The 230686-nt window shown below is 49.2% G+C and carries 206 protein-coding genes and 3 tRNA genes (2 of these 209 cut by a window edge); 95 read left to right on the top strand and 114 right to left on the bottom strand.

Going from position 1 to position 230686, the window contains the following annotated elements:
* The 11 genes from FPE01S_RS25965 to FPE01S_RS19920 all read right to left on the bottom strand — a co-directional run.
* A protein-coding gene (locus tag FPE01S_RS25965) for a hypothetical protein (RefSeq protein WP_157474110.1) crosses the window boundary here: on the bottom strand, positions 1–429 show its beginning. The gene continues 795 nt to the left of window position 1, outside the view; only the first 429 of its 1224 coding nucleotides appear in the window; its start codon is at positions 427–429; its stop codon lies beyond the left edge, outside the window.
* The gene (locus FPE01S_RS19875) at positions 407–2773 is read right to left on the bottom strand and encodes a DUF2339 domain-containing protein (protein ID WP_046370848.1); all 2367 of its coding nucleotides are present in this window, start codon (positions 2771–2773) and stop codon (positions 407–409) included. The genes FPE01S_RS25965 and FPE01S_RS19875 overlap by 23 nt, the downstream gene beginning before the upstream one ends.
* Positions 2774–2783: 10 nt before the next feature.
* A complete protein-coding gene (locus FPE01S_RS19880) occupies positions 2784–3845 on the bottom strand; it encodes an oxidoreductase (protein WP_046371260.1) in 1062 nt (353 codons plus the stop codon).
* Positions 3846–3866: 21 nt separating this feature from the next.
* Positions 3867–5045 carry a nucleoside permease gene (locus tag FPE01S_RS19885; RefSeq protein ID WP_046370849.1) on the bottom strand — a complete coding sequence of 393 codons (1179 nt, stop codon included), beginning with the start codon at positions 5043–5045 and terminating at the stop codon, positions 3867–3869.
* 29 nt (positions 5046–5074) lie between these two features.
* Positions 5075–5506, bottom strand: coding sequence for a nuclear transport factor 2 family protein (locus FPE01S_RS19890; protein ID WP_046371261.1), 432 nt, complete (start codon positions 5504–5506; stop codon positions 5075–5077).
* Between the two features lie 10 nt (positions 5507–5516).
* Positions 5517–6827: an MFS transporter gene (locus FPE01S_RS19895; RefSeq protein WP_046370850.1), complete on the bottom strand. Its 1311-nt coding sequence runs from the start codon at positions 6825–6827 to the stop codon at positions 5517–5519.
* Positions 6802–7473, bottom strand: a complete 672-nt coding sequence (locus FPE01S_RS19900) for a beta/alpha barrel domain-containing protein (RefSeq protein ID WP_046370851.1) — start codon at positions 7471–7473, stop codon at positions 6802–6804. Before FPE01S_RS19900 ends, FPE01S_RS19895 begins: the two co-directional genes overlap by 26 nt.
* A complete protein-coding gene (locus FPE01S_RS19905) occupies positions 7466–8482 on the bottom strand; it encodes a sugar kinase (RefSeq protein ID WP_046370852.1) in 1017 nt (338 codons plus the stop codon). The genes FPE01S_RS19900 and FPE01S_RS19905 overlap by 8 nt, the downstream gene beginning before the upstream one ends.
* 68 nt (positions 8483–8550) lie before the next feature.
* Positions 8551–9954 (bottom strand): glucuronate isomerase, encoded by a 1404-nt coding sequence (gene uxaC, locus FPE01S_RS19910; RefSeq protein ID WP_046370853.1) that lies wholly within the window; start codon positions 9952–9954, stop codon positions 8551–8553.
* Positions 9951–11231 carry a Na+/H+ antiporter gene (locus tag FPE01S_RS19915; RefSeq protein ID WP_046370854.1) on the bottom strand — a complete coding sequence of 427 codons (1281 nt, stop codon included), beginning with the start codon at positions 11229–11231 and terminating at the stop codon, positions 9951–9953. Before FPE01S_RS19915 ends, uxaC begins: the two co-directional genes overlap by 4 nt.
* Before the next feature lie 11 nt (positions 11232–11242).
* Positions 11243–13414 carry an outer membrane protein assembly factor BamB family protein gene (locus FPE01S_RS19920; RefSeq protein WP_046370855.1) on the bottom strand — a complete coding sequence of 724 codons (2172 nt, stop codon included), beginning with the start codon at positions 13412–13414 and terminating at the stop codon, positions 11243–11245.
* Positions 13415–13448: 34 nt separating this feature from the next.
* On the opposite strand from FPE01S_RS19920, the gene FPE01S_RS19925 reads away from it, so the two are divergent.
* The 3 genes from FPE01S_RS19925 to FPE01S_RS19935 all read left to right on the top strand — a co-directional run bounded on the left by FPE01S_RS19925 (position 13449) and on the right by FPE01S_RS19935 (position 16666).
* Complete coding sequence (locus FPE01S_RS19925) at positions 13449–14336, top strand: bestrophin family protein (protein ID WP_046370856.1); 888 nt, start codon at positions 13449–13451, stop codon at positions 14334–14336.
* A 9-nt stretch (positions 14337–14345) separates the two neighbouring features.
* Positions 14346–14867: a DinB family protein gene (locus FPE01S_RS25160; RefSeq protein ID WP_052956052.1), complete on the top strand. Its 522-nt coding sequence runs from the start codon at positions 14346–14348 to the stop codon at positions 14865–14867.
* Between the two features lie 107 nt (positions 14868–14974).
* Positions 14975–16666 carry a T9SS type A sorting domain-containing protein gene (locus FPE01S_RS19935; RefSeq protein WP_083990356.1) on the top strand — a complete coding sequence of 564 codons (1692 nt, stop codon included), beginning with the start codon at positions 14975–14977 and terminating at the stop codon, positions 16664–16666.
* Positions 16667–16717: 51 nt separating this feature from the next.
* Here FPE01S_RS19935 and FPE01S_RS19940 read toward each other — a convergent pair whose 3' ends face one another.
* Together FPE01S_RS19940 and FPE01S_RS19945 are read right to left on the bottom strand one after the other, a co-directional pair.
* The gene (locus FPE01S_RS19940; RefSeq protein ID WP_046370858.1) at positions 16718–16912 is read right to left on the bottom strand and encodes a hypothetical protein; all 195 of its coding nucleotides are present in this window, start codon (positions 16910–16912) and stop codon (positions 16718–16720) included.
* Between the two features lie 4 nt (positions 16913–16916).
* Entirely contained in the window at positions 16917–18086 is a 1170-nt protein-coding gene (locus tag FPE01S_RS19945) for an acetyltransferase domain-containing protein (protein WP_046370859.1), read from the bottom strand.
* Between the two features lie 179 nt (positions 18087–18265).
* Between FPE01S_RS19945 and FPE01S_RS19950 the strand changes: the two genes are divergently transcribed.
* From FPE01S_RS19950 to FPE01S_RS19965, 4 genes are all read left to right on the top strand, one after another.
* Positions 18266–19372, top strand: coding sequence for a DUF4856 domain-containing protein (locus tag FPE01S_RS19950; protein WP_046370860.1), 1107 nt, complete (start codon positions 18266–18268; stop codon positions 19370–19372).
* Positions 19373–19453: 81 nt separating this feature from the next.
* On the top strand, positions 19454–20557 hold the full coding sequence (locus FPE01S_RS19955) for an imelysin family protein (RefSeq protein ID WP_046370861.1): 1104 nt from the start codon (positions 19454–19456) through the stop codon (positions 20555–20557).
* Positions 20544–21890, top strand: coding sequence for an HTTM domain-containing protein (locus FPE01S_RS19960; RefSeq protein WP_046370862.1), 1347 nt, complete (start codon positions 20544–20546; stop codon positions 21888–21890). The genes FPE01S_RS19955 and FPE01S_RS19960 overlap by 14 nt, the downstream gene beginning before the upstream one ends.
* A 2-nt stretch (positions 21891–21892) precedes the next feature.
* Positions 21893–24298 (top strand): TonB-dependent receptor, encoded by a 2406-nt coding sequence (locus FPE01S_RS19965; protein ID WP_157474111.1) that lies wholly within the window; start codon positions 21893–21895, stop codon positions 24296–24298.
* Between the two features lie 3 nt (positions 24299–24301).
* Here the strand turns inward: FPE01S_RS19965 and FPE01S_RS19970 are convergent, their stop codons facing one another.
* Genes FPE01S_RS19970 through FPE01S_RS19985 form a run of 4 tightly spaced genes read right to left on the bottom strand, consistent with a single transcriptional unit; the run spans position 24302 to position 29022 of the window.
* The gene (locus tag FPE01S_RS19970; RefSeq protein WP_046370863.1) at positions 24302–24736 is read right to left on the bottom strand and encodes a nuclear transport factor 2 family protein; all 435 of its coding nucleotides are present in this window, start codon (positions 24734–24736) and stop codon (positions 24302–24304) included.
* 16 nt (positions 24737–24752) lie between these two features.
* Positions 24753–25610, bottom strand: coding sequence for an NAD(P)-dependent oxidoreductase (locus FPE01S_RS19975; protein ID WP_072054032.1), 858 nt, complete (start codon positions 25608–25610; stop codon positions 24753–24755).
* A 41-nt stretch (positions 25611–25651) separates the two neighbouring features.
* Entirely contained in the window at positions 25652–26080 is a 429-nt protein-coding gene (locus tag FPE01S_RS19980; protein ID WP_046370864.1) for a secondary thiamine-phosphate synthase enzyme YjbQ, read from the bottom strand.
* Positions 26077–29022: an FAD-binding and (Fe-S)-binding domain-containing protein gene (locus FPE01S_RS19985; RefSeq protein ID WP_046370865.1), complete on the bottom strand. Its 2946-nt coding sequence runs from the start codon at positions 29020–29022 to the stop codon at positions 26077–26079. Before FPE01S_RS19985 ends, FPE01S_RS19980 begins: the two co-directional genes overlap by 4 nt.
* 61 nt (positions 29023–29083) lie before the next feature.
* Here FPE01S_RS19985 and FPE01S_RS19990 point away from each other — a divergent pair, with 61 nt between their 5' ends.
* Entirely contained in the window at positions 29084–29713 is a 630-nt protein-coding gene (locus FPE01S_RS19990; protein ID WP_046370866.1) for an FISUMP domain-containing protein, read from the top strand.
* Here FPE01S_RS19990 and FPE01S_RS19995 read toward each other — a convergent pair.
* The 7 genes from FPE01S_RS19995 to FPE01S_RS20020 all read right to left on the bottom strand — a co-directional run bounded on the left by FPE01S_RS19995 (position 29707) and on the right by FPE01S_RS20020 (position 35109).
* Complete coding sequence (locus FPE01S_RS19995) at positions 29707–30006, bottom strand: hypothetical protein (RefSeq protein ID WP_046370867.1); 300 nt, start codon at positions 30004–30006, stop codon at positions 29707–29709. The genes FPE01S_RS19990 and FPE01S_RS19995 overlap by 7 nt on opposite strands.
* 409 nt (positions 30007–30415) lie before the next feature.
* A tRNA-Pro gene (locus FPE01S_RS20000) sits at positions 30416–30489 on the bottom strand.
* 86 nt (positions 30490–30575) lie between these two features.
* Positions 30576–30842, bottom strand: a complete 267-nt coding sequence (locus FPE01S_RS20005) for a hypothetical protein (RefSeq protein WP_046370868.1) — start codon at positions 30840–30842, stop codon at positions 30576–30578.
* A gap of 3 nt (positions 30843–30845) precedes the next feature.
* Complete coding sequence (locus tag FPE01S_RS20010) at positions 30846–31361, bottom strand: hypothetical protein (protein WP_046370869.1); 516 nt, start codon at positions 31359–31361, stop codon at positions 30846–30848.
* 60 nt (positions 31362–31421) lie between these two features.
* Complete coding sequence (locus FPE01S_RS25970) at positions 31422–31592, bottom strand: hypothetical protein (RefSeq protein WP_157474112.1); 171 nt, start codon at positions 31590–31592, stop codon at positions 31422–31424.
* 5 nt (positions 31593–31597) lie between these two features.
* Positions 31598–32035: a MarR family winged helix-turn-helix transcriptional regulator gene (locus FPE01S_RS20015; RefSeq protein WP_046370870.1), complete on the bottom strand. Its 438-nt coding sequence runs from the start codon at positions 32033–32035 to the stop codon at positions 31598–31600.
* A 131-nt stretch (positions 32036–32166) separates the two neighbouring features.
* Positions 32167–35109 carry an FAD-binding and (Fe-S)-binding domain-containing protein gene (locus tag FPE01S_RS20020; protein WP_046370871.1) on the bottom strand — a complete coding sequence of 981 codons (2943 nt, stop codon included), beginning with the start codon at positions 35107–35109 and terminating at the stop codon, positions 32167–32169.
* 45 nt (positions 35110–35154) lie between these two features.
* On the opposite strand from FPE01S_RS20020, the gene FPE01S_RS20025 reads away from it, so the two are divergent.
* Entirely contained in the window at positions 35155–36693 is a 1539-nt protein-coding gene (locus FPE01S_RS20025) for an FG-GAP repeat domain-containing protein (RefSeq protein ID WP_046370872.1), read from the top strand.
* Between the two features lie 14 nt (positions 36694–36707).
* Here FPE01S_RS20025 and FPE01S_RS20030 read toward each other — a convergent pair whose 3' ends face one another.
* Positions 36708–37562, bottom strand: coding sequence for an endonuclease/exonuclease/phosphatase family protein (locus FPE01S_RS20030; RefSeq protein WP_046370873.1), 855 nt, complete (start codon positions 37560–37562; stop codon positions 36708–36710).
* A gap of 254 nt (positions 37563–37816) precedes the next feature.
* Here FPE01S_RS20030 and FPE01S_RS25165 point away from each other — a divergent pair, with 254 nt between their 5' ends.
* The 5 genes from FPE01S_RS25165 (at position 37817) to FPE01S_RS20055 (ending at position 41199) form a co-directional block, all read left to right on the top strand.
* On the top strand, positions 37817–38602 hold the full coding sequence (locus FPE01S_RS25165) for a fibrobacter succinogenes major paralogous domain-containing protein (protein ID WP_052956054.1): 786 nt from the start codon (positions 37817–37819) through the stop codon (positions 38600–38602).
* A 201-nt stretch (positions 38603–38803) separates the two neighbouring features.
* Complete coding sequence (locus tag FPE01S_RS20040; protein WP_046370874.1) at positions 38804–39157, top strand: hypothetical protein; 354 nt, start codon at positions 38804–38806, stop codon at positions 39155–39157.
* A 2-nt stretch (positions 39158–39159) separates the two neighbouring features.
* The gene (locus tag FPE01S_RS20045) at positions 39160–39816 is read left to right on the top strand and encodes a hypothetical protein (RefSeq protein ID WP_046370875.1); all 657 of its coding nucleotides are present in this window, start codon (positions 39160–39162) and stop codon (positions 39814–39816) included.
* Positions 39777–40523: a sensor histidine kinase gene (locus tag FPE01S_RS20050; RefSeq protein WP_046370876.1), complete on the top strand. Its 747-nt coding sequence runs from the start codon at positions 39777–39779 to the stop codon at positions 40521–40523. Before FPE01S_RS20045 ends, FPE01S_RS20050 begins: the two co-directional genes overlap by 40 nt.
* Positions 40524–40542: 19 nt before the next feature.
* Complete coding sequence (locus tag FPE01S_RS20055; RefSeq protein ID WP_046370877.1) at positions 40543–41199, top strand: response regulator transcription factor; 657 nt, start codon at positions 40543–40545, stop codon at positions 41197–41199.
* On the opposite strand, the gene FPE01S_RS20060 is transcribed toward FPE01S_RS20055, so the two are convergent.
* The 4 genes from FPE01S_RS20060 to FPE01S_RS20075 all read right to left on the bottom strand — a co-directional run bounded on the left by FPE01S_RS20060 (position 41171) and on the right by FPE01S_RS20075 (position 46458).
* Positions 41171–42307, bottom strand: a complete 1137-nt coding sequence (locus FPE01S_RS20060; RefSeq protein WP_072054025.1) for a glycosyltransferase family 4 protein — start codon at positions 42305–42307, stop codon at positions 41171–41173. The two genes, FPE01S_RS20055 and FPE01S_RS20060, sit on opposite strands and share 29 nt — an antisense overlap.
* Positions 42308–42409: 102 nt before the next feature.
* Positions 42410–43336 carry a UbiA prenyltransferase family protein gene (locus FPE01S_RS20065; protein WP_046370879.1) on the bottom strand — a complete coding sequence of 309 codons (927 nt, stop codon included), beginning with the start codon at positions 43334–43336 and terminating at the stop codon, positions 42410–42412.
* Between the two features lie 27 nt (positions 43337–43363).
* Positions 43364–45736 carry an ABC transporter permease gene (locus FPE01S_RS20070; protein WP_046370880.1) on the bottom strand — a complete coding sequence of 791 codons (2373 nt, stop codon included), beginning with the start codon at positions 45734–45736 and terminating at the stop codon, positions 43364–43366.
* 236 nt (positions 45737–45972) lie between these two features.
* Positions 45973–46458: a GNAT family N-acetyltransferase gene (locus FPE01S_RS20075; RefSeq protein ID WP_046370881.1), complete on the bottom strand. Its 486-nt coding sequence runs from the start codon at positions 46456–46458 to the stop codon at positions 45973–45975.
* Positions 46459–46541: 83 nt separating this feature from the next.
* On the opposite strand from FPE01S_RS20075, the gene FPE01S_RS20080 reads away from it, so the two are divergent.
* The 3 genes from FPE01S_RS20080 to FPE01S_RS20090 all read left to right on the top strand — a co-directional run bounded on the left by FPE01S_RS20080 (position 46542) and on the right by FPE01S_RS20090 (position 50821).
* Positions 46542–49040: a TonB-dependent receptor plug domain-containing protein gene (locus tag FPE01S_RS20080; protein WP_046370882.1), complete on the top strand. Its 2499-nt coding sequence runs from the start codon at positions 46542–46544 to the stop codon at positions 49038–49040.
* A gap of 4 nt (positions 49041–49044) precedes the next feature.
* Positions 49045–50253 (top strand): carboxypeptidase-like regulatory domain-containing protein, encoded by a 1209-nt coding sequence (locus FPE01S_RS20085; protein WP_046370883.1) that lies wholly within the window; start codon positions 49045–49047, stop codon positions 50251–50253.
* Between the two features lie 64 nt (positions 50254–50317).
* The gene (locus tag FPE01S_RS20090) at positions 50318–50821 is read left to right on the top strand and encodes a hypothetical protein (RefSeq protein ID WP_046370884.1); all 504 of its coding nucleotides are present in this window, start codon (positions 50318–50320) and stop codon (positions 50819–50821) included.
* 1 nt (position 50822) lies between these two features.
* Here the strand turns inward: FPE01S_RS20090 and FPE01S_RS20095 are convergent, their stop codons facing one another.
* On the bottom strand, positions 50823–51590 hold the full coding sequence (locus tag FPE01S_RS20095; protein WP_046370885.1) for a LytR/AlgR family response regulator transcription factor: 768 nt from the start codon (positions 51588–51590) through the stop codon (positions 50823–50825).
* The gene (locus tag FPE01S_RS20100) at positions 51571–52614 is read right to left on the bottom strand and encodes a sensor histidine kinase (protein WP_046370886.1); all 1044 of its coding nucleotides are present in this window, start codon (positions 52612–52614) and stop codon (positions 51571–51573) included. The genes FPE01S_RS20095 and FPE01S_RS20100 overlap by 20 nt, the downstream gene beginning before the upstream one ends.
* Before the next feature lie 294 nt (positions 52615–52908).
* On the opposite strand from FPE01S_RS20100, the gene FPE01S_RS20105 reads away from it, so the two are divergent.
* Together FPE01S_RS20105 and FPE01S_RS20110 are read left to right on the top strand one after the other, a co-directional pair.
* Positions 52909–53757 (top strand): alpha/beta fold hydrolase, encoded by an 849-nt coding sequence (locus FPE01S_RS20105; RefSeq protein WP_046370887.1) that lies wholly within the window; start codon positions 52909–52911, stop codon positions 53755–53757.
* Between the two features lie 9 nt (positions 53758–53766).
* Positions 53767–54462, top strand: coding sequence for a uracil-DNA glycosylase family protein (locus FPE01S_RS20110; protein WP_046370888.1), 696 nt, complete (start codon positions 53767–53769; stop codon positions 54460–54462).
* Here the strand turns inward: FPE01S_RS20110 and FPE01S_RS20115 are convergent.
* On the bottom strand, positions 54454–54906 hold the full coding sequence (locus FPE01S_RS20115; protein ID WP_046370889.1) for a YciI family protein: 453 nt from the start codon (positions 54904–54906) through the stop codon (positions 54454–54456). The two genes, FPE01S_RS20110 and FPE01S_RS20115, sit on opposite strands and share 9 nt — an antisense overlap.
* Before the next feature lie 152 nt (positions 54907–55058).
* Here FPE01S_RS20115 and FPE01S_RS20120 point away from each other — a divergent pair, with 152 nt between their 5' ends.
* Entirely contained in the window at positions 55059–55451 is a 393-nt protein-coding gene (locus FPE01S_RS20120; protein ID WP_245624032.1) for a nuclear transport factor 2 family protein, read from the top strand.
* A 56-nt stretch (positions 55452–55507) separates the two neighbouring features.
* On the opposite strand, the gene FPE01S_RS20125 is transcribed toward FPE01S_RS20120, so the two are convergent.
* Positions 55508–55690, bottom strand: a complete 183-nt coding sequence (locus tag FPE01S_RS20125) for a hypothetical protein (RefSeq protein WP_046370890.1) — start codon at positions 55688–55690, stop codon at positions 55508–55510.
* A 71-nt stretch (positions 55691–55761) separates the two neighbouring features.
* Here FPE01S_RS20125 and FPE01S_RS20130 point away from each other — a divergent pair, with 71 nt between their 5' ends.
* The 3 genes from FPE01S_RS20130 to FPE01S_RS20140 all read left to right on the top strand — a co-directional run bounded on the left by FPE01S_RS20130 (position 55762) and on the right by FPE01S_RS20140 (position 58324).
* Positions 55762–56595, top strand: coding sequence for a hypothetical protein (locus tag FPE01S_RS20130; RefSeq protein WP_157474113.1), 834 nt, complete (start codon positions 55762–55764; stop codon positions 56593–56595).
* A 98-nt stretch (positions 56596–56693) separates the two neighbouring features.
* Entirely contained in the window at positions 56694–57455 is a 762-nt protein-coding gene (locus tag FPE01S_RS20135; RefSeq protein WP_046370892.1) for a hypothetical protein, read from the top strand.
* Between the two features lie 212 nt (positions 57456–57667).
* Complete coding sequence (locus tag FPE01S_RS20140; protein WP_046370893.1) at positions 57668–58324, top strand: response regulator; 657 nt, start codon at positions 57668–57670, stop codon at positions 58322–58324.
* Positions 58325–58504: 180 nt separating this feature from the next.
* Here the strand turns inward: FPE01S_RS20140 and FPE01S_RS20145 are convergent.
* The 4 genes from FPE01S_RS20145 to FPE01S_RS20160 all read right to left on the bottom strand — a co-directional run bounded on the left by FPE01S_RS20145 (position 58505) and on the right by FPE01S_RS20160 (position 61766).
* Positions 58505–58595, bottom strand: a tRNA-Ser gene (locus FPE01S_RS20145).
* Between the two features lie 107 nt (positions 58596–58702).
* A complete protein-coding gene (dnaA, locus tag FPE01S_RS20150) occupies positions 58703–60136 on the bottom strand; it encodes a chromosomal replication initiator protein DnaA (RefSeq protein WP_046370894.1) in 1434 nt (477 codons plus the stop codon).
* 93 nt (positions 60137–60229) lie between these two features.
* On the bottom strand, positions 60230–61171 hold the full coding sequence (locus FPE01S_RS20155) for a bifunctional metallophosphatase/5'-nucleotidase (RefSeq protein ID WP_046370895.1): 942 nt from the start codon (positions 61169–61171) through the stop codon (positions 60230–60232).
* Positions 61161–61766: a 5'-nucleotidase C-terminal domain-containing protein gene (locus FPE01S_RS20160; protein WP_169749196.1), complete on the bottom strand. Its 606-nt coding sequence runs from the start codon at positions 61764–61766 to the stop codon at positions 61161–61163. Before FPE01S_RS20160 ends, FPE01S_RS20155 begins: the two co-directional genes overlap by 11 nt.
* Positions 61767–62010: 244 nt before the next feature.
* Here FPE01S_RS20160 and FPE01S_RS20165 point away from each other — a divergent pair, with 244 nt between their 5' ends.
* From FPE01S_RS20165 to FPE01S_RS20180, 4 genes are all read left to right on the top strand, one after another.
* The gene (locus tag FPE01S_RS20165; protein ID WP_046370897.1) at positions 62011–63573 is read left to right on the top strand and encodes an NAD(P)/FAD-dependent oxidoreductase; all 1563 of its coding nucleotides are present in this window, start codon (positions 62011–62013) and stop codon (positions 63571–63573) included.
* Positions 63574–63652: 79 nt separating this feature from the next.
* Positions 63653–64588, top strand: coding sequence for an ABC transporter ATP-binding protein (locus FPE01S_RS20170; RefSeq protein ID WP_046370898.1), 936 nt, complete (start codon positions 63653–63655; stop codon positions 64586–64588).
* A gap of 4 nt (positions 64589–64592) precedes the next feature.
* Positions 64593–65903 (top strand): ABC transporter permease, encoded by a 1311-nt coding sequence (locus FPE01S_RS20175; RefSeq protein ID WP_046370899.1) that lies wholly within the window; start codon positions 64593–64595, stop codon positions 65901–65903.
* 85 nt (positions 65904–65988) lie between these two features.
* The gene (locus tag FPE01S_RS20180; RefSeq protein ID WP_046370900.1) at positions 65989–66906 is read left to right on the top strand and encodes a hypothetical protein; all 918 of its coding nucleotides are present in this window, start codon (positions 65989–65991) and stop codon (positions 66904–66906) included.
* 80 nt (positions 66907–66986) lie between these two features.
* On the opposite strand, the gene FPE01S_RS20185 is transcribed toward FPE01S_RS20180, so the two are convergent.
* From FPE01S_RS20185 to FPE01S_RS20195, 3 genes are read right to left on the bottom strand one after another with little or no spacing between them, the layout of a single operon-like run.
* Positions 66987–67400, bottom strand: a complete 414-nt coding sequence (locus FPE01S_RS20185) for a carboxypeptidase-like regulatory domain-containing protein (protein ID WP_083990360.1) — start codon at positions 67398–67400, stop codon at positions 66987–66989.
* 18 nt (positions 67401–67418) lie between these two features.
* A complete protein-coding gene (locus FPE01S_RS20190; RefSeq protein WP_046370902.1) occupies positions 67419–68360 on the bottom strand; it encodes an NAD(P)H-dependent flavin oxidoreductase in 942 nt (313 codons plus the stop codon).
* A 26-nt stretch (positions 68361–68386) separates the two neighbouring features.
* Positions 68387–69385: a sugar phosphate nucleotidyltransferase gene (locus tag FPE01S_RS20195; RefSeq protein ID WP_046370903.1), complete on the bottom strand. Its 999-nt coding sequence runs from the start codon at positions 69383–69385 to the stop codon at positions 68387–68389.
* 83 nt (positions 69386–69468) lie between these two features.
* Between FPE01S_RS20195 and glyA the strand changes: the two genes are divergently transcribed.
* Together glyA and FPE01S_RS25170 are read left to right on the top strand one after the other, a co-directional pair.
* Positions 69469–70749 (top strand): serine hydroxymethyltransferase, encoded by a 1281-nt coding sequence (glyA, locus tag FPE01S_RS20200; protein WP_046370904.1) that lies wholly within the window; start codon positions 69469–69471, stop codon positions 70747–70749.
* A 77-nt stretch (positions 70750–70826) separates the two neighbouring features.
* A complete protein-coding gene (locus FPE01S_RS25170; RefSeq protein ID WP_052956055.1) occupies positions 70827–71252 on the top strand; it encodes a DUF4293 domain-containing protein in 426 nt (141 codons plus the stop codon).
* A 343-nt stretch (positions 71253–71595) separates the two neighbouring features.
* Here FPE01S_RS25170 and FPE01S_RS20210 read toward each other — a convergent pair whose 3' ends face one another.
* The 3 genes from FPE01S_RS20210 to uvrA are packed head-to-tail and all read right to left on the bottom strand — an operon-like array spanning position 71596 to position 75800.
* Positions 71596–72312 carry a phytanoyl-CoA dioxygenase family protein gene (locus FPE01S_RS20210; protein WP_046370905.1) on the bottom strand — a complete coding sequence of 239 codons (717 nt, stop codon included), beginning with the start codon at positions 72310–72312 and terminating at the stop codon, positions 71596–71598.
* A gap of 8 nt (positions 72313–72320) precedes the next feature.
* Positions 72321–72944, bottom strand: coding sequence for a hypothetical protein (locus FPE01S_RS20215; protein ID WP_046370906.1), 624 nt, complete (start codon positions 72942–72944; stop codon positions 72321–72323).
* A 54-nt stretch (positions 72945–72998) separates the two neighbouring features.
* Positions 72999–75800: an excinuclease ABC subunit UvrA gene (gene uvrA, locus FPE01S_RS20220; protein ID WP_046370907.1), complete on the bottom strand. Its 2802-nt coding sequence runs from the start codon at positions 75798–75800 to the stop codon at positions 72999–73001.
* A 212-nt stretch (positions 75801–76012) separates the two neighbouring features.
* Between uvrA and FPE01S_RS20225 the strand changes: the two genes are divergently transcribed.
* Positions 76013–76594 carry an RNA polymerase sigma factor gene (locus tag FPE01S_RS20225; protein WP_046370908.1) on the top strand — a complete coding sequence of 194 codons (582 nt, stop codon included), beginning with the start codon at positions 76013–76015 and terminating at the stop codon, positions 76592–76594.
* Between the two features lie 317 nt (positions 76595–76911).
* Here the strand turns inward: FPE01S_RS20225 and FPE01S_RS20235 are convergent, their stop codons facing one another.
* The 5 genes from FPE01S_RS20235 to FPE01S_RS20255 all read right to left on the bottom strand — a co-directional run bounded on the left by FPE01S_RS20235 (position 76912) and on the right by FPE01S_RS20255 (position 82674).
* Complete coding sequence (locus FPE01S_RS20235) at positions 76912–78882, bottom strand: protein-disulfide reductase DsbD family protein (RefSeq protein ID WP_052956056.1); 1971 nt, start codon at positions 78880–78882, stop codon at positions 76912–76914.
* A 3-nt stretch (positions 78883–78885) separates the two neighbouring features.
* Positions 78886–79338, bottom strand: a complete 453-nt coding sequence (locus FPE01S_RS20240) for a protein-disulfide reductase DsbD domain-containing protein (RefSeq protein WP_046370910.1) — start codon at positions 79336–79338, stop codon at positions 78886–78888.
* A gap of 60 nt (positions 79339–79398) precedes the next feature.
* On the bottom strand, positions 79399–80058 hold the full coding sequence (gene purQ, locus FPE01S_RS20245) for a phosphoribosylformylglycinamidine synthase subunit PurQ (RefSeq protein WP_046370911.1): 660 nt from the start codon (positions 80056–80058) through the stop codon (positions 79399–79401).
* Positions 80059–80144: 86 nt separating this feature from the next.
* Positions 80145–81125, bottom strand: coding sequence for a hypothetical protein (locus FPE01S_RS20250; protein ID WP_157474114.1), 981 nt, complete (start codon positions 81123–81125; stop codon positions 80145–80147).
* Positions 81126–81135: 10 nt separating this feature from the next.
* Positions 81136–82674: a hypothetical protein gene (locus tag FPE01S_RS20255; RefSeq protein ID WP_046370913.1), complete on the bottom strand. Its 1539-nt coding sequence runs from the start codon at positions 82672–82674 to the stop codon at positions 81136–81138.
* A 119-nt stretch (positions 82675–82793) separates the two neighbouring features.
* On the opposite strand from FPE01S_RS20255, the gene FPE01S_RS20260 reads away from it, so the two are divergent.
* Genes FPE01S_RS20260 through FPE01S_RS20270 form a run of 3 tightly spaced genes read left to right on the top strand, consistent with a single transcriptional unit; the run spans position 82794 to position 85863 of the window.
* A complete protein-coding gene (locus FPE01S_RS20260; RefSeq protein WP_046370914.1) occupies positions 82794–84770 on the top strand; it encodes a KUP/HAK/KT family potassium transporter in 1977 nt (658 codons plus the stop codon).
* Complete coding sequence (locus tag FPE01S_RS20265) at positions 84767–85057, top strand: rhodanese-like domain-containing protein (protein WP_046370915.1); 291 nt, start codon at positions 84767–84769, stop codon at positions 85055–85057. The genes FPE01S_RS20260 and FPE01S_RS20265 overlap by 4 nt, the downstream gene beginning before the upstream one ends.
* 20 nt (positions 85058–85077) lie before the next feature.
* On the top strand, positions 85078–85863 hold the full coding sequence (locus FPE01S_RS20270; protein WP_046370916.1) for an alpha/beta hydrolase: 786 nt from the start codon (positions 85078–85080) through the stop codon (positions 85861–85863).
* A gap of 5 nt (positions 85864–85868) precedes the next feature.
* Here FPE01S_RS20270 and FPE01S_RS20275 read toward each other — a convergent pair whose 3' ends face one another.
* Positions 85869–86582 (bottom strand): LytR/AlgR family response regulator transcription factor, encoded by a 714-nt coding sequence (locus FPE01S_RS20275; RefSeq protein WP_046370917.1) that lies wholly within the window; start codon positions 86580–86582, stop codon positions 85869–85871.
* Positions 86583–86584: 2 nt separating this feature from the next.
* A complete protein-coding gene (locus tag FPE01S_RS25175) occupies positions 86585–87625 on the bottom strand; it encodes a sensor histidine kinase (RefSeq protein WP_052956057.1) in 1041 nt (346 codons plus the stop codon).
* Positions 87626–87816: 191 nt separating this feature from the next.
* Here FPE01S_RS25175 and FPE01S_RS20285 point away from each other — a divergent pair, with 191 nt between their 5' ends.
* From FPE01S_RS20285 to FPE01S_RS20305, 5 genes are all read left to right on the top strand, one after another.
* Complete coding sequence (locus FPE01S_RS20285; RefSeq protein ID WP_157474115.1) at positions 87817–90240, top strand: outer membrane beta-barrel protein; 2424 nt, start codon at positions 87817–87819, stop codon at positions 90238–90240.
* A gap of 87 nt (positions 90241–90327) precedes the next feature.
* Positions 90328–91488, top strand: a complete 1161-nt coding sequence (locus tag FPE01S_RS20290; protein ID WP_217998251.1) for an FAD-dependent monooxygenase — start codon at positions 90328–90330, stop codon at positions 91486–91488.
* Positions 91485–92066 (top strand): Crp/Fnr family transcriptional regulator, encoded by a 582-nt coding sequence (locus FPE01S_RS20295; protein ID WP_046370920.1) that lies wholly within the window; start codon positions 91485–91487, stop codon positions 92064–92066. The genes FPE01S_RS20290 and FPE01S_RS20295 overlap by 4 nt, the downstream gene beginning before the upstream one ends.
* A gap of 58 nt (positions 92067–92124) precedes the next feature.
* Complete coding sequence (locus FPE01S_RS20300) at positions 92125–92565, top strand: carboxymuconolactone decarboxylase family protein (protein ID WP_046371270.1); 441 nt, start codon at positions 92125–92127, stop codon at positions 92563–92565.
* A 39-nt stretch (positions 92566–92604) separates the two neighbouring features.
* A complete protein-coding gene (locus FPE01S_RS20305; RefSeq protein ID WP_046370921.1) occupies positions 92605–93459 on the top strand; it encodes an ankyrin repeat domain-containing protein in 855 nt (284 codons plus the stop codon).
* Between the two features lie 8 nt (positions 93460–93467).
* Here the strand turns inward: FPE01S_RS20305 and FPE01S_RS20310 are convergent, their stop codons facing one another.
* The gene (locus tag FPE01S_RS20310) at positions 93468–94706 is read right to left on the bottom strand and encodes a hypothetical protein (RefSeq protein WP_046370922.1); all 1239 of its coding nucleotides are present in this window, start codon (positions 94704–94706) and stop codon (positions 93468–93470) included.
* Positions 94707–94764: 58 nt separating this feature from the next.
* On the opposite strand from FPE01S_RS20310, the gene FPE01S_RS20315 reads away from it, so the two are divergent.
* Positions 94765–95574 carry an alpha/beta hydrolase gene (locus tag FPE01S_RS20315; protein ID WP_046370923.1) on the top strand — a complete coding sequence of 270 codons (810 nt, stop codon included), beginning with the start codon at positions 94765–94767 and terminating at the stop codon, positions 95572–95574.
* A gap of 7 nt (positions 95575–95581) precedes the next feature.
* Here FPE01S_RS20315 and FPE01S_RS20320 read toward each other — a convergent pair whose 3' ends face one another.
* On the bottom strand, positions 95582–96523 hold the full coding sequence (locus FPE01S_RS20320) for a hydrogen peroxide-inducible genes activator (protein WP_046370924.1): 942 nt from the start codon (positions 96521–96523) through the stop codon (positions 95582–95584).
* A 61-nt stretch (positions 96524–96584) separates the two neighbouring features.
* Positions 96585–97493 (bottom strand): S66 peptidase family protein, encoded by a 909-nt coding sequence (locus FPE01S_RS20325; protein ID WP_245624033.1) that lies wholly within the window; start codon positions 97491–97493, stop codon positions 96585–96587.
* Positions 97494–97596: 103 nt separating this feature from the next.
* On the opposite strand from FPE01S_RS20325, the gene FPE01S_RS20330 reads away from it, so the two are divergent.
* The 4 genes from FPE01S_RS20330 to FPE01S_RS20345 are packed head-to-tail and all read left to right on the top strand — an operon-like array spanning position 97597 to position 101799.
* Positions 97597–100452 (top strand): TonB-dependent receptor, encoded by a 2856-nt coding sequence (locus FPE01S_RS20330; RefSeq protein WP_046371271.1) that lies wholly within the window; start codon positions 97597–97599, stop codon positions 100450–100452.
* A 48-nt stretch (positions 100453–100500) separates the two neighbouring features.
* Positions 100501–101034: an RNA polymerase sigma factor gene (locus tag FPE01S_RS20335; RefSeq protein ID WP_046370926.1), complete on the top strand. Its 534-nt coding sequence runs from the start codon at positions 100501–100503 to the stop codon at positions 101032–101034.
* The gene (locus FPE01S_RS20340) at positions 101018–101359 is read left to right on the top strand and encodes a hypothetical protein (RefSeq protein ID WP_046370927.1); all 342 of its coding nucleotides are present in this window, start codon (positions 101018–101020) and stop codon (positions 101357–101359) included. The genes FPE01S_RS20335 and FPE01S_RS20340 overlap by 17 nt, the downstream gene beginning before the upstream one ends.
* A gap of 2 nt (positions 101360–101361) precedes the next feature.
* A complete protein-coding gene (locus FPE01S_RS20345) occupies positions 101362–101799 on the top strand; it encodes a hypothetical protein (protein WP_046370928.1) in 438 nt (145 codons plus the stop codon).
* Between the two features lie 2 nt (positions 101800–101801).
* On the opposite strand, the gene map is transcribed toward FPE01S_RS20345, so the two are convergent.
* From map to FPE01S_RS20370, 5 genes are read right to left on the bottom strand one after another with little or no spacing between them, the layout of a single operon-like run.
* The gene (gene map / locus FPE01S_RS20350) at positions 101802–102560 is read right to left on the bottom strand and encodes a type I methionyl aminopeptidase (RefSeq protein ID WP_046370929.1); all 759 of its coding nucleotides are present in this window, start codon (positions 102558–102560) and stop codon (positions 101802–101804) included.
* Between the two features lie 9 nt (positions 102561–102569).
* A complete protein-coding gene (locus FPE01S_RS20355) occupies positions 102570–103466 on the bottom strand; it encodes a DUF2167 domain-containing protein (RefSeq protein WP_046370930.1) in 897 nt (298 codons plus the stop codon).
* A gap of 57 nt (positions 103467–103523) precedes the next feature.
* The gene (locus tag FPE01S_RS20360; RefSeq protein ID WP_046370931.1) at positions 103524–103718 is read right to left on the bottom strand and encodes a hypothetical protein; all 195 of its coding nucleotides are present in this window, start codon (positions 103716–103718) and stop codon (positions 103524–103526) included.
* Between the two features lie 9 nt (positions 103719–103727).
* Positions 103728–104765 (bottom strand): S66 peptidase family protein, encoded by a 1038-nt coding sequence (locus FPE01S_RS20365; protein WP_046370932.1) that lies wholly within the window; start codon positions 104763–104765, stop codon positions 103728–103730.
* Positions 104766–104775: 10 nt separating this feature from the next.
* A complete protein-coding gene (locus FPE01S_RS20370) occupies positions 104776–105363 on the bottom strand; it encodes a hypothetical protein (protein WP_046370933.1) in 588 nt (195 codons plus the stop codon).
* Positions 105364–105413: 50 nt separating this feature from the next.
* Here FPE01S_RS20370 and metG point away from each other — a divergent pair, with 50 nt between their 5' ends.
* The gene (metG, locus tag FPE01S_RS20375) at positions 105414–107567 is read left to right on the top strand and encodes a methionine--tRNA ligase (protein WP_046370934.1); all 2154 of its coding nucleotides are present in this window, start codon (positions 105414–105416) and stop codon (positions 107565–107567) included.
* 70 nt (positions 107568–107637) lie between these two features.
* Entirely contained in the window at positions 107638–111429 is a 3792-nt protein-coding gene (locus FPE01S_RS20380; protein ID WP_046370935.1) for a hypothetical protein, read from the top strand.
* Here the strand turns inward: FPE01S_RS20380 and FPE01S_RS20385 are convergent.
* Positions 111392–112723 (bottom strand): glycerate kinase type-2 family protein, encoded by a 1332-nt coding sequence (locus FPE01S_RS20385; protein WP_046370936.1) that lies wholly within the window; start codon positions 112721–112723, stop codon positions 111392–111394. The two genes, FPE01S_RS20380 and FPE01S_RS20385, sit on opposite strands and share 38 nt — an antisense overlap.
* 89 nt (positions 112724–112812) lie before the next feature.
* Here FPE01S_RS20385 and FPE01S_RS20390 point away from each other — a divergent pair, with 89 nt between their 5' ends.
* Genes FPE01S_RS20390 through FPE01S_RS20400 form a run of 3 tightly spaced genes read left to right on the top strand, consistent with a single transcriptional unit; the run spans position 112813 to position 116921 of the window.
* Positions 112813–115191, top strand: coding sequence for a 3-hydroxyacyl-CoA dehydrogenase/enoyl-CoA hydratase family protein (locus FPE01S_RS20390; protein WP_046370937.1), 2379 nt, complete (start codon positions 112813–112815; stop codon positions 115189–115191).
* Between the two features lies 1 nt (position 115192).
* Complete coding sequence (locus tag FPE01S_RS20395; protein WP_046370938.1) at positions 115193–116098, top strand: ABC transporter ATP-binding protein; 906 nt, start codon at positions 115193–115195, stop codon at positions 116096–116098.
* Between the two features lies 1 nt (position 116099).
* Complete coding sequence (locus FPE01S_RS20400) at positions 116100–116921, top strand: DUF2705 family protein (protein WP_046370939.1); 822 nt, start codon at positions 116100–116102, stop codon at positions 116919–116921.
* On the opposite strand, the gene FPE01S_RS20405 is transcribed toward FPE01S_RS20400, so the two are convergent.
* The 14 genes from FPE01S_RS20405 to mraZ all read right to left on the bottom strand — a co-directional run bounded on the left by FPE01S_RS20405 (position 116887) and on the right by mraZ (position 134348).
* Positions 116887–117846 carry a TIGR01777 family oxidoreductase gene (locus FPE01S_RS20405; RefSeq protein ID WP_046370940.1) on the bottom strand — a complete coding sequence of 320 codons (960 nt, stop codon included), beginning with the start codon at positions 117844–117846 and terminating at the stop codon, positions 116887–116889. The genes FPE01S_RS20400 and FPE01S_RS20405 overlap by 35 nt on opposite strands.
* 329 nt (positions 117847–118175) lie before the next feature.
* Positions 118176–120125: a cell division protein FtsZ gene (ftsZ, locus tag FPE01S_RS20410; RefSeq protein WP_046370941.1), complete on the bottom strand. Its 1950-nt coding sequence runs from the start codon at positions 120123–120125 to the stop codon at positions 118176–118178.
* Between the two features lie 45 nt (positions 120126–120170).
* On the bottom strand, positions 120171–121547 hold the full coding sequence (ftsA, locus tag FPE01S_RS20415; protein WP_046370942.1) for a cell division protein FtsA: 1377 nt from the start codon (positions 121545–121547) through the stop codon (positions 120171–120173).
* Between the two features lie 13 nt (positions 121548–121560).
* The gene (locus FPE01S_RS20420; RefSeq protein ID WP_046370943.1) at positions 121561–122433 is read right to left on the bottom strand and encodes a cell division protein FtsQ/DivIB; all 873 of its coding nucleotides are present in this window, start codon (positions 122431–122433) and stop codon (positions 121561–121563) included.
* Complete coding sequence (murC, locus tag FPE01S_RS20425) at positions 122427–123821, bottom strand: UDP-N-acetylmuramate--L-alanine ligase (protein ID WP_169749198.1); 1395 nt, start codon at positions 123819–123821, stop codon at positions 122427–122429. The genes FPE01S_RS20420 and murC overlap by 7 nt, the downstream gene beginning before the upstream one ends.
* Positions 123802–124905, bottom strand: a complete 1104-nt coding sequence (murG, locus tag FPE01S_RS20430) for an undecaprenyldiphospho-muramoylpentapeptide beta-N-acetylglucosaminyltransferase (RefSeq protein ID WP_046370944.1) — start codon at positions 124903–124905, stop codon at positions 123802–123804. Before murG ends, murC begins: the two co-directional genes overlap by 20 nt.
* Positions 124902–126137 (bottom strand): FtsW/RodA/SpoVE family cell cycle protein, encoded by a 1236-nt coding sequence (locus FPE01S_RS20435; RefSeq protein ID WP_046370945.1) that lies wholly within the window; start codon positions 126135–126137, stop codon positions 124902–124904. The genes murG and FPE01S_RS20435 overlap by 4 nt, the downstream gene beginning before the upstream one ends.
* Positions 126138–126155: 18 nt before the next feature.
* Positions 126156–127496, bottom strand: coding sequence for a UDP-N-acetylmuramoyl-L-alanine--D-glutamate ligase (gene murD, locus FPE01S_RS20440; RefSeq protein ID WP_046370946.1), 1341 nt, complete (start codon positions 127494–127496; stop codon positions 126156–126158).
* A 101-nt stretch (positions 127497–127597) separates the two neighbouring features.
* On the bottom strand, positions 127598–128872 hold the full coding sequence (gene mraY, locus FPE01S_RS20445; protein WP_046370947.1) for a phospho-N-acetylmuramoyl-pentapeptide-transferase: 1275 nt from the start codon (positions 128870–128872) through the stop codon (positions 127598–127600).
* A gap of 108 nt (positions 128873–128980) precedes the next feature.
* Positions 128981–130447, bottom strand: coding sequence for a UDP-N-acetylmuramoyl-L-alanyl-D-glutamate--2,6-diaminopimelate ligase (locus FPE01S_RS20450; RefSeq protein WP_046370948.1), 1467 nt, complete (start codon positions 130445–130447; stop codon positions 128981–128983).
* On the bottom strand, positions 130447–132555 hold the full coding sequence (locus tag FPE01S_RS20455) for a PASTA domain-containing penicillin-binding protein (protein ID WP_046370949.1): 2109 nt from the start codon (positions 132553–132555) through the stop codon (positions 130447–130449). The genes FPE01S_RS20450 and FPE01S_RS20455 overlap by 1 nt, the downstream gene beginning before the upstream one ends.
* Before the next feature lie 33 nt (positions 132556–132588).
* On the bottom strand, positions 132589–132924 hold the full coding sequence (locus tag FPE01S_RS20460; RefSeq protein ID WP_046370950.1) for an FtsL-like putative cell division protein: 336 nt from the start codon (positions 132922–132924) through the stop codon (positions 132589–132591).
* 33 nt (positions 132925–132957) lie between these two features.
* The gene (gene rsmH, locus FPE01S_RS20465; RefSeq protein WP_046370951.1) at positions 132958–133887 is read right to left on the bottom strand and encodes a 16S rRNA (cytosine(1402)-N(4))-methyltransferase RsmH; all 930 of its coding nucleotides are present in this window, start codon (positions 133885–133887) and stop codon (positions 132958–132960) included.
* Complete coding sequence (gene mraZ / locus FPE01S_RS20470; protein ID WP_046370952.1) at positions 133887–134348, bottom strand: division/cell wall cluster transcriptional repressor MraZ; 462 nt, start codon at positions 134346–134348, stop codon at positions 133887–133889. Before mraZ ends, rsmH begins: the two co-directional genes overlap by 1 nt.
* 222 nt (positions 134349–134570) lie before the next feature.
* On the opposite strand from mraZ, the gene FPE01S_RS20475 reads away from it, so the two are divergent.
* Positions 134571–135830: an S-adenosylmethionine:tRNA ribosyltransferase-isomerase gene (locus FPE01S_RS20475; RefSeq protein WP_046370953.1), complete on the top strand. Its 1260-nt coding sequence runs from the start codon at positions 134571–134573 to the stop codon at positions 135828–135830.
* On the opposite strand, the gene FPE01S_RS20480 is transcribed toward FPE01S_RS20475, so the two are convergent.
* Complete coding sequence (locus FPE01S_RS20480) at positions 135827–137170, bottom strand: sensor histidine kinase (RefSeq protein ID WP_046370954.1); 1344 nt, start codon at positions 137168–137170, stop codon at positions 135827–135829. The two genes, FPE01S_RS20475 and FPE01S_RS20480, sit on opposite strands and share 4 nt — an antisense overlap.
* Before the next feature lie 169 nt (positions 137171–137339).
* Between FPE01S_RS20480 and FPE01S_RS20490 the strand changes: the two genes are divergently transcribed.
* The gene (locus FPE01S_RS20490; protein ID WP_046370956.1) at positions 137340–137897 is read left to right on the top strand and encodes a YqgE/AlgH family protein; all 558 of its coding nucleotides are present in this window, start codon (positions 137340–137342) and stop codon (positions 137895–137897) included.
* Positions 137898–138148: 251 nt separating this feature from the next.
* Here the strand turns inward: FPE01S_RS20490 and atpC are convergent, their stop codons facing one another.
* Both atpC and atpD read right to left on the bottom strand, forming a co-directional pair.
* The gene (gene atpC, locus FPE01S_RS20495; RefSeq protein ID WP_046370957.1) at positions 138149–138412 is read right to left on the bottom strand and encodes an ATP synthase F1 subunit epsilon; all 264 of its coding nucleotides are present in this window, start codon (positions 138410–138412) and stop codon (positions 138149–138151) included.
* 10 nt (positions 138413–138422) lie between these two features.
* Entirely contained in the window at positions 138423–139919 is a 1497-nt protein-coding gene (atpD, locus tag FPE01S_RS20500) for a F0F1 ATP synthase subunit beta (RefSeq protein WP_046370958.1), read from the bottom strand.
* A gap of 85 nt (positions 139920–140004) precedes the next feature.
* Between atpD and FPE01S_RS20505 the strand changes: the two genes are divergently transcribed.
* Complete coding sequence (locus FPE01S_RS20505; protein ID WP_046370959.1) at positions 140005–141606, top strand: L,D-transpeptidase family protein; 1602 nt, start codon at positions 140005–140007, stop codon at positions 141604–141606.
* On the opposite strand, the gene FPE01S_RS20510 is transcribed toward FPE01S_RS20505, so the two are convergent.
* Genes FPE01S_RS20510 through FPE01S_RS20520 form a run of 3 tightly spaced genes read right to left on the bottom strand, consistent with a single transcriptional unit; the run spans position 141607 to position 142546 of the window.
* Complete coding sequence (locus FPE01S_RS20510; protein WP_046370960.1) at positions 141607–141966, bottom strand: hypothetical protein; 360 nt, start codon at positions 141964–141966, stop codon at positions 141607–141609.
* Positions 141941–142324 (bottom strand): phage holin family protein, encoded by a 384-nt coding sequence (locus tag FPE01S_RS20515; RefSeq protein WP_046370961.1) that lies wholly within the window; start codon positions 142322–142324, stop codon positions 141941–141943. The genes FPE01S_RS20510 and FPE01S_RS20515 overlap by 26 nt, the downstream gene beginning before the upstream one ends.
* 9 nt (positions 142325–142333) lie before the next feature.
* Positions 142334–142546 (bottom strand): YtxH domain-containing protein, encoded by a 213-nt coding sequence (locus FPE01S_RS20520; RefSeq protein ID WP_052956060.1) that lies wholly within the window; start codon positions 142544–142546, stop codon positions 142334–142336.
* Positions 142547–142657: 111 nt separating this feature from the next.
* Between FPE01S_RS20520 and FPE01S_RS20525 the strand changes: the two genes are divergently transcribed.
* The 6 genes from FPE01S_RS20525 to FPE01S_RS25180 all read left to right on the top strand — a co-directional run bounded on the left by FPE01S_RS20525 (position 142658) and on the right by FPE01S_RS25180 (position 149786).
* On the top strand, positions 142658–143815 hold the full coding sequence (locus FPE01S_RS20525; protein WP_046370962.1) for a hypothetical protein: 1158 nt from the start codon (positions 142658–142660) through the stop codon (positions 143813–143815).
* 25 nt (positions 143816–143840) lie between these two features.
* On the top strand, positions 143841–145661 hold the full coding sequence (locus tag FPE01S_RS20530) for a DNA polymerase III subunit gamma/tau (protein WP_046370963.1): 1821 nt from the start codon (positions 143841–143843) through the stop codon (positions 145659–145661).
* A 52-nt stretch (positions 145662–145713) separates the two neighbouring features.
* Complete coding sequence (gene ubiE, locus FPE01S_RS20535; protein WP_046370964.1) at positions 145714–146475, top strand: bifunctional demethylmenaquinone methyltransferase/2-methoxy-6-polyprenyl-1,4-benzoquinol methylase UbiE; 762 nt, start codon at positions 145714–145716, stop codon at positions 146473–146475.
* Positions 146476–146583: 108 nt separating this feature from the next.
* Positions 146584–147318 carry a type IX secretion/gliding motility protein PorT/SprT gene (porT, locus tag FPE01S_RS20540; protein WP_052956061.1) on the top strand — a complete coding sequence of 245 codons (735 nt, stop codon included), beginning with the start codon at positions 146584–146586 and terminating at the stop codon, positions 147316–147318.
* Positions 147319–147380: 62 nt separating this feature from the next.
* On the top strand, positions 147381–148154 hold the full coding sequence (locus tag FPE01S_RS20545; RefSeq protein ID WP_046370965.1) for a rhomboid family intramembrane serine protease: 774 nt from the start codon (positions 147381–147383) through the stop codon (positions 148152–148154).
* A gap of 150 nt (positions 148155–148304) precedes the next feature.
* Positions 148305–149786 carry a glycosyltransferase gene (locus FPE01S_RS25180; protein ID WP_052956062.1) on the top strand — a complete coding sequence of 494 codons (1482 nt, stop codon included), beginning with the start codon at positions 148305–148307 and terminating at the stop codon, positions 149784–149786.
* A gap of 16 nt (positions 149787–149802) precedes the next feature.
* Here FPE01S_RS25180 and FPE01S_RS20555 read toward each other — a convergent pair whose 3' ends face one another.
* Entirely contained in the window at positions 149803–151458 is a 1656-nt protein-coding gene (locus FPE01S_RS20555) for a pyruvate dehydrogenase complex dihydrolipoamide acetyltransferase (RefSeq protein WP_245624035.1), read from the bottom strand.
* Positions 151459–151544: 86 nt separating this feature from the next.
* Here FPE01S_RS20555 and yihA point away from each other — a divergent pair, with 86 nt between their 5' ends.
* Both yihA and FPE01S_RS20565 read left to right on the top strand, forming a co-directional pair.
* Positions 151545–152171, top strand: a complete 627-nt coding sequence (gene yihA / locus FPE01S_RS20560; RefSeq protein WP_046370967.1) for a ribosome biogenesis GTP-binding protein YihA/YsxC — start codon at positions 151545–151547, stop codon at positions 152169–152171.
* A gap of 23 nt (positions 152172–152194) precedes the next feature.
* Complete coding sequence (locus FPE01S_RS20565) at positions 152195–152644, top strand: hypothetical protein (protein ID WP_046370968.1); 450 nt, start codon at positions 152195–152197, stop codon at positions 152642–152644.
* Here FPE01S_RS20565 and FPE01S_RS20570 read toward each other — a convergent pair.
* The 9 genes from FPE01S_RS20570 to FPE01S_RS20610 form a co-directional block, all read right to left on the bottom strand.
* The gene (locus FPE01S_RS20570) at positions 152641–153114 is read right to left on the bottom strand and encodes a ribonuclease H-like YkuK family protein (protein ID WP_046370969.1); all 474 of its coding nucleotides are present in this window, start codon (positions 153112–153114) and stop codon (positions 152641–152643) included. The genes FPE01S_RS20565 and FPE01S_RS20570 overlap by 4 nt on opposite strands.
* Before the next feature lie 99 nt (positions 153115–153213).
* Positions 153214–153582 (bottom strand): CoA-binding protein, encoded by a 369-nt coding sequence (locus tag FPE01S_RS20575; RefSeq protein ID WP_046370970.1) that lies wholly within the window; start codon positions 153580–153582, stop codon positions 153214–153216.
* A gap of 5 nt (positions 153583–153587) precedes the next feature.
* Positions 153588–154412: a GbsR/MarR family transcriptional regulator gene (locus tag FPE01S_RS26275; protein WP_245624036.1), complete on the bottom strand. Its 825-nt coding sequence runs from the start codon at positions 154410–154412 to the stop codon at positions 153588–153590.
* Between the two features lie 113 nt (positions 154413–154525).
* On the bottom strand, positions 154526–155425 hold the full coding sequence (locus tag FPE01S_RS20585; RefSeq protein ID WP_046370971.1) for a DUF5723 family protein: 900 nt from the start codon (positions 155423–155425) through the stop codon (positions 154526–154528).
* Entirely contained in the window at positions 155415–156554 is a 1140-nt protein-coding gene (locus FPE01S_RS20590; protein WP_046370972.1) for an NAD(P)/FAD-dependent oxidoreductase, read from the bottom strand. Before FPE01S_RS20590 ends, FPE01S_RS20585 begins: the two co-directional genes overlap by 11 nt.
* Entirely contained in the window at positions 156551–157243 is a 693-nt protein-coding gene (locus tag FPE01S_RS20595; protein WP_046370973.1) for a methyltransferase domain-containing protein, read from the bottom strand. Before FPE01S_RS20595 ends, FPE01S_RS20590 begins: the two co-directional genes overlap by 4 nt.
* A complete protein-coding gene (locus FPE01S_RS20600) occupies positions 157240–158325 on the bottom strand; it encodes a type III polyketide synthase (protein WP_046370974.1) in 1086 nt (361 codons plus the stop codon). The genes FPE01S_RS20595 and FPE01S_RS20600 overlap by 4 nt, the downstream gene beginning before the upstream one ends.
* Positions 158318–159127, bottom strand: a complete 810-nt coding sequence (locus tag FPE01S_RS20605) for a UbiA family prenyltransferase (protein WP_169749199.1) — start codon at positions 159125–159127, stop codon at positions 158318–158320. Before FPE01S_RS20605 ends, FPE01S_RS20600 begins: the two co-directional genes overlap by 8 nt.
* Positions 159128–159188: 61 nt before the next feature.
* On the bottom strand, positions 159189–160856 hold the full coding sequence (locus FPE01S_RS20610) for a hypothetical protein (protein ID WP_046370975.1): 1668 nt from the start codon (positions 160854–160856) through the stop codon (positions 159189–159191).
* A gap of 33 nt (positions 160857–160889) precedes the next feature.
* Between FPE01S_RS20610 and FPE01S_RS20615 the strand changes: the two genes are divergently transcribed.
* The 4 genes from FPE01S_RS20615 to FPE01S_RS20630 are packed head-to-tail and all read left to right on the top strand — an operon-like array spanning position 160890 to position 166793.
* Positions 160890–162230: a dihydroorotase gene (locus FPE01S_RS20615; RefSeq protein WP_046370976.1), complete on the top strand. Its 1341-nt coding sequence runs from the start codon at positions 160890–160892 to the stop codon at positions 162228–162230.
* 59 nt (positions 162231–162289) lie between these two features.
* Positions 162290–163606 (top strand): MutS-related protein, encoded by a 1317-nt coding sequence (locus FPE01S_RS20620; RefSeq protein WP_046370977.1) that lies wholly within the window; start codon positions 162290–162292, stop codon positions 163604–163606.
* Between the two features lie 2 nt (positions 163607–163608).
* The gene (locus tag FPE01S_RS20625; RefSeq protein ID WP_046370978.1) at positions 163609–165213 is read left to right on the top strand and encodes a M1 family metallopeptidase; all 1605 of its coding nucleotides are present in this window, start codon (positions 163609–163611) and stop codon (positions 165211–165213) included.
* A gap of 38 nt (positions 165214–165251) precedes the next feature.
* Complete coding sequence (locus FPE01S_RS20630; RefSeq protein WP_046370979.1) at positions 165252–166793, top strand: YifB family Mg chelatase-like AAA ATPase; 1542 nt, start codon at positions 165252–165254, stop codon at positions 166791–166793.
* A gap of 5 nt (positions 166794–166798) precedes the next feature.
* Here the strand turns inward: FPE01S_RS20630 and FPE01S_RS20635 are convergent, their stop codons facing one another.
* Positions 166799–167491 carry a sugar transferase gene (locus tag FPE01S_RS20635; protein ID WP_083990370.1) on the bottom strand — a complete coding sequence of 231 codons (693 nt, stop codon included), beginning with the start codon at positions 167489–167491 and terminating at the stop codon, positions 166799–166801.
* A 112-nt stretch (positions 167492–167603) separates the two neighbouring features.
* Here FPE01S_RS20635 and FPE01S_RS20640 point away from each other — a divergent pair, with 112 nt between their 5' ends.
* Positions 167604–169409, top strand: coding sequence for an ABC transporter ATP-binding protein (locus FPE01S_RS20640; protein ID WP_046370981.1), 1806 nt, complete (start codon positions 167604–167606; stop codon positions 169407–169409).
* Positions 169410–169412: 3 nt separating this feature from the next.
* Here FPE01S_RS20640 and FPE01S_RS20645 read toward each other — a convergent pair whose 3' ends face one another.
* From FPE01S_RS20645 to FPE01S_RS20655, 3 genes are all read right to left on the bottom strand, one after another.
* A complete protein-coding gene (locus FPE01S_RS20645) occupies positions 169413–171242 on the bottom strand; it encodes a tetratricopeptide repeat-containing sensor histidine kinase (RefSeq protein WP_046370982.1) in 1830 nt (609 codons plus the stop codon).
* Positions 171243–171887: a response regulator transcription factor gene (locus tag FPE01S_RS20650; RefSeq protein ID WP_046370983.1), complete on the bottom strand. Its 645-nt coding sequence runs from the start codon at positions 171885–171887 to the stop codon at positions 171243–171245.
* Between the two features lie 159 nt (positions 171888–172046).
* Positions 172047–173222, bottom strand: coding sequence for an acetyl-CoA C-acyltransferase (locus FPE01S_RS20655; RefSeq protein WP_046370984.1), 1176 nt, complete (start codon positions 173220–173222; stop codon positions 172047–172049).
* A gap of 101 nt (positions 173223–173323) precedes the next feature.
* Between FPE01S_RS20655 and FPE01S_RS20660 the strand changes: the two genes are divergently transcribed.
* Complete coding sequence (locus tag FPE01S_RS20660; RefSeq protein ID WP_046370985.1) at positions 173324–174400, top strand: quinone-dependent dihydroorotate dehydrogenase; 1077 nt, start codon at positions 173324–173326, stop codon at positions 174398–174400.
* A 12-nt stretch (positions 174401–174412) separates the two neighbouring features.
* Positions 174413–175216 carry a TerC family protein gene (locus tag FPE01S_RS20665; protein WP_046370986.1) on the top strand — a complete coding sequence of 268 codons (804 nt, stop codon included), beginning with the start codon at positions 174413–174415 and terminating at the stop codon, positions 175214–175216.
* A gap of 13 nt (positions 175217–175229) precedes the next feature.
* On the opposite strand, the gene FPE01S_RS20670 is transcribed toward FPE01S_RS20665, so the two are convergent.
* Both FPE01S_RS20670 and dnaB read right to left on the bottom strand, forming a co-directional pair.
* A complete protein-coding gene (locus FPE01S_RS20670; protein WP_046370987.1) occupies positions 175230–175931 on the bottom strand; it encodes an RsmE family RNA methyltransferase in 702 nt (233 codons plus the stop codon).
* A gap of 2 nt (positions 175932–175933) precedes the next feature.
* The gene (gene dnaB / locus FPE01S_RS20675) at positions 175934–177421 is read right to left on the bottom strand and encodes a replicative DNA helicase (protein WP_245624038.1); all 1488 of its coding nucleotides are present in this window, start codon (positions 177419–177421) and stop codon (positions 175934–175936) included.
* Positions 177422–178056: 635 nt separating this feature from the next.
* Here dnaB and pheT point away from each other — a divergent pair.
* The 8 genes from pheT (at position 178057) to FPE01S_RS20715 (ending at position 186254) form a co-directional block, all read left to right on the top strand.
* Positions 178057–180477 (top strand): phenylalanine--tRNA ligase subunit beta, encoded by a 2421-nt coding sequence (gene pheT / locus FPE01S_RS20680; RefSeq protein ID WP_046370989.1) that lies wholly within the window; start codon positions 178057–178059, stop codon positions 180475–180477.
* Between the two features lie 5 nt (positions 180478–180482).
* Positions 180483–180770 (top strand): hypothetical protein, encoded by a 288-nt coding sequence (locus FPE01S_RS20685; RefSeq protein WP_046370990.1) that lies wholly within the window; start codon positions 180483–180485, stop codon positions 180768–180770.
* Positions 180771–180772: 2 nt separating this feature from the next.
* Positions 180773–181063, top strand: coding sequence for a cell division protein ZapA (locus FPE01S_RS20690; protein WP_046370991.1), 291 nt, complete (start codon positions 180773–180775; stop codon positions 181061–181063).
* A 53-nt stretch (positions 181064–181116) separates the two neighbouring features.
* The gene (rny, locus tag FPE01S_RS20695) at positions 181117–182682 is read left to right on the top strand and encodes a ribonuclease Y (RefSeq protein ID WP_046370992.1); all 1566 of its coding nucleotides are present in this window, start codon (positions 181117–181119) and stop codon (positions 182680–182682) included.
* A gap of 190 nt (positions 182683–182872) precedes the next feature.
* Positions 182873–183235: a 50S ribosomal protein L19 gene (rplS, locus tag FPE01S_RS20700; protein WP_046370993.1), complete on the top strand. Its 363-nt coding sequence runs from the start codon at positions 182873–182875 to the stop codon at positions 183233–183235.
* A gap of 202 nt (positions 183236–183437) precedes the next feature.
* The gene (locus FPE01S_RS20705; protein WP_046370994.1) at positions 183438–183659 is read left to right on the top strand and encodes a Sec-independent protein translocase subunit TatA/TatB; all 222 of its coding nucleotides are present in this window, start codon (positions 183438–183440) and stop codon (positions 183657–183659) included.
* Between the two features lie 58 nt (positions 183660–183717).
* On the top strand, positions 183718–185115 hold the full coding sequence (gene gatA, locus FPE01S_RS20710) for an Asp-tRNA(Asn)/Glu-tRNA(Gln) amidotransferase subunit GatA (protein ID WP_245624039.1): 1398 nt from the start codon (positions 183718–183720) through the stop codon (positions 185113–185115).
* Between the two features lie 68 nt (positions 185116–185183).
* The gene (locus FPE01S_RS20715) at positions 185184–186254 is read left to right on the top strand and encodes a lytic transglycosylase domain-containing protein (RefSeq protein ID WP_083990372.1); all 1071 of its coding nucleotides are present in this window, start codon (positions 185184–185186) and stop codon (positions 186252–186254) included.
* On the opposite strand, the gene FPE01S_RS20720 is transcribed toward FPE01S_RS20715, so the two are convergent.
* The 4 genes from FPE01S_RS20720 to FPE01S_RS20735 all read right to left on the bottom strand — a co-directional run bounded on the left by FPE01S_RS20720 (position 186243) and on the right by FPE01S_RS20735 (position 191646).
* Entirely contained in the window at positions 186243–187442 is a 1200-nt protein-coding gene (locus FPE01S_RS20720; protein ID WP_169749200.1) for an anthranilate synthase component I family protein, read from the bottom strand. The genes FPE01S_RS20715 and FPE01S_RS20720 overlap by 12 nt on opposite strands.
* A gap of 116 nt (positions 187443–187558) precedes the next feature.
* Positions 187559–187987 (bottom strand): hypothetical protein, encoded by a 429-nt coding sequence (locus tag FPE01S_RS20725; RefSeq protein WP_046370995.1) that lies wholly within the window; start codon positions 187985–187987, stop codon positions 187559–187561.
* 89 nt (positions 187988–188076) lie between these two features.
* Positions 188077–189339 carry an adenylosuccinate synthase gene (locus tag FPE01S_RS20730; protein WP_046370996.1) on the bottom strand — a complete coding sequence of 421 codons (1263 nt, stop codon included), beginning with the start codon at positions 189337–189339 and terminating at the stop codon, positions 188077–188079.
* Positions 189340–189411: 72 nt separating this feature from the next.
* On the bottom strand, positions 189412–191646 hold the full coding sequence (locus FPE01S_RS20735; RefSeq protein ID WP_046370997.1) for a RelA/SpoT family protein: 2235 nt from the start codon (positions 191644–191646) through the stop codon (positions 189412–189414).
* Positions 191647–191729: 83 nt separating this feature from the next.
* Here FPE01S_RS20735 and FPE01S_RS20740 point away from each other — a divergent pair.
* From FPE01S_RS20740 to FPE01S_RS20785, 10 genes are all read left to right on the top strand, one after another.
* Positions 191730–191811 (top strand) — tRNA-Leu (locus FPE01S_RS20740).
* Between the two features lie 91 nt (positions 191812–191902).
* Positions 191903–192457 carry an RNA polymerase sigma factor gene (locus FPE01S_RS20745; RefSeq protein WP_046370998.1) on the top strand — a complete coding sequence of 185 codons (555 nt, stop codon included), beginning with the start codon at positions 191903–191905 and terminating at the stop codon, positions 192455–192457.
* A complete protein-coding gene (locus FPE01S_RS20750) occupies positions 192432–193142 on the top strand; it encodes a hypothetical protein (RefSeq protein WP_046370999.1) in 711 nt (236 codons plus the stop codon). The genes FPE01S_RS20745 and FPE01S_RS20750 overlap by 26 nt, the downstream gene beginning before the upstream one ends.
* A 5-nt stretch (positions 193143–193147) precedes the next feature.
* The gene (locus tag FPE01S_RS20755) at positions 193148–194257 is read left to right on the top strand and encodes a hypothetical protein (RefSeq protein WP_046371000.1); all 1110 of its coding nucleotides are present in this window, start codon (positions 193148–193150) and stop codon (positions 194255–194257) included.
* A gap of 30 nt (positions 194258–194287) precedes the next feature.
* The gene (locus FPE01S_RS20760; protein WP_046371001.1) at positions 194288–195115 is read left to right on the top strand and encodes a universal stress protein; all 828 of its coding nucleotides are present in this window, start codon (positions 194288–194290) and stop codon (positions 195113–195115) included.
* Positions 195116–195640: 525 nt separating this feature from the next.
* Entirely contained in the window at positions 195641–197026 is a 1386-nt protein-coding gene (gene tig, locus FPE01S_RS20765) for a trigger factor (protein ID WP_046371002.1), read from the top strand.
* 143 nt (positions 197027–197169) lie between these two features.
* Complete coding sequence (locus FPE01S_RS20770; protein ID WP_046371003.1) at positions 197170–197856, top strand: ClpP family protease; 687 nt, start codon at positions 197170–197172, stop codon at positions 197854–197856.
* Positions 197857–197900: 44 nt separating this feature from the next.
* Positions 197901–198527 (top strand): ClpP family protease, encoded by a 627-nt coding sequence (locus FPE01S_RS20775; protein WP_217998252.1) that lies wholly within the window; start codon positions 197901–197903, stop codon positions 198525–198527.
* 108 nt (positions 198528–198635) lie between these two features.
* A complete protein-coding gene (gene clpX / locus FPE01S_RS20780; protein WP_046371282.1) occupies positions 198636–199868 on the top strand; it encodes an ATP-dependent Clp protease ATP-binding subunit ClpX in 1233 nt (410 codons plus the stop codon).
* A gap of 1 nt (position 199869) precedes the next feature.
* Positions 199870–200049, top strand: a complete 180-nt coding sequence (locus FPE01S_RS20785; protein ID WP_046371004.1) for a hypothetical protein — start codon at positions 199870–199872, stop codon at positions 200047–200049.
* An 80-nt stretch (positions 200050–200129) separates the two neighbouring features.
* Here the strand turns inward: FPE01S_RS20785 and FPE01S_RS20790 are convergent, their stop codons facing one another.
* The 5 genes from FPE01S_RS20790 to porX all read right to left on the bottom strand — a co-directional run bounded on the left by FPE01S_RS20790 (position 200130) and on the right by porX (position 204988).
* Positions 200130–201275 carry an acyl-CoA dehydrogenase family protein gene (locus tag FPE01S_RS20790; RefSeq protein ID WP_046371005.1) on the bottom strand — a complete coding sequence of 382 codons (1146 nt, stop codon included), beginning with the start codon at positions 201273–201275 and terminating at the stop codon, positions 200130–200132.
* A 52-nt stretch (positions 201276–201327) separates the two neighbouring features.
* Positions 201328–202269 carry a ComEA family DNA-binding protein gene (locus FPE01S_RS20795; protein WP_157474117.1) on the bottom strand — a complete coding sequence of 314 codons (942 nt, stop codon included), beginning with the start codon at positions 202267–202269 and terminating at the stop codon, positions 201328–201330.
* Between the two features lie 80 nt (positions 202270–202349).
* Complete coding sequence (locus FPE01S_RS20800; protein ID WP_046371007.1) at positions 202350–203117, bottom strand: MBL fold metallo-hydrolase; 768 nt, start codon at positions 203115–203117, stop codon at positions 202350–202352.
* A 22-nt stretch (positions 203118–203139) separates the two neighbouring features.
* Positions 203140–203412 (bottom strand): hypothetical protein, encoded by a 273-nt coding sequence (locus FPE01S_RS20805; protein ID WP_046371008.1) that lies wholly within the window; start codon positions 203410–203412, stop codon positions 203140–203142.
* A 19-nt stretch (positions 203413–203431) separates the two neighbouring features.
* Positions 203432–204988, bottom strand: a complete 1557-nt coding sequence (gene porX / locus FPE01S_RS20810) for a T9SS response regulator signal transducer PorX (RefSeq protein ID WP_046371009.1) — start codon at positions 204986–204988, stop codon at positions 203432–203434.
* Positions 204989–205063: 75 nt separating this feature from the next.
* Here porX and FPE01S_RS20815 point away from each other — a divergent pair, with 75 nt between their 5' ends.
* Genes FPE01S_RS20815 through FPE01S_RS20835 form a run of 5 tightly spaced genes read left to right on the top strand, consistent with a single transcriptional unit; the run spans position 205064 to position 210246 of the window.
* Positions 205064–206317, top strand: coding sequence for an HD domain-containing protein (locus FPE01S_RS20815; protein WP_046371010.1), 1254 nt, complete (start codon positions 205064–205066; stop codon positions 206315–206317).
* Positions 206318–206328: 11 nt separating this feature from the next.
* Positions 206329–207381 (top strand): UDP-3-O-(3-hydroxymyristoyl)glucosamine N-acyltransferase, encoded by a 1053-nt coding sequence (lpxD, locus tag FPE01S_RS20820; RefSeq protein WP_046371011.1) that lies wholly within the window; start codon positions 206329–206331, stop codon positions 207379–207381.
* A gap of 7 nt (positions 207382–207388) precedes the next feature.
* Positions 207389–208795: a bifunctional UDP-3-O-[3-hydroxymyristoyl] N-acetylglucosamine deacetylase/3-hydroxyacyl-ACP dehydratase gene (locus FPE01S_RS20825; RefSeq protein WP_046371012.1), complete on the top strand. Its 1407-nt coding sequence runs from the start codon at positions 207389–207391 to the stop codon at positions 208793–208795.
* A gap of 43 nt (positions 208796–208838) precedes the next feature.
* Positions 208839–209645: an acyl-ACP--UDP-N-acetylglucosamine O-acyltransferase gene (lpxA, locus tag FPE01S_RS20830; protein ID WP_046371013.1), complete on the top strand. Its 807-nt coding sequence runs from the start codon at positions 208839–208841 to the stop codon at positions 209643–209645.
* On the top strand, positions 209626–210246 hold the full coding sequence (locus tag FPE01S_RS20835) for an ABC transporter ATP-binding protein (RefSeq protein WP_046371014.1): 621 nt from the start codon (positions 209626–209628) through the stop codon (positions 210244–210246). Before lpxA ends, FPE01S_RS20835 begins: the two co-directional genes overlap by 20 nt.
* Here the strand turns inward: FPE01S_RS20835 and FPE01S_RS20840 are convergent, their stop codons facing one another.
* Entirely contained in the window at positions 210247–211461 is a 1215-nt protein-coding gene (locus tag FPE01S_RS20840) for an alanine dehydrogenase (RefSeq protein WP_046371015.1), read from the bottom strand. It abuts the gene before it with no gap.
* A 22-nt stretch (positions 211462–211483) separates the two neighbouring features.
* Entirely contained in the window at positions 211484–212008 is a 525-nt protein-coding gene (gene tsaE, locus FPE01S_RS20845; protein WP_245624040.1) for a tRNA (adenosine(37)-N6)-threonylcarbamoyltransferase complex ATPase subunit type 1 TsaE, read from the bottom strand.
* Here tsaE and FPE01S_RS20850 point away from each other — a divergent pair.
* Positions 211995–214112, top strand: a complete 2118-nt coding sequence (locus FPE01S_RS20850) for a heavy metal translocating P-type ATPase (RefSeq protein ID WP_046371017.1) — start codon at positions 211995–211997, stop codon at positions 214110–214112. The genes tsaE and FPE01S_RS20850 overlap by 14 nt on opposite strands.
* The gene (locus FPE01S_RS20855; protein WP_046371018.1) at positions 214112–216016 is read left to right on the top strand and encodes a RecQ family ATP-dependent DNA helicase; all 1905 of its coding nucleotides are present in this window, start codon (positions 214112–214114) and stop codon (positions 216014–216016) included. Before FPE01S_RS20850 ends, FPE01S_RS20855 begins: the two co-directional genes overlap by 1 nt.
* On the opposite strand, the gene FPE01S_RS20860 is transcribed toward FPE01S_RS20855, so the two are convergent.
* Positions 216017–217591, bottom strand: a complete 1575-nt coding sequence (locus FPE01S_RS20860; RefSeq protein ID WP_046371019.1) for a helicase HerA-like domain-containing protein — start codon at positions 217589–217591, stop codon at positions 216017–216019.
* 32 nt (positions 217592–217623) lie between these two features.
* On the bottom strand, positions 217624–217995 hold the full coding sequence (locus FPE01S_RS20865; RefSeq protein ID WP_046371020.1) for a co-chaperone GroES: 372 nt from the start codon (positions 217993–217995) through the stop codon (positions 217624–217626).
* Positions 217996–218117: 122 nt separating this feature from the next.
* Here FPE01S_RS20865 and FPE01S_RS20870 point away from each other — a divergent pair, with 122 nt between their 5' ends.
* Positions 218118–218825, top strand: a complete 708-nt coding sequence (locus tag FPE01S_RS20870) for a response regulator transcription factor (RefSeq protein WP_046371021.1) — start codon at positions 218118–218120, stop codon at positions 218823–218825.
* A 23-nt stretch (positions 218826–218848) separates the two neighbouring features.
* Here the strand turns inward: FPE01S_RS20870 and ruvB are convergent, their stop codons facing one another.
* Positions 218849–219883, bottom strand: a complete 1035-nt coding sequence (gene ruvB, locus FPE01S_RS20875) for a Holliday junction branch migration DNA helicase RuvB (RefSeq protein WP_046371022.1) — start codon at positions 219881–219883, stop codon at positions 218849–218851.
* A gap of 72 nt (positions 219884–219955) precedes the next feature.
* On the opposite strand from ruvB, the gene FPE01S_RS20880 reads away from it, so the two are divergent.
* Entirely contained in the window at positions 219956–220384 is a 429-nt protein-coding gene (locus FPE01S_RS20880; protein WP_169749201.1) for a MarR family winged helix-turn-helix transcriptional regulator, read from the top strand.
* Between the two features lie 70 nt (positions 220385–220454).
* On the opposite strand, the gene FPE01S_RS20885 is transcribed toward FPE01S_RS20880, so the two are convergent.
* From FPE01S_RS20885 to FPE01S_RS20900, 4 genes are all read right to left on the bottom strand, one after another.
* Positions 220455–221669, bottom strand: coding sequence for an OmpA family protein (locus FPE01S_RS20885; protein WP_046371284.1), 1215 nt, complete (start codon positions 221667–221669; stop codon positions 220455–220457).
* A gap of 146 nt (positions 221670–221815) precedes the next feature.
* Positions 221816–222523, bottom strand: coding sequence for a peptidoglycan DD-metalloendopeptidase family protein (locus FPE01S_RS20890; RefSeq protein ID WP_046371023.1), 708 nt, complete (start codon positions 222521–222523; stop codon positions 221816–221818).
* A gap of 12 nt (positions 222524–222535) precedes the next feature.
* On the bottom strand, positions 222536–224116 hold the full coding sequence (gene treF / locus FPE01S_RS20895; protein ID WP_046371024.1) for an alpha,alpha-trehalase TreF: 1581 nt from the start codon (positions 224114–224116) through the stop codon (positions 222536–222538).
* A gap of 16 nt (positions 224117–224132) precedes the next feature.
* Positions 224133–226178: a kojibiose hydrolase gene (locus FPE01S_RS20900; RefSeq protein ID WP_046371025.1), complete on the bottom strand. Its 2046-nt coding sequence runs from the start codon at positions 226176–226178 to the stop codon at positions 224133–224135.
* An 86-nt stretch (positions 226179–226264) separates the two neighbouring features.
* On the opposite strand from FPE01S_RS20900, the gene FPE01S_RS20905 reads away from it, so the two are divergent.
* Together FPE01S_RS20905 and FPE01S_RS20910 are read left to right on the top strand one after the other, a co-directional pair.
* Positions 226265–227206: a GyrI-like domain-containing protein gene (locus tag FPE01S_RS20905; protein ID WP_157474118.1), complete on the top strand. Its 942-nt coding sequence runs from the start codon at positions 226265–226267 to the stop codon at positions 227204–227206.
* A gap of 36 nt (positions 227207–227242) precedes the next feature.
* Positions 227243–228196, top strand: a complete 954-nt coding sequence (locus tag FPE01S_RS20910) for a hypothetical protein (RefSeq protein WP_046371027.1) — start codon at positions 227243–227245, stop codon at positions 228194–228196.
* Here the strand turns inward: FPE01S_RS20910 and FPE01S_RS20915 are convergent.
* Positions 228171–230686 carry the 3' portion of a VCBS repeat-containing protein gene (locus tag FPE01S_RS20915; protein ID WP_046371028.1) on the bottom strand. 802 nt of this gene lie beyond the right edge of the window, so the window shows 2516 of its 3318 coding nt (coding positions 803–3318); its start codon lies off the right edge, out of view; it ends in the stop codon at positions 228171–228173. The two genes, FPE01S_RS20910 and FPE01S_RS20915, sit on opposite strands and share 26 nt — an antisense overlap.

Raw genomic sequence — 230686 nt, forward strand, 5'->3', positions numbered from 1 at the left:
TTGCCGATTATCATCGCTTCCGAACATCGATAAGCCACGCCCCACAATGGCATTCCGGAATCGCAGTTCCAGCATATTGACCACTACCTGACCGGAATTTTCAGCTGTGTTAAAATACCGACCGGCAGTATCACGGCCACTCTCCAACAGCGGAAATAACCGGAATTCTGGCTTCAGTACTGATGCAACAGCTGGATCATTAATGAACGGTATTGTGCTGTCGCTGGCTGCTAAGGCAAGACGGATATCAGTCAGACCATCCAGCGCACGGGCAGCTATCTCAGGTGTAATAACGATCCGGTAAAACCCATCCTGTTGCACTACCGGCAGTTCAGCCTGATAGCGAAAACTCCCCTGCCCATACCCAACTGCAACGCCAATAAGGGCCAAAACAACCAGGGAAAATCTATACCGATGGTTTTTCTTCATCTTCTATGATAATTTTCTTTAGCCGCTGATACATGAATGATACGACCAGCAACAAGACACCCAGGCAGAAGAATGCAGCTATTTTTCCCGCCACCGAAATATTCCGGATGTCGAATACGAATAGTTTGATCAGTGTAAGTGTAAACAGGCTGAGTGAAATGATACGCAATGTTTTCCACTTTTTTCTCATCCCCTGCCACATCAGCACAAAGGAACAGCCCCCCCACAGAATCGGGAGGCCTGATTTAAGGTATATCCGCTGTAAGTCGGATAGAGAATGCGTGGGACTGAAAAATATCTGATTGACCAGTAAATGACCGGCAATACTCAGCAGCAACACCGAGCAGAAAACCAATAACCAGGGTGCTGCATCGCCTAATGGTAACAGCAGCGGATCGTTGTTGTACACCATCCTGGAGAACCACGCTATCATTAAAGCTACTACGGCGCCGGCAAGCCAGTACCACAGGAAAGGCACCAGGCTCTTCCCCGCCTGGAGTATCTCAGCCTGAACGTGGAAGACATTGGAGGTAAGCAGGAAAAAGTAAAATAGCGTGAACGCAATGATACTCGCCAACAGGTATTTCTGCACTTGAAATATTCTTATATAATTCCTTAGCAGAAATAGCAAACCACTAAAACAAACAGTATACGCCATCTCATACATCATCAGGCTTTGCTGACCTGCTGCAGCATCAATCCGCCTGTCTATCTCGAGTATACCGGAAATATAAAAAATGAGGAGGCCGGCAATTTCTACGATATAACCGATCAAACGCTGCTCCCTGTCTCGTACCAGGTAAAACAAGGCAAAAGTTGTAATACCGGCATACAATCCCGTCAGGAGACCTGCACCTGCTTCCCAATCGATCATAAGACTAATCATCATGGCACCCCACACCAGTGCGGTAGTATAACGGAACAGGGGCATCCTGCTCCGGACATGTACCCAGTACAACAATACTGCTTCCGTCGCCCAGAACAGGGTAATATGGTTTCCTTTTAACTGAATTGGAGCCGTAAGGGAAATAAAACTTACCGTTAATCCTATAAGCAGGAAAATAATATTGGCTTCCACTTTCCGGTTCCGGAAAAAGATAAAGGAAAGCAAACAGTAAATAACCGCCATTGCAATGGTAAATAGCCCCTGTAAATGTTCTGCCTGCATGCGATGCAACAAAATGAGTCCTGCTGTAAAAAACAGGGCCGCATTCGACAATATCATGCTGAAGTCAGCTGCGACAAAAGATTGATTTCTGCGAATGTTATAGGCCACATTGGCAGCAAAAAAGATTATATGAAACAGGATGGCAAACCAAAAGCCGGCCATGTAGTCTTTTGTACTGAGGGTTGCAGGCGCTGTTGCCAGCCAGCCGCCGAAAAGCAGTACTGTAAATACAAAGGCCAGCAGGTTCAGCAACCGCCAGTTTTTCCGGTAGGCAATCAGCAACAATCCCGCATTCAGCAATGAGAGATACGTAAAAAGCGCCCTGAAATTGCCGCTGTTATTGCTGACCAGGAAAGGGGCTGCAAATCCACCGACGAGTCCGATCACTGCAAGCTCCTGCCGGTCGTATAGCAGTGATAGAATCACAGCAAAAACTGTGATTACCAACATAATGATAAACGCGATAGACTGAGGGAAAAGATGAAATTGCTGGTACGCCAGTGCGATGGTAAAATATAATACTGCAATACCGCCACCAACTATTACAGAACTGAAGGCGTGATACGAACGCCGCAGGTAGTGACCAATTCCAATCAGGACACCAGCACAAAGCACCCCAATCGCTACCCTTCCGACCGGTCCGATCCAGTTGTTGTCGATCGCAAATTTTACAAAGTACGCAATCGCCATCACCAGGATTGCAATCCCGATCTTACTCACCAGGTTCTCGCCAATAAATTTTTCTAGATCCGGATGCCTGTCGAAGAAGCCAGGCTTTGGTGCCTGAACTTCATGCTGAACGGGTGAAAATGCCACTTCCGCAGAGACTTCTTCTTCCTTCTCCGTCTCACCAACCACTTCAAAACCGGATTTCCAATAGTCCCGCTGAACAGGTGTCGGCTCAGGCTCCACTGGTACGGGAATCGCTACCGGTTCCTCAAATGGTTCAGGCGCGGTTGTTGGTTCAGGCTGCACGGGCGCTATGGGTGGCGAATCAGGAGCAACAGAAACAGGTTTTGATTCCACCGGAACCTGTTCTTTTTTCCAGGATGTAATTTCCTGGCGCAATTGCCAAAGCTGATTATCCAGCCTCTTGAATTCTGCGCGAACAATATTCTTCAGGGAAAACAGCACTACCAGCATGACCAGGCAGAGCGGAATAAGTAAAAATTCCATGGTTAAGGGTTCACTCCAAATATAGTGTTCTTTTTTCCCGCACACTGCGGAAACAGTATTCTATAATCCGGATGGTATCCCTTGCCTGTTGCGGCAACACCTGCAATGCAGCTTCACCTCTAATCGCCTCTGCTACATTTTTGAAAAAGTCCTGGTAACGGCCAGTTTCTGTTTCCACGGAAGCCTGAAGGTTCATCCCCTGCCAGGTAGTATTGATCTTTCCCCAGGCAGACTCCGGGTCCTTGCCCCAGTCAGCCATTGTTTGCGGCGTATATCCTGCCTTGAGTGCATTTTCCTGGGGATCCATGCCATATTTGACGAATGTCCCTTTATCTCCATGGATAACAAAATGGGGGCCTGGTTGCCGGATCAGCATTCCGGAGCTTAATGCCACCCGCACCCCATCATATTGCAATATTATCTCGAAACGATCATCCACCTTGCCTCCCGGCCTTTGGATGAGCGCTTCCGCATGAAGCGTGCGCGGCCAGCCGAACAGGTGCAGTGCCTGATCAATAAGGTGTGCGCCGAGGTCGTAAAGTATTCCTGAACCCGGCAGATCTTCTTCGCGCCAGGCATGTGGCCGAAGCTCCGGGCGGAACCGGTCATAGTTGATCTTCAATTCAGCCACCCTGCCGAGCATACCGCTGGCCAGCAGCTTTTTTACTGTTGCAAAGTCGCCGTCAAATCGCCTGTTATGGTGCACTGTCAGCAACCTTCCGGTGGCTTCACTAACATTTATCAGCTCCTCTGCATCAGCACTGGTAATCGTAAATGGTTTTTCCAGAATAACATGTTTGCCGGCTTCCATAGCCGCTTTGGCAAGCGGGACGTGGCTGGTATTCGGCGTAGCAACGATTACCAATTCAATGTCCGGGTCATTGATTATCGCTTGCGCATCGGGTACAATAACAGTTTTTGGATACAACGAAGTGGCGAGTGCTGCGGCTTCGGGATTGGACGTACTGATCCTAATCAGTTCCAGGCCGTTGTGACTGTTCACAAAAGGTGCATGGAACACCCGTCCTGCCATGCCAAATCCGATTAGTCCGGTTTTTACTGATTGCTTCACTTGTTTCAATTTGGACACAAATTAGGCCTGTTTCTTCTCGCTGAAAAAGAAAACAAAATACAGGAGCACCAGAAAGGCAATTCCAGCCGGCACCATCCACACGGATTTCCATAAATGCGCTCCCCCTACCTGGTAACGGTCAACAGTAAAGCCGGCAAACCAGGTACCGACAAACATCCCCAGGCCATAGGTTGCAAACGTAAACAAGCCCTGAGCACCATTTTTGATGCCCTCTCCCGCCTTCTTCTCCGTATACATATAACCAGTCACAAAAAAGAAGTCATAACATACACCATGCAGTATGATGCCTGAATACAGAAGCCAGGATTCAGGTTGCCCGTAGCCGTAAGCAAAGCAAATATAACGGAGCACCCAGGCGCCCATGCCGATCAGCAGCATTTTCTTTACGCCGATCCGGTTAAAAAGAAAAGGAATTGCAAGAATAAAAAGTCCTTCCGATACCTGACCCAGAATCATCTTTCCGGCTGCATTTGTCATCCCGATTTCGTCCAGGAAAGAATTGGCAAAACTATAGTAAAAGGCCAGCGGTATGCAAACCAGCACCGCAGCGATAAAAAATATCAGGTAGGCCTTACTCCTGAACAGCACACCGGCATCTTTCATCATGTTACCACCCTGCGCAGCACTTCCCTTTGGAGGTGTATTGGGCAAAAAGAAACTGAACAGGCCCAATGCCACCGACACTCCGGCTGCCAGGTAAAAACTATTCGCCGTTTTAGCAAAATTGAGATAGCCGACAAGTAACCCGGCAAGTATCCATCCGACGGTTCCGAATACCCTGATCCAGGGAAATTGTTTGCCTGCGTCATCCATCTGATAGAACGCAATATTGTTCGACAAAGCTATGGTCGGCATATACAAAAGCGAATATGCCAGTACTATCCAGTAAAATGTCTGGTTGGCGGTAACTTTGGTTGCTGCGATCAGTAATACTGCTCCAAGCAGGTGGAGCCACCCCATGATTTTCTGTGCGGGGAAGAACCGGTCAGCCACCAGCCCTACAAAGAGTGGCGATACCATCGTCGCCACGGCGAGTGCGCTGTATGCTGCCCCTACATGTATCCCGGTTGCCTGTAACCGGCTGATCATATATGTACCCATGGTCACATACCAGGCACTCCAGATGAAATACTCCATGAACATCATGGCCGATAACATGACACCGGTTCTTGTTTTCATAGCTGTTAAAATACAAACTAAGTTTTACTTCACGGCAATTTCGACGCCTGTCTTGCAAGCAGTTTCCATCCGCTCTTTTGTTTCTCCCAAACCTGTAACACCGCAAGCTTCAGATTGATCTCATTGCCCTTGTCAACGATCACAGCAGTCAATACATGGCGCACAACTCCCGTATTGCCACTGTAAAGAATTGTTTGATCTGCCACTTGTAAGGTTTTAAAATCGGCGCCTCCGGATACGAGGGCCCGTATAAACTGGTCACGGTCTTCAATCCGGCCAACTGAATGACCATAGGTCAATCGCTTATCTGTTAATCGTGCCAGGGCACTGCTATCTGCATCCAGTATTGCTTTATTCAGGGCATCAACAGCATCGGGTAGAGAAGAAGACGTCTGCTGTTGCGCCATCAGGATGGCACTGCAGGCAATTGCGATCAACAGCAAATACAGTTTCCTGTGCATGGTTGTCAGTTTAAAGGTCAATACGTTTCATCCTTGGCGCCAGCAAATGCATGAGGAGCCAGGTGAAAAGATAAGCAAATCCGCAAATGAAGAACATGATAGCATATCCTTTCGGCAGATTACCCAGAATTTTATAGTGATCGAACAATGCGCCGGCCAGTACCGCAATCAGCATTCCTCCAAGTGCGCCGGCCATACCGCCGATGCCGGTAACAGAAGCCACGGCTTTTTTTGGGAACATGTCTGATACAGTGGTATAGATATTTGCCGACCATGCCTGGTGCGCAGCTGCTCCGAATCCAATAATCAGTACCGCCCACCACATGTTAAAACTGCCAAGCCATTGAGCCGCCATCACCGGCAGGGCACATAATGCATATCCGAACATGGCAAGCTTGCGCGATCTGAAAACCGGCATTCCAGAACGGATAAGGGAATAAGGCAACCATCCGCCAACCACGCTGCCAATAGCGGAAAGAATATAAACAGTAGCAACGGGCAACGCCAGATCTGTTTTTTCCAATCCGTACTGGGCTTTCAGAAAAGCAGGTAACCAGAACAGGTAAAACCACCAGACGGGGTCAGTAAAGAATTTGCCACATACATAGGCCCAGGTTTGCCGGTATCGTAAAAGACTGACCCATTTCACCGGTTCTTCGGTTTCCCCTGCACCCTTCACAACTTCATCGGTATCACTCTGTATATAGGCCAACTCGGCAGCGCTGATTCGGGGGTGCGTTTCAGGTTTTGAGAAAGCCCGAAACCACAATACCAGCCAGAGCAGCCCCACCGCCCCGGTCAGAATAAACGCCCATTGCCAGCCCAGCCGCACTTCGATAAAAGGCACTGTTAAGGGTGCCAGTATTGCACCCAGTGCTGTTCCCGAATTAAAGAAGCCGGTGGCAAATGATCTTTCGGCTTTGGGGAACCATTCCGCAACGGTTTTGATGGCGGCAGGAAAATTTCCCGCCTCACTTATTCCCAAAGCTGTCCGCGCCAGAATAAACCCGCCTGTACTCACCACAAAAGCATGACCGATCGCTGCAACACTCCAAAGAGTCAGGGAGAGCGCGTAGCCGCTTTTCGTTCCGATTTTGTCAATTACCCTGCCGGCAAGCAGCAACCCGATTGCATAAGACAACTGAAAGGCAGTCACAATGCGGGAATAATCGGTTTCGGACCAGTTATAAGCCTTTTCAAGCGTAGGCTTCAACAGGCTGATCACAGCCCGGTCGAGATAGTTGATGGTGGTGGCAAGGAACACCAGCGTGCAGATGAACCATCGGATGCTGCCGCTATTTTCGTGATTTTTTAATGTCATAGATATATTCAAGCACTCGTTTGATTTCCTCTGTAATGGCGGAGTAATTCAGGTCAGCCAGCAGATCTTTTCGCAACAGTGCACCACCCAATCCCACTGCAATAACCCCGCTGCTGAACCAGTTTTCAAGATTTGTCCGTTCCGTATCCACTCCGCCTGTCGGCATAAACTGCATCTGCGGAAAAACTTCGCGGACTGCCCGCACGAATCCGGGACCGAGAATATTTCCCGGAAACAACTTGACTATGCGCGCTCCGGCGGCCTCTGCTTTCATGATCTCAGTAGCAGTCATGCAACCGGGTATCCATAGCCGATGTGCTTTGTGGACCATCTCCCCTATGACTTCATCCATTCCGGGACTCACCACAAAATCTGCCCCTCCTTTCAGGAAAAGCTTTGCCGATTTGGCATCCTTGATCGTCCCGATACCAAGTAACAGTCCGGGCAGGTTCTCATCGGCATAACTGCGCATTACCCGGAAATTTTCCAGCGCCATAGTGCCACGGTTGGTATATTCCACGAGCCTGGCACCGCCATCATATATTGCTTTCAGCAACTGGCAGCAAATGCCGGGATCCGGATGATAATACAATGGCATCAACCCTGTATCGGACAACGCTTCAAGAATAACCGACGCCTTATGCATATTGCTGTTGAATTTTTTTGATCTGTTCAATGGTTTGCCTGGTGCTGTCGCCTTTTTCCTGGAGTTTGCCAAATGCCGCGGCTGCAGCAAAGCTGACAATTGCCTCCGGTGACGCTCCTGCTTTAATGCCACGGATCAAGCCGGCCATGAAACAATCACCGCTACCCACCCGGTCAACAATTGTTGTCGCCCTGAAAACCGGTGATATTGCCCTGCTTACTTTTTGATCCAGGCAAGCGAAATAACACAGACCACGCTCCTGGTCAAAACGGAAAGTGTTGGCAACAGTATGAACTTTGGGAAACGCAGCGAAAATCCCTGCTGCTGCACCTGTGGCAATTTCAGCCCACTGCGCCGCATCTGTATGCGCTTGTCCTGAATTATCGTTGGGAATACCCAGAAGCTTGTCCGCACTCCAGATATTTCCCATTACAACGTGACAATAGGATACGAGTTCGGGCAGCACAGTCCGGGGATCGGGTCTGTTCGCCCAGAGCATCTCCCTGTAGTTCAGATCAACAGATATCGTGATATTCTTCTTTTCTGCCGCACGCAAAGCTTCCAGGCACAGCGCGTTCACATTGTCACTTAAAGGGGGAGAGATAGCACTGAAATGAAACCAGTCAACACCTTCCAGGGCCCTGCCCCAGTCAATTGAGCCAGGCTGAAGCTGTGAAAATGAAGAATGCGCGCGATCATAGATAACACCCGCATGCCTGAGATCAGTTCCCTGGGGCAGATAATACACCCCCACCCTGTTTCCGGAGAAGATCATTGAGGTTGTATCAATTCCGGATTGAGCTACATATGCAGCCACTGATTTACCCATTCCGTTGGCAGGCACAGCAGAAATATAACGGACGGGGATATCCCAGTGCTTCAATGCCATGGCAACATTCAGTTCTGCACCACCGAGGTATACCGGCATGTCATTAGTTTGCAGCCAGGTCAATTCAAAGGCCGGAGACATCCGTAACAAAACCTCACCAAAGCAACAGACTTTTTCCATTCATGGAAAATACAACAAAATAAAACGTGCCACCTTCGTCTGGTTTATCCGATTCCCCCACGCCATTGTCAAAAAAATCCGAAATAGGAACGCGCATTATAATAGCACACATCCTGTACGATCTTACCGATCCAGGGAAAATCATCAGGCAATTCACCGGCTTCCATCTCTTTTCCCAACAGGTCACAGAGAATGCGCCTGAAATATTCATGGCGCGGAAAGGAAAGGAAACTGCGTGAATCAGTAAGCATGCCTACAAATCTGCTCAGCAATCCCATATTGGAAAGCGTGTTGAGTTGCCGGATCATTCCATCCTTCTGATCCAGAAACCACCAGGCCGAACCCCATTGCATTTTTCCCGGAACCGACCCGTCATTGAAATTTCCAATCATCGTCGCCATCACTTCATTGTCCGCCGGATTAAGGTTATAGAGTATCGTTTTGGCAAGCTGATTCCCGGCATCCAGGTTATCCAGAAAATCAGATAAAGCCTTTGCCTGCGGGAAGTCACCGATTGAATCCCATCCGGTATCCGGACCTAAAGTCCGCAACATCCGCCGGTTATTATTCCGCAACGCTCCTACATGGAACTGTTGCACCCAGTTTTTTTCATGATCCCAGGTTGCAAATTCATGAAGGAGAAATGACTTGTATTGTAAAACTTCCACTGGATGAATTTCTTCTCCCGCAAGGAAACGGCTGAATATGCGTTCAGCTGTATGATGATCAACGGGCAGCGCATAAAGGTTTTCAAGCCCATGATCTGAAATCCGGCACCCGTGTCTTGCGAAGTGGTCATGCCTTGTCCTGAGGCATGCAAGCAGGCGTTGCAGATCATTCAGCTCCGTATTACTAACGGCAGACAATCGTTCTAAGTATTGCCGGAGCCTTGCGCCGTCCTCCATCTGCATAACAGCATCAGGCCGGAAGGCAGGATATACCGCCGTTGTCCCCTTTTGTTCCGAATGTACGCGGTGATGTTCCAGGGAATCTGCCGGATCGTCAGTAGTGCAAACTACTTCCACTTTACAGCGTTCCAACAATTGCTGAACCCTGAATTCCGGCCCTGACAGCATCTCGTTGCAGGTGTCATAAATAATATCGGCCGTTTCAGCACTTAGCAACGTGGAAATTCCGAAATAACGCTGCAGTTCAAGATGCGTCCAGTGATATAGTGGATTCCTGACCGTATAGGGAACTGTCGCTGCCCAGTGCCGGAACTTCTCCCGGTCTGTTGCATCTCCGGTAATGAAATGTTCAGGCACGCCATTCGCTCTCATAGCACGCCACTTATAGTGATCTCCCTGAAGCCAAAGGCTGGTAAGGTTTTCAAACTGGTGATTTCGCGCTATATAGTCGGGTGGTAAATGGTTATGGTAGTCGATGATAGGAAGGTCCGCCGCATATTCGTGGTAAAGCCGGCGTGAGGCTTCAGTTTGCAACAAAAAATCTCTGTCGAGAAAGGCCTTCATGGTGTCAAGTTAGTTGTTGTCTGTTTATCATTCTGTTTCCCCGCCAGTTTCCTTACCAGCCAGGGCAATGTCAGCCCCTGGCCCAGCAAAGTAATCAGCACTACGGCGACTGATATGAAAATAATGGCATTTCGCTGGGGAAACGCTGTACCATCAGTCAGCGTTAATGGCAAACCGATAGCGATCGCCAGTGATACAATACCCCGCATACCTGACCAGCTGACGATCAGGCTTGTCCGTATATCCAGCAATGCCTCTTCCTTCACCCGCTTGTGCTGCCTGACAAATGCGCGTTCGAGGTTCACCTGCTGAAGAAATACTCTCGCCATACGCATCAGGAGGGCTGCCAGGGTAATGATGACGGCATATCCGATATAGGGAACTATAAGCCTTTCATCCAGAGTTTGCACGATATAGGGAAATTGAAGCCCGATCAAAAGGAATATCAGGCCGTTCAGCAGGTAGATCATCACACTCCAGAAATTGCGGGATTGTTGCTTGAGGTGTTCCGGAAATACTTTTCTGCTGAGATGCCCCATGCTTAACCCCAAAACAACAACTGCAAGCACGCCGGATACCTGGAACGCTTCAGCAAACAGGTAGGTAATAAAGGGGATCAGTAAAATAAAACTGATGATTACGAGATTGTTTCGGGGAAACTGCCTTAATACCAGGCCAAACAGGCGTCCCATTACAAGGCCCACAAGCACACCGCCGATCATGAGCCGCACAAAAGCCAGTCCCGCCTGCCACCATACGAAGCCTGTTCCGGCAACTGCGGCAACAGAGAACCTGTAGGCAACCAGCGCAGACGCGTCATTGACAAGACTCTCACCTTCGAGGATATCTTTTGTCTTCTGAGTCAGGCCAAGACCGCTGGTAACCCCCATCGCGGCAACAGCATCTGTTGCGGAAAGGATTGCGCCCAGCACAAAGGCCAGCGGCCAGGTAAATCCCGGGATCAGGTAACGCGCTACGATCGCAATACCCAGTGTCGATAAAAACACCAGCGAAACACCAAGGGTAGTGATTGTATTGAAATGTACCCGGAATGCGTCCTTTTCCATATTGAAAGCTGCATCATATAACAACGGAGGAAGAAACAGCAGGAAGATAACTTCGGGTTCCAGTTCAACTTTTGGTATGACCGGAATAAATCCAATTCCTATTCCTGCAAGGATAAGCAAGATGGGAGCCGGCAATTTAAGACTTTCGCTTACTGCCGACAGAATAACCATTATGGCCAGTATAAAGAGTACCACCCCGTAGTGTTCCATGATCAGTGCTTTTACGGCAAGGCAAAAGTAATATAGGCATCTCCGCCGGGCTTGCCCAATTTACCCCCACCGCAGGCAATGGTAATGTATTGTTTGCCATTCACCTGGTAAACTGCAGGCGTTGCAAAGCCCGGTGCAGGCAGGTCGGCCTCCCACAACATCATGCCGTTTCCCTTATGAAATGCCCGGATTTTCCTGTCGCTCGAAGCCGCTATGATCACGAGTCCTCCCGCAGTTACTACCGGACCACCGTAATTCTCCGTACCGGAATGAATGCCCTTCGATTTTAACTCCGGATAGTCCCCTAGTGGTACTCTCCAACGGATCTCGCCGGTATTCAGATCAACCGCATTTAATGTGCCCCAGGGAGGATTGATCGCAGGATATCCTTCAGGAGTTTTGAATTTATGGTATCCGGTAGCGTTATATGGCAATTGATAAAATGCATCTTCAGCTTTCGGAGAAGGAACAAAAGGCAATTTGCCGGATTTTGCGTCCTGCCGGACAAATGAAATAATGGCACGTTTTTCCTCCATTGAAAGATGATTAAATGAAGGCATCATCCTTCTGCCGGTATTAAGCAGCCTGAGCATCGCCGCATCCGGATACTTTTTACCGGCATCCACCAATGAAGGATAATTGCCTGAGCCTTTCCTGTCGGGCCCATGACAATTCATACAGTTAGCCTTATACAAGGCATTTCCGGCCCCCATATAATCTTGCTTTCGCGACTGACCAGGATTATTGTCCACCATCGTCAGTATCCAGGGCACTTCATTTGCATTCACATAAAGGATTGCTGTTTCCGGATCATATGCCGGCCCACCCCATTCTGCACCACCGTCAAAGCCAGGAAAGATCAGTGTTCCGGATCTTGACGGGGCCATAAACATGTTCCCTTTCTGCAAGGTATCATACTGCGCAGCTATTTTACGGAATGAACTGTCTGGAACCAGTCGATTCAGGTCTGCAGCTGTTATCACCTGGCGCGTAAACGGTTTGGGAAAAGACGGTATCGGTTGAGTAGGCGATAATTGCTCTCCATCAAGTACCGGGCTGACGGGAACGGCTATTTCCGGAATAGGATAAACCGGCACACCGGTGGCACGATCGAAAAGGTAAATAAACCCTGTTTTGGACACCTGCGCCAATGCCTCCACTTGTTTGCCATCTTTGGTAATGTTCACGAGTACCGGTGCGCTTGGCAGATCCCTGTCCCACACATCATGGTGCATTGTCTGAAAATGCCATACCCGCTTTCCCGTCCCCGCATCCAGGGCCAGTACACAGTTAGCGTAAAGATTTTCTCCTTTCCGCTTTCCCCCGTAAAAATCATATACTGCAGATCCCGTGGGTGCAAAAACAATTCCTTTTTCTTCATCCAGGCTGAAACCCGCCCAGCAGTTGGCTCCGCCTACATAACGGTAGGCAGTTGAATCCTGCCAGGTTTCAAATCCAGCTTCGCCGGGTTGCGGTATCGTGTGAAATATCCATTGTTGTTTGCCGGAATGTACGTCGTAAGCCCGGATATGACCCGGCGCTGCCACAGATTCTTCCGCTACGCGCATCCCCACAATGATCAGGTCTTTATATATTATACCCGGCGTGGTTCCCGCTACATAAAGATCGTCAGCTTTCCTGCCGAGGCCCTGATGAAGGTCAATCCGGCCATGATCACCAAAATCTCTGAACGGCTCGCCGGTAAACCCGTTTATGCAATATAATTTACCGTTGGCGGAATAAAAAAGCCTGCGTTCTCCCTTGCCTTTATATACAGCCAGCCCGCGGGAAGCATTGATGGCAAAGCTCCCTTCCGGCCGATACTCACCAACTGAATCAGCAACGGGATCATATACCCATAACTGTTTCCCTGTTGCTGCATGAAGGGCAAATAATTTCAGTTTTGGACTGATCCCGTATAACACGGTATCGATTACCACCGGGTTCACCTGGATCTGCGTATTGGAATCGGCATCATTCGAATGATAGGTCCATGCAATGGTAAGCTGCTGCACATTTGTGGTATCAATCTGCCGAAGGTTCACATACCGGTTATTCGATTTGTTGGCCCCATAAATTTCCCACCCTGAATCAGCATTTGAGGGATGTTGATTACATGCAGTAAATATGAGGCTGGCAATAAAGACCCGGGAAGTGCCGGTTAACAGGCGAATCAGATGCATCTTTAAAATAAAAGCTTTTTTTGTACATTACTGTATGCTGCTCAATAAAAGGATCTCCATCTCCTACTTCCTGCGGCTGATCTGGGTCGATGTGGCCATCATTTCGGCATATGCAATCCTTTCTTCTTTTATGGATCAGCGGGCATTTTTCAAACAGATCGTTATCCCCCTTTCCTTTCCCGGTATTGTTGGTACACTGGTGTCATTGCTGCTGGCTTTCCGTACTTCACAATCCTATGAGCGCTGGTGGGAAGCACGAATCGTTTGGGGAGCAATCGTAAACGACAGCAGAACGCTGATCCGGCAGTTGTTGCAGTTTTTACCAGATACGCCTGCGGCTCGAAAGGAAGTACAGGATTTTGCTGAAAGACAATCAATATGGTGTTTCGCCTTGGGAGAATCATTGCGGCAATCTGGAAGTTCCGTCAGGGTGCAACAATACCTGTCGCATCACCAGGTTGAAAGCATCAACGTACCCAACGCACTGTTGCTTGCTCACTCCACACAAATAGCCCACGTAAGTGAACAGTTCGGCATTAATCCCAACAAACAGGTGCAGCTTGACGCAACATTGGCCCGGCTTACAGAGGCGATGGGACAATGTGAAAGGATCAAGAATACCATATTTCCCAAATCCTACAGCCTGCTTATACACTTCCTTATCTATGTCTTCCTGACAATACTGCCGTTTGGCATAGAGAACGTTTCACTCGAAGTGGAGGTCATCCTGTCTATCCTGTTACCAACTTTGTTTATCACGATCGAAAGGACAGCGATTCTGATGCAGGATCCTTTTGAAAACCGTCCGACTGATACCCCTGTTACGAAACTGGCACAGACAATCGAAAACAACCTCCGTGAAATGACTGGGTTACCGCCAGTTGAACAAATACCCTATGAAGGAGCCTACTACGTAATGTAAACGCATCCTATGCCAGCGCTGCAAGAAAAGTTACAGGAATTCAATGAAACCGTGGAGCGCTGGATCAGTTTCACCGGCACCTGTTCCCGAGAAAGATTTTATTTCCAACCATCACAGGGTGGATGGTCGATTGCCCAGGTATACGCGCACCTTATCGCCGATACTATATGGATGTCACAACAAATGCAAACAGCATTGCTCCTTCCATACCATACTGCGGAAACGATGAAACCAGAAGCTATTCAAATGTTTCAGGCTAACAGCTTTCCGGATTTGCGAATAGAAAATCCATTCAATGATCCGATGATCACACCACCTGAGCATCAACAGGCAGCTGCTGATGCACTCGCGCATCTCCGGAGGGAAATAAACGATTTGTTTGACGCCCATGGTGAAGACATCATGCATGGAAAGTCAGCGCACCCGGGGTTGGGCTATTTCACCGCAGCTGAATGGCTTCAATTTGCAACCATGCACTTCAGGCATCACCAGCGCCAGAAACAGCGGATTGAAGAGGAGTTCTACCGTTAATACCGCAAATTCACCACGTAGATCTACTATTGCAACTGTATTTTCCGATATATACTTTTGATCTATCCAAATCCTATTGAATACGACTAATCTGTCAACTATTCAATATGATACGTACCCTAACCTTTTGGCTATTGGCCATAACACCCTGTGCAGTATTTGCACAAAATGCAGGTGATTACCGCTCTTCCGGAGCCGGCACAGTTCAGGTAAATTTAAACACTGCCGCCAACTGGCAGGTCTACAATGCAATTACACATCAGTGGGATCCGGCAACGTTGGCTCCCAACACAAGTGTTGCGGGTTTCGCAGTTACTTCAAAAATCACCATCAGCGCTGATGACATCTGGATTAACAACAGCAATGTCGTCATGCCGTACAGCCTCATCGGTATTAACTTTACTTTCGAAGGAACGCTAGGCATTTTTTCAGGAAATATCGACTTTTCCAATTCATCTCTCGACCGCCAGACCTTCCGGCAAACCGGTACGGTCAATTATGGATCTGCATTCGCCGGGTCCACCTTTCAAAGCCTGTACCTCACCGCCACCTCTGGCACGTTTACACCCACTTTCGCGGGGAACCTTTCGGTGGAAAGTGACCTGGTTTTAACCAATACGAGACTCCAGGCACCAAACGCAGGCCAGCAGATCAGCGTTGCGAGGAATATTGATCTGAACAACAACAGCTTTATCGAGGTTACCGGCAACAATGGCCTGCTTTCGATCACAGGCACATTTAATAATGCGGGGTCCAACGGTTATATTCAACTGGGGCGGTCAGCACATGTGCAGAAAGATGCTACCCGTAATACCAATGTGCTGTTTCCAATTGGAACTTCGGCCGGCTATCTGCCAATTACTGTCGGATTGGGCAACAACAATAAAACATTATCTGTGGGTGTATTCACTCAACCGACAAGCAATGGCTCAGCTAGCGGTACACCATTCCCCAACTTAAGTTATATGGTGAATGCGATGTGGAACCTGAATGTCAGCGGCACCACCAATAATGCCAATGGATCATCTATATTACTCGAATGGCCCGCTTCACTGGAAGGTGGCGGATTTAAAACCCTGGCTAACAACAAACTGGGCATTTCTCTGAATACTGCTCCGGGCACATCAACAACCTGGTCAACCGCCAATGCAAATCAATCTAACAACTCGGCCAATTCCGCTAATCGTAATGGTATATCTTTTGCCAGCGGAACGACCACAGCCTTTGGTGTAACCATGCGACTCATCGCCATGCCGGTTAAAACCAGGGACCTCACTGCAAAGTGGCTTGGTGAAAATGCACAACTGGCGTGGACAGGAGTGGCTACTACGAACCAGGGATACTTTGAAGTGGAAAGGGCAACAGCTATCGAAGGGCCTTACACGAAAGCAGGAACTTTGTCTGTTTCACAAGTAGGGGAAGCCAGATACATTTTCAGTGACAAGACCTCAACCGCAACGACCTGGTATTACCGCATCCGTACGGTAGACGAGAATGGCAAAGTTGACTATACTTCAGCAGTCAGGCTGACCGCCCTCCAAAACCAGTTCCGCATGGAGTCTGTTTACCCGCAACCGGCCGGTGATCAGTGCCAGGTGCAGTGGTTCAGCCCAATAGCGGGAACGGTAAATATGCAACTGGTTAACGCATCAGGTGTGACAATTAAAAAGGCGACCCTGAATGCTACAAAAGGAACACAAAGAAAACAGCTGGATCTCACAAACTGTGCAAAAGGCATCTACTACCTGACCCTTACTCAGGAAAACCAGACAGCTCAATCCATGCTTATAAAACTTTAGGGGATCAATTACAGTAGCCTGCCGCGAAAGTTTTCTTTCCGGCGGGCTTTTTTATTTCAGCCTACTGGTACAGGTTGTGGCCTTTTTCTTTTCAATACCAACGCTGAGATCGACCATCCACGCAACGGTAAAAACCTCCTGGGCATGATCAAGAATCAGAAACCGGTATTCCAGCCATTGCAATAGGAAGACCAATACAGCGAAAGCTGTACCATACACAAAAACAAGGCGTTTTCCGTGAAGCATCCGGTCAAAGATAACTCAACCACCATTGGTGTTTATGACTCAGCTTATACCGGTCATACACCCTGCAAAGCGGATAAAGCGCCGCCACTATGATCAGCCAGACAGCATAAACAACCGGTAGTCCCGCCCCATAACCTTTAAGGGTTGTGCCGTCCGTGACCCAGCTTCCCGTTATAACCATATTTTGCCAGCCGAATCCTGTAACTCCCGCGAAATACATACCCAACGCATGAAAGATGTATATATGCAGGATATAATACAGAAAAGGAACGCGGCCGTAGGTAGACACAACATTGGCGGCAGCTGATTTCACCTGTTCTGTAAATGCCAGGATCAGCAACATAGGCGAGAGCGTCATCAGCAGATATAGCAGAGAAGGCGGATATTTGGTTGTGTTAAGAAAAGACAACAGGGTAAAACCTTCTCTCGTCTGCGGTGACCAGGGGGAAGGGTCACCATAAATATTTGACCAGCGCAGGAACACAAAGGTGGCAATGCCGGTTACGCCCATGATCAGCAACAGTCTTTTCCGCTTTTGTGCCTCCATTCCGGGCAGGTATAATTGTCCGAAACAATACCCGAGGAGCATCACTCCCAGCCAGGGCATCACAGGATAGGCAGCCAGAAAGGTGGCCCCGCCCCAATGAAAGATGCGGAAAGCATGCAAAACGGCCCATCCAAAACCTGCAGGGGTATTCCCTTCCACAGCTATGCCGTCCAGCAGGTTATGGCCGAATACCAACGCTAAGCCCAACAGCAGCATAAACCGCCTGGGAAGCCAGATCAGGCCGGCCATCAATACCATACACCAGCCCAGCGCCCAGATCACCTGAAGGGCAAATGTTCTGAACAGCGGATCGAAAAACCAGCCGAACGCCACTACTGTCAATTCCATCACTACAAGCCAGAGCCCCCTGGTCAACAGGAACCGCGACAGATCGGTTTTTGACTTTTTTTGCCCGGACAAAAAAGCCGAGGTTCCGGCCAGGAATACAAAAACCGGGGCACAGAAATGGGTGATCCACCGCGTAAAAAAGATAGACGGAGTGGTGTGCGCGAGGTCAGCAGGATTGTGCAGGAACGAATAGCCATGAAAATAATCCCTGGCATGGTCCAGTGCCATGATGATCATGGCCAGTCCCCTGACGAAATCAATTGAACGGATGCGTGACAAGGTGTTGGTTTTTTGGGAAAATAAATTTCGGAAGAATTATGGATATATAACACTGGAAACGAGCCGAATAGGCAAAGTCCGCAAGATCCGGACTTTTGCCCGGGAAATTGTTTTTCCGGAATTCGTAAGTATCGCTTCAGGTGGCCCCAATACCTTTGTGCCCGCAAAAACAGTTACTTATGAGATTGAATGGAATGCTGGCACTGGTTTCCGGAGCTTTATTGACACTTTCGTCCTGTTCTTCCGACGACGGCCCCGTAACACCGGATTATACCGTACCTGCTACTTATGACTTCGCCCAGGTGAATAACACTGATGCCGTTGCCCGTGTAAGCATGTGGGCCGGCTTTACCAGCTGGTTGGGTAAAGGAGCCTCCCGCGAGCTCAACAGCGATACTGCCAACTACCTCTGGAACAATACCAATACCGCATTTACCGCAGAAATTGCCGGGAACCTGCCCTATAAATATGACGCCCTGAACACCATGACCATCAGTCTGGCCACCGAAGTGGCTGACGCGACACAGTTTAAGGCATATGCAGATTCCATGGTAAATCTCAGTGAATTCTACGCAACCCCTGCTGCCCCGGGAATAGCCGGAAAGATCGGCAACCGGCTGGTGAACCACTCAGGCCTTGAATTTAACCAGGCAGTGGCAAAGGGACTGATGGGTGCACTGGTACTTAAGAATGTTTACCAGTTGCTGGACAAGGTTCCTACAGACGACAACACCCTTACCTCAGGCGCTCCCAGCGAAATGCAGCAGGACTGGGACCTGGCTTTTGGATACATCGGCGTACCGAAAAATTATGACACGGCTTTCAATTACAGTACAGCCCCCGTACCTGCCGACCGTCCGCTGGCGATCGGTGGCTATTTCGGAGAGCGCGGAAAATACATTCAGGCTGGAGGCAGGGTATTCGAAGCCTTCCGCACGGGTCGTGCCGCAATCGGTGCAAAAGATTACAGCACCCGTGATCAGGCGATCAGCACGATTAAGGAATATACTGAAAAGACACTGGCGGCAGCTGCCTATTATTATCTGACAGCATCACAAACCCAGAGCGACCTTGCTGCAAAATTCCATTCACTTTCCGAGGGCTACGGTTTTGTCCTTGCCCTCAAATACCGCGCAGCCGGCAGCAAACTCACCGCTACTCAGTATACCAGGCTCAAAGAAATCCTGGAAACTCCATTTTATGACCTGGCCGCAGACGCAAACAATACCGATCTGAAAGAAGCTGCTCAAATTTTCACCACCGCTTATGGACAGCTGCAACCTTAAGGTCAAATATTACGTAATTAACTTCCAGACAATCCCCGGCAACCGCCAGGGATTGTCTGTCATTTTATAATCTACCTGATTATGGCGAAATTATTCTTCCCTTCTACGCTCTTCCGCGCTGTAATTCCTGTAACAGCTGCCCTCTTGTTGCTGAATGCCTGTGGCAAAAGCGACGACGGAACGGATAACAACGGCAACTCGACAGATGAATTCAAAAAGGAAATGCTGGTCAATTATGCTGACAACATTATCCAGCCAGGGTATGTGCAGCTGAAAACATCCCTCGCAGATCTGAAAACCAAAGTGGCTGTTCTGCTCAGCGCACCATCGGCTTCAACCCAGGCTAACGTAAAACCTTCGTTCCAGGCTGCCTACCAGGCCTTTGAAGCGGTATCCCTCCCCTATTTCGGGCCCGCCGCTGCTCAGATGCTGAACAACACATTGAATACTTTTCCTCCGGGAATAAGCAAAATCGAAAGTGGTATCGCCAGCGGCAATTATGATCTCACCCTGCCGATAACATCAGATAGCCTGCAGGGATTCCCGGCACTGGACTACCTGATCTTTGGCGAAGGCGCAGTAGACAAACTGGCCGACCCGGTATCAGGACAAAACAGAAAGCAATATATCAACGACGTTCTGGAAAGAATGCAGTTGCTCACAGATAATACGATCAACCAATGGGCCGCCGGATACCGCAATACTTTCATCAATTCCCTGAAAACAGATGTCGGCAGCTCTATCGGATTCCTGATCAATCAGCTGGCATTTGAAATGGATGCCCTGAAAGGTCCCCGCATCGGCTGGCCATTTGGCAAGCAATCGAATGGTATCGTATTCGCCGACAAAGCGGAAGGATACTATTCCGCCATCTCCAAAGAACTCGCGGTTGCCAATCTGAATGCCGTAAAGCAGTACTATACCGGTGGCAGTGCAAAAGGCATCGACGACTATCTCGACCTTTTGGGTAAAACCACCCTGAATGACGATGTTCTTGCCCAGTTTACAGTTGCCATCAATGCACTCCAGGCTATTCCGGCCCCACTGTCTGCAGCTTTTACCGGAAGCCCGGCAACAGTGGAAGCTGCCTATAAGGAGATCCAGAAACTCCTGACACTGCTGAAAACTGATGTTGCTTCTGCCACCGGCGTGCAGATCAACTATATGGACAATGACGGGGACTAAACGATATGACCTTTTCCGGCCGGTGCCCATTGCTCCGCTGGTCGTTTTCCGCATCAGTTTCGGGCTGTTGATGTTCTTCAGCCTACTTCGCTTCTGGTGGCGGGGATGGGTAACTGCCGTTTATGTACAACCGAAATTTCACTTTTCCTATTTCGGCTGGGAATGGGTTCAGGCACCGGGAAATACTGCCATACATGTGCTGTTCGGATGCATCACGCTCGCCGCACTGTTCATTGCGTTCGGATTCCTGTACCGGATCGCCATCGTCGTGTTCTTCCTCGGATTCACCTATATCGAACTGATTGATGTTACGACCTATCTCAACCACTATTATTTTATCAGCCTTGTAGCCTTTATCCTGATCTGGCTGCCGGCTAACCGCGACTGGTCAATGGATGTCAGTATCCGCCCGCAACTCCGTTGCGCCGAAGTGCCTGCCTGGACCATTGGCATCCTGCGCTTCCAGATGGCAATCGTATACATCTTTGCAGGCCTGGCCAAGTTAAATGCGGACTGGCTGCTGCAAGCCGAACCGATGCGCACCTGGCTTCCTGCAAAGAGCCATCTTCCCATCGTTGGCCCGTTGATGTACAAAGCCTGGGTAGCTTATGTTTTCAGCTGGTTTGGTGCCATCTATGACCTGTTCATTGTGTTTTTTCTGCTCAATGACCGGACGCGTAAAATCGCATACCTGTTCGTGCTGGCCTTTCATATCGCCACAGCCATCTTCTTTCCCGGTATTGGCATGTTCCCCTATGTGATGATTGTGAGCAGCCTGATCTTTTTCCCGTCAGCATTTCATGAAAAACTATTGTCGCGACTGGGATGGAAACCAGCCCCCAGCCTCGGCTATAACACCTACAATTATACTAGACCCAAACGATGGGTAGTAGCGCTTTTAGTGTATGCTGCTTTCCAGGTTTTGTTTCCGCTCCGCTTCCTCATGTATCCTGATAAGCTGTTCTGGAATGAAGAGGGTTATCGCTTTTCCTGGAGGGTGATGCTGATGGAAAAAGCGGGCACCGCCTACTTCACCGTGAAGGACGGCACAACCGGTGCAGCTTTCGTGGTCGACAACAAGGCCTTTCTCACACCGCTGCAGGAAAAGATGATGAGTACACAACCTGACATGATCCTGCAGTATGCCCATCACCTCGCCGCAGTTTACAAACAAAAAGGTATTCAGCAACCCAGGGTGTTCGGTGAGGTTTACGTCGCACTGAATGGCCGCCGCTCAGCCCTGTTCATAGACCCCGCCGTTGATCTCGCAGCGCAGCAACGACAATGGACACATTACAACTGGATACTTCCTTGCCCGAAAACAAAAGAATGATCATGCATCCCAGAATATATTTCATACCGCTCCTGATTTTGCTCTCTTTGGCCAGCCATGCCCAGTCCTTATCGGTCAGCGGAACGGTACAGGCTTCGGGTGAAGCAATTACCGGAGCAACCATTTCAATTGAACCAGCCGGCAGAAAAACCATCAGTAACGACAATGGCTATTTCCACTTCTCACGACTGTCCGCCGGAACCTATACATTGACTGTCAGCTTCACGGGAATGACTGGCTGGACCCAGACCATCGTGCTGGCACAAAAAAATGCGGTACTGAAAATAACACTTGAACAACGCGACACCGCGGTGCTGGAAGAAGTGGTGGTGAAGGACCTGAAGAGTACAACAGTTTCCGGAAAACTGCGCGATGTCAGCGGCACTGCAATTTATGCCGGTAAGAAGACCGAAGTAATCAACCTGCGGAACATCAACGCCAACCTGGCCACCAACAATACCCGCCAGATCTATGCAAGGATCCCTGGATTGAATATCTGGGAATATGATCGCGGAGGACTTCAGCTGGGAATCGGCGGACGTGGTCTGAGCCCCAACCGTTCCTCCAATTTCAATATCCGGCAGGATGGCTATGATATCAGCGCTGATGCACTTGGTTATCCGGAAAGTTATTATACCCCGTCAACCGAAGCACTTGAAAAGATCGAAATCATACGCGGCGCTGCAAGCCTGCAGTATGGCCCTCAATTCGGAGGCCTCGTGAATTTTGTGATGAAAGAAGGCCCGAAAGAGAAGCCTTTTGAACTGACAACGCGCCAGACGTTTGGCTCTTATGGTTTCTTCAACAGTTTTAATAGTTTAGGCGGAACGGTAGCAGCCGGCAAACTGAACTACTATGCTTTCTACCAATACAAGAAAGGCGATGACTGGCGCCCCAACAGTCATTACGATCAGCACAATGCGTATGTACATCTCGGCTATAAACTGACCAGGCGCCTGACCCTTTCAGGTGAATATACTTTCATGAAATACCTGGCACAACAGCCGGGCGGTCTTACGGATGCGCAATTCAGGGAAGACCCTTCGGTATCAGTCAGGGCAAGGAACTGGTTCCAGGTCGACTGGAACCTCATTAACCTGAACCTCGACTATGCAATCAGCGACAACACCCGCATTAACTGGAGAAATTATACGCTGCAGGGTGGCAGGGATGCTCTGGGTGTGCTCAGCTATATCAACCGCCCGGACAATGGTGGCAAGCGCGACCTGATGACGGACAAGTACAGCAATTTTGGATCTGAACTTAGGTTCATCCATCAGTACAGGATGTTCGGTGACAATAAAAACACCTTTCTGTTCGGCGCAAGGTTGTACCGTGGCCTTACCAACCGGAAGCAGGGAGATGGTAACGATGGCAGCGGGCCCGACTTTTCCTTTGACGGTGGGCAACCCAACAAATCCTCGTATGAATTTCCGGGGAACAACTTCGCAGCGTTTGCTGAAAACATTTTCCGGATCAGCAAAAAGCTGAGCATTACTCCGGGCATCCGGTTTGAACACATCAACACTAAAGGTGAGGGGTATTATTACAAAGACAACCTGTTTATTGACGACGAGAAGATGAATGAGAAGATGGAAAACCCGCGCTCTTTTGTGTTACTGGGTGTGGGTGCATCCTATAAGGCCAGTAAGAGTACCGAGTTCTATGCGAATATTTCACAGAATTACCGTTCGATCAACTTCAATGACATCCGGGTAGTCAATACAAACAGCAAGGTCGATCCCAACCTGAAAGATGAGTCCGGCTACAATATTGAACTCGGTTTTCGTGGCAATATCGGTAACTGGCTGTACACTGACGTGAGCCTTTTTTACCTCCGGTATAATGATCGTATCGGATCCATTTTTGTGCGCGACACCAGTTTCATGACCTATCGGTTACGTACCAATGTTGCCGACAGCCGCAACCTTGGCCTTGAGTTTCTGCTGGAAGGAGATCTCATGAAGGCTTTCCAGGGAAATGCAGCCCGCTATAAACTGGTTGCCTATACCAATCTTTCACTTATTGACGCCCGCTATATTCACACAGAGAATACTGCCATCAAAAACAAACTGGTGGAGAATGTCCCCCCTGTATTATTCCGCACTGGCGTTACAGCCGGCAACAGCAAATGGAACCTGACTTACCAGTTCTCTTACCAGGCCAAACAATACAGTGATGCCACGAACACGGAAGAAACGCCAACTGCTGTGGATGGCGCCATTCCCTCCTTTACAGTAATGGATCTCAGCCTGAGTTATAACTGGCGGTGGTTCACCGTTTATTCCGGCATTAACAACCTGACTGACAACAAATATTTTACCCGCAGGGCAGATGGCTATCCGGGCCCCGGAATACTTCCGGCTGATCGCAGGAATCTTTACGTAACCCTGCAGTTCAAGTTGTAAGCATCAGCTCAGGTCAGCATTTCCTGCCAGGTACTTCAGCGTATATTGGAAGGCATTGATCCGCCAGCCCTGGGGCAATTGCTGCAACCCGATCTGATAAGTACCCACAAACTCCCTGACCTGTCCGTTGATTGCGGCCTTTTTGAAATGTGTAGCGGTTGCATAGGCAAATACCTGTGCCTTGTCGCCATCAATGGTCACCAGGTAATTGCCTGCTAGATGGTTCACGGCATCAATGCCTTTGAACCCGTTTTCCCAGGTATCGCAGATAGTTTGCGCTGACAAGATTTCACGGGCACCCCCCAGCGAAGACATGTCGAAATCCACTTTATCAGTGAGTACATCTTCGCGAAGCCGTTGCCATTGCTGCTGGTCGGTAAAAACAAAAAGCTTATTGACCGTTTCCACGATCAGGTCACGGGTAGAAAAATCCTGCATATTATCGTTAATTGAATTAATCTCTTAAATCATTGGCAACGATGGTCCAGTCGTGTTGTCCGAATCCTTTCCCGATCCACTCGTCCATTACAGTTGCGATGGTAGGAAGGATGGAAAGATGGGTACCCCCTTTTTCGGCGGCTTCCAGGAACAAATTCGTATCCTTTCTTGCCATATCCAGCTCCCATGAAGGTTTTGACAGATCGCCGGAAGTCATCCGCTTCAGCCTGCCTTCCACCTGGGCACCCGGATTCCAGGTCTGGAACAGCCCCAGGATATCATCAACGGTAAGCCCCTGTGCTTTTGCCACTGCGTAGGTATCTCTCAAGGTGAACGCGAAGCAAACGAGGAAGCTGTTGCCCATCAGTTTCATTGCAGCCGCCTTTCCCGTTTCTGCACCCAGTTGAATAAGTTTTCCGGTCATAACCGAAAGTTCCGGTGTCAGCTGATCCACCACAGAAGGTTCTCCGGAAACCAGCATATAGCCGCTCGCATCAAGTGCATTCGATGGCCCCATAAATACCGGTGCATGCTGGTAGGTATAGCCTTTGGATTTCCAGTATGCCGTACGTTGTACTGCCCCGTCTTTGGAAGTCGTGGTATGATCAATGATGATCGCTCCAGGTGAAAATCCTGCGCTCGCCTGTTCCAGTACCGCATCAACAGATGCATCATCTTTCAACGTCACATGAATACGATTGGCTCCTTTCACTGCGTCCCTCACATCGGAAAATGCTTTGGCGCCATCGCTTTCCAGCGCTGCTGCTTTTGAGGCGGTCCGGTTCCACACCTGCATCGTATCTCCACGCCGAAGCATGGCCTTTACAAAATTCGAACCCAGTAGCCCCATTCCCAGGAATGCTTTTATTGACATGGTAAATGCTTTTTTGTTAAGAAGTACTACAATTTTCCGGCTCAATGGTTTTCACCCCATGCGGTAATCATCAGATTTCTTGCTCCCCCGTGATTACGATGCTCACAAAGATAAATGCCCTGCCACGTACCCAATGCCAGGCGGCCATTCCGGACGGGGATCATTACCGAAGTTCCCAGTAATGAAGCCTTCAGGTGCGCAGGCATGTCATCTGAACCTTCCTCATCATGCTTGTAGTCGGGATCATTTTCGTTCACCGTCTTGTTGAAAAAAACTTCAAAATCGTGTCGCACGGTCGGATCAGCATTTTCATTGATCGTCAGCGAAGCCGATGTGTGCTGGATGAACACCTGGCAAAAGCCTACCCTGATCTCTGCCAGTTGTGGCATGGCACGAAGCACCGCCTGCGTGATCAGGTGAAAACCACGACGCTGTTCTGGAAGTACCAGGTGTTGCTGAAAAAATTTCATGTTGATTTGTTGTCGGGAAGCAATGCTTCGTAAAGAATTTCGACAGGATGCCGGGCTATTCTTCCAGTTCCATCTTTGATCTGGTGCCGGCACGATGTACCGGAGGCCGCAATCATTGTTGTCGTTTCCAGTTTGCGTACAGTGGGAAATAACACAAGCTCCCCTATTTGCTGAGATATCTCAAAATGTTCTGCCTCATATCCGAATGAACCTGCCATGCCGCAGCAACCGGAGGGGATTACCTGTACCTGGTAGTGCTCCGGTATCGACAACATACTGACGATTGCATGCTGAGAAGACAATGCCTTCTGATAACAATGTCCGTGTAAGGCTATTGAGGCAGCCGCAAGGGTAAAACTTGCACTTTTTATCCGTTGCTGCTCAAATTCGGCTGACAAAAATTCTTCTATGGTGTAAGTATGGGCAGCCAGTTGTACGGCTTGCTGCCGCATCTCCCCCGCAGAAAGGTCAATGTATTCATCCCTGATCGTCAGGATAGCGGAGGGTTCGATACCGACCAGTGGCATTTCTTCCTTCACCAATCCTGCAAGCAACTGAATATTTGATGCTGCTATCGTTTTGGCTTCCTTCACCATTCCCTTCGACAAAAATGATCTGCCGCTTTCCAGATGATCGGGTATCGTAACGGTATACCCTAATGCCTCCAGCAGCTTAACGGTAGTGATGCCGATAGTCACATCATAGTAGTTGGTGAACTCATCACAAAACAGCAATATGGTTTTACCACCGGCATTGCTCACGGACTTTCGTTCAGCCATCCAGGCTTTCAGCGTTATCCCCTGTAACAAGGGCATCGTTCGGTCAGGATGGAATCCTACTATCCGGTTGAGCACGCTGCGGATCGCAGGTGTCCCGAATGCCAGGTTGTAGAGGCCTGGAAATACGCTCGCCAGCTTCATCTGTCGTGCAAAGTTCCCGATCATTTTGCTGCGTACCGGGATACCATACCGGTCGTAATACTGCTGGAGGAACTCTGCTTTCATTTTGGCAACGTCCACTCCTGACGGACATTCAGTTTTGCAACCTTTGCAGCTCAGGCAAAGATCCAGCACTTCCTTTACTTCCTTAAAAGACAGGCCTTCCTGCTCTTCACCACTGAGTACCTGCCGCAATACATTTGCCCGCGCACGGGTAGTGTCTCTTTCCAGGCGCGTGGCCATATAACTTGGACACATCGTCCCTCCGGTCATTTCCGATTTTCGGCAATCCCCCGACCCGGAGCATTTCTCAGCGAGACGAAGCATTCCGCCCTCTCCGGAAAAATCAAAATAGGTTGACAGTGGTTTTTGTTGCGGATGGCCTGCATCTTCTTCCGCCATACGGAATGATGTATCCATTGGTGGTGCCGCCGTGATCTTCCCCCTGTTAAAAATCCCTTCCGGATCAAACAGGTGCTTTACCTGCAGAAACAACGCGTTGGTTTCCTCCCCTACTACTTCGCGGATGAATTCCCCCCTGAGCCGGCCATCTCCATGTTCACCGGACAAAGAGCCCTGGTATTTCTTAACCAGTTGGGCTGTTTCAGAAAGTATCTTACGGAATAGCACTCTCCCTTCACGGGTTTTCAAATTGATCATGGGTTCCACATGCAACTCACCGGCACCCGCATGCGCATAATAGGAAGCTTCAACCCCAAGTCGTTCAAACAAATTTTCAAGATCAGCAATATAGAACGGCAATTCATCTGGCGCTACAGCACAGTCTTCAATCAGGTTCACCGGCTGCGTGTCGCCGGGCTGATTACGCAGCAATCCCAACCCCGCCTTGCGAACATCCCAGGCATATTTTGTGTCTTGATTATACAATACCGGGCTGGCATAACCGAGGCCGGCCGCCTTGAGATCAGTCATAAAAGTATCTACACGTGCATCAACCGACTCACGGGTCGCCTCCATGAACTCAACCATTAGCAGTGCCGCCGGATCGCCTTCCATGAAAAAGCAGTTCTTTCGATATTCGGGATGTTGCCGTGTGAAGTTCATAATATAACGATCCACCAGTTCGGAGGCCATTGGCCGATGTTTCAACGCAACGATATTCGCGTGAAGGGATTCCTGCAGGGAAGTACAGTGAACGCATACGAGTGCCGTTTCAACAGGCGGAAGATCGATAAGCCGCAGCCTGGCCTCCGTGATCATCATCAGGGTGCCTTCTGATCCGGCGATCAGTTTGCTCAGGTTAAACGGTTCGCCACCGGCGTTGTAGGGATACAAGTCGAGAAGGCTGTCCAGCGCATAGCCGGTATTCCTCCGGGTTATTGACTTTTTCGGAAAATTATCACGTATGAGTTGCTGGTGTTGATTGTTCGCGAGCAACTTACCGATGCCTTCTGTTATACGCTGTACCAGGCTGCCAGCGTCAGCAGATCCTCCACCTGTTTCATTGAAAACAACTTCGGAACCATCGCTCAGCAATCCGCGAACTTCAATAAGGTTGTTGCGCACGTCGCCCCAAACGATGCTGTGCAGTCCGCAGGAGTTGTTGCCAATCATGCCGCCGATCATGGCCCTGTTCGCAGTTGACGTTTCCGGACCAAACATCAGTCCGTGTGGCAGCAGCCATTTGTTGAGATCGTCCCGGATGACGCCGGGTTGAACTCGTACCCATTTTTCCGCAACATTGATCTCCAGAACCCTGTTGAAATATTTCGACATATCCACCACGATGCCGCTGCCCACTACCTGCCCGGCGAGGGATGTACCTGCCGCCCTGGGGATCAGTGTTGTCTGCTCATTCCTTGCAAAACCGATCAGCATTTTAAGGTCGGAGACCGTTTCGGGCAGCGCAACCGCAAGCGGACGCTCCTGGTAAACTGAGGCATCGGTAGAATAAGCCAACAGCTGTACGGTGTGTTCGGTTGAAGAATTAAAATAAAGCGCTCCCTGAAGTGCCGTCGAGAGCTTTTTCAATGCCTCCTGCATAATAAACAAATCTAACCAACTCCCTCCGGAATCGACGGAAAAGCAATATTTTACCATTATCATGTTCAGTCCTTCTCCCAGACGGCCGGCACTGATTCTGGCAATTATCTGCCTGCTGCTCTCACAGCAGAATGTGGCCCAGGCTTTACCTGATACCATAAGGGACACCCAGGGCAACACCTACCTGACCCGGATATACAGCAGTAACCTGTGCTGGATGACTGTAAATCTGGCCACCAATATTCCCGGATCATATGGTTATGAAACATCGGATAAGATCAGCGATTCCTTTGGCCGCCTTTATACCTGGAAAAGCGCATTGGAAGGTTGCCGGTTACTGGGAAACGGCTGGCATTTGCCGACAAATGAAGAATGGCAACAATTGGCGCAGCCCTATGGGGGTGTGCGCGACGTAGCTGCAGATGGTGGAAAAGCTGCCTACGAAGCCCTGATAGATAGTGGAGCAGCGGCCTTCAATGCGGTTTATGGTGGCCGTTATGATCCACATGACAGCACCTATCACCGGGTAGACGCTCATGGTTTTTATTGGACCGCTACTGCTACGGATCCGGCGCAGGCATGGTTTTATAATCTCGGCAGGAATGGAAGGATTGTAAACCGGCATCCTGATGGGCAAAAAACGGAGGCGCTTGCGGTGCGGTGTGTGAAAAGAATTGACAGAAATCACTGATTCAATTCCTCCTGGTCAATTGCCGCTTTAATGGCCATCGTCATAACATCATCCGGCGCGACATGAAAATTTTCGAGATCCTGCGTTGTCCAGTGACCATCAGTGGTTTTCAGGAACTGGTATCGTTTAATGCCTTCAGCGGCACCACTGACATTTACGATATATCCTATCCGCTTTTCATTGAAAGCAGGTTTCTTTTTCCAGAAAGCCAGTGAGAACGATTTCCGGCGAATGGTTCCAAATCGCACATCTCCATACATATTGCCAGGAAGATCAATGATAAAATGTCCCATAACAATATTTTATACCCGTAAGTTACGCCGATTATTTCAGCTTCGGCCGTGCGTTACAGGGAGTGAGCCCATTATTGACCGGATGAGCCCATTATTTAGCGAAATGAGCCCATTCATGTAGCCAAGTGACTTATTATACTTATTCGCATACGCAATACAGGAACGGGCTTCAGAGCACAGTTTCGATTTTAACATCGTCTTGCACTTTCCGGTTTGCCGTCCATTTACCGTTATTTTGCCGTTTTTCGCATACTCTTCCGATACCCGTCGTATAGACTTCCCAGGGTAAGCTGCCTTAGATTACGATAAAAAGGGGTTCTGGAGCGTGTACAATGGGAAAGGGCCAAGCAATGAACATGGCAGTTGCTTAAAAACAAGAAAGAGGTAAATAATTTACCTCTTTCCTTTGTCGGGAAGACAGGATTCGAACCTGCGACCCCCTGGTCCCAAACCAGGTGCGCTACCGGCCTGCGCTACTTCCCGGACCTGGAACGATTTTCCGTTCAAAGCGGTGGCAAAGGTAAGGGATCATAGATTATCCCCCAACACTAACTTTCATTTGGGAAAAATTAATCGTAATAAGGTGGTTCACAAAGCAGTAACCGCGCCATTCCCTGCAATATGAAATCCAATTCCGTTGATGGAAAAACGACTGGCCCATATTCACCGGCCGTCCTGTCTTCCGCATAATCCCCCAGTTTTACCCGGATCTCCTGCTGTCCGAAAACCTGGAAGAAATATGGGGATTCCGACCAGATATGATAAATCTCCCCCGGCAAAACATCATGGCCGAAGCGGATCGTTTCGTGATCCAGTTTTAGTGTATTGTAATGCATGGGCTATTCAACTCTTCGGATATGAATATACTGCAATCCTTTCACCGTCCGGCGACCTGTCCTCCGGTCGGCCGCACAAATTGCCAAAATCCTGTCGGGTATTTCTGCCAGTTTCTTTCCATCTTTTTCAGTGACAATATAAACCTGTTCCCCCACAACGGTATTGAAAAGCTCGTTCCAGGAATAGACCACTTTGTAGCCATCTGAGGCCTCCAGCACCAGGTAAAACTCACTCAGCTGTTTAGGGCCCGGTGTGCTGAACACCGATTTTTCCAGCACAGTCTTAAGGAGAATGCCCTTAAGCCCCTTATAGGTGCTCCTGGGTTCGCCCAGGTGGTTGGTAATGATGACATCAGGTATTGCGACAGCCGGGGAGGACAGGAAACTGTCCAGGGTAAGTAAACGAGACTGCCCGACAGCACCATCGATCTGCAGTTTGTCAGTGGGGGTTATCTTTTCCTGGGCAACTACTGCAAAACTGAAGAAAAGAAAAATTGTAAGGAAGTGCAGGCGCGTCATACCAGTCGTGTTTGACCGGCAATGTAAGAGAAAATCGGTCTGATTATTAATCCGTCACCATCACAAATAAAGCGCCATGCCGACCAGCGGATGATCTGCCAGTCCTGCGGAGATATTTTCCTGCTCCTGCTGCGCTTCTTTTGCAAAGGGACATTCCCGCGTTTTCTTCTCCTCGGTGAAACCGGGAAAAAAGAACAGCAACGCACCTGACAGTAAGAGTTTAAACAACATATATTTTAATTCTGACAGTTCGAGATCATTTGCTCCAAAACTTCGCGCAAAACCTGAACATCCTGCAGGTTGATTCCCTGTAACGCCTGCCGGCGGTTAGCCTCCACCAGAGGCTGCACACCCTCTATCAGGGTTTCAGCGTCTGCTGTAACCGTGAGCGCGAATCGCCGCCGGTCTTCAGGATGGGGTTTTCTTTTCAATAATTTCTTCTTTACCAACAAGTCAATCATCCGGGTAATCGATGCATAATCCTTAAACACTTTATCCGCAATCTGCTGTTGCGTCGCCTCCGGATCCTCCTGCAGGGTTTTCAGCAATAACCACTGATCAATGGTAATATCAAAACCCGCTTTCGTGATATTGCGCTGCGCAAACTGACGGTAGGATTTGATCGATTTTTCCAGTGAATAAAACAGGATATCTCCCAGCTTTTCTGCCGTCATGTGTGCTACTTTGATACAAAGATAATTGATATATCAATTAAATCAATCGGGGTAACCGGTGAATTTAGGTCAACTTTTCTTGTACCTGGTAGCCCAACTACTAACCAAACTAAACTCCCAAACTGCTAAACTTATTTCAGCGCTTCATGCAAAATTTCCAGCGGGTGCCGTGCATGCCTGCCTGTTCCATCCTTCACCTGGTGGCGGCAACTGGTACCGGGTGCAGCAATAACTACCTCTGGCCCGGCTGCCCTCACGGCCGGAAACAACACCAGCTCGCCCACTTTCTGGCTAAGCTCGAAATGTTCCTTTTCATAACCGAATGAGCCTGCCATTCCACAACAACCTGAAGGAATGGTCTTCACTTTGAAGCCCTCCGGATACGAAAGCATTTTGACGGTATGTGTCAGCGATGACAGCGCTTTCTGCTGGCAATGGCCATGCAGTAATATGGATTTATCCGCACTACGGAAAACATCTTTCGGAATATTACCTTTTTCCATTTCCGCAGCCAGGAATTCATCAATAAGGAATACATGCCTTGCCATCTCCTTCGCTTTTTCAAAGAGCCCGTCTTCAGCAAGATCAATGTATTCATCTCTGAATGTCAGGATGGCACTGGGCTCAATGCCTATCAGCGGCGTGTTCGCATTGACCAGTGGCGCGAGTAACCGAAGATTTTCATTTACGATCTTCTTTGCAGCACGCAGCAATCCCTTCGACAACCAGGTACGGCCGCTTTCGAGGTGATCCGGAATGATCACCTGGTACCCTAGTTTCTCCAGCAGTTCCACTGCCTTTATGCCGATCCCCGTATCATTGAAATTCGTGAACTCATCACAAAAAAGGTAAACCGTCCTGGCAGGTTGTTTCTGGTCAGCACTGGCGGTTCCTCCACCTGCCATTTTGCGCTGATGTTTTTTATACCATTGCTTTAACGTAGTATGGTGCAACAGCGGCATAGAACGCGCCGTCGCAAATCCGGAAAGCCGCTTGATCAGATTTCCGGTAAGGGGATTGGCTACAAAAAAGTTATACAGCCCCGGCGCGATGGCACCCAGTTTGGCCGACCGGGTGAAATTCGCGATGAGCCTTGAACGAAAAGGAACACCATTGGCGTCATAATACTGCTGCAGGAATTCAGCTTTAAGCTTGGCCACATCCACATTGCTCGGGCATTCGCTCTTGCAGCCCTTGCAACTCAGGCAAAGATCCATTACTTCATAGATCTCCTGGTGATCGAAACGATTCACTTTATCGGAACGGGTCAGGAATTCCCGCAGGATATTCGCACGGGCTCTCGTCGTATCCTTTTCATTCCGGGTAGCCATGAAGGATGGACACATCGTACCGCCGGACAATGCTGTTTTCCGGCAGTCACCCGATCCGTTGCATTGTTCCGCATGCTGCAGCACATCCTGGTCATGATATCGGAAAACAGTATTGAATACAGGCGTCTTTTGTCCCGGTGCATACCGCAACATCTCATTCATGGATGGCGTATCGACGATCTTGTGCGGATTGAAAATATTTCCCGGATCCCACACCGTCTTGACTTCCTTCAACAGCCTGTAATTTTTTTCACCGATCATGTAGGGAATGAACTCACCCCGCAGCCTGCCGTCACCGTGTTCGCCACTTAATGATCCGTCGTATTTTTTTACCAGGATGGCAATTTCTTCAGCGATTACACGGAATAATCTATTTCCTTCTTCCGTTTTCAGGTTGATGATCGGGCGAAGGTGAATCTCTCCCGAACCAGCATGCGCGTAATGGACGGAATACAACCCGTGCTTTTCCAGGATCTGGTTGAATTCCCGGATATAGGCAGGAAGATCCAGCACATCCACAGCGGTGTCTTCAATCACCGGAACAGCCTTGGCATCACCGGGGAGGTTGGACAACAATCCAAGCCCGGCCTTGCGCAACGTCCAGATCTTTTTGGAGTCGTCTCCAAACAATAGCGGGAAATGATATCCGAGGCCTTCTGCGCGAAGCGCCTCTTCCAGTTGCTTTGCCTTGTCCTGGATCTCCGGACGGGAATTGCGGAGGAATTCCACCACCAGGATGGCACCGGGATCACCCTGCACAAAAAAGCGGTTCTTCCGCTGCTCAATATTGTCTTTGGTGCACTCGAGGATATAATGATCGATCAGTTCGCTGGCGCTGGGTGCAAACTGCATAGCAATGATATTGGCCCGCAAGGCTTCATCCACCGAGTTGAAATGCACGCAAAGCAATCCGGATTCTGAAGGCGGCAATGGCACCGTATTCAGTTTGATCTCGGTGATGAACGCCAGGGTGCCTTCTGAACCGGCAATCAGTTTACAGAAATCGAAATCCGGACCGCCGGCCTGAAATGGCGCCATTTCGGCAAGGATATCAACTGCATACCCGGTATTCCTTCTTTCAACCGAAGCTTTAGGAAACTGGCGCCGGATCTCTTCCTGGTTGTCGGTATTGCTCAACAGGCGCCGGGTAGTGCGGTAGATCTCCGCTTCCAGCGAGTCGCCTTCACATTTTTCGTGGAAGGTTTCGAGGTCCATTGCCCTGAATACCGCGTCGGATCCATCACTGAGGATGGCCTTTACTTCCAGTACATGTTCCCGGGTGCTGCGATACACCACAGAATTCGATCCGCAGGAATTGTTGCCCACCATGCCACCGATCATAGCGCGGTTGGCAGTGGAGGTTTCCGGACCGAAAAAGAGTCCGTGTGGTTTCAGGAACATATTCAGCTCATCCCGAATCACACCGGGTTCAACACGCACCCAGTGTTCGTCGCTGTTAAGTTCCAGAATCCGGTTGCAATATTTGGAAACGTCCACCACAATACCACTGCCCACCACCTGACCGGCAAGCGATGTACCAGCGGTACGGGGAATGAGTGATGTTTTCTCGCGATGGGCAAATTGAATCAATAACCTGATGTCGCCGGGGGTTTTCGGGAGGGCTACGGCCAGGGGCATTTCGCGGTAGGCCGATGCATCCGTGGCATACAGGATGCGCATTTTCTGATCATAATAAAGTTCTCCTTCCAGTCTGCCAGCCAATTCCTGCAGTTTGCTTGTCATATGGTCAAAATTATACCGTTTTACACAAATGCCTATCTTGAGTGCATGCGATCGAACAGAAAAGTGGTCTGGATAGTAACTGCCATTGCCGGGATAATAGTTTTAGGATGGTGGCTGTTTCAACAAACCGGCCAGGGGGAGAATCAGCTCTCCGCTAATGCTGGCCATGCTGCCCACAGTCAGGGAAAATCTGCTGCAGTGCGTTATTGCCAGAGTTGCCACCTGTTACCGGAACCTGAACTGCTGGACAAAAAGACCTGGACCACTTTCCTGCCGGAAATGGGACTCTACCTGGGTATCCATTCTGCCGGAGTAGCGGCGATAGAAGCGGCGGACAAGGATTTCTACCCGGAACATCCCGTTGTGACGGAGCAGGAGTGGCAGGAAATCCTGTCCTACTATACCACTTCCGCACCTTCCGCACTCCCGGAACTGCCCCACCCTTTGCCGGAAGCCGTCACCGGTTTCAACCTGTTGCCTCCGCCGGATTTTCTTTTCCGGCCTAATGTGATGGCCTCCCTGGTGAAAATCGACAATACTGTTTCGCCGGCCCGGTTATTTGTATTTGATGCTTTTTCCAATCAGCTTTTCCTGTTCGGGCAGGAAGGCCTGCTTGATTCGCTGAAAGTCAATGGTATCGTGGTAGACCTCCAGGGTGCCGGCAACCACTGGTATGCCTGTTCCATCGGCGATTACCTGCAAATGGGCCCGGATAAGGACAAAAAAGGCAGCATCATTCCCATCAGCCTTTCTCCAAAAGGTAAACTCCAGCAGCACGCACCCCTTATTAAAGACCTGGCAAGGCCGGTCAGGATAGTTGTCACAGCTGCCAATAAGGACGGGCAGCCGGATTTCCTCGTTTGCGAATTCGGAAAACTGACCGGTTCACTGACACTACTGGAAAGCAATGAAAAGTCCTGGCGCAAAAAAGCCATCCGGCCGCTGCCGGGTGCCGTTACTGCCTTTTTTGAAAAGAATCCCGCTACCGGCCGTGAGGATATCTGGGCACTGTTTGCGCAGGGTGATGAATGCATCATTCATTTTGAGAACAGGGGTGATGGCACCTATGATGAACATAAGGTACTCCGCTTCCCTCCATCTTATGGTTCAAGTTCCTTCAGCCTGACTGATCTTGATGGCGACGGCAATAAAGATATCCTGTATACCTGTGGTGATAATGGCGATGCTACCAGGATTTATAAACCTTATCACGGCATTTATGTGTTTCGCCAGGAAGCTCCCGACCGGTTTGCAGAAAAATTCTTTTATCCCCTGAATGGCGCATACAAAGCTATAGCGGGCGATTTCCGGCAAAAAGGACGCACCGACATTGCCGCTGTGGGTTATTTTACCGATCCGTCACATCCGGCCGACTGGTTCGTCTACCTCAATCACCTCGGCAACCTTGGTTATTCCGCCAACGCAGCGCCGGATGGTTTCAATCTCGAAGCAGCATTGACGATGGACAGCGGCGACTTTAACGGTGATGGACAACCGGATCTCCTGATCGGCAATGCTTTCCTGAAAAATGATCCCCGACAATCCGCACCCTTGTTTGGACTGATGGAATCAATAGCCAGGTAGTATTCCTAATCAGCTCACCGGAATTGCAGCAACGCCAGCACAGGGAAATGATCAGAAGGGAATTTGCCAAAATAGGTATCAGTAAGTATGCCCCACTGCACTGCCCTGAATGCATTATTAACAAAGATGTGATCTATCACTTCATTCCCTTTCAGCGCTCTACCCCAGCCATTGAACGAAGTATTATTGGCATAGGGAAACTGCACATCCGAATAACTGTCACGCAACCATCCTGACCTGATCACGGTTTGATACCATCCGGATGAGCGGCTTCCATTCAGATCACCGCAGAAGATCACGGCAGCGTCACCGGCAATCGATCTGATGCGTTGCAATATAAGTTTGCTGCTTTCCTCACGGGCAACAACGCCTTCATGATCAAAATGGGCATTAAAGCAAAAGAATCTTTTGCCTGATTTCCGGTGGCGGAGTTCCACCCAGGAGCAGATCCGTTTACAACATTTTGCGTCCCAGCCCATACTCGGCGTGTCGGGAGTGGCCGAAAGCCAGAAATTACCGGAACGCAATAGTTCAAAAACGGACCTTTTATAGAATATGGCACTGTGTTCACCCGCCTGCCGGCCGTCATCGCGGCCGGCACCAAACCGGTCATAATCCCTGAGAGAATCCTGCATCAGCTGAAGCTGGTGTTCCAGGCCTTCCTGGGTACCGAAGAGATCAAAATCATGATATCGTACAAGGGCGACCAGGTAAGGTGATCGGTCCTTCCATAGGTTGCCGGAATCACCCGGGTTGTCGTAACGGATATTGTAGCTAGCCATCCTGATCGTCTGGGCAGACACTGAAGAAAGTCCGGAACTACCCAAAAACAGGAGGCTGAGCAGTACCTGGAGTAAGCGCTTTTTCATATCCAAAAGTACATTCCACGCGGTCCAATTATCGAAAGTCTGAAATAATTATCCACAACAATTTGCCATTTTTACGCATAAAACCAGCTCCATAACGAGTTTGGATCAGTGATTACCCTTAGGGGGTATTGCGTGAACTGTTTTTTCTCTCTACATTTATCCCGCTTACCGCCTTATCGAAAAATCCTGTCAAAAACCGAGCAAATTCATTTCCTGGAACGACCTGAGTATCGTAACCATTAAAACACCACGAAATGAATCTCAGATCTACCCTACCATTGCTTGGCTTACCCGCCATTTTATTATTCTCCTGCACGAAGACTGACCAGCTCCTTAATCTCGAAGAACTCGCTCTTAAGAAATCCGGTGACAAAAAACAGGTAAAATGCGTAGATGTTGATGGCAACAGCTACAGGACCGTGAAAATCGGCGACAAAGTGTGGATGGCAGAAAATCTTCGCGTTACCCGATACAGGAACGGACAGGCAATTCCGAATGTGAGCAACGCAACAGAATGGAAAAACACCATTACAGCTACCACAAAAGGCGCATGGTGTTACTATGATAATAACACGTCCAACAATCTTCCCTACGGCAAATTATACAACTGGTACGCTGTAAGCGATACGCGCGGGCTGGCACCCAAAGGCTGGCACATTCCCACTGAACAGGAATGGATCGAATTGGGTCGTGCACTGGGTGGTTGTGAAACTGCGGCCAGTAAGATGAAGACCACGGGTAACCTTACTGCAGGCGATGGTCTCTGGCAGGCACCCAATGATGACGCAACCAACAGCAGTGGCTTTTCTGCTTTCCCGGCGGGCGACAGAAACTCAGAAGGCGTTTTTGCCGGTAAATCACAGCGTACAAGATTCTGGACAAGTGTGCAGTGGGAAGGAGATCCCTCCATGATCTATTGCCTCTCGACCAACATGTTTGCCGGCAACCCACTGTTGGTTAACAACGACTATGATATAATTGGTTATTTCAGCTCTTATGCAGCTGTAGGCGGTCTTTCCGTGCGATGCGTAAAAGATTGACCTTTCCGTATAAATACTGAACCAGAAAACATTTTTCCTGATTAGCTTGCTTCCGGATAATTTTTGGGATGCAACAAACGGATACCGCTAATCATTGAACCTGCCTCTGATCCACTGAGTTAAACCCTTTTTCTTAAAGGGTTTTTTTTATGCCCGTATTTATACTGAATGGCGAGTCATGATTTATTTACACCTTGCCGTATGACCAGTAAACCACTAACAGAACTTACTGAATCCGTCAGTGTGGATGACGCTGCTGACATGACCCGCAGGTTCCGGCGTGATTTCAACCACCTGCTTCTGCCGGATTTTAAATACAAGCACCTGGTAGCAGAATCCGAAAGTTTTGACCGCGCCCGGATTGAAGCCCTGCTGGCCCAGCCCGGATGCGCGGGTATCAGGTTGTATTCCGCCATGAAAGAGAATGGTGAAGTGCAACAAATCGTGATCGGCTATGACACCCAAAACAGGGACATGCTGGAGGCCGGATTGCTGATGACCGATAGCCGAAGATGTCCACCCGATTGCGGACCGGATTCCCGGTTGAACTCCTGAACATGTATTCCCTTATAGCCAGCATTTCCGGATTAAGTGTCCTGATACCTGCCACGATTGCATTTTTCTTCCGGAAGAAAATCCTTCCGGAATACCGGCCATTTTTCTGGTGCATCCTGGTATCTTGTATAGTAAAACTGACTGTATCGGCCTGCTGCGTATGCCTGCCTGCCGATCTCACGGTGATCTGCAACCTCTTGTTATTACCGGAAGCACTCCTGTATACCTGGCAGTTCCGCCGCTGGAAACTATTTCACCGCCAGCCCCGGCTTTTTACCGGCGTAGTTTGCCTGCTGCTGGCCGGATGGATGCTGGAACCCTTGATTTCCGGGCACCTCGGCGGCAACCTTACCTGGTTCAACCTGTTGTATGCACTCGTGGTGGTCCTGATGTCGGTCAGGTACCTCAATCAGATCTTCCTGTCGGCACATGATGACCTGCTGCAACATTCAGGGTTCATTATTGCCGCCGGCTTCATTATATATTTTACCTGCCAACTCCTGGTGCAGGCGTTCTGGATCTCGGGTCTCAATAATTCTCCTGATTTCCGATCACAGGTTTATGTAATTTTGAACTTTATCACTATTTCCATTAACCTGCTTTTCGGCTACGCCCTTATATGGACGGACAGGAAACAACCTTATACCAGGCTATACTGATTGTTGCGTGCACCCTTGGCGTTATCCTGCTGTATTTTTTTATTACGCTGTTGCGGCAACAGCGCATCAACCGGAAATTATTCAACGAGAAACTGCGCACGGAGATCCAGACCCTGGAGAAAGAGCGCAAGCGCATGGCAGCCGACCTTCACGATGAACTTGGCCCCAGCCTGCTGGCCATTAAATTCCAGACCAGCAGCCTCGACCTTCCGGACCAGGATGACCGGGAAACGATGCGCGCCGTTCATGAACAGATGGACCAGTTACTCGGCAGGATCCGGGAAATTTCGGGCGACCTGTTGCCTGTAGCGCTTACCAGGAAAGGTCTGCCGACTGCAGTACAGGAATTCTGCAAAGCCATATCGAACAGCTCGGGTCTGGAAATTCGGTTAGACATGGGGGATATGCCCGGATTGGCAGATGAATCCCGTGTACATCTCTTCCGGATCGTGCAGGAAATCATTCACAATACCATCAAACACGCAAGGGCATCCATACTCGAAATCAGCTGGCAACACCGGAACAATCAGTTCACGCTCCTCACAAAAGATAACGGAACGGGATTTAATCCCGACCAGTTCGCCCAGATGCCCGCTGGCCTGGGACTGAACAATATTGTAAGCCGCGCGGAAATTCTCGGCGGGAAGCTGTACCTTGACAGCGCACCGGGTAAGGGAACCAGTTACCGGATCGTATTGCCCTGCTGATTCAAACCTCGAAAATACCATGTCGCACCCGATTCGTTTGATCGTAGCCGATGATCATGAGCTATTGCGGTTAGGCTTTCAGACCATGCTGCGTAAAGAGAAGGACATTCTTTTCATTGATGAGGCTCAGGATGGACAGGAACTGGTTCAAAAGGCCGTGTTGCATCGCCCCGACGTGATCATTACAGACATCAATATGCCACGAATGGACGGCATTGAAGCTACCCGCCAATTGCAGGACATCCTCCCGAATACACCCGTTATCGCACTGACGATGTTTGATGAAGACAGCCTTATTGTCGAAATGCTGGAAGCAGGCGCCAAAGGGTATATCGTAAAAAATACCGGTAAAGACGAGATCATTTCAGCCATTCATACGGTGATTTCCGGGGAACCTTATTATTGTATAAAAACAACTGCAAGACTGGCGGGCCTGATCGCAGGGAGTAAGTTCAATCCACTAAGAAAAAAAGCCCGTCCCGAATTCACGGAAAGGGAAAAGGAGATCATCCTTTACCTGTGCCAGGAAAACTCTAACAAGGAAATCGGGGAAAAACTGGAACTGAGCCAGCGCACTATAGAAACTCACCGCGAACGGATATTCGAAAAGATGGATGTGCGAAATCTTGCCGGTCTGGTAGTCTATGCTATTCGCAATGGGTTGTATAAAATTTAGGCCGGAGTTTTTTTTCCTGCAGCGGAAGCAGTCCACGGTAGACCGCCTCAAGTTGGGGAACTATATTCTCAGGATAAAATGCGCGCACCAGTCGAAGGGAAGCTTCGCTATGTTCCTTCAGCAGCGCGTTATTGCCTTCATACCGCTGGATTGCTTTCAGCAACCCCGCTGCATCTCCCTTTTCAATCAGGAAGCCATTTACATTGTGCTGCATGATCTCGGGAATGCCGCCAACCCTCGAAGCAATCACCGGTAAGCCATGACTCATCGCTTCCAATATGCTGATTGGTAGGCCTTCATTATGTGACGGCAGGATATAAACATCGGCAGCATCAAAATAGCCGTTCTTTTCACTTTCGGTTATCCAGCCACGGTAGTCAATGATGTTCCGGAGCTGGTATTTTTTAATAGCAGTTTTCAGGGAATCTGTTTTTCCAGCACCGCCCAGCCGGAATACCACTTTACCTTCCAGCTCATCCTTTTTTTCTTTCGCCATCTCCACCAGGTCGAATACACCTTTTTTGCGGTCAATCAATCCCATAAACAGCAACTCCAGCGGACGATGCGCTACGCGCTGCTGTACCTGGATCTTTTTGTCAGGCGGGGCGATCATGTTATAGACCACGCGGATCCTCCGCGTTGCAAACTTTTTGCTGAAAGCCTCTTTCCAGTATGGCGTCAGGCAAATCACGGCATCAGCCCGCTCAATCAGGTAACGGCAGAGTTTCCGGTATACCCCCGAACCGGCATCATACTTTGTCAGGTACTCTGAAGAGTGGATATGGTAGATGATCTTCTTTCTGAAGAAAAACCTGCCTGTAAAAGCAATCACTGCCTTCCTGTAAACACTGGCACCATAAGATCCATGTATATGTAGTATTTTGATCGAAGGCCTTGTAACGAGCGTATACCACAAACGCAGGTAACCCCGCAGAAAACAAATTATCTTTCCGAGTGAACTTAGTGGACGATGGCTACAGATAGACTGGAATTGCGGAAGGAATCTCTGGTAAGACGCAATGACTGCACCGATCCCTCCCCGAAAATCGACGTGGTCCTCTCCGATCTGGAGGACTTTGACAAATACAGAATTTTCTCCCCTTTGCATGCTGGTTCCCGGTTTTCTACACATTAAAAAAAACCATACCACCTACTTGCTACTAAACAGGATGTTTTCCGACGAACAGGGTTGAATTAGGGGGATTGCCCTTTAAAAGTACAACATTGCAATGGTACCACAAATAGCTTTTACCAGCATCAGACCATCTACCACGACCAGGTAGAAAAGCAACGAACGCCGTTTTCGCAGAGAGAAGGCCGTTAGAATCAGCGACAAAAAGGGTAAAATGTTGAGACCAATCCTTACCGGGTGGAAATGGCGGCTGACAGCATAATAGATGAAAGCGCCCAGCCCCAGCACTGATAAGGGTATGAGGACGAAATAGATAGTCTTTCGCAGCCCCAGTCTTACCACAATCGTCCTGATATTCCGACGGTGATCTTCAGCAAAGTCTTTCACGTCAAACATGATACAGAGCAACGTCACGAACATGAAGTTTTTCAGGAAGAGAAAAGACCCGATCAGGGTTATTGGGTATTTCGATGAATGACTGATTTCATAGAACCATGGAGGATAAATCGTCACCCAACCTGCCCATGTAAAGCCGATCACAAATGGCTTCAGCCAGCCGATCCGCCGGAGGTTGTAGGCGCCGAATAACCAGGCAGAGCCATAGTACAGGGCAGCTGTGAGCGGAAATACACCGATCAGCAGCCAGTCTTTCAGGGTACACGCTGCCAGCGAAGACGCATGTCGCCAGGCAAATGCTGCAAGTGCCACTGCCAGGGCAAGCGTAAACAAGACCTGCTGAATAGTGAGCCACCGATGATGCCGGTGATACCAGCGGTTCCGGGCATGCACAGCCAGGCTGGCCGGACGAATAATGTAGGGATGGCTGTAGAACAATACTGTACCCAGAAACACCAGCACATAGTAAGGCCAGCTGTTCAGGGGATATTGCTGCTGAAGACTTGCTTCAACGGATAGCGCGATGGCACAACAGCCATAAAAATAATTCCCGTAAAAAAATCCGGTCACCAGGGGAAGTTGCCGCAATCCGGCCCATACGGAACGCATGGGACGAATTTATTGCATTACCACCAGTTATTCTGTACGAAGACTCTTGACGGGATTAGACATCGCCGCCCGGATCGCCTGGTAACTTACTGTAATTACCGCAATTGCTACCGACAACAGGCACGCCACTGCGAAAACCCACCATTGAATGTCCACCCGATAATTATAGTCCTGGAGCCAGTGATGCATCGCCCACCATGACAGTGGCGCAGCGATCAGGAACGCTATCACCACCAGCTTCACAAAATCTTTTGACAACAAAGCGGTAATGCCGCTTACCGATGCACCCAGCACTTTCCGAACGCCAATCTCCTTGATCCGGTTCTCAGCCATATAGGTCGCCAGGCCGAACAGTCCCAGGCACGATATAAAAATCGTCAGGCAGGCAAACAGTGCGGCAAGTGTACCCTGCCGTTCTTCATTTTCAAACTTGCGGGCATACTCCTCATCTACAAACTGGTATTCGAAAGGATATTCCGGGTTGTATTTTCTGAAGATGGCTTCTGCATTTTTCAGGTTCTGTGCTGTCGGACGCGCTCCGTTCAGTTTGATCTGCATGGTCTGGAACCAGTCGTTTTTGGCGCCCGAGATCAGCATGGGCCTGGTTGGCTCGTAGGGATTCGTCAGGATAAAGTCTTTGATCACTCCTACAATATGCCATTCGATGCCGTTGTCTTTCACAATCTTACCGATAGGATCCTTGAATTTCATGACCTTCAGGCTCGACTCATTGATGATCATCCCGGTAGAATCTGTGGGGAATTGCTTCAGGTCAAAATCCCTGCCCATCACAAACTGTAAACCCACGGTTTTTCCCAGTCCCTCATCGGTCACATACCGCGCGAAATCTGTTTTATCATTGGGATCCTTTCCCTCCCATTCCTGGCCCCAGCCATCACTCCAGCTCTCCGTCATCGGCGCACTGGTTTTGGCCACTGACAATGCGATACCGGAACTGATCAGTTCATTTTTGATCAGCGCGTAATTCTTCGGAATATCCCCCGTCATGAAATGATACACCAGGTTATCCTTGTTATATCCCGCTTCACGGTTGCGGGCATAATCAATTTGCTGTTTGACGATGATGGTGCAGATGATCAGTATGATGGCAAAGGTGAATTGCAGGATCACCAGCACTTTCCGGGGAGTGATCAGGGCATTCACTTTCCGGAACGTCCCCTTCAACACTTTCACCGGCTGAAAGGAAGACAGAAAGAATGCCGGGTAACTGCCGGCGAGTATACCGGTCACCAGTATAAAGCTTCCAATGGCCGTCCATGTGCGCCAGTCCGCAAAATCAATGAAAAGCTTTTTATCGGTAAGCCGGTTATAGGCAGGCAGACTGAATTCGACAATTATGATCGCAAATATCGCCGCCACAAAGGCAAGGATGATCGACTCACCGATGAACTGCGAGATCAGCGAACCGCGGTTCGCTCCCACCACCTTACGGATGCCAACCTCCTTGGCCCTTTTTTCACTTCTTGCGGTACTAAGGTTCATGAAATTGATACAGGCGATCAGCAGGATAAACAAGGCGATGGTACCGAACAGTTTTACAAAAGTCGCCCTGCCGCCGTTGTCTTCAGCGCCGTCGGTAAAGCTGGAATACAACCGCCAGCGACTAATGGGATAAAGAAACATTTCCCACTTGTCTTTTTTGGCTTCTTCTTCATACTGCTGCTTGAGCACTTTCACTTTCGGCGCAACAGAAGCCAGGCTGGTATGTTCTTTCAGCAACACATAAGTGCGCGTGCTGTTATTTCCCCAACTGGAATCATCTTCCTGGCGATGAATCAGGTATGACCAGGGCAACAGGAATTCAAAGTTAAAACGGGTATTGTTGGGCAGGTCTTTCATTACTGCCGTAACAGTAAAATTATCCTTGTTTTCCACTTTTACAATCTTGCCTACCGCATCCTCGTTGCCAAACAGCGCTTTAGCCAGCTTCTCCGTGATCACGATGGAATACATGCTGTTGAGTGCCGTATGCGGATTCCCCTTTACCAGCGGAAAACTGAACATTTGCAAAAAGCCGGTATCCACCATATTGCCGCTTTTTTTGATCCGCTTATCCCCCACGGAAAACAGGAAACTGCTCGGCCAGTTGACCCTGACAGAACGTTCAACTTCCGGCAGATCCTTTTCCAGCGTACGCCCAAGTACTTTCGGGGTTGTATTCCAACACCACAATTTTCCGTCAAAATGCGCACGGTTCCAGGCCTCATAGATCCTGTCTTTCTTTACATGGAACTGGTCATACTCCACTTCGTTCTGAATCCAGAGCAGAATCAGCATCGCACTTGCCATACCAATGGCAAGCCCGATGATATTGATGGCTGAAAAACCTTTGCTCCTGCGAAGATTGCGGAAAGCAACCTTAAAAAAATTTTTGATCATGGGTGGCAGTTGTGCGTTTGGACGTCTGAATCTACGAATATATTCGTGCTACAGTATTAAGCCTGCATGAATATTACGGGGTGGGACGCGCCATAGAAGGAAAAGTTACAGTCCGGGAAAGAATTCCCCCACTAGATAAGTATATGGTTGTAATGCGCTGTGTTCAACCGCCACAAACTTCCATTCCCAGCACCCCGATTGTGAGATCACCTGTACCCGGGATGAGCGCTGACCGCTTATCGGGCAGCCTTTCGCATCTGGATCAGCAATTGGCTGAAACCGGCTTTCTCGTAAGCACGGATGGCATTGCTGTTGCCAGCATATACCTCCAGGCGCAATTCCTGTACGCCATTCTCTGTCGCCCACCGGCTCAGTTCATCCAGGATCAGCCGGTTGATGCCGCGCCCCCGGTATTCCGGTAACACATACATAAATCCCAGGTAAGCCTGCCGATCATGCAGGAGATAATGCCGGTCAGCCGCTTCAATCCTGGCATAGCCTGACCCAACCGGGATGCCCCCTGCCATGGCGATCACCAGCCGGATCTCCGGCGCAGTAAGCATATACTCAAGATTGTAATACAGGATCGGATCAGGCCGGATCGTATGATCGTACGGGCGTTCCGCCGCGATAACGCCCTGCTCAAACGCACGCAATATTTTCAGGTCGTCTTCAGTTGCTTCCCTGAGTTGAACCTGGTCTTCGGAACTGTGCCGGATCATATCAATTTATTTACGAATTGTATCACTGCATTTTCTATAGGCAATTAATTTTTAATTTAAACCAGATTGCTGAAACTGACATCATGATTGCCATTTTTCTTAACCGGCTGTTTACCGTTATACTGTTGTTCCATGGAGCTGATTCCGGCAACAACGATCCTGACCCGTTGGCTCAACTGCTGGCAAAAGTGTCGGCATATCACAGGAATTTCCCCGGAGAGAAAGTATTCGTTCAGTTTGACAGAACCTGGTATAGCGCCGGCGATACAGTATTCTTTAAGCTGTACACGGTCACTGCCGAAAAACATGAACCCACAGCTATCAGCAGGATAGCCTACCTGGATTGTTACAATTCCGCAAATGAAAAGATCCGGTCCATGACATTGGCTGTATCAGATGGCATTGCCTATGGCAGCATACCGCTGGATGGCAAGTTGATTACCGGCCCACTCCGTTTCGTGGCCTATACCGCATGGATGCGGAATTTCAATCCTGTCTTCTTTTTCGACCGGACCATGCGCATTGCGGCAGTGCATCCCGCGAAGAAAAATCAGCCGGAGGCCGCACCTAACGAAACTTCCGTTTTCATCGAAGGCAACAATCTTATTAACGGACAGCCTGCCCGCATCGCGTTTCGTAGCAGTAAAGCCACTGGCTGGAGTGTTCCCGCTGCAGTAACCCTGGTGGATAATCTCGATCGCATCGTCACCACCGCAACAGCGGGGCATGCCGGTATCGGGCATTTTGATTTCCTTCCGCAGGCAGACCGGCAATACAAAATAATCGTCCGCTACCCCGACAACAGCATTGCCCACAAAAACCTGCCGGCTGCAGCCAGGGAAGGCTACACGCTTGCCATCAGGGATGGAGACAGCGGAAAGCTCGTGATCCGCGTCGCAGCCAGCTTCGGTACTGCCGGGAAACCATATATACTGATTGCTCAACAACAGGGGAAAGTGGTGTACATTGCAAGGAACACAGCCGATTCAGCTGGCATCACCGCCGTCCTCTCCAAGCGGCGTTTCGCACCCGGCATCCTGCAATGGACCCTGTTTGACCAGAACCTCCATCCGGTTGCAGAAAGAATGGTATTCATCCCGCCGAGGGACAGCCTGCAATTCAATCTCGAACCAGACAAGCCCATATATGCCACCAGAAGTAAAGTCACCTGCCAGCTGACCGTCAACGACCACCGCGAAGAACCCGTGCTCGGCAGCTTCTCGGTATCGGTCACCAGTGTAAAAGAATTGCCTGCCCAGGAAACCCGCGCCCTCCCCATCACAGCGGCGATGCTACTGCTCTCTGATGTTACAGACTATATAGAAAACATCCACCATTATTTCCCGGCAGATGGAAGCACCGTTCCCCCGGGAGACCTTGACGACCTCATGCTTACCCATAACTGGAAGCAAATACCCTGGAAACAGCTTTTGTCCGATAGTCTTCCTCCTGTTTCCCATTTGCCTGAGCAGTCGCTATTTATCAGCGGAACCCTTATTTCAAAAAACCGGCAGCCGGCTCCGAATGGAAAGGTCAGCCTCGTCTCCACCAGCGGTACCAATATCGCATTGGATACAATTGCCAATGAAGAAGGCAGGTTCCGGTTCGGCCCGCTGAGTTATGTTGATTCCCTTACTTATGAGATCCAGGGCGCACCCGCCTCCGGAAGCAGTCCGGTTTACATTGTTCCGGATACGATTGTCCCCTTTAAGCCCGGTAAAAATCCGGCGCCCCTCACTGATGATGCGGACACCGCTTTTTTACAATTCCAGCTGCGGCGGCAGGAAGTAATGGCATTATCAGGTAAAGGAAAAGGGGCTGATGACGTAAAGCTCTTAAAGGCGGTGGAAGTGAAAGGAAAAAAATTATCGGCGACAGAAGAAGCCGTAGCCCCTTCCAGCAATCTGAACGGTCCTGGAAAAGCTGACCAGGTTGTAACCTACCAGCAACTGGAATATTGCCATGATTTCGGCATGTGTGCGCAGGGGTTGTTGCGCGGCGTGATCATCAAAAACGTTTTATGGCCACCGGGCGACCGTAACGCTACACCCGTGTTGATGGCATATTCCAGCGGCGCCCCCGCTGATCGCCCCATGCTGATCATCCGTGACGGCGTTGAACTGCCGCTTACCCAGACCGGAACAGATCTGAGGAATATCAATGGCCAGGACATTCAAAGCATTGAAGTATTGCGGAGTGGTGCCTACACCAGCGTATATGGTTCCAGGGGAGCTTATGGCATCATCATCATCACCACCAAAACCGGCGCCATCGACTATAATGCCAAACAAAAACAGGCTATCAAAAATGTCGTGAAATCTTCCGCTACCACGGGCGCCGCACAGGGATATTACCTGAGCCCGGCATTTCGCGGACCGGACTACTCAGCAGTAAAGATGTCTCCGGCTCCCGATTTTCGTACCACCCTTTACTGGGAACCGAATCTCGTAACAGATGACCAGGGCAAGGCAACCTTCAGTTTCTTCCATTCTGATGAAAAGGGCAGGTTCCGCATCACGATTGAAGGCATTACGGAATCCGGAAAGACAGGCAGGAAGGTATTTTATTATGAGGTAAAATGACACCATGAAAAACCTTTTGCTGATGTTGCTGTCTCTCATATCCATCAGGATTTCCGCGCAAGACCTCGTGAAAGGAAAGGTGCGCAATGAAAAAGGCGAACCCCTGGAAAAAGCAAGCATCTATATCCCCAATAGTTCCAGGGGAACATTAACAGACAATGAAGGGAATTTCATGCTCGGAAACCTTCCCGAAGGAAACTTCACACTGGTTATCTCCTCTATTGGTTACGAACTGCTGGCAACAACAATTACGCCGGCACAAAGAAACAGGTTGCTGCAAATTGATCTTAAAACCAAATCGACGGGCCTGAATGAAGTGGTTGTAAGGGAGCCGGACAAAGGAGGCTGGCTGAAATGGGGAAAGTCCTTTATGGATGCTTTTATCGGGACTTCCTCTTTTGCCCGATACTGCCTTATACTGAACAAAGATAAAATACACTTCGTGCACGACCGGGAAAATGCCCTGCTGATTGCCTATGCCGATGAACCGATCCAACTGGAGAACCGGGCATTGGGATACGCGGTCACCATTGACCTGACGGAATTTGTGCTGCAACTGGATAATGGTGTGACAGACTTTCAGTTTTATACCCGCTATACACCGCTGGAGGGAACTGAAGACGAAATTGTGACATGGAAAGAGAACCGCGAATTCGCTTACGAATATTCCCTGCAGTATTTTCTAACGCTCCTTGCGGCTGATAAATTCAGCAGCAAATACGAGCTCCATCAACTGATCGTAACCGAAAACATTGAAAAGCAGCGCGTGCAAAGGGCGATCCGCAATAACAATGACTGGAAAAAGATGCCTCGGGATACGGTAAGATATTATGAAACGGTGCTCGGACAACCCGACCGGGAAACACAGCAGTCTCCCGAGCCTGTAACGTTTGACCAGATCGCGCGGCGCTCGGGAACATCCACATTGGTACAGTACCGTGACTACCTGCTGGTAAGATTCAGGCGGAAAAGAACACCAGCGGAATATCAGTTGCACCTATCCGAAAAAATGAATACCGGGAAGCTGAAACCCAACCAGGTAGTACAGCACGTTTCGAACGAAACACCCGTTTCCGAACTGCTGTTGCTGGATAACGCGGTACTTGAAATTGACCAGGACGGCTATTTTCTTTCTACCCAACTCTATTGCAATGGCTTCTGGGGCTGGTGGGAAAAGCTGGCTACAAGGCTACCGGTGGAATACCGGCCATGATGTACTACAGAAGCATCCCTTTTCTTGTTTTTTACGTACCTTATAAGACCCGAAAATCTGGATTATGAAAAAATGGTTTCCATTGTGCATGGGCCTGTTGCTGACGGCTTGTATCACAGTGAATGCACAACAAAATGACACTTCCGGGTATAGCCCGTCCGGAAAACTGGTAACACTGCGCAATGAGGTAAATCTTAAAGCAATCCGCAACTTTGAAAGGGATTATGGTAATGCAGTTAACGAGGTATGGTACTGGAAACGCAACAGCTGGTACGCCCTCGCTTCCCTCAATGGCAAAATCATACAATGCCGGTACACTCCTGCCGGCCGCTGGATCAATACCATATTAGGTTATCCCGAAGAAATGCTCGACCGCCAGGTAAAAAGGGAAGCAAAAATCATGTACCCAGGCTGCAGGATTCTGTGGGTGAACGAAAGAAGGGATTTCTCACAAACCATCTTTTTTATGACCGTAGCTTATGGAAACCAGCTGCGGCATATCCACTTTCTCAATGACACGATCGAAGTGGACGAAGCCATGACGCTTGAAATACCCATTCCGTTGTAAGTTATTCCCCCAGCCAGCGTTTGAAATCAGCAGCTTTCAGGCGACTGATAATGATCTCTTCATAAGCGATCGGTTTAACCTGCACGCGTAATTTCCCGGAGAACCAGGCATGAACGCGATCAATACTTTCGTATCGCAGCACAAATTGCCGGTTTGCGCGAAAGAAGCTTTTTTCGTCCACCTCAAGCTCAATATCTTCCAGGCTCTTGTCAATTACGAAATCCTCGTTCTGCACGGTCTTGATGAATTGCAGCTTTTCCTTCTTATAGAAATAGGCGATCTGATCTGTCGCTACAGATATGAAACGTGTTCCCTGCCTGGCGAGAAAGCGGTCGCGGGAAGCTTTTATTTCACCAGTCTGAAGGCTATGCAATACCATTTGCAACTGGCGCGAAAAATCGTTTTGCCTGCCCAGGTGAAATTTCCTGAACTTAAGCATCGCTGATTCCAGTTCTTCACGCTGCAATGGCTTGAGCAGGTAGTCAACGCTGTTCAGCTTAAAAGCCTTCAACGCATATTCCTGGTAGGCAGTAATAAAAATGACCGGACACTCCAATCTAAGCTGGGAAAGAATATCAAGACTTTTTCCGTCGCCGAGCTCAATATCAAGAAAAATCAGATCAACTTCAGGGAGGTTGGAGGAGACCTTTCTGAATTGCGCAACACTATCGATGGTATCAACTACCGCTATCTCCCGGTCCAGTTCCGACAACATGCTTTTCAACCGGCGTGCAGCAATCAGCTCGTCTTCAACGATCAATACTTTCATAAGAATAACGTTTCACCAGCGGGAGTGTAACCACAAAATGGCTTCGGGAAGAAGAAATCTCCACTGGCGGCAGGTTTAACAATGCGAATTTCTTTTTCAGCAGGGGCAGCCCCTTTCCGGTTCCGGAGACACTGTCGCGCAGCTGGATATTGTTCATGATACACAGGCTGTTCTCTTCCTCGTCAAGCGTGACCAGAAAATTCAGCGGGCGCGCCTGTGTCATAGCATTATGCTTTACGGCATTTTCCAGAAGAATCTGGAGACTCAGCGGGGGAAGCTCGAACCCCTGGTCGCCGGGGATGTCAATCTGCATATGAAGGGCATTGCCATACCGGGTTTTCAGCAGTGAAAAAAAAGCCCGCACGAACCGGACTTCTTCCTCCAATTCAATCAGCGTCCGGTCATTTGCTTCCAGCAAGTAACGATAGATATACGCGAGTTTCTCCGTAAAGTCGATAGCATCCTTTGGTCTGAGTTCAATCAGTCCGATCAGCGTGTTCAGGGTATTGAACAAAAAATGAGGTTGGATCTGTACTTTCAGCAGGTCAAGCTGTACCTGCATATTGATCTTCTTCAATTCCTCTGCTTCATTCCTTGCACGGTTCCATTCAACAAAAAAATAAGCGCCTTCATATACTGCAGCCTCGAGAAGAATAAATAACATGCACACCCCGATCGTATACAGGTAATTTCCCAGCGATGCCACCCTTACTCCCCACACGAGGGTAAGATCTTCGAGGTACACCCGGGCACATCCCAGCAAACAGGCATACGGAATGAGGATCAGGAGCTCCCACATCACCCGGCTGCGCAGGTTGATCAGGCCCGGCAGGCGCCTGCGCAACAAGAGAATCACCGCCCTGGTTGGTTCCCAAACCAATACCGAAAACAGGATGGTGATGAAAACGATCTTCAGCTGCAGCTGGGCTACCTTCCAGGTAAAAAGCATATCCATCATAAAGAAGATGAAAAACAGGGAGGTAATGACCAGGTAGCCGGTTAATCGCAGCCGCTTCTCATTCATGCCATTTTTATTTGTAAAAATAAAGGGAGTGCTCCCGTGACTCAAGTGATCTATCACGGTTTATGCCCGCTTATCAGACATTCCGGGCTAAGCTAACCGCTGTTCTCTGTACTTTCTGCCGGATGCAGCGGAAATGATCAATCCGGCAGCTGAACTGTCAAAGGCTGTACCTGACTTTTAACACCGGATTCCCACACTTCAAAAGAAAAATAAGACGTTTCACCGAAATCGGTCACCAATGCATGCACCGGTGCAGTAATTTTAATTCCTCCGCCGCCCTTCATCCCCCTCCATATGCATAGAAAATACACACCTTCTGTCCAGACAGCAGCCCTGGTGTACCGGGATCATCGGTTTAATATTGAATACTTCTACCGGCACGGAAGTAAAGACATTATCGTGTTTGCGCATGGCCTGGGTGGTTGCAAGGAAAATTTCTGGGAAGCAGTAAAATCAGAAGCCCTTTGCAACAATACACTGATTGCGATGGACAATCCGGGTACCGGAAATTCTACCTATTACGATCACCTGTGCTGGAACATTGATGACCTGGTCAATGTCATGGAACTATTTATAACGCACCTGGCACTGGACAGTTTCTGGCTCTGCGGTTCCAGCATGGGCGGATTGACCACGCTGCGTTACCTGAAAGGAGCCAATGCCCACAAGGTGAAGGGATATATCAATATTGAAGGTAACCTGCTTGCTGAAGACTGCATGTTTTCTGCAAAAGTGGTGCGGCACGACTGGCCAACATTTCAACAGCAAATCTTTGACAACACTGTCCGGGAAATGAAGTCAAAAGGAAATACAGGCTACCATATCATTGCCAACAACCTGCAGCTGAATACTGATGTTCATGCCTATTATCAGTACAGCTTCCAGACAGTTGCCTATTCTTCGACAGGAGAGCTGCTGCAGCAATACCTGGCCCTGGAACTACCGGCTTTGTTCATTTATGGTTCAGCGAACAAACACCTCTCCTACCTTTCGCTGTTGAGGGAACAGGGCAAACAGGTCGCTGCCATTTCCAACAGCGATCATTTTGTTTTTTATGACAACCCTTTTGAACTCTACCAGGTGATCGGCAACTTTGTTCAACAGCACTCCTGCAGCACTGTTATTCCCGGTTATTGTAATTAGCTTTAGCCGATGGAAAGTTTCGGGCAGAAAGTCATTCGTTTTCATCAGCAGCTGGTTTATACAGGGAAAAAGCTTCCGGAGGGCATCCGCATCATGAATCCCTTTCGCGAGTCCCTGAAAGCTCCTGCCATCCTGGAAGCATTCGCAGCAAAATTCCTGCATACCGGTGACCAGCGGCATATCCTGCTCGGGATCAATCCCGGGCGATTTGGCGGCGGCATAACGGGTATCCCCTTCACCGATCCTAAACGGCTAAAGGAGGTTTGCGGCATTCCTTATGACGGCCCGATGGCACATGAACCCTCTTCGGTATTTATTTACGATATGATTGCGGCATATGGCGGACCGATCGACTTTTACAACCGTTTTTACATCAACTCTCCCTGCCCGCTGGGATTTGTGCAGGAAAAGGACAATGGCAAAGAGGTCAATTATAATTATTATGACAGTGCGGCATTGACAGCAGCCGCACGGCCATTCATGATCTCCAGTCTCCGCAACCTGATCGCATTGGGAATATTCACAGATACAGCCATTTGCCTGGGTACCGGGAAGAATGTGAAATTTCTTCAGGGGCTGAATGATGAATTCGGCTTCTTTCAAAAGATCATCGCACTGGAACATCCACGCTATATCATGCAATACAAAAGCCGGGAGAAGCACTACTATATTGATAAATACCTCACAGCTTTACAATCAATGTGACTGCTGTTCGATGGCGTTGTGGTAAGGCAGGTACATTGGCAGGGCCGCTGAGCCATACCAGCCGTAGCTCTCCGCAACCAGCACTCCCCGTTTGATCGCAGGGTCAGTTTGCAGCAGGGCAGTCGCCTCTTCTACAGTTTTCACGTTCAAAATGAAAATACCCCGGTAGTTTTTATCATTCTTTTTAAGCGGTCCTGCAACGATGAGTTTTCCTTCCTTTGCCAGGCGGCCGATATTTTCCATATGGCCCCTGAAAAGACTGTCCACTGTTTCTTTGGCCGGATTCCCGGTGCCGGATTTTAGCATCACCAGAACGTAGGACTTCATACCATAGGCATCGGCACCGAGGGAATCGGCAAGCTTCTTATCAAAACCGGCAGGCTGTGCGAACGCGGTCAGGCCAGTACAACAACAGCAGGAAAGAAAGATTAGTAAGGCTTTCATGTTGAATGATTGTATCTGAAAGCTACAGAATAGTTGCCGCAAACGCCCGGTCGGTGCCACAATATGGGGAACAAGGTTCCGCCATTCAGATTTCTGTTGACCTTCGTGCCGCAGCTGGCCCGGTTTTATTGCTTTCAAACAAAACTTATTTTATGTCAACAGCAACAATGTCCCCCGGTAAAACGGGCAATGTGGAAGCAATTGCGAATAAGCTTCGCGAGTATTGTGTTAAAGGAGATTTTACCGATGCCCAGAAAGCGATGTACGCTGATGATGTGGTCAGTACAGAACCTGAAGAAATGAAAGGCTTTTCCAAAGAAACCAAAGGAAAGAAAGCCGTAGCGGATAAAATGGATAAATGGCTGAGTTCGGTGGACAAGGTTCATCGTGTTGATGTATCCGAGCCACAAATCGCCGGAAATGCATTTTCCTTTGTCCTGCAAATGGACCTTACCATGAAAGGGCAGGAAAGAATGAGCATGCCGGAAATCTGTGTTTATACTGTGAAAGACGGCAAAGTCGTTTCCGAACAATTTTTCTGGTAACGCAATCTTCAGAAAAGAGTAACAAACAAGGGAAGCAGCTTCAGGCTGCTTTCTTTTTACCAGGCAGCTTCGCCTTTTGCCAGCAACTCCTCAGTTTCCAGCATTCGGTATGCAACTCTCTTCTTTCCGCCAGCGAGATCATATGCGGATTCGACTGCGGCGCGGGACTGCGACGGGAATATCCGTTGCAGTTGATCGATTGCCTCACTCCTGCGGAGCCCGGCCAGAAATTTGTTCATCGATATCCTAAATACATGATAAGCGTGCAACACTTGCTGAAACGCCTGTGTCAGCCTGCAAAATCGAATCCATGAACAGAAATTTCACCTTGGGCATTTACCTTCCCGCCTTGGTGCTGCTGACTGCTTTTTTTTCCTGCTCCCGGGAAAATGACCCCGGTCCCCGCAATCCGGATCAGCCGCCGCCGGTAAATGGAAAATTGTTACGTTTCCTCACCTGGAGTGAAGGCGTGGAGGCAACTGCGGCACTCCACTATTCGGAGGATTCAGCGCTGCAATATATCGCCTACGTTACGCCGGCACAATATAAAGACACCACTTTTTTTGACTACGGCGAAGCCGGTGTACAGACCATCTGGAACAAACGCTCCGGCGAAATAGCGGAATACATTTACTATCCCTCCGGCAAGGTCAAAGACGCCCTGCTTTCAGACTACTGGACAACGGCATTCACCCAACTGCATTATAACTATGCGGGCAACGGCAAACTGGCTGACCTGACATACTACCGGGTTACTGATGGACAAAAAAAACTGCAGTGGCGATCGGTATATTTTTACGGAAACGATCAGCTGCCGACGCATATCGTTTCTACGGATTTCAACAACCACAGTATCCGCTACGATTTCGAGGCTTACACACCAGCCTGCAGTTACAATCCATTTGTACTGATACAAACCACAGATCTGGCACCGTTATATGAAATCTACAATCAGCCTTTTCTGCAGGAACTTGGTGGCCGGCTTCCGGCAAAAATCAACAAGTCTGCAGGTGGCCAGGTAGAAATGATAATTGAAAACACTTATACGATGAACGATCGCCACCCGGTAAAATCTGAAGTACGCACATCCTACCCCGGTCATCCCGAGTACAACGGGGGATATAACCTGGATTTCGCCTATTGATTTTTACGGGTAGTATTTGCAGATAAAAGAGTATATTTAAGTACCCTCCCTTTGAATACTCCCTTCCGCCAGGCTCAGATTCACCCAAAATCAACAATATGAAGTCCACTTCGTTACTATCGGCCCCTATGCTGGGTTTGATAACTTTTTGCGTGCTCTCCTGCGGCGGTCCATCTGAAAAACAGGCTAAGGAAGCCAGCGATGCTGCTGCTTCGGATACCAGTGCAGCAACAAAAACAGAAAGCGTGCCCCCGCCACCGGTTTCTACCATTGTCACAACACCTCAAAACATGATGACCGTGAAACACACGGTTGCAGATTTTGACAAATTCCTGGCCTCATATGAATCGCACGACTCTCTACGGCTGGCCAATGGCATACACAGTTATGTGATCGGCCGTGGCGTGCAGGATCCAAACGTTGTGCTGGTTGCAGTTAAGATTGATGATATCGTGAAGGCCAAAGCATTCAGCAAGTCGGCCGAACTGAAGAAAGCTATGCAGCAGGCCGGTGTCAAAGGGCCTCCAACCATCGATTTCCTGACGGCAGTATTCCAGGATACCGCGGCTGTCAGCACTGCCGTACGTTCCCGCAGCAAATTCAAGGTAAAGGACTGGGACACCTGGCAGAAGTCATTTGAAAGCCACCGCCAGATTCGTATCGACAACGGCGTAACTGACAGGGTGTATGGACATGCTGCCGACGACGACAAGACGGTTATGGTAGTAGTGGCCGTGCTGGATACAGCGAAAGCCAATGCTTTCTGGAAATCAGACCAGCTCAAACAGCTGCGGGCTGAATCAGGCGCCATGGGCGAACCCGATCGTTTCCTGTTCACCGTAGTGAAAAGGTACCATTGATGTAATGCAAAATATTTTGTGCCTGAAGACCAGCGGACAGCAGTTCGCTGGTCTTTCAGTTATGGCCGGGTATGCCAAACCGTTAGTCTGCACGCGGCCGGATAAATGTTTACCCTTATCTGCACGTCAGGAATCTGTAAATTTTCAGGGACATACCCTTCTTCGGTGATGAACCATTGATCCGCTGGCAGAAAAAATGTTTATTTTAACAGATGCATTATCCTATCCGGTTACTGGTAGCAGATGACCATCCCCTGTTAAGGGATGGCTTTCATTTCCTGTTGAAACATGCACCAAATATCGAACTGGTGGGTGAAGCAGCGAATGGCCAGGAACTGATTGATCTTGCGCGGCAGTGGCAGCCTGATGTTATCATAACAGATATTCAGATGCCGGGAGTAGATGGCATTGAAGCGACCCGGGTGCTTCATACCGAAGACCCTGCAGTAAAGATCATAGCCTTTTCACTGTTTCTCGAAGAACACCTGATCATCCAGATGCTGGAAGCAGGCGCAAAAGGGTATGTACAGAAACAGGTGTCCAAAGAAGAACTCATCATTGCTATTCAAACCGTTGCTGCCGGGGGAAACTATTTCTGTGCACAGACCTCCAGGCAACTTACCAGCCTGATCGCCCGGAGTGAATGTTACCTGCAACGCCCGAAAACGATGCCCGTGTTCAGTGCGCGGGAGAAAGATATTATTGCCTTGATGTGTGAAGGACTTTCCAACAAGGAAATCGGGGAACAGCTTCACCTCAGCTCGAGGACCGTTGAGACCTACAGGGAACGGCTTTTTGATAAAATGGAAGTAAAGAACGCAACTGCACTCGCTGTCTATGCCATCCGGCATGGGCTATACAATCCCTGAGTTGAAATATAAAAGATTTCGTCTGTACTAGTGGTAAGGGATTAGCTGCGGTGATCCCCGGGAGGGGCAGCGCCCACCGAAGCTATAGCGAAGGTGGGGCCCTGCAACCGAAGAGCGGCCGGCGCTGACGCCCCGAAACAAAAAAGCCGCTGACTACAATCAGCGGCCGCTCTTTGGTTGCGGTGAGGGAGGGATTCGAACCCTCGGTACAAGTTTAAGCTCGTACAACGGTTTAGCAAACCGGCCCTTTCGGCCACTCAGGCACCTCACCGAATACCCCGTAAAACACAAGGGGACGCAAAAATAAGGATTTGCAGTTTCCGAACAAAAGAAAAAAGCCGGATCAATGATCCGGCCGGTATTTTTTCAATGTATGGCTTACAATGCTGCGAGTTGCACCTTCTGCTGTAGTTCCATCACATTTTCCCTGAATACGTTATCTGTATCCATGAGGTCTTTCACCGTCTGGCAGGAATGGATCACTGTAGTATGATCACGGCCACCAAAATGTTCGCCAATGGTTTTCAGTGAATTCTTGGTGAAACTCTTCGCCAGGTACATGGTTATCTGGCGGGCCTGAACAATTTCCCTTTTGCGGGTCTTCTGCAATAGCTTATCATAGGCCACATCAAAATAGTCGCAAACCATTTTCTGGATCGCTTCTATGGTGATCTCCTTGGAGGAAGTCTTCACAAAGTTACGGAGCACTTTCTTCGCCAATTCTAGGTCTATTTCCCTCCGGTTCAGCGAAGATTGTGCCAAAAGGGAGATCAAAGCCCCTTCGAGCTCCCGTACGTTACTGTTGATATTGTAAGCCAGATATTTAACTACTTCCTTGGGCATTTCCAACCCGTCATTCTTCATCTTACGCTCAAGGATCTCGATTCTCGTCTCATAATCAGGCACTTGCAGATCGGCACTTAAGCCCCAGCGGAAACGACTCAACAATCTTTCCTGAACACCCTCAAGGTCTTTGGGAGCCTTGTCGGAAGTGAGGATCAACTGCTTACCACTCTGATGCAGGTGATTGAAGATGGCAAAAAAAGCATCCTGTGACTTTTCTGCCCGGTTAAAGAACTGAACATCATCAATGATCAGCACATCGATTAACTGGTAAAAATGGATAAAGTCGTTAATGGCATTATTCCGGCTGTGATCCACAAACTGGTTGATGAACTTTTCGGAGCTCACGTATAATACCACCTTATTGGCATTGACACGCTTCACCTCATTTCCGATCGCCTGGGCCAGGTGCGTCTTTCCAAGACCAACACCACCATATATCACCAGCGGGTTGAAGGAGTTCGCACCGGGCTTCTCCGCTACCGTTTTACCGGCACGACGGGCAACACGATTGGAATCACCTTCCACATAACTATCAAATGTATAAATGGGATTCAGCTGCGGATCGATCTGCATCTTCTTCAAACCGGGAATCACAAACGGATTCTTCACCGGGTTGTTGATCACCAACGGAAAATCCATTTCATTATTGGAATAAGTCTTGTAACCATGGGCGGGTATGTCCATCGTTAAAGGCTTGTTCTTATGATTACCGCTGTCAACCATGATCCTGTATTCCAGTTGAGCATCTTTACCCAATACTCTCCGCAAAGTCTTTGCCAGAAGATTTACATAATGTTCTTCCAGGTATTCATAAAAGAACTGACTGGGCACCTGGATCACCAGGATGTTTGTCTTCAGTTCAACTGGACGGATTGGTTCGAACCATGTTTTGAAATGCTGCCACTCCACGATATCCTTAATGATCTCCAGACAACTATTCCAGACTGTATCTAAGGTTTTGGTCATTATAAATCGTGCAGTTTTTAGTAAAGTTTACGACGTGAAAAAAACTAACGTAGGGGGACGAATATCAAATATTTTTATTGAAAAAAAAATTTTTTACTCACTAGTTTTTTTGCCGATAACAACAGTATGGGATGCCTCCAAATTTTTCTTTTTATTCCGCTGAAACGCATAGTCCAAGCGGCCTAGAACGATTCCTGCCCACCCCACCTGGTTTACGACTACATCACTCCCTGATTTATTTTTATACACAACAGGTGCATCAAAAAATGTATGTGTATGACCACCTATGATAAGGTCGATATGCACTGATTCCTTTGCAAATATTTCATCACTTACCTTAGGCTCGCGATACCGGAATCCAAGGTGGCTCAGACAAATGACCATATCGCAATTATCCTGCCGCTTCAACTGTTCAGCCACACGGTTGGCCTGAACAACCGGATCGAGGTATTGAGTGTTCCCATACAGGTTATCAGGCACCAGGCCTTTCATTTCAATCCCCACACCGGTGATCCCGATTTTAAGTTTCCCTTTATTAATAATAGTATACGGAACCGTCTTATATTCCAGCGGTGTTCCCGTAAAGTCATAGTTGCAAAGGATGACCGGAAACTTTGCATGCTTCATCTGGGTGGCAAAATTCTCCATACCCGCATCAAAATCATGGTTTCCCATGGTGCAGGCATCGTACCCCATCATCGTCATCGCTTTCATTTCCGGCTCGCCTTTATAGAAATTAAAAAAAGGTGTTCCCTGAAAGATATCGCCGGCATCGAGTAATAATACGTTGCGCTGCTCTGCCCTGACTTTGCTGATCTCCAACGCACGCGCGGCCACACCACCCAATCCCTGGTTACGGCTTCCATCCATCGGGAACGGTTCCAGGCGACTGTGCACATCATTCGTATGAAGGATCGTCAGCTTTTCCACCTCCGCTTCCGCATCAGCGGCCACCGCGCTGTTCAGCATGCCGCCAGCCAGAAATGCACCGGTTGCGAGTGCAGTTTGCTGTATAAATCTTTTCCTAGTTGGCATGGCGAACCCTGTTTGAAGTAGTTGCGGTAATAGCTTCACCTTTTGCGGTAAGCCCTTTAAAATAATGAATCAACGCGTCACGTACCAGAAACCCCCTGTTTTCCTGTGGAAAAGACCGCAACATCGCGGCATCATCTCCCCCGTTGGCCACATAATCTGAATTCACTACAGTATAGGTACGGTTCAGATCAAGTGGTTGCCCACCGATCAACACATCTGTAGCCTTTTTGTTGCGTATAACAAACTGACCACCACTGATCGGCCATCCGCCCCTCGCAGCAATATTGTCGAGGAACTCCTGCAACACCGATCCGGGCAATTGCTGTACCACCAGCAAATTATCAAACGGCATCATTTCAAATACCTGGTTCAGCGTTAACGGACCAGCCGGTATCTGTGCCACCCGGATCCCGCCATAATTAATAAATGCAACATCCACCTGTTTGCTGAACACGCGGGAAGCTTCTGCAAATACAGCATCCGCCATCAGGTTACCCAGGCTGCCTTCCGGCTGCTTTTTTTCAAGATCTGTTGCCACATTTCCGATGACCTGGTTCATAATCCGGTTCACACTATCCGCATACGGTCTTATCATTGCCTGCAAGTTGGTATCTTGCGGCGCCTTTTCTGTTATCCGGAATTGTTCATACTGCAGCGATGAAGGCTGATACGAAGTCTTGCAGGCAGGCAAAATGACGCCTGTTGCCATAAGGCAAAAAAGCAGCCTGACCAACCTGTACTGTTTTAAGGAATCTGGCATACGGGAACAATAAAAGGTACAAATATTTTAATTTACGAATGGCATTTTTTGGGGGTGCAAAGTTAACTAAACACGGTCCATGATACAAGTGCTTCAAATGCAGGTCACACCGCAGGAGGCCGACAATCCGTCAGTCGTTCGCGGTTATATTGCCAGTGCCCTGTCGCGCAAGGCAGGTAATATAACTGGCTATCATTTGCTGAAGCGATCCATTGATGCCCGTAGCCGCCAGGTACGCATCAACCTTACCGTGAGAGCCTATGTGGATGAGCCGTTCGTGGAACGTTCGCATCCCACCATCCGCTTTGACCAGCTTCCGCCGGATGCCCCGCGGGTGATTATTGCAGGCGCAGGCCCCTGCGGATTATTCGCTGCACTGCGGCTGATGGAAGCAGGCATCAAACCGGTGATCCTGGAACGGGGTAAAGATGTCCGCGCCCGTCGCCGCGACCTCGCCCTGCTGAATAAAGAAGGTATCATCAACCCTGAAAGCAATTATTGCTTCGGGGAAGGCGGCGCCGGAACCTACAGCGACGGCAAATTGTACACGCGCTCCAATAAACGTGGCAGTATCGACCGAATCCTGCAGCTTTTTGTACAATTCGGCGCAGATGAAAGCATTCTGATCGACGCCCATCCCCATATCGGCACCAATAAACTGCCCCAGATCATTTCCGCCATGCGTCAGCAGCTCCTGGACGGAGGAAGTGAGTTTCATTTTGAAGAAAAGGTTGTGGGATATGACGTACGCGGTGGAAAATTCCACGCAGCGCTAACAGCTTCGGGCAACCGATTTGAGGGAGAAGCCATTATCCTGGCAACAGGCCACAGCGCCCGTGACGTTTTCGAAGGCCTTCACCGGCAGGGCATCGGCATTGAGGCTAAACCCTTTGCTTTGGGTGTGCGTGTGGAACATCCCCAGGAACTGATCGACTCTATCCAGTACCATTGTTCCACGCGGGGTGATTATCTCCCACCGGCTTCCTACAGCCTGGTACAGCAGGTCAACGACCGGGGTGTTTTTTCTTTCTGTATGTGTCCCGGTGGAATCATCGCGCCCGCTTCAACAGCTCCCGGTGAACTCGTGGTCAATGGCTGGAGCCCGTCCAAAAGGAACAACCCCTTCGCCAACTCGGGAATGGTAGTTTCCGTAGAAGCTGCCGACTTCGGCAATCAGCATGGACCACTCAGCGGAATGATTTTCCAGCAGGCGGTCGAACAACGCGCCTTCCAGGCAGGAGGTGGAAAGTTTGTTGCACCGGCACTTCGGTTGTCCGATTTCGTTAGCCGGCGCATTTCCGCCGACCTGCCCGAATGCTCTTACCTGCCCGGCATTTCACCTGCGCCGCTTTGGGAGGTACTGCCACCATTTGTTTATGAAGCCCTTGCAGGCGGCTTTCGTGCGTTTGGTCAGAAAATGAAAGGTTACCTGAGCAGGGAGGCCGTTGTAGTAGCTACCGAATCACGTACCTCCTCCCCTGTCAGAATCCCGCGGGATCCGGTTACCCTCCAGCATCCGATGATCAAAGGTTTCTATCCCGCAGGTGAAGGTGCCGGATACGCCGGCGGAATTGTCAGCGCTGCAATGGATGGAGAAAAATGCGCCTTAGCCATCACTCAGCAACTTATTCCCGGTCAGTAGGTATATTCTCTGCCGCGGGAAAAATTTGCATTTCGTTGTAATAAGACATCTTACTTCGCATCTAATTAAAAAAACCTGCATGGCACTGCTTGAAGTCAACCACCTCAAAAAATATTATGCTTCCCAGAAAGCGGTAGATGATATCAGCTTCTCTATCGCACGCGGAAGCATTTTCGGACTGCTTGGACCAAACGGCGCAGGGAAGACCACCCTGCTGCGCATGATCACCGGAATCTTTTACCCCGATGAAGGCCAGATCATATTTGAAGGCCGGCCCTTCGAAGCAGAAAGAGACATTCTCAGGATTGGCTATATGCCCGAGGAACGCGGGCTGTATAAAAAAATGAAAATCGGTGAGCAGGTCCTTTACCTCGCACAACTGAAAGGCCTGAACCGGCAGGAAGCCCTCGAAAAAGTAAAACGCTGGTTTCAGAAATTCGGCATGGAAAGCTGGTGGAACCGCAAAGTAGAAGACCTTAGTAAGGGAATGCAGCAAAAACTTCAGTTTGTCACCACCGTACTGCATGAACCTTCACTGATCATCCTCGATGAACCCTTCAGCGGACTTGACCCGGTGAACGCCAATCTTATCCGCGATGAGATCCACGGACTGGCAGAGCGTGGCTGCACCATAATATTCAGCACACACCGCATGGCTGAAGTAGAAGAGATCTGTGACCAGATCGTGTTGATCAACAAAGGCAGGAAAGTGCTGGACGGTGCCGTCGGCACCATCAAAGAACAGTTCAAGGAACACCGGTTCCTGGTTAAAACCGCAGAAGGACAAACACTTCCGCCCGGCAAGGATTACCGGATCCTGGATCAGGATGCGTCAGAATTTACCATCCAGCTCAATGGACAGCACGATACCAACGCATTGTTGTCTGATCTCATCCGGCAGAACATTACCATCCGTGCATTCAACGAGATCCTGCCTTCCCTTAATGACATCTTCATCCGTTTGGTAAACGACAACCAAAGTACTACCAGAGCTTTCCAAAACAACCTCTCCTGATTTCATGAACAAGATACTTATCATAGCCCGCCGCGAGTTTCTGACCCGCGTACAGAAAAAGACCTTCCTGCTGACGACCATACTGCTGCCGGTGATCATCTTTGGTCTGTATGGTCTGATCATTTACTTCAGCATCAAAGGAAAAGACGACCTGCATATCGCCATTGCAGGTGGCAACAATGCACTTACCGGTAAACTGGAAAACAACAAGAGCCTCCGCTTCAGTTACCTGAACGAAAAAGATCCGGCTGCCCTGCAACAATTGTTGAAAGACAAACAGTATAATGGATTCATCCTCCTGCCAGACAGTTTCAAAGCCGATGCACACGACAGCCTCGAGTTGGTAACACTCAGCAGCGTTGGGCTCATGGCCAAAGAAAACATCGAACGCCGCCTGAACGCAGGAATCGAAAAGATAAGAATGCAACGCCTCCTCGCTCCGGGTGTTACCCTTGAAGCGATGGACAGTGCCCGCACGGAGATTCCCCTGCGTGTTACCAAAGCAGGAAAAAGTGACAGCACCGGCTTCGCTTACGGTCTGGGCTTTTTCTGCGGTATCCTGATCTATATGATCCTATTTATTTACGGCGCCATGGTGATGCGCGGCGTCATGGAGGAAAAAACCAGCCGTATTGCTGAAGTGATCGTCAGCAGTGTCAGGCCATTTCAGCTGATGATGGGCAAGATCTTTGGCATCGGTGCGGTCGGGCTGGTGCAGTTCCTGATCTGGATCGCCCTGGTCATTGGCCTTCAATTGCTGTTACCACTCATTTTCCCGGGCATGGGCGACCAGGTTGCCGCACAGGCACCCGGCGTTCCCGGCGCCATGACAGGTTCCTCTCCAATGGTAAATGCCATGAAACAACTCTCCCAGTATATGGGTGATGCCAATATGCCCCTGATCCTGCTCTGCTTTATTCTGTATTTCCTCGGCGGTTACCTCATCTATTCTTCGCTGTTCGCAGCAGTGGGGAGTGCAGTGAATGAAGACCCGCAGGATGCGCAGCAACTCATGCTGCCCATCACCATGCCCATCATTTTTTCCTTTGTGATCATGACGCAGGCGCTGAATAATCCTGATGGCGGGCTCGCATTGTTCGGCAGCCTGTTCCCCCTTTCTTCCCCCATCGTGATGATGGCCAGGTTGCCCTATGGCGTTCCCGCCTGGCAATTGCTGCTGTCACTGGCATTCCTCGTACTTGGATTTTTAGGAACGACCTGGCTCGCCGGCAGAATCTACCGTACAGCGATCCTGATGTATGGTAAGAAACCCACGTGGAAAGAAATGCTGCGATGGGCTTTCCGTAAAGGGTAAACGTTAATTTCTTCCCAAAGGGTTTCCCATTACGAAAACGATCGTATATTTATTACGAAATCATTCGTAACAACAAACCTGCACTATGTTTACATTCAGCCAAACCGCACGCCACCGGGCCTTGTCGGGAATTCTTTTCAGTATTGCCCTCGGATCCATCAGCTGGACAGAAAGTTATGTTCACTGCGCTTCCCTCACCTATGAGACGTACCAGGCCGACCAGCAACCCGTCAACCGGGATACCGTTCCGGGAAAGAGCCTGGATAGCCAGTTAAGAGAACTGCGTAAAGCCCAGGAAAAACTGCAGCGCGAAATCTCCGGTAAGAACTGGGATAAGATCGAAGCAGAAATGGAAAATGCATTGGGCAGGCTCAACACTGCGGAAATAGATGAGCAGGTCCGTAAGGCAATGGCCCAGCTTGACCAACAGATGGAAAAGCTGGACGAAGAAAAACTGCTTCAGAAAATTGATATGGAACACCTGGAACAGCAAATGGCCAGGGCACAGGAAGAAGTGCAGCGTGAAATGTCCAAAAGAGATTGGGATAAAGAAATCAGAGAAGCCCTGGCAGCATCACAAAAGGCGATGAAGGACTGGAAAAATAATGGGACAGCAGACCTGAAAGCGGAAATGGACCGGGTTCGCAAACAGATGGACAAGGAATCGTTCCGGTTGAAAGCGGAGCTCGACCAGGCGCGCATCAATCTCAAAGACCAGAAGAGTGTAATTCGCAAAAGCCTGCAGGAAGCGGAAAACGGCTTGAAAGACGCGAGGATTGAACTCGAAGGTTATAAAACCATGACCGACGACATGATCAGCTCCGGCCTGATCAAAGATCGCCGCAACTACCGGGTGCGCTATGATACCGGCACGCTAACCATAGATGGCGTTGAACAACCGGAAAATATTGTCAGTAAATACAAAAAATACTTCCGTCACCCGCATACCTTAATCCTCAATGAAAATGACCGGTTCGAGGTGGACACCGATAATGTCGACTAACCCATCGGGAAGTAACCTCCAGTAACGAAAGCGGGCGATCTGAATACAGATCGCCCGCTTCTTTGATACAATATAATGTCCTAAAGAATTCCTTCAATAAGTCTTAATGTAGGATGTTCGAGATCAGATGGCAGGTATTCATCAGATTCAACATAGATATCCACGTTCATTTTAACAACACCACCGTCCTTCACTTTTACAGATTCTTTCCGCAGAAACTTATAGCCTTTTTTGTCGAATTTGATCGACATCTCGCCGTTCGGCAATTGCTTGATCCTGAAATAGCCATCTGCATTTGTAGAAACCTCTTTGCTGACGGAAGTCTTTCCAACCACTGCTGATACGACAACGCCCTTAACTGGTTTTTTGGTGACCGCATCCACTACATATCCGTGAATGACGCCCTCATTCCGGGAATCGTTACCCGGATTGGCTACGGCACCCTGTGCAACAGTCAGGCCGAGCATAACAGCAATCATTGAACGAAATTTCATATTCCTGCTTTGGTTGGTTTAGAATGGGTTTCTCACAGCATCCAGGAATTCTTCCATTAAAATTCGTACAATTTTTCCAGCTGGAAGAATATCTTTTACCAGCGCACTGACCTGTCCGATCTCCAGTTCACCGGCTTCCAGGTCACCTTCAAACATCCCTTTTTTGGCGCGGGCACGGCCAAGCAATGATTTCAGTTCTTCGGGTGTAGCACCACGCTGTTCAGCTGCTGCAACCTGCCGGAAGAATTCATTCTTCAACAGGCGGACCGGAACCAGCTTTTTGAGGCTCAGCAGGGTATCGCCTTCTTCCGCGGCCGTTACGGCTGCTTTGAAGGCCGGATGGTTACTGGATTCCTCACTGGCCACAAACCTCGTTCCTACTTGTCCGCCCTCCGCTCCCAGCACCATTGACGCCAATAACTGCCTTCCCGTTGCAATGCCCCCTGCCGCAATTACAGGAATTTTTACAGCAGCCCGCACAGCCGGGATCAGCACCATCGTGGTTGTCTCTTCCCGGCCGTTATGGCCACCTGCTTCGAACCCCTCGGCGACTACGGCATCACAACCAGCCGCTTCTGCTTTCCTCGCGAATTTGCTGCTACCCACTACATGAACAACGGTAAGCCCCTTTTCTTTCAGAATGCCGGTATAGGTTGCAGGGTTGCCTGCCGACGTAAATATTATTTTCACCCCCTCCTTGATGATGATCTCCATGATCCGTTCAATATCAGGATACATAAGCGGCACATTCACCCCAAAAGGCTTGTCAGTTGCTGCCTTACACTTCCGGATATGTTCCTGCAATACTTCCGGATACATGCTTCCGCTGCCGATCAGGCCAAGGCCACCGGCATTACTGACTGCACTGGCCAGCCGCCAGCCGCTTGTCCACACCATGCCGGCCTGAACTATCGGGTACTGGATGCCGAACAGCCGGCAGATCCGATTGTTTTCAAACATTCCCTGTTGTTTTATGGATAAAAGACCTACCGCTTTCCGAGGTCTATATCTGTATTGTCACCAATATTAAGGCTCCTGCTTTCGCCCCTGACCTCGGTATCTGAACCGATCAGGGAATGCGTCAGCACAATGTCTTTAAGGTCAGAAAAGGCACCGATGATCGAATCCTTGATAATGCTGTCGGTAATCGTGACACATTCCCCGATGGCAACGTTGGGACCGATAATACTGTTGGAAATATCACATCCTGCAGCGATGCTTACCGGCGGAACAATGATGGTATTCTCAAACTGCTGTTCGTCTGCGATGGACTGCCCCATTTTCCGCAGCAGGGTGGCGTTGCTTTCCAGCAGGGTTTCTTTCTTCCCGCAGTCGAACCAGTTCTGCACCTTGAAGGATCGGATCACCGCCCCGCGCTGGATCATGCATTCAAGTGCATCAGTCAGGTTGAACTCCCCGTATGAGGTGACATTGTCGCGGATATTATTGTCCAGGCAGTTGAACAGCACACCGGTTTCGCGGATCCGGTAGATGCCCACCAGCGCCATATTGCTCTTGGGTATTTGCGGCTTTTCCACCACCCTCGTGATCTGGCCATCTTCATTGATCTCTGCCACACCGAAATCCCGCGGATCGTCCACCCGCTTTACACAAAGCAGGCTGCTTTCACTGTTGATCACGGCCCTTACATCATATTCACAGATACTGTCGCCCAGTACAATGATCACCTCGTCTTCCTGTACCAGGTCACGTGTGAGCAGGATCGCATGCCCGATACCCAGCCTTTCGTTTTGCTGGATAAAATGCGTGTTGAGGTCAGGATATTTTTCCCGCACAAAATCCTGGATCTTATCCCCCAGGTACCCGATGATAAAAATGAACTCATTCACGCCTGCGTCGACCAGCTGGTCAACGATAATGCTGAGAATGGTTTTCCCTGCCAACGGGATCAGGGCTTTGGGTTGTGTATAAGTATGGGGACGTAGTTTGGTGCCGGCACCAGCTACAGGAATAATCGCTTTCATCCGGAGGTTTTTTCAAAGGCCGATAGGATGACAGGCCTCAACTGGGCGTAAATTACCTATTTTTGCGGCAAATTTTAAAAAGCATGCAACAAGACGCTCTGGTCTTCGATTTGATCCGCAAGGAATTGGAAAGACAAAGGCACGGTATCGAGCTGATTGCCTCAGAAAACTTCACTTCTCTCCAGGTCATTCAGGCTATGGGCAGCGTGCTGACGAACAAATACGCTGAAGGCTACCCAGGCCGCCGTTACTACGGAGGTTGCGAAGTAGTTGACCAGGTAGAACAACTCGCCATCGACCGTATCAGGGAAGCATTCGGTTGCGAATACGCTAACGTGCAACCGCACAGTGGTGCCCAGGCTAATGCAGCCCTGATGCTGGCCATCCTGCAACCGGGTGACACCATCCTGGGCCTCGACCTGTCAATGGGCGGTCACCTTACCCACGGATCACCGGTCAACTTCAGCGGAAAGCTGTATAATCCCGTTTTTTACGGGGTGGAAAAAGAAACCGGCCGCGTTGACTATGCGATGCTTGAAAAACAGGCCCGGGATCACAAACCCAAATTGATCATCTGCGGCGCTTCCGCGTATAGCCGCGACTGGGATTATGCCCGCATCCGCAAGGTGGCTGACGAAGTCGGCGCTTTCGTGATGTGCGATATGGCGCACCCTGCAGGACTCATTGCGAAAGGTTTGTTGAGCTCTCCCTTTGACCACTGTCATTTTGTGACTTCCACTACGCATAAAACCCTGAGAGGCCCCCGTGGCGGCATCATCCTGATGAAAAAGGACGGTGACAATCCATTTGGCCTGAAAGATACCAAGGGCAATATCCGTCCCATGAGCAACCTGATCGACATGGCGGTATTCCCCGGCACCCAGGGCGGTCCGCTGGAACATGTGATCGCTGCCAAGGCAGTTGCCTTCGGTGAATTGCTGAGCGACAGCTTTACCGCTTATGCGAAACAGATCGTCGAAAACGCCCAGGCCATGTCCAAAGCGCTTAATGATCGCGGTTACCAGATCATCAGCGGCGGAACGGACAACCACCTGATGCTGATCGATCTCCGGAATAAGAATATCAGCGGCAAAAAGGCCGAACAGGTGCTGGGCAAGGCAGAGATCACCCTGAACAAGAACATGGTGCCCTTTGACGACAAGAGCGCATTTGTGACTTCCGGAATCCGGGTGGGTGTACCGGCCATCACCAGCCGCGGTATGCTGGCAAACCATATGGAGTTTGTGGTGAATGCCATTGACCAGGTATTGATGAATGCAGACGACGAGGCACTGATCGCTAAAGTGCGCAAGGAAGTAAACGGCTTTATGGAACAGTTTCCGTTATATCCCGAACTCGGATAACCGTTTTCTCTTCTTTGTTTTAACTTCTTCCTGTTAACTTTATGCATGACCAGTTTTGGTCAGGTTAACTTTACGCTATGATCCAACGTATACAAACTGTATGGCTGGCACTGGCTGCTGTTTGCGGCTTCCTGATGGCCCGGGTTCCCTTGTTCAGCGCAACCCTGGCAGATAAATCGATCCGGTCTTACCTGGCTTCTGAGAGCCTGTTAAGCTTCGCCCTCATTATCGGAGTCGCCTGCCTGGCTACTGTTGCAATATTTCTCTATAAAAAACGGCCCACACAATACAATATGGCCATCATTGGCGCCCTGCTGTCGATAGTGGTGATCGGCCTCCAGGTTTATGCCGTGGAAGGGTTCAAGAAATCAGTTCCCCTGATGCAAGGCACCTATAAATGGGGCGGACTGCTTCCAATTGCCATGGTGATCTTCCTGTTCCTGGCTGCGCGTGGCATCAGGAAGGATGAGAAGCTGATCAAATCGCTGGACAGGCTGAGGTAGTTTAGTTGTTGAAGAGTTTACCCACCTACGCTAAAGCTTCTGTGGGCGAAGGAAGTGTGGCTGTTTCACCCCCTGGGTTATAGATACCCGGGGCCTTGTAGGTAATCACATCGATTAACTGAGCAAAACCTCACGAAAGCTCTGTTTTGACTAATGGGCTCCTCTGAAACTATTCACGAAAGCCTGTTTTACCGGAATGATACCGGATTGAAGCTGGAATGGTCCTGCAATGGCATTGCAATAGGTATGCGAAATCCGCGGTTGCGTCCACCTGGCATCCCCTTACCAATGAGTTACCATCGAGTTACCTTTGAGGTGGCATGCAGGTCTGATTGGCCCCGGATCATCTTCTATGGGTGGAAACAGGAACCAGCCTTTCCGACCATTGCAAGGGAGCGGGTAACTCCTGCCGGCTGAATTCGAGGTGTATGACCCTTCTTCCCTTTTCATTACTGGTGCGGAATGTACCGTGGGCCAACAGAGGTTTCATCAGCATCACACCACCCGAACTAACCCTGCAGGTAACTGTTTCCGACTGCTGAACCTGATTGCAATCCCGCCTGATCCCGGATAAATGGCTCCCCGGAACAACGTGAAGGGCGCCGTTCTGTTCATCTGTTTCATCCAGGTGTATGCGCACCGTAATATTATCTTCCAGCAAAGCAACCGGCGGCTGCACTGCGTATTGGTCCTGCTTGACGGTCCACGGGCCAAAACCGGTTGCTTCGGCCTTTTCAGCAACGGAGATGGTCAGGTCCTGGTGAAAGGCGACGAACCAGTTGGAAGCAGGCGGTTTGTCGAAGTAGATTGACTTCACCAGGAAATATCCTTTGCCGGCCCGGTCCCCGATCAACCGTTTCAATGCAGGGGTAAAAATCAAAGGGATGGCTGCAGGAATTTCCTTCAGCAATTGCCGGACGGCAAATAATGCAGTTGAACGCCGAAAGGTGGGACGGGAAGATTCCTGCTTTTTCAACAGATTACCAATAGCGGCAATTTCAGCTGGCGCATAAATACCATTTACAATTTCAAACCCATCCCTTGAAATTTCAGCTTGCATACAACAATTCAATTGTCGTTGGTTTCCCTGGAGACGCCATACCGGATACCTGCGTCTGCAAAAAATTGTTTGATCAGCGCCCATTTCTGATTGCAATCCTCTCCTAAGGTCATCCCATCATGACTACCCCTGAACCTCCTGCATTCAAAACAGATCTCCAGAAAGGCGATCACCTGCCTGTCTTCTCCCAGGAACAGGATGGCATTTCTGGGATTATAGCACATTTGGACAGACCCGATCGTGTTAACACCTTTCGGTACCGTGTAGCCTCCCCTGAATCCGTAATTAACAAGCAGGTCAGACAGCCGTTCAATCTGCCGCAGGGTCAGTGTTTTAATTTCTGAAAGCTTTGCATAGCAAACGGTGTCTTTTTGCCGCGGAAGACTATCCCTGTATTCGCTACCATCTTCTTTAACACCCGTATGCGGAAAGGAAACCAGTTGAATACTGGTCGCATTATTGAAAGGGAATCGCTTCATCCGTGAAGCAAAGGATAGCGATGGCTTTTTGACACAATCCTGGCTTTTATTGATAAGCGCCTGTTCCTTCGCAGTTGGTTCCCGACCGGAAGGTTGGCCGGCAACAAAGTAAGGGACTGTCGCCAGCAGAAATAATCCAATGATATTTTTCATAGAAACAGGTTATATCGATTAAATCAACAACCAAACAACCAAACTACCAAACTACTAAACTCCCAGACTCTTCCCCGTCACACTTCCCTTCGCCTTCACTATACCCGCTGGCACACCCGCATACACCAGGCTTCCACCGCCATCGCCGGCCTCGGGCCCCAGGTCTATCAGCCAGTCTGCGCACCGGATCACATCCGTATTGTGCTCAATCACCAGGATGGTATGCCCCTGGGCGATCAGTGCATTAAAGGAGGTCAGTAATTTCTTGATGTCGTTAAAATGGAGGCCGGTGGTGGGCTCGTCAAATATGAACAGGATATGCCCCTGCGCACGGCCTTTGCCCAGAAAGGAAGCCAGTTTAACCCGCTGCGCCTCTCCGCCTGATAATGTATCAGAGGATTGTCCCAGTTTCACATATCCCAACCCCACATCACTGAGTGCGCGGATCTTATTGACAACATCCTTCTCGTCGGCAAAAAACTCAATAGCGTCATCAACACTCATTTCCAGTATATCGTAAATGCTTTTCTCGCGGTAGGTCACTTCCAGCACCTCTTCCTTGAATCGCTTGCCGCCGCATACTTCGCAGGTCAGGTGGACGTCTGCCAGGAACTGCATTTCCACAACCTGTTCGCCTTCTCCCTTACAGGCGTCGCAACGCCCGCCATCCACATTAAAGGAAAAATGTTTGGGTTGAAAACCGCGCATTTTACTCAGCGGCTGAGACGCGAAAAGATCACGGATCTCATCGTACGCTTTGATATAGGTTACCGGGTTACTCCGGGAAGATTTGCCGATCGGGTTCTGATCCACCAGTTCAATCTGGGTAATAAAATCGATGTCTCCCTCCACCGAACGATGCAATCCTACCTTTTCCGAACTCACTCCCTTGATTTTTTGAAGGGCGGGATACAGGATCTGCTTGACAAGGGTTGTCTTGCCACTGCCGCTTACGCCGCTGACCACCGTGAAAATGCCGAGGGGAAATTCAACATCAATATCTTTCAGGTTATGCTGCCGCGCACCCTTTACTGTAACGGACCGTTTCCAGGGTCTTGGTTTGGCGGGCGGATCGATGGTCAGCTTACCGGAAAGATATTTCCCGGTCAGGCTGTTCTTGTTGGCGATCAGCTGATCATAGTTTCCCGCTGCAACCACTTCCCCGCCGAGATGGCTGGCCAGTGGCCCCATGTCAATGATATAATCCGCCTCGCGCATCATCATTTCATCGTGCTCCACCACTACAACGGTGTTGCCCAGGTCACGAAGGTGCTTCAGCACTTTGATGAGGCGGCTGGTGTCGCGGGCATGCAATCCGATTGAAGGTTCATCGAGGATATAAAGCGAATTGGTGAGATTGCTTCCCAGGCTGCGGGTCAGCTGAATACGCTGGCTCTCGCCGCCGCTGAGGCTATTGGCCAGTCTTGACAAAGTAAGGTAACCTAGCCCCACATCCATGAGCGTACTGATGCGTGTTTCCACCTCCTGGAGGATCCTCTTGGCAACAGTACGGTCGTAATCGGAAAGTTCCAGTTCACTGAACCAGGTCTGGAGGTCGCGGACGGGCATTTCACAAAGCTCACCGATATGTTTCCCGCCGACTTTTACATAGAGCGCTTCTTTCCTCAGGCGGTAGCCGTGGCAATCCGGACAGATAGTCCGGCCACGGTAACGTGCCAGTAATACCCTGTACTGCACCTTGTAGAGATTCTGCTCCACTTCCTTAAAAAAAGCATGAATGCCGAGCGCTGCTCCTGCGCCATCCCAAAGCTGGCGGTATTGTTCTTTGGTGAGGTCGATGATGGCCTTATGGATCGGGAAACCGTTGGCTTTGGCAGCTTTGATAAACTGTTCTTTCCACCAGCCAAGCTTCTCACCTTTCCAGGGAGCGATTGCTCCTTCGTAAACGCTTAACCGGCGATCAGGGATCACCAGGTCTTCGTCTATTCCAAGCACCTGGGAGAATCCTTCGCAGGTAGGGCAGGCACCGAACGGATTATTAAAAGAAAAAAGATTGGGAACCGGTTCTTCAAATACCAGTCCGTCAAGTTCGAAACGATTGCTGAAAGGCAACCATTGCTGCTCGTTGACCAGCAGCTGAATCTCGCCTTCACCTTCATAAAATGCGGTACCGACAGAGTCGGCAATCCGGTGAAGGTCATCTTCTTCAAAATCTTTCGCTACGAGGCGGTCGATCAGCAGGTAGGCCTGCTTTCCTTTTGCCGGTTTCCAGTAGTCACCCTGCGCCATCTGTTGAAGAATATCATCAATGGAAAGTACGCCGCCCTCATACAAGCGGCTGAATCCTTTCTGCAGGAGAATACTCAGCTCTTCTTCAACCGAACGGTTCTGGTGCTGACGGAATGGAACGAGAATATGGATCTTGTCTCCTTTGGGAAGATTGCGGATCACATTCACCACATCCGTGACGTCATCTTTTTTCACCACGCGGCCAGATACCGGTGAGATCGTCTTTCCTGTTCTCGCGTATAATAACCTGAGGTAATCGTAGATTTCCGTCATACTCCCCACGGTCGAACGAGGTGTTCGGGTGATCACTTTTTGCTCGATAGCGATCGCGGGGCATAAACCGTGTATATAATCCACATCGGGTTTGTCCATCCGCGTAAGGAACTGTCGGGCATACGCGCTTAGGCTTTCGGCATAACGCCGTTGTCCTTCTGCAAATAAGGTATCAATTGTTAAAGAAGACTTGCCGGAACCTGAAACTCCCGTCACCACTACGAGTTTGTTGCGGGGAATACTTACATCAACGTTCTTGAGATTATGCACCCTTGCACCCTTGATAAAAATGTCCTGAACCCTGTGCGGTGCGGTAGAAATCGAATTGCTCATACTAGTATTACAAAAGTATGAAGGGCGGGTTCAAAAAAAATTTTGGGGAAATATTGTTTATTAGAAAAATATATTATCTTGGTAGTCATAAGCGTCCTAAACGAAAAACCAAAAACTCACGCCTATAGTAATACTACTACTCTTCCCATCGTCTTTTCCCTAATCCAGTATACCAATATCCATTTTTAAAATTCAAAAAACCGTAGAAGTTTATGAAATCACTCTGCATTAAAACCGACAATGAACTCATCCATCTATTTATGGATGGTGACATGAATGCCCTCGAAACTTTGATCCTTCGTCACAAGGACAAACTCTACACTTCCATCCTTTTCCTTGTCAAAGACAAATACCTTGCCGAAGACATCTTTCAGGATGTTTTAATTAAAATAATTGATACCCTCAGGGGTGGACGTTATACAGAGGAAGGCAAATTCCTTCCCTGGGCAATGCGTATCGCACATAATCTTTGCGTGGATCATTTCCGTAAAGTAAAGCGTACACCTGCCATCAAAACCAGCGATGAAAGAGACATCTTCGAGGTGATCAATTTCACCGAAGAAGGTGCTGATGTAAAGATGATGAAAAGACAAAGCCATGACCGCGTTCGCAAGATGCTCGACCTGCTGCCGGAAGACCAGCGCGAGGTGATCATCCTCCGTCATTATGCAGAACTGAGCTTTAAAGAAATCGCTGCGCTGACCAATTGCAGTATCAATACAGCACTGGGTCGGATGCGTTATGGCCTGATCAACCTGCGTAAAATGATGTCAGAAAAAAATATTGCACTTTAACATACAAATTGTCAAGCCACACTGTACTTTTACACTACGAACCGAGCATAACATTACAAGTAAGATAATGTCATTCTGCTCCTCCCTCTGACAACTATGATTCGCTTGCCCGTCGGAAGGCTGTTGCAGAATGACGCCAAATTGAAAAAACCCCGCGATGCGGGGTTTTTTTCTTGCTTCAATCATGCTAAAAAATTGCTTTATCCTTGCTTTAACCTTGCTTTAAACCGGCTTTATCCCTATAAGAACCTTGCTTCCAAAGCAAGGTTAAAGCAACTATGAAGGAGTTTTAAAGCCTGGTTAAGGACCCGCCGGAACTACCGGTTAGCTGTTTTCTTCCCCAGGCCGCAACGCAGCCATTCAGCATAAGCTTTTGCATCGGGCATATAACCCACAGGCTGGTTCAACAGTTTCTCGTCAGGAGAAACGATGGCATATAACGGTTGAGAAGCATTACGGAAGTTCTCCGTCTGGAAATTCAGGTACCGGTCTCCGACAGTTTTGATTTCCACTGGCTTACCTGCTTTATTGGTATACAGGAACTGCTGGGCATCCGGTAATGCCTTACGGTCATCAACATATAAAGACACCAGTACAAAATCTCTTTCGATCAGTTCCTTTACTTCGGGTTGCGTCCACACATTCTCCTCCATTTTGCGGCAGTTCACACAGGCCCAGCCGGTAAAATCCACCAGGATCGGTTTGCCGGTCTGGCGGGACAATTCCAGGGCTTTTTCATAGTCGTTAACCACATGTGACGATTCCTTTGCATATACGCTGTAGGTCAGCGGTGGCGGAAAGCCGCTCACCAGCGCCCGGTTGGCATAAGGTGTATTGGTCAGCCCGGGAACGAGGTATAGGCCGAACAGCAGGAATGCAGTGGCCAGCGCCAGCCTTCCTTTACTCAGTTTGGGCGGCGGCGGATCGTGCCTGAACTTCAGTATTCCGAACAGGTAGAGGCTGGTTGCCAGGGCGATCAGGATCCACAAGCCAAAAAACACTTCCCGTTTCAGCAGTCCCCAGTGTTTTACCAGGTCTGCATTGGAAAGAAACTTGATCATCAGGGCAAGTTCCACAAAGGCAAAAACGATCTTAACGGTATTCATCCAGCTGCCGGAACGCGGCAGGCGGGAAAGCCACTGCGGGAACAAAGCGAACAGGCCAAAGGGAAGCCCCAGGGCAATACCAAATCCCGACATGGCAACTGTCAGCTGCATCGCTCCGCCGTCACGGTTAAGCGCTCCCACCAGAAGGGTACCCAGGATGGGTCCCGTGCAGGAAAACGATACAATGGCCAGCGTCAGTGCCATAAAAAAGATCCCGCCGGTGGTTCGCATGTTCGACTTCTCATCCACTTTATTCGTCATGCTGCTCGGTAGTGCGATTTCAAACAGTCCGAAAAACGACAGCGCGAACACAAAGAAGACTGCCGCGAAAAAGAGGTTGAGCCAGGCGTTGGTGGAAATATTGTTCAGGATGCCCTCATTGCCGGCATCCAGGAAATAAAAAGGCACACTGAGCAGCACATAGATCAGGAAAATAAAGAAGCCATAGAGAAAGGCATTGCGGATCCCCTGTTGCCTGCTCTGTGCCCGCTTGGTGAAAAAGCTCACGGTGAGCGGGATCATCGGAAAGGTACAGGGCATGATCAGACCGATCAGTCCGCCCAGGAATCCCAGGGCAAAAATTGACCAGATACTTTTGTGTTCTGCTTTTTCGCCACCGGTTCCGCCACAGTCTGACACAGGATTGTCCATATCAATAGCGGGGCGGTGGATGGAAGCGGCAGCGGCCTGATCGCCGGAAAGTGTAGTGGCCATAGTGGTCAGTTCCCCTTTGTCATTCAGGGAAAATCTGAAAGGAACGGGTTCCGGTCCGACTATTTCATCTCCGCGAAGCGCCATAAACCAGACATTGCCTGAAACATTCTGTCCGGGCTTCAGGCCGCTCACCGGAATTTCCCACTGAACGGACTGCTCAAAAAAGCGAAGCCTGGCATTATCGAAGAGCGGTTCCGGCTTCTCCTGGAGGTTGCCGGATTCAGTTGTCTTTCCAGACTGACCGCTGAAAGAAGAGTCCAGTATTATGCGCGTATTGGGCTGGTCGTCTGGCGCGGTAACAGAATATACTTTCCAGCCCTGCCGGATAGCGGCATTCAATTCGATCACCCAGCCTTCTGCTGCCTGGCGGGATTTTCCTGTCAGTTGTATTACCGGTAAACTATCCTGCGCAAAACCAATGACCGTGAAGGCCATGGCAAGTAGCGCCATCCCAATTTTTTTCAGCATGGATTAACCCCCGATGGGGACCTTGAAGTTAACTGTAGAAGGTGGCAGGCATTCGCGGTCATTGCAAACAATAAATTCCACTTTACCTGCAAGGTTGGTTTTGGCTTTACCCTTAATTTTTACCACCTGTGTGAAAGCGACCTTCTGCTCGTAGTAGCGCACTTCTGATTTGAAAACCTCTTCGTATTTCTTGATCTGCTTTCCGGATTCCTTCACCTTGCCGTTCAGACTGATCAGTGGGTTTTTGGTGAATTCAAAACTCGTGGGCAGTGGTCCGTCGCCCGCTTCCTGGGCATAGATGTGATAATTTCCGCCTACCTCTGCCAGCATCTGTACTTCATAGGTATCAGCGGCAATTTTTTTGGCAGTGAAAGACCATTTCACCTGCTTTTCACTTTGGGCAAATACTGCCAGTACGGCCACCATCAGGGAAAGGGTGGTAAGTAGCTTTTTCATTTCCCAAATTTGGGTGAAATTCTTCTAATGTTATGGTAAAAATGACCCCTAAACCGCCAGTTACATCAGCAGGGTTTTTAATATGACGCGCCCGTCAAGGTTTCCCAGTGCTTCGGAGCACGCTCTTTCGGGGTGGGGCATCATCCCAAATACGTTGCCTTCCCGATTGCGGATACCTGCAATGTTCCGGATAGCACCGTTGGGATTGGATTCGGGTGTAATCGCTCCTTTCTCATCGCAATAGCGGTAGATCACCTGGCTGTTCTTTTCCAGTTCATCCAGTACTTTATCTTCTGCAAAAAAACGTCCCTCACCATGGGCAATAGGCACTTTCAGGGCCTTATCGCTGCCGAGGCCGCTAAGGTGAATATTCTTGCAGATAAATTGCTGGTTGGCATTGCGGAGCAGCACCCCCGGCAGGAGGTGGGATTCGCAAAGGATCTGAAATCCATTGCAGACGCCGAGAACCTTGCCGCCGCGACCTGCGAAATCGATCACACTCTGCATCATGGGGCTGAAACGGGCAATTGCGCCACAGCGGAGGTAGTCGCCATAGGAGAAGCCTCCGGGCAGAATGATACAGTCACTGGTCGCAAAGGCACTGAGGTCCTTGTCCTTGTGCCAAAGCATCACCACTTCCTGGTTAAGATCCTGGGCGAGAGCGTCCTGCATGTCGCGGTCACAATTTGAGCCGGGGAATACAACTACACCGAATTTCATGAGCGGGGGTTGAAAAATTTAGCGCAAAGGTCCATCAAAAACTCAAGATTAAAAAGTGAAAATGGCCCTTGCCGGCCGGAGGGGCATTACCCGAAATAGTTCGCTGCTATGGCGAAAGCAAAAATCACCCAGTGCAGCACCAGGGGGAAAGTCCTTTTCTGGGGATAATAGTAGGTTGCCGCATGAAAGCTGGTAAGCGGGATACTGCTCAGGAACCAGTGCTGGTAATTGTCGCCGGGATTCACCAGTATGATCAGCAAGCCGACCAGGAGCACCACCAGCACCAGGCTCCAGCATTTCCGTACCTGGATCAGCATTTTATTCAGGTTATCCTGCACAAACCAGCCACCAATCAGGAAGGGCACCACCAGCAACAGGATCCCGAACGTGATCCATAACGATGCCGGGAGCCGGGGAAGGTGAAAACTGACCTTGGGAACCAGGTCATAGGGCCGGAGGTTATTGGCAAGGTATAAGATGATGAACAGGAAATAGTAGGGTGCCAGAAATCCTACGGCTGCCACGACCCACTCCCCTACCCGTAACGGCCGGGTGATGATAATGGCCAGAATAAGCAGCACGATATAGGCCACGCAGGGACTGTAGAACAGGGGCAGCACACCCAGCAGCAGGCAGGTATTGAAAATGGCAGAAAGCGGCCTTGGACTGTTGTACCAGGTGGTGATGCCGTAAAAGATCCAGATCAGCAGGAAATTCACGATCAGGGTGCTGGAAAACTGGTTCCATTCCGGCAACAATGAGCTGACCAGCAGGAACGACATACCGACCAGGAAATTCGGTTTGGGAAACAGCTTGATGGAATTTGCCACACGGTTCAGCAGGTTGGCCTGCAGGTATAATAAAAGAAAGGCCAGGAGTCCGTAGACAAACCCCGATTCGCCGGCAAATGGCCGCAATCCATCCAGGATCAGCTTGTACAGGTAGTTGTCCTCCAGCTGCCGCAGCGGCGCCGGCCGGTGCAGAAACAAGGGAAATTTCAGGATCAGGCCGTAGATGAGCAAAATCATCGCGTTACCCGGATTCTTTTGCCGGAATATTCCTACCACATCAATCGGTTTAAAAGTCCACCTTGGCGAAGCACAGGTAATTCCTGTACAGGCAGGGAATGATCAATTGCCTGGCACTTACCTGTTTCGCAAATCGTGGCATGAAATCGTACCCCTTGTCAAGGTTTTTGTATGTCGGATAACGTGTGAGCTTTCCCGTTGCATCCAGGCTCTGGTCGGTCAGCACGAATGTCCTTCTTTCGAATGTATTAAAAAGAAAGTGCACTTCAGTACCTGTATTCATATTTCCGTAAGAAATCAGGTTATCGGATTCGTCATCAAACTGGCTTTTGGTGATCACGTTGCTCCAGTCAAGTTTGTTGTCTTTGTCAAAAGTGAGCACCAGTACATTGTCGGCAAAATAACGGGTCTGGGCAGGTGAATTCCAGCCATAACGGCTCCACGGCATTGACCAGGGGCTGCTGTAGGGGGACCAGTAGTTGTAGCTCATCGGGCTCATCCAGGGGTTGCCATAGCCCATGTAATCCCAGCGACTGAAATTGTTGTAGCGGGAAGTCGTATACAGGGCTTCGCTTACCACGGCATAACCTCCATTTTTCCGGATATAGATGCTTTTGATGAAGAAGTCATTGAAGGCGGTCTTTTTGTTGGCATCATTTCCTTTCGCCAGTACCCGCACTTCATCGGTGAACAGAATGGCGGTATCCAGGATTTTTTCATTCATCGTCTTATCCCAGGTTACCACATACAGGCCCTCCATATTGCCCCTTTTCTGGCGGGAAAAGAAGGAGGCCAGGAAGACCTTGTTATTGTTATTGTCCACCTTCAGCACGATATTGTCCAGAATCTGTTTGCCGATATTCACCTTGCGTTCGCTGAAATTCAGAGAATCCGGGTACTTGATCAGCATATTGACACCGGTGATCGCTTCTGAATTCGAGCCGGCTTTCTGAAACTTGGCCACCACCAGTTCGCCTGCATTGCTTAACTGAAAATCGGTAAAGAATTCATTCTTTTCGTCCATCTGCACTTCCGCGCGGCTGCGGCCCAGCAGTTCGACCTGGCTGTTATACAGGAAAGAGGATACGACAAACCTGCGGGGATCACTGCTGTTTACCTTGAAGAGCATGATCTTCTGCTTGTCATCGCTGTTCACGATAGTGTAGATCTTGTTGTTGGAAGAGTAATTCACTTCCGTGGTATCGAGGGTAAGGGGGGTGCTGTCAATTTTGGCACCTGCACCAATCGTAACCTGGTCACAATACACTACCCTCTTTTTCTGGTACTGGTAAAAAAACACTATACGATCCGGGTACGTGATATAGTCGAGGCTGATCAGCTTTTCGGGAACGAAATCAAGCGTTACCGTCTTTTTCAGCTTCATTTCGTTGTCGTATACCCCGACGGTATGATCGCTGCGATTATTTTTATATATGAAAATTTCCTGGCCAAGTTTACCCAGGATCTCGAAATTGGTACGACGGGTGTCTTCTTTTTCCGGTTCGGTATACACTACACCGGGAGTCTGACCAAAAGAACCGGAGAAAGCAAGCAACAGGAGGCTGAATAACACAAGCCTTATTTTCATGAGTTCGACTTTTGTTAAAGGTAGATCGGTATTCGCATACATAAGATACAGACAATTTTATTTTTAACTATACCTTTGCTTCCGGACGTTGCAAGCCGTCCGAACTTAATAATCCTATTGTGGGTAAACATTTGAATAAAGCCACGCTGGCAGGGTTGGTTGTGGCTTTGGGTATTATTTATGGTGATATCGGTACGTCCCCCCTATATGTACTGAATGCGATCATCAAAGACAGGGAAATAACGGAAAATCTGATCCTTGGAGGACTATCCTGCATCATCTGGACACTGACCTTGCAGACAACCGTCAAATACGTCATCCTTACTTTACAGGCAGATAACCGCGGAGAGGGTGGAATTTTCTCCCTGTACGCGCTGGTTCGCCGGCAGAAAAAATGGCTCGTGATCCCCGCCATGATCGGTGGCGCCGCACTGCTCGCCGACGGAATGATCACGCCACCCATTACAGTAACCTCTGCTATTGAAGGTCTCCGGCAGATCCCAAAACTGCACGATATCACGCAGGCTAATGTCATGTACATAGTTCTGGGCATCATTTCGGTGCTCTTTTTTGTACAGCAGTTCGGCACTGCCAATATCGGCAAACTGTTCGGGCCGATCATGGTGGTCTGGTTCGCCATGCTGGGTTTCCTGGGCAGCATGCACCTCAGTGATGACCTGGGAATTTTCAAGGCATTTAGTCCGCATTATGCCGTTGAGCTCCTCACCACTTACCCCAAGGGTTTCTGGATCCTGGGCGCTGTGTTTCTCTGTACGACCGGGGCCGAAGCACTTTATTCCGACCTGGGACATTGCGGAAAGGAAAATATCCGGGTGAGCTGGATCTTCGTAAAAAGCTGCCTGATCCTCAACTACCTTGGTCAGGGCGCCTGGCTGCTCCGCAATTACGATGGAAAGATCTTTGATACTGCTAATGCCAACCCTTTCTATGGACTGATGCCACAGTGGTTCATCCTACCCGGTATCGTCATTGCCACTGCTGCAGCGATCATTGCCAGCCAGGCCCTTATTTCAGGTTCCTTTACCCTGATCAGCGAAGCAATGCGCCTGAACCTGTGGCCGCGACTGAAGATCAACTATCCAACGGAAGCCAAGGGTCAACTCTATATACCAGGCATCAACCTCATCCTGTTCCTGGGATGTATCGGTGTGGTCCTTTATTTTAAAAAGTCTTCCAACATGGAAGCTGCTTACGGACTGGCCATTACCCTGTGTATGATCGCTACGTCCATTCTGTTTGCTAATTTCCTGGTCAGCAAACGGGTCAATCCTTTGCTCATTTACCTGTACCTCGCTGTCTATTTCAGCATTGAGTTCAGTTTCCTGTTCGCCAACCTCGAAAAATTCGAACATGGCGGTTATGTCACCCTTGTTATGGCGGGTGGCCTGTTTACGGTAATGTATGTGTGGTTCCGCAGCCGCAAGATCAAGAACCGCTACGTCGAGTTCGTGCGGCTGGAACACTATGTTCCGATGATCCAGGAACTGAGCAACGATAAATCCGTTCCGAAGCACGCGACACACCTCGTGTACATGACCAGCGCCAACAATCCCAAGGAGATCGAGCATAAGATCATCTATTCGATCCTCAATAAAAAACCGAAACGGGCCGACATCTACTGGTTCGTACACGTCGACACGCTGGATGATCCGTACACCTGCGAATATGTGGTAGATCACATCATCCCCAATGACATTATCCGGGTGGAATTCAGGCTTGGCTTCCGCATGGAACCCAAGATCAACCTGCTGTTCCGTAAAGTAGTGGAAGAGCTGGTGAACAATAAGGAGGTCAATATCTACAGCCGTTATGAATCACTGGAAAGAAACAATGTGGTGGGCGACTTCCAGTTCATCGTAATGGAAAAATACCTGAGCCAGGACAATGAACTACCGTTGTTCGAGCGGATGATCATGAAGGTATATTTCTGGCTTAAGGATATCAGCCTGTCGGAAGAACGCGGATTCGGACTTGACCCCTCCAATGTGGTGGTGGAAAAATTCCCGCTCATCGTCGCTCCGGTTACCAGTGTCCGTTTAAGACGGGTGTACCACAATGAGGAAGATATCTTATGATCCGTCAGATCGACCATAATGCATTAAGTGACCTGCAGGCGGCTGACCCCTCCCTGAAACTGATCGATGTCAGGGAGGATTTTGAACATGAAGCCTTTAATATCGGCGGTGACAATATTCCGTTGAATGAGATCCTGCAGGCAGGTAAGGACTTTCCAAAGGATACGCCCGTGGTGCTTTATTGCCGCAAGGGAATCAGGAGTGCGATAGCGATCCAGCGCCTTCACGACCGGTATGGTTTCACCAATCTGCTGAATCTCGAAGGCGGCCTCGATAAAAAGCCCTGAATTTATTGTAGATTAGAAAGATGTCACTGCTTTGGTATTTCCTTGGTGGCGTTGCCGTCTTAAGTCTGCTGGGTTATTTTCTGCAGGAAAAATTCATCTTCAAGCCGGAAGTGCTGCATTCAAGCTTCCGCTTCAGGTATGATATTCCCTTCCGCGAACTCAATTTCGACATCAGTAAGGGGGTACGCATCAATGGCCTTCATTTTTACCGGGATCAGCCTCTGGGACTGGTGCTTTACCTGCATGGCAATACGAGGAGTATTAAAGGGTGGGCGAAATATGCAAGAGATTTTTACCGATACAATTATGATGTGGTACTGATCGATTACCGGGGTTTCGGCAAGAGCACGGGGAAACGGACGGAAGAGTCGCTGCTGGCAGACATCCAGTTTGTGTATGACAGGCTTCGTGCGCAGTACCCGGAACAACACCTGATACTTTATGGCCGCAGCATCGGCAGCGGGTTTGCTGCCAAGATTGCCTCGGACAACCGGCCCCGTTACCTGATCCTCGACGCTCCCTATTACAGTTTCACCCAGGTGGTACGCCGTTTCCTGCCTATCCTGCCTGTCGGGCTCGTGCTGCGGTATCACCTGCGAACCGATAAGTGGATCCGGAGAGTGAATTGCCATACTTATATTCTTCACGGAACACGCGACTGGCTGATTCCGGTTCGTCATAGCCAGGCGTTGCAGGCCATCAATCCTTCCAAGATTACCCTGATAAAAATTGAAGGTGGCGGCCACAACAACCTTCCCACTTTTCCCGAATACCACAATTTTATCCGGGACATCCTCAAATACTGATTGATTTACATGCCGAGCGCGCGCAGGAACGCTTCTTTGTAACTGCTTCCGATAGGGAGTTCAAATTTGCCGGCATACACCACGTTGCCTTCCACCTGCCGGATAAATGCCTTATTCACAAGGAACGACCGATGAATGCGGACGAAACGTTCCGCCGGCAACATTGCTTCCAGTGCAGAGAAGGTCATGGCAGGCATCAGCACCTGGCCGGACTCCACCAGCCGGGTATAGTTGCCATTCGCTTCGGCATAGATCAGACAGGAGAGATCAATGCGGAAAATCTTCCCATCCGTACGGAGGAACAGTTCTTTTTCCTCATCTTTTTGTTGTGTTTTGTCTATTGATGTTCCGGTTTGGCGGCAGGCGGACACAGCCTTATCGATCGCCACCAGGAACCTTTCCAGTGAAAACGGTTTAAGCAGATAATCGACTGCTTCGAGCTCAAATGCGGCTACTGCATGCTCCTTATAGGCGGTCGTAAAAATAATTTCAGGTGGCTGCCGGAGTGACCTCAGAAAGGACAATCCATCCAGCACCGGCATATTAATATCGAGGAGGAGAATATCTACCTTTTCTTTTAATATAAAATTCCGGGCTTCGATTGCATTGGCACAACTACCCGCAAGCCTCACTTGCGGATGATGCTGCAGGTAACCGGCGACAATATCACGGGCGATGGGTTCATCTTCCACGATCAGGCAACTCAATAATTGCTCCATAGTTATTTGATAGCAAGTGTCAGGTGAACCGTGTAATGTCCTTCGCCTTTTTCAACCTGCAGGTCATACTCACCCGGATATAACATATCCAGTCGTTTCTGCACATTGGCAAGTCCGAATCCGCTGTGCCGGGTTACCACGTTTTCACCTTCCGGAAAGTTCCTACACGAATTCTTTATGAAAAAAAGAATTTTCTTCCCCCATGTGGTCAATTCCATTTCAATATCAACCTGCGGATCATTCGTGTTGCGGGAATGCTTGAAAGCATTCTCCACGAATACGATCAGCAACATTGGTGCAATGAGGATATGGTCATCGCCGGTTGCAGGTAATCTTGCGTCCAGCCGGAGCCTGTCTCCCAGCCTGATCTTCTCAAAAGCGATATAATTTTCGAGGTAAGCCATTTCATCTCTCAACGGCACAAAAGTGGCCGCAGCATCATACACGCCATACCGCAGGAGCTCGGCCAGTTTCAGCAACAATTGCGGCAGCTTGTCCGGCTGGTTGAGGGAAAGGCCATACAGGTTATTCAGGGTATTGAAAAGGAAATGCGGACTCAGTTGTGACTGCAGTGCCTGGAGCTCCGTACGGCTTTGCATGGCATCCATTTCCGCCGAGCGGATCTTGTTTTCTGCGACCAACCGGATCAGCCGGACCAGCATCCCGGTAACCATCCCGGCCAGCACCAGCGGCAACCACAAAAGGAACACATTCAGGGCAGGCCTTTGCGTCAGGGGAAAATCCGCATGAAAAAAGATCCAGCAGACGGATGCGATCAGCAAACCGGAAAGCGCAACCATCCAGGCTGCCGGAAGCTCTTTGAGGGTCGGCCCCCACAACTGCACTACATACCGGCCGGCAAAAACAGCCAGCAGTACACAAGCGGTTGCAGCGGCTGCTACCAACTCATCCTCGTCAACATGCATGGCTTTAAGTAAGGTTTCCAGCACCACAAACAATGGTATCGCCAGCAACAGGGCCATGTAGATGTACAGCTGCCGGCCAAAGAAAGACGACCTGTTCAGATCAGTATTTTTTTCCATAGTTAGCTAATGTGGGTAATTCCCGTCAACTAAAATCTGAAAACGGACCGATTTCCGGTTCAGCTGACGAAAAGCTGATTCGTCCTGACGAAAGGGTTTGTCAGTCGGTATGTCAGGTCTGTCAGCCCATTGCCGGATTGAACATATTCATTTTTTCTGAGGCAGCATGCGGTGAACTTTTGAATAAAAAAATGAAAGTACTGATTAACCTTATCCTGTTGCACCTGCTGGCCCTGCTGGCTCACGCACAGCAGTCCGGTTCCCCGGCAGGAATACTCAAAGGCCGGGTGACCGATGACAATCATCAGCCCCTGCCTTTTGCTTCGCTGTCTTTACTGGACAGCGCTTTGCAGAAACAGGTGATGCAGCAAACTACTGATTCCTCCGGTGCATTTCTTTTTACCCTTTCAAAGCCGGGATGGTATTGTGTATCCGCCAGCTTTGGTGGAAAAAAGACGGGTCGCAGTGAATGGATCAGCATCGACTCACTACATCATTCAGTTATGTTGCCGGCGCTGGTATTGAAGGATAGCTCCGCTGCCCTGCAGGAAGTTTCCGTAACTGCCAGGCGTCCGTTGTTGCAGTACCAGGTAGACAAGACCATCGTGAATGTAGAATCGATGGTGGGTGTTGCCGGTACAACATCTTACGACCTCCTGGAAAAAACGCCGGGCGTTGGCATTACCGCTGGCGGAGAGATCAGCCTGCAGGGCAAACAGGGTGTTACGATCATGATTGATGGCAGAACCATTTATCTCGCAGCAGCGGAACTGACTGCATACCTCAAATCACTCCCGGCCGCCCTGGTGGACAAGATTGAACTGATTGAAAATCCTTCCGCCCGCTATGATGCTGCAGGGAATGCGATTATCAATATCCGGCTCAAACGGAATCGTGCCGGCGGATTTACCGGCAATGTAACAATGGGACTTTCGCAGGGCCAATACGCCCGGAACAGCAATGCGCTCAACCTGAATTACAGGCGCGGAAAAACAAATGTATTCGGCAGTTTTTCCCTGTACCAGGAACAAGTTTATTCCCTTGACGAATATTACCGGGAATATTACAACGGAAATGACACGACCACCAGTTCCCTTCAGTTGAATAACTGGCAAAAATCAAAATTACTTTCGGGCAATGTGCAGCTGGGGATGGATTTCAGGCCCTCCGAAAAAACCACCTGGGGATGGCAGGCAGGGTGGCAGCCACAACAACGAAAAGGATGGCTTGAATCAGAGAATACATATTTTCTGACTGGCGATACACCGGATGCCGGTGGCAGCGGACAGGTACAAAGTAATGAAACCCGGAACCAGTATTCACTGAATGCCAACTGGCAGCACACCAGCGCCAACAAGGCAGAATGGTCGGCCGATGTCAATTATGTACGGTATAAAGCTAATGGTTCGCAATTACTGGAAAACCAGAACTGGTACAGCGGCAATACGCCGGTCGATTCGTCAGATTTTACTTATAATATGCCGGGCACCATCAGCATCCTGACGGTGAGGGCTGATTACAGCCATTCATTGGGCAAGCGTGGCAAGTGGGAAACCGGATTAAAATCCGGCTGGGTCAGCAACGATCAGCAGACCATCACCGATTTCCATCAAAACTCCAACCATTACCGCTACAATGAACAGGTGCAGGCGGTGTACGGCAACCTGCAGCAACAATGGAACCGGCTTGCCTTGCAGGCGGGACTCCGGCTGGAATACACCAGTTCGGCCGGGGAACAGAAGGGGAACGACCAGGTGAGCGGCAGCAATTTCAATCAACAATACCTGAATGCATTTCCATCAGTTACCGTATCGTGGAAACTGGATTCGGCCGGCAGGAATTCCCTGTCGGGTGTAGTCACCCGGAGAATCTCAAGACCCAATTATCTATCCCTTAATCCATTCCTGTATTACCGCGATCAGTATTCCCGGTCAGGCGGCAACCCCCTGCTGACACCGCAATTCCAGCAAAGGTTTGAACTGCGTTTTGTACACCACCAGTGGCTCCGGCTATCAGCCAGCTATAATCGCTATAAGGATGTTATTTTCCAGTTGACTTCAAATGAAAATGAGATTTTCATCACAAGGCCGGAGAACATTGCTGAAGGGTTCATGTTACTATTTGCTGTTAACGTCCAGAAGCAAATTAATCACTGGTGGTCGGTGAACTGCGATGTTTATTTGAACCGCCTTGGCGTTAACGGACAGGCCGATGGCTTACCCCTCCAACCACAGGCCACAATACTTCGGGTATCGCTGAACAATCAATTCAATTTCAAAAAGGGATGGGCAGGTAATATGGGCGGCTATTTTGCCAACAAAGACCTCAATGGACAGTCTTTCACAGGCCCCCGATACCGGCTTCAGGCTGCCGTTCAGAAAAAAATACTACGGGAACGCGGAACATTGGGGCTGGCCGTGGAAGACATCGCACACAGCTGGAAACAGCGCAACAGGTCAATGTCCATGAAACAATCTGCCTTCACGCAGTACAACGAGACTGACACACAAAGGATCGGTCTGAGTTTCTCCTGGCGGTTCGGTAAGGAAGAGCAGACCAGGAAACGGAAATACCAGTCTTCAGCTGCCGATGAAGAGAAGAGCCGTGCAGATTAACCAGAGATCATTAGATGATGCCACTCCTGTATACAGAAGGTGGACTGCGCCCCTCTTTTTTTTATCTTTCCGGTTAATCTCATGGAGATGACAATGGAGGATAACAAGACCTGGTCTGAGTGGAGTATTATCGGGGGCGGCATCGCTGGTCTCACCGCCGCAATCGCACTGGAACGTGCCGGCATTACCGCCACACTGTTTGAGGCGGCGGATAGCTGGAAAGAAGTGGGCGCGGGAATTGCGCTGGCACCAAATGCAATGGCCGCACTGGCCCGGCTTGGTGTTGAAGCCGAAGTGATCACCGCAGGAAATCCATTACAAAGCTTCAGCATTCTGGATGAAGGCGGGCGATGTATCACGAAAACTGATCTCCGGCGCCTGCACCAGCAGTTTGGACATGAAAATCTTACTATTCATCGTGCAGACCTGCAGGGGATCCTGTTGAACAATATCGTGGAAACAACACTCATCATGGGAAAACGTGCGATTGCACTATCTTCTACCGGTGAGGAGCAGGCGCTGACGTTTGCCGATGGCACCCGCCACCTTACCCGGTACCTGATCGTAGCAGACGGCATCCACTCCCCCATCCGCCAGCAACTCATTCCAGGATCTGTACCGCGATATGCCGGTTATACCTGCTGGCGCGGAATAGCAGACAATACACAACTACAATGCAAAGACACATCGGAGACCTGGGCTCCCGGTGGTCGCTTCGGCATCGTACCATTAAAGCAGAACAGGACATATTGGTTTGCCTGTGTGAATGGCCCGAAAGCAGATCCATTTTTCAGATCCTGCCAGCTGGAAGACCTTCACCGCATTTTCCGCAATTATCACGCTCCGGTACGGGAACTTCTGTTACGCACGCCTCCGGAGAATCTGGTTTGGGGCGATATTATGGATCTTGCACCATTGGACCGCTTTGCATTCGGGAACATCGTGCTCATCGGTGATGCCGCACACGCAACAACGCCCAATATGGGTCAGGGCGCCTGTATGGCCATTGAAGACGGCGAATTGCTGGGTGCCCTGCTCAGCGAGCGCATACCTTCTGATGCATTTATCCTGTTCGAAGACAAAAGGCTGAAGCGCACCCGCAATGTCGTGACACAATCGCGCCGGATTGGCAGAATGGCACAATGCAACAGACCGTTTCTTGTCCGTTCACGCAATACCCTGATGCGACTGTTGCCGGCACGAATGAATGAAATTCAGCTGAAACGCGCCTATGGCGAGATCCGATGAAATCGCTATTGGAACATATCAGTCGTTTTGTTGCCCTGGACAATTATGAAACGGATAAGCTGTCCCATTTCGGCAAACTGCTTTTACTAAAGAAAAAAGATTTTCTGTGGAAAGAGGGACAGATTTGCCGCGCCCAATATTTTGTGATCAAAGGTTGTTTGCGACTCTATTACCTGAACGAGAAAGGCCAGGAACAGATCACCCAGTTTGCCATTGAAAACTGGTGGATTGCTGATATCAGGAGTCTCGACATGCGGCAGCCCTCAGTATTTCACCTGCAGGCCGTGGAGAACAGCGAAGTGCTGAGCCTCGACATCGACAGCATGAATCAATTGCTCGAAGCGGTACCACGACTCGAAAAATACTTCCGGCTTGTTCAGCAACGAGCATATGGCGCAACGCAGCAGCGGCTTCGTTTTCTGCATTCGCTCAGCAAAGAAGAACAATACAGGCAATTCATTCAGGCCTTTCCTGGTTTTACAGAAAGGATACCACAATATATGCTCGCCTCCTACCTTGGGTTTACTCCTGAATACCTCAGTGAACTGAGAAAAAAACACGCTGCTTCCATTTCTTAAACCAGTTGAAGATTTCCCTGTATTGAATGATCCAGATTTGCAATACAAATCAAACATCATGCAAACAAGAATCAATCTCCAGCAGCTGGAACCTGATGCCTACAAAGCGATGTACGGGCTCGAAAAGTATTTATCAAAGGCGGGTCTGGACAGCGGCATCAAACATCTCGTCAAGATCCGGGCTTCACAAATCAACGGATGTGCGTTTTGTATTGATATGCATACCCGGGAAGCGAGGGCAACCGGTGAAACGGAACAGCGGATCTATTTATTGAACGCATGGCGGGAAACCGATCTTTTTACCCCGAAAGAAAAGGCGTTGCTGGCTTTAACAGAATCGGTGACGCATATCAGCAATCATGTTTCCGATGATGTTTTTGCAACAGCCGCTTCATTTTGCGAACCTAATGAACTGGCACAGTGGATCATGGCCATCATTTCGATCAACAGCTGGAACCGTATTGCTATTTCCACCAGGCTCCCGGTTCCCGGCGAGTAATAATCAACAAAAGCGTACATTCAGGAAGGAATTGCCATTATGGAATCCGCTGCAGCATTAACGAGATTGTTGGAGTCTGCCATTGCAGCCATCGGCAATGGCGATATAACCACGTTGCAAACGCTCCTTTCCAGCCATCCGGAACTCCTGGAGAAACGGAATATCACACCACGCGAAGGATATTTTGCTTATCCCTACCTGTTATGGTATATTGCCGACAACCCCATCCGGAACAATGGCTTGCCGGAGAACATCCTTCAGATCACTGCATTGCTGATCAAAGCGCTGACCGTCGCAAAAGTTGCCAGCAGGCAGGAACAGCTCGACTATGCACTGGGCCTGGTGGCAACTGGTCGGATCCCGAAAACAGCCAATGTTCAACTTGCGATGATCGACCTGCTGATTGAAGCCGGTGCCCATCCCGGCACCGGGATCGGCGCGCTCCTGAACGGTAATCCTGAAGCGGCAACCCATCTTTTGAATCATGGCGGCAAACTGACATTGGCAACATCGCTTTGCCTGGAAAGGCCGGACGATGCTGCGAAGCTTTGGAATGAAGCAACCGAAACTGATAAACAATTCGCACTTGCCGCCGCCTCCTATTGCGGCAAAGCTGATGCGATCCGGTTTCTGATCAGCCATGGCGTGGGGGTAAATGGCTTTAATCCCGAGTCAGCACATCCACACAGTACGCCGCTGCACCAGGCGGTGGCATCGGGATCGCGCGAATCCGTATCGTTGCTATTACAAGCGGGGGCGGATACACAGGTGAGGGACCGCATTTATGACGGCAAGCCGGTCGACTGGGCCATCCACCTGGCTCATAACGCGCAATCATCCGCAGAAAAACTTAACTACCAGAACATCGCCCAGTTACTTGGCGAATCAGTTTAGCCTTGCTGTTACCGTGGTGTGCTGTGCGCCGCACGCGCCGAAGGGTTCGCCGGTCTTGGGACTGGCTTTGGTGCAGGTTTGGGCGCCGGCCTGGTTGCCGGTTTGGGTGAAGGATTGACGGGTTTGGGCGAAGGATTAACGGGTTTTGGTGTCGGTCTCGGATTGGTCGGTTTTGGATTGACCGGCTTTGGATTTGTAGGCTTAGGATTAACCGGCCTGGTCACCGGATTCGTTGGCCCCGGATTTACCGGACGGGGGTTGGTGGGCTTCGTTACTGGCCGTGTGGGAGTGACTGGCCGTGTTACGCCAGGGTTTGGCCGGACCGCAGGCTTGGGAGCCGGACGGTTCAGTCCCGGTTTCAATACCGGGCGGCTGGGATTAACTTTATTATAATGGGCCATGCCATCGCGACGCATTTCCGGACGGGAATAAGTCTGCTGGTAATAACCACCCATCCTCCTGTTATACACATAAGGCGAATACCTCCTGTTCCGGCGGTAATAGTAGTCATTCCAGTATGGATAACGGTGAAAAGGAACAGGCCGGTACCAGCCCCAGTAGTAATTGTAAAAATTATAATGGTAGCCGTAATAATAATCCCAGTACCAGGGGCGCCAGGGGCGCCACCAACCGGGATAATACCCCCAGTACCACGGCGACCGCCAAACCACATAAGAAGGAACAAAGATATATTCGACAATCGGCCAGGTCCTTATCTCAACAGTGGAAAAATGGTTTACCACGATCTCCTTATCATCGAGCTTTCTGACTTTGGCATCTCCCAGGCTACCGGTATAACCGGGATTGGGAGTCGACCCGACCGCTGTCGTATTCGGTTCTATGATGTAATTCTTTCCATATAACTCTTCGTCACCGGTAAGCTGAATATTTACATTGCCGTCCCTGTCCTTATCTACAGTAAACACTGCCACATCCTGGTTCTCGGATTCATTCACCGCAACCTGCAGCACGATGTTATGTACACCATCCTGCACCTCATCGTTCACTTTGATATAGTCGATCTTGTCATCTCCGTCGAGGTCCAGGTTGTTCACCTGGGAATTTTCCTCATTCAGCTTTTTCTCAAATTCCTCCAGGGTCGGCGACTCCTGGAACAAACGCATCACCGCATAAAGATTCAGATTGTCTCCGGGGAGACCAAGCTTTTCCTGGTCGCCGGACTGCGCATAACAGGGAATGGTAGTCCATACCAACAGCAGCAGCACCAGGTTTTTTGATCGGGACATACACATAAAATATATCTGCAATGTAACCCTGATCATTCAAAGCCGGTATTTTTGCCAAATGAAAAAATTCGGGTGGTTAAAGCTTTTGCTGCTGCTTTATGGGGTGATCGGGATCGCAATTTATTACGGGCAGGATTACTTTCTGTTTCATCCCGAACCGATGGCCCGGAAACAGACCTATAAGTTTGACCAGCGTCACAGGGAGGTCAATATCGCGGTTTCCAAAGAAGCCAATCTGAACCTGATCCAGTTTATGCCAGACAGCAACGGCAGTAACCCCAAAGGCGTTGTACTGTATTTTCATGGCAACCGCAAGAATATCGGTTGGTATGCACGCCACACCACTGCGTTTACCCGGAATGGTTATGAAGTGTGGATGCCGGACTACCCCGGGTTTGGTAAATCAACCGGAAAATTTACAGAGCAGGTATTGTATGAATATGCTGCCGTTACCTATCAGCTCGCCCGAAGCAGGTTCAATGCAGACAGTATCATTATTTACGGCAAAAGCATGGGTACCGGTATTGCGGCCGAACTGGCATCGCGTAAAAACTGCAAGGCACTTGTTCTCGAAACGCCCTATTACAGCATTCCGTCCCTGTTTAGTCATTACCTCCCGGTTTATCCCATTTCCCGGATGATTCATTACCAGCTGCCCACCTACGAATACCTTCCAAGGGTAATAGCTCCCGTCACCATCTTCCAGGGCACAGATGATGGCGTTGTTCCCTACTCCAATGCCAAAAAACTTCAACCGCTCCTGAAGTCAAAAGACACTTTCATCACCATCAACGGCGGGAGTCATAATGACCTCGCCAATTTTCCGGCATTCCGTGAGGGACTTGAAGCAATTTTACTGAAACCCTGACCCTTCCCTAATCCCCGACTGGCACCAGGTGTTTTGCCTTATTCTTCAGGATCTTCGCCGGCAGATTTTCGAGAATGCTTGCCTTAAGGGCAAGCAACATCTTTTGTTTGACAAATGTTTTCGGTGTAATCAGGCTGACCTCGCGCATTGGTGCGGGAGCTTTGAAATGACGCAGGAGTTTTGACTGAGCATCCGTGAGGTCATAGGTAGCCAGTTCAGGAAGGATGGTAATGCCCCGGTTTGTTTCCACCATTTTTTTGAGGGTTTCGAGACTTCCTGCTTCGTATTCAAAAAGCAACAGGTCTTTGTGTGCCTGCTGCAGTTCACAGAGATTCAGCATCTGTGACCGGAAGCAATGCCCCTCTTCAAGTAGCCACAGCTCCCGGATGTCAATATCGTTGGCAAGCACATAACTCTTTTTAAAAGCAGCGTTTTTCCTGGATACATACGCCACCATCTCTTCATAAAAAAGCGGATGTTCCCGGATACCGGCATGCTGTAACGGCGTTACGACGAGTCCCATGTCCAGCTGGCCTTTCTGGATCGCATCCAGCAGCGCGTCAGTAGTCATCTCCTTTACCTTCAGCTGCACATCCGGAAACTGGTCCAGGAAATGTGGAAGAAATAACGGCAGAAGGTATGGCGCAAGTGTTGGAATGATGCCCAGTTTGAGTTCACCATGGATCAGTCCCTGCTTTTCACGAATCACGTCTTCCAGTTCCGTCACTTCTCTCCTGACGCGGCGGGCATGCTGAATGACCACCTCTCCGATCGCCGTAGGCACTACGGGTTGCCGGCTCCGGTCAAAGATTTTGATGCCGAGTTCTTCTTCCAGTTTCTGGATCTGCATGCTCAGGGTTGGCTGTGTCACAAAACAATGGGCGGCTGCGGTAGCAAAATGCCGGTAGGCATCTACGGCCAGCACATATTCCAGTTGCACCAGTGTCATTGATAGTTTTTGTCTATTAAATCGCAAAATTAATCAATTCCACCAATGAGACACCCCGGTATTATTGTTCCGTGAGCCGAACGGATTTCGCGCTGACAGAAAGCGTATACGTAACGCCGGTCTTCAGGGCATAATTCTCACGGGTATGACTAACCGGGAATCCGAAGCATACAGGAAAATCGCTACCCTTCAGGTGATGCTGCAACAACTGATCAACAGTAGCGCCAAACGGCCGGTCTGTGTCTTTAAGATCGGTGAAGCCGCCCAGTACCAGTCCGCCAATACCCTCGAGCACACCAGAGCGCCTGAGCTGAACCATCATCCTGTCGATCGCATAGAGGTATTCACCAAGGTCCTCCAGAAAAAGAATCCTTCCCCTGGTTTTCGGCATCGATGGCGTTCCGATCATATGCGCCAGCAGGCTCAGGTTGCCGCCCGCAAGCGGTGCAGTGACTTTACCCGGTATATTGAACGGATGCGGCGCTGTCGTGTACCGCCCTTTCTTTCCCGCCAGTGCGGCCTTCAGCGACTGCACCCAGACGTTCGCAAATTCTCCATTGGCAAAAGCGCCGGCCATCGGTGCATGCATTGCTGCAATACTGTATCGGCGACCGATATGAGCCAGTAATACGGTGATATCACTGAACCCGATCACCCATTTGGGATGTTTCCTGAATTTTTTGAAGCTGAGCCGGTCAATAATGCGGCTGGTGCCGTAGCCGCCCCGTCCGCAAAGAATTGCGGCGATGCCCGGATCATCAAGCATTTCCTGGAGGTCTGCCAGCCTTTCTTCATCAGTTCCTGAAAAATAACTGGTGGAAGTACTGAACATAGTCTTCCCGGTAACGGGCACAAAACCCCAGGCAGTCAGTTGTTCCAGGCAGGACTGGAATCGTTCTGGCGAAAGAAAACCGGCCGGACAAACAAGGCCGATCCTGTCGCCTTTTTTCAGGTATGGTGGAATGGTCAAGGAAATGATTTTCAGGCAAAATAAAGAACTGCCAAAAATATTCCGGGATAAACCGAAGGAAAAACAACCGAAGTCCGTCCAATTAGGCAGACAAGTTATGAATATGAAGAATTTTACGCTTTTACTGATCGGAGCTTTCGCTTATTTCTTTGGCCATGCGCAGGGTGGCCTCAGGGGCCGGGTCACGGACTCCAGCTCAAAGGCACCGCTGAATGGTGCAACCCTGGAATTGAAGAACAGCAATCTTACCCGCAATACCATTTCCTCCAAAACCGGGGAAATTGTACTCAACAATATCCCTGACGGTTCCTATAAAATATCCATCACTTTCGTGGGTTTCGAAACATTTGAAAAAGTAGTGACCGTTGCCGGGAAAACAGTAGACATTGGCAATATCGCGATGAAGCGGGGTGAACGCCTTGAAGAAGTGGTGGTGAAGGCAGTAACACCTCCTGCCCAGCAAAAAGGAGACACTGTTCAGTTCAACGCAAGCCAGTTCAAGGTGAATCCGGATGCCAACGTAGAAGACCTCGTTAAAAAAATGCCGGGAATCCAGGTAGATGGCGGACAGGTAAAAGCGCAGGGTGAACAGGTTAAAAAAGTGACGATCGACGGGCGTGAGTTCTTTGGTGACGATGCAACGGCAGCATTGCGTAATCTTCCCGCAGAGGTCGTAGACAAGATCCAGGTATTTGATCGCCTCAGTGATCAGGCACAGCTGACCGGTGTGGACGATGGCAATGGATACAAGGCAATCAATATTGTTACCCGTGAAGACCGCCGTAACGGGCAGTTCGGCCGCGTGTATGCCGGGTACGGTACAGACGATCGTTATCAGGCAGGCGGAGCAGTGAATTTTTTCAACAAGAACCGCCGCATTTCACTTGTCGGTCTTTTCAATAATATCAACCAGCAGAATTTTGCAGGCTCCGACATCCTGGGCCTTACCGGTACCGGAAGCGGCCGGGGCGGTGGTGGTGCCGGCCGGGGCAGTACCGACAATTTCCAGGTGAACAGCCGGCCGGGTATTACCACAACGAATGCACTCGGTGTCAATTACAGTGATCTCTGGGGTAAGAACTTTAATGTTACGGGGAGCTACTTCTTCAATAACGGGGTGAACGACAACAACACTATTTCCACCCGCCAGTTATTGTATGCCGGCGACTCCACCAACTATTACAGGGAAGTGGGAGAAAATCAAAACAAGAACACCAGCCAGCGCGTAAATATGCGGATGGAATACAAGATTGATTCGGCTAACACCTTACTCATTCTGCCGACCTTTAATTTCCAGAGCAATGACAACTACAGCAAGGTGACCGGCCTGATGAATGCCCAGAACGGATCACCGATGAGCAGCACAGACAATACTACCCGCACTACCGGTAATGGCTATAATTTCAATAACACATTTTTGTTCCGCCACAGCTTCGCAAAGAAAGGCAGAAGCTTTACAGCCGGACTGACCACGGGTCTGAACAACCGGCAATCCACCCAAAACGTGGCTTCAATATCCTCTTTTTACAAGGGGACGATTGAATACGACTCCGTTTTGCAACAACAACATGCAGAAACGAAAAACTATAACCTTTCCGCCAATCTCTCCTATACCGAGCCTATCGGCAAAAAAGGTATTCTTCAATTCAATTATAACCCCTCCTATTCCAGCAATGATGCGGATCAGAAGACCTGGCATTTCGATGCCGGTACCGGGAAATTCAGCCAGCTCGATTCCAGTCTTTCCAATGTATTCAACAACGAAGTGGTAACCCATCGTGGCGGAATCACCTACCGTTTCGGCGATCGTGACAAGAACTTCAACATAGGACTTGACGGACAAAGCACTACCCTTGATAACGTGCAGACCTATCCGCAACAGGGCACGCTGAAAAAGAATTTCAGCAACCTGTTGCCTAATGCCATGTTGCGGCTGAAGCTAAGCGACAAGAGCAATATCCGGATCTTCTACCGGTCAAGTACCAGCAACCCTTCCGTGAACCAGTTGCAGAACGTGATCAACAACAGCAATACTCTTTTTCTAACTACCGGCAATCCCAATCTTGATCAGAGCGTAAGCAATCGTCTCGGTGGCCGATACACCTATACCAACAGCCGGAAAGGAAACAGCTTCTTCATCAACTTCTTTGCAACGCAAACTGATGGTTTCATTACAAATGCTACGTACAGGGCTTCCCAGGACTCCGTGCTGACCCCAACCGTTACCCTCTACAAGGGTTCGCAGCTGTCGAAGCCGATCAACCTGAACGGTTACTGGAATACAAATACCCTGTTTACCTATTCTTTCCCATACAAGGCATTGAAGACCAATCTGACCTTCAATGCAGGAATGTCTTATATCCGTACACCGGGTATGATCAACAACCTCATCAACCAGTCCAATAGCTATACCTATTCAGGAGGCATTGTGGCAGCCAGCAACATCAGCGAGTATGTGGACTTCAACCTGAATTATTCCGCCAGCTACAACAACGTGACAAACAAAATTCAGCCGACACTCAACAACCACTACTTCTCGCAAGTAGCTGGACTGGGTTTTACGTTGCTGACAAAAAATGGCTGGTTCCTGCAAAATGATCTCAACAACCAGTTGTACCGCGGATTGAGCGCTGCCTATAACCAGAACTTCTGGCTGTGGAATATTGCTGCCGGAAAAAAATTCCTGAAGGATCAGAAAGGCGAATTGCGGCTCTCTGTATTTGACCTGCTGAAACAGAACAGGGCGATCAGCCGTACTGTTACGGCAGACTATATAGAAGATCTGCAGACACAGGTATTGACGCAATATTTTATGTTGACCTTTTCCTATAAGATCAAGAATTTCGGTAAAGCGCCAGAACGTAAAAGGGCGGAGGGAATGCCGGAGCCTGGTATGCCAGGCGGCTACCCTGGAGGCGGTGGTGGCAGGCCGGAGGGTGGCGGAAGGCCATGGAACTAAGCAGCCTTCAGCGTACATTCGCTTCAACCACCTTTATAACCAGCAAGTGTGAACGAAGCCGAATTCATTGAGCGCCTGCAGCAGGGAGACGAAACCGCATTCCGTATGCTAGTGGAGGAATGGAAAGACAGGGTCTATAATATTGCACTTGGCCTGGTTCACCGGGAGGATGAAGCAGCAGATATTACCCAGGATGTTTTTGTGTCCATCTTCAGGAGGATCGGAAAATTCAGGGCTGACGCTGAGCTTGGCACATGGATCTACCGCATCACGGTAAACCGGAGCCTGGACCTGATCCGACAACGAAAAAGAAGAGAATGGCTCGGACAATGGATAGATTTTTTTCATCCGGGTGTTCAGCTCGAGAAGAAACAGGATGCTGCATTGTTGTTTGCAGCCATCAAAAAGTTACCCGAACAACAACAGGCCGCTTACCAGTTGCAGCAGCTGGAAGGCCTGCGGCAGGCAGATATCGCAGCGATACTGGAGATTTCGGAAGGCGCAGTAGAAAGCCTGCTTTCCCGTGCCAGGGCGAATCTCAGGAAAACATTAAAAGCACACTTTGATGAAAAAGGAAAATAACGAAAGGCATTTGCCCGATGATGACAGGATCGACAGAATACTGGAAAGTTTCGACGGAATCCGTCGTGCTGAAGCACCAGCGCATATTTATACCCGGATCATGGGGAAACTTACTGCAGCAGAACCTGTCTGGTTATCGGTAGCACGTTTCATTTCGCGCCCCTGGGTGGCCGTGGGCATGAGCCTGCTGGTGCTGCTCATCAATGGCTGGTTTATCATTAGTTCCAATAGTCAACACACAGATGAAAACTCCGATCAGCTGACTGCCGTAGCCCAGGAATACCACCTGGAGCCGGCAGGTCAGTTTGATCAAAACAACAATTGATTATGAACCGTATCAACAACAAGACCCTGCTCATCATAATTGGCGTGTTGCTGCTGAGTAACCTTGCCTTGTTGGCTGTTTATTTCAAACCGGCACAACCGCCCAAGCAAAGGAATCCATCCGATTTCATGATCAGGGAGTTACAGCTGGATGAGGCGCAGGCGGCCTGGTTCCGGGTAGCGCTGGACTCGCTGCACCAACGCAACAAGCCCCTGTATGACGGAATGCGTTCAGAAAAGGAAAAACTGTTCGGCTACCTGAAAGCAGATAGTGTTCCCGACTCCCTTGTAAAGGCTGCCATTCAACGCGTAAACACCTTTGACGACAGCATATTACTGAACAACTACGGGCACTTCGCCCGGCTTCGCAAACAGATCAATCCTGACCAGCAGATAAAACTCGATACCGTCCTCCTGAAAATAGCGAGGCGAAGAAAATGATTTTAATTTCCGTTGGCCGAAGTAAGCACCAGCGGTCCTTCTTCACGCACCAGGATTGTATGTTCGTGTTGAGCTGTAAAAGATCCATCGCCTGTTATCAGCGTCCATCCATCCCCTGACTCACGTGCTTTTGTCGCACCGGTTGAAATAAAAGTTTCTACAGCCACCACCATATTTTTACGGAACCGGTCCCGGTTGAAAGGATCAAAATAATTCGGAATGAATTTGGGGTGTTCGTGAAGGTTCCTGCCGATACCATGCCCGGTCAGATTGCGGATTACTGTCAGTCCCTGTGCCCTGGCTTTGCGTTCAACACTGCGCCCCCATTCCGCTACGCGCATACCGGGTCGAATGGCACGGATCGTTTCCTGCAGGATCAATCTGGAAGCTTCCACCAAAGCCTGGTGGCCATGCCTGTCTTCACCCAATACAAACGAACCTCCGTTGTCTGCCCAGTAGCCATTCTTCTCTGCAGACACATCGATGTTGACCAGATCACCCTCCTGCAATATTTTATGTGATGCGGGAATGCCATGAGCAATTTCGTGGTTCACGCTGATGCAGGTGAATCCCGGAAAGCCATAAGTAATTTTCGGTGCAGGCCGGGCGCCAAAACTGCTCAGCAATTTGCCACCATAGGCATCCAGGGTTGCGCAATCCATTCCGGGCCGGGCATAGTCGCGCATGAGCCGGAGTGTTTCGGCGACAGCTTCACTAACCGCCATTAATTGTTGCAAATCGTGCGTGGATTGAATCGACATGTCACAAAGTTACGCCTCAGGCGCCTCTTCGGTTGACTTTCTCCTCCCACTGAAGAATTTCCAGGCAGCGGAACCAAGACCGGCGACTCCCACGGCTATCAACTTCCAGAATTTCAGCAACAGGGCAAAGAAGCCTACTTTGGCCAGAACCTTTCCGGCAACAAGGCCTCCAACCGTCCATGCGGCAACTTCGTCTACACCGGGAGAGTAATCTGAATACCGGCTCCCTTCGCGGAAAGCAACACTATTGATCACTGTTGCCACATGTTGCTTCACTTCCGGAAGAGCGTCCATGGGAGCCACTGCATTCAGGAGGAAAATCCCCTTTCTGCCCAGCACACGGAGGTTGTAATTAAGTGTATGTGAGGAGTCGGATCCAAACTTCAATTCCTTTGCCCAGTGGAGTGTCTTTTGTTTTCCGTCATAATAGGGAGTAGCTGCCCACTGAACGAATTCCACCGGTTCATACCCCTGCTCTACCCTTATTTTATTGGATTCTTTGGCATCTTTCTGCTGCTCTTTCAGTAAATCATCATAATCGATTTCTGCTGCGTCATCATCCTTTACGTATCCCATCGGATCATAGCTGATGGTAAACGCCCAGCTGGATGGCGCCAGAACCCCTATATTTTCGGGAATCAACATGCCCAGTACGCTTGTATCTTCCGGGTTTCCCCATAGTTTGCTCAGTACAAACTGGGCCTGTTTGGGATCGAGATATTTGAATCCGGAAGGAACGGAAAGGTCTGCTTCACCCTGCGGCAGGGATATTTTACCAGTCTGATAGGTGAACGAATTTTCCAGGGAATCCAGCTGCCTGGCCACGTCGAGTGTATCCTGGGCAAAACCGGAAAGAACAGTAAAGACAAGGCAGAAAATGGCGGTTACTAGGTTTTTATGCTGCATAAGTTAAGGTTGGCACCTAAAATAAGGTGTCAATCTGAAATATGCAAGCCGCCGGGATCAATGGCTGCTGCGGAGCATCCTGGCAGGCAGGAGGAAGATGCCTTTTATGAGCCCCAGCACGCCGTCTACCGCAAATCCCAGAATACGGAAGGGTATCAGCAATACCCAGACGATCGGGTAGAGGATCAGCGCCAGCAAGGCTATCGGCCAGCAAACGATGAAAAGTATTATCCAGAGCAGAAAAGTAATCATGGCAGAAAATTAAGTATTCTGGTATTCCGACAGGTACACGCCATCATAATTAACTTTTAATTGAATATTGACGCCGCATTTCAGCGCATAATTATTCCGTTGATGGCCTACCGGAAAATCGAAACAAACAGGATAACTGCAATCACTGATCTTTTCTTTCACGATCTGGTACAGGTTGCGGTTGAATTCCTCTGCAGGGTCCTCGGATGGTTTCACTTTAAAACCGCCTACAATCAACGCCGCCAGGTCGTTTAGTTTGCCACTCCGCTTAAGGTTCCAGAACATGCGATCGATACTGTAAAGGTATTCACCGGTATCTTCTACAAAAAGGATCTTGCCATGCGTACGGATGTCAGATAAAGAGCCGGCAAGGCTCTCGATCGTTTTGCAGTTGCCGCCGATCAGCTCGCCGGTTGCCACCCCCAGTTGATTCTCAGGATTGGCAGGGAGCGAAAATCGCATCGGTTTTCCCATCAGGGCATCACGGATGGACAAAATGGTTTCCTGCTGCAATGGCTCAGCAGTGATCCAATTGTCGGGAAAGCTGTTGCACATCTTGGAATGGATGGAGGCTACCCTTACCACCCGGTTGAGGTGTGCATGCAAAACCGTTACATCGCTGAAACCGATCAGCCATTTGGGATGCTTGCGGAACCGGGAAAAATCCAACTGATCGATCAGGCGTACCAAACCATATCCCCCGCGTGCACACATAACTGCCTGAACGGTGGGATCATCCAGCAATTGCTGGAAATCAGCCAGCCTTTCCTGGTCGGTACCGCCAAAAGTTCCATCCCTTTTGCCGATTGTGTTGCCGGGCTTTACCCTGAGTCCCCAGCTTTCCATCTGGATCTTCGCAGGCATAATTTCTTCCATGGTGATATATCCGGCTGGCGAGGTCACGGCAATCGTATCGCCCGGACGCAGGTAGGCGGGTACCCGGATGGTATCGGTACCATCAGCATCACCGGTGACGACGCCACCGGGTGGCAATAAGAATGTTGGGAGTGCAAGGGCATTCAGCCGCAGAAATTCCTTTCTAAGCATGGTTTCAAAACTAGGGCTTGATCCTGATATTAAACCGGCCACCTTCAATTGGTATCATTTCACCGTTAAGCATTTTTGCTTTTCCCCCGAGGCGGCCCTGGGCTTTACCGGTATTCCTTTCATAGACGTCGATGATCAGCCAAAAATCATTTTCGGGTAGCGATTCAAAAACATGTGTATTGCCAATATTGTCATAATATATGGCGGATGACCAGGTGGCCTGTATGGTTGTTCCATCGGATTTCAGGGGTGTTTCCGTAAAATAGGCATTGATGATCAGTCCGGAATCCCTGGTGCAGCCAGTCGGGCCAAAAAAAGTCATGGCTTCCCTGTCGTTGCTGATTACTGTACCCCTTATTTTACCGCTCACGTACCCGCCGCCCATACGAAATGACCATGAAGAGTCCGGCAGGTAATTGTCGGACGGAAAAATGGAACAGGCACCCAGAGGGGGTGAAACAGCAGGAAGGGTGTCTTCGGTCGGAAGCGTATCCACAGGCGGGACAACCGGAGGTACAATCTGCTGCCCTTCGATGCTGTACTCCTTGATACAACCCGAAAAAACCAATAAGGCCAAAGCAATACAGAGCGCCCGCATAGCTGTCACTTGTCTTAAAGGTACGTCAGAAAGGGCCTATCTTTGCGCCCATGCAAAACCCCAAAAGATACCTGGTAACGGCAGCACTTCCTTACGCCAATGGCCTGAAGCATATCGGCCACCTGGCGGGGGCATACCTGCCTGCCGACATATATGTTCGATTCCTCAGGGCAAAACAGAAAGATGTTGTTTTCGTTTGTGGCAGCGATGAACATGGTACTGCCATCCCCATACAGGCCATGAAAGAGAACACCACTCCACAGGCCATAATCGACAAATACCATGGGATCATCCGTCAGAATTTCGCCGATCTCAGTATTTCCTTCGACATCTATCACCGTACCAGCTCACCTCTTCACCACGAGACCTCCCGCGAGTTTTTTACCCGCCTGAATGACGCCGGTGAACTGGAAACCCGTGAAACAGAACAATATTTCGATGAGAAAGCCAATACTTTTCTGGCTGACCGCTATATCAAAGGAACCTGTCCGAACTGCGGCAACCCCAATGCTTATGGAGATCAGTGTGAAAAATGCGGAACATCCCTCAGCCCTGATGAGCTGATCAACCCCGTCAGCACGCTGAGCGGCGAAGCACCGGTGAAACGCAAAACAAAGCACTGGTACCTGCCACTTAACCGTCACGAGGATTTTCTGCGGAACTGGATCGTGGGCGAACACAATGACGACTGGAGAGCGAATGTTGTGGGGCAGTGCAAAAGCTGGCTGGATGGGGGCCTGCAACCAAGGGCAGTAACCAGGGATCTCGACTGGGGGATCAGGGTACCCGTTGAAGGCGCAGAAGGAAAAGTATTGTACGTGTGGTTTGATGCGCCTATCGGCTACATCAGCGCCACCAAGCAGTGGGCGATCGACAACCATCGCGACTGGGAACCCTACTGGAATGATAAAGACACGCAGCTCGTGCATTTCATTGGAAAGGACAATATCGTGTTCCATTGCATCATTTTTCCGGTAATGCTGAAACTTTATGGACACATCCTGCCGGACAATGTACCCAGTAATGAATTCCTGAACCTGGAAGGCGACAAAATGAGTACCAGCCGAAACTGGAAACTCGATATGCAGGATTATATCGATGACTTTGTGAACCAGCCGAATGGCGGCCCCGCACTGGTGGATGCCTTACGGTACTACCTGACACAGATCGCTCCTGAAACAAAGGACAGCGAATTCACCTGGAAAGGTTTCCAGGATGCAGTGAACAGCGAACTGACCGACATCTTCGGCAATTTCGTGAACCGTGCAATGGTGCTCATGCACAAACTGACATCAGGCAAAGTTCCACCCCTGCATACAGAAGCATTAACTGAAGCCGACAGGAACATGCTGGCCCAATTCGATAATTCAAGGGAAAAGATCGAGAAACTGTTGGTGGGTTACAAGTTCCGGGAAGCACAATATGAGGTGATCGACCTGGCGCGTATTGGTAACCGTTATCTGCAAGGTAAAGAGCCCTGGAAGCAGGTGAAAAATGTGGATGCAACCGGCAAAGTTTTGCCGGAAGCGCAGCAGTCTATTGACAACTGCCTCCACATCTGCCTGCAAACCTGTGCCAATCTTGCCATTTTCATCAATCCTTTTCTTCCGAACACGGCGCGAAAAATGCTGCATATGCTGAAAGTGGTGGACAAGATGCTAGAGTGGGAAAATGCAGGCAAAACCAAACTGCTCAGTGTAGGTTACAGCCTGAGGGCACCTGAGTTGCTTTTCCGCAAAATTGAAGACACGGAGATTCAGGCACAGGTGGAAAAACTGAAATCCAACAGTATTGCAGCTGCAGGTGAAACCGTTGCAACAGGAAGTGATACCGCTCCGCCGGCGAATAGCACCGAACCGGTTTCTGATCCGGTAAAGGAAATCATTCAATTTGAGGATTTCGCCAAAATCGATCTGCGGACCGGCAGGATCCTGGAGGCAGAAAAAGTGGAAAAAGCTGACAAACTATTGAAGCTGACGATAGATCTCGGATTTGAGACCCGTACAATTGTCAGTGGTATTGCAAAGGATTTTCAGCCACAGGATATTATTGGCAAACAGGTGGTGGTGGTCGTGAACCTTGCTCCGCGCAAAATGCGCGGCATTGAAAGCAATGGCATGATCCTGATGGCCCAGGACGAGCAGGGCAAACTGCATTTCGTGCAGCCTGAGAACACTATTAATGCCGGTGCAGGTGTAAGCTGATGTTAAACATGACTTCGCATAAGGGAGGATGTTGCATAACATCCTCCCTTTTTTTTGTAATTTGAGGAGTATGACCTGGCAGCGGCTGAAAAAGTTTGTACTTATCCTGATGGCGGTCCTTTTCCTGGGATTCATCTTATCCATCGGTCTGTTCATCCGACTGCAATCCGTCGCTGCCGTAAAGCAGATCGTTTCCACCTTATCCAATGATCAGTATGCCTTTGATGCCACCAGCATCCGTGTCGACCCCATTCACCTGCTGGTTAAAGTAAAAGGTTTGCGCGTAGGTCCCACTCATCCCGGCGACAAGAACAACGAATTCGAACTGAGGGCTGACGCCATCACCCTCAAGATCTCCGAAGTTTTCCGGCTGATCTTTCAGAAACAACTCCGGGTGGATGAGTGCACGCTGGTCAATCCGGCCCTGACCATGAAAGTGTATGAAAAAGACAGCACACGCCGTCAGAAAGAAGTGGTACCCCTGCACCACCAGGTGGCCAAAATGCAGGAGATATTTTTTAAGGTCCTGCAATCGCTGCAGGTACAGAAATTCCAGCTGATCAATGGGGCGGTTGCCTTTTATCCCGACTTTAATGCGAACCGTAGCCGGTACTTCCTGAATCACATCAACCTTTCCATAAAGGATCTGCACCTCGTTAAACGCATTGAAGAGTGGGATAACAAGAACAGGGTAGCGATCCGCTTCGAACTGCTCCACCCCACCATTAACTATCCTGACAGCACCATTGTGGTTCAGCTGGAAAGCATGTTATGGGATTCCCGCGAACGCAAGTTTGATATGAACGGACTGGGATTCCACAAACAGTTGCTTGAAAAAGGCGACAGTTCGGGCTTCCGGCTGGAAGGTATTGAACTTGACTCCCTGAACTGGAACCGCCTGTTGATGGAGGGAAAAGTTGAACTCGGCGCATTGAAAGCATCCCGCGGATATTTTTCCAGCAATGATTTCAATCTCAAAAGAAATCGCGACAGCAGCGTCGACAAACCGAAAAGCAATCTCCTGGAAGTGATCGGGCCCATCCTGATCAGGAACCTAACCATCAGCGAAATCGACTTTACCGGGAACACCCATACCCGGCGGGGAAAGGAAAGCCTGAGCATTAATGGCGAACATTTCTTTGTGAAGAATCTTGTGATCGATAAGAACCTGCCCCATAAAGTAGAACTTGATGAGTTGCAGTTAAAGGTTAAGGCATTCCTGGAATCTGACAGCAACAGAACCTTTCAAAGTGGTTTCAACGAACTCAGTATCAGCAAAAATAATCTCGTCCTGAAAGATTATTTCCTGCATTCGCTTCGCCCATCGTCATTTGGAGAGAACAAAATAGATGTGCGGGAACTCTCCCTGGTCGGATTGTCAATCAACGATCTGATCAATGGAAAACTGAAGGCCCGGGCCCTGGTGCTCACAGATCCGGTGATCAGGGTGGTGCTGGCAAAGGGAAAAGCCAAGAAATCCGATTTCAACTGGCAACAAATCCGCCGGCAGTTGTCGAAGAAAATGGAGATCGGAATATTGCGCATCAATAATGCAAAGGCATACGTGAACCAGGCCGGAAGAAAAACTCCATACGTCAGTACTGATTCTTTTTATGCCGTTATCAGCAGCAGTTCGTTATTACGATCCAGGAGTCTGGAGGAATTGTTTGGTGGAGAGAATAGTATCTCCATGCCCCGCCTGGCCATCCGGCATCCCAATCTCTGGGTAGACTGCCGCAATGCCACTTATATTAACCAGGATTTTACCGCAGATGCCGCAGTCGGGGGAACAACAGATGGTAATATGCGCTTTAAGCTGCGCAATGTCAGGGCGAACGACATCAATACTGCAGGTATTATCGAGGGATCCGACTCTACCCTGTTGCGGGTGCTGGAGATCGGCAGTGGTGATTTTTATCTCCGGCTGAAAGACAACCCGAACAAAAAGAATGGCGAGCCCTCCAGGGATTCAAGGTTTGTCAGAACCATACACTCCGGAAAAGTTCAGCTGCACATTGAAGGACGCGGAATGGATATCCGTTCAATAGCCGATACGCTGGTACTCGAAAAGCTGCATCGCATCAATGGCCAATGGACCTGGGATAGCCTGCTGCTTGCCGGCAGGAACCTTCGCTTTACCAAGCCCAGGCTTAGAGGAACGGCGGGACAGTTTCTGCTCAGCAATTTCCGCGAAAGCCAGATCCGCAATGCCCAATGGGAACTCGACACGGACCAACTGACTGCCAACCTGCAACTTCCTGACGTACAGTTCCGAACCGGCATCAACAATACCCAACAGATCCTGGAAGCCTTCAGGGAAGTGAACCTTAAGCATCCCGGTATCAATCTGCTGCTGAAAAACTCAGGCGGTGGCCATTCAGCGGCGAAAAATAACAAACCTATAGAACTTCCCGTGTTCAGGCTGACTGATCCTGTCATTACAATCAGGAAAGAGGACAGCAGTGGGATTACAAAACTTGCGGCATTGGAAGACGGGCAGATCACCATCAATACGATCTCACTGCAAGGCAAAAGAATCTCTACAAAAGGGCTGTCGCTGGACTTAAGAAAAATTGCCACCCACCGTGACAAATTTGATCTGCAGATACCTGAACTGGAGCTGGTGACCGGGCCAATAGCCATTGATGCCCGTGAACCGATCCACACGGTGCTGGAGAAACTGCGCGTAACTGGCGGAAGATTCAACATGCAGAATGAGAACAAAAAGATTGCGCTCAACCAGCTCAATATCCGCCTGGAAAAAAGTTTCAGGATCAATACTTCCCCTGATTCCCTGAAAAAATTGTTGTCGAGCCTTCCGCATCTGCATCTCACTGCTGCTGAATTACTCTATGAAAAAGCAGACCGCACGCTCGACATGCATGGCCTGAAGGTTGAGTCGACCGATAAAGAGATCGCATTCGACAGCCTGAGCTGGACGTCAAACCTTTCCAGGGACAGCTTCTTCAAAGCTGCCGGCGTTCAAAAAGATTTTATTCAGATGCGCACCGGAGCAGGAAAGTTATCCGGCTATGAAATGATCCGGCTCGATAATGATACCGCCTGGAAAATCAGTCGCCTGGAACTGGACCGGCTGAATTTGTTGGTGGAGCGGGACAAGAGGTTTCCGACAGACAGCGTGCGTTTTCGTCCACTGCTCTCCGGAAGCCTGCTGCATATCCCGCTGCCGGTTGCTGTCAACCGCATTGATCTGACCCACGGCAATATCCGATATAACGAGATCAGTGAAAAGAACGGGCGGGAGGGTCATATTTTCTTTTCCGACCTGCAGGGATCAGTAAGGCAGGTGCGCAACTATGGTATCCAGCCCGAGGATAGCCTGCGGATCAATGTCCGTTCCAAACTGATGGGGCGGGGTGATCTCCGCGTTTCGTTTGCCGAATCCTATACGGACAGCCTAAGAGGATTTTACTTATTTGCCACGATGGGCCGGATGAATTTTGATGCGCTTTCCCCCCTGCTGCTGCCAATGTTCAACCTGCGCATCAACAGGGGATTTGTAGATACACTGACGCTTCGTGTGAAGGCAAACGACTACATTGCTTTCGGTAACATGCAGATGCAGTACCAGCATCTAAACTTCAGCCTGCTGCGCGAAGACGGCAAAAAAAGAGGTTTCCTGAGCCGCGTGGCCAATACTTTTGTGCGCACCAACAATCAAAAGACGGGAAGGATCTTCAGGGAAAGGTTGCGCAACAAATCGACATTCAACTATTGGGGCAAGATCGCATTAAGCGGACTGCTGACCAATATGGGTGTGCAACGCAATAAGAAAATGGATAAAAAGTACCGGCGTGAAATGTCTAACCTTCATCTTCCGGAGACGCTGTTGCAGGAATGAGTATCATCACATCCATCACATTCGTTAAAGTAGGGCCTGTTTTCACCAGGCCGCCTGTTTGTTCAAAGAACGCATAGGCATCATTGTTATCGAGGAAGGGCTGGGGATCCGGTCCTGTATTGCTGACCTGCTGCAACCAGCCGGCATCGATTGAAGCGCCCGCGGCGTCAGTGGGTCCGTCTGTTCCGTCAGTTCCTGCACACAACAATGCAGGACAGGGAAGATCCGGATGCAGCATCAGGTGATTGACTGCTGCCAGAACGAATTCCTGGTTGCGGCCGCCTTTTCCCCTGCCCTTCACCGTTACTGTCGTTTCACCGCCGGCGAGGTAACAGACACCTTCACGTTTTGTTGCCGCGGAAAGTTGTGTAAGCAGCTGAACACTTATCTCCCGCGCTTCGCCGGAAAGCGGAACAGGATGGATAATGGCCCTGTAACCCAGCTGCTCCGCAGACAACGCCGCAGCTTCCAGTGCCATCCGGTTGTTACCGATGATGGTATTGCGCACCCTCTCGAAGGCGGGGTCGCCGGGCTTGGGTGTTTCCGGTATCCCACCATTTAATCCTTTGTTCAGGTATTCCTGCAGGGAAGCCGGCAGTCGCCAGTCACCAATAAACTTTTGCAGGATGCTTTCTGCCTGTTGCCAGGTAGTTGGATCCGGCACCGTCAGGCCACTTGCAATTACAGCAAGATCATCGTCAGGAACATCGCTGATGATCAGACTATGCAACTTCGCAGGCTGGGCAAGTACAGCCAGTCTTCCCCCTTTTAACAGGGAGAAATGTTTTCGAACTGTATTTAAGACATCAATCGGAGCGCCGTTACGGAGGAGGGTGTTGGTCAGCTCCCGCCAGTCGGCTAAAGGAATTGTATCAGGCAGATCTGCAAGTAACGCAGAGGCGCCACCGCTGATCATTACCAGCAGCAGGTCTTCTTCTTTTGCGTTCCGAACAAAATCATTCACCCTTTGGGCAGCGGCTACACTTCTTTCATCAGGAAGGGGATGCCCCCCATCATACACAGGCCAGGGCAACAACTCCAGTTGATGTCCTTCCTTGGTGATCACGAGCGCTTCTGAGATCCTTCCGCCGAGAACTGCAAAAGAAGCAGCCGCCATTGCTGTCGCTGCCTTGCCGACAGACAACATCCTGATACGGCCGATAGTATTGACGGCATATTTTTCGTCTGCAACAACAATAAATTCATCGTTCGCACTGATCCATTGTGATATCAATGACGAAGGCTGAACAGCTGTGCAGGCAGCCTGAAATATAACAGCCAGATCCTTTCTCATCTTGTAAACGAATATCTGAGGAAATATCAAATTTCCTTACCTTCGGTTAGATTAGTTGTTTAGCTAACTAATTTAACGCGTACAGTCATATGAAAAGAACGATCAGGAAAGTTGCCGTTTTGGGCAGTGGCGTGATGGGTTCCCGTATTGCCTGCCATTTTGCAGGCGTCGGCCTCCAGGTTTTGTTACTCGACATGGTTCCTAAGGAAGCTGCAGCGGTACAGGACAAGTTGCTCCGGAACAAGCTGGTTAATGACGCTTTGCAGGCAGCTATTAAAAGTAACCCCTCCCCCCTGTATACCAAAGATGCGGCGAAACGCATCCGCACCGGCAATTTCACCGACGACATGAAAGCGATATCGGGCTGTGACTGGATCATAGAAGTAGTGGTAGAAAGGCTGGACATCAAAAAAATGATTTTCGACCAGGTGGAAGAACACCGCAAGCCGGGCACGCTGGTCAGTTCCAATACATCAGGTATTCCCATTCACCTGATGGCGGAAGGCAGGTCTGAGGATTTCAGAAAGCATTTCTGCGGAACACATTTTTTTAACCCGCCGCGATACCTCCGGCTGCTGGAGGTTATTCCAACTGCAGATACTGATCCGGAAGTAGTTAATTTCTTCCTGGAATACGGCAGCTTGCAATTGGGCAAGACGACAGTGCTTTGCAAAGACACGCCGGCCTTTATCGCCAATCGTATTGGTGTATATGGCATCATGTCCATCTTCCGGCTGATCGACGAGTTGCAGTTGACAATAGATGATGTGGATGCGCTCACCGGGCCGGTGATCGGACGTCCCAAATCGGCAACCTTCCGTACGGCGGATATTGTCGGTATCGACACACTCGTAAAAGTGGCGCAGGGCGTTGCAGCGAATTGTCCGGCTGACGAGCAGAAAGATATATTTCAGCCACCTGTCTGGCTGAGTAAGATGGTGGGAGATAACTGGCTGGGAGACAAAACCGGTCAGGGATTTTTCAGGAAAAGCAAAAGTGCAACCGGTGAAAAAGAGATCCTTACCCTGAATCTGAAAACAGGCGAATACGCTCCGCGCCAGAAACCCCGTTTCGCTACCCTCGAAACAGCCAAACCGGTTGACGACCTGAAAACAAGGCTTGGCATGGTGGTGCAGGGCACCGACAAAGCAGGTGAATTTTACCGGCTATTCCACTATGGCCTTTTCTCTTATATCTCCCATCGCATTCCGGAAATTGCAGATGAACTGTATCGTATCGATGATGCTATGATGGCCGGCTTTGGCTGGGAAATCGGCGCCTTTGAAAGCTGGGATGTGCTGAATGTCGGCAAGACAACGGAAAAGATGAAAGCTGCTGGATTTACAGTGGCACCCTGGGTGGATGAAATGCTGGCCGCCGGAATAAAAAGTTTTTATACCGTACAGAATGGCAAGCGACTGTTTTACGATATAGCATCAAAAAGTTATCGTCCCATACCCGGCGCAGATGCTTTTATTGTGATGAAGAACTTCGAAGGGGAAACAGTCTGGAAAAACAGTGCCTGTCGCACTTATCACCTGGGCGACGATGTATTGGGATTGGAATGGTACACCAAAATGGGAAGTATCGGCGGGGAAGTACTGGAAGGAATACAGAAATCGATTTTACTTGCTGAAGATAAATACAAGGGACTCGTTATTGCCAATGATACAACGAATTTCAGTGCCGGGGCCAACGTGGGAATGATCTTCATGTTTGCGATCGAACAGGAGTATGACGAACTGGATATGGCGATTAGGCAATTCCAGCAGACTATGACGCGGGCGCGTTTTTCTGCTGTTCCGGTAGTGGTGGCGCCCCATGCACTGGCATTGGGCGGCGCCTGCGAACTCACACTGCATTCGGACAGGGCCTGCGCTGCTGCCGAAACTTATATCGGGCTCGTTGAACTTGGCGTAGGATTGATTCCCGGCGGTGGAGGCACCAAGGAATTTACGTTGCGTGCGGCTGATGAAATGCACGAAGACGAACCCGAAACAATCACTTTAAAAAACCGCTTCCTTACCATTGCAACTGCGAAAGTGGCCACGTCTGCACACGAAGCCTTTGAACTGGGCATCCTGCGGAAAGGGCATGATGAAGTTGTGTTCAACCAGGGCCGACGCATTACCGAAGCGAAAAAATCAGTAATTGAACTTTACGACAGCGGGTATATCTCACCGGTAGTAAGGCAGGACATCAAAGTGTTGGGACGTTCTGCACTTGGCGCGTTGTTGACCGGCATCAACGGTATGTGGCGTGCCAACTATGCAACCGATCATGATGCCCTGGTTGCCAGGAAACTGGCTTACGTCATGTGTGGTGGCGATCTCAGCGAACCTACACTGGTGTCGGAGCAATACCTGCTGGATCTTGAAAGAGAAGCTTTCCTGTCGCTTTGCGGGGAGAAAAAAACCCTGGAGCGTATCCAGAGCGTTTTAAAAAGCGGAAAACCTATTCGCAACTGATATGAATCCGTCACCCATCCTGGAACTGCAACAGGTCAGCAAATCCTATGGCCGCATAAAGGCGCTGAAGGCTATCGACCTGTGCATTCCGCCGGGGTCTGTATTCGGTATTTTGGGACCGAACGGCAGCGGCAAAACAACGTTGCTTAGCATCGTTCTTGATGTACTCGCAGCCGACAAAGGCCGATATCTGTGGTTCGGGCAGGAAGGCGGGCCGGAAGTGCGCCGGAAGATTGGCTCCCTGCTGGAAACACCCAACTTCTATCACTACCTCTCCGGTGAAGATAACCTCCGCGTCACCAGCAGTATCAGCGGTCGCGGACAGTCGCCGGAAGCCATTACCAAAGCGCTGCAGATCGTAAAGCTTGAAGAACGCCGTAAGAGCCGTTTTAGCACCTACAGTCTCGGTATGAAGCAGCGCCTGGCCATCGCCGCAGCGTTGCTTGGTGATCCCGCGGTGCTGGTATTTGACGAGCCTACCAATGGCCTTGATCCTGTTGGGATAGCAGAGATCAGGGAACTAATACGGCAATTGCATGCTGCCGGACACACGATCATCATGGCCAGCCATCTGCTTGACGAAGTGGAAAAAGTCTGCAGCCATATGGCCATTCTTAAATCGGGACAAATCATCACAACCGGCTCGGTGGAAGAAGTACTAGCCGACGAAGATATCGTGGAAGTATCCGCTGCCGACAACACGCAGCTTGCAGCTATACTGGATCATACTTCCGGTCTGAAGCGCCTCGAGAAAGAGCAGCAGGTATTGCTGCTGTATTTCGAAAAGGGAATGGCGGATCCGGCAAAGATCAACCAGCTTGCCTGGGAGCGTGGTATCACACTAAAACACCTGTCAGTCCGCAAAAAAAGACTGGAGACCCGATTCTTTGAACTCACCAACAACTGACATGCGTAAACTGCTTTGGACCGAATGGTTGAAAATGCGCCGGTATCCTGCCTTCTGGCTGATGCTCGCGATCTGTATCCTGAGTTATCCCGGAATCAATTTTATCTTTCTCAGCATTTACCAGGATATTACTAAAAAAGACAGCATGGCCGCACAGGTAACGGGAATGTTGTTGGGTGAACCCTTTTCTTTTCCTGAAGCCTGGCATACCATTGCATATTTTTCAAGCTGGTTCATCTTCATTCCTTCCATCCTGGTGATCATGATCATCACCAATGAGTTCACCTACCGGACACATCGTCAGAACATCATTGACGGCTGGAGCAGGAAAGCATTCATAACAGCCAAGGCGCTTGATGTAATCCTGATTTCCCTGTTGCTGACGTTTATTTATTTCCTGGTGGCGCTGGTCATTGGCAACCAGAACAGTCCCGCTGATATTGCAGGCAAATGGTCCCAAATGCAATATGCCGGTCTTTTTGCGCTGCAAACAACTTCACAGTTGTCACTTGCCTTCCTGACGGGTTTGCTGGTACGGAAAGCATTTATCGCAATGGGTCTTTTCCTTTTTTACGGCGTGATCTTCGAACCCGTGCTGGTTGGGTTATTCAAATACAAATGGTTCAAAAATGACATCGGCAGGTTTTTCCCTATGGAAATTTCAGACCGTATCCTGACACCTCCGGCATTTATGATGCGATTCGATGAAAAAGCATTTGTAGCTGCCCAAAAAGCTGTCCCCTTTCACATAGCACTTTCAATCGGCTTGTTGTTGCTGACCTGGGCGCTCATTTTTCTGATCTACCGGAAGCGGGACCTGTAAGATCGGTCAGCGCCTGTTTTATTTCAGGAAACCGGAAGACAAAACCGGCACCTGACAACTTTGCCGGACTGACAGTGCAGCTTTTCAGCACTTCGATACTCATTTCTCCCAGCACCAGTTTCAACACAAAAGAGGGAATATGGAGCGGAAGAAAGAATCGTCCTCGTTGCAGTTTTGCTAATGTTAGGATGAGTTCGCGATTGGTTACGCATTGTTCCGTGACGGCGTTGTAGACACCGTTGAACTGGGTATCTGAAAGTGCGGCACCGAACAGGCGGACAAGATCATCGATGTGAATCCAGCTGATCCGCTGATTTCCTTTGCCCAGGATCGCGCCGAGGCCGAACCGCAATGGTTTTTTGAATTCGGGCAATGCGCCGCCGGACGATGATAATACGATTCCAATTCTGAAAATAACCAGTCTTTTCCCCTGTGCGGCTGCTGGCCGAATAGATGCTTCCCAATCCCGGCAGGTAAATCCGAGAAAATCATTTTCCACAGGGTCGCTTTCCCGGAAAGGCCGGGTATTCGGAATGACAGGATCAGGGCCGTACCAGCCGATGGCCGAAGCGCTGACAATGGTATCCACCTTATTGGGAATTTCTTTCAGGGCCCGGCAAATCAATTCACCCGCAAGGACGCGGCTGTTGCGGATCAGTCTTTTACGGGAGGGGGTCCAACGTTTTCCGGCAATATTGGCGCCGGCAAGGTGTACGATGTGATCGGCAGTGGAAATCGCTTCAGGATCAATGAACTGCTCATCCGGATTCCAGCGGTAGTAATGTATCCTTTCTCCCTCACCGGCAGGTTTGCGGGTACCGGATTTCCGGCTGAGGATATTGATGGAATGTCCTTTTTCCAGCAGCCGCCGGGTTAGTGCCTGACCGATCATGCCGGTTCCTCCCGTAATGAGAATCGTTGCCATACTGAAAGTTACGAAGGGTTTGCCATCCTGAAACAACAGCCTGGTTATCAGACAAGTATCATTAAACGCAACAATAACATTTCTCTGAAATCAGCATCCAGCCTGCATTACAGGCTCAAACCAGGTACCAACCATGTTCCATATAAGTGCCGACCATAGGCAAAGTACCCTTTTTGCACATGGTTTGAACATGGTCTGCGCCTGGTCGGAACCTGGTTGGCCAGGAGTTGATATAGCAAAAAGGCCCCCCGCAGAAGCGGGGGGCCGGCTATCCTGGTAGGATAAACAACTAAAAACAAACAAGTTCTTGTACGAAAGCACCTTCCCTCCTAGTCCGGTTTTTTACCGTCCAGGAAAGTGTTGATGGTGCTGATCTGTGTATTGTTCTGATCGTCCGTTTTCACCGTGTAATTGCTGTAAAAGTTTTCAGCTGGTGAAACCGTGTTGTACAGTTCAAGATTGCGGCGGATATAGGCCGGCACAGTGTCAAACTCATTGTTGGGGTCTGCAGCATTGATATTGAACGACAGATTACGTAATTTCTGTATTCTCTCAGCAGCTTTCCTTTTCTGTTCTTCCGCTTCGTCCGGCATAGCCGGTTCCTCAACTGGCGAACGAAAAGTCGGTTGAGTTGATGGTGCCCCTGGCTTATCCGCCGCGGGAGTTTCATCCTTGATCACCAACTGCATATCGAAAGCAGGATCCTCCGTCTTCTGTGGCATTGCCGGCAGTTGTTGATGGACAGGTTCGCTCACAGGTGTTATCGGCGTTTCGGCCGGTTCTGCATAAATATTGGAGGGCTTGGCCAAGTATCCTCCGGATGCTGCAGACACCGGAGAATTATTTTCAGATAACTTGATTATGATTTTTTCTTCAGGAGGTACGGTCGAAAAGGCAGACGAATCTACACCCGCAACTGGTGAATTGGACGACAAGTTTTCAACAGTAGATTTACGATCGTAATCTTCCGAAAAGAACACCACTTTCGGTTGAGGCGCAGGCATTTCCGGTTCTACGAGACGGGGCTGCAACTCCTGTGGTAATTCTACTACCGGTGCTGGTGCAGGAGCAACCAAGGGCACTGCAGGTTTCTCCTGTACAGGTGCATTCACTCCGTTGAAAATATTGTGTACGATGGTACCATTGGCGCCATATCCGGAATTGGCTGGCTTTTCCAGATGATCTGCACCAAAAGGCAATACAGACTGATCATACGTCTTTGGCTCTTCTGCCTTCTGACCCAGGGTCATGAGGATCTTTTCTTCTTTTTTTACTTCCGGCAGTTTCACAGCTGACTTGCGGACAAACGGATCGCGGTATTCAAAACCCGTAGCAATCAGGGTAATTCCGATCTCGTTGCCGAGCGTATTATCGTAACCAAGTCCAAGAATAACGTCGGTATCCTCACCAGCGTGGCTCAGCAGGTAATTCTGGATGATATCCACTTCATCCATGGTAAATTCATTTTCGCCTTCGGCAGAATTGATATTAATGAGGATCCACCTTGCGCCACGGATATCGTTGTCATTCAGCAACGGAGAGTTGAGCGCCTCTTCAATTGCCACCTGTGCACGGTTTTCACCTGCTGCAGATGCATTACCCAGAATTGCCACACCCCCGTTCCTCATAACGGTGCAAACATCGGCAAAGTCCACATTGATCTGGCCGGTGCTGCTGATCACATCAGTAATACACTTTGCTGCTGTAGCCAGTACATTATCTGCTTTCGCAAAGGCATCCTTCATTTTAAGATTGCCGTACTGATGACGCAGTTTGTCGTTGCTGATCACCAGAAGGGTGTCGACATTCTCCTTCAGTTTCTGGATACCGTCTTCAGCCTGGATCTGGCGCTTGCGGCCTTCATAGGAAAACGGTGTAGTCACGATCCCCACCGTGAGGATGCCGAGATCTTTGCAGATCTTCGAAATGATCGGAGCGCCACCGGTACCGGTACCGCCACCCATTCCGGCAGTGATGAACGCCATCTTGGTATTCACTTCCAGGATGCGTTTGATCTCTTCCAGGCTTTCCTCAGTGGCCTGCTTGCCAATCTCAGGATTTGCACCTGCCCCGAGGCCCTGCGTAAGGTGCGGCCCCAGTTGTATCTTATTCGGAACCTTACTCAGTGCAATTGCCTGCGCATCGGTATTACAAATAATGAAATTCACCCCGTCAATACTTTGACTGAACATGTGGTTGACCGCATTGCTGCCACCACCTCCTACTCCAATCACCTTGATGATGGATGACTTCTCCTTCGGTAAATCAAAGTGTATCATAACACGTGTTGTTTTTTTAGAATAATGGGTTGTTGTGTAAAGTCCTTATAAATGCTGATCCTCTTCCTCTTTGAAAAGGTCGATCAGATTGTCTTTGAATTTGCTCCAGAAACGGTTGATGCCGAGTTCTGATTTACGGTTACTCACGGGGACGGGGGTATCTTCCACGGGAACGTTTTTTTCCACAGTGGCCGTTTTCTGCAATTCTCTGGGGATCTCTACGGGTCGGAAGTGACGTTCGAACTGTTTCCTGTTGCGCTCATAGTCGTCATATCCTTTCAGGATAAGACCGATACAGGTCGCATACATGGGCTTGGTCAGTTCGTCGATATGGCCGGAGGCGAGGTGTTCATTAGGGTATCCGATACGGGCATTCAGGCCTGTAACGTATTCAGTCAGCTGGATGAGGTGTTTCAGTTGAGAGCCGCCGCCGGTGAGTACGATACCGCCGTTCAGCATGCGATTGTCCATTCCAACCTGCTTCAGGTGATAGGTCACAAAGTCCATGATCTCACTCATGCGGGCCTGGATTATGTTTGCCAGGTTCTTAACACTGATTTCCTTGGGCGGTAGTCCGCGCATGCCAGGAATGGTAATGAAAGCATTGGCCTTCGCCTCGTTGGAGAGGGCAGAACCAAACTGCACTTTCATCTGCTCAGCCTGTGTTTTCAGTACGCCGAGGCCGGTCTTGATGTCGTTGGTGATATTCTCACCCCCGAAAGGAATAACTGCAGTATGCTTCAGAATTCCTTCATAAAAGACTGCGAGGTCAGTTGTACCACCACCGATATCGACGATAGCAACACCGGCTTCAATATCTTCCTGACCCATTACTGCTGCTGCAGATGCCAGCGGCTGCAATACAAGGTCTTTGGTATGCAGGCCACTCTTTTCGACTGCACGGTTGATATTGCGAATAGCATTCTTGTCGCCAGTAATGATATGGAAGTTCGCACCGACTTTCACCCCGCCGTAACCAATCGGGTTGGGAATATTCTGAAAGTTATCAACTGTAAATTCCTGCGGAATTACATCAATGATCTGATCACCGGCAGGGATATAGGTTTTGTACTGATCTGCTACCAGCTGGTCAATTTCACGTTGGGAGATTTCCTCTTCAGTTGTCTGCCGCACGATATCGCCCCGGGTTTGCAGGCTTTTGATATGGTGGCCGGCGATGCCGACATAGACTTCACTGATTTCAAGGTTCGGATTGGAGGCATAGCAATTTTCCAATGCACAGGCGATTGCCTTGATGGTCTCATCGATGTTCAGCACCTGACCATGTTTTACTCCGCTGCTATTGGCACGACCAAAACCCAGGATCTCCAGCTTCCCAAATTCATTCTTTCGTCCTGCAATCGCCGCAATCTTTGTAGTACCGATGTCCAAACCTACAATGATGGGTTGTTCGTGATTCATAAACCTGTTTATTTTAGTTGTTTAGAGTGCTGCTGTTACTAACCGCTAAAGGTGGCGCAGGCGATTGGCCCAGCCCTATTTTTTTATCCACTGATGTGGATATTGGTCCGTCTTTTTCACCGACGATCTGCTTCTCAAATTGAACACTGACAGAACGATAATAATCGATTCCGGTTTTGGTCAGTACATCCCGGTAAAAAATGGCGAGCCGTTGAAATTTATCTTCCACATTCTCCCCGTTTCCGAAGTGAATAATATGCCTTCCCACAAGGGGCACCATATCAAAGTTGCCGTCTGCACCGAGATCGATCTGTGTGATCTGTGCGCCCCAGAAAGCATCACTTCCCAACTTTTCACTGATCGCTTTGATACCGGTCAGCAATATGCTGTCTTCCGCATTTTTTAGCTTCAGCTTATCGGGCATCCCGGTAAATACAGGCAGTCGCATGGCTGGCTTACCCATACCCAGCGGCAGATACTTTCCTGTGCTGTCCACATAGAAGGTGTTGCCGAGTGTAGTGAATATCCGCGCCACAGGTTTTCTTTCGGTAACCCTAACCTGCAAAACACCTTCTTTATCGATAAACAATTCTGCGTGCTGCACCCAGGTATTGCTGTTGAGCTTTCTTTCGAGAGCAATCAGGTCAATTGCCGCAACCGGTTTACCCACAAACTGTTTGGGTCCGGTACTCCCCATCATGCTCCAGATATCCGACTTCAGCAGAAATGAAGGGCCTTTGCCGACTACGGCAATATTGACAGATTCGCAGTGCGCGGCATTGCTTTTCCTGATCGCTGCAACCAATACCAAGATCACACCGGCTCCAACGAACATCCATAGGATGGCCAGCAGTACCTTTCTGATATTGATGCGCGGTTTTACCATTTATCGTTGATCAGTGTTTCGATCGGATGAACCAATGTATCGATATCGCCGGCTCCCGCGGTGATCAGGAGTCCCCTGAAATCAGGGCGGATAGCAGGCAGAAATTTATCCTTAATGTATTGCAGCACAGCGTCCTTGTCCATCAGCTGTTTCTCCGATATCCGGAGCCGTTCGAGTATCATTTCGCTCGTCACACCCGGGATGGGCAGCTCCCGTGCAGGATAGATCGGGAGCAGGATCACTTCATCTGCGAGATCGAGACTGGCAGCGAAACCATCGGCGAGGTCGCGCGTGCGGGTAAACAGGTGTGGCTGAAAGATGATGGTGCATTTCCTTTCCGGAAAGAGCGTTCTTGCACCTTTGAGTAAGGCTTTCAGTTCTTCCGGATGATGTGCATAGTCATCGATATAAACCAGTTCGCTGTTCTTTACCACATACTCAAAACGGCGCTTGACTCCTTTAAAAGCGGCGATGGCAGCCTTGATGGCACTTTCTTCTATACCGAGCTGGTGCGCAATGGCAATGGCAACCAGGGCGTTTTCCACATTGTGCAGCCCGCCCATATGCAGGTCGAATCCGTTCAATACTGCACCGGGAAGCACCACATCGAACCGGTAAGATCCGTCGTGCATGCTGATATTCACAGCATATATATCGGCGGCATCATTCTGAAGACTGTAAGTAAGGTGGTTGGGAGCTTCCAGTGAACGGCCCCGGGGCAGGCCGAACTTGCTGAGCAGGGTACCGCCAGGCTTCAGCTTTTTGCTGAAATCGATAAATGCATCCTGCAGCGCTTCTTCTGTACCGTAGATATCGAGATGATCCGGATCCATTGAGCTGATCACGGCAATATCAGGATGCAGTTGAAGGAAGCTGCGGTCATATTCATCCGCTTCAATCACCGAAACATTCCGCGAGTCGCTCCAGAAATTGGTGTTATAGTTGACACTGATACCACCGAGAAATGCATTACAGCCATACCCTGTATAGCGCAATACATGTGCAGTCATGGTAGTAGTAGTCGTTTTACCGTGTGTACCTCCGATGCAGATATTGAAAGAACTCCGGCTGATCACACCAAGCACCTCACTTCTTTTCATGATGGTGGTACCAAGTTGCCGGAAATGGTTCAATTCCTGGTGGGTCACAGGTACTGCAGGTGTATACACCACCAGATCAACATTCTGCGGAAGCAAACCAATGTCATCCACGAAGTGCACGGCAATGCCTTCCTGCTGTAATGCATCCGTGAGGGGAGTCGGTGTTTTATCATAGCCACTCACCTTCTTTCCATAGGAATGGAAATAACGGGCCAGGGCGCTCATACCAATGCCGCCGATACCGATGAAATAAACGGTTTGTATGTCTTTAACTGATAACAATTCCAATTTGCTTTAGAATTTCCGCAGCGATTACAGCATCTGCATTGCTGACACCGAGCGGAGTAATATTTTGTTTTAATGCTTTCTGTTGAAGCGGGTCACCTGCCAGTGCAATGATCGTATCCGTCAATCGCTGCTGCACTTCATTGTCCTTTACCATGATTGCTGCATTTTGTTTGACGAGCGCCATGGCATTGACCGTCTGGTGGTCTTCGGCAGCATAGGGATACGGCACCAGGATCGAAGGTTTCTGCACCACTGCAATTTCTGCAATGGCCATTGCACCCGCCCGTGACACAATTATATCCGCTGCTGCGTAAGCCCGTTCCATATCAGGTATAAATTCTTTAAGACAAACTCCACTTTGTGACAATTTCTCCCGTTCCACCGTCAGATTTCCTTTACCCAGCTGCCAGATAAGCTGCAGATTGCTTTGCAACAACTGTTGTAGGCCTGCACCGATAGCATCGTTAATACTTTTCGCCCCCAGGCTCCCGCCGACCACTAGTACGGTTGTCTTTGCAGGGTCAAGCCCAAATGACCGTATGGCTGATTCGCGATCTGCCGGCAGCTGAACAATATTCGTGCGCACAGGGTTACCGCTGACCCTTATCCTGTTGGCCGGGAAGAATTTTTCCATTCCATTGCCGGATACAAAGACGAGTGAAGCCTTTCTGCCAAGCATCTGATTGGCTTTTCCGGCAAATGAATTTGATTCGTGCAGAAAACTCGGGATATTTCTTTGCTGTGCGAGCCGCAATACAGGGAAGCTTGAATACCCTCCGACGCCCACCACCGCGTCCGGAGGGAAGTTTCGGAAGATCCTTCTGACCTGGAAAAAACTTTTGATGAGCTTGAATGGAAGACCAATATTCTTAATCAAAGAACTCCTGTTAAATCCGGCAATATCCAACCCAACAATCCTGTATCCGGCCTGTGGCACTTTCTCCATTTCCATTTTCCCTTTTGCGCCGACAAAAAGAATTTCCACTGCAGGATATTGTTGTTTCAATGCATTGGCGATGGCGATGGCGGGGAAAATATGTCCACCTGTTCCACCACCTGCTATGATGATCTTTTTCTGCGTCATGCCTCCACTGTTTCCTGCCCTTCCGGTTCAGATTGTTGTTGCTGTTCGTTTTTTTCCACGTATTTGGATACGCTGAGTATTATACCGATTGCGATACAGGTAAACAGGAATGAACTTCCTCCCATACTTACAAGGGGAAGCGTTACCCCTGTAACGGGAAACAAGTTGACGTTTACCGCCATATTGGCCATTGCCTGAATTACCAGGGTGAAACTTAGTGCGAGTGCCAGGAATGCTCCAAATGCATACGGGCATTTGCGGAACAGCCTGATACTGCGGTAGAGGAACAACAGATACACCACCAGTACAATGGCGCCTCCCATAATTCCGTACTCTTCTATAATGATCGCATAAATGAAATCTGAATAAGGATGGGGCAGAAAATTCCTGGTTTCACTGTTACCGGGACCAAGGCCAAAGAAGCCACCCTTGGCAATTGCGATCTTTGCCTGATTCACCTGGTAGTTATCATCCTCTTCATTTTTGCTGCCATTGTTACCATACATAAAAGCTTCCACCCTGCTCACCCAGGTAGTCACCCTGGCGGTCAGCCGTGATTTTGCTTCACTGCGTGCACGCACACCGTTGCCTTCATGGTGCTGCCAAACTGCAGCCAGGATAAGCATCATGATTGGCACCATCGCTATTGCGCCGGTCAGGAGCAGGTGTTTGATCTGCACACGACCAATAAACAACAACATCATGCTGGTGGCTCCAACGAGCAATGCCGTAGAAAGGTTTGCAGGGGCAATCAACAGGCATACCAGTACAACAGGTAAAATCACCGGCAAAAAACCTTTTTTAAAATCTTTGATATCATCCTGTTTGCGGCTAAGCACCCTGCTGATATACATGAACAGTGCCAACTTCGCCAGGTCACTGGTCTGAAAGGTGAGATTGATGATCGGTAGCCGGATCCACCGGCTGCCTTCATTCAGGCTCACACCAAAGAACAATGTATACACCAGAAGCGGAATTGTAATGAGAAAGAGAATCCGGGCGATCCGCGAATACAGGGTATAGTTTACCATATGCGCAAAATAGATCAGGAACAGTCCCACGCCGGTAAAAGCTATCTGCTTAAACAAATACACTTCTGTGTTTCCCTTGTACATTTTATACGCAAGCGATCCTGTTGAGCTGTACACCACAAGCATGGACATCAGCGCGAGCAGGATCACCAGGGTCCAGATGACCTTGTCTCCACGGGTCTTATTTAGAAATTGATTCAGTGTATTCTATTTTTCTGATCAGAGATTTTTTACAGCTTCTTTGAATTGCTTTCCGCGATCCTCATAGTTTTTGAAGAGATCAAAACTCGCACAGGCCGGGCTCAGCAGAACAACATCCCCCTTGTCGGAAAGCTGGAAGGCAGAATGAACTGCTTCTGCAGCGGAAGATGTATTTACCATTACCGGAACCGTATGCTGAAATGCTTCATGAATCTTACGGTTGTCAACGCCCATACAAACGATCGCTTTCACTTTCTCCTTTACGAGGTCAAGGATCAGGGAGTAATCATTCCCCTTGTCCACACCACCCAGTATAAGAATCACAGGCCTTGTCATGCTTTCCAGCGCATACCAGGTACTGTTCACGTTGGTAGCCTTGCTGTCATTTATAAACTCAACGCCGCGCACATTCGCCACGTGTTCCATACGATGCTCCAGCGCTTCAAAGCTCTGAATGGCTTCCCTGATCTTGTCCTTGCGCAATCCGATGACGGACGCCGCCAACCCTGCTGCCATGGTATTATATTGATTGTGTTTGCCTTTGAGCGCGAAGTCGTAAATACTCATTTGCAATTTTTCGTCTGCTGTTGCTACGGTCATCTGATTGTCCTTTATAAATGCACCCTGTAGAAATTCTTTTCTCATACTGGTTGGTAATAGGTTAGACTGGATCGAAAATTCATTTATATGCTGCATCGTGACCTCATCGTCCTCACAGAAGATAAAATAGTCTGATGCCTGTTGATTCATGGTTACCCGGAATTTGCTGGCGATATATTTACTAAACTGGTAGTCATACCTGTCCAGGTGATCTTCCGTAATATTGGTCAGTATTGCGATGTATGGTCGAAAAGTAACAATGTCATCCAGCTGGAAACTGCTGATCTCAGCAATGTACCAGGGCTTGGGATCCGTTGCCACCTGGCGCGCGAAACTATACCCGATATTGCCCACCAATGCACAATCCAAACCGGCGTGGCGACAAATATGATATGTTAGGGAGGTAGTAGTTGTTTTTCCGTTGCTTCCGGTAATCGCTATCACCCTGCTGTTTCCGATAAACCGGAAAGCCCATTCAATTTCACTGATCACCGGAATTCCTTTAGCTCTTAGTTGCTTGACCAGGGGATTCTTCTCCGGTATTCCCGGACTTTTGATCACCAGATCTGCTGCGAGAATCCTTCCTTCATCATGCTTTCCTTCTTCCCAATCTATTCCGGACGTTGTTAACTCCAGCTGGTGTTTCGGATTCAGGTTACCGCTATCACTCACAAAACAGGAATATCCCTGTTGTTTCGCAAGCAACGCAGCGCCAACACCACTCTCCCCGGCTCCTAATATGACAACCTGCTCTTTCATTCATTGAAAAAAGGTTTTCCACGGATCGGGGGTTCTTCAACAGTATAGGATTTCTGCACCACAAATTCCTTTACAAGGGGTTGGTTTTTCGATACTTCGTTTTAGCGGATCTTCAGGGTAACGATCGAGAAAATCACACAGAATATCGTAACGATCCAAAACCGGGTCACGATCTTACTTTCGTGATAACCTAGTTTCTGATAGTGGTGATGCAAAGGGCTCATTAAAAATATCCTTCGTCCTTCTCCATATTTCCTGCGGGTGTACTTAAAGTAACTCACCTGCAATACAACACTGAGGTTCTCCACCAGGAACACACCACAGAAAATGGGTATCAACAATTCTTTTCGAACAATAATTGCCAGTGCGGCGATAATACCTCCGAGCATCAGGCTGCCGGTATCCCCCATGAACACCTGTGCGGGATATGCATTGTACCAGAGGAAGCCGACACATGCCCCGATCATCGCACCGATAAACACACTCAACTCACCGAGATTGGGGATGTACATGATGTTCAGGTAGTCAGCCAGGATCAGGTTTCCTGATGCGTAGGCAAAAACACCCAGACATACCCCGATAATCGCACTTACGCCGGTGGCCAGTCCGTCGACTCCGTCAGTAATATTGGCACCATTCGAAACTGCTGTCACAATGAATATTACTATCACTACGTACAGCAATGTCGTCAATCCGCGCAGGGCAGCAGGCAACAATTTCGCATAGTTGAACTCATGAGACTTTACAAAAGGTATCGTCGTAATCGGTTCATCCGCCTCTACAAATGTTCTTTCCTTATCCTGAAACTTAACCGTCTTAACTTTCTCCCCTTTACTGGGGTTACCTTTATATTCCCGCCACACTTTGGTATTATCGTTGAACAGAAGCGTTAGTCCGATAATCAGACCCAAGCCGATCTGTCCCATAATCTTGAACCACCCGGCCAGTCCGTCCTTATCACCTTTCTTATATGGAATGCCCTGTTGCTGTGCGATTCTTTTTGCCCTTAGTTTGAGGTAGTCATCGATGAAACCGATTATTCCCAACCAGATCGTGGCAAAGATCATCAGGCGAACATATGCTTTCGTCAGATCAGCCAGTAATATAGTCGGCAGCAGGATAGCGAGAATAATGATGAGGCCACCCATGGTAGGCGTTCCCTTCTTTTGCTGTTCTCCTGCAAGACCAAGATCTCGTACCGATTCACCCACCTGTTTTTTCAGCAGGTATGTGATCAATTTTTTTCCAAAAACGGTTGTGATGATCAGCGAAAGGCTGACGGCCAGTAACACCCGGGAAGTGATGAACTGAAACAGTGCACTTCCCGGGAACTTTATTCCTAAAGTTTTTAACCAATCAATTAAGTGGTACAGCATGATGGTTTGTTGTCTCTGGCCTACCCACCGGTGTCCAGCCGGGGGATTTGTGTTTGTAACCGTCCTAAGATTTTTATCATTACCCTTTTCAGGGGTGCTTTTCTATTGTCATTTATCCAACAACCCGATGAAATTCTCCAGTTCCTCCTTGTCGTCAAAGTGACTCCTCACTCCTTTAATCTCCTGGTATTTCTCATGGCCTTTACCAGCGATCAGGATAATGTCTCCCGGTCCTGCCAGCGTCAGGGCTGTTCTAATAGCTTCGCGGCGATCGGCAATTGACAGGTATTTTTTCCTTCCCGCTGTATTCAATCCCGCCTCCATATCTTTCAGTATCTCTGCCGGATCTTCACTACGGGGATTGTCTGCCGTAAATATTGCCTTGTCACTGTAATCACACGCGATTTGCGCCATTACCGGCCGTTTCGCCTTATCCCTGTCTCCACCACATCCTACCACCGTAATCACTTTCTCGTCACCTTTCCGCAACTCCCTGATCGTTTTGAGTACATTTTCCAGGGCATCCGGGGTGTGTGCATAATCGACTATGCCCATGATGTGTTCCCGCGGCGTGATCACATAATCGAATCTTCCCTCTGCTCCTGTCAATACGCTCAGGCATCTGAGCACTTCCTGCCTGTCTTCCCGCATACAACTCGCTACTCCGAAAACCGCAAGCAGGTTGTAGGCATTGAACTCTCCGATCAACCTGAAATGAACTTCCTGGTCATTGATGGTCATGATCAGACCCGTGAGACCATTCTCCAGGATCTTGCCTTTGAATTCCGCCACCGACCGCAAACTGTAATAGTATGCATTGGCAACGGTATTCTGCAACATCACCTGGCCCCGTTTGTCATCAAGATTACTGATGGCGAAAGCCTGGGGTGGCAACTGGTCAAAGAACATTTTTTTTACCCGGATGTATTCATCGAATGTTTCGTGATAATCAAGATGATCATGCGTGATATTCGTAAATACTCCACCGGCAAATTGTAACCCTGCGATCCTTCGCTGGTGGATGGCGTGCGAGCTCACTTCCATAAAAGCAAACCTGCATCCCGCATCAACCATCTGCCTGAGTAAAGCATTGATGCTGATGGCATCGGGAGTGGTATGCGTTGCTTCGTAAACCTGCCCCGCTATCCTGTTCTGCACCGTACTCAGCAACCCGCAATCATATCCCAAAGCAGTAAAGAGCTTATACAGCAGCGTTGCCACTGTTGTTTTTCCATTGGTACCGGTAACGCCGACCAGTTGCAGCTGATGAGAGGGTTCGCCATAAAAATGGTTGGCCATCAGACCTGCTGCTTCACTGGCATTTTCTACCTGCACATAAGTGATACCATCCCTGGATTGCTCCGGGAACGTCTCACTGACGATACTGGTGGCGCCTGCCGCTATAGCCTTTTCAATGAACTGTTGTCCGTCTTGGTGCACTCCTTTTACCGCAATAAAACAATCTCCGCTGTTTACTTTCCGGGAATCCAGCTGCAATCCGTTCACAGCTGTCTGAAGATTGCCGTTAACCGATCTGATCTTCACCTGGTAAAGTATATCCTGTAGTGTCACCATCAATTCAGTACCAATTGTACGGGTTGATCTTTCTTCATCACCGATCCAGGCTGCTGGGATTGTGTAACTACCTTTCCCTTGCCTTTCACCTGCACCTTGCATTTCATTGTTTCGAGCAGGTAAACCGCATCTTTCAATCCCAAACCCCTCAGATCCGGCATCAGTTGTTTGTTGTCTGGTCTGTTTTCCAGTACGATCAGCTGATCCTTGTCTGCTACCAGATCCACCCAACCTGCGCCGTTGCTGCTGTCGCTGTAGTTATATCCAAACTGCTGCGAAACTGTCCGGATCGAACCGGCATCTCCGCTGAACCGGTATGCGCTGCTGTCTTTCGATGGCAGTGCAGCGGTAGCTGCAGGATTCTCCTGTGCATCCATGGCAAAGAGCTTGTCGGCTATTTCCCGGAAAACCGGGCCGGCAACCGCACCGCCGTAATATTTCAATGCATGTGGTTTATTTCTGATCACCACGATGCAGCTGTATTTTGGTTTGTCTGCCGGAAAATATCCAGCGAACGAAGACTGATAAATATGGTCTGCATATCCGCGATTACCATTCGCTACCAGAGCGGTGCCCGTTTTTCCGGCTATGGTATAAAATGGTGTTTGCAGGGCTTTACCGGTACCATTGGTCAATACTGATCCGAGGCAGGTACGCAACTGTTTCAGCGTTGATTCTTTAGCAATCTTTTCAATCAACACTACCGGCGCATGTTCCTTTACCACAATTCCGCTTTTCTGCACTTTTTCGATGAGGTAAGGCTGCATCATTTTGCCGTCATTGGCCACTGCATTATACAGCATCAGTGTTTGCAGCGGACTGACCAGTACCTCATAACCAAAAGCCATCCAGGGCAATGAAGTCGCACTCCATGTTTTTGATTTCGGGGTTTTGATCACAGGGTGGTTTTCCCCCATCAGATCAACGCCGGAAAAATCAGAAAACCGCAATTGCTTCAGGTGACCAATCAGTTGCATCGGGTTGCGCGAGTAATACTGGCTTGCCAGTTTCGCCATACCGACGTTGCTGCTCAGATCAAAGGCCTGTTGTACCGTCACTTCTTCCCTGCCATGGTTTTCGCTGTCGTACACTGTTCTTCCGTTCACTTTCCACACGCCCTTCTCCAGGTTCACTTTGCTACTGATCGTAACCTTACCGTCTTCCAGCAGGGAGAGCAGTGTAGCTAATTTGAAGGTAGAACCAGGTTCCGTGGCGCGGATGGCATAGTTCAGGTCTTCCCAGTATTCGCCTTCTCCTCTTTTTCCAAGATTGGCGATCGCCTTGAGTTTACCGGTAGCCACTTCCATCACCAGGCAGGTTCCCTGTTCTGCTTCATTTTCGATCATCATGCGCAAGAGGGCGTTTTCAGCGATATCCTGGATGTTCACATCAATGGTGGTGAACAGGTCATTTCCATTTTCAGGTTCTACCTCATACCCTTCCACCGGAACCGCAACCCCACCCGCAATGAACCTTACCAGGCGCTTACCAGTTTCACCTTTGAGCAGGCTGTCATAGGTTCGTTCCAGACCCACGCTCTGCGAATTTTCCCGGGCCAGCCCGATGGTGCGATTTGCCAGGAGTCCATAAGGATTCATGCGTTTGCTTTTCACTTCTGCAATGAATCCGCTTTTATTCCTGCCCTGTCGCACCAGGGGAAACTCGCGCAGTTGCTGGTAGCTGTCAAAAGGGATATTTTTCTTCAGCAGAAAATAACGGTCCTTTTTCCTGAAACCAGCCTGCAGCTGATCTTTGTAGGCAACCGCTGTCTGGTCTCTGAACAATTTCGCAAGGCAGACACTCAGTGTGTCGACATTTTCACGAAACCGCTTTCCGTTTTTTTCCTGTAGTCCATCTGCACCGAAATCGATGTAGATGTTAAAGAATGGAATCGATGTGCTCAGCATGTTACCGTCAGCGCTGTAAATGGTTCCCCGTTCGGCGTCAAGATTAACGATCCGGGTGTGGAGGCTGTCGCTTTTGCTCCGCCAGTAGTTTCCTTCTACGTTCTGTATGTAAAGAGCTTTACCTAATACGAATACTGCCAGCAGTATGATTCCCAGGAAGCAGAGATAAACTCTCCACAGTATGTCGCGTTTCACTTCCACAGGAGCCGTCGATTAGGTTTTATTTAATTCAAATCATTTCTTATCGCTTTCCGCAGTGAGGGTACTATCCACCAGAATCATTGGTGGTGTAACCAGTTCTTTTAATCCCAGGGGCTCAACGGCATGCGCCAGTTCAGTCTGTTTGCTGCGGAACATCACTTCACTTTTCATTGTCTTGAACTCATATTCCAGTTCGCGCAATTCCCTGTTTGTCCTACTGATGGATTTGATAATCTTATCGGAGTAATGGCCGTTATAGATATACAACACTGCCAGTACACTGAGGAACAACAGGAAGGGAAGGTTTTTCACCACCAGGTGATTGGTGAACCTGAAACGCTTTCCTTGTATTTTACCAGGCTGTTCCATAGTATTTTGGTAGTTCAATAGGACATTAACATTTCACAACTTCTTTGCTGCAACACGAAGCTTGGCGCTGCGTGCCCTTGGATTTATTTTCATTTCTTCCTGTGAGGGAAGAATTGGTTTTTTAGTAATTACCTGTAGCGGCTTCTCGCGGCTCACACTTTCAAAAGGATTGACATCAACTTCCTGTTCCAGTAATCCATCCTTAAAGAAATTCTTCACGAGCCTGTCTTCCAGTGAATGGAAGGTGATGATAGCCGCCCTGCCGCCGGGCTTCAACACTGAAGGCAACTGTAACAACAACTCTTTCAGTGCGCCGAGTTCGTCATTCACTTCTATGCGAAGTGCCTGGAAGACCTGGGCGAAATATTTGTTCGGGTTCCCTTTCACTACCGGTTGCAGCATCGCTTTGAACTGACTGATCGTGGTAACCTGCATTTTTTCCCGCTGCTGAACGATGGTCTTGGCCAGCGTTTTGGCATTGGTCACTTCCCCGTACCGCTCAAACAGCTTATGCAATGCTTCTTCGGAATAACCGGCGATGATGTCTTTTGCCGTAAGGGTCGACCGGTGATCCATGCGCATGTCGAGTGCTGCATCGAATCTTATGGAAAACCCGCGTTCAGCTTCATCGAACTGATGACTGCTTACACCCAGATCGGCAAGCAGGCCATCTACAGCGGCAATTTTCTGCAACCGCAGGAACCGGGACAAATGCCGGAAATTCTGTGGTATGAAAATGAGCCTCTCGTCATCCGGCAGGTTTTGCCGGGCATCCGCATCCTGATCAAAAGCGATCAGCCTGCCCGATGGCCCAAGCCTTTCCAGGATACCGCCGGAATGACCTCCGCCTCCGAAGGTGCAATCCACGTAGATACCGTCAGGTTTAATATCCAGTGCTTCTACTGATTCCCGGAAAAGTACCGGTACATGGTAGCCTTCTGATATGTCATTTGCGGCAGCCATCAGGAAACCTTTTCTGCTACAGTTGTCATCACCTGCTGCGCCAGCGAACTGAAAGCATCAGGTGAGAACGAATCAAAGAACTGTTTGTATTTGGCGGCATCCCATATTTCTATCTTATTCACTGCCGATACCAAAACGATGTCTTTATCGAGGCCAGCATGTTCTTTCAGGTTGGGCGGCAACAGAATCCTTCCTGCACTATCCGGTTCTATCTCCGTTGCTCCGTTGAGGAAATACCTCCTGAATTCACGAACTTTGGGGTCAAAATCATTCAGTTTGCTGATTTCGGTGAATATCGGCTCCCAGGTTGCCAGCGGATATAGCGTAAGGCACTTTTCGAATCCCCGGTTAACAACAAAGGTGGTTGCGTCTTCCGGCATTTGCTTTTTGAGCCCTGCCGGGAGAAGAAAGCGCCCTTTGGCGTCCAGAGTAGCTTCGTATTCGCCTAGAAAACCTTTCATTGATATGTAAACGCCCCAAAACTGACATTTATTACCACAAAATAACACTTTTTCCCACGAACGGGACAAATTTTGGAACCTTTATTTTTTCCACAACGGGTTTTTTCATGCAATGCAACGTAGTTCTACGTTTTACCACTTTCTCCACAGTAAGAATGGCACAACAAGGTGGATATCATGTGAATTACTGTTGATAACCCGTGAATAGCACAAAACGCCTTCATGAAGTCTGCTCCCAACCATCCAAAATCAATATCCATTGCAGCGTACCAATATGCGCTGCCCGACAACCGGATAGCTTCTTTCCCCCTCTCCGACCGCGATGCCAGTAAACTGTTGGTCTTCCGTGAGGGAAATATCCGTGACGGACAATACCGTGACCTTCCTGCTGAAATTCCTTCGGGATATCTTCTGGTATTCAACCAGACCCGGGTGGTTCGGGCGAGAATGGTGTTTACGAAGCCCAGCGGCGGGCGAATTGAGGTCTTTTGCCTGGAGCCCACCAGTGATTATGCAGAGATGACTACTGCTCTTGCGCAGACCGGAAAAGTAAACTGGACCTGCCTGGTAGGCGGAGCCGCCAAGTGGAAGCCTGGAATGGTGCTGGAAAAGTCCGTATCCTTACCGGATGGTACCAGCTTAATGCTGAAAGCGTCCATCAGCCACCGGGAGCAGGAAACCTTTGTAATCCAATTCACCTGGGAGCCCGGGTATATTGCTTTCGCGGAAGTGCTGGAAGTCGCCGGCGCTATTCCCATACCACCATATCTGAAACGCGAATCGACAGAAAGTGATCTTGAACGTTACCAGACTATCTATGCCCGGGAGGAAGGGTCGGTGGCGGCGCCGACTGCGGGATTACATTTCACCCCCAACTTGCTTCAACGCCTGACGGAAAAGAATATTAATTCAGCTTTTGTCACCCTGCATGTCGGGGCAGGCACATTCAAACCTGTAAAGGCTGAGAAAATCGAAGGACATGAGATGCATGCAGAATGGATAGAAGTAGAAAAGCACGTCATTGAAACATTGCTGCATGCAGGAAATAAGGTCATCGCCGTTGGTACCACATCGCTGCGTACCCTGGAGAGTATTTACTGGATGGGATGTAAGGCTTATGCTGATCCCGATACGCCCCTCGATCAGCTGGAAGTGCATCAGTGGGATCCATATGATGGCGCTGTGCCATCACAGATGCCCGTTGAAGCCGCATTACGGGCGTTACTGCAAAGGATGGAAACAGAAAAAGCCATGAAGATTGTCAGCAAGACAAGTTTGCTGATCGCGCCCGGGTATCGCGTTCGTATGGTTGAAGCGTTGATCACTAATTTTCACCAGCCGCAATCAACATTGCTGCTGCTGGTTGCTGCAATGGTGGGAGCAGATTGGAAAAAAATATATGAACATGCATTGAAATCCGACTACCGGTTTCTGAGTTATGGAGACGGGTCGATTTTGTGGAAGTCAGCCAGTCAGTTTTAGCCTGAAGCGGGCATTTCAATAATGAAGCTGGTCCCTTTACCCAGGGCGCTTTCTACTTTGATCTTACCATGATGTGCGTCGACAATAGTTTTGACGTAACTCAGACCGAGACCAAATCCTTTTACGTTATGCAGGTTTCCCGTGTGCACGCGGTAAAATTTCTCGAAGATGCGTTTGACACTTTCTTTGGTCATACCGATCCCATTGTCTTCAATGCGGATCTGAATACCTCTCGAAGTATTGACAGTATTGATCTTTAAAACGAGATTATCCCTGGAATATTTGACTGCATTGTCTACAAGGTTGTTGATGAGGTTGGTAAAATGTACTTCATCTGCCTGTATCTCATCGTTCTTCGCCTGCAACTGAATATCCGCATGGCCGCCTTTGTTCTGAAGCTGCAGGTCAAAATTTTCCAATACCTGCTCAAGAATTGCATGAACGTGAACCGGTTTTCTATTAAGCTGAATCTCCTGCCGGTCCATTAAAGCAGCCTGAAGGATCGTCTCCACCTGCTTGTTCATTCGTTTATTTTCCTCTTTGATGATGCCGGTAAAGTATTCTCCTTTTTCCCGGTCATTAGCTACTTTTTCCGTTCGAAGGGCATCAACGGCAAGCGAGATGGTCGCGAGAGGTGTCTTAAACTCATGCGTCATATTGTTGATGAAATCATTCTTGATTTCGCTCATCTTTTTCTGACGCAACAAAGCACTGACAGTAACATAAAATGCCGCAAGCAGAATGATCGTGAAAAGGATTGCGCCTGCCAGCATCCACCGGAGTTCACGGAATACAATATGTTTCACATTAGGTACCACCACCATCATTACCTCTTCTGGCACAAGGCCTTCCATATTACTGCCCGCCGGAACCTGCAGCAGGTAAACAAATCGGCGGTTACGAATGGTATCTTCTACTACCCTGTCGAATCCACGGGAACGTAACTCGTCATAGCTGAGAAAGCCGCCTGCATCTGAACTGATCACGAATTCATACCGTGTATCATTGAGTCCGTTGGCATTGAAATTTTTTCGAAGTTTTTCATCTACTTCGTATGTCGTAAATTTTTCGGAGATGGTGGAAGGTTTCATGAGTTCCATCATCAGCTGGTCAGATGGCCATGTGATGTTAGGTCTGCTGCGACGGTTTTTAAGAGATGGCAGGGTGCCTTTCTGTTCCATTAATTCCTGCCCGGTTACAGCCATTGCCTTAATTACTTTTTCCGCAAGCTGATCCTCTTTCACTACCAACATGGAACGGAACCAGGATACCTGAATTACGATGATTCCGATTAGCGACAGAGAAACCAGTAAGATGATCAGCGGGAAAATTCTCTTCATTCTGGCAAAACTACATTTGGTTTTGAATTATTTACTTACCGCTCAGATGATAACTAACAAATTAACAGGAGTTTATCTAGCCCTGGTCGTCAAATATCAGACGCTGAATATCATCTTTATCCTGCAAACTTTTATTGTTGCATTCCTCAATATTCTATAAATTAATGCTATGACGCAAATATTACCGGCTGCGGGTGTGTTGTTGATAGCCGATCCTTTCCTGAAGGACCCCAACTTCAAAAGGACGGTAGTGTTTCTTTGCGAGCATCAGGAAGAAGGTAGTTTTGGCTTTGTTCTGAACCGGCGGTATGATTTTACGCTCGATCAGCTTATGGCAAGTGCCGAGGGAATGCCCATTACGGTTTTTTATGGTGGCCCCGTTCAACTGGACACTATCCATTTTCTGCACCGTTATCCCGAAAAAATTCCTGGTGGATTTGAAGTGACTGACGGAATTTTCTGGGGCGGGGATTTTGAAACTGCGGTCGAACTACTGAAAGCAGGGGAAATTGAGGTTTCAGGAATCCGTTTTTTCATAGGTTACTCCGGCTGGTCGGAAGGACAGTTACAAGGCGAACTGGACGAAAAGTCATGGATCACTTCTCATGGTAGCCGTAAGCTCATTTTCCACAAAAACCTTGAAGCCATCTGGAAGGATGCCTTACTTGAACTAGGTGGCGACTACCAGCAACTCGTTAATTATCCGCTCGATCCACAAATGAACTGAGCAATACAGCAAAAAGCCGGAACTTCCTGAGAAGTCCGGCTTTGCTCCTCTACTACCCCAATTCCCGATTTCAGGACAACTTCCTACAGCACAGTTCAGTCGCACGGCCATCCTTTATCTGATACAATATTAGCGCAGCGGGCAATGCTTTACCAGCGTGCTTTAACGGTACTTGTTACCGTTGTTTCACGTTCAGACAAAAAAAAACCGCAACCAATTCTGGTTGCGGTAGTATGTTGGGTTGTACCAGATCAGCTTTCTATAGCAGAAGCACCTTCCACCAGCACAGTTACCTTGTTATGAAAGACTTCCACGAAACCACCCTGAATATGAAACAGGCTATGGTCTCCTGAGGACTTGCTTTTCAGAACTTTCAACTGACCAGCTTTCAGCGCACTTACCAAGGGCGCGTGTTTCTCGAGAACTTCAAAAAGGCCATCGACCCCCGGTAACTGAACTCCGTAAACTTCGCCGCTGTACAATTTCCGTTCAGGCGTTAATATTTCTAAGTTCATAGTATTGTCCTTATCCCTGCGCCTGGGCCAGGAGTTTTTTACCTTTTTCGATCGCGTCTTCGATTGTACCTACGAGGTTGAATGCAGCTTCAGGATAATCATCCACCTCACCATCCATGATCATGTTAAAGCCACGAATAGTGTCTTCAATGCTCACAAATACACCTTTCAGACCGGTGAACTGTTCTGCCACGTGGAAGGGTTGGCTCAGGAAACGCTGCACTTTCCTTGCACGCTGAACCGTCATTTTATCTTCGTCGCTCAATTCATCCATACCGAGGATCGCGATAATGTCCTGCAGTTCCTTGTATCGCTGAAGGATCAGTTTTACGCGGTTTGCAGTATTGTAATGGGAGTCGCCCACTACCTGAGGTGAAAGGATTCTGGAAGTGGAATCCAGCGGATCCACGGCAGGGTAAATTCCAAGGTCAGCAATCTTACGGCTCAATACGGTTGTCGCATCAAGGTGAGCGAAGGTTGTAGCCGGAGCAGGGTCAGTAAGGTCATCCGCCGGAACGTAAACCGCCTGTACAGAGGTAATAGAACCGTGACGGGTAGAAGTGATCCTTTCCTGCATAAGGCCCATTTCTGTGGCCAGGGTCGGTTGATAACCTACCGCAGAAGGCATACGGCCCAACAAGGCGGATACTTCGGAACCTGCCTGGGTGAACCGGAAGATATTATCCACGAAGAACAGGATGTCTTTTCCTTTACCGGTACCATCACCATCACGGAAATATTCGGCGATGGTCAGACCACTGAGTGCCACGCGTGCACGGGCTCCAGGGGGTTCGTTCATTTGTCCGAACACGAAAGTGGCTTTAGACTCTTTCAGTTCTTCAAGGTTTACCTTGTCGAGATCCCATCCGCCTTCTTCCATGCTGTGCTTGAAAGCTTCGCCGTATTTCATGATTCCTGCTTCGATCATCTCACGCATCAGGTCATTTCCCTCACGGGTCCGCTCACCCACACCAGCAAATACGGAAAGCCCTCCATGTCCTTTCGCAATGTTGTTGATCAGTTCCTGGATAAGAACTGTTTTACCCACACCGGCACCACCGAACAGGCCGATCTTGCCACCTTTTGCATAAGGTTCGATAAGGTCAATTACCTTGATGCCCGTAAACAGTACTTCAGTTGATGTACTCAGATTTTCAAACAAAGGTGGTTTGCTGTGAATAGAGCGGCCGTTGGACTTACTTACAACGGGCAATCCGTCAATCGGGTCACCGGTAACATTGAACAATCGTCCATTGATGCCCTCTCCTACCGGCATGGTAATGGGCTTGCCCATATCAACAACTTCCATCCCTCTTACCAGTCCTTCTGTACCGTCCATTGCGATACAACGAACGCTGTCTTCTCCCAGGTGTTGCTGTACTTCGAGTACCAGTGGCTCCGCATTCTCTCTCTTAATCTCAAGAGCATTAAGGATTTCCGGTAGTTTTCCGTCGAACTGCACGTCTAGTACAGCACCGATAATTTGTTTGATCTTTCCTTTTGACATATATGAAGAACCCTTTAGGTGTGGTTTTCAAAATTTGCCGCAAAGGTAAGGGTTTTAATTATTTTTGGATGAGAACAGCCCAAAAATGAAGGTACACTCGTCCATTTTCCTGATTTTTCTGCTGGTAACAGGTTTATCGCCGTCCTGTCAGGAGGCCTCAAAAGGCCCGTCCGGACAGATAATCAGCCGCGATACAACCATCAGCACCAAATCTGCCTTTTCAACATTATTTATTGACAGCAGCTACCTGGAGCACTTTCTGGCTGACCGGCAGGTTATTGATACCGGCCGCCAGCTTTACCGGAACTTCTATAACCAGCGCAATTTTAGTCTGGCCTGGTTCGACTCCTCAGGTATTGCCGAGCAGGCGAACCTGTTCTGGAACCTTCAGGCCAATTACATTGCCTTCAGTGGCGACAGCAGCATCTATAATCCCTTCCTGCAGCAATGGGCTGATTCCGTGGGGGTTTATGGCGCCCGCGCCATCCCGGACAGCCTTCGCTCACGTATAGAACTTGAACTGACCGGGCAGTTCTTCCGGTACGCGGCAAAGGCGTACATGGGTAATCTCAAACTGAACAGCGCGGACCTGGGATGGTTCATCCCCCGTCGGAAAGTGGATATCCTGGCATTACTGGACAGTGTCAGCAACAACAAGGGCAAGGACATCAAGCACCTTGAACCGGTCAACCGGCAATATGGCCTGCTCCGCGAAGCACTGAACCGCTATTACGAAATCGAAAAACAGGGAGCATGGGATCATCTGGCTACCACTCAAAAGAAAATTACAATCGGGGATACGGGTCAGGCAGTTCTGCAGCTCAAGAGAAGGCTATTCCTTTCCGGTGATCTCGGAAAAATGGACAGTGTTCCCCTTTTTGACACTGCGCTTGCCGCGGCGGTCAGGAAATTCCAGTACCGGTATGGCCTCAGAGAAGATGGTATTGTGGGTGGCGCTACACTCCAGGAAATTAACAGACCCATTAATTACCGGATCCGGCAGATCCTGGTCAATATGGAAAGATTGCGCTGGGTACCTGACGAACCGGCAACGGATTACCTGCTGGTCAATATCCCCGAGTACCGGCTTCATGTATACGAAAAAGGACGCAACCTGGTATTTAACATGAATGTGGTGGTAGGATCAACCACACACCATTCTGTGATTTTTACCGGAAATCTGAAAAACATTGTATTTAGTCCCTATTGGTACGTTCCTCCGGGCATCCTTCAAAAAGAAGTATTACCAGGAATCAAGCGGAACAAGAATTACCTCAGCAGCCACAACATGGAATGGAACGGAGGCAACGTGCGGCAGAAGCCAGGACCAAAAAACTCCCTGGGACTGGTGAAATTCCTTTTCCCGAACAGTTACAATATTTATCTCCACGATACGCCTTCAAAAAGTCTGTTCAATGAATCCAAGCGTGATTTCAGTCATGGATGCATCCGTGTGGCTGAACCAAAAAAACTGGCTGCCTGGCTGTTGCGTGACGAGAAGAGCTGGACATCAGAAAAGATCGATGCCGCAATGCATAAAGGAAGTGAAACATGGGTTACCATAAAACAGGAACTGCCTGTTTTTATTGGTTATTTTACCGCCTGGGTGGACCGGCAGGGAAATCTGAATTTCCGGGAAGATATATACGGCCATGATAAAATCATGATGGAAAAGATGTTCCGGTAATTACTTCTTCTTTTTCCCAAACAGCCATTTCAATGTGACATTCCCCAGCGCCAGCAGCCCTGCCTTTTTGATCGAGCTAAAGGCGGCATGGGATACAGTAGTCGCCGCCTTTTTCACGAAGAAATTGCCCAGCAACGCAGATCCGGCGGTCAATGCAACGCTTGCAGCTTTATTGCTCAGGATCGGTTGTACCACACTACCAACGCCTGCCTTAAAGGCCTCCTTTGGTAACGACCGCAAATGCACTTTCAGCTCATCTTCCTGTGCTCTTATGCGCGCGCGGAGAAGAGCTTCCTCTGCCTGAAGGTCATGTACCGAATTGATATATGACAGGTCACGCCTGGGTTTCTTGTTCTCCATTGTCATCTTCCGATTTGTCAAAGAATATACGAACGACGGTGTTCGTTATGAACGGATCAAGGTATCGCTTGCGCAGCGCCAGTACCAGAACAAGCAGGATCAGGTAGAATCCGGTCACAATCCCGAACCCGTAAAAAATACTTCCGGTCACCCTGGCAAAAAAGTATCCTGCCAGAATGCTTGCCAGCAGCAGGAGAAAAAAGCCCAGAAGCAAAACAACCATGAATATTACCAGCGCAGCAGCCAGCCGCGCAATTTTCTCCGTTGCCGTCAGTTTTAGCAGCAGTACACGGTCTTCCAGGTACCGCCGTACCAATTGCTCTGTCCTTTCAAAATATCCGGTCTCCTGTTGTTCCATTTGTTATGATCAGGTGGTGGATGACGTTTTTTCTTCAAAATCATTTGCCCACTGCTTACCCTTCTCAATTGCTGATTTCACTTCATCACCTGCACTGGCGGCAGCGGACTTCAGGTCATCCAGAAATTCCTTTCCCTTTTCGGTGGTTAACAGGTATCCGATAGCTGCACCGGCGGCAGCTCCGAGTAAAAGACCAGCCAGAAATTTCGAATTACTACTCATGTTTGATTTTTTTACAGTCAGCCTGTAGCTAAAATTACGCCAACCAGTTAAATAAACCTTCCAAAAAATAGGTGGTTCGGTTTAACTTGCCTCTTATAGGAAAGGAAAAGCATGCACTTACTGGAAGTAAAGGACAGCAGAGAAATCAGACAATTTCTCGATCTGCCCAAAATGATCTACAAAAATATCCCGGAGTGGATACAACCGCTCGACAAGGACATAGAAGAAGTTTTTAATACCCGCAGGAACAAGGCTTTTCGAAATGGAAGTGCGACCCGCTGGCTGCTGATGTCTGAGGGCAACATATGTATCGGCAGGATCGCGGCATTCGTGAACAGCAGGTACAAGAACAAAGGTGACAGTGTTCCAGTTGGCGGAGTGGGCTTTTTCGAATGCATCAATGACCAGGCTGCCGCCGACCTGCTTTTGGATACCGCCGCCGCCTGGCTGCGGGAAAAAGGCATGGCGGGCATGGATGGCCCGATCAATTTTGGCGAGCGGGATAAATGGTGGGGAATGGTTACGGAAGGCTTCCAGTCGCCCCTTTATTGCATGAACTACAATCCTCCCTATTACAATACACTTTTCCGGCACTACGGCTTCCAGGTTTTCTATCACCAGTTTTGTTTCGGAATGGACCCCCTGGCCCCGCTCAATGCCAAAGTACTCCAGCGCCATCAGGCCCTCGCAACCGATCCCAACTATTCGGCTCGCCATATAGATAAGGCACAGCTTGACAAATACGCCGGGGATTTCTGTGAAGTTTACAACAAAGCATGGGCGAAACATGCGGGAAACAAAGAAATGAGCCTGCAGCAATGTAAAAAGATATTCCGGGCAATGAAACCGGTAATGGACGAGAAAATTGTGTGGTTCGCCTATTACCAGGAACAACCCATTGCGATTTTCATAAATCTGCCCGATCTCAACCAATGGTTCCGCTTCCTCCATGGCAAATTCGACCTGTTCCGTAAGCTCTGGTTCCTGTTTCTTCAAAAGACACGGACCAATAACCGGGTTGTTGGTGTTGTGTTTGGCGTGGTGCCTGAATACCAGGCAAAAGGTGTGGACAGCTATATCATCGGGGAAACTTCCAGACAACTTCACCAGATGCATTACCAGGATTATGAAATGCAATGGATCGGGGATTTCAATCCCAAAATGGTAGCTGTTGCTGAAAAGCTGACTCCTAACAAAAGCAGGATATTAACAACGTACAGGAAGTTTTTTGACCCCGGCACCCCCTTTCAGCGCCATCCCTTCCTCTGAGTAAAATTTCACTAATTTAGCCGCCATGGAACAGTTCATCGTATCCGCCAGAAAGTACCGTCCGCAGAATTTCTCCACCGTAGTGGGTCAGTCTCATATCACCACAACGCTGAAAAACGCTATCCGGAACCAGCAACTGGCGCATGCTTTCCTGTTTTGCGGTCCACGGGGAGTAGGTAAAACGACCTGTGCCCGGATCCTGGCGAAAACAATCAATTGCGAAAATCCATCAGCCGACGGGGAAGCCTGTAACAAGTGCCATTCATGCATATCCTTTAATGAAGGCAGTTCGATGAATATTCATGAACTGGATGCTGCAAGCAATAACTCTGTGGATGATATCAGGGCATTGGTAGAACAGGTACGGTTCGCACCCCAGGCCGGCAAATACAAGGTATATATCGTGGATGAGGTGCACATGCTTAGTACCAGTGCCTTCAATGCCTTCCTTAAAACACTGGAAGAGCCGCCACATTATGCCATTTTCATCCTGGCGACTACAGAAAAACACAAGATACTTCCGACAATCCTGTCCCGCTGTCAGATTTTTGATTTCAAGCGCATCACGACTGCGGATACGGTTGGGCATCTGGAAGAGATCTGTGAGAAGGAACACATTCAGGCGGAAAAAGCGGCCTTACAGGTGATCGCCCAGAAAAGTGAAGGTTGTATGCGCGATGCGCTTAGTATCCTGGACAAAATTGTCAGCTTCACCAACGGCGAACTTTCCTATGGAAATACGCTGGAACATCTGAACATCCTTGACGCTGCCTACTATTTCAAACTGATGGACTGCATGCTGGGTCAGGACCTTTCCGGCGCCATGCTATTGTATGATGATATCAACAGGAAAGGATTTGAAGGAGATCTTGTATTGAACGGGTTTGCAGAATTCCTCAGAAACCTATTGCTGTGTAAAGACAGCAGGGTTGCCGCATTGATGGAAGTTGTCGAAAGCTTTCGTCCGCAATACGAAAAAACTGCGCAACGCATAAGTGCAGGCTACCTCGTCAGCGCACTCAATATTTTGTCTGAAGCTGAGATCCAGTATAAATCGGCCCGCAACAAGAAGCTTCATGTAGAGCTCACGCTTATCCGCTTATGTTATCTTCAACAGGCGGTTGAACTTGCAGGCGGTGCCAGCCGGCAGAATACCACGGATGTCAGGCCCATGAATTTTCGTATTCTTTCTCCGATCGTACAACCGGCTGCTAAAACAGCACAACCGGCCAAACCTCATGTTGCCCCTGCCCCTGAAACGGAAAGAATAGAACCTGTCGCCAGGCAGATGGCAGCGCCTGCTGTTCCACCGGCAGCCCCAGTAACCGAACCCGGCGGAGCAGTATTGCTGGTAGATGAAAAGCTGATGGCAACAAAGCAAAAACCGGGTGGAGGAAAATTAAAGTCCCTGCAACATTTACGGCAACAGGTGAGTTCAGCTTCACAGGAACAAAAAACGCAGACGGCCATCCCGCTGACTACCGAGGGGCTCCAGGCTGCATGGCAGGAATTCGTTGCAATGTTGCGCAACAATAAGAATCCTGCAGTTCAAAGCTTTGAGTTGGCAGTGCTTCAGGTGGAGAACGACCAGCAATTCACCATTATTACTCCCAATAACCTGCAACAGAAATTCATTGACGGAGAACGCCTTCCCCTGAGCGAATTCCTGCAGCAGCGGTTTGTTAACCGTTACCTGAACTTTCAGGTGATTATTGAAGCGCGTGAAGATCTGCAAATCAAAATCGAGGTCCCCCTGAACAGCAGAGAGCGTTTCCAGCAACTGACTGAACAATTTCCTTTGATCAAAGACCTGAAAGATCGTCTGCGGCTGGAACTGGATTATTGAGATAACAGGTTCTGCCGTAAAACCTCAACAGACTTGGTTACCTTTGCGCACCATGAGCAATTCATTGCCCCACGACAGTATTACTCCTTTTGGTGAAGGACAGCTGACCAAGAAACAACAAGTTGCGGAAATGTTTGACCGGATCGCTTTCCGGTACGATTTCCTGAACCGGTTTCTAAGCGGTGGCATTGACATCTATTGGCGCCGTAAAGCCATCGCTTCGCTGAAAGAGATCAACCCACAACACATACTTGATGTAGCAACAGGTACAGCTGACCTGTCACTGATGGCCATGAAATACCTTCAGCCACAAAGCATTACAGGCATAGACATCTCTGGAGGCATGCTCGAACTGGGAAGGAAAAAAGTCTCCCGTGCCGGACTGCAGGATCGTATCCGGTTATTGCAGGCAGACGCAGAGAACCTTCCATTTGAAGACAACAGCTTTGATGCCGTTATGGTAGCATTTGGGGTACGGAATTTCGAAAACCTGCCCCGGGGTTTGAAGGAAATGCAACGGGTATTAAAACCTGGAGGAAAGCTGGTCATACTTGAATTTTCGAAACCTCGACGTGCTGTCTTCAGCAAGTTGTACCAATGGTATATGAATCGCATAACGCCAGGGATAGGCAGCATTATTTCCCGGAACCGGGAAGCATACCGGTATCTGAATGATTCCGTCAAGGCGTTCCCTGAGGGAGAAGCCCTTCAGGAAATCATCAGCGGTGCCGGGTTTTCAGATAGCCGGTTCAAGCCATTAAGCTGGTGCATAAGCACGCTCTATACGGGCTATAAACCCAAAAACCTGTTATAAACCAGGCTACTGGCAATTATTTGCCTTTTTGGCCGTTTATTTGTTAATAATGCGCTTTAATCAATAATTCAAGCTGATAAAAAATACGCTATTGGACCACATTTACTTATGCAATTACTGAAGAAGGCGCGTTTCTTTTTGTTGATCTGTTGTTTCTCAACCTTTGGGATAACCGCATTTGGCCAGTTAAGGGAATCCATCAACCTTCCCGATAATGATGACAAATGGTATCACATAGGAATTGTTGTAATGGGAACCATGAACCGGTTCCAGATCAATCAGCACCCCACTTTTCTGCAATCTGACAGCGTGCTGGTAAGTAACCCTAACAATAGTTTTGGTTTTGGTATCGGCGGCATGCACACATTCCGCATCAGCAACCGGTTTGAAGCCAGGGTAGTCTTCCCGCAGCTGTTGTTTGTAAATAAGTCCATCAATTACCACCTGAAATACCCGGATGCGGGAAATGAAGAAACTCCGGTAATGGACCAGCAGGTAGAGTCCATTTTGTTGGGTGTTCCCATTCAGCTGAAATTAAAGTCTGACCGCATCGGCAATTTCCGCGTATACATGATGGGAGGCGTTAAATTTGAAACCGATCTTTCTTCAAAGGCCAACGCGCGTAACGCCGACAAATTTGTGAAGCTCAAAAAGTCAGATTTCGGGATAGAGGCTGGTATCGGATTCAATTTCTACAACAAAATGTTTATTCTTTCTCCCGAGATCAAAATCAGCAACGGTATCAGTAATGTTCATGCGCGCGATCCGAACCTCAAATTTTCCAATGTGATCGATAAGATCCAAAGCCGCCAGATCATCTTCTCCCTGATATTCGAAGGCTGATATATTGCTGAAATATTTTATGGATTGAGACGCAATGCTTAAATTGATGTATTGCAGCAATTATGCTATTTCCTATCAGCGACGATAACAGCGACCGGCACATCACTCCTTACATAACCTGGGCGATCATTCTGATCAATGTATTGGTATTTATATTCCTTCAGGGAATGGGTGCCAACATTGCATTCACCTATGCCTTCTCTACCGTTCCGGCTGAAATCCTGAACAATACCGATATCATCACTGACGGGAAAGTAATCCGTGACCTGGCCTCCGGGCAAAGCTTCCAGGTACCTGGCCTGCAGCCAACACCAATTCCTGTTTACGGGACGATCCTGACATCAATGTTTATGCATGGGGGGTTCGGGCACCTGGCCGGAAATATGTTATACCTGTGGATTTTTGGAGATAACCTGGAAAACCGCCTGGGTCATATGCGTTACCTGCTTTTTTACCTGCTCTGTGGTATTATTGCATCGCTAAGTCACGTTCTCTTTACTGCTTATACTGGTGCGGATCCCCTGGTTCCCAGCCTGGGCGCATCCGGTGCCATTTCAGGTGTATTGGGCGGTTATTTACTACTTTACCCCAACAGGCGGGTAAATGCACTGCTCGGATGGCTCATTATCGCCATCCCCAGCTGGATCGCCCTCGGGATGTGGATTGTGCTGCAACTGGTCAGTGGTTTTGGGGCCATTGCCGGAGAAGCCGATGGTGTTGCTTATGCCGCTCATATCGGAGGATTTGCAGCCGGCCTGCTGCTGGTTAAACTTTTCGACCGCGGCGAACCCCAACCCCCGCCCCACCGAACGCAATGGATATCTCGACGCTATTGATTTTCATTGATTAGAGCGCATATCCGGCACGTTATTTTCTATACTTCGTTGATGAAATTTCTATTAAAAAGTCTTAAGATTAGGCTTACGGCCCGATTTTCTCGCAATTGCCCATACCTTTAAAAAACACCACATCGAAAAAATTTACCCATGGTTTCTGTCATCATACCGGTACTGAACGAAGGTGCCACCATCCGGAAAGTGATCCGCATCATCCGTCAAAGCAGCCTTCCGCTTGAAGTTATTTTAGTAGATGACAATTCTACCGACAACACAATTGCGGAAGCACGCAAAGAGAATGTCCGAATCATCACATCCAGCCGCCGTGGTAAAGGACTTTCCATGCGGGAGGGGCTGTTGGCTGCCAAATTCGAAACCGTTGTATACCTGGATGGCGACATCATTACCTATCCACCTGATGTGGTCGACCTGCTGGCCAATCCGATCCTTTCCGGCGAGGCTGACTTTGTCAAATCAACATTTAAACGCCAGGCGGGGAGAGTGACGCAGCTTGTAGCAAAGCCCCTTCTGAGCATTCTTTTCCCCGAATTGGGCAACCTGGAACAGCCGCTCAGTGGAATGATCGCAGCGAAAAAGTCATTTTTGGAGAAAGTGACTTTTGAAAATGATTATGGCGTGGATGTGGGCCTGCTGATCGATGTACACAGAATGAAAGCTCGTATCAGGCAGGTCAATATCGGCCGGGTTCAGAATGCCATGCAATCGCTCGAAAATCTTGGAAAGATGAGCAAGCAGGTTACCCGTACCATCCTTAATAAAGCTGATGCGCAAAGCCTGCAGACACTTGGCCATATCGACCTGATCAACCGGCAGATGGAATCTGCAGTGTTGGAATCAATTGATAAAATGGAAAAAATGGTATTGCTCGAGATGAACCACCTCGTACTCGACGGCCATTTCGGCCAAACTGCTTCACGAACGCTGGGTCTGGCAGAAGGATATGAAGCAATAGAGAAACTTTATCAAACCACTCCTGAAAAGCTTTCTGCAGTCGCCTCCCTGTTTGCAGGAACCAGTTTACCTACGCTGCTGGAGATCGCCGACGATATTCCATTGGTGCCGGGCATTCGCGAACTCATATATGACCTCAAAAAAAGAGGGTATAGCGTGGGCTTGATCACTGAGCAGTTTTCCTGCGTGGCAAACCATCTGAAGAATGTTCTGGGCTTTGATTTTGTAGTTTGCAATACCCTGGTGTTAAGTGAGGGCATCGCCACCGGCGAAATTGAATTCAATCCATTTTTCACCCGTGGGAACGATATCGGCACCTATGGCAAGCAACAGGTCTTCTCGCATATACAGGAACGATATAACCTTCGCACGGACAACATCATCTATGTTACGGCCAACAGGAATGACCGGGCATGTATAGACGCAGCGGGGATCGGTGTACTGATTGAAGACGGAGATCTTGCCCACCTCGAAAATGTGTTGCCTGGACAAAAGAAGACCAACGGGATGAACGCATTCAGAAAGCCTATCAGGCCGGCATCTGTGGTGCTTCCGGCCGTGATGCTTACAGCGGTAGGTGTAATGGCCTGGGTCGGGTGGAAAACTTTCATTAAAAAGGCGCTGCCGGATGACTCATCCGCAGCGCCCTGTCTGAATTAAGTTCTGTTTATTTCTGTCAGACCAACATGCGCAATGGTTCTTCCAGCAAACTTTTCACTGTCTGCAGGAAAGCTGAGCCGGTTGCTCCGTCCACTACGCGGTGATCGCAGCTGAGTGTAACTTTCATGACATTTCCCGGAACCACCTGGCCGTTTTTCACAACGGGTATTTGTTGAATAGCGCCAATTGCCAGAATACAGCTATCGGGCGGATTGATGATGGCAGTGAATTCGTCTATCCCAAACATTCCAAGGTTACTGATGGTAAACGTGCTTCCTTCCCAGTCAGATGGTTGTAGTTTTTTGGATTTGGCCCGACCTGCAAAATCTTTTACTTCAGTCGCAATCTGTGCAAGGCCCTTGGTATCGGCAAAACGCACCACAGGAACCAGAAGACCGTCTTCCACAGCTACAGCAACACCGATGTTCACATGATGGTTGGTGCGAATGGTATCGCCCAGCCAACTGCTGTTCACAGCCGGATGCTTTTTCAGGGCAAGCGCTACAGCCTTCAGCACCATGTCATTAAAAGATATTTTGACCGGAGCTGTTTCGTTGATTTGTCCGCGGCTCGCAACTGCCTTATCCATATCGATGGACATGGTCAGGTAAAAATGCGGTGCGGTGAATTTGCTCTCAGCCAGGCGGCGGGCAATCACTTTACGCATTTGAGATACTGGCCTGTCTTCAAAGCTTACTTCACCAGCAGGAGCTTTTGAAACAGCAGCAGGCGTTGAGGCGCTGGAAGCAGAAGCTGTGGCTGCAGCGGGAACTGCCGCGGCTTTTGATGGCTGGAAACCTTCCACATCTGACTTAACGATGCGGCCTCCATCGCCGGAACCCTGAACCTGACTAAGACTAATCCCTTTTTCGGCAGCAAGCTTTTTAGCAAGCGGACTGGCTTTGATACGACCATTTCCTTCTGCAGGGGCTTCAACAACAGCCTCTGCTGTACCGCCGGAAGCCGCAGCGGGGGCAGCTTCGGCAACGGGGGCAGCTGCGACGCTGCCGCCGGAGGCAGCCGCTTTAATCGCCTCGATGTCCACTTTACCGGCCTCACCAATTACACAAAGCAATGCGTTAACCGGAACCTTATCGCCCTGGTTCGCACCGATATACAATAATGTGCCGGTTTTATAGCTTTCCAGGTCCATCGTGGCTTTGTCGGTTTCCACCTCAGCCAGCAGATCACCTTTACTAACCTTATCGCCAACCTTTTTATGCCAGGCAGCAATCACCCCTTCCGTCATGGTATCACTCAGACGGGGCATCAGGATTACTTCTTCCATTTTGGAAAGATCCAGGCTGCTCCCCTGTGCAGGAGCGGCAGTGGCGGCAGGCGCAGGTGCCTGGGCGGGTGCAGGCGTGGCGGCAGGTGCTGGTTTTTGTTCTGCAGCAGGCGCCGTGGTTGCAGCTGCTCCACCAGAAGAAACCAGGCTGCTGATATCTTCACCGGGGTTACCAATGATCGCCAGCAGGTCATTTACCTGGAGTTTTCCGCCCTTTTCCACACCTATATGCAACAGGGTGCCGTCTTTATAACTTTCCAGATCCATAGTCGCTTTGTCTGTCTCTACTTCTGCAAGTAACTCTCCCTTCTTAACAGGATCTCCTACCTTTTTATGCCAGGCTGCAATGACCCCTTCGGTCATGGTATCACTCAATCGAGGCATCAAAATCGCTTCGGCCATCTGGTATGGGTATTTTGTTTTTTTGAGATAATGAGAGGCCGAAATTAAGGCAATTTTATCTTTGTTCCATGCACATCAAGAAAGCGGCCTACCTGGTCAGCAGTCCCGATTGGGAAAAGTGTCCTTCGCCCGATCGTCCGGAATACGCCTTTATCGGAAGAAGCAACGTGGGAAAATCTTCCCTGATCAATATGCTCACCCGAAATCAGAAACTTGCCAAAACCTCAGGTTCGCCGGGTAAAACGCAAATGATCAACCACTTCACCATCAGCAGTGCCAAAAGCGAGGGAAAGCAGGAACAGCAGTGGTACCTGGTGGATCTGCCCGGTTACGGATTCGCTAAAGTGTCCATCAGTCAGCGGAAAAGCTGGGCAAAAATGATTGAAAATTACCTGAGAAACCGCAGTAACCTGATGGCGGTGTTTGTGCTTATAGACAGCCGGCACAGCCCCCAGGATATTGATATCGACTTTGTAAACAGCCTGGGCGAATGGGAAATCCCTTTTACACTGGTATTTACGAAAGCAGATAAGGAAAATCAGAAGACTGTGGCCAAAAATGTGAAGGACTTTCTGAATGAAATGCGGAAAACGTGGCAGTTTTTACCGGCTCATGTAGTCACCAGCGCTACAAAAGGACAGGGTCGCGAGAAACTCTTGCAAATGATTGATGAATCAAACGCCAATTTTCAGTAGATTTCATATCACAATAAATGCATATGAGACTATTTTTTGTTCTTCTCGCCTTATTTGGTGGCATCACTGTTTCCCGGGGTCAGTATGGTGGTTATACGGCAGACAGTAAAACTGCCGGTGACGCTGTAAAAGCGGCTGCGTTTAAGAATGGCTATCAATACCTGATCACTTTTGAAGAGACCAACGCCGGAGCCATTAATGTGAATAAGCAAACCAACTACCTTGTCGTTTATGTGTATCAAAATCCGAATAATCAGGCTGTTACACAGCGGGCGCACCTGATGACACCGGACAGTGTTTTGTTGAAACAATATTCTGCCAAACCGGATAACCTGGGACGGGTAGGAACAGCAGCGGTGTCCCGGCTTCGGTTCCGGACGAGAAACTTCAATGGCGGCGATGGGGATACCCGCCCCGTAAAATTTGAGGCAAATCCAAAGGCAACGATCTACGTTTTCTACAAGAAGGCCTAGTTCACTACCTTGTTGGCGCAACTGCTGCTGGCAAAGGCTTCGGGCTTGGCCTTAAACGCAAAGCCCATTCCGAGGATGTAGCCCATCGCCTCCTTCAGTGCATCATTACTTTTGAAATGCGGGTTGGTGTTGATGTCGGCGTGCACTTCCATATCAACATTATACTCAGTAAATAACTGGCACAATTCGTAGGCAATTTCAATGCTGCGCGCTACTTCAACCAGCATCCTTTCCTTAATGCTGTATTTCTGGCGCGTCTTTTCATTGTGAATGAACATAAAGCCCCCGTGGCCTTCCCTGAGAAAAACAATAACCGTGGCAAATTCTGTTTCAGCACCTTTTACCTGCGAATCAGTTCCGATGCAAACTTTGAGGTGGTAGCCATTGGCAGTTTCCCGCCTGATGGCTCTTTCTACGGCGTCTCTGATCGGAAGATCGATCGGATCGCCATTAAATTTTCTCCATAACATAAAAATGGGTTTTCGTAAGTTACCGAAAAACTCCATTTAATGCGCAGGACGGCCATGTTAGCGATTTTTTAATTTCCACAACCGTGAATAAGATTTCGGCTAGTACTGGCCGGTACTTAGCAATACAAGGGTACAGGCCTCCTGGGGATAAATCTGGTTTTCGCGGGCAAGGTCTGCAAGCTCTTCATTTTCAGCACCCGGATTGAAAATAATCCGTTTGGGCTTCAGTTGCAGGATATAATCGTAATACTCCTTCTGATGGGTCGGGGAAAGATAAAGCGTAACTGTGTCGACTGCTTCCAATGGCTTTTTTTCAGTTCCAATCGCCACCCCGGCAACTGTGGCAGGCCGCCGGCCAATCGCTTCAACCGGGTGGCCATTTGCTATTAGCTTATTAACCGCCAGAAAACTATAACGGGAAGGATTATCCGATGCCCCCAATACGAGCGTCTTTTTCTTTTCTGCCATACATTTTATTTCAACAGTTTAACAAGATTGCCCCAAAACCAACTTTCTTCGGCCCTGATCATCTGTTCCATCGTTCTGTCAGCCTGTGTTGCGAATTTCCTAATGCCGGAGACAGCATCAATAAATGCTTTATGTTCCGGATTCCGCTTGTCACATTCAACATTTTCAAAAGTACCCAGCATCATCATCAGCGGCTCCAGCTCTCTTTTCTTCCGTTCCTTCACAATCTGCCTGGCTACCTTCCAGATATCCTTTTCCGCCGTAAAAAATTCTTTACGTTCACCGGGTATCACTACCCGGTATACCAGCCCCCAGTTAATCAACTCCCGGATATTCATATTGACATTTCCGCGACTGATAGTTAATGCTTCCATCACATCATCCTGGCTCATCGCATCAGCCGACACCAGTAATAACGCATGAATCTGCGCCATGGTTTTATTAATACCCCATTGGGTAGCAAACGCACCCCACGACTGAATAAACTGTTGCCTTGCTTCTTCTAGTTTCATGAGACTGAATGTATCATTTTTCAATAAATACTGAAAAATTAATACGGAATAACCACCTCCGTTTGCCATTTTACTGGAACTGAAAATATTCCCCAGATTATGAAATCCAACCAGCAACGGGCCTGCTTTTCCAGCAAGTCCCAGCCAGAACTGGTTATTGTAATTGCATTGCAGCGGCAAATAAACACCCCAGGTTCTTGTCTCCCAGCGGGGGGTGACCCGGAACAGGCCAATGCCCCTGGAATAAAGCTCAGATTTACCCAACAGCGGAGTCAGGTTCAAACTCAGGTCGGCATTCAGAAAAAACTGTCCGCCCATCCAGTAATCAACATTAATTACCAGCCTTGCAGGATAAAAGATCCGGAAAACTTCGTCCGGAAATGTCGTGGGGATGACTGAACTGAGCGAATCCGTAAAATCAGCAAGGCTTTTTACAGGGTCCCCATATCCATCAGTGATACGCCGATTTTCCAGTCATAGTCATAATACGCCTCCTCATCTTCCATACCGGAACTAATGCCGGACTTAACAAGCAGCTCCACACCAATGCCGAACGAAAAGCCCGTTTTTGTGGCTTTCAGGAACTCGCTGATATTGTTTTTATCGCTAACCTGATCATTCCACCGATCATAATTCGACGAGTAGCTGTAGGTGAAACCACCCTGGTTCAGCAGGTAGTCTGTCTGATCCCCGGAATTTATGGTTACCATATCAACATCATCCACGTCAGCGCGAAAGCCGCTGATTCCCCGGTTGATCTTCACCGTTACGCCGGCATTCAGCCTGTAACCGGCCCTGTCCACAATAGTCTGACCATAACTGGCAAATAGTTCAAGAATACTGCTGTTCCTGAGTTCGCCGGTGAAAGGACCGTTTTGCCTGTTCAGTTCAACATATGACCCGATTGAACTGACGGTGTCTTTGTAACTGTATTCAGAGGTCTTGATGTCGGAAAATGTGCGGATGTTCGCCCCGAAAGCTACAGCCCGCTTGCGGCCCCAGGCAATCCGCGTGTTGAAAATGTTTGCATTGCTGACCGAACACCCAAATCGCGCAAACTCCCCGCCAATAACCTGAAATTTTGACCGGGCCGGAGATCCTATCAGAGAGTAGTCCAGTATCCTGACTGCATTGGTCTGGTACTGCACCTGCAATCCGGCAATTGTAACATCCCAGGGATAAGGCGTATTGACAATTGCAGCCGGATTTGATCCAGCGCCCAGCGAGCCTGCATAATTATAACCTTGTACTGCATTGTACTGCTGTGCAACCATACCGGAACCGGATAGCAGGCATGCCGTCAATAACGCTGCCACTGCCTCAATACGCATTGCCATGGGTTTGGCGAATCAAAAATTGCGTAAGCATCGGAACTTTTTTAGCAGTACCGACCAGCAGCCGGGTAAGGGCCGGGTCACCAAAAAAACGCTGAATAATTCTTCCCGCACGCAGCCTGGAAGAAAAATTTCGCGCCCATTGGCGGCTATAAACGTTTTCCATTGAAGCCCGTGACAATTGTCCCCTTAAAAAACCATCTGCCGCACCCGCAGCCATCTTTCCTGCCCGTAGAGCCATGCTCATCCCGTTACCGCAAAGCGGCGATATCATGCCTGCTGAATCGCCTGCCATCAGCACATGCGATTCGACGCTTTTTTTGGGTGAAAATGAAATCTGAGAGATACTCACCGGATTGGCACTTACAAATGTTGCAGTTTTCCAGATCCGGGCAAGGTGCGGATTCCTGCAAAGAATCTCCTGTTCCATCGCAGAGATGCTGTTATTGCAAAGTCCAAGGTTAGCCGCACTCGTCATATAGCAAAGACAATACTCCCCTCCTTCAACAGCTGAAATACCGCAATAGCCATCCTGAAAATTGTGAAGCGCTATCCTGTCTGCAGGTAAGTCGCACCGGATATGATACTTGATGCCGATATAGTTATTCAGTTTATGTGGCTTCCCGCCAATAAAACTCCTTTTCCAGCGGACATCCAGGTTGCTTCTTTTTCCAAAGCAGCCAAGGGCCACCTGGCAGGCAAATACCTGTTTACCTACAAAAACATGGTGCTGATTACTTTCAAAGGTTATATCATCCACCTTGTGCCCTTCCAGGATTTCGACGCCGGCAGATCGGGCCAACCCCGCAAGTCTGGCATCCAGCCCATACCTGCTGGCACCAAACCCGCCGGGATTTAATGGAGCAAACAGAAAACTGCCATCAGGAGCGCTCACCTGAAGGTTGCGGATTTTCGGAAACTCCGGGTCCGGGAATTCACATCCCAAATGCATAAGAAAATCGCGGCTTTCTTCACCGATATATTCTCCGCATACGCGTTGAACCGGATAGAAGTTTTTTTCAATCAACATTACCTGATATCCCTGGCGACCCAGCAGGATCGCTGCAGACAGGCCAGCCAGACCACCGCCAGCTACAATAACATCATATGTCGTAACCTGCTTCATTGCTGGTTCACTTCTGCCAGAATACTCCACCGGAAGGCCCATGCCCAACGAATCTGGTAATCATCAATGCCCGCTTTACGCAACAACCTCACCCATTCCTCCCTCCTGAATCCTCTGAGCACAGACAGCGGTGCGTCATTTTTCACGAGTACGGAGCGGGAAAGGAGCGCTGTGATCCATTTAATCGAATAATAAGCAACCGGATGTCTATGGAGGTCATTGATAAAAAATCCGATGTTGCAATACTCCTTCATCCACTTTAGCTGTGCCACCAATTCATCATCAGAAAAGTGATGGCAAAACAGGGAGGAAAAAATAATATCAGGCTTTTCAGAAAATGTGACCTGCCTGTAATCACTGTGTAGGTATCGGGTACCGGGATCGTTTTCCCTTGCATACCGGATGCACTCGCCATTAAGGTCAATGCCAGTCGTCGTTATGGATTTACCATTTGAAGTTGCCCAGCTTCTAATAGATGCAAGATTATCGCCACCACCACTGCCAATTTCACAAATTGAAAATCCGGGCCTGCTTTTTACCAGAGCTGCTACTGCCTGGATGTTCAGCCTGTGACCACCGAGCAGGTGATTGATCGTTTTCAGTTCGATGAGATTCTGCCTGATGGCCTCAAACGGAACACCCGGCAAATCGAGCAATTCACTTGCCCGTGAGCGGTTATCCCATTTCATGACACAACAGCCTCCAGGCAGCAGGTTTCAATGCACAAGCCAGGGCCAAATGCTGCCATCAATGTTTTTCCGCCAGTGCCTTTGGCAAGCATCCGCGACAACACAAAAAGGACTGTCGGGCTTGACATATTTCCAAATTCGCGCAGTACACCATATGCATCTTCAAGCTGCGCATCAGGAAGGTCAAGGCAATGCGCTACAGCCTGCAGTATCCGTTTTCCGCCGGGATGAATACACCAATCGTCAACCTGGGCGGCAACCCATCCGGCATTCTCCAGCGCCCTATCGACCAGAGGACGAAAATCAGCACGGATAAGTTCCGGAATGTAACCACTTAAAGTCATGGCAAATCCGTAAGGGGTGATCTCCCAACACATATCTTTTTTCCCTGAAGGAAGAAATTCAGCGTAGAAATCCCTGATCGTTGCCAGGCCGCCTTCACCGTTTCCCAGCAGTACCGCAGCCGATCCGTCACCAAACAGCAATGAAGCAGCAATATTATCCGGACTGGGTGTTTTCTGAAAATGAAGTGTGCACAATTCAGTGCATACGATCAGCACCCTCGCATCACGTTCGGCCCTGCATATCTGATCACCCTGGCGTAACGCATGTATCGCAGCGTAACATCCCATGAAATTAATGGAAGATCGCTTTGTGGACCGGGGGAATCCCAGTAGTTCGACCAGTTCAACATCCAGACCAGGGGCGCTCATGCCGGTGCAACTTACTGTAATCAGGTGCGTAACGCATTCCTGGCGGAGGCACTGATCCTGCAGACAATTGTTGATAGCTGCCACAGAGAGACCGGCAGCATACCGTTTGTACCAATCCATCCTTTTCGAGATATCGGGAAAAGGTTCCAGTGATTCCTCAGGTGAATAAAATTGCCAGGCAGCCGGCGGCAAACTATAATCCGGTATCACTGAATAACGGTTGTCTATACCCGAATGCTGATACAGGTAGGCAAGCTTTCTTCTTTCAACCGGGTCAAGGGCAAATACACCTTCCATAAAATGGCGGATATCCATTTGCTGGTGTTTATACCCGGGGACGGCCGTACCTATTGAAATTATTTTAGTCAAGGAGCTTCAATATTAAAATAAAGAGAAACCCTGCATTGGAACATATCGACGAAATCAGGTTCATGCGCATCAGGTGATCAAAATCAGCCGCCCCTGGATCCTTCCAGACTGCCGCCGCCCATTTTGTGAAATAAATCAGCACAGGAAGAAAAAACAACAGCAGTAACAGGTATCGTGTCAGTTCCAGTTGCAAAGCAAAATGCAATCCAAGTGCCAGGAATGCCAAACTAAATAACGCCCCGGAAAAAAGAAAGGTTGCTTTGATCCCCAGTAACCTGCTGATCGAATGAACGTTATCCTGTTTATCCTGCTCGTGCTGGTAAACCTGGGTAAGCGGATAGGCTCCCCCGATGAGCAATGTACTGGCGACACAACCCGTAAGGGAAGGATTAAGGGAATGATGCAGGTGTGCTGCGTGGTAAGAGAGCGCATAGACCAGCGCGCCCTGGCAAATAATGACCAGCAGAAAACCGCCAACCGGGAACCGCTTTATTCTTGTCAGCCTGCTGCTGTATAATCTGGAGGCCATGATATACAGGAGAACACCAAGGGCAAACCAGGGTGTTATCAGAAAAGAAAGCCCTATGGCCAGGAGGTCCATAATGTTTACGACAGTAAGCAATTCCGTTGTCGGTTGAAGCGGATTCCTGATGCCCCCGACAGCTGATGTATCCCGGTCTGAGTATCCATTAAATCCGTTACTGGCAGGATAAACAAGCAGATGAAGGATAATACCGGCAAGAAGAGTGCTCCGCCAATCCGTATAAACTGTCTGGCTGACAGCGAACAAAAAAACTGGCAAAAGAAAAAACGAAAATGGAAACCGTAGCAGTTGTATTGTCGATGGTTTAAGCATAATGCTGCTAATAGTCATATTCTCTTCTGAACATATTCATTCTTAATCCCAAACTAAACATTGTCGTATTTCTGCTCAGCGTGGGATCATCCGCCACCTTATAATTCCGCACCTGGAAAACGCCATCTACAAAAAGATTTTCCAGCACTTCATACCCAACCCATAGGGACGCATTCACGCCCGTTGCCCGCCGGCCTTCACCAATTTTCCAGTCATAATCTTTGGGGCGGTCGGTATAATAACGGAAGATATTGCTGCCGTAATTAATTCCGGCTGAATCGAGCCCCTGGATCCAGCCAATAATCTTGCCCTGGATGCTGAGCTTGGGAATTGGCTGATATTTCGCAATCCCGATCACTTCACGAAGGTTGGCGCCCATTGGATGGGCCAATGGCTGGTTATAGTGGGAATAGTTGGCAACACCATCAAAGTGGGAATAGGTAAAGGGCCGAACGGCATTGTATTCTGCCTGCAGGTCGAGATTACGGATCCCGAGGGCGTCTATGTATTTCGCGCCCAGCTGAATACCATATTTGTTTCCCCACCATCCTTCACCGCCTTTCATCTCACTCAGTTTAAATTCATCAAGGAGAATCTGAGAATATATCTGCACGTGTTTCGCAATATTTGCCTTCACATCAAAACCGATATTGGCATTGTCGGCACTTCCATTTTGTTGTTCAATCGAACGGAGGAAAATGATGGGGATCAGGTAGCTGAATTCGAAATGGTTTTCCCTGCCAAATACAACAGATTCAAAAAAACCAATATTCAGCCACTTGGTCGCCTGCAGGCTGAGGTGGTGTACAGCAGCATATTTTTTATCAATCAGCTCATTTCCGGGATTGATCAGGTCCTGCGGTGTCAGTTCCATGAACATGCTCTGGTAGTTCAGCTTCCAGATACGTGCCGCAAGCTTAAGGAAGAGGTAGTTATTGGAAAAATCGCTCAGGAAAAGGCTCCGGTATCCGTTGCCGATAAAGTTTTTATCATATCCGAACTGGACGTTGATGTACTTGGTGATATTAAAAAATACCGATCCGCGGGCATCGAAATAGTCATAACCGGTTTTTTTGAATGTCTTGTAAAAACCTGCTCCCGGTACAGCATGAAAGGAGTCGACAAAACGGCGAACATAAAAGGGATCCCTTTCCTGGTTATCGGTAAGGTAAAAGTCAAAACCTATTTTTTTGGCGATCAGACCTCTTCCACGGGCGCCTTTGCTGTTCACAAAGAGGGTTTCATCGGTTCCGGACTCTTTACCTGCCTGAAACTGAAACACCGGGTTGACACTCAGAAAGAAATCCTTGGTATCTACCAGCAGGAAATCAGATTTGACCTTATAAAAGGTTTTCACCCATGGTTTCCTGCTATTAAATGCATCTTTGGGACCTGTCACCCATTCATAGTTATTCATCAGGGCATCCTGGATATTGTAGGCATCCACTTTGTTCATCGGAGCTGTTGAATCAATCCGCTCAAGGGCTGCCACCCAGCCTTTCCGGTCATAAGGTTTGATATGCTGGAAAGACAGTGCACTATCCCTGAACCGGATCTCAAGCCTGTCCATCAGGTTCTGGTGCTTATACCCCTGCGGCAGGAGTGGCGTCTGAGAAAAAAGCTGGGCGGGCAGGATTAAGCAGATTCCGTAAAGCAGTCTTTTAATACATTGCATCGGTTTCGTTTTATTATGGCTAATTTTCAAATTATGCAAAAATACCTGATTAAAAATGCCCGCATAGTGAATGAAGGAAAGGTTTATACAGCCGACCTTCTTTTGGAGGGGGGAATTATTGAAAAGATCGGAAGCCGGATTGACCCCGCCTATGGCGTTACAGAAATCGATGCCGAAGGCCAATACCTGATACCGGGAGTAATTGACGACCAGGTACATTTCAGGGAACCAGGGTTAACGCACAAAGCAACAATACAAACCGAATCAACAGCCGCAGTTGCCGGTGGCGTTACCAGCTTTATGGAAATGCCCAATACCCAACCGCCTGTTTTCACACAGGAACTCCTGGAAAACAAATACACCATTGCTTCCGAAACCTCTTTGGCCAACTACAGTTTTTTCATGGGAACCAGCAATGAGAACTATGACGAGGTGATGCGTACCAACGAGAAAAAAGACAGGGTATGTGGTATTAAGATTTTCATGGGATCTTCAACAGGCGGGCTGCTCGTAGACAACCCCCTGGCACTGGAAAGAATATTTAACAATACTGAATTATTGATTGCCACGCATTGCGAAGACGAACGCATTATCCGCCACAACCTGCAGGAACTGCAGAAGTCGGGACGGACACTTACTGCTGCCGATCACCCCGTCATCAGATCCGCCGAAGCGTGCTTTGAATCATCTTTTTTTGCCATACAAATGGCAAAAAAATTTGACAGCAGGTTGCATATCCTCCATATCTCCACGGCAAGGGAACTACCGTTGTTCGGAAATATGTTACCACTGGAAGAAAAACGGATCACCTCCGAAGTTTGTGTACACCACCTCCATTTTACGGCCGATGATTATGACCGTCTCGGTAACCTGATCAAATGCAACCCCGCCATCAAGGCAGCAATTAACCGTGACGCTTTGTGGGAAGGATTACTTGATGACCGCCTGGATATCATCGCAACAGATCATGCGCCACATACCCGGGCAGAAAAAGAAGAGGACTACCTTCACGCACATGCCGGGGTACCGCTGGTACAGCATTCACTGCTACTGATGCTTCGCTATGTGGAAGCCGGCAAAATCACCATTGAAAAGGTTGTGGAGAAGATGTGCCATGCCCCAGCCACATGCTTCCGGATCAGGAACCGTGGGTTCATCCGGGAAGGGTATCATGCTGATCTAGTGCTGATCAATCCGGCTGAAACCACAACCGTTTCCAAAAAGAACATTTACTACAAATGCGGCTGGAGTCCTTTTGAAGGAGAGAAATTTCCGGCATCAATATCACATTGTTTTGTCAACGGGCACCTTGCCTATGCCCATGGCCAATTTGATACTTCCAGGAAAGGACAGCGGCTGCTTTTTAACCAATAATCTGTGCAAATGCCCGCTTCATGCATCTATTTGCGATTCAACCCGTAAATTGACCCTGCATGAATATCGACAAAATTTCCCTCCAGGACCTGGCTATTTTTCATTCCGACGAAGAACAGTCGATTTTTCACCGGCTGAATTTCACCCGCACCGTCAATGGAAAGGAATGGCTGTTGAAGTTTTTCAGAGAACCCTTTGATAAACCCGGACCCATTCTGGAAACTCAACAGATCATCAGTCAGATCCATCAGCACCTGGACAACTGGCCAGGGTCCATCAGCAATGGAACGTTAATGGTGATCGCCCGGTTCTATGACGCTCAGATCGATCACATCCCGGCAGCACATGCCCCCCTGGCGGGACTTCGTTACCGGCTTATCAACGGACCGGATTTTTCAATGGTCCGATATAGCATCGGTCATTTTACAGACTTTGTAAGGGGGTTCCGGCAACTATCCGGTCTGCTTTCGCAACCTGGCATTCCCAAAACCCTGCAGAATTTGCTGAACCGGGCAAATGACCTCCTTAATCATAAGCCGCTCGAAGATCTCGCAGCACGCCCCCCAGGAAAGCAGTTCTCGATGACCGAAGTGGTGTATTATGGTCATTTCCTGTTATACCGGTTTAAATCACATGCATTTGAGTTGATGCAGCTGTATGGCAAACTGGATGCATGGTACAGTATGGCCATGGCCATGCGATCCCTCAAACTCAGTTTTCCCGTTATCCGCGAAGATGAGAACCCCTTTATCAAAGCAGAAAAGTTGTATCATCTGCTTCTCCCCCAACCCATCGCTTACGACCTTCTTCTTGACCCGACACATAATTTTCTGTTCCTTACCGGTGCCAACATGGCAGGGAAAAGCACCTTCATCAAAGCCGTTGGCAGCGCTACCTACCTGGCACATCTGGGAATGGGAGTACCCGCTGAAAACATGGAACTGACATTGTTCGAAGGAATTCTGAGTAACATCAACGTGACGGACAACATCATCAAGGGTGAAAGCTATTTCTTCAACGAAGTACAACGAATCCGCAACACCATCATTAAAATCAATGACAACCACAAATGGCTGGTGCTGATCGACGAACTTTTCAAAGGCACCAATATCAAGGATGCGATGAGATGTTCGCTGGCAGTAATAGAAGGCCTCGTAAAAATCCGGCATTCCCTGTTTATACTTTCCACTCACCTGTACGAAATCGGTGAGGATCTGAAAGATCATCCCAATATCATCTTCAGGTATTTTGAAACACGGGTGGAAGACGAACAGCTTGCCTTCAACTACCAATTAAAAACAGGGATCAGCAACGACAGAATAGGGTATCTGATCCTGAAAAGGGAAAAAGTACTGGACCTTTTGAACAACCTGTGATTATGCGTAACCTTCTTGCAATCCTGCTCCTGTTGGCCACTTTTACATGCAAAGCATCGGATGTCAGTCCGATCCCCGAAAGGCACCGGCAGATCAATGTGCTTTCCTACGATTTCACCATTGATCTGAATGATGTGAATGACGAAATCCGCGGCACTGCAAAAATCCTTTTGCAGCTGGCTGAAGCAACCGACAGTATACGGTTTGACCTGAAATCAGTAAATAATGGAAAGGGAATGACCATACTTGGTCTTAAAGCCGGTGGCAAACCAGTTCCTTTCCTGCACAGGAATGACCTGATAACCCTCTCCAGTGCCGGAGGCAAAAAAAATGATACTACCCTAATTGAAATAACTTACAAAGGTGTTCCGGGAGACGGTCTCATCATCTCTAAAAACAAATACGGGCACCGTTGTTTTTTCGCGGATAACTGGCCGAACAGGGCCAGGAACTGGATTCCCTGTAATGACCATCCATCCGACAAAGCTACGGTATCCTTCCAGGTAAACGCACCGGCAGATTACAGCGTAATTGCCAATGGCGAACTGGTATCTGATGAAAAAGATAGTTCCGGAAGAAGGATAACCAGATGGCAGGAAAAAAATGAGATCCCGACGAAAGTTATGGTGATCGGTGTTGCTGATTTTGCGGTTGGGGATGCCGGGCGGGTAGACGATATACCGGTATCAAGCTGGGTTTATCCAGAAGAACGGGATAATGGATTTTATGATTATGGCCAGGCTGCACTTATCCTTCCCTGGTTCATCGGGAAATTGGGCCCATATCCTTTTACCAAACTGGCAAATGTTCAGTCAAAAACGATTTTTGGAGGGATGGAAAACGCCGGCTGCATTTTTTATCATGAACAATCCGTAGATGGCAAACGTACTTCTGAAAACCTGCTGGTACATGAGATCGCACACCAATGGTTTGGAAACAGTGTTACGGAACGCGATTGGGCTCATTTGTGGCTGAGTGAAGGTTTTGCTACCTACCTTACCGATGCCTGGGTTGAAATGCAGCATGGTCAGCAGGCCGCACGAACCCTGCTGGCGAAACAGCGCGCTGAAGTGATAGATTTCCACCAACAGCAACCAGGCAGGCCGGTAATAGACAGCATGGAAACGAATTACCTCAAACTGCTGAATGCCAACAGCTACCAGAAGGGCGGTTGGGTGTTACACATGCTTCGGCTAAAAATAGGCGAGAAAGCTTTCTGGGAAGGCATTGCGGACTATTATCAGCGCTATCGCGGTAAAAATGCGGGTACCGGCGATCTCCAGAAAGTGATGGAAAACCACGCTGGCATTGCGCTTGGTGATTTTTTTGATCAGTGGTTGCGACAGCCGGATTTTCCCAATCTTGAAGTTCGCTGGAAATCCACGCCAGGCGGTTTATCAATCACAGTTCATCAGCTCCAGAATACGCTGATGAAATTCCCCCTCAGGATCGCAATTTCCGGAGCCGGCGGAACGACACATGTTAATATCCCCATAGACAGCAGGAAAGTTGATGAGGAATTCCGGTTGCCGTATATACCCACAAGCGTGACCATAGATCCTGATACAGAGTTGCTGGGTGTATGGAAAACAACTCCCGTTAAATAACGCTGTTCCTCAAACGCAGTGTCGGCTACCTTAGCCGGATGCTGGTGAAAACTTATGGAAGTGCCGTTTACGGTATTGATGCAATTACTATTACGATAGAGGTAAATGTGACGCTCGGCACACAAACTTTTATCGTCGGCCTGCCTGATAATGCAGTTAAGGAAAGCATACTCAGGGTAGAAAGTGCCATCAAATCGAATGGCTTCTTTATGCCCCGAACCAAGGTGATTGTAAATATGGCACCTGCTGATATCCGCAAATCGGGATCAGCATTTGATCTTCCGATAGCGCTGGGCATTTTGGCCGCCACCGATCAGTTGCCCGGTTCAGCTCTCCTCGACAACCTGATTGTAATGGGCGAGCTAGGGCTGGATGGCAGGATTCATCCCATTAAGGGGGCTTTGCCGATAGCGATTGCTACTAAAAAAGACAAATTCAGGGGGTTGATCCTTCCCGCAACAAATGCAACCGAAGCGGCTTTGGTCGATCAACTCGATATTTTTGGTGTTAGCCATTTGCGTGAAGTAACCAGTTTCCTCGAATCTGGAAGGAGCCTGGTACCGGTAAAATTGGATTCACGGTCAGCTTTTGAAAACGGAATTTCAGCGACCGGACCAGATTTTGGTGATGTCAAAGGACAGGAAAACATCAAGCGATCCCTTGAAATTGCCGCAGCCGGTGGCCACAATGCTATTCTGATCGGTGCTCCGGGTTCAGGAAAAACCATGCTGGCAAGACGGCTTCCTTCAATACTCCCTCCCCTGACACTGGACGAAGCACTGGAAACCTCCCGCATTTACAGCGTTGCCGGGCGCCTGCAACATCCTTCGGGTCTTGTCAGTACCAGGCCTTTCCGGTCACCGCACCACACCATCAGTGATATGGCATTGGTTGGAGGTGGTGCCGTGCCGCAGCCGGGAGAAATATCCCTCGCGCACAATGGGGTCTTGTTTCTGGATGAACTTCCTGAGTTCCGGAGAACGGTGCTCGAAGTTATGCGTCAGCCGCTGGAAGAACGCAAGGTAACCATCGCAAGAGCACAATACTGCTTTGATTTTCCAGCCAGCTTTATGCTGATAGCAGCGATGAATCCATGCCCCTGTGGCTATTATAACCACCCGTCCCGGGAATGTACCTGCTCTCCTTTTCTGGTAGATAAATATTTAAGCCGGGTTTCCGGTCCCCTGCTTGACCGGATAGACCTGCACGTGGAAGTCACTCCGGTAGAACCCGGTGAATTTACTGGTTCAGGAAAGCAGGAACAGTCAGCAATAGTGCGACGTCGTGTTATGGCTGCCAGGGAAATCCAATTGAGGCGATTTGCCGGAACAGGCATTTATTGCAATGCGCAGATGGACAGCGCTGCAACCAGGGCTATCGTACCGCTGAGCCAACCTTCGAAACAATTACTCCAGTTGGCAATGAACCGGCTGGCACTTTCTGCCAGGGCCTATGAGCGTATACTGAAAGTAGCGAGAACGATTGCAGATCTTGACCTCAGGGCTGATGTGCTTCCGCAACATGTGGCAGAAGCAATTCAGCTTCGCAGCCTTGACCGGGAATTGCGTAGCAGGCACTGAGTGGATTAGTTGTTCAGGGCACCGATGCGACGGGCCGGCTTTAAAAGCTGAACAATATTGCGGGAAACATTTTGCACCGGTGCAGGCGACTGCGCCTTGAATAAAGAGGAAAGGAAGTTATTGAAAGATTGAACCAGGATCCGCCGATCCAGTTGCAAACTCGCATTGCGCAGGTAAAAACCATCCCATTGGTGGATGTTAAATAGTCTGGAACCCTCATCCGGTTGGGAATTACTGCATTTTACCATAGCCATGCCCGTGATGCCTGGCTTGAAGGCATACCGGGCATAATATCCCTTCAGCTGAACAGCAAACTGTTCATCTTCACGGGAACCATTTGCCTCCGGGCCAACCAGGCTCATTTGCCCGGTCAATACCTTAAGCATCATTGGAGCACGGTACAGACCGGTCTGTCGCAGCCAATTCCCCCATCGGGAAAATTCCAAAACACCCCAGTTATTGTACCGGCTGGTGTTGAGTACCCAACAGGTAAACGTCAGCCCGCGTTTACCCGTCAGTTGCCTGCGATGAAACACACGCCGGCCAATAGATATGCTGCTGATTACACAAAGCAGTGGCAGGAGCCACCAAAGGAATAAAACAAAGATCAACCCGGCTATCACTACATCGAAAAGCCTTTTGTGAAAAAGGTATCGCTTTGTCATTGCACTAGTCACGGGATATAATATCGATTTCATTTTATAAGGTCTTCACAGGTCTGACAAGGGCCGGATCAATTCCGTTGTATCGAGCCAACAAAAAAAAGCCGGCGATGTTAGTATCTTTAGCCATAGCGCATTTGCCAACATCATGAAAATTTTATTACACTACCTTAAGCCATATAAATGGCTGGTATTCATTACGCTGCTTCTCGCAGCCATCAATACGGGCTTTAGTCTGATTGACCCGATTATTTTCGGCAGGATGACCAAAATTGCCTTTGATTACAAGAATTATAAGGAGGCGGGAAACCTTGTCGGGTTCAGAAATGCAGTACTCTGGCTGTTGCTCCTTTCAATTTCCGTAGCAATGGTAAGCCGGATAGCCAAAGCCTTCCAGGACTATTTCTTTAATGTCATTACCCAGAAATTTGGTGCAAAGGTGTTCACCGATGGCCTTAAACACGCTATGAAACTACCGTTTCATGAGTTTGAGGATCAGCGCAGCGGTGAAACGCTGAGCGTATTGCAAAAAGTAGAAACGGACACGGAAAAGTTTATCTCCAATTTTATCAATGTATTATTTGGAGTGCTGATCGGGATTGTGTTTGTATCGATCTACGCCTTTTCACTGCACTGGTCACTTCCGCTGGTCTATTTCGGCGGAATTATTTTGTTGACCGTTATCACCAATTACCTCAGCAAGAGAATAAAAAAGATCCAGAAGAACATTGTGGCACAAACCACATCACTGGCGGGAACAACCACTGAATCATTACGCAATATCGAACTGATTAAAAGTCTTGGCCTCACCAACCAGGAAGTAGAACGGTTGAACAAAAACACCTACAAAATCCTTGGACTGGAGCTGACAAAGGTAAAGCGGGTGCGCAGTCTTAGTTTTGTACAGGGTACTGTTGTCAATACCCTCCGCCAGGTAATCATGTTTATACTCATGTGGCTGATCTATCGCGAAAAAATGACTCCGGAGAACCTGGTAACCATGCAGATCTTTTCCTTTTTCATTTTCAGTCCCCTCCAGGAAATCGGCAATATCCTGCTGTCATACCGCGAAGCAGAAGCTTCTTTGCTAAACTTCCGTAATCTGATGGATAAAAAACCTGAAGCAAGACCTGAACATCCGGTTTCCATTCCTGAGATCCGCACACTTGCTTTCAACGAGGTGAGCTTCCATCATAAAACTGCTCCGCAGCCTGCGATCAACAGGATCAGTTTTCAGGTGCGTAAAGGAGAGACTATTGCCTTTGTGGGACCATCAGGAGCCGGCAAAACCACCCTGGTTAAATTACTGGTTGGCCTTTACCGGCCGCAACAGGGCGGCATTGTTTATAATGGTGTCAATGAAAATGAAATTGATTATGAAGACCTGCGCAAGCAGATCGGGTTCGTCACCCAGGATACCCAGTTATTCAGTGGAACAATCCGTGAAAATCTACTTTTTGTAAATCCTGGGGCCGGCGATGACGCATTGTATGATGCACTACACAAGGCAAGTGCCGATAACCTGATTGCCCGTGCTTCCAATGGGGTGGATACCATGATCGGAGAAGGTGGCCTTAAACTGAGTGGCGGTGAAAAACAAAGGCTATCCATTGCACGTTCCCTGCTCAGGCATCCCCGGCTGCTGATCTTTGATGAAGCTACTTCAGCACTAGATTCGATCACTGAGGAAGAAATCACCAGAACTATCCGGAGTATTTCCGCACAGCGGGAACAGATCACAGTACTCATCGCCCACAGGCTGTCTACCATCATGCATGCCGACAGAATTTATGTGCTTGAAAAAGGTGAGATCGTTGAAACAGGCACCCATGACTCGTTGCTTGCGGAAAAAGGGCTGTATTTTGCGATGTGGCGGCAACAGATCGGAGAAAGGAAAACGACAGCAATGCCCGTTACGCCTGTCCTTTCGGAGCAACCGGTTTCTTCCAATTAAACATCAGTGAGCAAGCCTTACTGTAAAAGTGCTGCCAACCCCTGGAACAGAGGTCAGGCTGACGGAGCCATTTAATTCACTCACCAGCCGTTTAACAATGCTGAGCCCAAGGCCGGTTGAATATTCACCGCCGGTAGGCCGGGAACTAAGCGTGCCGTATTTCGTAAAAAGACGGCTCTGATCTTCTTCTGAAATGCCAGGGCCTTCATCCGTCACGGCAATTTCAAACGCATCGGGAAAAGCACTCAGACTTACCAGCACAGTCGTTGACGGTGCCGAAAATTTTATGGCATTGGAAAGGAGATTGTCCATAATCCTGCGCAGCAATTCCTGGTCAGTTAACAAATAATGTTCGCCGGGGTCTTTCTGAAATTCAACACTGATCTCTTTAGCCTGTGCTATCTTCCGCTGGCTGTTGCAAACATGTTCCAGGAATGCACCGAGATTGATCTCCTCCAGTTCCAGCTGATCTTTGCCGGTACCTTTCTTTTCAATCTCAAGGATATGGCGGATCAACCGCTCACCGCTGAGCGCTGAATCTTTGATATTGGACAGGGCCGTAAGCTGATTTGCAGCAAGATCCCGCTCAAGCAGCTGACTCCACATCTGGATACTCGCAAAAGGGGTACTCAGGTCATGAGAAACAATACTGAGCAATGAATTTTTCTCCTGGTTGAGTGCCAGTAGTTTTTCCTTCTGACGATTGATTACCTGATTGGTCTCTTTTAATTTCCGGTTGGAACGGCGGTAGATCAACAGGAATGTACCAATAAGTATCCCTATCACAACAGCCGCCAGCATCATGTAACTGAGATACCGGCTTCTCAGTTTCTCCTGTTGAACGGTTGCCATCAGCAGCCTGTTCTGCTTATCACGCTCGCTGGAATGATAGCGTTCCTGCATTTCAGCGATATTCCTGTTACTCTCCTCATTTACAAGCGCAGTATCCAGCTGATACCATTGCTTTTGAAACTGGTAAGCTTTCTTGTATTGCCCCAGCCGCTCGTAAAGCTTTGCCATCAGTGAATAACTGTCTGCCTCCTTGCTTTTACTTTCCAGCTGCATGGAAAGTCTCAATGAGCCTTCAGTATAATAAACGGCTGAATCATATTGCTTCAATTCAATAAAACAGTCACCAATGTTGAGGTAATCGATCCACAGATCCGCAGGTGTTGCGCCATCAGAATGCCTGGACATATTCATCTGAAAATACCCCAGCGCCTTCTCAAACTCTTTGCGTTTGAAGTAAACATTCCCCGTATTGTTATAAATAAAACTGAGCGCCTTTGTTTGTTTGTATTTATCAGACATGCTTCTTGCAACGATCAGGTAATGCAATGCACTATCCGTACGGTTCAGGATGTTGTAGATGGCGCCCATATTACTGTAACCGGAAATGATGGAAGCGATCTCTCCCCGTTTTTCTGTCAGTTTCAGACATTCGAGGTATACCTGTTTTGCCTTCTCAGGTTGTTTGATTTCAGTGTAAATAATTGCCAGGTCACTTAATGCAGAAATCTCATATTCCGCGTAACCGCCGTCACGTGCAAGTTTCAAACCGGCCAGCTGATACCGGATGGCTTCGTCATAATTCCCGGAAAGATCACTGTGTAAACCTCTCAGACGAAGGCCGAGAATTTTCCCCGGTGCAAAATGTAAAGATTCCGCCTGTTTTTCAATATAGGTGGCATTGACTAGGAAAGAATCAAGCTTGTCTTCTGAGAAATCAACCGTGCGGTCGTATAAACGTTTAAGATAAATGGTGTCCACCGCCTGCGCCCAACTACGGGCCAGGCCTGAAAGGGAAAGAATTATAATCAGGACATACTTCAATCAGTCAATTAGGTTATTCCTGATGGCAAACTTAACCAGGCCAACAGTGTTCTGAACACCGAGTTTGGCAATAAGATTCTTCCGATGTGTCTCCACCGTGCTGATGCTCAGGAATAGTTTTTGCGCAATTTCAGCATTGCTGAATTCCTTACAAACCAGTTTCAGTACTTCTACTTCCCGCTTGGAAAGTATTTCATTCACTTTTCGGTCTTCTATCGTCAGGGTATTCCGGAATTCGCCCTCGCTCAGGATATCAATTTCCTTACTGAAATACTGACCGCCAGCCGCTACAGCATCAATCGCTTTTACCAGCTCGTCAACACTGGCGTTTTTCAGAATATAACCCTGAACCTGATACTTCAGCAACTTGTGAACATAACGGGTTCCCCTGATCAGCGTCAGGTAGATCACCTTTTGCTGCGGCCTGATGGTGCGGATTTTTTTTATAAGATCTTCTTCCTCCATGTCTGGAAGATTAACATCAAGCAAAAGTATATCCTCGGGCGAAAGTTGCGGTAAACGCAACAGCAGATCGCTGGCATTTGAACTCGTTCCAGTTACTTCAACTGCTGTTTGCCTTTGCAGCAACAATGAAAGCCCTTCGAGATACATCTCGTGATCATCGGTAATATACACCCTGGTCATACGTCACATTACGATTTGTTATGGAAATTTTCCTGTTGATTGTACGAAGCTTACAAAGAAACTATTTTTTAATGTTTAATCACAGGATTTAAGACAAAAAAGAAGCCGCATCCTCAGATGCGGCTATAATGTACATTAATATGACTTATTTCCTATATATCATATACTTTCGATAATTCCGGCTATTCCTTGTCCCCCGCCCACACAGGCTGTAACCATGCCGTATTTCTTACCGAGACGCTTTAAATCAGTCAGTACCTGTATCGTCAGCTTCGCCCCGGTACATCCCAGGGGGTGGCCAAGCGCGATCGCTCCACCGTTTACGTTCACCTTATCTGCGTCAAGGCCAGCCTCACGGATAACCGCCAGGGTCTGGGAAGCAAATGCCTCATTCAGTTCGACCAGGTCAATCTGAGACAGATTCATTCCAACCTGCTTCAGGGCTTTAGGGATGGCTGCCACCGGCCCTATTCCCATAATACGGGGATGCACACCCGCACTGGAACTGCTAACCAACCGTCCGATAGGTTCCAATCCCAGTTCCTTCACCATACTTTCGCTCATAACCACAACGAAAGCTGCACCGTCGCTGGTTTGTGATGAGTTTCCGGCAGTAACGGTACCACCGGCAGCAAATGCCGGCTTCAGTTTCCCCAGGGCATCCAGGCTGGTGTCTGCCCTTGGTCCCTCATCGGTATCCACCGTGAAACTCTTTTGTTGTTTCTTTCCCTTTTCGTCCAGAAAAACCTGCTGAACCTGGATAGGCAAAATCCCCGGTCTGAAATGACCAGCCTGTATGGCCGCTAGCGCTTTCTGGTGGCTGTTATAGGAATAGGCATCCTGGGCGTCCCGCGAAATGCCGAACTCCCTGGATACCGCTTCAGCGGTAAGCCCCATACTCAAATAATAATCCGGTGATTCCACTGCCACACTGTATGCCGGTACCGGTTTCCAGCCTGCAGTGGGTACCATGCTCATACTTTCCGTTCCTCCCGCAATGATGCAGTCGGCCTGCCCACTCCTGATCTTGGCGGTTGCAATGGCAATGGTTTCCAGCCCGCTGGCACAATAACGGTTTACCGTCATGCCCGCCACGCCAATCCCAAGCGCCCTCACCGAGATCATTCTCCCGATCTGCAACCCCTGCTCCGCTTCGGGTACTGCATTGCCTACAATTAGGTCATCCACCCTGGAAGGATCAAGACCCGGAACAGATTGCACCAGACCCTTTATCAGATCCACTGCCAGATCATCCGGCCTGACAAAACGGAAACCACCTCGTTTCGATTTGGTAACGGCTGTTCTGAAACCCGCTACGATATACGCTTCTTGCATAATTCCTGATTGTCCTGTGAAAAAAGTTGCATAGACAACTTTATTACTCAAATTTACATTATCCCCTTAGCCTGTAAAATATTTTTTCGAAATTGCGCTGGATGTATCGATTAATACGCAACCTCCTTTTTCGCTTTCCCACAGAACCGGTACACTATTTTTCCATGAACAGCCTGCAGGCTGCCTGCCGGGTTCCCGGTATCAGGAAACAAATAGCCCGTCAGTTTCAGCCTAAAGGCAATCTGGCCAGGGAAGTATTTGGGTTGACCTTCAGTAATCCGGTCGGCCTGGGCGCTGGCTTTGACAAAAACGCCCGGTGGCTCACGGAGCTGGAGGCACTGGGATTTGGATCAATAGAAATAGGAACGGTTACGCCGCGTCCCCAGTCAGGCAATGACAAACCACGGTTATTCCGCCTGCCCAAAGACCAGGCACTGATCAACAGGATGGGATTCAACAATGAAGGCGTAAAAGTGATCGCAGAAAGATTGCGGCGATGGAATGTTACCCGCCCGGATCCGATGCCCGGCAGGGAGAAGCTGATTGTGGGAGGAAACATTGGGAAAAACAAAGTGACGCCTAACGAAGATGCCTGGAAAGACTATGAAACCTGCTTCAGGGAACTTTTTGAGGTAGTGGATTACTTTGTGGTGAACGTGAGTTCTCCCAACACACCAGGACTAAGAGAACTTCAGGAGAAAGACGCCCTGCACAAAATTCTGTCGCATCTTCAAACCATCAATCATCAGCAACCAAAAGCAAAACCACTGTTGCTGAAGATCGCGCCCGACCTTACCAGTCAGCAGGTGGATGACGTGATTGCACTTGCTTTTGACTGTGCCCTGGATGGCCTTGTAGCGGCCAACACTACTATTGACAGGTCGGGTTTACGCACACCATCAGCCACTATTGAAAATATTGGTGCGGGTGGGCTTAGTGGTGCGCCATTGCGGAGCCGCTCCACCGATCTTGTCCGGTATATCACTGAAAAAAGCGGCGGCAGGATTCCGATCATTGCCAGCGGTGGCATTTTTACGGCTGATGATGCCCGTGAAAAATTAGCAGCTGGTGCAAGTCTGGTACAGGTCTGGACAGGTTTTATATATGAAGGGCCCGCTGTTGTAAAGAATATCTGTGATGGCATGCAACCCGGCGGTGGTCATTCTTTATCTAATTAACTTTCATTGCTCATGGAACACTTATTTACCAGCGAAAGCATTATCAGTTTTCTTATCCTTGTTGTACTTGAAGTTGTATTGGGAATAGATAACGTCATTTTCGTTTCTATCATCATGAACCGGCTGCCCAGACCGGAGGACCAGAAAAAGGCCCGCCGGTTCTGGATGATAGCAGGCATCATCATGCGAAGCCTGATGTTGCTCGGCCTTACCTGGTTGCTGTCCCAGAAAGGTAAATCCCTCTTCACCATTGGCGAAAAAGGCTTTGACCTGGCCAGCCTGGTTATGCTGGGAGGTGGATTGTTCCTCATTTACAAATCCGTAAAAGAGATCCACCATAAACTTGAGGGCGATGATGAAGACTCGTCGTCAACCGCGGGTGCAGGGCTTTCACTGGGTAAGGCGATGGCGCAGATCCTGGTGCTGGACGCGGTATTTTCATTTGACAGTATTATCACCGCCGGCGGTACCGCAAAACACGTTGAAATCATGATTGCTGCCGTGGTGATTGCAATGATCATCATGTTCATGTTCAGTCCGAAGATCTCTTCATTCATACATCAGCATCCAACGCTGAAGATGCTCGCATTGAGTTTCCTGGTGATGATCGGGCTTAGCCTGGTAATAGAGGGATGGGATACTGAAGCAGCGCATGAACTGCACCTGAAGAACTATATCTACTTCGGCATGGCATTCTCCTTCGCAGTGGAGCTGTTAAATATGCTGATGATGAAAAAACGCAAAGGCAAACCCGTACAACTGCATGAGCCTGTTTTGAGCACCCGAAAGGCCGGAGAAGACGACCAGGCACATTAATCGGAAATATCTTCTAGTGAACGCAAAGGAGTGTTGCGCCTACCATACCGGCAGTTTCTGTGCGTAGCCTTGTTTCGCCCAATTTGACAGGAATGAAATTATGCCGGATAGCGAGGTCAGCTTCTTCCTGTGAAAAATCTCCCTCCGGACCAATCAGCAGCAGTTGTTCACCGGTTGATGCGGCTAGCTCGCGCAGCGCTATTTTGGGTGTATCAAGGCAATGCGCAATGTACTTGCGGTCATGTCCGGCCGATGCCACATGTGCGTCAAATTTTACCGGGCCCAGCAACCTGGTCAGCCACACCTGCTGGCTTTGTAACATGGCACTGATAAGGATCTGCTGAAGCCGGTCAATCCGGATATGCTGCTTTTCCGTCCGCTGGCATTGCAACAGAACAATATTTCCAACGCCGATTTCAACGGCTTTCTCGAGGAACCACTCGAGCCTGGACACATTCTTAAGAAGGGAGATGCCAATGGTAACCCGGTTAGCAGGCAAGGGCGTAAAAACGGAAGAGAGCACCCTGACTACCGCCTTTTTTTTGTGCGGATCAATGATAACTGCAGTTTGAAGATTGCCTTTTCCATCTGTTACCTGCAGTTCTTCACCAGCTGTCATACGCAATACGCTGATAGCATGCCTCGAGTTCTGTTCATCCAGCTGGATTTCGGATTCCGGCAAAGGACCTTCAACGTAAAAAAAAGGGAGTGACATTATCAGAATGGCGTTTCGTCGTCATCAAATGAAACGTCATTCATCCTGCTGCCGATCTGGCGATACCCGCCGGCATCACCACCTGCAGACGAGGGCCCGATTGGTTTCCAGTTAGCTGCCGGTGCTGGTCCCTCAGCCCCGTCTATACCTTCATCCACGAATTTCTGAATATGCAATTGAGCCCTCAGCTTAATGGTTTCCAGAGAACCGTTACGGTGTTTTGCGATCCTGACGTGTGTTTCACCCTTTACACTTTCGCCGTGTTCGTTGGCATTCACGTCATAATACTCCGGACGGTAAATAAACATTACCATGTCCGCATCCTGTTCAATAGCGCCGGATTCCCGGAGGTCACTCAGCTGTGGCATCTTATTGCCCTCCTTACGGGTTTCAACCGCACGGCTTAATTGTGACAGGGCAATGATTGGCACTTCCAGTTCCTTTGCGAGTTGTTTCAAAGACCTCGAGATCTGTGAGATCTCCTGTTCCCGGTTGGTATTGCCACCCGCACCGCTCATCAGCTGGAGGTAATCGATAATGATCAGGCCCAGGTCATGTTTATTTTTCAGACGACGACATTTCGCCCTCAATTCAAATATGTTCAGTGCAGCCGTATCATCAATAAATATCTTGGCTTCAGAAAGCCGCTGAATGCCTTTGGCATAAAGCTGCTTCATTTCGTACTCTTCAAGTTTGCCCCTGCTGATCTTTTCCAGCCATATTTCACTTTCCGCAGAAAGAATACGCTGAACCAGCTGCCCCGCACTCATCTCAAGGCTGAACACCGCTACCGCAGTTGCCTTTGTCGGATGCAGGGCTGCATTCCTGGCCAGGTTAAGGGCAAAGGCTGTTTTACCCACGGCAGGACGGGCAGCCAGGATGATCAGGTCGGTTTTCTGCCATCCGTAAGTAACTTTGTCAATACTTGGGAAACCAGACGGAACGCCGGAAATGTCCTCCGTCTGATTGCGCAGGTCTTCAATACGCTGAACCGCCTGAACCAGCACGGAATCAATGGAATTATAGTCTTTCCGAAGGTGATTGTTGGTAATTTCAAACAGTTTGCTTTCGGCAGCGTCCAGCAGGTCGAAAACATCCGTTGAATCTTCATATGCGTCACCGATCACTTCGCCGCTGATGCGAATCAGCTCACGCTGGATGAATTTCTGAAGAATGATCCTTCCATGGGCTTCAATATTGGCCGAAGAAACAACCGAATTGGTCAGCTTGGTAACATAATAAGGGCCTCCCACCATTTCAAGCTCCTCCCTCTTCCGCAACTCCTCCACCACTGTCAGGATATCAATCGGCTGACTTTTTTGAGAAAGCGACTGCATGGCTTTAAAAATGCGTTGGTGGGCATCCACGTAAAAACATTCAGGCTTCAGAATCTCAATCACAGTGTCAAATGCACTTTTCTCCAACATAATCGCTCCCAGAACAGCCTCCTCCAGGTCTTTCGCCTGAGGAGGAACCTTTCCGTAAACCATCGTTGTCAGATCAATTGAGCCTTTCCGTCTGTTTTTCCGGTCTTTGTTAATATTAGTAAGGTCCATTATATATTACCGTAACATGAAGGAATCGTGAATCAGGTGTTAACACCCGGCTACAGGACGGCGAATATATATTCGCCCCTTTCCTCAAAAAAAATTTTTTAAGCCGTTTAGTTATGCTTAAATAGTGCAGGTGTTTATCCCCGTTATTTCCGGGCTTATGCACCAAATTTCCGACCATATTCACATTTAAAAAAAGTTTTCCTGCAATTGCCGGGAGATATGCACACTACTTGTGCAGAAAGAATTGGTCCGCTTTTTTTGGCCAGGAGTTTCTGGCACCAGAATGGCATTTGAGGCCAGACAGTGTAAAAAAGACAACGCTTTTTAAGGCTATAACCCGCTCCAACAGGGCGCTTGAACTTCTGGTGAATGATCTTGAAACGACCTAAAAGCAGCAGCAGCCTGCTTTACAGGGCTGCATGAACTACTGCATGGATCCACCAGTTATTCAAAACCCCAAGTTTCACTACCGTTTCACGCCCAAGTGGCAATCCATTCCCACACCCTGTTATCATTTCTTATATTTGCACTCCCGGTACACTTACATATTATCATTATTAATACGTTACATGACGATTTCTTATAACTGGCTTTGTGACTACCTGCCGGTAACCATCGAACCTGAGCGCCTGTCAAGGATACTTACCGCAATCGGCCTGGAGGTAGAAAGTGTTGAACCCTATGAATCCGTTAAAGGCAGTTTATCTGGCCTGGTGATCGGTGAAGTGATCACCTGCACCCCCCACCCGAATGCCGACAAACTTAAACTGACCACGGTGAATACGGGTGAGGCTGAACCGCTTCAGATTGTTTGCGGAGCCCCTAACGTGGCCGCTGGCCAGAAAGTGATCGTAGCACCTGTCGGAACGACCATCTATCCCGTTTCCGGTGATCCCCTGACAATGAAAGTTGCCAAAATCCGTGGTGTGGAAAGCTATGGTATGATCTGCGCCGAAGATGAGATCGGGCTGGGTTCCAGCCATGCAGGAATCATTATATTACCAGATGACGTGCGTGTCGGAACCCCGGCGGCAGGATTTTATCACCCTTACCAGGATACACTTTTTGAAATCGGCCTTACGCCCAACAGAATGGATGCGATGAGCCATATAGGTGTGGCCCGGGACGTGTGTGCCTACCTGAGCCATCACGACAAAAAGGAATTCCGCGTTAAACGGCCATCCGTAAACGGATTTAAAGTTCAGCAGCAGCAATTGCAGATAGCCGTTGAGATCGGGAACAGCACCGCTTGTGGCCGTTATTGTGGCCTTTCCCTTACCGGGATCAGGGTTGGCCCTTCGCCGCAATGGCTGAAAGACAGGCTGCTTTCCATTGGCGTACGCCCAATCAATAACATTGTCGATATCACCAATTTTGTACTGCACGAAACCGGCCAGCCCCTGCACGCTTTTGATGCCGACGCGATTACCGGAAACAAAGTAGTGGTGAAGACCCTGCCGGAAGGCAGCACCTTTGTTACCCTCGACGGCAAGGAGCGCAAATTGTCTGCTGAAGACCTCATGATCTGCAACAGCGAAACGCCCATGTGTATTGCCGGCGTTTTCGGAGGAATCGACAGCGGTGTGACGGAAAGTACCACCCGCATTTTCCTGGAAAGCGCATGGTTCCACCCGACCTGGATCAGGAAAACTTCATTCCGCCATGGTCTCCGTACAGATGCTGCCACCCGTTTTGAAAAAGGAGTTGACATCTCACAAACTGTCAATGTACTGAAAAGAGCAGCGTTACTGATGGCAGACCTTGCTGGCGGAACTGTTGCCTCAGAGATTATTGATGTATATCCAGCCATACAGGACCGCAAACAGGTAGCCATCAAGTATCATTACCTGAAAAAGCTCAGCGGGAAAAATTATCACCCCGATACTGTCAAGAAAATCCTGGAATCATTGGGTTTCGAAGTGATGAAAGACGGTATAGACGAACTTTGGGTGGCTGTACCCTACAGCAAACCTGATATCTCCATTCCAGCCGACATCGTTGAAGAGATTCTTCGGATCGACGGGCTTGACAATGTTACCATTCCCACCACCATCAGCATCTCTCCCTCCGTGGAGAAAGACCTTGATGGCCGCCTCAGGGAAAAAGTCGCTGCAGCGCTGACAGGGGCCGGATTTAACGAGATCCTGACCAATTCAATTTCCAATTCTGCCTGGTATGCAGAAGATCAGCTGAAACATGCCGTCCGCATGCTGAACAACCTGAGTGTTGAACTCGACGTCTTGCGACCGGCTATGCTGGAAACCGGGCTCGCCGTGCTTGCCCACAACCTGAACCGAAAAAATGCCAGCCTGCAATTGTTTGAATGGGGGAAAACCTACTCCTCCGAAGCAGTCGGCAGTTACCAGGAACAGCCGCATTGCTGCCTGTACATGACCGGATCCAGCCAGGGAAACTGGCGAAAACCCGGCTCAGAAGTGGATTTCTTTGGTCTGAAGGGAATTCTGAATCAGCTCGCCGCAGCTGCCGGACAACCCCCTTTCGACTGGGAGTCTGCTTCCGTAGCAGGTCTGAGAAATGCTTTCCAGTTGAAATCAGGAAAATCCACCATTGGGTTTGCAGGGCAGGTTTCAAAAGAGAAACTCGCCGGATTTGACATCAAACAGCAGGTTTTCTTCGCGGATCTCGACTGGATGAAACTGGTTACCCTTGCCGGAAAAAAGGAAATCAGCTTCCAGGAACTTCCGAAACAGTTGCCCGTGCACCGGGATCTTGCATTGCTGGTGGACAAGACACTTCCCTATGCAAAAATTGAAACGGCGATCCGGAAAACAGGAATATCAAGACTCCGGCAGATTTTGCCTTTCGACTTGTTTGAAAGTGATAAATTAGGGCAGAATCGGAAATCCGTAGCGGTCAGCTTTATGTTCCTCGATGAAGAAAAAACGATGACGGACAAAGAGATCGACAACATGATGCAGAAGATCATTAACACGCTGGAGCAGGAACTGGGTGCCGAGATCAGAAAATAATGTACATGGAAGAACTGGTACAACAACTCCGGAGAATTCAGGAAAAACTGGCAATCCTTCAGAAGCAGCAACAAATGCTGCAACGGGAAAATGAACGGTTGTTGTTACAGGTAAAAGTGTACCAGGAAAAGGACCAACTGGTACAGCACCGGATGACGGAACTCGAAACCCAGCTCGAACTGGCCCGGACCATCCGTCCTCAGATGAGTGAGGAAGACAGGCTGGCCCTGGAAAAAAGGATCAACAGATACCTGAAAGAAATTGATAAGTGCATTGCCCTTTTGAATGAATAGTTATGGCAGAAGAGCTGATACCCGTCAATATTGTCATCGGTGACCGTACCTATCGGATCAAAATCCGTCCGGCGGACGAAGAGGCCGTCCGCAACACGGTAAAGATCATCAATGACAAAATCGTCGAATTCAAAACCCAATTCTCGGCAAAAGACATGCAGGACTATGTCGCCATGGTACTGGTATGGTATGCTACCGAACAAACCCAGCAAACCCAAAGCAGCATCGAGTCAAATGAATTGAAAGATCGGTTACATCAGATTGAAGCCATTCTGGACAAAATGAATGCCTGAAAATCGTACTTTCGCAAATTAGCGTACCGCTTAACTACTTAAAAAACAACACAATGGATTCAATCATACTGACTTTGATCGTCGGTGTCGGCGCCCTGTTGGCCGGCATACTGGCGGGAAAGTTCATCTTTAAAGCCAACACGGAACAAAAAATACAGGAAGCCACTACCGAAGCCGGTAAAATTGTTGCTGAAGCCCAGCAAAAGGCGGAAACCTTAAAAAAGGAAAAACTGCTCGAAGCCAAGGAAAAATTTGTACAACTGAAGAGCGAGCATGATAAGGAGGTAATGGACCGCAACAGGAAACTCGGCGACTCCGAAAACCGCATCAAACAAAAAGAGGTCAGCATCAACCAGAAAGAAAATTCGATCGACAAACAGATTAAGGAAAACGAAGCCATCAAGGAAAACCTCAACAGGCAGATCGAACTGGTAAATATCAAAAGAACTGAACTGGAAAAACACCAGGAAGAACATATCCGGAGACTCGAAAAAATAGCCGGCCTCACTGCAGAAGAAGCGAAGACACAACTGGTTGAAAGCCTGAAACAGGAAGCCCATACTCAGGCACTGGCAGTGCAGCAGGAAATTATCGACGACGCCAAGCAGAAAGCCAATAAGGAAGCACGGAAAATCATTATTCAGACTATTCAACGGACAGCCGCAGAACAGGCTATAGAAAACTCCATAACCGTTTTCAATCTCGAAAGTGACGAAATCAAGGGGCAGATCATTGGCCGGGAAGGCCGGAACATCCGGGCTATCGAAGCAGCTACCGGTGTTGATCTTATCGTTGATGATACCCCTGAAGCAATTATCCTGTCCAGCTTTGATCCCCTTAGAAGAGAGATAGCCCGTCTCAGTCTTACCAGGCTGGTTACCGATGGCCGGATCCACCCTGCAAGGATCGAAGAAGTGGTGGAAAAGACAAGGCGGCAGATTGAAGAACAGGTAATGGAAATCGGAGAAAGAACTGTAATTGAACTCGGCATTCATGGACTGCATAAAGAACTCGTTCGCATTGTAGGTAAAATGAGGTTCCGCTCCTCCTACGGTCAGAATCTGTTGATGCACAGCCGCGAGGTGGCGAATCTTTGCGGCATTATGGCTTCTGAACTCGGCATGAATCCGAAACTGGCAAAAAGAGCCGGCCTGTTGCACGATATTGGCAAAGTGCCTGATGAAGAATCCGAACTGAGCCATGCCCTTCTGGGAGCAAAGCTGGCTGAGAAATACGGCGAAAACCCTGCCGTGGTGAATGCAATCGGTGCCCACCACGACGAAATGGAGATGCAATACGTGATCTCCCCCATCGTACAGGCCTGTGATGCTATCTCAGGTGCCCGTCCGGGAGCCAGGCGCGAGATCATGCAGCAATACCTCCAACGCATCAAGGATCTTGAAAATATGGCCATGAGCTACCAGGGTGTGGAAAAAGCCTACGCCATCCAGGCCGGGCGGGAACTGCGCGTGATAGTGGAGGCCGACAAGGTTACCGACGCCGACAGCGACAAGCTAAGTTTTGAGATCGCACAGAAAATTCAGACGGAGATGACTTTCCCCGGACAGATCAGGGTTACCGTCATCCGCGAAAAACGCGCTGTAAACGTTGCCAGGTAAGATTAATACCCGTTGCTGAATATTTTTTTTATTTGCCGGATACGCTGAAATACGCGCTATTGGCTTGATCAGCAACCAGATATAACTAACAGAGCCGAAAATAAATCCTTATTGCGATTTACTTTCGGCTTTTAACTTTCTGAAATTTACTTTTTTCTCCTACCTTTGCCGTCCGTTAAAACAGATCATCATGAACGCAGTAGCTTTTGTTCACGAGCAACTTACCCCGAAAAGAGAGTTTCCGAATTTCAAGGCCGGTGACAATGTTACCGTTAACTATAAGATCATTGAAGGCAACAAAGAGCGGATCCAAAGCTTTAAGGGCGATGTGATTAAGCGTCAGGGCCAGGGAAATACACAAACCTTCACTGTCCGTAAGATTTCTGACAGCATTGGCGTTGAGCGGACTTTCCCCCTCTTTTCCCCCAACATCGAATCCATTCAGGTTCATAAGACCGGTAAGGTTCGTCGTGCAAAACTGTACTTCCTCCGCGAGCGTAGCGGCAAGCGCGCCCGTATCAAGGAAAAGAAAGTTGCCATCGCTGCAAAATAATTTTTCCTGTAAAATATCAAACCGCCCCAGTGGCGGTTTTTTTTATTTCCCGGATCACCGGAACACCCCGGAAGGTATTGGCAAATCATTGGTTAAACCAGGCGGAAATCCATTTTTTTCGCTTTTTCCCCTTGACTTTTGCAATTGACAAATTATTAGGTGCATAATTGCGTACCTTTACCAACTACAAAAATATTTTAGCATGTTAGTAGCTAACTCCCCTCTGATGATTTCTATGCCTGGTGGTAGTGAGTGGATCCTCATCATCCTGGTGGTGCTGTTATTGTTCGGTGGCAGAAAAATTCCCGAACTGATGCGTGGTCTCGGCCGTGGTATCCGTGAATTCAATGATGCCAAGAACAATGTGAAACAGGAGATTGAAGAAGGCATGAAGGAAAAAGACAAAGCACCGTCACAACAATAACAGCAGAAACAGATAGGGTTTGTTCGTTTACGAAACAATAGCGAATTATCATACCGCCTTGTTACAAAACTCCACTACCGTTACACAGGTAGTGGAGTTTTATTTGCGGCAGATTGAAGACAACAGGCACCTCAATGCCTATGTAGAAATCTTTGATCAGGAAGCCAGGGATCGCGCTGCCCTTCTTGATCAGCAACGTGAGGAAGGCACCCCGCTTCAGCCGCTTCACGGCGTAATAATCGGCATCAAAGATGTGCTTTGTTATGAAGGGCACTATGTAAGTGCAGCTTCCAACATGCTTCACGATTTCAGGGCTCCCTACTCCGCTACCTGCATCCAGCGGCTGACCGATGCAGGCGCTATTATCATCGGCCGCCTCAACTGCGATGAATTCGCGATGGGCTCTTCCAATGAACATTCGGCCTTTGGGCCGGTTCTGAACGCCCTTGATAACGATCGCGTACCAGGCGGCTCATCTGGCGGTTCAGCTGTAGCGGTTCAGGCTAATCTTTGTATGGTAAGTCTGGGCTCAGATACAGGTGGTTCAGTACGCCAGCCGGCGGATTTCTGTGGAATTGTCGGCCTTAAACCGAGTTATGGCCGGATTTCACGATATGGTCTCATCGCCTACGCTTCCTCATTTGACCAGGTTGGTATTTTTTCCCGCAACCTTGCTGACGCCGCCAAATTGCTGGAGATCATGGCTGGCGCCGACAATTTCGACAGCACCTCCGCTACAACACCGGTTCCGGCCTACTCATCTGCCGCGGAAACAACCGGGGGGCCTAAAAAATTCGCCTACTTCAAAGAAGCCGTGGAGCACCCGGCACTTGATCCGGAAATCCGGGCAGCATTGCTGGAATATTTCGGCAAACTGAGGCAGGCCGGTCACCAGGTTGACGCAGTAGATTTCCCGCTCCTTGACTATATCGTTCCAACTTATTATGTGTTAACGACCGCTGAAGCTTCCTCCAACCTGTCGCGTTACGACGGTGTGCGCTACGGCCACCAGTCAACAGCCCCCGCGGAAAGTTTAGCAGAATTTTATGCACACAACCGGTCCGAGGGGTTTGGCAGGGAAGTGAAGCGCCGCATCATGCTCGGCAGCTTTGTTCTCAGCGCCGGTTACTATGATGCCTATTTCACCAAAGCCCAGCAGGTAAGGAAGCAACTTTTCGACAGAACACAGCTGATTTTCAACGACTTCGATGCTATCCTGTCTCCCACAGCACCGAGTCCAGCCTTCCGTTTCGGAGAGAAATCGCAAGACCCCGTTGCAATGTATCTGGAGGATATTTATACCGTTTTTGCCAATCTGACAGGGATCCCGGCCGTCTCACTGCCATTTTTTTGGCACAGTAATGGCATGCCATTCGGGCTGCAGGTTATGACTAACCGGTTTGAGGAATTATCTTTATTCCAGATAGCAGAAGCCATGACCCGGATAGCCCGTTAATCCCTCCTTAGAAAATTCCGACCAGACTCCCTTTGAGAAACTGTTGCTAATGAACCTAAAGCTGGAACATGAAACAATTTCTTATGCTGGGTGCTTTCATGGCTGGAACACTTGGCTTAACCGTAGCCCAGACCATTCAATCACCAGCCCGTACCCAACAATACGGCATATCATCCAACGCGGATACCACCATTCAATTGGCGGCAAATCTCAATTCTCCGGCATCCGGCAATGAGATCTCCGGCCTTTTTGATAAACAAAATGCCGCTGGGCCCTCCGCTCCCCGGCTTAATCCACGTGCCGTTGCATTCGTTGACGACTACATGGAAAAGTATAGCAAGTCGCTTCAGGATATGAAAGGCTGGGCGCTCCCCTATTTTAATATGATTGATGCCGTGATGATAGAATACGGCCTTCCCCGGGAACTTAAATACCTCGCCGTCATTGAATCTAAAATGAAAGCCGGGGCAACTTCCTGGGCCGGCGCTGTCGGCCCATGGCAACTGATGCGGGAAACTGCCATCAAACTCGGACTCAAAGTCAACAAAAAGGTTGATGAACGGCGGAATTATGTGAAAAGTACTCATGCCGCAGCAAGATACCTGAAGGACCTGTATGCCATTTATGGCGACTGGCTGCTGGTTATCGCGAGTTATAATGCCGGACCCGGTACCGTTCAGCGGGCCATCTCGAAAAGCGGCAGCAAGAACTTCTGGGACCTTCAGTATTACCTCCCTTCCGAAACCCGGAATCATGTGAAGAAGTTCATCGGCACCCATTATATCTTCGAAGGCGGGGGTGGTCTTACTACCCTGACCAAATCCGAAACAGTTGCCCATTACGGACAACAACTATACGCTTTTAACCGGAAGATGACGGCAGAAGAGACCAGTGATGCCAGGTCACAACAGGTGGCCGGCAAATACCAGTCCCATATTGTAGCACGCCATGTGGGGATGGAAATGGAAGACTTTAACCGGTACAATCCCGATTTTGACAAGGTTATGGCGGCTTCAGCCAATGGCTATGAACTTAAACTGCCGGCGGGCAAGATGGATACTTTCAACGCCAACAAGTACCAGATCCTGCAGGAATCAGTACAGTTCCTGTTAAGTGGAAGTGCCGCATCAACGCTTTGAACCCTCAAGAATCTTCAGTAATGCCTGCACTTTCAGCAGGCATTCTTCATATTCCTGCTCAGCATCGGCATACCAGGTAATGCCGGAGCCAACGAGGCAACTGAGCTGCCGCCTTGTGTTGCTGTACAAGATGCTCCTGATTACAACATTAAAATCAGCGTTACCATCCGGATCAACATATCCCACGGTTCCGGAAAAAATGCCTCTCCCGGTCTTCTCATAGCGGGCAATCAATTCCAGCACCCGCTTTTTGGGGGCACCCGTCATAGAGCCCATGGGGAAACAATTTTCGAGAACGTCGATCCAGTTCCTGCCTCCCGACAGTTCTCCCGACACAGTCGAAATCATCTGGAATACCTGGGGGAAGGCGTGGATTCCGAACAATTCGGTTACAGTAACCGATCCGGGTCTGCAAACCCGGCTAAGGTCATTCCGCACAAGATCAACGATCATGACGTTTTCCGCCTTTTCCTTGGCACTCGCCAGCAACCGGCGCGATTGATCTTCGTCCCTAACCGGATCATCAGGAAACCTCGGTGCCGTGCCTTTGATCGGCTGGCTCCAGACGCTTTCTCCCTGCAGGGTAAAAAACCTTTCGGGGCTCGCGCAAAGAAGATACGTCTCATCCGATTTGTAAAACACTGAAAACGGATTTGGAGACACATTGCTCATCTCGCGGAACACCTGAACGGGATCAATAACAGTTTCCGAAGCGGAGAACTCCTGGCAAAAATTGATCTCATAACAGTCACCCCTACGGATATGCGCTCTCAGCTCGCCGATGGTCCTTACATAATCTGCTTTCGGAACAGCAGGTATCAGCCTGATAACCTGATGGCCCGCCGGCTTATCTGCTGTCGATTTCGTCAAAGCGGCAACGATGCTATCCGGATTCTGGCTATGGCTGCTGACCCGCAATACATCCCCCTTCAATAACAATAAATGCTCAGGAACAAAAAAACCCAGGTGCGGAAATCCGACCGGATCAGGTTGAACAGGCAAATCAGGAAAAATCTCGGACTGCATTCCAAATCCAACATGACCGAAGAGCCAATCACTGTTGTCATGGGTAAAAGCCCTGAGTTTGGCAAAAGCATTGCCCGGTGCCGACGCAATCCATTTCCAGGCACCGGCGGCAAGGATGGCGTCATAGTGCTGAAGGCTATCCGGATAGTTATGACTGTCCATAAAACAACAAATGTTGAACCGGCTTCCCCAATTCAACATTTGCTTTTTTATTTCCGGTGCATTCCCCAGGGAATACCCCTTAAAACTTCGCCCGGTAACGGTGTTGTTATTCAACATTAGAAGTCGTCGTCGTCATCATCGAAACCAGAATCATTGAAGAGGTCCATCTCTTTGAAATCATCATCCAGTCCAAGATCGTCATCGTCTTTGGCGCTTTTCTTGGCGCCACCGGTACCTGACTTCTTGGTCTTTGATTTGGGAAGATCGAATTCTTCGAAATCCGGATCCCAGTTGTCTTCCTCTTCTACTTTTTCCCAATCATCTTCTTCGTCATCAACCTCATCCTCTTCATCCTCGTCATCTATTTTGCTTGACTTGGCTGCTTTTTTTGATGAGGCTTTCGGAGTTTCGTCTTCCTCATCAAAGTCATCATCCTCGTCCTTCTCTTTTTTCGGTTTCGAAGCAGTTTTCTTTACGGACTCGCTTTCTTTACCAGAAGCTTTTGGGGTAGTCTCTTTTTTTGCCTTATCTGATTTTGATGCCATAGCGCATAAGGGATTAACATTGTAAAATTTCAGCGTTCTTTTTAAATAGCCAAATTTTTAAAAGGGATTTTTCCGCTGAATTATCCCCGTCAAACAGTTACGATCTGGTTCCGGCCCGGACCGTTGGAAATATGGGAAACATCAACGCCTACAAATGAGTTGATGAACTGCACATACTCCTTCATTTTTAGCGGCATATCAGCGTATTCCCTGGTGTTGCTGCTGTCGCAATTCCAGCCGTCAAAACCTTTCAGCCGGGGAACTATCTTATGCCGGATCATCTGGAAAGGCACAAAATCCGAGTCCTTGCCGTCGATTTCATAGCCTGTACAAACTTCCAGGTGGTCGAACTTATCCAAAACGTCGGCCTTGGTCATGATCACCTTGGTAACGCCATTGATCATACAGGCATATTTCAGTGCAACGAGATCGATCCATCCGCACCTCCGTGGTCTGCCGGTGGTGGCGCCGAATTCATTGCCGAGTTTCCGCAGCTCTTCTCCGGTTGCATCATGTAATTCTGTAGGAAAAGGTCCGCTGCCCACCCGCGTACAATAAGCTTTGGTAACCCCCATCACTTCGCGGATCTTTTGTGGCGCGATGCCCAAACCATTGCAAACCCCGGAAGTAGTTGTATTGGAAGATGTAACGAAGGGGAAAGTTCCGAAATCAATATCCAGCATACTACCCTGCGCCCCTTCAGCAAGCACTTTTTTACCCTTGGAAATGTGGTCGTTGATAAAATACTCCCCATTTACCAGGTTCAGGCTGCGAAGGAACTCAATTGATTCAAAAAACTCCTCTTCCCACTGGCTGATATCCTCCTGGAAATTAAAATTATCCAGCAAGCGTTGGTGTTTGAGACGTAATTTGATATACGAAGTTGTAAAAGATTTATCCAGGAGGTCACCAACACGCAGACCGTTCCGGCCGGTTTTATCCATATAGGCCGGTCCTATGCCCTTCAGCGTGGAACCGATCTTGTCATTCCCTTTCTGCAATTCTGACGCTTTGTCCAGCGCCCTGTGGGTCGGCAGGATCAGGTGTGTCCGGTGAGAGATGAACAGGTTTTTCCTGGGATCAACGCCGAAACCTTCGATGGTATCACACTCTTTCCGGAGCGTAACCGGGTCAAGCACTACGCCATTTCCAATGAGATTCAGGGTATTTGCGTGAAAAGCACCGGAAGGAATCTGGTGCAACACCACTTTTTTGCCATCAACGTATAATGTGTGGCCGGCGTTGGGGCCACCCTGGAACCGGGCGATAATATCGTATTGCGGCGCAAAAAAATCAACGATCTTTCCTTTGCCCTCGTCCCCCCATTGAAGGCCTAAAATAGCATCTACCATGTAATTTTTTTTGAATGCTTCACCGAAGCAGGCAGCAAAAATAGGTGTATAGTAAAGAAATAAAAAACCGGTTTAAGCCTGTTCTGCATCAAACCGCTCCACAGCATGGATCCCGCTTAAACTTTTGAGGCGGTGAACAAGGTCATCAAGTTCTTCCTTATCGTGCACAAAAATCTTGATGGACCCTCTGAAAATTCCTTCCTTCGCTTCAATAGAAAGGGCGCTGATGTTAATTTTCATCTCGCCGGATATCAGGTTGGTAATTTTATTCACCACCCCAACGTCATCCAGCCCCACAATATTGAGTCCGGTAAGGAACGAGATCTCCTTGTTTTTCGCCCATTTGGTCTTTACCACGCGATGGCCGTAATTGGCCAGCAGCTTGGAAGCGTTGGGGCAGTTCGTACGGTGGATGGTCAGACCCTTGCCTGTGGTCACAAATCCGAAAACGTCGTCTCCGGGGATCGGTTTACAACAATTCGCCAGGTTATACATTACACGGTCACTGCTCTCACCGAAGATGATCAGTTCCGCATCTTTTTTATTCAGTTCATGATGAACCGTCTCAGGTTTCGGATCAGGCAGCCGGACTGGCTTCGGTGGTTCAAGGCGGTCGCCCAGGATCTGAAAATCTTTCAATTCCTTAAGATCAATGGCTTTGGTGGCCACCTGGTAAAAGAAATCCAGCGGAGATGCCAGCTTATAAAAATCGACCAGTGTATCTACGTTCTGCGAATGAAAAGCAGCCCCCACCCCTTCCAGCTTTCGCTGTACCTGGTATTTTCCATCTTCCGCCACCTTCCTCTTTTCCTCCTTCAGCGCATCCTTGATCTTCGTTTTAGCCTTGGCCGTAACAACCAGGTTCAGCCAGTCTTCCGTCGGTTTCTGCTTGTTGGACGTGATGATCTCAATCTGATCGCCACTCCTGAGCTTGTGACTCAGGGGAACCAGTTTGTGATTCACCTTGGCGCCAATGCAACGTGCACCAACGGCTGAGTGGATGGCAAAAGCAAAATCCAGGGCGGTAGAACCCACCGGCAGCATCTTGACATCGCCTTTGGGCGTGTACACATAAATCTCTTCAGCAAGAAAACTGGTCTTGAAATCCTGCAGGAAATCAACGGAGTCGGTATCCTGGCTCTGCAGCATTTCCCTGATCTGGTGAAACCACTTGTCAAAGCGGCTTTCGTCGCCGGCACCCTCCTTATATTTCCAGTGAGCCGCAAGACCTTTTTCAGCAATCTCATTCATCCGCTTGGTACGGATCTGCACCTCAACCCATTTTCCCTGGGGACCCATCACGGTGGTGTGCAGGGCCTCGTACCCATTGCTCTTGGGATTGCTGAGCCAGTCTCTCAGGCGCTCCGGCGAAGGAGTATACTCGTCTGTGATCATGGAATATACCTTCCAGCAATCTTCTTTTTCCCGTTCCGGGGGAGAATTGAGAATTACCCGGATGGCGAAAAGATCATATACCTCTTCGAAGCTGACCCCTTTCTTCTTCATCTTGTTCCAGATGGAATGAATGCTTTTGGGGCGTCCGTAAATCTCGAAGTTGAAACCGGACTTCTCCATATTATCCCGCAGGGGGCGGATAAACTCGTTGATATAGCGCGTCCGCTCTCTTTTTGTTTCTGAGAGTTTGCGGGCGATTTCCTTATAGGTATCCGGCTCCATGTATTTCATGGCCAGATCCTCCATTTCCGTCTTGATATTATACAGCCCCATCCGGTGTGCCAGCGGCGCATACACGTAAACTGTTTCCGACGATATCTTGAGCTGCTTCTCCCGTTTCATGCTTTCCAGCGTCCGCATATTATGCAGCCGGTCCGCCAGTTTAATCAGGATCACCCGCGGATCGTCAGTAAGCGTAAGTAGTATTTTCCGGAAATTTTCTGCCTGCTGGGATGCATTGACATCAATCACATTGGCAATCTTGGTCAGCCCGTCAACAATACGGGCTATCTCATTACCAAACTGCTTTTCTATATCGTCGAGGGTGATATCGGTATCCTCCACCGTATCATGCATCAGTGCGCAAATGGTGGATCGCACACCAAGGCCGATTTCTTCTACGCAGATGCGGGCTACGGCAAGCGGATGCAGAATATAGGGCTCACCGCTTTTACGCCGCATGGTCTTGTGCGCATCAGCTGCCATTTCAAAGGCAACCCTTACCAGTTCCTTGTCGCCTGGCTTCAGCTTGGGTTTCAGGCATCGCAAAAGTGCTCTGTATTCCCTCAAAATCAGCTTCTTCTCCTGGTCTTCCGTAAGATTGTATTTCGGTATCGCTGCAACTGTTTCCATCAGATACGAATTTAAGAAAAGCCCTTGGTTTTACGGAAATGGCCTTACATTTGCGACCCGACCGCATAACCGGTTCATTTTAAGCGGGCGTGGCGAAACTGGCAGACGCACCAGACTTAGGATCTGGCGCCGCAAGGCATGTAGGTTCGACTCCTATCGCCCGCACTTCAATTAACCTCCTCCGGGAGGTTTTTTTTATTCCTCAGGCAACCGGGCCCAATGAAATTGCATTTAGCTTTGAAAGTACGTGCAATTCATGAATATCGCCGAACTGATAAATGAGATAAAGGCGGGCAGCAGGGCTGCGCAAAAAGTATTGTTCGATCACCTTTCTGACCGGATGCTGATGGTTTGCTGCCGTTATGTCAAATCCCGGGAAGATGCTGAAGAGATGATGCTGAACGGATTTTACAAACTGTTCCGGAATCTGCACGGCTTTCAATTCCTTTCTGAACCTTCCTTTTATGCCTGGGTAAAGCGGCTGATGGTAAATGAATGCCTGATGTTCCTCAGAAAGAAACATGTGTTTACGATGGTTTCAGAAACAGCGGCGCTCGAGATCAGGCTGAATGAGGACATACTGGACCGGCTGTCTGCAGCGGCCATTTTCGAACTGATATTGCAGTTGCCAGTAGGATACCGCACCATCTTCAACCTTTATGAACTGGAAGGTTACAACCACCAGGAAATCGCCTCTATGCTGGACATTTCCCCGGGCACGTCCAAATCACAGCTCAGCAAGGCTAAAGTGTTGCTGCAAAAAATGATCATTCAAAACGAAACTTATGGTACCCAACGAAAAGTCAGATAACCAGTCAGGCTGGCGCGATAAGCTTTCCGGCTGGGATGGCAGATTGCCGGAAGAAGGCGGTCGTCTCCAGGTGCCTTTTGATAAGGAGGCTGCCTGGGAAAAAATCAGGGCCCGGCAAGAAAATCCGGCGCCGGCAGGGTTCTCCTGGAAGAAAACAGCGGCCATCGCTGCCATGATCACCGCATTGTTTTTTGTATGGCAGCAATTCCGGCAAAAAACTGACATACCGGTTCAATCCCCCGTCAGTAAGGAAAGCCTTGTTAAGAGTCCGGCAATAACTGAAGTACCACCGCCGCCTGTAAGTGCGGCAAGCACTGCCGCTGCAGGCAGGGAAATTCCCAAAACAATCACTGCTGAAAAAAGCAAGGTTTCTCCTGGCCGTCCGACCAAACGGATTGAGCTTTTGAGTGCAGCACCTGCCCATGTTCCCGCACCAACCGACAGCGCTTCCCAACGCATTCAGGTTCCGGCAAACGAACTGATCGCAGGCATGTCTGTTACCCCGGTAACACCTAAAAAAATACGGGTTGTGCATATCAATGATATACGGACCCCCCAGGAATTACTCTCCATTCAACCAGTAAAGGAACAAAAGCAGTTCACCCGCGCGCTCCAAAGACAATCACCCGACCCTGGCCCGCCATCACAACAACCAGGCGGATGGGTCATCCAACTTAATAATTAACCAACATGAAGCACTTTCTAACGCTTTGGGTACTGATCACCGGTACCTTCGGAATCGCCTTGTCCCAATCGAAATCAGGATTCGATGTACCGGCAAATTTCAACTATGGCCAGAAAATACGCATTGACCTGGGAAAGGGAAACAGCGTGATGGTTTATCTCAGCGATGTGGCTGACGTGCCGCGCCTGCTGGCCAGCGATTCCATGATCCAGCGATTCTTTCTTGACCTCGCTCCTATCAAAGACAGTCTCAGCGATCCTTTGCAGGCCTACTATGTAGATTATTTTTCAGACGGCCTTGGCGTCAGGAAAATCCGTTACCGGAAAATTCCGCGGGAAACTTCCGCATACCTGGTCATGCCAAACGAGGTAGCCGCGATCAAACAACAGCAGGATACTGTCAGGTTTCTTGGGATCATCCCACATCCTGCACCGGTGCAGGCCCACAAATTCAACAGGAACTATCCGCGTTACTATGAATTTATTTTTACGGTCAACAATATCAGTGACCTGAACAATTATACAGACAGTACTATTGCCCAAAAACTGCAGTACTATGCGAAAAACAAAAACACCAAATGGGAACGCAACTGGAGCGGCGGACTCAGCTGGAAAATGAAACAGGAAGAAAGCATTACCGGCGACCGTCGTACCGGCGGATCGTACAACTCGAGAGACTATATTTCATTCCAGCTGAATGTTAGTGTTCAAAACTACAAGAACTATTTTACGCCAGGTTTTGGTGTGGGCACCACTGTTGTTCTGAGCAATATCGACCGTACCTGGCGACACTTTATCAGCCTGCATTGGGAACCATCCTTCATGTTTGCAAGAGACCAGCACGACAAACTTCAGACTTACAGGAACGACTTCCTCACCCTTGGTTATGGACAGGGACCGGTTAAGGATAAGGATCCGATGAAAACAGTATCCTTCACCGGGCTGGGTTCATTGGGTTACCTGATACACCGCAGCGGCGATTTTTACGAGAAGAACACCTTCCGGCTGAGCCTGGGCCGCCTAAACTTGCACAAGACCGCTATCGACCCCACAATATATTTTAATGATTTCTTTCAGGGTGTTACACCCGGACTGCGGATAATTCAGTTCTTCTGAGTTAAATTTATAAGAGCAAAAACTCAGCAGATGAAATTGATCCTGGTTGCCACGGACTTTTCCGAACCTTCTAAAAATGCTGCCGGTTATGCGGCTCACCTGGCAAAGCAAAACGGCGCGGATATCTGCCTGTTGCATGCCTATATGCTGCCTACGCCAGTCAGTGAAGTGCCCTATGTAATGGTGTCGGTGGAAGAGATCCAGCAGGAGAATGAAAAACAGGCAAAGTTGCTGGCAGAACAACTTGAAGCGATAACGGGCAGCCCTGTACGAACCATTGTCAATATCGGGATGCCGGCTGATGAAGTGGTGTACCAGGCCAAAGAGCTGAATGCTGACCTGATCGTTACCGGTATGCGGGGAGAAAATTCCGGCATTGATAAACTGATTGGCAGCACCACGGCGGCGATCATGCGAAAATCACATATTCCGGTGCTTGTCATTCCGGCCGGGGTAGGGTACGTTGCACCTTCCACCATTACCTATGCTACAGATTTCAGCTATACCATGAATATGGTTTGCCTGAACCTGCTGCAGGAATGGGTAAAAAGGCACGCTGATGCCAAGATCAAAGTCATTCACGTGCAGAAACCCAACGAAGTGATGACTGCTGAACAGGTGAGCGGCAAAGTAAGGCTGGAACAGAAGATCTCAGGCCTGCCACATAAATTTTATGTTGCCACCAACGCTTCTGTTGAAGCCGGGCTGGACAGCTTTCTCAATGACAACCCCAGCCAGCTGCTGGTGATGGTAGCGCACAGGCATTCCTGGTGGAACCGCCTGGTAAATGGCAGCCATACGCGCGAAATGGCCTATCGGGCGGATATACCGTTACTCGTGTTGCAGGACAAAGACTGAGAACAAGTTTGGGGTTTGCTTTGCCTGTCGAAGCTTTAGCGATGGCAGGGGTTTGAGGTTTGCAGTTAGGTTTGGCGTTTCCCAGGTTATCTGACACCCAACTAAGTGCTATCCTGGCTCCATCCTGGCTCCATCCCTGCAATTTTGGGTGGGTTTTATTGACTGCGGCACGCAAGCCGGGCATCATTGTAGCTGGTACCAGGCACCGTCGAAGCATGGATGGCCATAGGGGGAGTATGGGAAAACCCTGACCTGACCCTAAGCTGACCCTAAGGTGACCCTAAGCTGACCCTAAGCTGACCTCACAATCACCTATAAATCAAGCATTTAATTTTATCGAATTATATATTTTTTATTATATAATAATTTTAAATTCATATTATTAGAATGAGGGTATTCAATCCTTCTCCTGGAACCTGCCTATTGTCCACCATTCCCCGCGGTCAATCTTTGGCCGGCAATGCAGAAACCTTTTCGTACCTTTGCCCCCCATTTTAGGTTAATATCTATAATAAATAGCATCGTATGGCAACCGTTACGCGGGAAAACATTGGTCTGTTAAACGACAAGATCACTGTAAAACTGGCAAAAGAGGACTATCTGCCCTCTTTCGAAAAAGCACTCAAAAATTATAGCAAACAGGCAAATATCCCTGGCTTCAGAAAAGGAATGGTCCCTTCCGGACTAATCCGCAAAATGCACGGCCAGAACGTGTTCGTTGACGAGGTACTGCGTTCCGTTGAGAAGCAGCTGACCGATTATATGACCAATGAGAAGCTGGAAATCTTCGCCCAGCCGCTTCCGATGCCGGAAAACGACTCCCGTCAGCTGGATATGAATAGTCCAAATGAGTATGCTTTCGCATTTGAAATCGGCCTGAAACCCGATTTCAAAGTAGCTGACCTGAAAACTGCCAAACTTCCCTATTACAAGATCACTGTTACAGAAGAAATGGTAGACGAAGAGCTGAACCGGCTCCAGTTGCGTTATGGCAACATGACAGAACCCGAAACTGTGACAGGTGACGACAATGTATTGAATATCAGCTTTACTGAGCTTGGTGACGATGGTCAGCCTGTAGAAGGCGGAATTACCAAAGACAATTCAGTACTGGTTAAGTATTTCGCAGAAGCCTTCCGTCCCCGGCTGATCGGTAAAAAAACAGGAGATGCGCTTGAAACCACCCTCGCGGAGGCTTTCGATACGAAAGAGCGCGAATGGATCCTGGGTGACCTCGGTCTGTCCAAAGAAGATCCGGCGCAACTTTCCCGCAAATTCAGGCTGACGATCACTAAAGTTGGCCTGGTGGAGAAAGCAGCAATGGATGAGAACTTCTTTCAGACTGCTTTCCCCGGTAAAGAAATTACCGACGAAGCCAGCGTAAGAAATGCGATCAAAGAAGATATCCAGCTGCAGCTCGATGCGCAGAGTCGCAATCAGCTGTTCGACGGCATCTATCACCACCTGCTCGATCATACCACAATTTCCTTCCCGGAGAGCTTCCTGAAGAAATGGATCCAGAACGGAAACGACAGTCAGAAGTCCCCCGAAGAAGCCGAGAAAGAATATCCTTCCTTCTCAAACTCACTGAAGTGGACCCTGATCGTTGACCAGCTGGTGAAGGACAACCAGATTGAAGTTAAACCGGAAGATCTGCGTGATTTTGCAAAAGCCCAGTTGTTCAGCTATATGGGCAATATGCAAATGGGCCAGCTCGATACGGAGCAGCCCTGGGTTAATGATTACGTTGAAAGGATGATGAAAGACCGGAAATTTGTGGAGGATAGCTTCCACCGTATTCAGACGGACAAGGTATTCGGTCTGGCCGAAAGCCAGGTGCAGCGGGATGAAAAGCCAATTGATCTGGAATCTTTCCAGAAAATGCAGGCAGAGCACCATCACCACCACTAGTAACACATTGATTGTGGATATAATAAAAGCCGGGGCAACCCGGCTTTTGTGTGCTAAAATGTCAGCCTTTTTGTCATGATTTTCAATTGGAAAGATATTTGCACGACTGTTGTGCCTTATTTTTAATCAAATAACCCGGACATATGGCATCTGAATTTGAAAAATATGCGGTCAAGCACCGGGGCATCTCGAGCCTGACGCTGCACGATTACCAGAAACATCTTGTTACCAATCTTACGCCGAATATCATTGAAGAACGACCCATGAACATCGCGGTGATGGACGTGTACAGTCGTCTGATGATGGACCGGATCATTTTCCTGGGCTACCCGATCAACGACGAAGTAGCCAATATCATCACCGCACAGCTTCTCTTCCTGGAAAGCACAGACCGGACCCGGGACATCCAGATGTATATCAACTGTCCCGGTGGTAGTGTTTATGCCGGACTCGGCATGTATGATACCCTTCAGTACATCACACCTGATGTTGCCACCATCTGTATCGGAATGGCTGCGTCTATGGGCGCCGTGCTCATGTGTTCAGGTACCAAGGGCAAACGTACAGCGCTCAAACACAGTAGAATCATGATGCACCAGCCGAGCGGCGCTATTGGCGGCCAGGCTTCTGATATTGAGATCACTGTCAATGAGATCCGCAAACTGAAGAAAGAACTTTACGAAATCATCGCCCACCATACCGGCAAGCCGATCAAACAGGTGGAAAAGGACTGTGACCGCGACTACTGGCTCACCTCCCTTGAAGCCAAGGAATATGGACTGGTGGATGAGGTGCTGCTCGTAAATCCCAGAAAGGAACACAAAGACTGATATTCTTCAGTGTAAACAAGCTCTAAGCATTAAAAATTACAAAAATGTTATATCCGAAATATACTGGTTACCGGATGGATGATGAAGAGGAAAAACAGCCGGAGGACAAGCGCGATGAACTGATGATGCTGAATAAGAAGATTGAAAAATATTTCTTTGAGAACCGCGCCGTTTATCTCTGGGGACCTGTGGAAGATAAATCCGCCCGCGAAGTAGTGACCAAAATGCTCCTCCTGGATGCGGATGATTCCGGTAAGGAGATCAAATTTTACATCAATAGTCCGGGTGGCGTGGTTACCAGCGGTATGGTGATCTATGATACCATGCAGATGCTGAAAAGCCCGGTAAGCACCATTTGTATGGGTCTGGCAGCCTCCATGGGGTCAATCCTGCTCAGCGGTGGCGCCAAAGGCCGTCGCTTTATCTACCCACACGGTGAAGTGATGATCCACCAGCCCAGCCTCGGCGGCTACATGCAGGGCGTGAGCGCCGACCTGGAGATCCAGGCGGTTCAAACAAAAAGAGTTAAAGAGCTGGGAGCCAAGATATTAGCAGAAAACTGCGGGAAAACAGTGGCCCAGATCATGAAAGATTTTGACCGGGATTACTGGATGGACGCCAAAGATGCCATCGCCTACGGGATCGTAGACGGGCTGGTCGACAAGGTCTGATCTGCCTTAACGGGAAAATCCCCGGGGGTAATCACGTTCATAAATAACGTAAATGACCGTTCCGTTGCTATGGAACGGTTTTTTATCTTTGCAAGCAAGCAACAGCGTATGGCAAAAAACACTTTACATTGCTCTTTCTGTGGCAGAAGCCGCGACGAGGTGAAAATCCTGATCGCGGGACAGGACGGGCATATCTGCGAGAACTGTGTGGAACACGCTCGTGAAATTATCGAACAGGAGCTGCTGACCCGCTCGGAAACGACGGGCCCCGGCTTCAAACTGACAGTCAAGAAACCTATTGAAATAAAGCGATTCCTCGACGAATATGTCATCGGGCAGGATGATGCTAAAAAGGTACTTTCAGTTGCCGTTTACAATCACTACAAAAGGCTCCAGCAAAAGACAACAGAAAACGATATCGATATTGAAAAAAGCAATATCGTTATGGTTGGCGAAACCGGTACGGGTAAAACCCTGCTGGCGAAAACTATTGCCAAACTGCTGAATGTTCCTTTTGCAATTGTAGATGCCACTGTATTTACCGAAGCCGGCTACGTAGGTGAAGACGTTGAAAGTATTCTGACCCGCCTTTTGCAGGTCTGCAATTACGACGTTACTGCAGCTGAAAGAGGAATAGTGTACATCGATGAGATCGACAAGATCGCAAGGAAAGGGGATAACCCATCCATCACCCGCGATGTGAGTGGTGAAGGTGTGCAGCAGGGATTGCTGAAATTGCTCGAAGGTACTGATGTGCTCGTGCCACCCCAGGGCGGCAGAAAGCACCCGGAACAGAAGCTCATTAAGATCAACACGCAGAACATCCTGTTCATTTGCGGTGGCGCTTTTGACGGGGTGGACAAACTGATCGCCAGGAGAGTCAACACCAATGCAATCGGCTTTAACGTTAACAAGGAACAACAGGAAGCAGCAAAGAAAAACCTGTTGCAATATGTTAATGCGCAGGATCTGAAACATTTCGGTCTCATCCCCGAATTGTTGGGCCGCCTGCCGGTAGTAACCTACCTCAACCCGCTCGATGCTCCGACGCTTCGTTCCATTCTTACAGAACCTAAAAATGCCCTCATCAAACAATACAAGAAGTTGTTTGAAATAGAAGGTATCGAACTGAGTATTGATAGCGAGGTGATGGATTTCATGGTAGCAAAAGCCATGGAATATAAGCTTGGCGCCCGTGGCCTGCGTTCAATCTGTGAAAGCATTCTGACAGATGCTATGTTCGAACTGCCCTCCAGCAAGGAAACCCGTTTCCACCTGACGCTGGATTATGCCGAGAAGAAATTCGACAAGAGCAAAATGAGCCTTCTGAAAGTTGCATAATATGAAAGAACTGATCGACAAGTTGATGGCACAGGGGCTAAGTGAACAGCAGGCTTACAAAGCTGTTGAAATCGTAAAGGATTTTGCCAAGGAGAAGTTCCCCATTTTTGGCGGCGCAATTGACAAGCTGTTCGATAAATATGGTCCGAAGGATGATGTGCAGGATGACTACCTGGACTGATCAGAATTGACATTAATATTATAAAAGTGAAGGCCGAATCAGGAATGATCCGGCCTTTATTATAGCAAGCAAACGAAAGACTAACGAATATGCAACAGTTCTCTGGCGATCACAATTTTCTGTATCTCTGAGGTACCTTCGCCAATGGTACAGAGCTTACTGTCGCGATAATATTTTTCAACGGGAAAGTCTTTGGTATAACCATAGCCACCAAAAATCTGAACGGCTTCCGTAGCTGTTTTTACGGCCACTTCACTGGCATAGTATTTCGCCATAGCGGCTTCCATGGTCATATTCAGCTTACGGTTCTTGCGGTCTGCCGCCTGGTAAGTGAGCAGTTCGGCAGCCATGATCTCCGTTGCCATATCGGCAAGTTTGAATGATATTCCCTGGAAATTTGAAATCGGCTGGTCAAACTGGTATCGCTCCTTGGAATATTGACGCGCCGCATCATAGGCTCCTGTTGCAATACCAAGGGCCAGCGCAGCAATGGATATTCTGCCCCCATCCAGTACCTTCATTGACTGCTTGAATCCGTCTCCTACTTCGCCAATTCTGTTCTCATCGGGTATCCGGCAATTGTCAAATATCATTTCTGCAGTTTCACTGGCGCGCATTCCCAGCTTGTTTTCCTTCTTACCGCCGGAAAACCCCGGGGTGCCGCGTTCCACGATAAATGCAGTGGCATTGTTCTTCGCCCGGACTTCACCCGTGCGGGCAATGACCACTGCTATATCGCCGGATTTCCCATGTGTGATCCAACACTTTGTGCCGTTAAGTAACCAATCATTACCATCTTTAACTGCCGTCGTCCGCATATTTCCGGCATCGCTGCCTGTGTTGGCCTCCGTGAGACCCCAGGCACCAAGCCATTCTCCTTTTGCGAGTCTGGGCAGATATTGCTGTTTTTGTTTTTCGTTGCCGAAGGCGAGGATGTGACCGCTGCACAAACTGTTGTGCGCCGCCAGGCTGAGTCCGATAGAACCACATACACTGGCAACCTCCCGGATAATGGCCACATATTCCAGGTAACCCATGCCTGAGCCACCGTAAGCTTCGGGAACCAGCACGCCCATCAGCCCCAATTCACCCATACGGCTGAAAATCTCACGGGGGAAGGTTTGCGCTTCATCCCATTCCATTACATGCGGCAATATTTCCTGCCGGGCGAATTCACGGGCGGTTTGCGCTGCTTGCTGGGTCAATTCAGGAAGTCCTAACTGCATAGTCGATTACGCTGCAATATAAAGCGTTTTTTCTTACACTAACAATTGTTAGTTAGTGAATTTTCCAATAGGGCAGCAGTTTCTGGTAAAGACTGTCCGAAAGCACATGAATTTGCCTCAGTTCCCTGATATCGCGGAAAGGCCCGTGTGTTTCCCGGTACCGTAAAATCGCTGTTGCAAGCCGCCAACGGATATAGGGGTGGCTGGACAGGTCATCCCTGCTGGCATCATTCAGGGAAAGCTGGCGCACCGTAACAGGTTCACCGATCCTGATCCTGCCGGAAAGCCTGTGCCAGAGTGAAGTGTCTGTACCATAGATTTCCCGGAGCTGCTCCCGGGCATAAAATCCGCCCAGGCGGTCGCGGTAGCGCACAATCCGACCTGCCAGTACCGGCCCGATGCCAGGCAAAGTCATCCAGGCAAGGCTGTCTGCTGTATTGATGTCGAGCGACACAACAGTTGCGCCCCTGTCCGGGTAATTTGATTTTATTCCTGCATTAAACTGCCTTCTGTATGTCCCCGCAGCATAATGCATCGTGTCGCGCCGTAAATCATATTGCCAGGCGCCCTGGCGGCGACGGTGCCGCTGTCCGTAAGCGGCAATGCTGACAAAGGGCAACAGCTTCGTTACAAGGTCAGGATCCATCCCATATATCTTTCCGATTTCACCCGGTTGTTTGAATTGACCACCTCTTTCCCGGTATCGTATTATCCTTTGCGCCACCGGTAAGGCGACACCCAGGGAAACCCACCCCTTCTCATCGAGCGTATTGGGATCAAATGGCCTTAACGGCCGGACCGGTACAACCGGCACAGAGCGGATAGCCCTTATCACACTATCCGTTATCAGAACCGGTTGCGGTGATGGCAACCAGAACCGGGGTACAATCCAGATCACCAGTACCATACCCACCAACAACAATATGGCTATTCTTTCTCTTCGTGAAAAAGTAAGATAATCTGCCAGCCAGGTTCGCCATGCACGCTTTTCCATGCTCTTTTTTTGCTGCAAACTTTTCAAAATCTGCAACCAATAACAAGCGTGATTTAGCGGTAATGGTGTAATGTGGAACTTCAGCCGTTTACTTCCAGCTGAAGACCGTCATAAGCCAGATGCATTCCCGACGGAAGCGTCGGATCAACCTCCGCATGAAGCCCGAGCTGATGGCTGATATGGGTAAAATAGGCATTGGTCACACCCAGTTCGGTGGCCATCTCAATTGCTTCAGACAAGCTGAAATGAGAAATATGTTTTTCTTTCCGCAAGGCATTCAGCACAAGATGACTGCTGCCGCGTATCTTTTCCTTCTCGGCATCCCCGATATGATTGGCATCAGTGATGTAGGTGAACGACCCGAAGCGGAATCCAAGTACCGGCATGCGCATATGCCACACCGTTATTGGTTCGATCCGGATATCACCCACCATGAATGCTTCCTGGTCAATGGGGTGGATCATGATCTCCGGCACTCCCGGATATTTTGTTTCAGCAAATGCATAGGGAAACTCCCGGATGATATTCATCTGGGTCATCTCGTTGGCATAAATGGGCATGCCCTTACCGGAGAAAAAGTTGAATGCCCGAACATCATCCAGTCCCGCGATATGATCCTTATGCGGGTGCGTGAACACTACGGCGTCGAGGTGTTTTACCTGCGCACGGAGCATCTGGTACCGGAAATCCGGTGTTGTATCGATCACGATCGTTGTAGTAGCAGAACGGACCAGTATGCTGGATCGGAGCCGGTTATTTTTTTTGTCGGTGGAAGTACATACCGGGCAGCCGCATGCGATCATCGGCACACCACTGCTGGTGCCTGTTCCCAGAAACGTTATGGTCAATGGAGTGGAGATGCCGGCAGGTTTATGATTTCAGCTGAACCTTTTCCAATACCTCTTTGTAGGTCTTCAATGCTTCGGCACTGAGCTGGGTCGGATCTATGGAAAGTTGCGGAATGATATCCACCAGTGTATTGATCCTTCCCTCAATCTGCAAAAACTTGTTGAGCACCACAACCTTCTTCTCTTCCAGAATACAATAACCGCTTTGAAAAGTACCCCGTTCATATCGTACGATGTACGAAGCCTCTTCCAGCACCTGTTCAATTTTATTCAAAGTCGCCTGATTGTATTTCATGTGACTTGCAATTTAAGCCCTATTTCGATACCATCTTGATCACCGGAACGATCATTTCCTCCAGGCTGATCCCCCCGTGCTGGAAGGTATTACGGTAATAATTCACATAATGGTTGTAGTTATTGGGATAGCACAGGTAGCCGTCTTCCTTGGCAAAAATATAGGAGGAATTGACAGTGGGTACCGGTAACCCCGCTTCTTTCGGGTCTCTGAACGCCAATACCTCTTTGGGTTCGTATTGAAGATTCCTGCCATGTTTATACCGCAGGTTCGTGGTCGTCTGCTTGTCGCCGATCACCTTGTGCGGCGCATTTACCCTCACGGATCCGTGATCTGTCGCAAGAATGAGATTGATCTTCTTGTCTGCAATCCGGCGCAACGCCTGGAACAGTGGCGAGTGTTCAAACCAGCTCAGGGTAATGCTCCGGTAACTGATTTCGTCGCTGGCCAGTTCCTTCAGCACTTCCATCTCGGTACGGGCATGGCTCAGCATATCCACGAAATTGTACACAATAATGTTCAGGTCGTTCCCGAGCATGTTATGGATATTGTTCACCAGTTCGTTACCGGCCTGGTGATTCGCCACCTTCGTGTAGGAGAAACGGATATCGTCACGACGGAGCTTTTTCAGCTGCGCTGCAAAAAAGTATTCTTCTTCGAGATTTTTACCACCTTCCTCCTCATCATTCTTCCAGTGCTGCGGAAACTGCTTTTCGATATCCAGCGGCATCAATCCTGCAAAAATGGCATTGCGGGCGTACTGGGTGGCTGTGGGCAGGATGCTGTAAAAAGTATCTTCTTCCAGTATCCTGAAATATGCTGCAAAGACTGGCTGAATCGCCTTCCACTGATCGAACCGGAGGTTGTCCAGCAGGATAAAAAATGTAGGGGCTTCCTTGTCGATATGTGGCAACACTTTGAACCGGAACAAGGTATTGGACATGATCGGCGCTTCATCAGACTTGGGATTCACCCATTTCAGGTAGTTCTTCGTAACAAATTTGCAGAACTCCGTATTCGCCTCCTGTTTCTGGCTCTGAAGTACCTCCTGCATCTCCGGGCTGTCACTTTTTTCCATCTCCAGCTCCCAGTAAACAAGCTTTTTATAGATGTCCATCCATTCGTTGTAGTCAGGATTACTGTTCAGCGCCATAAAAAGGTTCCTGAACTGCTGCTGGTAGGCATGCGTTGTTTTTTCGGCTACCAGTCGCCGGTTGTCGAGTATTTTTTTCAGGCTCAGCAATACCTGGTTAGGATTCACCGGTTTGATCAGGTAATCACTGATCTGGGAACCGATGGCTTCATCCATCAGGTTCTCGGTCTCATTCTTGGTGATCATGACCACCGGTACCTGCTGATTGATCTCCTTGATTTTTGCCAGCGTTTCCAGACCGGTAATACCCGGCATAGATTCGTCCAGCAGAACGAGGTCCACCGGATTTTCCTTCAGGAAATCAATGGCGTCAAATCCGTTGGTCAGCGTTTTTACAGCGTATCCTTTTGTTTCAAGGAAAAGTTTCTGCGATTGCAGACTTTCCATTTCGTCGTCAACCCAGAGTATGGTGGCTAATGGCATGGATTCAAATGTAATTTATCTGATGTTGGTTCGTAGCTTTGGCCGCTGGTATTTACAGATTTTAACAAAATAGGCATGGTGAAACCCGTTCGCAAAATCATCAATGATCCCGTTTATGGTTTCATCACGATCAGTCATCCCCTGCTGCTGAAAGTAATCGATCATCCGTACTATCAGCGGCTGCGGCGCATTCAGCAAATGGCGCTTGCCCAGCTCGTATATCCCGGAGCGGTGCATACCAGGCTTCATCACTCCCTGGGTGCCTATCACCTGATGACCTGTGCCATCGCGGAACTGAGAAACAAGGGCGTAACGATCACACCGGAAGAAGAAACGGCTGCCCAGATCGGAATACTCCTGCATGATGTGGGTCATGGCCCCTTTTCCCATGCACTGGAGCAAACGCTGATCGAAGGCATCAGCCACGAAGCGCTTTCCCTGGAGATCATGCAGGTACTCAACCGGGAGACCGGCGGCCAACTCGAACTCGCCCTTCAAATCTTCCGGGGCACCTACCATAAACCGTTTTTGTCACAACTGATCTCGGGGCAGCTTGATGTAGACCGTATGGATTATCTCACGCGGGACAGTTTTTACACAGGGGTTTCCGAAGGGGTGATCGGCTATGACCGCATCCTTAAAATGCTTTCCGTGCACGAGGGCAACCTGGTGGTGGAGGAAAAAGCGATTTACTCCATCGAAAAATTCCTGGTTTCCCGCAGGCTGATGTACTGGCAGGTTTACCTGCACAAGACCGTGCTTTGCCTGGAAAAAATGCTGGTCAATATTATCCGGCGGGCAAGAATGCTGATCCATACCGGCGTGGAAGTGAAAGCGCCTTCTCCTGTTCTGGACTACTTCCTCCACCTCGACGGCCCTTTCAGCGCTGCTGAAGACCTGGCCAGGTTTTGCCTGCTGGACGATACTGATGTGCTGGCAGCCATAAAAAGCTGGACCAGCCATAACGACCGGGTGCTTGCTTCCCTCTGTACGATGATCATCGACCGCCGCCTGCTGAAGGTCAGGCTGTTTTCCCAGCCGGTACCCTTTGATCTGCTGGCCGAACAAAAGGAAGCTATAGTAAGGTCATCCGGTTTAAGTGAGGAAGACGCTGACTACCTGGTTTTCAGCGGCGTGGCCAGCAATACCACGTATGACCCGATGGATGAAAAGATCGAAATTCTTTTTAAAGACGGAACCGTAAAAGATATTTCTGCAGTTGACAATGCTCTGATACAGCACAATTTATCCCGCCCTGTTAAAAAATACTACTTTTGCTACCTGAATCCGGGAGCCATATCCGGCTGGTTCCCTGAAAAGCCAATATAAATCAAACTTGTATGCAATTCAGTGCCGCGCAAATCGCCGTTCTGATCAATGGAAAAGTGGAAGGGGATCCGCAGAAACTCGTGGGATCCTTTGGAAAAATTGAAGAAGCTGCAGCCGGACAACTCGCATTCCTGGCGAATCCAAAATATGAAGATTACCTCTATACGACGGCGGCTTCCGTAGTGATTATCAACGATAACCTGGAATTACGGCAGCCGGTTTCGGCAGCGTTGGTCAGGGTACCGGATGCTTATTCTGCTTTCGCCACACTGCTCAGCAAATACCAGGAACTGAAAACCCAGCAGCTGACCGGCCGCCAGGATCCATCCTATGTATCCGATTCTGCCACCATGGGAGAAGGCGTGTTCATCGGTGCCTTTGCCTATATCGGTGAACAGGTGAAAATCGGCAACCAGGTCAAAATATTCCCGAATGCCTTCATCGGCAACAATGTGGTGATCGGCGACAACTGTATCATTCACCCAGGCGTAAGGATCTATCATGACTGCAGGATTGGCCGTGGAGTAACCATTCATGCCGGATCCGTGATCGGCAGCGATGGCTTCGGCTTCGCTCCGCAGGCAGACGGGAGCTTCAAAAAAGTTCCACAGATCGGCAATGTAGTGGTGGAAGACGGTGTTGAGATCGGCGCAAATGCCACCATTGACCGGGCTACAATCGGCTCAACCATCATCCGTTCAGGCGCCAAGCTGGACAATCTGATCCAGGTAGCCCACAATGTGGAAGTGGGACATAATACCGTGATCGCGGCCCAGGCCGGCGTGAGCGGCAGCACCAAGATCGGCAGCAACGTAATGATCGGTGGCCAGGCCGGTATTGTTGGTCATATTTCCATTGCAGATGGCAGCAAGATCAACGCCCAGAGCGGTGTGAGCAAATCCATCAAAACGCCCAATACAGCAGTGACCGGTTCACCGGCATTCGACTATACGAGTGCCCTGCGGAGCCAGGCACTCAGCAGGAACCTTCCGGATATGGAAAAAAGACTTAAAGAACTGGAGCAATTGGTAAAACAATTGCTGGCGGAAAGAATCAACTTATAAAAACGACATGGACAATAATTTCAATCCAGACAAACAACATACAGTAGGCGCACCCATCAGCATTTCCGGAACCGGACTTCATACCGGTGTAAAAGTGGACATGACTTTCCGCCCCGCACATCCGGGCTTCGGACTGCAGTTCCAGCGGATCGATCTTCCGGGACAGCCGATCATCAAAGCAGATTGCGACCTGGTGACAGACACCTCCAGGGGCACCACCATTGAAGACAATGGCGCCAAAATCAGTACCGTTGAGCATGTACTCGCAGCGCTTGTAGGAATGGGTGTCGACAACTGTCTGATTGAAATCAACGGACCGGAAACACCGATCATGGACGGCAGCTCCCAACCCTTTGTGGAACTCCTCCAGGAAGTAGGCATCCAGGAACAACCCGCCACCAAAGTCTGGTACAGCCTCGACGAGAATATTTATCACTACGACGAAAAGAAACGCGTTGAAATGGTAGCCATGCCCGCATTGGATTACCAGATCACCACCCTGATCGATTTCAACTCTCCCGTGCTCGGAACCCAGCACGCAGGTTTGAAAAACATGCGTGATTTTGTCAGGGAGATCTCACCCTGCCGCACTTTCGTATTCCTTCATGAACTTGAAATGCTGCTGGAACATAACCTGATCAAGGGCGGCGATATCAACAATGCCATTGTGGTGGTTGACAAGCCTGTTACGGAAGAAGAAATGAACCGTCTCGCCAAATCTTTCGGCCGCGACAAGATGGCGGTTAAGCATGAAGGTTACCTCAACAACCTTGAATTGCGGTTCCCCAATGAACCTGCCAGGCATAAACTGCTGGATGTGGTCGGCGACCTTGCGCTGATCGGATATCCTGTAAAGACCCGCATCATTGCCAACCGCCCGGGTCACAGCACCAATGTGGCTTTCGCCAAAAAGATCAAACAATATATCAAGAAGAATAAGCACATGAAGGATGTGCCGGTATATGATCCATCACTGCCCCCGGTATATACCGCGCAGCAGATCGAACAGACCCTGCCACACCGTTATCCTTTCCTCCTGGTAGACAAGATCATTGCACTGACCGATACCTATATCATTGGCGTGAAAAACGTCACCTTCAATGAGCCGTTCTTTACCGGGCATTTTCCGGGCAACCCCATTATGCCTGGCGTTTTGCAATGCGAAGCACTGGCACAGACCGGCGGCATTCTGGCCATCAACAGCATGCCTCCTGCCACATATGACACCTATTTCCTGAAGATCGACAACTGTAAATTCAAACAGAAAATCGTTCCCGGCGATACCATGCTGCTGAAGATGGAGCTGACTGCACCGATACGCCGTGGTATATGCGAAATGCGGGGAACGGTTTATGTTGGCAACAAACTCTGTACAGAAGCCGATATGGTTGCCCAGGTAGTCAAAAGGGGGTGATTTTCTTCTATTTTATCTCAATTCACCTATTTTTGCACCGCAAATGATTCATCCCCACACGTATATCCATCCGAACGCGCGACTGGCCACCAATGTAAAAGTGGATCCCTTTACCGTGATCCACCAGGACGTGGAGATCGGTGAGGGTACCTGGATAGGAAGCAATGTTACCATTATGGAAGGTGCCCGGATCGGCAAGAATTGCCGGATCTTCCCCGGGGCCGTCCTCGCTGCCGTTCCCCAGGACCTGAAATACGAAGGCGAATACTCCAATGTAGAGATCGGTGATGGTACCACCATCCGCGAATTCGTGACCATCAACCGGGGCACAAAAGACCGTAACAAGACCGCCGTGGGCAATAACTGCCTGATCATGGCGTACAGCCATCTCGCACACGACTGTATTATTGGCAACCACGTTGTGCTGAGCAACAATGTTCAGATGGCAGGTCACGTAACTGTGGGCGACTGGGCAATCATCGGTGGCGTAAGCGCCGTGCACCAGTTTGTACAGATTGGGCAACATGCCTTCATCAGCGGCGGATCACTGGTCAGCAAAGACGTGCCGCCCTATATCAAAGCCGCCCGCACCCCCCTCTCCTATGCCGGCGTAAACAGTGTCGGACTGAAAAGAAGAGGTTTCAGCGTTGACCGCATCAACCATGTTCTGGATATTTACCGCGTACTGTATAACAAGGGAATGAACACCTCCCAGGCACTCGAATACATCGAAGAAGAATTCAGTGCAACAGATGAACGCGACGAGATTGTAACTTTTATCCGGGAAAGCGGGCGAGGCATCATCAAGCGGTTCACCAAAGGAAGCGGCGATGACGATATCGCTATCTGAAGCCGGAAAGAGGTTTAACCGGGAATGGATTTTCCGAAAGTTCACCTACACTTTTAACCCTGCCGGCACTTATGCCATTACGGGCCCTAACGGTTCCGGTAAAAGCACGCTGCTACAGGCAATTGCCGGTGCTATTCACCTCTCTGAGGGCCAGTTAACGGCGGCCTCCAATGGCGATCCCATCGAAGCGGAACAATTATTCCGGCACCTTTCCTTTGCAGCTCCCTATCTCGATCTTGTGGAGGAAATGACAGCGCTGGAGCTCCTTGCGTTCCATGCCAGCTTCAAGCCATTCCTGCAGGCATTTGATGCAGAACGGATCCTTACCCACGTGGGACTATCCCAGGCCCGCCATAAACAGATCCGGTATTTTTCTTCCGGCATGAAACAAAGACTGAAGCTCGGCCAGGCTATTTTTTCCGATACCGCAATACTCCTGCTCGATGAGCCCTTCACCAATCTCGACGCCGCCGGCATTGCCATGTTCCAGGAAACCATCCGGGAGTACTGCAACAACAGAATGCTGATCATCTCCAGCAATGATCCCCAGGAATACAGTAACTGCAGGGATATCATCAGGATCACAGACTATAAATCCTGATCAGCGCCGGCTGGCAATCAACAGGTTCAGGTCGGTATATTTCAGGTTGAAGCGCTGGCTCAGGTGAAAATGGGTCAATGCCCCTTTAAACAGGTAAATGCCGCTGCGCAGGTGTACTTTATGCCAGATCAGGTTTTCGATGCCACCTTCGTCCGCAGCTTCCAGAAGCAATGGCATCAGCACATTGCTGATGGCATGAGATGCGGTACGCGCAAATCCCGAAGGTATATTTGGTACGCAGTAATGGATCACCCCGTATTTCATGAAAATGGGATGCTCATGACTGGTGATTTCGGAAGTTTCAAAACAACCGCCACTATCAATGCTTACATCAATAATCACACTGCCTGGCCGCATATTACTCACCATCTCTTCGGTAACCACCACCGGAGCCCTGCCGCTGTTGCTGCGCAAGGTTCCCACTGCAACTTCGCAGGTCTTTAATTGTTTCGCAAGGATCTTCGGTTCCAGAACAGAGGTCCACAACCGATGTCCGATATTATCCTGCAACTGCTTCAGCCGGTAAACGCTGTTGTCAAAAACCTTTACGGAAGCACCCAGTGCAAGCGCTGCCCGCGCCGCATACTCGCCCACGATGCCCGCGCCCAGGATAATCACCTTGGATGGCGGAATGCCGCTGATCCCACCCAGCAATACCCCCTTTCCATGATTGGCCGAACCCAGGTACTGACCTGCAATCAGCATCACCGCGCTGCCTGCTATCTCGCTCATGCTTCTCACAATCGGGAACGTCCCGTTCTCGTCTTTCAGGGATTCAAACGCGATCGCCGTGATCCGCTTCTCCATCAGTTTCTCCAGGAGTTCTGATTTCAGCAACGTAATGTGCATCGGCGAGATGATCACCTGGTTGGGTTGCAGAAAAGGGATATCCTCTTCAACGATCGGAGCACTTTTCACCAGGATGGGCGCTTTATAAACCTCGGCCTTGTCGTAAACGATTTTGGCCCCTGCCTCACTGTAGTCTTTGTCGCGGAAATGCGCGGCATCACCGGCATTATGTTCCAGCACTACCATGTGGCCGTTGCTCACCAGCACACCAACAGCTTCCGGTGTAAGTGATACCCGGTTTTCCTGGAAAGCCACCTCTTTGGGAATTCCTATGTGCAGCTGCGCACCGGTAGGTTTCACATCCAGTGTTTCCTCCAATGTTTCGTAACTGAATGAGGGACTTATGAAAGGTTTCTGCTGCGCCATGTAAATTGAAAGGATTGGAAAATTACAAATTAAAACCCGAATTAAGGTTAAGCCTTCGTGTGTTCCCATCCACTAACGTCAATTGCAGTGTTTCCACCCCTGGTGGCAACAAGTGGGGAATTTTTTCCGGCCACTCAACGAAGCACCAGCTGCCGCTATACAGGCATTCCTCTACTCCGGCATCAATCGCTTCCTCTTCATCCTTCAACCGGTAACAATCGATATGGAATACAGGCTGGCCTTCACTGACATACTCATTAATGATAGAAAAAGTCGGACTTCCGACAGCGCCCTTAACCGACAGCGCCTCGCAAAGTGCATGGACCAGTGTCGTTTTGCCCGCTCCCATCCCGCCTGAAAGCGCCACCGTTCTGGGGGTTTCCCAGTGGCTGATCAACCGATGGGCAATATCATTGATTTGTTGGAGTGAAAAATCCAGCTGCATCCGGCAAAAATAATCAAACTGCAACTGGGTGGCTATTTTAGGTGATAATACGTCCAACAATCCGCTGCCGGCGAATGTATATTTGGGTATGGAAACTGTCATCTGGAAGGTCAGGGGAATGACCTGTTCGCACTGCGCCCTCACCGTTTCCCAGTATCTTGAAAAGCAGGGCATGCATAATGTAAAGGTCAACCCTATTGACGGTGATGTCAGGTTTGAAAGAGAGAGCGGAAAAGTTCCTTCAGCTGAAACACTCACAAAGGGCATCGTTTCCCTGGGTTATGATGTGGTGGACGAAAAAATGGCAGGAGGATCCACTGCTGCGCCCATGAACAGATTCCTGAGATACACATTAATCTGTTTGCCTTTCACGCTTGTCCTGATGCTGCACATGATCCCGGCTCTCCACAACAGCTGGATCGGCAATCCCTGGGTTCAGTGTGCACTGGCCGCCCCTGTATACCTGCTGGGCATGTCATTTTTCGGAAAAAGCGCTTTCAAAAGTATCCGTAACGGCCTGCCAAATATGAATGTTCTGGTCACGCTCGGCGCTTCTGCTGCATTCCTCTACAGCATTGCCGGAACGCTGCTGTATGGCGGGCATGGCTACCTTTTCTTCGAAACAACTGCCACGATCATCACCCTTGTCTTCTTTGGCAACTACCTGGAAGATGTTTCCGTGCAATCCACACAAAAACAACTCAACCAGCTGGTGAAAAGCCAAAAGGTGATGGCGAACATGATCGCCTTTGACGACAAACACCAGGAACAGATCTTTCCGATAGAAAACAACCAGCTGAGAAATGGCGACCTGGTATTGATCCGGACGGGTGAGCAGGTGCCGGCCGATGCAAAGATTCTATGGGGCGAAGCACTGTTGAATGAATCCATCATAACAGGAGAAAGCGTACCGGTAGAAAAGAAAGCGAAAGACAATATCATTGGCGGAAGCCTTGTTGCAGAAGGAACGCTCAAAGCAATCATCACACACACAGCTGCTGACAGTGTGCTCGCCAATATTATCAACCTGGTTAAAAAAGCACAGGGCGACAAACCACCGGTGCAAAGAATGGCAGATCGCATCAGCGGCATTTTCGTACCGGTAGTACTGATCATTGCAGTCATTACCTTCCTGGTGAATTACCAGGTATTGCATTCATTTGAAAGCGCGTTGATGCGCAGCATTGCCGTACTGGTGATTGCGTGCCCGTGTGCGATGGGACTGGCTACTCCTGCAGCCATTGCTGTGGGCCTGGGCCGCGCTGCGCGGAATGGCATACTGTTCAGGGATGCCAGATCACTGGAAGCTTTCAAGACCATCCGCCGTGTGGTATTTGACAAGACCGGCACACTGACAACCGGCAAATTCCGGATCGAAGCTTACCAGTCGCTGGTGCTGCCAGATGAAGATTTCCGGAACCTGGTTTATTCCCTTGAAAAATATTCTACCCATCCGTTGGCCAGTGCTATCACCGGCGCCTGGAAAACGCGTAATGAAACCCGCTGGGCTTCTATTACAGAAATAAAAGGTAAAGGCATGCACGCCGTCAGCAGAACAGGTGAAACTTACCAGGCTGGATCCTATGCGATCGCCGCAAGACAGTCGACGGAATCAGATCATAATGTTTATATACTTCGCAATGGTCAGCTGATCGGCTGGATCGATGTCACCGATACGGTGAGACCTGAAGCACGGGATGTAATCCGGACACTACACAACAACGGCATTGAGACCATACTGCTGAGTGGTGACCGAAAGGATAAAGCAGGCAGGATCGCAAAGGAACTTGGCATTGAAACAATATATGCCGAAAAAAGTCCTGAAGAGAAACTGACGATCGTGGAGCAATTGACCCGGGAAGCTCCGACTGCCATGGTGGGAGATGGCATCAATGATGCGCCTGCATTAGCCAAAGCAACCATCGGGATCTCTCTGAGCGACGCTTCCCAGCTTGCAGTGCAAACAGCAGGCGTCGTTCTGATGAACAATGGTATCCGGCAACTGCCGCTGGCACTTGGCCTCGGCACGCATACCATGAAGACCATCCGCCAGAACCTGTTCTGGGCATTCGCCTATAACATTGTTGCTATACCCATAGCGGCTTTCGGTTTCCTGACACCCACTTTCGGTGCTTTGGTCATGGGACTGAGCGACGTGGTGCTTGCGGTCAATTCCGCCCGCCTCATGGTAAAACGTGTCAGCTGATGGAACAGACGATCCACGGCATACTGCAACACTACTGGGGGTTCAAACAGTTCCGTCAGTTACAGCAACCCATCATTGAAGCGGTGTTATCGGGAAAGGATACACTGGCACTGTTACCGACGGGCAGTGGCAAATCACTCTGTTACCAGGTGCCCGCAATCATGCAGGAAGGCATCTGCCTCGTGATCAGTCCACTGATCGCACTGATGAAAGACCAGGTGGAACAGCTCCGGAAAAGAGGCATCAGTGCCCTGGCGATCCACACCGGCATGTCACAGCGGGAGATCCGAAAAACGATGGACCTTGCCCTGAACAGCCGCATCAAATTACTATACCTTTCCCCGGAAAGAATTCAGACAAGGGTCTTCCGTGATTTTCTCCCGGAGCTCCCCGTAAACATGGTAGCTATCGATGAAGCCCACTGCGTATCGCAATGGGGATACGACTTTCGCCCAAGCTACCTGCAGATCAACACGCTGCGGGAATTCCTGCCGAAGACGCCGTTTCTTGCGCTTACGGCATCCGCTACGCCCCTGGTACAGAAAGATATAACCACCCAGCTGCAGTTGCGCGATCCCGTTATACTGAAAGGTAGTTTTGCAAGGGAAGGCTTGTCTTACAGCTGTTTTGAAGAGGCCAACAAGCTGCAGAAAATCGTCAGTATCCTCGCGCAGGTGGAAGGTTCTTCCATCATCTACTGCCGCAGCAGAAAAAAAACAGCGGAGATTTCCAGACACCTGGCCGACAGGGGAATACCCGCCATCCATTATCATGCAGGCCTGCCACAGGATGAGAGACACCTGCGACAAAAAGAATGGACATCCAACCAGTACCGGATAATTGTCAGCACAAATGCTTTCGGGATGGGCATCGACAAACCGGATGTGCGAACCGTCATCCATCATGATGTACCGGATTGCCTGGAGAACTACTACCAGGAAGCCGGACGTGCGGGCCGCGATCAGCAAAAAGCCTACGCCGTGCTGTTGTACCAGAAACAGGAGCTTGCTGAATTGGAGAAACAGCTAGACAAGAAATTCCCGGCACCGGAAACGATCCGTGACGTGTACCGGCACCTGACACATTTTATGCAAATCCCGCTGGGCACCGCAGCCGGCACGCAATTCGACTTCGACCTTACGCTGTTCTGTCAGCGTTTCAAACTGGACCGGACTACAACCATCAATGCGCTGCAGATCCTGCAGGCTGAAGGCTATTGTAATCTGACAGAAGCTGTTTTCATGCCTTCCAGGCTTCAGTTCCTCGCCAACCGTGAGGCCCTTGAACTGCTTGAACAAAAGTATCCGGAACTGGACGACCTGGCCAAAACACTGCTCCGGCAATATGAGGGACTGTTTACCTATCCCGCCGCCATCAATGAGTCTTATCTCGGAAGATTGCTGAAAAAAGAAATGCCGGAAATAGTATCGCTGCTCGGGCAACTGGACAGGATGGGGATCATCCGGTATGAGCCTCGCAAAGAGCTGCCACAGCTCACCCTGATGGCGGAGCGGATGTTGCCGCAATCGGTCTTCATCCACACCGATGTCCTGCAGAGAAGAAAAGCACTGGCAGCAGAAAGGTTAAAAAAATTACAGCGGTACCTTTCCGGTGACACCTGCAGAAGTGTTTTCCTCGGTAATTATTTCGGCGACGAAACTATCCGGGATTGCGGTATCTGCGACAATTGCCTGACCCGGAAAAAACAGGCTTTATCTGTCGCCCCGCTGGTTGAGCAACTATTGAAAACACTTGACACCGAACGTCAGCAGGTAAATCAGCTCAAACTACTCACCGCAGCAAACTACACTGACGATCAGTTCTGGAAAGCCATGCGTTTTCTGGAAGATAACAGTCAGATCAGTGTCGGCACGGACGGATGGGTGAGCCGAAGCAGTTCCTGATTACCACAAAGATTTTTTCCTGCGCGACGTACCGCCGAGGCCCAGTGCCCCCAGCAAAGTGCGCGTGATCATGTTGGCAGCGGTACGCGTAGCCTGGCGGCCCGCTGAACTGTCGAGCATTTTTTCAAGCATGCCTTTTTCTTCTTTCTCTTTCGGCCTGTTCTTCTCTGCTTTGGCCTGTTCCGCCGCTTCCCTGGCTTTTTCTGCTTCACCCGCTGCTGCTTCCAGTTTTGCTGAAAGCATCTCATACGCACTTTCCGAATCCACTTCCTGGTTGTATTTCGACACCAGCTTGCTGCTTTTCACCAGCTGGCTGATCTCATCGGCGGTCAGCACATCCATCCTGCTTCTCGGAGAGATCATCAGGGTATGCACCAGGGGAGTGGGAATGCCTTTCTCATTCAGCATCGTGATGAGCGCTTCGCCGATGCCCAGTTGGGTGAGCAAATCATCCGTTTTATAAAACTCAGTCTCAGGGTAGTTTTCAGCAGTCTGCTTGATCACCTTGCGATCGGCAGCGGTAAATGCCCGTAAGGCATGCTGCACCTTCAACCCGAGCTGCCCCAGAACATCCTTAGGCACATCCATCGGATTCTGAGTGCAGAAAAATATGCCGATCCCCTTGGAGCGGATGAGCTTGACGATGGTTTCTATCTGCTGCAACAGGGCCTCACTTGCTTCCTGGAAGATCAGGTGCGCTTCATCAATAAAGAGCACAAGTTTGGGTTTGTCCAGATCACCTTCTTCCGGGCTAGAGCCATATAGTTCGGCAAGCAGCTGCAACATAAACGTGGAGAACAGTTTGGGCCGGTCCTGCAGGTCAGTGACCCTTAGCACCGAGATCATACCCCGGCCATCCGGCGCGATGCGCATCAGGTCATCCACTTCAAAACTTTTTTCACCAAAGAATGCTGTTGCACCCTGCTGTTGCAGTTCCACCACCTTCCGGAGTATCGTGCCTGTTGAACTGGTGCTGATCTTCCCGTAGTCTTTTTCGATCAGTGCTTTTCCTTCGTCGCTGATGTACTGCAACACTTTGGTAAAATCCTTGAGGTCGAGCAAAGGCAATTTGTTGTCATCGCACCATTTGAAAATCATGGCGACCAGGCCGGCCTGGGTATCGTTCAGGCCAAGGATCTTGCTTAGCAATACCGGACCAAATTCACTTACGGTCGCCCTGAGCCGTACACCCGGCCCGTTGCTCAGCGTAAGGAGTTCTGCCGGGTAAGCAGCAGGCTGATAAGTCATCCCCAGCAACTCATAACGGTCTTTGATTTTGTCGTTCAGAGAACCCGCAGCTGCAATACCACTCAGATCTCCTTTGATGTCCATCAGCAATACCGGAACACTGTTATCGCTCAGCACTTCAGCAAGCACCTGCAGCGTTTTCGTTTTCCCGGTACCCGTAGCGCCGGCGATAAGGCCGTGACGGTTCATCGTTTTCAAGGGAAGCAATACCGCCGCATCAGGCTGCGGTTTTCCGTCGAGAACACCAATACCAATTTTGGCAGATTCGCCTTTGAAAGAGTAACCAGCCTGGATAGCTTCAAGGAATGCGGTCGGAGTAGTAGACATCCTGGTGAATTTGGCGGGAAGATAACGGAATTTTAAAACGATTCATCCCGCTCAATCATCAGGATGGCGTTCTGCGGAACGATATAAAATTTTTCACTTTCATACATCACCTCTGTCGCCCCACTCACGAGGAAGATTGCCAGATCTCCTTCCTTAACCTGGAGTGGAACATATTTGATCTGCTCTTCCGATTGCTTCCAGGATTCCTCTTCCGGGGGCACGGGAATCGCATAGCCCGGCCCCGTCCGGATGACGGTTCCCTGCTGAACTTTTTCTTTCTCCTGGACACCTGGTGGCAGGTAGAGGCCGCTTGCGGTTTTGTCGTGAGGCTGGGATGGCCGGATCAAAACCCGGTCTCCGATGACGATGAGCTTCTTGAGTTTGTTGTCGTTTGTCAGTAACATGATTCGAGGGCAAAATTAGACAGGAATTACAAAAAAACAGCCCAAAAACATTAACGCCCCCTTACCGTTTTGTATAACGGGAAATAAGTTAATTTTATTCCAATACTCAAACATGTTCCCATATGGAAGAAAAGAAACCTAAAATATTGTTGTGTGAAGATGATCAGAACCTTGGACTGGTGTTGAAGAATTACCTGGAGTTAAATGACTTCGATGTGGTTTTGGAAAGAGACGGCCGCCTGGGACTGGCAGCATTTCAGCGCGAAAAGTTCGACCTGTGCCTGCTGGACGTGATGATGCCAAATATGGACGGCTTTTCACTGGCTGAAGAGATCCGCGATATCGACCCCGATATTCCACTTTTCTTCCTGAGCGCCAAGACCATGAAAGAAGATATCATCCAGGGGTATAAGCTGGGTGCTGATGATTATATCACCAAGCCTTTCGACAGTGAAGTATTGCTGATGAAGATCAAGGCGATCCTGAAACGTAATGAAGAACTGAATAAGGAAAACGAGAACAAGGAATTTGACCTGGGCAGCTTTCATTTCAACCCCAAGCTGCGGGAACTGAGCCATAACGGTCAGACACAAACGTTATCTCCTAAAGAGAACGAGTTGCTGAAAATGCTGGCAGAACATATGAACGACCTGCTTCCCCGCGAACAGGCGTTGAAGAAGATCTGGGGCAGCGACACCTATTTCAACGGACGCAGTATGGACGTTTACATTGCCAAGCTCCGGAAATACCTGAAAGAAGACAGCAACATCGAGATCGTCAATATTCACGGCAATGGCTTCCGCCTGGTAGTACCGGTTCCGGAACGCTGAAAACAGTTGCCAGTTAAATAATATCAGAAATCAAACAGGCCGGGGTGATTCCCGGCTTTTGGTTTTTTACCGAGGTGCTCATAAGCTTTGGCCGTTACTTCCCTTCCCCGGGGCGTACGTTGGATAAATCCTTCCTGGATCAGGAAAGGCTCATACACTTCCTCGAGGGTACCCGGCTCCTCACCCACAGCTGTCGCAATAGTGGTGAGTCCTACGGGTCCGCCTTTGAATTTTTCGATGATCGTGGCCAGGATCCGGTTATCCATTTCGTCCAATCCGTGCTCGTCTACATTCAGTGCTTTCAGGGCATGTTGCGTGATGCCCAGGTCAAGCGTACCGTCATTTAACACCATCGCGAAATCGCGCACCCTTCTCAGCAGGCCGTTGGCAATCCGCGGCGTTCCGCGGCTCCGGCGGGCAATCTCAGCTGCCGCTTCCGGAAGCAGGGGCGCCTGCAGCAGTTTGGCTGACCTTTTCAGAATGCCTTCAAGCGTTTGGGCGGAATAGTATTCGAGGCGCGATTTAATGGCAAATCTCGACAGCAGCGGTGCTGTCAGCAGGCCGCTCCGGGTAGTAGCGCCGATCAGGGTAAAGGGATTCAGGGCAATCTGAATACTCCGGGCGTTGGGACCACTGTCGATCATGATATCAATCCGGTAGTCTTCCATGGCAGCATAGAGGTATTCTTCCACTACCGTACTCAGCCGATGGATCTCATCAATAAAAAGGACGTCATTCGGCTGCAGGTTGGTGAGGAGGCCTGCGAGGTCGCCTGGTTTTTCAATTACCGGCCCCGAAGTCTCTTTGATCTGAACCCCCATCTCATGGGCTACAATGCGGGACAGGGTTGTTTTTCCCAGGCCGGGGGGACCATGGAACAACACATGATCCAGCGCCTCACCACGGATCTTCGCTGCTTTGATAAAAATGCGCAGGTTCTCAATGATCTGCGGCTGACCGGCAAATTCATTGATCTCCTTCGGCCGGAGGTTATTTTCCAGCTCTTTCTCCACAGCGCTCAGATGTGCCGGATCAGATTGTAAATGGGGGTTGCTCATTGTTCAGGGCCAATATTAAAACAATAATTTCATTTGCATATACAAATGAAGAAAGGGTTATCTTTGCAGGCTATGAAATGCTCTGAAAGCCGGTACAGCCGTTGTATGTATTTTGCCAGCGGTGCACTGGCCAGGAAGATTGAAAAACTGGCCATGGAAACCTGGAGGAAGGTATCTCTTTCCCCCAGCCACGGTTATCTCCTGATGATGGTACTGGATCAACCCGGTATTCAGCCCGGATCCGTTGCCGGACAATTGCAGCTGAGCCCCAGCACTGTTACAAGGCTTGTTGAAAAACTCGAAGAAAAAAAACTGGTTACCCGTACAACAGATGGCAAGGTTACCAGGATTCATCCTACTGCGGAGGGTAAAGCACTTTACCCTGAACTGGAACTTTGCATCAGCCAGTTTCATGAAAAGCTCGACGGCCTGGTGGACCGCACATCGGCAGACCACCTGATCCGCCAGATCAACCAGGTGACGGACAAACTACCTTACTGACAGAATACTGTATTGAATAGCAAAAGCCGGACTATCTCCGGCTTTTTGCTTTTTATGCATATGGTGTATGCTATTTCTCTCTAAGCTGCACAGACATGCGGCGGTCAGGCCTGCGTTCATCTTCCGATGCAGTGGCCGCAACTTTGGCGAATTCAGAGCCATACCCTTCTGCTCCCAGCAACTGCGCAGCATTAGCTCCTGTTGCTTTAATGGCAGCCAGTACAGCATCGGCTCTTTCCTGGCTCAGCTTCTTATTGGCAGCCTCATTACCGGTTTTGTCGGTGTAACCCCCTATTTTGATTTTGGCTTTAGGATAAGCTTTCAGTATCGTAGCGATATTGTTGATTTGTCGCATACTGCTTTCTGTTAGTTTGGCGCTGTTCACATCAAAATTAACATCATCAAAATCAAACCATTTATCCTTTCCTGCTTCACAAGCTGCGTCATTCAGACAGGTTACCAGGCCATACTCAAATCCGCCCTGGTGAACATCTATTTCAGTACCGTCTGCGAGCTTCAGTTTTAATCCTGAAGCAGCGGGTTTAACCGGTTCTTCTACTACTGCCTTTGCCGTATCCGCAACTACTGGTTCGGTGGCATGTTCCGTCTCCTTGTGTCCTCCGCCACATCCCTTCACGAGATAGAGCAGCAAGGCCACCGCTGCGATACCCAGTAAAAGCGGCATCAGCCAGGAGCCAGATTTTTTGGGAGGCTCGTGGTGCTGGTGCATCGTTGCCGTACGTGCCGGTTCGGATGTTCCTCCGAACAGCCCGGAGAGCCCCAGTCCGGCCGGGAGGGCACTCAAAATGCTGTTTTTCTGGCTGGTGAGTGATGAAAGCAATCCGGAAGCGGAAAGGCCGTTGTCTGAGGCGTTTTTACCCAGCAGCCCCAGTATCAGCGGTGCAACAGAACCCAGCAGGGATGCTGCCGAAGAGCCTTTGATTCCAGCCCATTGCGCTACCGTATTGGCAATATGCCCCACCTTGTCGCCAAAGATCCCGGAAAGCATTCCCGGTGCATAGTCAGGTATACCGCCACCGGAATGGCTGAATGTGTTGCCCAGGTTATCCAGGATTCCACCACTGAACGCCTTTTTGGCAAGATCAAAGATGGTATTGGCACCACCAGTTTCTGCCTTCTGAACAATGCCGGCCAATGCTGCGGGAACCATGCCACTGGCGGCTTTCGCAAGCGAGGAGTCAGATTCGCCCAGATAGGAAGCGGCCTTGCCGATCATATCCGGTGTGAGATAACCTTTTACTGCATCAAGAATGTTGAATGCCATAGCAATCCGATTTTGATTGTTGAATGATGTATGTTTCCTACGGGGCGGGAGCATTACCAATCGGAGCCTGGGAGGTCACACAAATTATTGAAAAATATCATCAATCGAGTCCGGCAGGGAAAATAATATACTGGTAACAGGGGGGCTTATCCGATGCTCAGGAAACGGTTTAACCGGAGGATCATTTCCGGATCGGGACAATTGTTGAGCCACTGTTCTTTCTCAGACAGCCGGCAAACACCCGGATAATCATTCCGCCACGACCCCATTTCATCAATCACCTGGAAATGAAGGTGGGGAGGCCAATGGCCATTTTCCGCGGGTGAGCCGAACTGCGCTATTTCCTGACCTCGGTTCACATACTGCCCTACAGCAAATCTGCTCAGGTCGGCATGTGACAGGTGGCCGTATAGGGTAAAAAAATTGCTGCCTTCCAGTTGATGATCTATGATCATCATGGCACCATAATCGCCCATGGCAGGGTGATTGGCTACTGCGTGTACCATCCCGCCCATAAATGCAAATACCGGTGATCCTGCAGCGCCCCAGATATCTGTCCCCAGGTGCAGCCTGCGTGGCTCTTCTCCCGGTACGGGTTGAAAGATCCTGCTACGCTGGTAAAAAGGCCTGTACTCACCATATCCGCCGACGAGGTAGCGCGCTCCTTGTTCCGCGCGATAGTTTTCTATAAAGCTGGTGAATGCCGTGGTATCATCGATAATCCCATCCGGTAATTGCAACCCCTCAGGAGAGAGGTCAAGTTTAACCAGGCGGTCATTGTCTGCATCAAATTCAATAACCGGATGAAAAGTGGACTGATATCGGAGCAGTAGTGTTAATAATCTCGAGGGCATGATCAAATATAGTTATTGCCGGAGCCATTGCGTCAGTGCGAGGTAAACGCCATTGCTCCAGCCAAAGCCATCCTGTGACGCATATTCACCACCACCCGCGGCTTTATTCAGATCAGCCACATTGTATTTCTCCATCATTTTACCGGTCTCTTTAAATACTTTTTCATTCAGCTTTGTCCACCTGGTGGCGATATCCCTTGCCAGTGCTATCTGACCGGCTCTTGCGAGCCCGCTTACTGCCATCCATTCAAGCGGCGCCCATCCGTTCGGAGCATCCCATTGTTCGCCGGTATTGTATTCCGAAGTCTGCAATCCCCCGGGCTGCAATAATTTTTCGCGTACGATCACCGCTGCCTGACTCCCCTGTAAACTGAGATAACCCTGACGGTCAGGAAAGAAACAAAAAGGATACAGGCCGGCAATGGTGATGGCGTTGGTCATTTTTCCCTTTCGGAACTGGTAGTCGGTATAAAATTTCAGTGTACTGTTCCAGCAATATTTGTCAATGGCCTGACGGCGCTTTTCAGCTTTTTCACGGAATAACGTTGCCGTGGAATCATCTTTCACCATAGCACGTGATCTTGCAATAACGGATTCCAGGTTGTACAACAGGCTGTTCAGGTCAACAGGAACAATGTCTGTGGTTTCGATTGTAATGATGTTCTGATGATCAGTAAACCAACGGCTGCTGAAGTCGATGCCGCTGGTGGCTCCGGCCCGCAGATGCTGGTACATGACGACTTTATTCCGGTTGGAACGTTGTGCGGTTTCCACATCTTCGCGATAGCTTTCCTGCCTGGGTACTGTGCTTTCATCCCAGTTGCGGTTCAGCACAGTGCCATCCTTTAGTTTCACTACATATTTAAGCGCACTTCCCGGTTTAACTTCTGCCTCTCCATCCATAAAATAGGCATACTCCTTTTCCATCGCAGGCAAGTAATCCACCAGTACCTGATCGCCTTTAACCGATGCCAGCAATTCAACCATCATGGCAAAGAATGGCGGCTGCGACCGGCTGAGGTAATACGTGCGGTTGCCATTGGGGATGTGCCCGTAGGTATTGATAAGGTAAGCGAAATTCTTTACCATGCTCTCCATGAGTTCATGTTCACCGGATACTTTCAGACCAAGCATCGTGAAATAGGAATCCCAGTAATAAATCTCACGGAATCTTCCGCCGGGAACGATATACGGATTGGGAAGCGGCAGCAGAGAAGAACCTTTTACCTGTTGATCAGGCTCGCGGCGCAATACCTTCCAGAGTTTCGTGATGTGGGTGGTGATGTCTTCATCCGGCGGCGTAACGTACGACTCCGTCGGGCTCTTCGGAATGTCAAAATTCTCTTCCACAAACAATTGCAGTGAAAGGCGGATCGCAGGATTCTTTTTTATGGCAAGATAATCCCGTACAATTTCTACAGGATCCCGTTTGGGTATACAGTCCACAAAGGTTTTTCCGTCAGGAAAGATCTTACTCATCTGAACATCCGTAAACAGTTGTCCATACACCTGGTCAGGAGTTGGCGGAATGGTCTGTGCATGTGTCAGACAAAACGATACACAACAACCCAAGGTGAGCAAGATCTGTTTCATATATGATGTTTGGAGCTTATTGTACAGTATAAGTCTTTTTATCCGGACCAATGCCGGTCAGCGTCAGTTTTTTCCAGCCGGCAGGCAGCACAGTTTTCAACTGGGTGATGCCGGCAGGAGTAATATCCAGGCCTCCGAATCCCATCAGCACACTTTGCAGAACGCCACCAGCCCCGGTGGCAAAATAAGGGTTGGTGCCGCCTTTGGTTTCCGCCACAACCCGGAATGGGGGATTAAGGTTGGGTTCATATGACTCCCGGAACCAATGGAGCGCCTTGTCGCGGTCGCCGAGTCGGGCGTAAAGGGTGGTGAAAACCGCCTGGGTCATAGCGGGAGTGCCTGCATCGGGTACTCTCTGTTCATAATAGGCAAGGTCACGTTTAATAGCCGCAACATCCTTAATTTCTTTTAAAGGGTAAGCCAGCAGGTTAACATCGGCCTGTTTAATGCCCTCCCCCTGGTAACTGGCATGTTCGCGGGTAGTTCCATCAGGGAATTTGAGAATCGGAATATTCCTGGCTACCACCATCCAGTCGGGATCGGGGGACAGCCCAAGTATTTTTGCTGCGTCAGTGGCAAACTGAAGATTTGCTTTTGCTGCTGCATTAGTGAAGGCGTTGTTGTCAACATTCTCAGCCCATTCATCTGCCGCCACCACATTATTGATGGCATAGTTTCCCGGACCATTCCTTTCTACCCGGCTCGCCCAGAAATCTGCCGTGGCGGACAGGATTGGCCAGCCCTTTTCGCGAAGCCAGGTTTTATCTTGTGTTACGGCATAATAATTCCAGGCGGCAATGGCCACACATGCCGTGATATGGTGCTCGAAAGGCCCGCTCAATGCCCATACCGGCGTTTCTTCCACGCCGGTGTCAGCGCTTTCCCAGGGAAACATGGCTCCCTTGTAGCCTTTGGAAAATGCATTCCGGCGCGCCGCTGCCAGTCGCTGGAAACGGTACTCTACCATACTTCGGGCGATTTCCGGATGCAATACCAGGATGGCCGGATACATCCAGAGTTCCGTATCCCAGAAAACATGCCCATTGTATCCGAGCCCGCTCAATCCCATCGGCGAAGGCGAATATGCCGTCCCTTCCCGGGTGAAGGAATACAGGTGATACATCATCGAGTGAATATCCTGCTGCGCCTGGGGATCGCCTTCGATCCTGATATCACTTGTCCATAAATTTTTCCATGCCTCACGATGCAGCCGCAGGAGGCGGTCCTTCCCTTCCAGGCGGGCGAATATGGTCAGCCTTTCCGCTTCATTCAGCGGGTCATCATGATGGGCAGAAGTGATAGAAGAACCCGCAATGGCGAACTGGTAGGAATCGTTTGCCTTAACCTGCTTCGCAAATTTCATGAGGTGCATATTGTTGTCCCACATTTCATGAATCACCCGGGGTTCCTGCCCATGCGGTTCCCGGAACAGGAAACTGTTGCTGGCACATAGCAGGAGTTTTCCGGTTGGACTTTTCCCGGTGCTGGTCAACAGGCTCAATACTGCATGCGGCCGGTCGATTTCATTATAATAATTCTGCACGTCGCGCAGCGCATCCGGCGCTTCCATTACACTTGCCACGCTGATCCTGCAATCCTGGCGGGCCTGAACAGAAACGTCCATCAATACCGTAAACGGCAACTGCCGCAATGCGTAATAGGTATAAGAAACAGTGGCTTTTTCTCCCACATCAAAGGTGGTGGTAAACGCCCCCTCCTGCATGTTCAATGACTGGCGCAGGTTCTTTACTTTATCCGCTGAAATACGTACGCCGTCAACATCCAGCTGCATGTTCAACAGGTTAAATGAGCGCAGGAAATTACTTACCCTGCCCCTGCCATACTGATCATATGCACCTGCCAGCACCACATCCTTCACCCTGAATGGTTCGGGTGCAGAAACGATCCCGATCATGCCGTTGGCAACCGTAATACCAAAATACCCCGATGGCTGAATGGAATCGGCTTTGATCAGCCACGGATCCGGTTGCTGGGAATAGAGAAGAAAAGGTAAAAACAGGAAGACGGGAACGGAAAATATTGATCGAATATATCGGGCCATGGCAGCTATTTTAACCGGTTGATAGTTAAATTTACCAACTGATTAATTTGTAAAGAGGAATTATGTTAAAAGGGCGAAAGTTTTTATTGATCTTATTCCTCGGTTTGCTGAGCATGCTGGTACTTTTATCAGTAAGTCTGCCCCTTGACTTCATTACACGGGCATCCGTTCCGTTCACGATGACACGCACCATTGAACAACTTCAGGACCCTCACCGCATGATGAAATGGATTCTGCCATATGCCGATCAGGACTCAGGTAGCGTTAAGGCTTTCAAAGCTGGCCGGCCTGGTATCCGGTACAAGACTGACAGCGTTGTACTGATGACGGCAAAACCTGAAAGTGCAACATTGGCTTTCACCCGGGATGGCAAGGAAAAGCAATATGATTTTCTGGTTACCAGAGACAGGAGGGACACACGGCGTTGCAATGTTACACTGACTATTACCACCACCCTTTGGAAAAGACTGATCGACCGTGACCCCATTGATGTAGAAGTGATCAAAAGCATGGGAAACCTTAGTCGCTATGTCAATGACACCCGGCTGTTTTATGGATACGCGATAAGGGAAGGCCGCGTAAAAGACAGTATACTTATTTCCCTGACCACCGCAGTGCCCGTTACCGACGAATATTTAAGGTCGGGAAAACTGTTTGACTCACTGATCAGGTTCACACAATTAAAATCGTTGCGGTATAACGGAAACCGTTATTTTCACCGCCAATACCTCGAGCACGACAGCGTTCAGATTACGGCCAGCATTGGTGTTAAAAGCCTTTTCGAACCGGAACCTGGCGACGGACTAAACAAGAAGTTCTTGCCTTTTGGTGAAAAGCAACTTGAAATTGAGTACAGGGGACCTTACCAGGATGTTACCGGTGCCTACAAAGCGCTTGAAAATTATAAAAGGGACCACGCCATTATCAATTCCGGCTTACCCCTTGAATTGTACAGCAGTCCCGGATTTGGTTTTGACTCCTCAGACACCGTCAGCCTGATGCTCTGCCTGCCTTTCACCGAGAATTAAGCACTAAGCAACAGAAACATATCATTTAACTTTTGCATGCGTTCCAAGAAAATTTTAATCACTGTTTCAGCTGCATTGATTGCAGCCGTTCTCCTCACTTTATTTATTCCGGTCAAAAAACAATATACGGCCCGTATACCCCTGCCGATCGAACGCACTGTTGCACAGCTGGCAGCAGTTGAAAACGTGCAAAAGTGGTTCACACCATTCACCCAGTCCAATCCCGGTTCCGGTTCCGGAAAGGCATCCGGTCAGTGGGAACTCACATCGGGCGACTACAGCCTGAAGATCGCTGGTGCAAACTCATTTTATGTGGCACTGTCCTTCAGTAACAAATCTCAAACCGCAATGCTGAATTTCCAGGTAAACCCCGATTCAGGTTATATGGACATGTCACGTATTACCCTGACGGTGAAAAGGAATATATGGGGTGCAATCAGCGGTAGAAACGAGCTGTTGGAAACAGCCATTGCGAATCTTTCCGCCCTGGAAACCTATACAGGGAATAACAGGAGGCTTTATGGACTTGACATCAAACATGAGCTTGTAAAGGATTCTGCTTACCTGTATACAAAAAGGACCATCGGCCAGACCGGATTGGGACAAACGGCTTCAACGCTCTGCAGGCAGCTTACAGATTTTGCAAACAAAAATCATCTTGAAATTGCGGGATCGCCCATCATCAATATCAAACAGGTCGGAACAGATAGCACCCAGGTATCCGCGGGATTGCCGATTCATACCTATATCTATCTCGCTCCCGGCAATATCATTCAATACCGACAAATGCCGTTCGGTAAAAAGCTACTGGAGGCTCCTTTCAAAGGAGGCTACCGCGACCTGCCAGCCGCTTTCGACAAATTGAAAAGCTACGCTGATGACCACCGGCTGACCATAATGGCCATCCCCTATGCCAAATACACAGGTGAACAGATTGATTTTGCTGACGGTGATCTGATCGACTTTACCGTATATTTCCCGGTAGACTGACGAGCTGCAGGCTGTCGTTGTTTTTAGCCAGCAACAGGGCTGATCCGCCTTTTGCCAACCTGATTATGCCTGATCGCCGCACCTGTCCCCTGATGACGAGGCCAGGCAGATTATGGTAACCAAAAGTTCCGTCTCCCCTGCCTATCAACAGATCGCCGAAGTCGCCGTCATTCCTTCCCATCTGGATGTTATTGTCATAATAATTACCGAAACACAACCAATCAACCCTTCCATCATTATTGTAGTCGAAAGGAACAGCCGGATAGATTGGCGACAGCTGAGCCTGCCACGGCAACGGAACCGCAGTATAATTCAGGTGACCGTCATTGATGAGGATAACTGAAGTAAATTCATCTGCGGCCAGCGTGTCTGCCTCCTGAAGTTTTTGCAATCCGAAAAGGGCCGTCATATCTGCCCTGGCAAAATCAGCCGCATACAGGAATTTCTTTTTCAGGAGGGGCATCTGCCGTTCCAGTTCTCCCTTGTTGGCGAAAGGCCGTTCAAGCCCGTGAATGTAATACGTAAGGATCTGGTCCTTTTTGCCATTACCATCAAAGTCGTTCACGTAAAGCCTGACGGGCTGTTGCGGCGTAGGATTTAACCTGAAGTTATGGCCCGCATTTCCTGCAATCAGGTCCAGGTCGCCATCACCATCCACATCTGCTTCCTGCACCGAATTCCACCAGCCACGGGCAGGGTAAATTATCTTTTTGCTTAATCTTCCCCCATTATTTTCGAACAAGGTTACCGGGCCCCATTCCAGCGCCAGCAAAAGGTCCATGTCTCCGTCTTTGTCCAGATCCACCCAATGTCCGTCTTTAACAAATCCTGCCTGTGACAGACCCGGGGCGAGGCTTGCCGTCATTTCGCGGTAACCACCTTTGCCGTCGCTGATGAACAGGTAAGAATCGGGAACCTTTCCGTAGTTGTAAACCATGCAACGGCCACCGAGAAAAATATCCGCATAACCGTCACCGTTGATATCTGCAAGGCTGACGGCTGATGCTGTCAATTTGATTGAATCCAGGATGCTGGGATACCTCACAAATTTTCCTGTGCCGTTATTAACATAGATCCGCGAACACTGCCGGATGGAACTTCCGTAATACTCATTACCACCGCTGGCCACAACCAGGTCAGGGAAGCCGTCTTTGTTAACGTCACCCCATGAAGCAGCCACATCTTCGAAGATGCTGTCAGCATCCAGTACCGGCTGGTTCGTTCGTGTGAATTTTCCGCTGGCCTGTTGTAAAAAAACAGCGGATCTGCTATCCTTTGCACCGCCAACAAAAATATCATCGAGGTGATCACCATTGATATCACCGATGGCCAATGCCGGTCCTTCTGTGGAAAGCTTGTGCGGCAGCAATTGTTCCCTGTCGAACTCACCGAAATCATCTTCCTTGTGCTGGTACTTTAATCCAGATCCGGAAGTGATGTCATGCATAACCGGCAAGTCTCCGGCACCAGGCAGGATCGATGTCCGGTCAAATACAGGCAAACCTGATTGGTAAGCTATTTTCATTACAGGCCGTGCACTGTCATAATCAACAGGCTGACTGGTGCCATCAGGCCAGATGAGTTTTATGGAATCCGGCAGGAACCTGCCCATTCCGATATGCAGCGGGATCTCCATGCTGGACTGGAATCCGTGAACCGGGTACTTCTCATAAGTCCTGATCTGCCCTTCCTTTTCAAAACATACTACAGTAGCCCCCAGTGCATGAATATTCCCGGCCGGCCCCTGCAACTGAATGCTGAGGTACCGGCTGCTGTCAGTTTCCCTGCTCTGATTTCGATAGATCATCACCGGGTCATTGATATTATTGGTTACAATATCGAGATCCCCGTCATTGTCAAGGTCAGCATATATCGCCCCGTTACTGAACCCAGGTTTGTCTCCCGCAATATGCCCTGCCAGATCTTCGAACTTCAGGTCACCGCGGTTACGGAAAAACCTGTTATTCAGCCTGATCTCCGGAAAGGTTTGTGACAGGGCTACATTCCGTTCATCCAGGTTGCCGGCCCTGACCTGCGCCTGCACTTCGTCATTCGAAATGTAATTCACAAAATCCATGTCATTCATGCGTTTGGGTATGCCGTTGGAAACGAAAAGGTCCTTCCACCCGTCGTTGTCAAAGTCCATCCACAAAGCAGCCCATGACCAGTCTGTAGCATGAATGCCACTGAACACACCCACTTCACTGAACATACCATTTCCGCGGTTTAACTGCAGGTTATTTCGGGTATACTGATAATTGTAGCCATAGCCGATCTTCGAATAGAACAGGTTATACTCATCCTCTCCCAGCGACCGTTTCAGGATATAGGGATCATCCGGCAACATGTCCATGCTGATGATATCAGGCAAGGCATCATTATTGATATCAGCAGCATCAACCCCCATCGAGAACTGGGACGTGTGCATGATGTGATCGTTCAGTTCATCCCTGAAAGTACCATCACGCTGGTTGATATACAGGTAATCGT

The organism is Flavihumibacter petaseus NBRC 106054 (genome assembly GCF_000974785.1).
In the GTDB taxonomy this organism is placed as follows: Bacteria; Bacteroidota; Bacteroidia; order Chitinophagales; family Chitinophagaceae; genus Flavihumibacter; species Flavihumibacter petaseus.

Excerpts from the sequence above, each read along its gene's own strand:
- FPE01S_RS19875 (WP_046370848.1), bottom strand. The coding sequence starts at position 2,773 with ATGGAATTTTTACTTATTCCGCTCTGCCTGGTCATGCTGGTAGTGCTG.
- FPE01S_RS19885 (WP_046370849.1), bottom strand. The coding sequence starts at position 5,045 with ATGAAAACAAGAACCGGTGTCATGTTATCGGCCATGATGTTCATGGAG.
- FPE01S_RS19890 (WP_046371261.1), bottom strand. The coding sequence starts at position 5,506 with ATGCACAGGAAACTGTATTTGCTGTTGATCGCAATTGCCTGCAGTGCC.
- FPE01S_RS19895 (WP_046370850.1), bottom strand. The coding sequence starts at position 6,827 with ATGACATTAAAAAATCACGAAAATAGCGGCAGCATCCGATGGTTCATC.
- FPE01S_RS19900 (WP_046370851.1), bottom strand. The coding sequence starts at position 7,473 with ATGCATAAGGCGTCGGTTATTCTTGAAGCGTTGTCCGATACAGGGTTG.
- FPE01S_RS19905 (WP_046370852.1), bottom strand. The coding sequence starts at position 8,482 with ATGGAAAAAGTCTGTTGCTTTGGTGAGGTTTTGTTACGGATGTCTCCG.
- uxaC (WP_046370853.1), bottom strand. The coding sequence starts at position 9,954 with ATGAAGGCCTTTCTCGACAGAGATTTTTTGTTGCAAACTGAAGCCTCA.
- FPE01S_RS19915 (WP_046370854.1), bottom strand. The coding sequence starts at position 11,231 with ATGGAACACTACGGGGTGGTACTCTTTATACTGGCCATAATGGTTATT.
- FPE01S_RS19920 (WP_046370855.1), bottom strand. The coding sequence starts at position 13,414 with ATGCATCTGATTCGCCTGTTAACCGGCACTTCCCGGGTCTTTATTGCC.
- FPE01S_RS19925 (WP_046370856.1), top strand. The coding sequence starts at position 13,449 with ATGCTGCTCAATAAAAGGATCTCCATCTCCTACTTCCTGCGGCTGATC.
- FPE01S_RS25160 (WP_052956052.1), top strand. The coding sequence starts at position 14,346 with ATGCCAGCGCTGCAAGAAAAGTTACAGGAATTCAATGAAACCGTGGAG.
- FPE01S_RS19935 (WP_083990356.1), top strand. The coding sequence starts at position 14,975 with ATGATACGTACCCTAACCTTTTGGCTATTGGCCATAACACCCTGTGCA.
- FPE01S_RS19940 (WP_046370858.1), bottom strand. The coding sequence starts at position 16,912 with ATGCTTCACGGAAAACGCCTTGTTTTTGTGTATGGTACAGCTTTCGCT.
- FPE01S_RS19950 (WP_046370860.1), top strand. The coding sequence starts at position 18,266 with ATGAGATTGAATGGAATGCTGGCACTGGTTTCCGGAGCTTTATTGACA.
- FPE01S_RS19955 (WP_046370861.1), top strand. The coding sequence starts at position 19,454 with ATGGCGAAATTATTCTTCCCTTCTACGCTCTTCCGCGCTGTAATTCCT.
- FPE01S_RS19960 (WP_046370862.1), top strand. The coding sequence starts at position 20,544 with ATGACGGGGACTAAACGATATGACCTTTTCCGGCCGGTGCCCATTGCT.
- FPE01S_RS19965 (WP_157474111.1), top strand. The coding sequence starts at position 21,893 with ATGCATCCCAGAATATATTTCATACCGCTCCTGATTTTGCTCTCTTTG.
- FPE01S_RS19970 (WP_046370863.1), bottom strand. The coding sequence starts at position 24,736 with ATGCAGGATTTTTCTACCCGTGACCTGATCGTGGAAACGGTCAATAAG.
- FPE01S_RS19975 (WP_072054032.1), bottom strand. The coding sequence starts at position 25,610 with ATGTCAATAAAAGCATTCCTGGGAATGGGGCTACTGGGTTCGAATTTT.
- FPE01S_RS19980 (WP_046370864.1), bottom strand. The coding sequence starts at position 26,080 with ATGAAATTTTTTCAGCAACACCTGGTACTTCCAGAACAGCGTCGTGGT.
- FPE01S_RS19985 (WP_046370865.1), bottom strand. The coding sequence starts at position 29,022 with ATGCAGGAGGCATTGAAAAAGCTCTCGACGGCACTTCAGGGAGCGCTT.
- FPE01S_RS19990 (WP_046370866.1), top strand. The coding sequence starts at position 29,084 with ATGTTCAGTCCTTCTCCCAGACGGCCGGCACTGATTCTGGCAATTATC.
- FPE01S_RS19995 (WP_046370867.1), bottom strand. The coding sequence starts at position 30,006 with ATGGGACATTTTATCATTGATCTTCCTGGCAATATGTATGGAGATGTG.
- FPE01S_RS20005 (WP_046370868.1), bottom strand. The coding sequence starts at position 30,842 with ATGCATTACAATACACTAAAACTGGATCACGAAACGATCCGCTTCGGC.
- FPE01S_RS20010 (WP_046370869.1), bottom strand. The coding sequence starts at position 31,361 with ATGACGCGCCTGCACTTCCTTACAATTTTTCTTTTCTTCAGTTTTGCA.
- FPE01S_RS25970 (WP_157474112.1), bottom strand. The coding sequence starts at position 31,592 with ATGTTGTTTAAACTCTTACTGTCAGGTGCGTTGCTGTTCTTTTTTCCC.
- FPE01S_RS20015 (WP_046370870.1), bottom strand. The coding sequence starts at position 32,035 with ATGACGGCAGAAAAGCTGGGAGATATCCTGTTTTATTCACTGGAAAAA.
- FPE01S_RS20020 (WP_046370871.1), bottom strand. The coding sequence starts at position 35,109 with ATGACAAGCAAACTGCAGGAATTGGCTGGCAGACTGGAAGGAGAACTT.
- FPE01S_RS20025 (WP_046370872.1), top strand. The coding sequence starts at position 35,155 with ATGCGATCGAACAGAAAAGTGGTCTGGATAGTAACTGCCATTGCCGGG.
- FPE01S_RS20030 (WP_046370873.1), bottom strand. The coding sequence starts at position 37,562 with ATGAAAAAGCGCTTACTCCAGGTACTGCTCAGCCTCCTGTTTTTGGGT.
- FPE01S_RS25165 (WP_052956054.1), top strand. The coding sequence starts at position 37,817 with ATGAATCTCAGATCTACCCTACCATTGCTTGGCTTACCCGCCATTTTA.
- FPE01S_RS20040 (WP_046370874.1), top strand. The coding sequence starts at position 38,804 with ATGACCAGTAAACCACTAACAGAACTTACTGAATCCGTCAGTGTGGAT.
- FPE01S_RS20045 (WP_046370875.1), top strand. The coding sequence starts at position 39,160 with ATGTATTCCCTTATAGCCAGCATTTCCGGATTAAGTGTCCTGATACCT.
- FPE01S_RS20050 (WP_046370876.1), top strand. The coding sequence starts at position 39,777 with ATGGACGGACAGGAAACAACCTTATACCAGGCTATACTGATTGTTGCG.
- FPE01S_RS20055 (WP_046370877.1), top strand. The coding sequence starts at position 40,543 with ATGTCGCACCCGATTCGTTTGATCGTAGCCGATGATCATGAGCTATTG.
- FPE01S_RS20060 (WP_072054025.1), bottom strand. The coding sequence starts at position 42,307 with ATGCAAAGGGGAGAAAATTCTGTATTTGTCAAAGTCCTCCAGATCGGA.
- FPE01S_RS20065 (WP_046370879.1), bottom strand. The coding sequence starts at position 43,336 with ATGCGTTCCGTATGGGCCGGATTGCGGCAACTTCCCCTGGTGACCGGA.
- FPE01S_RS20070 (WP_046370880.1), bottom strand. The coding sequence starts at position 45,736 with ATGATCAAAAATTTTTTTAAGGTTGCTTTCCGCAATCTTCGCAGGAGC.
- FPE01S_RS20075 (WP_046370881.1), bottom strand. The coding sequence starts at position 46,458 with ATGATCCGGCACAGTTCCGAAGACCAGGTTCAACTCAGGGAAGCAACT.
- FPE01S_RS20080 (WP_046370882.1), top strand. The coding sequence starts at position 46,542 with ATGATTGCCATTTTTCTTAACCGGCTGTTTACCGTTATACTGTTGTTC.
- FPE01S_RS20085 (WP_046370883.1), top strand. The coding sequence starts at position 49,045 with ATGAAAAACCTTTTGCTGATGTTGCTGTCTCTCATATCCATCAGGATT.
- FPE01S_RS20090 (WP_046370884.1), top strand. The coding sequence starts at position 50,318 with ATGAAAAAATGGTTTCCATTGTGCATGGGCCTGTTGCTGACGGCTTGT.
- FPE01S_RS20095 (WP_046370885.1), bottom strand. The coding sequence starts at position 51,590 with ATGAAAGTATTGATCGTTGAAGACGAGCTGATTGCTGCACGCCGGTTG.
- FPE01S_RS20100 (WP_046370886.1), bottom strand. The coding sequence starts at position 52,614 with ATGAATGAGAAGCGGCTGCGATTAACCGGCTACCTGGTCATTACCTCC.
- FPE01S_RS20105 (WP_046370887.1), top strand. The coding sequence starts at position 52,909 with ATGCATAGAAAATACACACCTTCTGTCCAGACAGCAGCCCTGGTGTAC.
- FPE01S_RS20110 (WP_046370888.1), top strand. The coding sequence starts at position 53,767 with ATGGAAAGTTTCGGGCAGAAAGTCATTCGTTTTCATCAGCAGCTGGTT.
- FPE01S_RS20115 (WP_046370889.1), bottom strand. The coding sequence starts at position 54,906 with ATGAAAGCCTTACTAATCTTTCTTTCCTGCTGTTGTTGTACTGGCCTG.
- FPE01S_RS20120 (WP_245624032.1), top strand. The coding sequence starts at position 55,059 with ATGTCAACAGCAACAATGTCCCCCGGTAAAACGGGCAATGTGGAAGCA.
- FPE01S_RS20125 (WP_046370890.1), bottom strand. The coding sequence starts at position 55,690 with ATGAACAAATTTCTGGCCGGGCTCCGCAGGAGTGAGGCAATCGATCAA.
- FPE01S_RS20130 (WP_157474113.1), top strand. The coding sequence starts at position 55,762 with ATGAACAGAAATTTCACCTTGGGCATTTACCTTCCCGCCTTGGTGCTG.
- FPE01S_RS20135 (WP_046370892.1), top strand. The coding sequence starts at position 56,694 with ATGAAGTCCACTTCGTTACTATCGGCCCCTATGCTGGGTTTGATAACT.
- FPE01S_RS20140 (WP_046370893.1), top strand. The coding sequence starts at position 57,668 with ATGCATTATCCTATCCGGTTACTGGTAGCAGATGACCATCCCCTGTTA.
- dnaA (WP_046370894.1), bottom strand. The coding sequence starts at position 60,136 with ATGACCAAAACCTTAGATACAGTCTGGAATAGTTGTCTGGAGATCATT.
- FPE01S_RS20155 (WP_046370895.1), bottom strand. The coding sequence starts at position 61,171 with ATGCCAACTAGGAAAAGATTTATACAGCAAACTGCACTCGCAACCGGT.
- FPE01S_RS20160 (WP_169749196.1), bottom strand. The coding sequence starts at position 61,766 with ATGATAAGACCGTATGCGGATAGTGTGAACCGGATTATGAACCAGGTC.
- FPE01S_RS20165 (WP_046370897.1), top strand. The coding sequence starts at position 62,011 with ATGATACAAGTGCTTCAAATGCAGGTCACACCGCAGGAGGCCGACAAT.
- FPE01S_RS20170 (WP_046370898.1), top strand. The coding sequence starts at position 63,653 with ATGGCACTGCTTGAAGTCAACCACCTCAAAAAATATTATGCTTCCCAG.
- FPE01S_RS20175 (WP_046370899.1), top strand. The coding sequence starts at position 64,593 with ATGAACAAGATACTTATCATAGCCCGCCGCGAGTTTCTGACCCGCGTA.
- FPE01S_RS20180 (WP_046370900.1), top strand. The coding sequence starts at position 65,989 with ATGTTTACATTCAGCCAAACCGCACGCCACCGGGCCTTGTCGGGAATT.
- FPE01S_RS20185 (WP_083990360.1), bottom strand. The coding sequence starts at position 67,400 with ATGAAATTTCGTTCAATGATTGCTGTTATGCTCGGCCTGACTGTTGCA.
- FPE01S_RS20190 (WP_046370902.1), bottom strand. The coding sequence starts at position 68,360 with ATGTTTGAAAACAATCGGATCTGCCGGCTGTTCGGCATCCAGTACCCG.
- FPE01S_RS20195 (WP_046370903.1), bottom strand. The coding sequence starts at position 69,385 with ATGAAAGCGATTATTCCTGTAGCTGGTGCCGGCACCAAACTACGTCCC.
- glyA (WP_046370904.1), top strand. The coding sequence starts at position 69,469 with ATGCAACAAGACGCTCTGGTCTTCGATTTGATCCGCAAGGAATTGGAA.
- FPE01S_RS25170 (WP_052956055.1), top strand. The coding sequence starts at position 70,827 with ATGATCCAACGTATACAAACTGTATGGCTGGCACTGGCTGCTGTTTGC.
- FPE01S_RS20210 (WP_046370905.1), bottom strand. The coding sequence starts at position 72,312 with ATGCAAGCTGAAATTTCAAGGGATGGGTTTGAAATTGTAAATGGTATT.
- FPE01S_RS20215 (WP_046370906.1), bottom strand. The coding sequence starts at position 72,944 with ATGAAAAATATCATTGGATTATTTCTGCTGGCGACAGTCCCTTACTTT.
- uvrA (WP_046370907.1), bottom strand. The coding sequence starts at position 75,800 with ATGAGCAATTCGATTTCTACCGCACCGCACAGGGTTCAGGACATTTTT.
- FPE01S_RS20225 (WP_046370908.1), top strand. The coding sequence starts at position 76,013 with ATGAAATCACTCTGCATTAAAACCGACAATGAACTCATCCATCTATTT.
- FPE01S_RS20235 (WP_052956056.1), bottom strand. The coding sequence starts at position 78,882 with ATGCTGAAAAAAATTGGGATGGCGCTACTTGCCATGGCCTTCACGGTC.
- FPE01S_RS20240 (WP_046370910.1), bottom strand. The coding sequence starts at position 79,338 with ATGAAAAAGCTACTTACCACCCTTTCCCTGATGGTGGCCGTACTGGCA.
- purQ (WP_046370911.1), bottom strand. The coding sequence starts at position 80,058 with ATGAAATTCGGTGTAGTTGTATTCCCCGGCTCAAATTGTGACCGCGAC.
- FPE01S_RS20255 (WP_046370913.1), bottom strand. The coding sequence starts at position 82,674 with ATGAAAATAAGGCTTGTGTTATTCAGCCTCCTGTTGCTTGCTTTCTCC.
- FPE01S_RS20265 (WP_046370915.1), top strand. The coding sequence starts at position 84,767 with ATGATCCGTCAGATCGACCATAATGCATTAAGTGACCTGCAGGCGGCT.
- FPE01S_RS20270 (WP_046370916.1), top strand. The coding sequence starts at position 85,078 with ATGTCACTGCTTTGGTATTTCCTTGGTGGCGTTGCCGTCTTAAGTCTG.
- FPE01S_RS20275 (WP_046370917.1), bottom strand. The coding sequence starts at position 86,582 with ATGGAGCAATTATTGAGTTGCCTGATCGTGGAAGATGAACCCATCGCC.
- FPE01S_RS25175 (WP_052956057.1), bottom strand. The coding sequence starts at position 87,625 with ATGGAAAAAAATACTGATCTGAACAGGTCGTCTTTCTTTGGCCGGCAG.
- FPE01S_RS20285 (WP_157474115.1), top strand. The coding sequence starts at position 87,817 with ATGAAAGTACTGATTAACCTTATCCTGTTGCACCTGCTGGCCCTGCTG.
- FPE01S_RS20290 (WP_217998251.1), top strand. The coding sequence starts at position 90,328 with ATGACAATGGAGGATAACAAGACCTGGTCTGAGTGGAGTATTATCGGG.
- FPE01S_RS20295 (WP_046370920.1), top strand. The coding sequence starts at position 91,485 with ATGAAATCGCTATTGGAACATATCAGTCGTTTTGTTGCCCTGGACAAT.
- FPE01S_RS20300 (WP_046371270.1), top strand. The coding sequence starts at position 92,125 with ATGCAAACAAGAATCAATCTCCAGCAGCTGGAACCTGATGCCTACAAA.
- FPE01S_RS20305 (WP_046370921.1), top strand. The coding sequence starts at position 92,605 with ATGGAATCCGCTGCAGCATTAACGAGATTGTTGGAGTCTGCCATTGCA.
- FPE01S_RS20310 (WP_046370922.1), bottom strand. The coding sequence starts at position 94,706 with ATGTCCCGATCAAAAAACCTGGTGCTGCTGCTGTTGGTATGGACTACC.
- FPE01S_RS20315 (WP_046370923.1), top strand. The coding sequence starts at position 94,765 with ATGAAAAAATTCGGGTGGTTAAAGCTTTTGCTGCTGCTTTATGGGGTG.
- FPE01S_RS20320 (WP_046370924.1), bottom strand. The coding sequence starts at position 96,523 with ATGACACTGGTGCAACTGGAATATGTGCTGGCCGTAGATGCCTACCGG.
- FPE01S_RS20330 (WP_046371271.1), top strand. The coding sequence starts at position 97,597 with ATGAAGAATTTTACGCTTTTACTGATCGGAGCTTTCGCTTATTTCTTT.
- FPE01S_RS20340 (WP_046370927.1), top strand. The coding sequence starts at position 101,018 with ATGAAAAAGGAAAATAACGAAAGGCATTTGCCCGATGATGACAGGATC.
- FPE01S_RS20345 (WP_046370928.1), top strand. The coding sequence starts at position 101,362 with ATGAACCGTATCAACAACAAGACCCTGCTCATCATAATTGGCGTGTTG.
- map (WP_046370929.1), bottom strand. The coding sequence starts at position 102,560 with ATGTCGATTCAATCCACGCACGATTTGCAACAATTAATGGCGGTTAGT.
- FPE01S_RS20355 (WP_046370930.1), bottom strand. The coding sequence starts at position 103,466 with ATGCAGCATAAAAACCTAGTAACCGCCATTTTCTGCCTTGTCTTTACT.
- FPE01S_RS20360 (WP_046370931.1), bottom strand. The coding sequence starts at position 103,718 with ATGATTACTTTTCTGCTCTGGATAATACTTTTCATCGTTTGCTGGCCG.
- FPE01S_RS20365 (WP_046370932.1), bottom strand. The coding sequence starts at position 104,765 with ATGCTTAGAAAGGAATTTCTGCGGCTGAATGCCCTTGCACTCCCAACA.
- FPE01S_RS20370 (WP_046370933.1), bottom strand. The coding sequence starts at position 105,363 with ATGCGGGCGCTCTGTATTGCTTTGGCCTTATTGGTTTTTTCGGGTTGT.
- metG (WP_046370934.1), top strand. The coding sequence starts at position 105,414 with ATGCAAAACCCCAAAAGATACCTGGTAACGGCAGCACTTCCTTACGCC.
- FPE01S_RS20380 (WP_046370935.1), top strand. The coding sequence starts at position 107,638 with ATGACCTGGCAGCGGCTGAAAAAGTTTGTACTTATCCTGATGGCGGTC.
- FPE01S_RS20385 (WP_046370936.1), bottom strand. The coding sequence starts at position 112,723 with ATGAGAAAGGATCTGGCTGTTATATTTCAGGCTGCCTGCACAGCTGTT.
- FPE01S_RS20390 (WP_046370937.1), top strand. The coding sequence starts at position 112,813 with ATGAAAAGAACGATCAGGAAAGTTGCCGTTTTGGGCAGTGGCGTGATG.
- FPE01S_RS20395 (WP_046370938.1), top strand. The coding sequence starts at position 115,193 with ATGAATCCGTCACCCATCCTGGAACTGCAACAGGTCAGCAAATCCTAT.
- FPE01S_RS20400 (WP_046370939.1), top strand. The coding sequence starts at position 116,100 with ATGCGTAAACTGCTTTGGACCGAATGGTTGAAAATGCGCCGGTATCCT.
- FPE01S_RS20405 (WP_046370940.1), bottom strand. The coding sequence starts at position 117,846 with ATGGCAACGATTCTCATTACGGGAGGAACCGGCATGATCGGTCAGGCA.
- ftsZ (WP_046370941.1), bottom strand. The coding sequence starts at position 120,125 with ATGATACACTTTGATTTACCGAAGGAGAAGTCATCCATCATCAAGGTG.
- ftsA (WP_046370942.1), bottom strand. The coding sequence starts at position 121,547 with ATGAATCACGAACAACCCATCATTGTAGGTTTGGACATCGGTACTACA.
- FPE01S_RS20420 (WP_046370943.1), bottom strand. The coding sequence starts at position 122,433 with ATGGTAAAACCGCGCATCAATATCAGAAAGGTACTGCTGGCCATCCTA.
- murG (WP_046370944.1), bottom strand. The coding sequence starts at position 124,905 with ATGACGCAGAAAAAGATCATCATAGCAGGTGGTGGAACAGGTGGACAT.
- murD (WP_046370946.1), bottom strand. The coding sequence starts at position 127,496 with ATGAAAGAGCAGGTTGTCATATTAGGAGCCGGGGAGAGTGGTGTTGGC.
- mraY (WP_046370947.1), bottom strand. The coding sequence starts at position 128,872 with ATGCTGTACCACTTAATTGATTGGTTAAAAACTTTAGGAATAAAGTTC.
- FPE01S_RS20450 (WP_046370948.1), bottom strand. The coding sequence starts at position 130,447 with ATGGTGACACTACAGGATATACTTTACCAGGTGAAGATCAGATCGGTT.
- FPE01S_RS20460 (WP_046370950.1), bottom strand. The coding sequence starts at position 132,924 with ATGGAACAGCCTGGTAAAATACAAGGAAAGCGTTTCAGGTTCACCAAT.
- rsmH (WP_046370951.1), bottom strand. The coding sequence starts at position 133,887 with ATGGCTGCCGCAAATGACATATCAGAAGGCTACCATGTACCGGTACTT.
- mraZ (WP_046370952.1), bottom strand. The coding sequence starts at position 134,348 with ATGAAAGGTTTTCTAGGCGAATACGAAGCTACTCTGGACGCCAAAGGG.
- FPE01S_RS20475 (WP_046370953.1), top strand. The coding sequence starts at position 134,571 with ATGAAGTCTGCTCCCAACCATCCAAAATCAATATCCATTGCAGCGTAC.
- FPE01S_RS20480 (WP_046370954.1), bottom strand. The coding sequence starts at position 137,170 with ATGAAGAGAATTTTCCCGCTGATCATCTTACTGGTTTCTCTGTCGCTA.
- FPE01S_RS20490 (WP_046370956.1), top strand. The coding sequence starts at position 137,340 with ATGACGCAAATATTACCGGCTGCGGGTGTGTTGTTGATAGCCGATCCT.
- atpC (WP_046370957.1), bottom strand. The coding sequence starts at position 138,412 with ATGAACTTAGAAATATTAACGCCTGAACGGAAATTGTACAGCGGCGAA.
- atpD (WP_046370958.1), bottom strand. The coding sequence starts at position 139,919 with ATGTCAAAAGGAAAGATCAAACAAATTATCGGTGCTGTACTAGACGTG.
- FPE01S_RS20505 (WP_046370959.1), top strand. The coding sequence starts at position 140,005 with ATGAAGGTACACTCGTCCATTTTCCTGATTTTTCTGCTGGTAACAGGT.
- FPE01S_RS20510 (WP_046370960.1), bottom strand. The coding sequence starts at position 141,966 with ATGGAGAACAAGAAACCCAGGCGTGACCTGTCATATATCAATTCGGTA.
- FPE01S_RS20515 (WP_046370961.1), bottom strand. The coding sequence starts at position 142,324 with ATGGAACAACAGGAGACCGGATATTTTGAAAGGACAGAGCAATTGGTA.
- FPE01S_RS20520 (WP_052956060.1), bottom strand. The coding sequence starts at position 142,546 with ATGAGTAGTAATTCGAAATTTCTGGCTGGTCTTTTACTCGGAGCTGCC.
- FPE01S_RS20525 (WP_046370962.1), top strand. The coding sequence starts at position 142,658 with ATGCACTTACTGGAAGTAAAGGACAGCAGAGAAATCAGACAATTTCTC.
- FPE01S_RS20530 (WP_046370963.1), top strand. The coding sequence starts at position 143,841 with ATGGAACAGTTCATCGTATCCGCCAGAAAGTACCGTCCGCAGAATTTC.
- ubiE (WP_046370964.1), top strand. The coding sequence starts at position 145,714 with ATGAGCAATTCATTGCCCCACGACAGTATTACTCCTTTTGGTGAAGGA.
- porT (WP_052956061.1), top strand. The coding sequence starts at position 146,584 with ATGCAATTACTGAAGAAGGCGCGTTTCTTTTTGTTGATCTGTTGTTTC.
- FPE01S_RS20545 (WP_046370965.1), top strand. The coding sequence starts at position 147,381 with ATGCTATTTCCTATCAGCGACGATAACAGCGACCGGCACATCACTCCT.
- FPE01S_RS25180 (WP_052956062.1), top strand. The coding sequence starts at position 148,305 with ATGGTTTCTGTCATCATACCGGTACTGAACGAAGGTGCCACCATCCGG.
- FPE01S_RS20555 (WP_245624035.1), bottom strand. The coding sequence starts at position 151,458 with ATGCCTCGATTGAGTGATACCATGACCGAAGGGGTCATTGCAGCCTGG.
- yihA (WP_046370967.1), top strand. The coding sequence starts at position 151,545 with ATGCACATCAAGAAAGCGGCCTACCTGGTCAGCAGTCCCGATTGGGAA.
- FPE01S_RS20565 (WP_046370968.1), top strand. The coding sequence starts at position 152,195 with ATGAGACTATTTTTTGTTCTTCTCGCCTTATTTGGTGGCATCACTGTT.
- FPE01S_RS20570 (WP_046370969.1), bottom strand. The coding sequence starts at position 153,114 with ATGTTATGGAGAAAATTTAATGGCGATCCGATCGATCTTCCGATCAGA.
- FPE01S_RS20575 (WP_046370970.1), bottom strand. The coding sequence starts at position 153,582 with ATGGCAGAAAAGAAAAAGACGCTCGTATTGGGGGCATCGGATAATCCT.
- FPE01S_RS26275 (WP_245624036.1), bottom strand. The coding sequence starts at position 154,412 with ATGGGCGGACAGTTTTTTCTGAATGCCGACCTGAGTTTGAACCTGACT.
- FPE01S_RS20585 (WP_046370971.1), bottom strand. The coding sequence starts at position 155,425 with ATGCGTATTGAGGCAGTGGCAGCGTTATTGACGGCATGCCTGCTATCC.
- FPE01S_RS20590 (WP_046370972.1), bottom strand. The coding sequence starts at position 156,554 with ATGAAGCAGGTTACGACATATGATGTTATTGTAGCTGGCGGTGGTCTG.
- FPE01S_RS20595 (WP_046370973.1), bottom strand. The coding sequence starts at position 157,243 with ATGAAATGGGATAACCGCTCACGGGCAAGTGAATTGCTCGATTTGCCG.
- FPE01S_RS20610 (WP_046370975.1), bottom strand. The coding sequence starts at position 160,856 with ATGCAATGTATTAAAAGACTGCTTTACGGAATCTGCTTAATCCTGCCC.
- FPE01S_RS20615 (WP_046370976.1), top strand. The coding sequence starts at position 160,890 with ATGCAAAAATACCTGATTAAAAATGCCCGCATAGTGAATGAAGGAAAG.
- FPE01S_RS20620 (WP_046370977.1), top strand. The coding sequence starts at position 162,290 with ATGAATATCGACAAAATTTCCCTCCAGGACCTGGCTATTTTTCATTCC.
- FPE01S_RS20625 (WP_046370978.1), top strand. The coding sequence starts at position 163,609 with ATGCGTAACCTTCTTGCAATCCTGCTCCTGTTGGCCACTTTTACATGC.
- FPE01S_RS20630 (WP_046370979.1), top strand. The coding sequence starts at position 165,252 with ATGCTGGTGAAAACTTATGGAAGTGCCGTTTACGGTATTGATGCAATT.
- FPE01S_RS20635 (WP_083990370.1), bottom strand. The coding sequence starts at position 167,491 with ATGAAATCGATATTATATCCCGTGACTAGTGCAATGACAAAGCGATAC.
- FPE01S_RS20640 (WP_046370981.1), top strand. The coding sequence starts at position 167,604 with ATGAAAATTTTATTACACTACCTTAAGCCATATAAATGGCTGGTATTC.
- FPE01S_RS20650 (WP_046370983.1), bottom strand. The coding sequence starts at position 171,887 with ATGACCAGGGTGTATATTACCGATGATCACGAGATGTATCTCGAAGGG.
- FPE01S_RS20655 (WP_046370984.1), bottom strand. The coding sequence starts at position 173,222 with ATGCAAGAAGCGTATATCGTAGCGGGTTTCAGAACAGCCGTTACCAAA.
- FPE01S_RS20660 (WP_046370985.1), top strand. The coding sequence starts at position 173,324 with ATGTATCGATTAATACGCAACCTCCTTTTTCGCTTTCCCACAGAACCG.
- FPE01S_RS20665 (WP_046370986.1), top strand. The coding sequence starts at position 174,413 with ATGGAACACTTATTTACCAGCGAAAGCATTATCAGTTTTCTTATCCTT.
- FPE01S_RS20670 (WP_046370987.1), bottom strand. The coding sequence starts at position 175,931 with ATGTCACTCCCTTTTTTTTACGTTGAAGGTCCTTTGCCGGAATCCGAA.
- dnaB (WP_245624038.1), bottom strand. The coding sequence starts at position 177,421 with ATGGTTTACGGAAAGGTTCCTCCTCAGGCGAAAGACCTGGAGGAGGCT.
- pheT (WP_046370989.1), top strand. The coding sequence starts at position 178,057 with ATGACGATTTCTTATAACTGGCTTTGTGACTACCTGCCGGTAACCATC.
- FPE01S_RS20685 (WP_046370990.1), top strand. The coding sequence starts at position 180,483 with ATGGAAGAACTGGTACAACAACTCCGGAGAATTCAGGAAAAACTGGCA.
- FPE01S_RS20690 (WP_046370991.1), top strand. The coding sequence starts at position 180,773 with ATGGCAGAAGAGCTGATACCCGTCAATATTGTCATCGGTGACCGTACC.
- rny (WP_046370992.1), top strand. The coding sequence starts at position 181,117 with ATGGATTCAATCATACTGACTTTGATCGTCGGTGTCGGCGCCCTGTTG.
- rplS (WP_046370993.1), top strand. The coding sequence starts at position 182,873 with ATGAACGCAGTAGCTTTTGTTCACGAGCAACTTACCCCGAAAAGAGAG.
- FPE01S_RS20705 (WP_046370994.1), top strand. The coding sequence starts at position 183,438 with ATGTTAGTAGCTAACTCCCCTCTGATGATTTCTATGCCTGGTGGTAGT.
- FPE01S_RS20715 (WP_083990372.1), top strand. The coding sequence starts at position 185,184 with ATGAAACAATTTCTTATGCTGGGTGCTTTCATGGCTGGAACACTTGGC.
- FPE01S_RS20720 (WP_169749200.1), bottom strand. The coding sequence starts at position 187,442 with ATGGACAGTCATAACTATCCGGATAGCCTTCAGCACTATGACGCCATC.
- FPE01S_RS20725 (WP_046370995.1), bottom strand. The coding sequence starts at position 187,987 with ATGGCATCAAAATCAGATAAGGCAAAAAAAGAGACTACCCCAAAAGCT.
- FPE01S_RS20730 (WP_046370996.1), bottom strand. The coding sequence starts at position 189,339 with ATGGTAGATGCTATTTTAGGCCTTCAATGGGGGGACGAGGGCAAAGGA.
- FPE01S_RS20735 (WP_046370997.1), bottom strand. The coding sequence starts at position 191,646 with ATGGAAACAGTTGCAGCGATACCGAAATACAATCTTACGGAAGACCAG.
- FPE01S_RS20745 (WP_046370998.1), top strand. The coding sequence starts at position 191,903 with ATGAATATCGCCGAACTGATAAATGAGATAAAGGCGGGCAGCAGGGCT.
- FPE01S_RS20750 (WP_046370999.1), top strand. The coding sequence starts at position 192,432 with ATGGTACCCAACGAAAAGTCAGATAACCAGTCAGGCTGGCGCGATAAG.
- FPE01S_RS20755 (WP_046371000.1), top strand. The coding sequence starts at position 193,148 with ATGAAGCACTTTCTAACGCTTTGGGTACTGATCACCGGTACCTTCGGA.
- FPE01S_RS20760 (WP_046371001.1), top strand. The coding sequence starts at position 194,288 with ATGAAATTGATCCTGGTTGCCACGGACTTTTCCGAACCTTCTAAAAAT.
- tig (WP_046371002.1), top strand. The coding sequence starts at position 195,641 with ATGGCAACCGTTACGCGGGAAAACATTGGTCTGTTAAACGACAAGATC.
- FPE01S_RS20770 (WP_046371003.1), top strand. The coding sequence starts at position 197,170 with ATGGCATCTGAATTTGAAAAATATGCGGTCAAGCACCGGGGCATCTCG.
- FPE01S_RS20775 (WP_217998252.1), top strand. The coding sequence starts at position 197,901 with ATGTTATATCCGAAATATACTGGTTACCGGATGGATGATGAAGAGGAA.
- clpX (WP_046371282.1), top strand. The coding sequence starts at position 198,636 with ATGGCAAAAAACACTTTACATTGCTCTTTCTGTGGCAGAAGCCGCGAC.
- FPE01S_RS20785 (WP_046371004.1), top strand. The coding sequence starts at position 199,870 with ATGAAAGAACTGATCGACAAGTTGATGGCACAGGGGCTAAGTGAACAG.
- FPE01S_RS20790 (WP_046371005.1), bottom strand. The coding sequence starts at position 201,275 with ATGCAGTTAGGACTTCCTGAATTGACCCAGCAAGCAGCGCAAACCGCC.
- FPE01S_RS20795 (WP_157474117.1), bottom strand. The coding sequence starts at position 202,269 with ATGGAAAAGCGTGCATGGCGAACCTGGCTGGCAGATTATCTTACTTTT.
- FPE01S_RS20805 (WP_046371008.1), bottom strand. The coding sequence starts at position 203,412 with ATGAAATACAATCAGGCGACTTTGAATAAAATTGAACAGGTGCTGGAA.
- porX (WP_046371009.1), bottom strand. The coding sequence starts at position 204,988 with ATGCCATTAGCCACCATACTCTGGGTTGACGACGAAATGGAAAGTCTG.
- FPE01S_RS20815 (WP_046371010.1), top strand. The coding sequence starts at position 205,064 with ATGGTGAAACCCGTTCGCAAAATCATCAATGATCCCGTTTATGGTTTC.
- lpxD (WP_046371011.1), top strand. The coding sequence starts at position 206,329 with ATGCAATTCAGTGCCGCGCAAATCGCCGTTCTGATCAATGGAAAAGTG.
- FPE01S_RS20825 (WP_046371012.1), top strand. The coding sequence starts at position 207,389 with ATGGACAATAATTTCAATCCAGACAAACAACATACAGTAGGCGCACCC.
- lpxA (WP_046371013.1), top strand. The coding sequence starts at position 208,839 with ATGATTCATCCCCACACGTATATCCATCCGAACGCGCGACTGGCCACC.
- FPE01S_RS20835 (WP_046371014.1), top strand. The coding sequence starts at position 209,626 with ATGACGATATCGCTATCTGAAGCCGGAAAGAGGTTTAACCGGGAATGG.
- FPE01S_RS20840 (WP_046371015.1), bottom strand. The coding sequence starts at position 211,461 with ATGGCGCAGCAGAAACCTTTCATAAGTCCCTCATTCAGTTACGAAACA.
- FPE01S_RS20850 (WP_046371017.1), top strand. The coding sequence starts at position 211,995 with ATGGAAACTGTCATCTGGAAGGTCAGGGGAATGACCTGTTCGCACTGC.
- tsaE (WP_245624040.1), bottom strand. The coding sequence starts at position 212,008 with ATGACAGTTTCCATACCCAAATATACATTCGCCGGCAGCGGATTGTTG.
- FPE01S_RS20855 (WP_046371018.1), top strand. The coding sequence starts at position 214,112 with ATGGAACAGACGATCCACGGCATACTGCAACACTACTGGGGGTTCAAA.
- FPE01S_RS20860 (WP_046371019.1), bottom strand. The coding sequence starts at position 217,591 with ATGTCTACTACTCCGACCGCATTCCTTGAAGCTATCCAGGCTGGTTAC.
- FPE01S_RS20865 (WP_046371020.1), bottom strand. The coding sequence starts at position 217,995 with ATGTTACTGACAAACGACAACAAACTCAAGAAGCTCATCGTCATCGGA.
- FPE01S_RS20870 (WP_046371021.1), top strand. The coding sequence starts at position 218,118 with ATGGAAGAAAAGAAACCTAAAATATTGTTGTGTGAAGATGATCAGAAC.
- ruvB (WP_046371022.1), bottom strand. The coding sequence starts at position 219,883 with ATGAGCAACCCCCATTTACAATCTGATCCGGCACATCTGAGCGCTGTG.
- FPE01S_RS20880 (WP_169749201.1), top strand. The coding sequence starts at position 219,956 with ATGAAATGCTCTGAAAGCCGGTACAGCCGTTGTATGTATTTTGCCAGC.
- FPE01S_RS20885 (WP_046371284.1), bottom strand. The coding sequence starts at position 221,669 with ATGGCATTCAACATTCTTGATGCAGTAAAAGGTTATCTCACACCGGAT.
- FPE01S_RS20890 (WP_046371023.1), bottom strand. The coding sequence starts at position 222,523 with ATGCCCTCGAGATTATTAACACTACTGCTCCGATATCAGTCCACTTTT.
- treF (WP_046371024.1), bottom strand. The coding sequence starts at position 224,116 with ATGAAACAGATCTTGCTCACCTTGGGTTGTTGTGTATCGTTTTGTCTG.
- FPE01S_RS20900 (WP_046371025.1), bottom strand. The coding sequence starts at position 226,178 with ATGGCCCGATATATTCGATCAATATTTTCCGTTCCCGTCTTCCTGTTT.
- FPE01S_RS20910 (WP_046371027.1), top strand. The coding sequence starts at position 227,243 with ATGCGTTCCAAGAAAATTTTAATCACTGTTTCAGCTGCATTGATTGCA.